We start from the raw sequence: 179827 nt of genomic DNA on the forward strand, positions 1-179827 counted from the left end.
CGCTCCCGCGGGTCGGGGGCGGCAGCGGCCGCGGCCAGCCCACGGTGGGCCTGGCCGAGCAGCGCCGCGGCCGCGGCGGGCAGGGCGGGAGGCAGGGGCAGCTGGCCGGCCGGCACGGCCCGGGCGGCGCCCATCAGTCGTGCACCCGCACGAGCCACCAGCGGTTGCCCGAGGCGTCCCAAGAGAGGTCGTAGACGCCGGCGAAGCTCATCCGCGACCGACCGGCGCGGACCGCCTCGACCCGCCAGACCTCGCGGGGGGCGACCAGCTCGACGGAGGCACCACCGACGGCACCCTCGCCGCGCAGCCACCACGGCGCCGTCTCGACCCAGGAGTCGAGCAGCTCGCCGACGACGTAGCGCGACTGCCCGCGCCAGAACTGCACCGGCCCCAGCGGACCACGCTCGACCTGCACCTCTTCGCCGGTCCGACCGACGACCTCACCGAGCACCCGGCTCATGACAGACCTCCCCACGCCTCACCCCGCGCGCACGCCGACCCGGCGTCCGCCGGCGGGAAGAGCCGGACGGAACGGGCCACACGGTGTTCGAACGTCTGTTCGAACACGTGTCCAGTAGACCCGAGCACCTCGGCCCCGTCAAGCCGCGCGGCGGCCATGTCGCGGACCTCCTGCCCCGCATTCACGAGTGCAACGCCGACACTTCGCCGGCACCAACCCTCCGATCGCGATAGTCCGGTCCGCGACCGATCCCTCACCTAGCCTTCGGAGGTGACCAATCACGCTCCCGGCCTGAATTCCATGTCCCGCTACGAGCAGAAGCGGTGGGAGGAGCTGCGGGCGCACTGGGAGAAGAAGGCCAAGCAAAGACGACAGTTGCTACCGCCGCGCGCGAAGGCCGCACTCGAGACCACTGTGCAAGCCACTAAGGACACTGCCACCAAGGCCGGTCGAGCGGTTGCCGATGCGACGCCGGAGAAGGTGAAGGACATCGCGGGTCCCGCGGTCGACGCTGCGCTCGTACCCACGGTCCAGGGCGTTGTCCACGTGCTCGAACTGGTCAATGACTGGGTGGTCGAGCTGACCGATCAGGAAGCGGTATTCGAGCACCATCGAGGCAAGGGCCGGGACGTCTCCTCCTTGGAGGATCTAAGGGCTCTCGATCTGCAGCTTCTGGACGAGTTCACCCACGGGATGGTTCTCCGCTGGCGAACGCTCGGCGCAGGACAAGGAGCCAGTTTCGGCGCGCTTGCCATGATCCCGGTGCCCGTCGTCGGCAGTCTGGCGGCGATCACTCTCGACATGGTGGCCATGCAGGCGCTCAGCGGCGCCATCGCGACCCGCGTCTGCTATGCGTACGGCTTCGACGCTGCCGACCCGGCCATGCGGCACATGATCGATCGCATGGTCGTGCGCGCCTACCGGAACCAGGCACCCAAGGCAGGGACCGTCAAGAGCGCAGCCAGGGCGTTCGACGCCGCCAAGGGCCGCGTCAACTGGAGCCAGAAGCTCCGCGACGACCATCGCCTCATGGCCGCGGTGGAGAAGCTCATGAAGCGGCTCGGTGATGGCAGCCGGGTGCCCGTGAAGAACGCCAGGATGGGCATGCCACTGATTGCCATCTTCGCAGGCGCAGGGACCAACGCCCACGTGCTCGGTGATATCGCCAAGCAGGCTCGCCACTACGGGTCCACCATGCTGCTCGCCGAAAAGTACGGCCTCGAGCTGCCACCTAACCTTCGTCAGGATTTGGACAATGCCGAGTCCCCCGACGCCCCAACGACAGACGGAGGCCTGAGCGGGTTCACCACAGATTGAGTTCAGAGTCGAGCGTCCGCGGTACCCCTCGCCCTCAGACGATTGCCGGGGGCGTCCGATCGAGCAGCAATGCCAGCGCGAGATCCACCTGCTGCCTTGCAGCTGGACAGGGCGAGGAGGCCGCTGAACCTCTACTCCTCGCCTTCGCCATCCTCGACCCACGCCGCCTGGAAATTGTCCGGATCGGTCACGGCGGTGGACCCGTGAAGCTCCACCCGGCCGTCCTCGTACACCGCATACACATCGACGCCCAACCGGGACCGGACCCAGGTTGGCACCCGCTTCGCGGCGGGCAAGGCCGCGTCCGGGACGACGACGGCATAGCGGGCGCGCTGTTTCGGCTCGTCTCCCATGCGACGCAGCAGCTGGCCGTACATCGTGTCGACGTCGAGGCCGGGACTGGTCGTCCGCCCCTTGGCCTCGGCGTAGATCGTTGTGCCGTCCTTGGTGGCGACCACGTCGACGAACTCGACCTCACGGGTCACCCGCCAGCCCTCGGCTTCGAGGAAGGCGCAGAAGGCGTCGACCACGCGGGCCTCGTCGCCGCGCATCAGGCGGCTGCCTTGATGTCCAGAGCCGGCAGGCTGTCGACGATGCGCATCGTCTCCAGCGAGACAGTGACGATGCGGCCGAGCAGGTCGAGGATGTAGCGGGGGTCGCCCACCTCGCGAGACCAATCGTTCGGGTCATTTACGATGCCCGACGCCTTGTCGGTCTTGACCCAGTAGCGGTCGATGATCCACTCGATCGCCGAGCGGCTGCCCAGCGTGTACCGATACGCCTCCTCCGGGATGCCCCGCAGGGTGATCCGCTCGTTGTAGTGGATCACCGACCTGTCACTCCGCAGACCTTCGACCTTCTGCTCCGCAGTCGCCTTGCCGAAGCTCATCTTCTTGCTGCCGACGGCGAAGAATCCGTAGTCCGCGTCGCCGCCCGGACCGTCGACGTCGAGCCCCTCCAGCGGGTACGGCTTCACGGTCTCGTAGTCCAGGTGCACCTCGGCCAATTGCTTACCCGCCGAGGCGAACGCACGAAAGTCGGCCGCGAACGGAATGCGGGGCAGCATCTTCTTCAGGTCCGCGGCATAGGACTCCCGGTACTCCGGCGAGTGCAGCAGCCCGTAGACGTAGTCGAAGATGTCGTCCTTGCTCAGCGATTCGTCCGGATACGCGGCGCTGAACGCGGCAAGCGCCTCGTCGGTGATGTTGTCGATCCGCCGGTAGCCGTCGACGACTTCGCCCTCGTGGACGTCGAACATCCCCGAGTCATCGACCCTCTCGTACCGCCAGCGACCGAAGAACTGGCCGCCACTTCCCGCGCCAGTCACATGGAGGTCTGGAATTACGTCGGCAGCGAGCACTGAGAACGGAACAGCGGAGCCATGCCCGACTTGATAGAAACCGAGATTCCGGTGACCGGGCGCAGGGAAGAACCTCGGAACCTGGCCCCGAATATGGTTGAGTGCGGCGTCAAAGTAGACGCGCTGCTTGAAGAACGGCCGGTATGTAGCGGTGCCAACCCGGCGCGGCTCAAAGTCGACGGTTCGACCTGCAATAAGTCGGCTCTTTAGGCTCAATGTCCAACTAATGTATGTCGGGTCAGTATTAACATTTGCGTCCACGATCCATTTACGCTCACTCGAGCGAACCTCAGCCGTGAGCGGCAAGAGCCGGGCAAGTTCCTGCCCATACGCCTTCACAGTCGCTTCCACATTGGCGCTGACCCCGCGCGCGGAGGACGAGTACACCCAGGCGTCTCGACCGGTCTCCAGTCCGCGGCCATATAACTGGAATACGGTCGCGCCGCCGAAGTCTGCGCCGTGCTTTGCTCCGAGCGGAATGAACTGCTCATACCCTGACGAGCGCCCGTCAAGCCAGTCGCCGTGTTCGTTGGGCTCGAGAAGGTCTCCATCCATATTCAGCACGGACCGAGCGGCGGACACGGCACGGACCTTCTGACCCGCTGTGAGGTAGTCATCCACCTGGCGGTAGTAGAGCGCCGACCCAGCCCGAAGGTCTGTTTTCACCAGCAGAACGATTGCGATAGTCGCCCGCGAGCCACCTTTCGAGCTCTTCACTTCGGTACCATCTGGATTCCAGCCGCCGAACTCAAAGAGTGGTCGACCCTCTTTGCGCCCTTCCTCGCCGCCCACGCGACCATTCCCACGGAGGTTTAACACGTAGATCCGCTGAAACTCCTTGCCGAGACTCTTGCGCATCCCGTCGGCGGTGTTCGCCGAAAGGAACCCGCCGTTAGTCACGAAGCCGACAATGCCGCGATCCTGGATGCGGAGACTTGCCCACCGAAGCGCCCTGATGTACGAATCGTACATCGCATTGTTTCCACCACGCGCACGGTCGGGCATATATGCCTCCCGAATCGAGGCATCGAGGGTGGGGTACCTCTCGTTCTGATTGTTGTCATTGGCGCTATCCTGGCCTACCGAGTACGGCGGGTTGCCGACGATCACCTGGATCGGCAGTTGCTTCTGCCGTTCCAGCCGCTCGTTGTTCTCCGGCATGACGTCGATGTCCTGCTGGTCGCCGTTCTCCCACGACTGAAAGCTGTCGGTCAGAACCAGCCCTGGGAACGGCTGCGGCGTCCCCTCCAGTTCCTCGAACGTCGTCTCGATGTTCGCCGCGGCGATGTAGTACGCCAGCAGCAGGATTTCGTTGGCGTGGAGTTCGTTGGCGTATTTGCGAGCCAGGTCGTGCGGCTCGATCAGCCCGCTCTGCAACAGCCGCACGAGGAACGTCCCGGTGCCGGTGAATGGGTCGAGCACGTGCACGCCCTCGTCGGTCAGTCCCTGACCGAACTCCGCACGCAGCACCTCGTCGGCCGATCGGAGGATGAAGTCGACGATCTCGACCGGTGTGTACACGATGCCGAGCTTCGCGACCGTCTTGGGGAACGCGGTGGCGAAGAACTTGTCGTACAACTCGACGAGCACCCGCTGCTTGCCGGCCGCATTGTCCACCCCGGCCACCCGCTTTCGCACGGTGTCGTAGAAGCCCTCGAGCGTCTCGTTCTCGGCGCCGACCGCGTGGGCATCGAGCACCGCGAGCATGTTCTCCATCGTCCGCGCGACCGGGTTACCGGCCAGGAAGCTGGAGTGCGCGAACAGCGCCTCGAACACCGGGCGGGTGATGAGGTGCTGAGCCAGCATGTCGATCGCGGCGTCGTCAGTGATCGAATCGTTCAGGTTTCCGCGCAGACCGGCAACGAAGTGCTCGAACTCGATGGCGGCCGGACCCGGCGTCGCGAGCAGGCCCTTGATGCGGGTGACGTGCGCGGCGGCGATGTCGGCGATATCTTTCGCCCAGGACTCCCAGTACCGGCGCTCCCCGACCTTGGCGACGATCCGCGCATACATCGCGTCCCGGAACTTGTCGGCCGGGAATTCCATGAGCAACTGCTCCGTGCTCTTCTTCGCCGGCTGATCCGGGTGCGGCACGCTCACCCCGTCGCCGTCCGTGGGGCCGGTGATGGTGACGATCTCGACGGTGTCGGGCTTGCGCTTGTTCAGCTCGATCTGGTTGACCATCGCGTGGAACCGGTCGTCGTGGCTGCGCAGCGCCTGCAGCACCTGCCAGACCACCTTGTAGCGCTCGTTGTCCCGCAGCGCCTCCTCCGGCGCGACGCCGCTGGGCACCACGATCGGCAACACGATGTAGCCCAGTTCCTTACCGGGCGCCTTGCGCATCACCCGGCCGACGGACTGCACCACGTCTACCTGCGAGCCGCGCGGGGTGAGGAAAAGAACGGCGTCCAGCGACGGCACGTCCACCCCCTCGGAAAGGCACCGGGCGTTGGTGAGCACGCGACACACGCCGTCTGGTGCGGGCGCCCTGAGCCACGCCAGGTGGGTGTTGCGCTCATGCACGCCCATCGTGCCGTCGACGTGCGCAGCCTCGACCTGCAGGCGCGGCCTGTCGTCCGGGGCGTCGATCTGCGCCCGATCGGCGAGGTCCGGGAACGCCGCGGCCGCCGTCTTGGACGCCTTGATGTGCTGGGCGAACGCCACCGCCGTCCGCATCGGCGTCCTGCTGACAAGCGGTGCCTCACCGTCGGTCGCGGACGAACCGAAGTTCTTCGCCAGGCCGTTCCAGCAACCGATCAGCTTCGCCGCCTGGTCGAGCTGGATCTCACCGGAGTTGGCCATGGCCTGCTGGAAGTTCTCCGCGACGTACTTCTCGTCGACGGCCAGCACGAGCACCTTGTAGTCGGTGAGCAGGTCGGCCTCGACCGCCTGACCGAAGCCGAGCCGGTGCAGCTCCGGTCCGAACGTGTCCTCGTCGCTCATGTCGGCCAGCACCGCATCGGCGTCGGTCGCCTTGCGCCGGACCTCCTCACCGAAGACCCGCGGCGTCGCGGTCATGTAGAGCCGCTTGGCCGCCTTCAAGGCATCAGCATCGTGCACCCGCACGAATGCGGACTCGTCTCCCTCGGCGAGGGTCACGCCGGTGGTGCGGTGGGCCTCGTCGCAGATGACGAGGTTAAACGCGGGCAGGCCGAGCTCCTGCGCCCGGGTCACCACGTCGATCGACTGGTAGGTGGAGAAGACCACCCGCATGCGCCCGTCGGCGTTCGTGGTGGCCTCGAACCGGGTCAGCAGCGTCTGCGGATCGGTCGAGGCGGGCTCGGTCAGGTCGATCGGCAGCTGGTCGGCGTCGTCGGACGCCACTCGCCGGCCCACCTTCACGTCCGAGCACACCGCCAGCGCCCGGATGTCCACCTCGGCGTTGGCCATCCACTCCCGGAGGCTCTGGCTCAGCAGCTGGATGCTCGGCACCAGAAACAGCACCGTCCCGCCCGCGCCCACCAGCTCCTCCGCGATCCGCAAGCTGGTGAAGGTCTTGCCGGTGCCGCAGGCCATGACCAGCTGACCGCGGTCGTGCTCGGCGAGCCCGGCGCGAACGTCGTCCAGCGCCTTCTGCTGGTGAGGCCGCAGCGCCTTCTTGCCCGTCGGGACGACGATCTGCGGCGTCGCCCAGGAGAACTGCGTCCAGTCGATGGCGGCGTCGGCCAGATAGCCGATGTCCACCCGCTGAGCCACTCCCCCGGCCAGCGTCTCCTCGGCGTTGGCCGACCAGCCGGCGGCTGTGTCGAACACGATCCGCCGGGTGAACTGGGAGTGCGCGGAAGCGGACACGAACGAGTCGATGTCGGCCTTGGCCACGGTGCGGTCCGCTGCGTAGAACTTGCATTGGATGGCGGTGAGTCCGCCGTCGTCAGCGTTGGTGGCAACGAGGTCGATACCGGTGTCCGGCCGACCCTCGCGCCCCGGCCAGTCCGACCACAGCCACACGTCGGAGAACCGAGCGGTCCACTCCGGGTCGGTGGTCAGGTACGCCTGGATGAGCTGCTCGAACTTGCTGCCCTTGTCGCGCTCATCGAGCGCCTCGTCCCGCAGCCGGTCGAGTACAGCGTGGATCGTCCCCGTCACGTTTCGCATCCTGCCTGACGAGTTGCGCAGAGGCTCGCATCTTCGCTACCGCCCTGGTCACCTGGGGCCGCCGACCAGGCACGCGCATCCCCCGAGCCGGTGGCAGGATCGACCCATGCCCTCGCCGGACCACCCACGGGTCACCGAGGTCGCGCGGCTGCTCCGCGCGACCGGCGTTCCCGGCGAGGTGCGCCATCTGCCCGACGACGCCCGCACCGCCGCCGCAGCCGCCGACCAGCTCGGCGTCCCGGTCGGCGCCATCGCCAACAGCCTGGTGTTCGACGTCGGCGGCAACCCGCTGCTCGTCCTGACCAGCGGCAGCCACCGGGTCGACGAGGTCCGCGTGGCCGAGTTCCTCGGCATACCGGCGCTCCCCCGGGCCACCCCCGAGTTCGTGCGGCGGCACACCGGCCAGGCCATCGGCGGCGTCGCCCCCATCGGGCACCCGGAGCCGATCGGCACGCTGGTCGACGTCGAGCTGGCCCGCCACGAGGTGGTGTGGGCGGCAGCCGGGCACCCGGCCACCGTCTTCCCCACCAGCTACGAGGAGCTGCTCCGGATCACCGAGGGCACCCCCGCCCAGGTCGGGGCCGCGACCGTCCCCGGCCACCCCCAGGTGGCCGCGCTGTGACCGGCACCCGGCCAGCCACGCGGATCCTCGACCTGCCCGCGCCCTGGATGCGGGAGCACATGCACGAGGTGCTGGCCATCTACGGCCACGCCATGGGCTACGACTCCGGCATCGTCGCCGGGCGCTACGGCTACGCCGTCCAGCACACCGAGCGGCCCGGCTTCCGCGCCGTCGGCGCCTTCGCGCAGACGGCCGACGGCGAGCGCCTGGTCGGTTTCGGGTACGGCTACCTCGTCGCACCCGGCCAGTGGTGGCACGACCAGGTGCGCGCGGCGCTGGACCGGCGAACGGCCAAGAAGTGGCTCCCGGGCGCCTTCGAGGTCTGCGAGCTGCACGTCGACCCCGACTCCCAGAGCCTGGGCCTGGGCCGCCAGCTGCTGCACGCGCTGGTCGACGTCCCGCACCCGGTCGCACTGCTCTCCACGCCCGACGCCGACACCAAGGCCTTCCGCCTGTACCGCGCCGACGGCTTCGTCGACCTCGCCCGCGGCTACCACTTCCCCGGCGACTCCCGCCCCTTCGCCATCCTCGGCGCCCGGCTGCCCCTGCATCCGCGCGACGGCTCTCCGGCGAACACCCGAGCGTGACCACCGCTCCTCCCCCAGCCCCCGGGTCCGTCGACGTCGTCGTCGTCGGTTCCGGCCACAACGGCCTCGTCGCCGCCTGCTACCTGGCCGCCGAGGGCCTGTCGGTCGAGGTGGTCGAGTCCGACGAGGTGCTCGGCGGCGCGGTGTCGACGGTCGAGCGCTGGCCGGGTGTGCGCGTGGACCGGGGCTCCAGCGCGCACGTGATCGTGCGGCACAGCGGCATCGTGGAGGAGCTCGGCCTGGCGGGGCACGGGCTGCGCTACATCGACTGCGACCCGTGGGGCTTCGCGCCGGCGCCGTCCCCCGGCGTCCCCGGCCCGGAGGGCATGCCGCTGGTCTTCTCGGTCGACCTGGACGCGACCTGCGCCTCCATCGAGGCCGCCTGCGGCCCGGAGGACGCCGCTGCGTACCGCCGGTTCGTCGGCGTGTGGGGCCCGCGCAGCCGTGCGGTCGTGGCCGCGTTCGGCCGGGCGCCCAGCGCCGGCGGGCTGGTCCGCTCCTTCTGGCCGCTGGGCGCGCCCGCCGAGGGCCGCCCCCGCACCCCCGGCGGTGAGCTCGCCGTCGACTTCCTCGGCTCCGGCGACGCGCTGCTGGACAGGTGGTTCACCAGCGAGCGCCTCAAGGCGGCGCTGGCCTGGTTCGGCGCGCAGTCCGGTCCACCCATGTCCGAGCCGGGCACGGCCGCGATGGTCGGCTGGGTGGCGCTGCTGCACGACGTCCCACCGGGCCACCCCGTGGGCGGCTCCGGCGGCCTGACCCAGGCGTTGCGCCGGCGGCTGGAGTCCGACGGCGGCCGGGTGGTGCTCGGCGACGGCGCCGAACGGCTCCTGGTCGAGGACGGGCGGGTGGCCGGGGTGCGCACCCGCTCCGGCCGCACCGTGCGCGCCGGCGCCGTCGTCGCCGCCTGCCACATCGACGTCACCCGTCGGCTGGCCGGGGACGACGCCCCACCGGTGCTGGCCGACGCGGCACCGCCGATCGGCAACGGCTTCGGCCTTGTGGTGCGCGCGCTGACCGACGCACTGCCGTCCTACCCCGGTGTCGCCCCCGAGCAGGCGCTGCAGGGTCTGCAGCTGCTCTGCACCGACCGCGGGCAGCTGGCCGCCGCGCACGGCGACTGGGGCGCCGGCCGGGTGCCCCGGGAGCCGGTGCCGCTGGCGATGTCGTTCTCCGCCAGCGACCCGACGCTGGCGCCGCCCGGGCAGCACGTCGTGACCATCTGGGGGCAGTGGTACCCCTACGCGCTGGCCGACGGCGCCGACTGGGACGCCCTCGCGGAGACCGAGGCCCGGCGGCTGGTCGAGGCGGTCGACCGGTACGCACCCGGCTTCGCCGCCTCGGTGCGCGAGAGCTACGTCCAGACGCCGCTGGCGCTGGAGCGCGAGCTGTCCCTGCCCCGTGGCAACGTCATGCACGTGGAGATGGGGCTGGCCAGCATGTTCGCCTTCCGGCCGGCGCCAGGGCTGTCCGGGTACCGGGTGCCCGGGCTCCCGGGCCTCTACCTGGCCGGCGCCTCGACCCACCCCGGTGGCGGGGTGTCGGGCAACTCCGGGCGCACGGCGGCCCGGGTGCTCCTCGGCGACCGGCGGGCACTCCCCCGGACCCGGGCCGCGGCGGGCAGGTCCCTGCGCCGCGCCGCCGCCCGGTGGGCACGGGCGCGCTCGTGATCCCGTCGATCGCCGCACTCCCGCTGCCGCGGAGCTGGACCGCCCGCCAGGTCGTGCCGCTCGCCCTGGCGCTGCTCCTCGTCGGTACGGCGATCGCCTATCCGCTCACCGACGGCGGCACCCGCGACGCGGTCAGCTGGGCGATCGTGCTGCTCGGGGCGACGCTGTCGGTGGTGCACGCCGCGCTCAGCCGCGGCGCGGGCACCGGTGCCGGTGTGCTGGGGCTCGTGGCGGGCACCGCGGTGGTGTTCGAGTCCGTCGGCCTGGCCACCGGCTACCCGTACGGCAGCTACACCTACAGCGACACCCTGGGCCCCACCCTGCTCGGCGTCCCGTTCCTGGTGCCGCTGGCCTGGCTGATGATGGCCTGGCCGAGCTGGCTGCTGGCCGAGCACCTCGCGCCCCGGCTGCGGCCCGCCCGGATCGCCTGGGCGGCCGCGATCTTCGCCGCCTGGGACGTCGTCCTGGACCCGCAGATGGTGCAGGCCGGCTACTGGACCTGGGCGGACCCCTTCCCCGGCCTGCCGGGGATCGACACCGTCCCCCTCACCAACCTGGCCGGCTGGCTGGTCGCCGGCGCGGTGCTCATGACCCTGCTCGACCTCCTCGTAGCCCGCACCCGGGTCCCGGGGGCGCCGCGCGTCGGGCCGGCGGCTCCCTTCCTCGCGCTGGGGTGGATGACGCTCGGGGGCGCACTGGCGCACGCGGGATGGCTGGACCTGCCGGGCTCGGCCGCCTGGGGGGCCGCCCTGGCCGTGCCCGTGCTCGCCGCCCTCGCCACGCGGCACCGCCGGGACCGGCGGTGAGCGGCCGGTTCGTGCGCGCGCTGGCCGCCGTCTCGGTGGCCGGTGCCGCGCACGCCGCCGTCAACGCCGCGCTGCTGCGCCGTCCACCGGCGGACCCGCCGTCCACCGCCCGGCCGGTCACGGTCGTGCTGCCGGTGCGCGACGAGGCGGACCAGGTGGGTGCCTGCCTGGCCGCCCTGCTCGACCAGCAGGGGCTCGACCGCCTGCGGGTGGTCGTGGTGGACGACGGCTCCACCGACGGCACCGCCGACGTCGTGCGCGCCGTGCACGACCGGCGGGTGCGACTGGTCTCCGCTCCGCCGCTGCCGCCCGGCTGGCTCGGCAAGCCGCACGCCTGCGCCGCCGGGGTCGCCGCCGCTCCGCCGCAGGGTGACGACGAGGTGCTCGTGTTCGTCGACGCCGACGTCCGGCTGTTCCCCGACGCGATCGCCGCCGCGGTCGCCGTGCTGGACGGCGCCGGCCTCGACCTCGTCTCCCCGTGGCCGCGCCCGCTGGCCCAGGGCCCGGCCGAGCGCCTGGTGCAGCCGCTGGCCTCCTGGCTCTGGATGACGACGCTCCCGCTCCGCCTGGCCGAGCAGTCCCCCCGGCCGTCGCTGGCCGCCGCCAACGGCCAGTTCCTGGCCGTCCGCCGGGACGCCTACGAGCGGGCCGGTGGCCACGCGGTCGTGCGCGGCGAGGTGCTGGAGGACATCGCGCTGCTACGCGCGGTGAAGCAGGCCGGTGGCCGCGGCGGCCCGGTCGACGGCTCGCGCCTGGCCGCCTGCCGGATGTACGAGGGCTGGTCGCAGGTGCGCGACGGCTACGCGAAGTCGCTGTGGGCGTCGGTCGGCGGGCGGCCGGCGGCGGGGCTGGCCGCGGCCGCGGTCCTGACCGCCGTCTACGTGGTGCCGCCGGCGGCCGCCCTGGCCGGCTCGCGCGCGGGCCTGGTCGGGTACCTGGCCGGGGTCACCGGGCGGGCGGTCAGCGGAGCGTCCGGTGGCAGCCGGGTGTGGCCCGACGCGCTGGCCCACCCGCTGTCGGTGCTGGCCCTGGACGCCCTGATGCTCCGCTCGGTGCGGGGCCGGCGGCGCGGGACGCTGCGCTGGCGGGGCCGCGCGGTCACGTCCGACGCCGTCGAGCCGCTCACGGGGCCTTCGGCGACGATGGCCCGGTGACCTCCCCCGACCAGTCCCGGCCGCGCACGTCCTTCGACCCGGAGCAGATGGGTCCCGGGGCGTTCTACCGGGTGCTGAACTCCGTCGTCGTGCCACGGCCCATCGCGTGGGTGTGCAGCCGCTCGGCCGAGGGCGTGGACAACCTGGCGCCGCACTCCTTCTACACCGTCGCCTGCGTGGACCCGCCGATCGTGCAGTTCACCTCCGTCGGGCGCAAGGACTCGCTGCGCAACGTGGAGGCGACCGGCGAGTTCACCGTGAGCCTCACCCCCGAGGCGCTGTTCGAGCGGATCAACGCGACCGGCACCGACTTCCCCGCGGGGCTGAGCGAGGCCGAGGCGGCCGGGGTCCGGCTGGAGCCCTCGGACCGGGTGTCGGCGCTGCGGGTCGCCGACTCGCCGGTCAGCCTCGAGTGCACCCTGCACGCGACCCTGCGGCTGGGCGACAGCACCGTCGTCCTCGGCCGGGTGGTGCACGTCAGCGTCTGGGACGAGGCCGTCCGGGACGGGCGCCCGCGCATCGAGCACCTCCGCCCGCTGGCCCGCCTGGGCGGCAACGAGTGGGCGACGATCGGCGAGGTACGGGAGATCGCCCGCATCCCGTACCGCGTCTGGGCCGAGGACCCCTCGATCGGCGAGCGGCTGCGCGGCGGCTGATCAGCCGGGCAGGTGGGCGGCGACCTCGTCGGCCGCCTCGGTCCCGAAGGCCTCGGCGAAACGGGCGAGGAAGCTCTCCCGCGGCAGGTCGTACTCCTGCGTGCCGACCACCTCGACGGCGGCGGTGGCGACGGCCGAGCCGAGCTGGGTGGCCCGCTCCAGTCCCAGGCCCCACATCCGCCCGGCGATGAAGCCGGCACGCAGCGCGTCGCCGCCCCCGGTCGGCTCCACCGGCTTGGTCTCCGGGACGGCGATGACGGTCAGCGGCTCCTCGCCGGCCCGCCGCACGAGGACGCCGTCGGCCGCCCGGGTGGTCACCCAGCAGCCGACGCGGTCGAGCACCTCCTCGGCGGTCCAGCCGGTCTTCTGGAGCAGCAGCGCCGCCTCGTACTCGTTGGTGAACAGCACCTCGGCGCCGGCGACGAGCTCGCGGATCATCTCGCCGTCGGCCCAGGCCAGCTGCTGGCTGGGGTCGGCGGCGAACGGGTAGCCGCGGTCGCGGCACTCCTGCGTGTGGCGGACCATCGCCGTCGGGTCGTTGGGTCCGACGACGACCAGGTCGACGGTGCCCACGCGGCCGACGACCGGCGCCAGCTCGATCCGCGAGGCCTCGGCCATGGCACCCGAGTAGAACGACGCGATCTGGTTGTTGGCCTCGTCGGTGGTGCACACGAACCGGGCGGTGTGCTTCAGCTCAGACCAGTGCACGCTGCCGGTGTCCACGCCGTTCCGGCCGAGCCAGGCGTCGTAGTCGGCGAAGTCGCTGCCGACCGCGCCCACCAGCACCGGCGCCAGCCCGAGCAGCCCGAGCCCGTAGGCCATGTTGGCGCCGGCTCCCCCGCGGTGCTGCACCAGGTCGTCGACCAGGAACGACAGCGAGACGTTCTCCATCTGGCCCTCGACGAACTGCTCGGTGAACCGTCCGGGGAAGGTCATCAGATGGTCGGTGGCGATGGAGCCGGTGACGACGACGGGCACGGGGATCGCTCCAGGGAGAGGTGTGGCTGGCGTCGACGGCACGCGGGCCGGCTGCGAGGGCCTGACGGGGGTTCCTGCACCGCACACCTTAGGAGCCGGTACCGGCGGGCGTCCTGGCGACGTGCGCCGGCGACCGGTCAGTCCGGCGGAGGGACGTCGGCCTCACCGGGGCCGCCGAGCTCCCCGCGCAGCCACACGCCCAGCTGCACGACCCCGCCGGCACCGAGCAGGGCGCCGACCGCGGCGCCGGCGGTGACCACCGCGCGGTCGGCGTCCAGGCCCGCGACCACCAGGCCGGAGACCACGCCCGCCCCACCGAGGGTGAAGCCCGCCATCACCACCCTCGTCGGCCGCTCCCACAGCGAGATGGGGCCCGTGCGGTGGACGCCGGCCTGCCCGGCGCGCGCCCGCAGGTAGTCGGGCAGCCAGCACAGCGCGCCGAAGGCGACGGCGAGCCAGCCCGGGGCCCCCGCCGCCCACAGCGCGGCGGCGTAGGCGGCCTCGGTCAGCCGGTCCACCACGGAGTCGAGGACGTAGCCGCGCTGGGACGCCCGGCCGGTGCCGATGGCCAGCGCGCCGTCGAGGCTGTCGAGCAGACCGGACAGGCCGACGAGGAAGCCGGCCACCACCAGCCAGACGCCGCCCGCAGCGGCGGGGAGCACGGCCGCCGCGGCGACGAGCGCACCGGCGGCCGTGGCGACCCACGGCGGCAGGACGGCGAGCGGCCGGGCGAGGGTGTGCGCCAGCGTCAGCCAGCCCCGGACCATCGGCGCGCTGGTGTCGGTGCCACCGTGCCAGCGCGACCACGCGGCGAGGTACTCCTCCCGGCTCAGCACTGCGCCCCCCTTCCGCATCCGGCCGCCGTGCGGTGGCGCCGGCGCATGCACCAGGGACAGTAGGTGAGTGCTCACCGGCCTCTCCCCCGCCCGCCGCCGTCTCGTGGTGGCGGTGCTCGCACTCGTCACCGCCGCCGTCGTGGCCCTGGGCGTGCTGCTGGCCACCCGTGCCACGGAGGTCGGCGGTCCTGGGCCGGCCGCGCGCCCCGGTCCGGTGCTGCTGGTGCCCGGGTACGGCGGCGGGACGACGTCCCTGCAGACGCTGGCCGACCGGCTCGAGCAGGCCGGCCGCGACGCGACCGTGGTGCCGCTGCCCGGCGACGGCACCGGGGACCTGGCCGAGGCGGCCGCCGCGCTGGAGGAGGCCGCGCGCGCCGCCCTGGAGCGCACCGGCGAGGACACCGTGGACGTCGTCGGGTACTCGGCCGGCGGCGTGATCGCCCGCCTGTGGGTGGCCGACGGCGGGGCGGGGGTGGCCCGCCGCGTGGTCACCCTCGGGTCGCCGCACCACGGCACGGGCCTGGCAGACCTGGCCGGGCAGCTCGCGCCCGACTCGTGCCCGGAGGGGTGCCGGCAGCTGGCGACCGACAGCCCGGTCCTCGCCCGGCTCAACGCGGGCGACGAGACGCCGGACGGGGTGGGCTGGGTGTCGGTCTGGACCACGCTCGACCGCACGGTCACCCCGCCCGACTCGGCCCGGCTCGACGGCGCGCTCAACCTGACGGTGCAGTCGGTCTGCGCCGACAGCCGCGTGGGGCACGGCCAGCTGCCCGGCGATCCGCTGGTGCAGGCGATCGTGCTCGAGCAGCTCACCGCCGGGGAACCGGTGCCGCTGGGGGCCGCGGACTGCGGCCGGCTGAGCGGCTGACAGCGGTTCAGCTGGTGATGTCCTTGGTGGTGAAGTTCGCCCAGGCGGCGGCGAGCAGCACGCCCACGTACACCCCTTGCAGCGCGATCCCGCGGGTGATGTCCCGCCAGAGGACCGGGTCGCGGAAGAAGTCGACGAACGCCAACCAGTAGCGCGTGGGGAGGTAGGGCGCGATCGGTGAGGCGGCATCGAGGGTGAACAGCAGCGACGACGTGACCAGGACGACCAGCGCGCCCATCGTCGCGCCGAGCGGCGAGTCGGTGAGGGTCGAGAAGAACAGCGCGAATGCCGCGACCCCGAGCATCGACACCGCGACGTAGCCGATCGCCAGCACGGTGCGGACGGCCAGCTCCTCCGGTGTCAGCGACGTACCGGACACCGACGTCCCGGCCACCGGTTGGGCGTCGAACAGGGTCGTCCCGACGAGGTAACCGACGGCCGCGACCACGACCACGGTGACCAGGACGAAGGCCAGGACGGCCACGAGCTTGGCCACCAGCAGCCGGGTCCGCCCGGCCGGCCGGGCCAGCAGGTAGCGCAACGTGCCCGCCTGCGCCTCGCCGGCGACCGAGTCACCGGCGACCACCGCCACCGCGATGGGCAGGAACAGCGGCAGCACGATCGCCAGCGCGGCCAGGGGGTACAGCGCGCCGTTGGTCAGGACGGCGGAGAGGAACGGTGGCCCCTCGCCCGGCCGGGGCGCCAGGTCGGTCAGCACGAGCAGCACCGCCACGAGCACCGGCAACGCGTTGAGGACGGCGATCGTCGCCCAGGTGCGGGGCCGGCGGAACAGCTTGCGCAGCTCGACGGCGATCACGGGGCGCGCTCCACCCGATCGGCGCTGGTGGCCGCGGCCGCCAGGACCACCTCCTCGAGCGTGGGGCGGTCCGGCGCGAGGCCGGTGATCGGGATCCCGGCCCGCACGAGCAGCGCGTTGACCTCCGCGGCGTCACCGCCGCTCACCACCACCCGCTCGGCGTCCACCGCTGCGACGCGGCCGTCGAGCACCGCGCGCACCCGCTCCGGCGTGGGCGTGCGCACGACGGTCGCGCCGGTCGGAGCGGTCAGGATGGCCAGGTCGTCCTGCAGCACCAGCCGGCCGCGGTCGAGCACCCCCACGCGGGTGCAGAGCTGTTCGACCTCGGCGAGCAGGTGGCTGGACAGGAAGATCGTCGTCCCGCCGCGGTGCAGCTCCAGCAGCAGCTCCCGGATCTCGGAGATGCCCTGCGGATCCAGCCCGTTGGTCGGCTCGTCGAGCACCAGGAGCTCGGGACGGCGCAGCAGCGCCCCGGCCAGGCCGAGGCGCTGCCGCATGCCGAGCGAGTAGGCCTTCACCGGCCGGCGTCCCACGCCACCCAGCCCGACCTGGTCGAGCACGTCGGCGACGCGGCGGCGGCGGTCGCGGCGCGACCCGCCGGGGCCGGCGGCGTCCAGCAGCGCGAGGTTCTCCCGTCCGGACAGGTGGCCGTGGGCCGCAGGAGACTCGATGAGCGCACCCACCCGGGGCAGCACGCGGCGGCCGGCGCGCGGCATCCGCTCGCCGAGCAGGTCGATCTCACCGCGGGTCGGCAGCACGAGACCGAGCAGCATCCGGACGGTGGTCGTCTTCCCGGAGCCGTTGGCGCCGAGGAACCCGTAGACGTCGCCTGCGCGCACGTCCAGGTCGATGCCGTCGACGGCGTGCAGCCGCCCGTACTGCTTGGCCAGGCCGCGGGTCGCGATGACCGTGCTCACCGCACCCCGCCCAGGGCCGGCAGCTGCGCCGCGGCCTCGACGAGCGCGTCCAGGGTGACCGTCCCGGTGAGCACGTACGGCCCCGCGTGCGGCGGGTCCAGCAGCATCAGGCCGACCGGGCCGGCCGCGATCCGGGTGCCCGCCTCGTCGGTGACGGCGTCCGGACTCTGCGCCAGCGTGCGGCGCAGCTCGTCCGCCAGCCGCCGGGGCACGGGGGCCACGGCGAGCAGGGTGATCCCGCGCCCGTAGAGCCCGATGCCGGGCGGCGCACCATCGAGCGTCCGGCGCGGCAGTCCGGCCAGGGTTCCGGGCAAGGGCACCGGTGCGAGCCGCCGCCCCGCCTCCAGCACGATCTCGGCCTGGTCCGCGGTGCCCACACGAGCGCCCGGGGGCGGGGCGAAGGACGTGGTCGAGGCGTCCGGGACCGCCAGCTCCAGGTCCAGGAACCGCGTGTCCAGCGCCGGCACCTCCGAGGTCCGGCCGAGGACGACCACCTGCAGCGGCAGGCCGCTCCCGGGATCCACCCAGACGTCCACGTGCTGCACCGCCGAGGCGGGCTCCTCCGGCGTCACCCGCAGCCCGAGGGCGTCGTGTCCGGCGATCCGCCGCGGCCCGATCCGCGTCAGCTCCGCGTCCGTGGCCTCCGACAGCAGCCGCCGCCCCAGCGTGGCGGGCAGCAGGTCCGGCGGCGCGGGGAGGGCGAGCGGTGTGGTGGCGGCGCGGGTGGCGGCGGCGCGTTCGTACTCCCACGTCCAGGTGCCCCGCGCGTCGCGGTGGACGCCCGTCTCCCCGGCCGCGCTGAGGACGTCGACCCGGTGGTCGTCGGGGCTTCGCCACCACACGCGCATCTCGGTGCGGTCGCTGAAGAGGTCGGCGACGGAGTCGAGCTGGTCGGTGACCGGGAGGGCCAGCCCACCGGCCGACTCGGCGTACCCGGAGTAGGTGACCCCGTCCGAGGCCAGGACCTCCGCGCGCAGTTCGGCGGCGGGCACCGGGCAGTCGCCGACCGGCAGCGCGCCGACGAGCGCCGGCAGCGCGGCGAGGGCGGCGACCGCCACACCCACGACGGCCCAGCGCGGAGCCGCCGCCCGGCCTGGGGTCGCCATGGCGGCCACGGTAGTCCGCGGCGGCCCACCATGCGGATCGCCCGCGGTCTCCACCGGGAGGCCCGTCCGGGCACCGCGGACCGCCCGCAGGGGATGAAAGCGACCGGCCCGGGGCATGGTCCGTTCATGGCTGCTCCCCTTCCCGATGCCGTCGTCGTCGACGTCCTGCGCCGGGTCGACCGGCTGCTCACCCCGCTGGCCACCCGGCTCGGCCGCCCGCCGACCCTCCCCCGGGAGCAGCGGAACCGCTGGTGGGCCGAGCAGGTCTCGAAGGTCGCCGCGGGCGTCTCGGCCGCCCCACGGTTCGCGGGCAAGCTGGCCGACCTGCTGCCCCTGCAGAACACCGTCGGGACGGCGGTGCAGTCGCTGGTGGTGCTCGGTGTGGCCGGCGAGCACGACGTCACCGCACCGGCGGAGCGCGTGTCACTGCTGGCCCGGGTGCTGCTCGGTCGCGACCTGCCCGCCGCCCGGGTCGAATCCCTGCTGGCGCGCAGTGCCGGCACCTACGTGGAGGGGACGCTCGGCCCCCGCGAGGAGCGCCGCGGACTGCGGGGCGCGGGTCGCACGCTGTGGCGCGCAGCCCGGCTGCTCAACCGGATCGACGACGCACTGGACGCCCGCCCCAAGGGCGGGCTCGCCGCCCGGGCGCTGTCCAACCTGCCCGTCGTCGGGGTGGCCGGCGGCTACCTCGCCGAGCGGGAAGCGCTCCGACGCGCCGCCGGCCGGGCCGCCGACCTGCTCGAGGGCGCCGTCAGGGCCTGACGTCCCCGTCGGGGCCGACCAGGTTGGTGAAGACGTCGCGGGTCGCCGTCGACCGGTTCATGGTGATGAAGTGGATGCCGGGCACGCCCTCGGCCAGCAGGCGGGCGCACAGGTCGGTGGCCACCTCCACGCCGAACGCGCGCACCGCCGCCCTGGCCTCGGGGGCGTCGCCGTCCAGGGCGGCGAAGCGCTCGGCCAGGTCCTCGGGGAACGCCTGCCCCGACAGTTCCACGATGCGGGTGATCTGCCGGACGTTGGTCACCGGCATGACCCCGGCCAGGACCGGCACCTCGCAGCCCCGGGCGGCCACCCGGTCGCGCAGCCGCAGGTAGTCCTCGGCGCGGAAGAACATCTGGGTGATCGCGAAGTCCGCGCCGGCCCGGCACTTGGCGACGAACCACTCGACGTCGGAGTCGAAGTCCGGCGACCGCGGGTGCCGCTCGGGGAACGCGGCCACCCCGACGGAGAAGTCGCCGATGGAGCGGATGAGCTCGACCAGCTCCGAGGCGTACTGCAGCCCCTCCGGGTGGGCCACCCAGTCCGACTGCGGATCGGCACCGGGCGGGTCGCCGCGCAGCGCCAGCAGGTTCCGGACACCGGCGGCGGCGAGCCGGCTGACCACGTGCCGCAGCTCGGCGACGCTGTGGTCGACGGCGGTGAGGTGGGCCAGCGGGGTCATCGTCGTCTCGGCGGCGATCCGCTCGGTCACCGCGACGGTGCCCTCGCGGGTGGAGCCGCCGGCGCCGTAGGTCACCGACACGAAGGAGGGCCGCAGGCGCTCGAGCTCGCGCAGCGCCGTCCACAGCTGCGCCTCCCCCTCCGGCGACTTCGGCGGGAAGAACTCGAACGACCACGTCGGGCGCTCGGTGGCCAGCAGCTCGCGCACGGTCCGGGTCACGCCAGCCAAGGGTACGGGCGTCGCCCTGGTCACCCGACGGGAAGCACCCCCGGATTTGTCGGCCCGCCTGCATCCACACCGTCGGCAGCGGCCGAATAACCGCAGAACCCCGACCACCACAGCGCCGACGGGAGGTCCTCGTGGACCGCAGCACGGGCACGACCACGCTGACGAGGTCGGCCACGACCGGGTTGGGCGATACTGGCCACATGATCGCCGGGGCGCAGCAGCGCGAGTCCACCCGCTCCGCCCCGGTCCTGGCGGCCGCCGAGCTGGACCGGCTGCGGGCCGCGGTCGCCGAGGCGCTCACCGACTTCCTGGAGCAGCAGCGCGCGACGCTCGCCGGGATGGACCCGCGGCTGGCCCCGGTCGCCGACGAGGTCTGCGCCATCGCCGAGGGCGGCAAGAAGCTGCGCCCCTCCTTCGCCTACTGGGGCTGGCGCGGTGCCCGGCATGCCGGCGCCGGCGTCGGCGAGGAGGACGCCGCGGTGCTGCGCGCCGTCGCGGCGCTGGAGTTCGTGCACGCCAGCGCACTGGTGCACGACGACGTCATGGACGCCGCCGGCACCCGGCGCGGCCGGCGCACCACGCACATCGGGTTCGCCGACCGGCACGCCGCCCAGGACCTCTCCGGCGACCGCGAGCTCTTCGGCGTCGGCGCGGCCATCCTCGTCGGCGACCTCGCCCTGGTGTGGTCGGACGAGATGCTGCGCTGCTCCGGCATCTCCGAGGCCGCCCTCGGGCGGGCGCGCGCGGTCTGGGACACGATGCGCACCGAGGTCACCGCCGGCCAGTACCTGGACCTCCTCCGCGCCGCCGGCGGGCTGCCCGGGGCCGACGGCGCGCTGACCGTCGCGCGGTACAAGAGCGCCGGCTACACGGTCCAGCGGCCGCTGCAGCTCGGCGTCGCGATCGCCGGCGCCGGCCCCGCCGTCATCGAGTCCTGCACCGCCATCGGGCTGCCCCTCGGCGAGGCGTTCCAGCTGCGCGACGACGTCCTCGGCGTGTTCGGCGACCCGTCGGTCACCGGGAAGTCCGCCGACGACGACCTGCGCGAGGGCAAGCAGACGCTGCTCATCGCCCTCGCCGAGGAGGTCGCCGACGACACCGGACGGCGGCTGCTCGGGAACCTGCTGGGCAACCCCGACGCCGGCACCGACGAGTTCGACGCCCTCCGCGCACTGCTCGTGTCCACCGGCGCCCTGGACCGCGTCGAGGAGCGGATCACCCGCCGCACCGCCGAGGCGCGGGCCGCGATCACCGACGCCCCGATCGCCGACGACGCGCGGGCGGCCCTCGACGCGCTCGCCGTCGCTGCCACCACCCGCACCGCCTGATGGTCCGCACGGTCCCGGGCCGCACCGATCGCGTCGTCGTCGTCGGGGCCGGGCTCGCCGGGCTGGCGACGGCGCTGCGGCTGCGCGGCGCCGGCCGCGAGGTCACCGTCGTCGAGCGCGCCGACGGCCCCGGAGGACGGGCCGGCCGCATCGAGCGCTCCGGGTACGCGCTGGACACCGGCCCATCGGTGTTCACCGCTCCCGAGGTCGTCGCCGACACCCTGGCCGCGGTCGGGGAACGGCTCGAGGACCGCCTGACCCTCCGCCGGCTCGACACCAGCTACCGGGCGCAGTTCGCCGACGGCACGCACCTGGACGTGCACGCCGAGCCCGACGCGTTCGCCGCCGAGGTGGCCGCGCTGTGCGGGCCGGCCGAGGCCGACGCACTCCGCCGCTACCTGGCCGACCTCGCCGAGCTCTACCGCCTCCAGCTGGCCACGTTCATCGACCGCAACCTCGACTCCCCGCTGGACCTGCTGGGCCCGGAGCTGGTCACCCTCGTCCGCCGCGGCGGGTTCGGCCGGCTCTCGAACCACGTGGCGAAGTACTTCGGCGACGACCGGCTGCGCCGGCTGTTCAGCTTCCAGGCGCTCTACGCGGGGGTGTCCCCGTTCCGGGCGATCGCTGCCTACGCGGTCATCGCCCAGCTCGACATCGGCGCCGGCGTCTGGCACCCCGAGGGCGGCATCGCCGCCGTGCCCCGCGCGCTGGCCGCCGCGGCGGCCGACGCCGGGGTGGTGCTCCGCTACGGCGCCTCGGTGGCGGAGCTGGAGACCAGCGGCGGCCGGGTCCGCCGGGTGCGCCTGGCCGACGGCGAGCAGCTGGCCGCGGACGCCGTCGTCGTCACCACCGACGCCCCGCACACCCTCGTGCCCGGTCTCCGGGCGCCGCGCCGGCCCGTCTACAGCCCGTCCTGCGTGGCGCTGCACCTCGGCGTGCGCTCGGAGCTGCCCGGGCAGGCGCACCACACGATCAGCTTCGGCGCGGCGTGGGAGCAGGTGTTCGACGAGCTGACCCCGCGCGGGCGGCTCCTCGGCGGGGGTCCCGGGGTTCGGCGGGGAAGCATCATGAGCGACCCGAGCCTGCTGATCAGCATGCCGTCGCGCACCGACCGGTCCCTGGCTCCCGACGGCGGGCAGGTGCTCAGCGTGGTCGCCCCCACCCCGAACCTGGACCCGCGCAGCGGCGGCAACGCGCAGCTGGACTGGACGGCACTGGCCCCGCGGTACCGCGAGGAGCTGCTGGCCACGCTGGAGGCGCGCGGTTTCACCGGCGTGGGCGACGCCATCGAGGTCGAGCACATGGACACCCCGGCGACCTGGGCCGCCCAGGGCATGGCCGCGGGCACGCCGTTCGCCCTCGCGCACACCTTCGGGCAGACCGGCCCCTTCCGGCCCTCGACGCTGCCGCGCAGCGGGCCGGAGAACGTGGTGCTGGCCGGCTCGTCGGTGCAGCCGGGCGTCGGCGTCCCGATGGTGCTGATCAGCGGCCGGCTCGCCGCCGAGCGGATCACCGGGCCGGTGCCGCGGTGATCGAGCTCGCGAGGTCACCCGGAGGCAGAGCACCGCTGGGCACGGGACCGACGAGCGCCGGCGAGGAGGACTCGTGACCACGCTCCGGCCCCCGGGCACCCAGGCCGCCCGCCAGGCCCAGCTGGCCGCGGCCTACCGGCACTGCGCCGCGATCGCCGCCGAGCACGGCAAGAGCTACCACCTGGCGACCCGGCTGCTCACCGCCGACCGGCGTCCCGCGGTGCACGCGCTGTACGCCGCGGCCCGGGTCGCCGACGACTTCGTCGACCTCCCCGGCGCCGATCCGGCCGGAGACCTGATGACCTGGTCGAAGGCGCTGCTGGAGGAGCTGGAGTCCGGCTGGTCGGAGGACCCGGTGCGGCTGGCGCTCGTGCACACCTACCGCCGCTACGACATCCCGCTGGAGCACCTGGTCGACTTCCTGGCCGCGATGACCAGCGACCTCGACGTCACCGGGTACGCCGACCTGGACGCCCTCGACCGGTACATGTGGGGGTCCGCGTCGGTCATCGGCCTGCAGGTGCTGCCCGTGCTCGGCACCGCCCCCGGGGTCGCCCGCGAGGAGGCGGCACCGCACGCGATCGCGCTGGGCGAGGCGTTCCAGCTCACCAACTTCCTGCGCGACGTCGGCGAGGACGTCGACCGCGGCCGGGTGTACCTGCCCGCCGACCTCATGGCCGCGCACGGGGTGACCCGGGAGCAGCTGGCCGAGAAGCGGTTCGACGACGGCTTCCGCGAGCTGATGCGCGAGATGGTGGCGGTCGTGCGCCGCCGCTACGACGACGCCGCCCCGGGGACGCCGATGCTGGCGCCGGAGTCCCGCGACTGCGTGCGCGCGGCCACCGCCCTGTACGGCGGCATCCTCACCGAGATCGAACGGGCGGACTACCGGGTGCTCGACCGGCGGGTGTCGGTGTCCAAGCCGCGCCGCCTGGCCGTGTTCGCCCGCCGGTTGACCGCCGCCCAGCTGGCCAGGGTGAGGGTGACCATCGCGAACCCGAACAGCAGGTCCTCCACCGGCGCGTAGGCGATCCGCGGACCCCAGATGGTGCGCTCGTCGTAGGTGACGACGCCCAGGCCGGTGAGCACGCCGTTCATCAGCAGCTGGAAGGTCACGATGATCGCGTAGGCGGTCCAGAAGACCTTCCGGGTGACCATGCGGGTGCGGTAGACGGCCAGGTCCACCACGAGGACGGCGACGACGGCCGTGACCGCCAGCATGCTGTAGCTCACCGCGCCGCCCCCTCCCCCGCCGGCAGGGCCTCCTCGGCCGGGTAGCCCGCGTCCCAGCCGGTCACCTTCCGCACCGCCTCCAGGGCCAGCACCGAGCACAGCGGCACCACGAGGAAGAAGAGGACCTCCTCGACCGGGATGCCGCCGGGCAGCCGGACGCCGAGCGTGCGGACGTCGGAGTAGTCCCAGTGGCCCTGGGCGATGGCGTACAGCACCCAGACCACGAAGACGACGAACTCGGGCACGACGGCCACGAGCAGCCGCCGCCAGCGGGCGTAGACCCGCACCCGCAGCACCAGCTCCAGCGGCGCGGTCACCACCAGGCAGCCGGCGAGCAGCGCCAGGTACGTCAGATGGCCCACGGGGTCAGCTTCGTCCCGGTGCCGCCGTCCGGATGCACCGGCTCAGAAGGCCAGGGCCTGGGCCCGGCGGGTGACCTCGGTGTGCCGGTCGTCGCGGAGCGCCTGCACCGGGGTGCCGGGGAGCGTCTCGTCCTCCCGGAACAGCCAGTCGAAGGCCTCCTCGTCGGTGAACCCGCCGTCCTGGAGCACGGTCAGCAGACCCGGCAGGTGCTTGAGGATCACGCCGTCCTGCACGAAATCGGCGGGGATCTTGCCGTTGCCGCTGCCGGGGACGGCCATGAGCTTCCGGTCGCGCAGCAGCTGGCGGACCCGGTTGGGCGAGGTGCCCAGCAGCTGGGCGACCTCCGTCGGGGTGAGCGTGTCCATAGAGTGCCAGCCTATGGCGAGCGGCGGACGGGTGGGCAGGCCGGTGCCGGGGCAGCGGCGGCGGGCCGTCGGCGAGGAGACGCCGGAGGACCGCGAGCTGCCGTTCCTGGACCTGGACGCGCTGGAGGAGCAGGCGCGCGACCTGCTGCCGGGCGAGGTCTTCGACTACTACGCGGGCGGTGCGGAGACCGAGACGACGCTGGCCGAGGCGACCGCGGCCTGGCGGTCGTGGCGGCTGCGGCCCCGGGTGCTGCGCGGGATCGGCGCCGTGGACCTGCGCACCGAGCTGCTGGGCACCCCGGTCCGCACGCCGATCGGCGTCGCCCCCTGGGCCTACCAGGGCATGGCCCACCCCGACGGCGAGCTGGGCACCGCCCGGGGCGCGGCCGCGGCCGGCGCCCTGATGACCGTCTCGACCAGTGCCACGCACACCCCGGAGGAGGTCGCCGCGGCCACCGATGGCCCGCGGTGGTTCCAGCTGTACCGGCTGCACTCCGCCCGGCACACCGACGACCTCGCCCGCCGCGCCGGGGACGCCGGCTACCGCGCGCTGGTGCTCACCGTGGACCTTCCCCTGCTCGGGCGGAGGCGCCGCGACCTGCGCTCGGACTTCGCGCTGCCCGCGGACCTGCGGCTGGCCAACTCCCCGGCGGACGGCGGCGCTCCGGAGCTGCAGCCGCACGCCCCGGCGCCGTGGACCTTCGACGACATCGCCCGCTTCGGGGACCTGTCCCGGCTGCCCGTCGTCGTGAAGGGCGTGCTGCGGGGCGACGACGCCGTCCGGTGCGTCGAGGCGGGCGCCGCCGCCGTGTGGGTCTCCACGCACGGCGGCCGGCAGGTCGACCCCGCCGTGGCCAGCGCGCACGCACTGCCGGAGGTGGTGGCGGCGGTGGGCGAGGACGCCGAGGTGTACGCCGACGGCGGCATCCGGTCCGGCTCCGACGTGCTGACCGCGCTCGCGCTCGGTGCGTCGGCGGTCTTCCTCGGCCGCCCGGTCGTCTGGGGCCTGGCCACCGGGGGCGACGCGGGTGTCACCGGCGTGCTCGACGGGCTGGCCGAGGAGCTGGCGCACACCATGGCGTTGTGCGGACTCCCGGAGGTGCGGTCGGTGCCGCGGGACACCGTCGTGCCGGCCGGCGTGATCCGGCGCACGTGACCATTCGTCACAGGCGCCCCGGTTATCCCCTCCGCCGCGTCGCGGGACGACCAGCGCCCTCGGCGCTCCTACACTCCTCAGGGTGGACACCGCCGTGACCGACCCCGTGGTCGGGCTCGTTCTCGAGGGGCGCTATCGCCTCGAGGAACGGCTGGCGCGTGGTGGCATGTCCACGGTCTACGCCGCCACCGACCTCCGGCTGCACAAGACCGTCGCGGTCAAGGTCATGGCCGAGCACCTGGCGCACGACCCGACGTTCGTCGACCGGTTCACCCGCGAGGCGCGGGCCGCCGCGATGCTCAGCCACCCCAACGTCGTGGGCGTCAGCGACCAGGGCAGCGACCAGGGGCTGGTCTTCCTGGTCATGGAGCTCGTGCGCGGCCGCACGCTGCGCGACCTGCTGAGCGCGCGGGGGCGGCTGACCGTCGCCGAGGCGTTCGCCGTCCTCGAGCCGGTGCTCGCCGGGCTCACCGCCGCCCACCGGGCCGGCATCGTGCACCGCGACATCAAGCCCGAGAACGTGCTGATCGGTGTCGACGGCGTGGTGAAGGTGGCCGACTTCGGCCTCGCCCGTGCCGTCGTCGGCACCGGGCAGACCAGCCAGACCGGCGGCGTCCTCATCGGCACCGTCGCCTACCTCTCCCCCGAACAGCTCGAGCGCGGCCGGGCCGACGCCCGCAGCGACATCTACGCCGCGGGCATCGTGCTGTACGAGATGCTCACCGGCCACCCGCCCTTCGGCGGCGACACCCCGCTGGCCGTGGCCTACCAGCACGTCCACCACGACGTCCCGGCCCCGTCCGCGGAGGTCCCCGGTCTGCCGTGGCAGGTCGACGAGCTCGTCGCCCGCACCACCCGGCGCGATCCGGCCGGGCGGCCGATCGACGCCGGTGCCTTCCTGGCCGAGATGTCCGACGTCCGCCGGGACCTGGGCATCGACCCGGTGCCGGTGCCCACCGGGCACAGCAGCGCCGGCCCGGACACGCTCCGCCCCACCAACCGGCCCACCCGGCCCCGCCCGCACGACCGGCACCCCAGCGACCCCGGCACCGCGGTGCTCGGCGGGCGCTCGCGGGGCGGCCGGACCAGCATGCTGCCCGGCATGGGCGCCGGCCCGACCACCGACGTGCACGGCCGACGTCCGCAGCCGGCCCGCCCGCGTCCCGGTGTCCCGGACCACATCCGCCGCCGCCGCTCCCGGCTGATCGTGGCCGTCATCGCGCTGATGGCCGTCACCGCCGGCGCGGTGGGCTGGTGGCTGGGCATGGGCCGCTGGACCGACGTCCCCTCCCTGGCCGGCAGGCAGCAGGACACCGCGATCGACCTGCTCCAGGATGCCGGCCTCGACCCGGACCCGGTCGTCGCCGAGTGGAGCGAGACCGTGCCCGAGGGCGAGGTCATCTCCACCGACCCGGCGTCGGGCGAGGTCATCCGCGGCACCGACGTGCGCGTCGTCGTCTCCAAGGGGCCGGAGCGCTACGAGGTCTCCCCCGACCTGGTCGGCAAGCCGGTCGAGGAGGTGGAGACGGCGCTGGAGGGCCTGCCGGTGCAGGTCACCCGCGGCGAGGACTTCGACGACGCGCTCCCGCCGGGGGCCGTCATCCGCTTCGATCCGGCCGCCGGCACCCCGCTCAAGCGCGACCAGGTGGTCACCGTCGTGGTGAGCCAGGGCCGCGCCCCCGTGGCGGTGCCCGACGTCACCGGCCAGCAGCCCGACCAGGCGACCTCCAACCTCGAGGCGCTGGGTTTCGTCGTCGAGCGGGTCGAGGACGGCCGCAGCGACCAGGTGGACGCGGGCGAGGTCATGGCCGTCACCCCGGCGCCGTCGGCCGGCCCGGTGCCCTTCGGCAGCGTGGTGAAGATCCAGGTGTCGGCGGGCGTCCCGCTCGTCACCGTCCCCGACGTGCGCGGCAAGACCGGTGACGAGGCGACGCAGATCCTCCAGGCGGCCGGCCTGACGGTGGAGGCCACCCGCTTCTTCGGCAACAGCGTGCTGCGCCAGAGCCCCGCCGCCGGCGAGACCGTCGAGCGCGGCACCCCCGTCACGATCCTGCTCAGCTTCGGATAGGTCCCTCTCCCCCGTGCCCTCCACCTCCTCCGGGGTGCCGCCCATCGGCGCGCACATCCAGATCAAGGGCGGCCTGGCCAAGGGCGGCCTCGCCTACACCGACGCCGTCGCTGCCCGCGCCGTCCAGGTGTTCGTCGGCAACCCGCGCGGCTGGAAGCTCACCGCCGGCGACCCGCGGCAGGACGCGCTGTTCACCGCCGGCTGCAGCGAGCGCGGTGTGCCGTCGTTCGTCCACACGCCGTTCCTGGTCAACGTCGGCTCCCCCACCGACGCCACCATCGAGCAGTCGATCGCCTCCATCGTGCACAACCTGCGCCGCGGGGCGCAGCTCGGCTGCCGGGGCGTCGTGGTGCACGCCGGCTCGGCGGTCGGCGAGGACCGCTACGACGACGCGCTGCGCCAGCTGCACGAACGGCTGCTGCCGGTGCTCGATGCCGCCGACCCGGACGGGCCCCGGCTGCTGATCGAGCCCACCGCCGGCGGCGGCAAGGCGCTGGCCGCCACGGTCGAGGACCTCGGCCCCTACTTCGCCGCGCTGGAGGACCACCCGCTGCTCGGCGTCTGCTTCGACACCTGCCACGCCTGGGCGGCCGGCCACGACCTGTCCGTGCCCGGCGGCATGGCGGCCACCCTGGACGCGCTGGAGGCCACGGTCGGCGCCGGCCGGCTCGGCCTGGTGCACGTGAACGACTCGCTCGACGAGTGCGGCTCCAAGCGCGACCGGCACACGACCATCGGGCAGGGCCTGATCGGCTCCGGCAGGTACGGCACCGGCCCGTTCGCGGAGCTGCTGCGGCACCGCACCACCGCGGGCGTGCCGATGGTGGTCGAGACGCCGAGCGAGCGCGACGGGCACCCCTCGGCCGGGCACGCGGCGGACATCGCGCTGCTCTGCGCCCTGCGCGACGGCCCCTCGACGGCGCTCCGGGCACCGGCCGCCTGACCGCCGGCGACACGCCCGGCGCTCGCGACGCGCCGTCGCCACCTGGGACGGGGGCCGTCAGCCTTCCGGACTGCCCCGTCGTCGGTTTCACTCTGCGCACCCCCGTCGCTGCAGGGAGCAGCACCGGTCACGAGGAGAGCCCGTGCAGATCCGCAGAACCCTGGTCGGCGCAGCCGTCGCCGCCCTGACCACCACCGGGGTGGCCGCCACCTCCGGCACCGCAGCGGCCGCCCCCGCGCCCGCCTCGGCCGTATCCACCTACATCGTCACGGTGGACCCGTCCACCGTGCCGGCACAGGCGGCCGCCCGCGCGCAGCGGCAGTTCGGCGGCCGGATCACGCACGTCTACGACGCGGTCCTCGACGGCTTCGCCATCCGGCTCCCGAGCGCTGCCGCCGACCGCCTGAGCACCATGGCCGGCGTCGTCGCCGTGGAGGCGGACCTCCCCGTCCAGCTGAGCACCACCCAGGAGCAGGCCACCTGGGGCCTGGACCGCATCGACCAGGCGGCGCTGCCGCTGAGCACGACCTACGGCTACGTCAACACGGGCGCGGGGGTGACCGCCTACGTCATCGACACCGGAATCCGCCTGGACCACGCGGATCTCGGTGGGCGCGCGATGCCCGGCTTCGACGCCTTCGGCGGCACGGGGGTCGACTGCAACGGGCACGGGACGCACGTCGCGGGCACCATCGGCGGGACGGCCCATGGCGTCGCGAAGGCCGTGGACCTCGTCGCCGTCCGCGTGCTCGACTGCAATGGCAGTGGCAGCACCTCCGGCGTGATCGCCGGCATCGACTGGGTCACCGCGCAGCACGGGCCCGGCCAGCCGGCGGTGGCGAACATGAGCCTCGGCGGCGGGGCCAGCACCGCCCTGGACACCGCGGTGAAGGACTCGATCGCCGACGGCGTCACCTACGCCGTCGCTGCCGGCAACGGCAACCGGGCCGGCAAGCCCCAGAACGCCTGCAACTACTCCCCGGCCCGCGTGCCCGCCGCGCTGACCGTCGCCGCCTCCGACCGCGCCGACGAGCCGGCCTCCTTCAGCAACTACGGGTCCTGCGTGGACCTCTTCGCACCGGGCGTCGGGATCACCAGCGCCTGGCACACCGCCGCCACGGCCACCAGCACGATCAGCGGCACGTCGATGGCGACCCCGCACGTGGCCGGTGTGGCCGCGCTGTACCTGCAGGGCGTCCCGGCCGCGTCACCGGCCACGGTGGCCTCGGTGATCCAAGCCGCGACGACGAAGAACGTCGTCCCGACCACCCGGACGGCGAACAACGACCTGCTCTTCACCGCCTACTGAGCCGAGCGTTCCCGGGGCCGGGTCGTCCGTACGCGCGGGCGGCCCGGCTCAGCGGTCGAGGATCTCCGCCAGGACGTCGGCAGCGCGGTCGATCGCCGGCCGGTCGACGTCCAGGTGCGTGACCAGCCGGATGCGGCGGGCGCTCACCTGGCTGACCAGCACGCCCCGCGCCTTCGCCGCCTCGGCGACCAGGGGCGCGGCGACGTCGTCGAGCACGACCATGTTCGTGTGCACGGTGGCCGGGTCGACGCCCAGCCGCTTCGCCAGGTGCTGGGCGTTCTCGTGGTCCTCGCCCAGCCGCGGCAGGTGGTGGTCCAGGGCGTACCGGCAGGCCGCGGCCAGCACGCCGACCTGGCGCATCCCGCCGCCGAGCCGCTTGCGCCACAGCCGGGCGGTGGCGATCCGCTCCGCCGACGCCACGAGCACCGAGCCGACCGGCGTCCCCAGGCCCTTGGAGAAGCAGACGGAGGCGGTGTCGGCCAGGCGGCCGTAGGTCGACAGCTCGACGCCGGAGGCGACGTGGGCGTTCCAGATCCGGGCCCCGTCGAGGTGGACGGCGACGCCGGCCCCCCGCGTCCAGGTCCAGAGCTCCCGCAGCTCCTCCAGCGGCTGCACCAGCCCGCCGCCCCGGTTGTGCGTGTTCTCCACGGCGATCGCCGCGGTGGCGGTGAGGTGCCAGTTGTCCCGCGGCCGCACCTGCTCGATCAGCTGGGCGGCGTCGAGCCGGCCGCCCGCCGACACCACCGTGCGCGTCGAGATGCCGAAGATCGCCGCGGCGGCGCCCATCTCGTAGGTGACGACGTGGGCGTCGGCGTCGCAGAGGATCTCCTGGCCCGGCTCGCAGACCAGGCGCATGCCGATCTGGTTGCCCATGGTCCCGCTCGGCACGAAGAGCGCTGCCTCGTGGCCGAACATGCCGGCGACCCGCTCCTCCAGCGCCGTGACCGTGGGGTCCTCGGCGTAGACGTCGTCGCCCACCTCGGCCTCGGCCATGGCGCGGCGCATCCCGGCGGTGGGCCGGGTGACGGTGTCGGAGCGGAGATCGACGAGGGTGGGCCGGGTGGGGGACGCGACGTCAGCCACGCAGCATCTCCGCCACGAGGAACGCCAGCTCCAGCGACTGACCGGTGTTCAGCCGGGGGTCGCAGGCGGTCTCGTACCGGCTGTTGAGGTCGGCGTCGCTGATCTCCATCGCGCCGCCGAGGCACTCGGTGACGTCCTCACCGGTGAGCTCGACGTGGATGCCGCCCGGCCAGGTGCCCAGCGCCCGGTGCACGTGGAAGAAACCCAGCACCTCGTCGACGACGCGGTCGAAGTGGCGGGTCTTGTAGCCGCTGGGCGACTCGTGGGTGTTGCCGTGCATCGGGTCGCACTGCCACACCACCTGGTGACCGCTGGCGGTCACCTTCTCCACGATGCCGGGCAGCACGTCGCGGATCTTGCCGTTGCCCATCCGGCTGATGAGGGTGAGCTTGCCCGGGACGCCGTCGGGGTCCAGGCGCTCGACGAGCTCGGTCGCCTGCTCGGGGGTCGTCGTCGGGCCGATCTTCACGCCGACGGGGTTGGCCAGCTTCGAGACGAACTCGATGTGCGCGCCGTCCATCTGGCGGGTGCGCTCCCCCACCCACACGAAGTGCGCGCTCAACGCGTACGGGCGGCCCTCGTGCACGCGCAGCAGCGCCTGCTCGTAGTCGAGGATCAGCGCCTCGTGGGAGTTGTACAGCTCCACCCCGCGCAACGCCTCGGAGTCGATGCCGCAGGCCTTCATGAACGCCAGCGCCCGGTCGATCTCCCGGGCGATGACCTCGTAGCGCACACCGGCCGGCGAGCTGGCGACGAAGTCCTTGTTCCAGTCGTGCACGGCGTGCAGGTCGGCCAGGCCGCCGCGCGCGTAGGCGCGGATCATGTTCATGGCCGCGGCGGAGTTCGCGTAGGCGCGGACCAGCCGGTTGGGGTCGGGGATGCGCTTCTCCAGCACCGGCTCCAGCGAGTTGACCATGTCCCCGCGGTAGGAGGGCAGCCCGAGCGCATCGGTGTCCGACGACCGGGGCTTGGCGTACTGCCCGGCCACCCGGCCGACCTTCACCACCGGCACGCTGGCGCCGTAGGTGAGGACGACGGCCATCTGCAGCAGCGTGCGCGTGGTGGCCTGCAGGTGCGGCTCGGTGTTGAGGTCGAAGGTCTCGGCGCAGTCGCCGCCCTGCAGCAGGAACGCCTTGCCCTGGGCGACGTCGGCCAGCTGGGCGCGCAGGGCGTCGACCTCGGCGGGCGCCACGATCGGCGGGACCGTGGCGAGCGTCCCGAGGACCGTGTCGAGCGCGGCACGGTCCGGCCAGCGCGGCTGCTGGGCGGCGGGCAGCTCCCGCCAGCGGTCGAGACCGGGCACCGCCTGCGCGGAAACGGGAGAACTCACGCCCATGAGGGTACGGCGCCCCCGGACGTGCCCCGCACGACGCGTCTCAGCCGAAGAACACCTCGGCCTCGGCGTAGCGCTCGGGCGGGACCAGCTTGAGCTGCGCCGTCGCCTCGCTCAGCCGGACGCGGACGATGTCGGTGCCCCGCAGCGCGACCATGATCCCGGTCGCCCCGTCGTGCACGGCGGCGACCGCCGCCAGCCCGAAGCGGGTGGCCAGCACCCGGTCGAAGGGGGACGGGGTGCCGCCCCGCTGGATGTGGCCGAGCACGACCGCCCGCGCCTCCCGGCCGGTCCGCTCCTCGATCAGCGCGGCGAGCGCCGGGCCGATGCCACCCAGCCGGACGTGGCCGAAGGCGTCCTTCGCCCCCGTGGACAGGACCAGGTCGCCGTTCGCGGGCTTGGCACCCTCCGAGACGACGACGATCGGGGAGAACCCGGAGGCGAACCGGTGCCGGCAGTGCTCGACCACCGCGTCCACGTCGAACGGGTGCTCGGGGACGAGGACGACGCTGGCCCCGCCGGCCATCCCGGCGTGCAGGGCGATCCACCCAGCGTGCCGTCCCATGACCTCCACGACCAGCGTCCGGTGGTGGCTGTCGCCGGTGGTGTGCAGCCGGTCGATGGCCTCCATCGCGACGCCGACGGCGGTGTCGAACCCGAAGGTGTAGTCGGTGGCGTCGAGGTCGTTGTCGATCGTCTTCGGCACGCCCACGACCCGCACGCCGGCCTCGCCGAGCCGGGTGGCGACCCCGAGGGTGTCCTCCCCGCCGATCGGGATGAGCGCCTCGATGCCGAGGCGTTCGAGGGAGGCCAGCACGCGCTCGGGCCCGCCGTCGACGGCGTAGGGGTTGGTGCGCGAGGTGCCGAGCACGGTGCCACCGCGGGGCAGGATGCCGCGGACCGACGCCAGCTCCAGGGGGACGCTGTCGCCGTCCATGACCCCCCGCCACCCGTCGCGGAAGCCGACGACCTCGTCGCCGTGCCCGGTCACGCCCTTGCGGACCACCGCGCGGATGACGGCGTTGAGCCCCGGGCAGTCACCGCCGCCGGTCAGGATGCCGATGCGCATGTGTTCCTCCCTGCGGACGGACCAACCGGGGCAGCTGCCGCACATGCTGCCGCAGGTCGGCCCGCTGACGACGGGCTTCGTGCGCGCCCCATCCGTCCCATCCGTCACGCCGGATGACGAACGAGTCACGAACCGTGCGTTCCGTGCCGGATCCGTCCTGATCTGCCGAGGTACGCAGGGACAGCGGGACGGACCGCTGCACATACCGGAAAGGCCGAACATGCGCTGGATGAACCTGCCTGTCTGGGCGGCGCCCTCGAACTGGGGCATCCGCACCAAGGTGGTCGCGCTCTCGGTGGCCAGCGTCGCCGTCACCGGTGTGGCCATGGGCGGCGTCAGCGCCTGGCAGAGCGGCGGCTTCGCCGACGACGCCGAGCGGGACGTGCGCGCGCTGGTGGACGACGACATCTCGCGCACCGCGGCCGGCGTCCACGACGTCGTCGCCACCCAGGGCGCCTCCACCGCGGCCAAGGTCGACTCCGACCTCGCCACCGCCTTCTACGTGCTGAACCAGGCCGGCGGCTTCTCCGTCGACCCCTCGGGCAGGAACCCGGTCAACTGGGAGGCGAAGAACCAGATGTCGGGAGAGGTCACCCCCGTGACGCTCCCGCGGGTGCTCATCGGCGGCGAGTGGCTGGGCCAGAACAGCGACGCGGCCGTGCCGACCCCGGTCGTGGACACCATCAAGGACATGGTCGGCGCGACCGTGACCATCTTCCAGAAGACCCCCGACGGCAGCTTCCTGCGCGTGGCGACCAACGTGCAGGCCGCCAGCGGCGCCCGCGCCATCGGCACCTACATCCCCGCGGTGAACCCCGACGGCAAGCCGAACCCGGTCGCCGCCGCCGTGACGCGGGGCGAGACGTTCCGCGGCAACGCCTTCGTCGTCGACTCCTGGCTCGTCTCGGCCTACGCGCCGCTGTACGGCCCGGGCGGCGACGTGACCGGCGTGCTCTACGTCGGCGTCAAGCAGGAGAACCTCCCCGCGCTGCGCGAGAGCCTCAACGCCACCACGGTCGGCGAGACCGGCCACATCGAGGTGTACGGCGGCACCGGGGACCGCGCCGGCAACGTCCTGATCAGCCCGGACGCCGTCCGGGACGGCGAGAACATGCTCGAGGCCACCGACGCCGAGGGCGCGGCCTACGTGCGGGCGATCGTCGAGGCCGGCGTCGGCCTGGAAGGCCGGGAGCAGGCCACCGTCCGCTACGTCGACCCGGAGGCCGGTCCCACGACGGTGCGCGTGTCCTACTACGCGCCCTGGGACTGGGTGATCGCCACGGTGGCCCGGGACAGCGACTTCGCCGGCCCCGTGGAGTCCCTCGAGAAGGGCCGCTCCGACATGATGACCGCGCTGTGGATCGCCGGCCTGGTGATCGCCGCGCTCGGTGGCGCGGTCGCCTACTGGGTCGGCCGGCGCCTCATCCAGCCGCTGCTCTCCCTGCGCGACCGGATGGCCGAGATCGCCGACGGCGAGGGCGACCTCACCCAGCGCACGGACGATTCCCGCAACGACGAGGTCGGCCAGCTGTCCGGGGCGTTCAACCGCTTCGTCGACAAGGTCGCCGGGACCATCCGCGACATCGGCCGCTGCGCGCAGGAGGTCGCCGGCTCCGCAGCCGGGGTCTCCACCGTGGCCGAGGGGCTGGCCGCACGGGCCGCCCGCAGCCGCGACCAGGCGCAGGGTGCGCACTCCTCGGCGGCGGAGATCAGCAGCAGCGTGTCCTCAGCGGCCGCGGGCGCCGAGGAGATGGGCGCCTCGATCACCGAGATCGCCCGCAGCGCCGCCGAGGCCGCCGAGGTCGGTCGTCAGGCCGCCTCGCTGGCCGAGCGGACGGAGTCGACGATCGCCGCCCTGGGCGCCAGCTCCGCCGAGATCGGGGACGTCGTCAAGGTGATCTCCGGGGTCGCCGAGCAGACCAACCTGCTCGCGCTCAACGCGACCATCGAGGCCGCCCGCGCCGGTGACGCCGGAAAGGGCTTCGCCGTGGTGGCCAACGAGGTCAAGGAGCTGGCGCAGGAGGCGGCCAAGGCCAGCGAGGAGATCGCCCAGCGCGTCCAGGGCATCCAGTCCGAGACCACGGCCGCGGTGCGCTCCATCTCCCAGATCGCCGAGGTCGTGCGCTCGATCAACGACCACCAGACGACGATCGCCAGCGCCGTGGAGGAGCAGACGGCCACCACCCGGGAGCTCACCCGCAGCGTGGCCACGGCCGCCGAGGGCGCGGGCACGGTGACCACCACGCTCACCGCGGTGAGCCGGGACGCCGACGACAGCGCCGCCGACGTCGAGCGCGCCCGCTCGGCCGCCCAGGAGCTGGACGGCCTGTCCAAGGAGCTCAACCGGCTGCTGGGGGTCTTCACCGTCTGAGCCGTCATCCCCGCACCAGGCAGGCCCCCTCCGCCAGTTGGCGGAGGGGGCCTGCCCGCGTCAGGGGCCGGTCAGGTCCCGGTCGGTCCTGACGTGGGGAACCGGCGAGCGCCCGCCGGCCGCCAGCCACCGGGCGACACCCTCGGGGTCCCGGCGGGCCAGCTCGTCGAGGAGCAGCTCCCGGAGCTCGGCGACCCGGCTGCGGTCCCGGGCCGACCGGAGCAGGTCCTCGGTCCGGAGCCAGGCGGAGACCAGCTCCGCGGTGGGCAGCACGCCCAGGACCGGCCGCAGCTCGGCCGGGTGCCCGACCCGCGGGCCGGGCTCCCCGGCCGCCAGCCAGTCGTCCACCGTGAGGGAGCCCACGACCAGCAGGAGCAGGACGACGACGCTGCCCAGCCCGCCCAGCGCCGGCAGGCCCGTGGCGAAGGGGAGGGCGAGGACGCCCGCGACGGCGGCGTGGACGACGGTACGGCGCGACGCGGCGTCCTTCGCGAAGTCCGGGCGGACCAGTGCCACCGCTCCGCCCACCAGCGCCCCGAGCAGCGGCGCGACCACCAACATCGACGACCACGACGTGAACAGTGCGCCGAACAGGGCGGTCGTGACGTAGAGCGTCGCGCCGAGGACCCGGCCCACCCGTACGGCGATCCGTATCGACGCCGGCTGCCCGGTGCGCGCAGCGGAGGTGCCCATGGGTCGTGGTTCAGGCCACGCCGCGGCGCGAGGTGGTGCCCGCCGCCCGCCGGCCGGAGATCCGGTTGTAGACCAGCAGCACGATCACGGCGCCGATGACCGAGCCGATGATCCCGGCGGGGCTGAAGCCCCGGTCGCGGAAGCCGCCGAAGAGCAGGCCGAGGACGAGACCGCCCACGACCGAGCCGCTCACCCCCAGCAGCAGGGTGGCGACCAGGCTCATCCGGTCCTTGCCGGGAACGAGCGCACGGGCGAGGAAGCCGGCGACGAGGCCGACGACGAGCAGCCAGAGCAGGGAGAGCATGGGGACTCCGTCCGGTTGGTGGGAAACGAGGTGCAGCAGGGAGGTGTCCGGTCCCGGGGCCGCGGACCCGGTGCCGCCCGGGCACCGTTCCCCCACCGCTGGTTGCCGGGGCCCGGAAACGTCACCCGCGCCGGCGCCGGATCACACCGCTCAGGCCGCCCGGCGCCGGCGGGGGCGGCCGTCCGGCTCGTCGGCCGGGACCGGCAGCCCCATCAGCGAGAGCAGCCGGCGCACCACCCGCGAGTGGTCGACCAGGACCACGTCCGCCTGCAGGGCCGGCGTGAGGCCGTGGGTGTCGACGAAGGTCACCCCGGACAGGTCCACGGCGATGAAGGCGGGACGGCTGGAGCGCACGTGGTCGAGGACGGCCGCCAGCAGCTCCCCGCCGACGAGGTCGAGCTCTCCGGCGACCACCACCACCGGCCGGGGGCCGTCCCACTCGACGTCCAGGGCCATCGCCCCCTGCTGCTGGTCCGGGGTCGATCGTCGGCACGGCTGCGCCATGGTCCGGGGACGGGGCCCGGAGGCACCCGGTCGGCGGGCCGGGGTGCCGGTGGAGCGGGCGCGGAACCGGAGGATCGGGTGGCTGTTCCGTGTCATGGTCCGACGCTAGGACCGTCGGGGCGCCGTCCGGCAGGCGCCGACCCGGACGACTACCGACCGGCCTCGTTGCCGTGTCCCGGCAGTTCCGGCGGTGCGGATCAGACGGTGCTGAGCGCTGTCGCCGGCCAGTCGAGCAGTCTGGCCCCGGTCACGGCGACCATGAGCGGCAGCTGGTCGGCCGGGTCGGCGGGGTCGTAGCCGGTGAGCTCCCGGACGCGCTGGAGGCGGTAGGTCACCGCCCGCACGCTCAGGTGCAGCCGGCGGGCGGCCGACGCGGCGTTCCGGCCGTCGGCGAAGTACGCCTCCACCGTCGCCACCAGCGCCTCGGGACCACCGCGCGCATCCGACAGCGGGCCCAGGACGGTGCCGACCAGGTCGGAGATGGCGGCCTCGTCGCGCAGGAGCACCCGGTACACCAGCATGTCGCGGGCATGGACGACCCGGTCCGGCAGATCGAGCCGCTCGGCCACCTCCAGCGCCTCCACCGCCTCGCGGTAGGACCGCAGGACGCCCCGCGGACCCGGGTGCGAGCGGCCCACGCCGGCCCGCCACCGCGGGCGCCGGGTCAGCCGCGCCACGGCCGGGCCGGCGGCCTCCGCCAGCGCGTGGCCGTCGCCGTCACGGCCCTGCGCCGGGCCGGAGGAGATGACGCTCACCAGGCGACCGTCCTTGGCCGCCACCAGCAGGCCACGGCCGCCGAAACGCATCCGCGCCTCGTCCTCGAGCCACTTCGTCAGGTGCATGCCGGAGTCGGCTGGGCGGTCGGTGGCCGCCACCGTCACGGTGTGGCTGCCCGTGAGGGCCAGACCCAGCCGCTCGGCGCGCTCGACCAGCGAGCCGACGTCCGAGCGACCGGTCAGCAGGTCGTCGACGAACTCCCGCCGGAAGGCCTCCTCCCGGCGGACCACCTCCCGCTGCGCCTCCTCGTGACCGGCGGCCAGCGCGGCCAGGGCGGTGTCCGCGCCCTGCCACACCGCCTCCCCCACCGCCACGAGCCCGGTCGAGCCGAGGGAACGTCCGCGGGCGTCGGCGACGAGCCGCGGCAGCCGCGGCCAGAGCCGGCGGGAGGCCGTCATGTAGAGGTCGACCAGCGCGGGCAGCGGCACGCCCTGCTCCGCGGCCCGCGCACCGAGGTCCCGGCAGTGCCGGGTCTCGGCGCGGGTCAGCCGCCGGTCGTGCACGGCCACCTCGACGAGGGCGGTCAGGTAGCCGTCCAGCAGGGCTCCGGGCAGTCCGTGCTCACGGGCGGCCGCCCCGGCCACCTCGGCCACCACCCCGGACGGCGGGGTCTCCTGGGCACGGCGCACCCCTGGCAGTCTTCCGCCCCCGCGGCCGGAGGCCAACGGGCGCCCCCGCGGGGCACGGCCGGGCGCCGCCCCGAGCCGACCCCGGATCAGCGGCCGGCGGACTCGATGGCCGCCCAGCGGGCCAGGTTGTAGCGGGCATCGACCAGCGCGTCGTGCGTCCCCGCCGGCTTGGGCGGCAGCGTGGGCCGCCCGCGGTCGTCCCACCGCTGGCGGAGCTCGCGGGTGAACCGCGGGATCGGGCGGGGCAGCGCCGGCATGGCGCCCCACAGCTGGCACAGCGCCACGTGGTCGTAGGCGGCGAACCAGGCCCAGAGCTCGATCTCCTCCCCCGGGGCGGTGAGGAACGACAGCAGGTCGTCGCGGATCCGCTCGCGGCTGCGCCACGCACGGTCCGCCGGGGAGGGCAGCTGGTCGAGCACGTTGCGGCGCACCCACGGGATCGCCCTGTCCGGGTCGAACTCGGTGCTGACCGCGTAGAACTCCCGGCCGGTCACGTCGACGACGCCGATGGACACCAGGTCGATCGTCGTGCCGTCCTCGATGAACTCGGTGTCGTAGAAGTAGCGCCGCACCATCACTCGTCCAACGTAACGGCGGGGTCGGGCGGGCCCGGCTCCTGCCACGAGTCGCGCACCGCGACCGCCTCGACCTCGACCAGCTGGTCGGGGTGCAGGAGCACCGTCACGCCGACCAGCGTGCTCGGTGCCGCGTGCCGGCCGAACGCCTCGCGCACGACCTCCTCCGCGACGCCGAGGTCGGCGCGGTCGGTGGTGGCGACGTACACGGTGGTCTTGAGGACGTCGCCGAGCCCGGCCCCCGCCGCCTCCAGCGCCGTCCGCAGGTTGTCCATGACCTGGCGCGCCTGGCCGGCGACGTCGCCCACCGCGACCGTCCGCCCCTCGGCGTCCAGCGGGCAGGCGCCGGCGGTGAAGACCATGCGCCCGGGGTCGGTCACGGCCGCGTGGGCGTAGGGCGCGGAGTCGGTCAGGCCCGGCGGGCGGACGAGCTCGATGCCTGGGGTCACGCCGCCGATCATGGGTCACGCGGGCGCCCGCCGCCCGCTAGGTTCGAGCCATGCCGGTGCTCGCGATCGATGCAGGGACGACCGGGGTCACCGCCCTGGTCGTCGACGAGCAGGGCGCGGTGCGCGCCCGTGGCTACCGCGAGTTCGCCCAGCTGTTCCCCCGCCCGGGCTGGGTCGAGCACGAGCCCGACGACATCTGGACCGCGACCGTGGCCGCCTGCCGGGAGGCGCTGGCGGCCGGCGACGAGCAGCCGACGTGCGTCGGGATCACCGACCAGCGCGAGACCGCGGTGGTCTGGGACCGCCGGACGCTGCAGGCCCCGCGGCCGGCGATCGTGTGGCAGGACCGCCGCACCACGGCGATCTGCGACCGGCTGCGCGCCGACGGCGTCGAGGAGCGGGTGGCGGCGCTCACCGGGCTGCGGTTGGACCCCTACTTCACCGGCACCAAGTTCGCCTGGCTCGCCGAGCACGAGCCGCGGCTCTGGACCGGGGTGCGCGACGGTGCGCTGGCGCTCGGCACCGTCGACTCCTACGTGATCGCGCGGCTGACCGGCGGCGCGGCCCACGTCACCGACGCCACCAACGCCAGCCGCACGCTGCTGTTCGACCTGGAGAAGGGCGCCTGGTCCGACGAGCTGTGCGACCTGTTCGACGTACCGCCCTCGGCCCTGCCGGAGGTGGTGCCGAGCTCCGGCGTCGTCGGCACCACCGACCCCGACGCGTTCCTCGGCCTGTCCCTGCCGATCGCCGGCATCGCGGGCGACCAGCAGGCGGCGCTGTTCGGCCAGGCCTGCTTCTCCCCCGGCATGAGCAAGTGCACGTACGGCACCGGTTCGTTCGTGCTCACCAACACCGGGTCCGACATCGTGCGCTCGGATGCCGGCCTGCTCACCACCGTCGCCTGGGACCTGGGCGACGAGCTGGTCTACGCGCTGGAAGGGGCCATCTTCGTCACCGGCGCCGCGGTGCAGTGGCTGCGCGACGGGCTGGGCCTCATCGACTCCGCCGCCGAGATCGAGGGGCTGGCCCGCACGGTCCCCGACTCCGGCGACGTCGTCTTCGTGCCCGCCCTGACCGGCATGGGCGCGCCGCACTGGGACCCGCACGCCCGCGGTGCGCTGCTCGGCCTGACCCGAGGTACCACCCGTGCGCACATCGCGCGGGCCACGCTGGAGGCCATCGCGTTCGAGGTGCGCGACGTCGTCGACGTGATGGTCGACGAGGCCGGGCTCCCGGTGCCCGAGCTGTCGGCCGACGGCGGCGCCAGCGCCAACGACCTGCTGCTGCAGCTGCAGGCCGACCAGCTCGGCGTCCCGGTCCGCCGGCCGCAGGTCACCGAGACGACCGCGCTCGGTGCCGCGTTCCTCGCCGGCCTGGGCACCGGGGTGTGGAGCAGCACCGACGAGCTGGCGCGGACCTGGGCGCTGGACCGGCGGTTCGAGCCGGCCGCCGGCGCCCGGGACGACGGCCGGCACGACCGCTGGCGCGCCGCCCTCCCCCGCGCCGGCGGCTGGACCGCCTGACGGCTATGCGGCGCCCGTGGACCGGTCGCCGACGGAGTTCCTGCCGAACTCGCGGCCCTTCAGCGCCTCGATGTCGCGCTCCAGCTGCGGCACCCGCTTGGCCGAGACCGCCATGGCGACCTTCTCGGCGAGCACGCCGGTGACCAGCTGGCGCAGCGCCGCCACGGTGCCGACCGATCGCGGCACGAACACCCGGCGGCCGCGGGTCTCCATGTTTCGCAGGAGAGCCTCGGCGCACGCCTCGACCGAGGTGAACGCACCCAGCGGTCCGGGCAGCTGCTTGCGCGTCTCCTTGAAGGTGGGCAGGGCCTCCTCCGTGTCGCGCACCATGTCGGTGTCGATCCACGTCGGGTGGGCGCTGGCCACGGTGACCCCGCGGTGGGCGACCTCCAGGCGCAGTGCGTCGCCGAAGCGCTCCACCCCGGCCTTGGACGCGCAGTAGGCGCTCATGCCCGGGAGCACGGTGAACGCGGCCGCCGAGCTGATCAGCAGGACGTGCCCCCTGCGCTCGGCGATGGCGGGCAGCGCCGCGTGGGCGGTGAGCATCGTGCCGATCAGGTTGACCTCGATGGTGCGGGCCAGCGCGTGGGCCGAGGACGTCATCACCGTGGTGAGCGGCGCGATGCCCGCGTTGGCCACGACGATGTCCAGCCCGCCGAACGTGTCGACCGTCCGCTGCACGGCGGCCTTCAGGGCCTCCGGATCGGTGACGTCGGCCTCCACCCACAGGTGCTCGGGGCCGAGCTCGTCAGCCACCCGCGCCAGCTCCTGCGGCTCCAGCCCGACCAGCGCGACGCGGGCGCCGCGGGCAGCGGCCTTGCGGGCCAGCGCGGCGCCGATGCCACGTGCGGCGCCGGTGATGAGCACCGACCTGCCGGCCAGGGGGATGCGCTTGCGCTTGCCGGGTCCAGCCGCCATGGGAACTGCTCCTGTCGGGTCGTCGCGCTCGAATTGAGCCTGTCCACCAGCCGTTGTAGCTTGTTGAGCGTTGCTCAGCAAGCGGAACGAGACCGTCGGAATCGACGAAGGAGCCCGATCGTGACCAGCACGCTCGAGACCCAGCCAGCCCCCACCTCCGCCGCCGCGGCAGGCGGTGTCCGCGAGGTGGGCGTCGCCATCATCGGCTCCGGTTTCGCGGGCCTCGGCATGGCGATCGCGCTCAAGCGCCGCGGGGAGACCGACTTCGTCCTCCTGGAGCGGGCCGACGACGTCGGCGGCACCTGGCGGGACAACACCTATCCGGGCGCGGCCTGCGACGTGCAGTCCAACCTCTACTCGTTCTCCTTCGCCCAGAACCCGGACTGGGGCCGGTCCTACTCCGAGCAGCCGGAGATCCAGGCCTACCTCCGGGGTGTGGCCGACCGCTTCGACGTCCGCCGGCACTGCGTCTTCGGCGCCGACGTGACCGCCGCACGGTGGGACGACGCCGCCCAGCGCTGGCTGGTCACGACCGCCGCCGGAGGGTTCCGCGCCCGCGTGCTGGTGTCCGCGGCCGGTGCGCTCGCCGACCCGACCTACCCCGACATCCCGGGGCTGGACTCCTTCGCCGGCACCGTCATGCACTCGGCCCGCTGGGACGACACCCACGACCTCACCGGCGAGCGGGTCGCGGTCATCGGCACGGGGGCCTCCGCCATCCAGGTGGTGCCCGCCATCCAGCCGGTCGTCGGCAGCATCGCCGTCTACCAGCGCACCCCGGCGTGGGTGGTCCCCCGCACCGACCACCCGGTCAAGCCGTGGATGCAGAAGCTCTACCGGTTCGTGCCGGGCTTCCAGAACGCGATCCGCGCCGCCCTGTACCTCTTCCGCGAGTTCCTGGTCATCGGCTTGGCGAAGAACCGGCGCTTCCTCACACCGGTCGGGAAGCTGGCCCGGGCCCACCTGCACCGCCAGGTGCGCGACCCCCGGCTCCGCAAGGCCCTGACGCCGGACTACACCATCGGCTGCAAGCGCATCCTGATCAGCAACGACTACTTCCCCGCCGTCGCGGCACCCAACGCCGAGCTGGTGACCGCCGGCATCCAGGAGGTCCGGCCGCACTCCGTCGTCGCGAAGGACGGCGTCGAGCGCCCCACCGACACGATCGTGCTGGCGACCGGTTTCCACGTCACCGACCTGCCGATCGCGGAGAAGATCCGCGGCCGCGACGGCCGTTCGCTGGCCGAGGTCTGGGAGAACGGCATGGTGAGCAACCGCAGCGCCACCGTCGCGGGCTTCCCGAACATGTTCCTGCTGGTCGGCCCGAACGTCGGCGTCGGCCACACGTCGATGGTCTACATGATCGAGTCCCAGGTGGCCTACGTCGACGACGCGCTGCGGACCATGGACGCCGAGGGCCTGGCCGTTCTGGAGACGATCCGCGAGGCGCAGGACGCGTGGCGCTCGCTGATCGCCGAGAAGTCGAAGGGCACCGTGTGGCTGGCCGGCGGGTGCGCCAGCTGGTACCTGGACGAGCACGGGCACAACACGACGCTGTGGCCCGACTTCACCTTCCGCTTCCGCAAGCTGACGCGAAAGCTCGACCGCGAGAACTACGTCGGCATCCCCGCCGGCACCGAGAGCCCGGAGGTGGCCGCGTGACCGCCCCGACGCTCCTCCGCCGGGTCGCCGCCGTCGACACCCCCGACGGCGCGCAGCTGCACGCCGTCGTCGACGGCTCCGACGACGCCCCCGTGACCGTGGTCATGGCGCACGGCTGGACGCTGGCCCAGGCCGCCTGGGACGACGTCGCGGAACTGCTCACCCCGCGCGTGGCGGCGGGCGAGCTGCGACTGATCCGCTACGACCAGCGCGGCCACGGCCGCTCCACGTGGGGGCGGTACGCCGACGACGTGGGCGAGCTCACCATCGACCAGCTCGGCGCCGACCTCGGCGACCTGCTCGACCAGCTGGCACCCACCGGACCGGTCGTGCTCGCGGGCCACTCCATGGGCGGCATGACGATCATGTGCCTGGCCGCCGCGCGCCCCGAGCTGTTCGGCGACCGCGTCCGCGGTGTCGCGCTTGTCTCCACGTCGGCCGGCGACCTCGCGCCCGCGGGCGAGAACCTGGCCGAGCGGTTGCAGCTCAAGCTGGCACCCGGCCTGGTCACCGTCGCGATCGGCGGCGCACGGGCGCTGGAGCGCATGCGCCGGTTGCTGCCCCCGACCCACCCGCGCCACCAGAAGCTCGTGCGCGAGCTGCTCTACGGCGCGGACGCCACCGCGGAGATGGTCCTCGCCGGGGCGGAGATCATGCACGCCTCGACCGTGCGCGCGTTCGCCGCGTTCTACCCGGCGCTCGGCGGGCACGACAAGCGCCAGGAGCTCAAGGCGCTCACGGACGTGCCGGTGGAGATCCTGGTGGGCGACAGCGACAAGCTGACGCCGAAACGGCACAGCCACCAGCTGGCCGAGGCGCTGCCCGACGCGACGCTGGAGATCCTCCCGCGCAGCGGCCACATGCTGCCCCAGGAGCGCGCCGGGCAGGTCGCCGAGGCGATCGAACGGCTGCTCGCCGCGGCGACGGCCGAGCGGGGCGCCGCATGAGGGATCATCGCCGGGGATGACGGCTTCCTCCCGCCCCGAGCACCCCCGGCTGCGGCGCAGCGCCGGGGACCGGCGGGCGCAGCTGGTGCAGATCGGGCTCGAGCTGCTGCCCACCACGCCGGTGCAGGAGCTGACCATCGACGAGGTGGCGCGGCGGGCCGGGATCAGCCGCAGCCTGCTGTTCCACTACTTCGCCACCAAGCGGGAGTACTACACCGCGGTCACCCGGGCGGCGGCGGACCTGCTGTGGGAGCACCTCCTCCCGGCGCCGGGGACACCGGCGGAGCAGCAGGTCACCGGGATGCTCGACCGCTACGTCGGCTGGGTGGAGACGTTCCGCGACAGCCACCTGGCCTTCGTGCGGGGCGCCGGCGGCGGGGACCCCTGGGTGTCGGAGGTCTACGAGGAGACCCGAGGCAAGCTGGTCGAGCTGACCCTGACCACCCTCGACCTGCCCGACGACGCGCTGCGCCGTCAGCTCGTGCTGGCCTGGTTCGCCTTCGCCGAGGACCTGGTGGGCCAGTGGGTCGCCGAACCCACGATGAGCCGCCCCGACCTGCTCGCGCTGCTGCGCGACGTCCTGGACCGGCTCGTCGCCCGCTGAGCCGCTATCCCGCCAGCGACGTCGGGGCGCGGTCCGCGGCCTCGGTGGCCGGCGGCTGCAGGGTGGCGATCACCTCGGTCGCGCTGGCCCCGGTGGCGTCCATCGACTTCTTCACGGTCGAGCCGTAGACGTCGACGTACTCCTGACCGGACAGCGTCATGATCTCGTACATGATCTCGTCGGTGATCGAGCGCTCGACGAACCGGTCACCGCCGAGGCCCTCGTAGCGGCTGAAGTCCAGCGGCTTGCCGAAGACGACCGTGACCCGGGTGAGCTTCTTGCCGAACGGGAGCCTGCGGCTGCTGTAGCACATCGCGACCGGGATGACCGGGACACCGGTCTCCAGCGCCATCCGGGCCACGCCGATCTTCCCGCGGTAGAGGCGCCCGTCCGGCGACCGCGTGCCCTCCGGGTAGATGCCGAGCAGCTGGCCCTCGCGCAGGGAGCGGATGCCGGTCTGGATCGCGCCCTCGGCGGCCGAGGCGCTGGACCGGTCGATCGGCACCTGCCCGGCCCCGGTGAAGAACGCCCGCTGCAGGTAACCCTTCACGCCCGTGCCGGTGAAGTACTCGGCCTTGGCCAGGAACGTGACCCGCCGCTTGAGCTGCAGCGGCATGAACACCCAGTCGGCCGCGGACAGGTGGTTGCTCGCGAGGATCGCCGCACCCGTCGTGGGCACGTTCTCGACGCCGTCGGCCTTCGGACGGAAGACCACCCGCGCCGGCGGGCCGATCGCGACGAACTTGAGGAACCAGTAGAACAACACGCCTCCCTCGGGGACTGCCAGACTAGGGAGCCTGGGGTCCGAATCACAATCGGGTGTCCCCCGTGACATAGCTGACACCGGCGTCACCGCCGGTCGCCGAGGAGGAACACCGTGCCCGGACCGACCCCTGCACCCGAGGTCATGCCCGGTGCCGAGCCGTTCTCCTTCCCCGGTGGGAGCGGTCCGGAGGGTCGCACCGGCGTGCTGCTCGTGCACGGCTTCACCGGGACGCCGATGAGCATGCGGCCCTGGGGCGAGCACCTGGCCGCCGAGGGCTTCTCGGTCAGCTGCCCGCTGCTGCCGGGGCACGGCACCCACTGGCAGGACTGCAACGGCAGCTCCCACGACCAGTGGACCGGCACCGTGGAGCACGCCTTCGACGAGCTCGCCGCCGTCTGCGACCGGGTGTTCGTCGCCGGGCTGTCGATGGGCGGCACGCTGGCCACCCGGCTGGCCGAGGTGCGCCCGGACGACGTGGCGGGCCTGCTCCTGGTCAACCCGGCGCTGCTCACCCAGCGGCTGGACGCCAAGCTGCTGCCCCTGATCGCCCGCCTCTCCGGGAGCTGGGCGCCGATCGCCAGCGACATCAAGAAGCCCGGCGTGACAGAGCTGGCCTACCCCAGGCTCCCGACGCGGGCGATGCTGCAGCTGCGCGGGCTGTGGGCCGTCACCCGGGCCGAGCTGCCCCGCGTCACCGCGCCGACGATCGTCTTCCACAGCGCCGAGGACCACGTCGTGGAGCCGGTGAACAGCACCGTGCTGCTCGACGGCATCTCCAGCGACGACACCGAGGAGGTCGTGCTGCGGGACAGCTACCACGTGGCCACGCTCGACAACGACGCCCCGCTCATCTTCACCCGCTCCGCCGAGTGGATCCGGGCCCACGTGCGCGCCGCGGAGACCGACGCGCCACCGGCCGACCACCGGTGACCGAGCGACGCGGACGCGGCCGCCGCGACAACGGCCTCGAGGCGACCCTGTGGAGCCCCGTGCGCGACGTCGACCCGCGGGTCGGCGAGCACCTGCTCGACGTGCTCGAGGCGGCGGGGATCGCCGCCTACCTGGAGCCGGCCGCGGACGTGGCGCCCTACACCCGGTCGGTGTTCCTGCCCAGCCCGCCGTCGGACCGGCTGTTCGTCGACCGGGCCCGCCACACGGAGGCCCGCGGGCTGGTCGACCAGTACGCCGACGAGCACCCCACCCGGCCCCGGCCGGAACGACGCCTCCCCCGTCAGGACGTCGACCAGGACGCCGAGTGGCAGCGGATCGTGGCCGCCTTCGAGGCCGAGCACGGCCGCACGGTGCTCGACGAGCAGCCCTCCGACGCCCCTGTCCCGCCGCCGGCCGAGGTGCCCGTCCTCGACCGGCCCGACGAGCACTACGAGCCGCCCCCGCCGCCGCCGCTGCCCGTGCCCGCGCCGGCCGTGCTGTACGCGGTCCTGCTCGTGCTCACCGGCGTGCTGCTCATCGGCGCCCCCGGGGTGATCGGCCTCTCGGGTGACGCAGGGCTGGTGCTGGGCGTCGCCGTCGTCGCCGGCGGGGCGGCCGTGCTCGTCTCCCGCATGCGCGACAGGTCCGCCGACGACGGGGACGACGGCGCGGTCGTGTAGCCCCCGGCCGGAGGGCTACGGTGCGCGCCGTGAGCAGCCTCACCGCCGTCGTCACCCTCACCGGCCACCTCATGGACACCGGCATCCTCGCCCGCGTCCTGGACGACGTGCTGGAGTACGGCGGCGACTACCGGATCACCAGCCTGGAGCTCGGCAGGGAGCACGAGGACGAGTCCACGGCCCTGATCGAGGTGCGCGCCGGGGAGGCCGAGCGGCTCGACCGCATCCTCATGCGGGTCCAGGTCCACGGAGCCAACCCCGTGGACCCGGGCACGGCCGGCACCCGGCCCGCACCGGCCGACGGGGTCTTCCCCGACGACTTCTACTCGACCACCAACCTGGACACGCTGGTGCGCCTGGATGGCGAGTGGGTGCGGGTCCGGCGCCCGGAGATGGACTGCGGGCTGGTCGTCCGGCAGGAGGACGGGCGCACGGTCGTCGACACGGTGCCGGTGAGCGACGTCCGGGCCGGCGACGCCGTCGTCTGCGGCGCCTCGGGGGTCCGGGTGGAGCTGCCGCCGGCCGCGCCGAAGGGCAGCGACGACGACTTCGGCTTCATGAACTCCGCGGTGTCGAGCGAGAAGCCGCAGGCGCTGCTGGTCCGGCAGATCGCCGAGCGGATGCGCGAGGTCGAGGCCGAGGGCAGGCGGATCCTCTGGGTCGGTGGCCCGGCGGTGGTGCACACCGGCGCTGCACCGGCGATGGTGCGCCTGGTCCGGGCGGGCTACGTCGACGTCCTCTTCGCCGGGAACGCGCTGGCCACCCACGACATCGAGTCGGCGCTGTTCGGCACCTCCCTCGGCGTGGACCTGGCCAAGGGGTCGGGGGTGCCGCACGGCCACGAGCACCACATCCGGGCGATCAACACGATCCGGGCCGCGGGATCGATCCGGGCCGCCGTCGACTCCGGCGTCCTGGGCGGCGGCGTCATGCACGCCATGGTCGAGGCGGGCAAGCCGTTCGTGCTGGTCGGCTCCGTGCGCGACGACGGGCCGCTGCCCGACGTGCACACCGACGTCATCGAGGGCCAGCGGGCGATGCGGGCCGAGCTGCACGACGTCGGCTTCGTGATCATGGTCGCCACGATGCTGCACTCCATCGCGACGGGGAACCTCCTGCCGGCGTCCGTCCCGCTGGTGTGCGTGGACATCAACCCGGCCACGGTCACCAAGCTCGCCGACCGCGGCAGCGCCCAGGCCATGGGCATCGTGACCGACATCGGCCTGTTCCTGGAGCAGCTCGCCCGCGAGCTCGCTGGGTGACGTGCCGGGTGGCCCCGTCCAGAGGCTCGCCGCGAGCTTGCGAGGGGTGAGGGGGACGGGGTCCTTCTACTCGCCCTCGGCCACGGCCTTCCGCACGAGGTCGGCGGCGCCGACGATGCCGGCCTGGGCGCCGAGCGCCGCGGCCACCACCCGTGGCCCGGGGCGGAAGCCTCGGCCGGGCAGCGCGCGGTCCAGCCGCTCCCGGGCCGGGCGCAGCACCATCTCGCCGAGCACGCTCACCCCGCCGCCGATCACCACGACCTCCGGGTCGAGCGCCGCGGCGAGGTCGGCGATGCCCTGGCCCAGCCAGTAGCCGACCTCCGTCACCAGCTCGAGGGCCAGCGGGTCGCCGTCGTAGGCCGCGCGGGCCACGTGCTCGCCGGTGAGCCGCTCGGGTTCGCAGTCCACCCGCTCCAGCAGCAGCGCGGCCGCCGCGGGCGAGGTGCGCGCGACCTCGCGCGCGGTCTGGCCGAGGGCCGTGCCGCTGGCGTACTGCTCCCAGCAGCCGCGGTTGCCGCACGCGCACAGCCGCCCGTCGGGGACGACGCGCATGTGCCCCCACTCCCCCGCCACGCCGTGCGAGCCGCGGCGCAGGCGGCCGTCGAGGACGATCCCGCCGCCGATCCCCGTGCCCAGGGTGATCATCAGGGCGAGGTCGCTGCCCTGCGCCGCGCCGTAGCGGTACTCCGCCCACGCGGCCGCGTCCGCGTCGTTGCCCACCCACAGCGGCCGCTGCAGCCGCGCGCCGAGGTCCTTGCGCAGCGTCGAGTTGCGCCACGCCAGGTGCGGGCTGAACAGCACCGTGTCGCCGGTCCGGTCGAACCAGCCCGCGGCGCCGACGCCGACGCCGACCAGCTCGCCGTCGTGCGCGCCGGCGAGCTCCTCCACCACGGCGGCGATCGCGTCCTCGGTGTCGCTGACCGAGGCCCCGGGGGTGGCCCGGCGCGCGGTTTCCAGGATCGTGCCGTCCGGCGACACCACCCCACCGGCGACCTTGGTGCCGCCGATGTCGATGCCGAGCGCGGGCAGCTCCCGCACGTCAGCGGGGGTCACGCGATGTCGATCCGCTGGGCCGGCGGCGGCTCCTGCGCCTCGGCGACGACGTCGTCCGCCGCGTCCGGCGCCGGCTGCGCCACGTCCGCGGCGAACGCCCGCAGCGCGGCCGCGGCGGTGGTGAGCACGTCGGCCAGGGCGGCGGTGACCTCCGGACGCTCACCGCGCACGACGGCGGCCGCCTGGCACACCGGGCACCACCGGCAGTCGTTCGCGTGCTCACCGGGCGCGGCGTCGGCCGGCTCGGGACCGCGGACGGCGTCCAGCAGGCGCCGGGCCTGCTCGAACCAGTCGGCTCCGGTCGTCATGAGGTCCTCCCCTCGGCGGCCAGGAGGTCGGCCGGCCACTGCTGCGGATCCGGTCGGAAGCTGACCTCGAGCCGCGCCTGCGCCGTCCCGGGGTCGGCCAGCCTCCCCCCGGTCACCTCGCACCGGCGCAGCAGCGAGTCCAGCCGCAGCGAGCGCCGATCCTCCCCCACGCCCACCACGAGGTCATCGCCCCACCGGGTCAGGGACACCTGGGACCGCTCGGCGAAGGGCAACGGAACCGTCAGCTCCCACCCCATCGCGCCACGCCGGGGCCCGGGAGCGGGCGGCCCGCCGGCCGGCGGGAGGTCGAGACCGCCGAGCAGGTCCAGCGCACCCGCCGGGTCGTCCGGGCTCCCGGCGTCCTCCGGGACGGCGTGCACGGGGGCGAGCTCGGCCAGGCCGGCGAGGGCGGCGTCCTGGTCGGCGGCCCGCCGCTCCCACCAGCTGCCCGTGCCGCCGGCGGGGAGCACCCGGGCGAGGACCGCGGCGGGCCGCAGCCCGTGCAGGCCCAGGACCGTCGTCGCCCCGCGCAGGGCGGCCACCGCGGAACCGCGGGCCGGGGCGGTGAGCCAGACGGCGGTACCGGCCGGACCGGCCAGCCGGTCGCGGGCCAGCAGCCCCTCGACCACGGGGAGGGCGGCCAGCGCCGCGTCGAGCGGACCTGCCTTGGCCGCACCGGAACCCACCGCCGCCCTGCGCACGGCGGCCAGCGCGCGCACCGTGGGCGGGAGCGCCACCCCGGTCCACCAGCGCAGCGCGGCCGGCAGGGCGACGAGGCCCAAGCCGTCGCGCAGCGGCCCCGCGTCGACCACGACGAGGTCGGCCTGCGCCTCGGCCAGTGCAGCGAGCAGCGCGAGCTCCTCCGTCCCCGGCACCGGGACGACGGAGGTGACCGGCGGCAGCGTCAGGTGCGGGAGCAGCCCGGCGAGCGCCCCCGCGTGCGCGCCCCACAGATCGGCCACCGCCCGGGGGCCGGCGATCCGGCGGACCTCGAGCCCGGGCTCGTCGCCGAGGCCCTCGACCGGGGACGCCTGCCGGGTGAGCAGCAGCGTCGACCGGCCCGAGCGGGCGGACCTGAGGGCGGCCGCGGCGGCGATCGTGGAGGAACCGGCACCGCCGGTGCCGGTGACGAGCAGGGTGCGCACCCGCTCAGCCCTCGACGCGCTTCTTGAGCTCCTTGAGCGCGGTGTCGAGGATGACCTTCTCCGCCTTGCGCTTGATCATGCCCAGCATCGGGATCGAGAGGTCGATGGTGATCGAGTAGGTCACCTCGGTGCGGCCGCCCTCCTCGCTGAGCGTGTAGGAGCCCTCCTGCCGCTTCTGCATCTGGCCCTTGACGAGCGTCCAGGAGACGCGGCGGTCGTCGTCCCACGTGTACTCCAGGACGTAGTCGTCCTTGACCGCACCGGCGTCGAGCACGAAGTGCACGCGGCGGGCCCGCCCGTCCTCGCCGGTCTCCAGCACCTCCACCTTCTTGGCGGCGGAGACCCACTGCGGGTACGAGGGGAAGTCGGCGACGACCTCCATGACCTGGGACGCGGGCGCCTCGACGAGGATCGACTGGGTGGACTGGTCCGCCATGGGCAGCAGGCTAGCCGCTCCGGGACCACCGGGAGGGCCGGGGCGCAGCGCTGGGCTACTCCCCGGTAGCAGGAGCCGTTAGATTGACGCCGACGTCCCCAGGTCGGGGTCGCGGGCGACGGTGCCCGGCGACGGCCGGGGAGGAGAGGACCGGCGTGCGCGAGTTCAGCATTCCAGCGACCTACCAGGTCGAGGCCGACGCGGCCCTGACCGACATGCTCACCGCAAACGTGACCGACCACGGCGACGAGGTGGGGCTGCGCCGTCAGGTGGACGGCCGGTGGACCGACGTCACCTGGCAGCAGTTCGGGGACGAGGTCCGCGGCGTCGCCAAGGGGCTGATCGCCTCGGGCGTCGCCGCGGGTGACCGCGTCGCCCTGCAGGCCAAGACCCGGTACGAGTGGACGGTCCTCGACTTCGCCATCTGGACCGCCGGCGCCGCCGTCGTCCCGATCTACGAGACCTCCAGCGCCGACCAGGTCGCCTGGATCCTGGCCGACTCGGGCGCCACCGCCGCGGTCGTGGAGCGCGACGAGCACGCCGAGGCGATCGCCTCGGTGCGCGACCAGGCGCCGGACCTGAAGACCGTGCACGTCATCGACGACGGCGCGATCGACCAGCTCACGGCGGCCGGTGCCGACGTCCCGGACAGCGAGCTGGAGGCCCGTCGGGCCACGCTGAACGCCGACAGCCTCGCGACGCTGATCTACACCAGCGGCACCACCGGCCGGCCGAAGGGCTGCGAGCTGACGCACGCGAACTTCCTGTTCGAGATCGGCAACGGCATCACCCTGCTGGACCGCTTCATGGGCGTCCAGGGCTCGCTGCTGCTGTTCATCCCCCTGGCCCACGTGCTGGCCCGCGTCCTGCAGGTCGGCGCCATCAAGAACCGCACCGTCATCGGGCACACCCCCGACGTCAAGAACCTGGTCGAGGACCTCGGCGAGTTCAAGCCCACCTTCGTGCTCGCCGTCCCCCGCGTGTTCGAGAAGGTCTACAACCAGGCCAAGGCGAAGGCCGAGGGCGACGGCAAGGGCAAGATCTTCGACAAGGCGGCCCAGGTGGCCATCGACTGGTCCCGCGCGCAGGACACCGGCGGCGCCGGGCTCGGTCTCAAGCTGCAGCACGCCCTCTTCGACAAGCTCGTCTACGGCAAGCTGCGCGCCGCGCTCGGTGGCCGGTGCCTCGGCGCCATCTCCGGCGGCGCCCCGCTCGGGGAGCGGCTCGGCCACTTCTACCGGGGCATCGGCGTGACCGTCTTCGAGGGCTACGGCCTGACCGAGACCACTGCCGCCGCGTCGGTCAACCACGACGACGCCCTGCGCATCGGCACCGTCGGGCGCCCGCTGCCCGGTGTCGAGTTCCGCATCGCCGAGGACGGCGAGGTGCTCATCAAGGGCGGCATCGTCATGCGCGGCTACTGGCGCAACGAGGACGCCACGAAGGAGGCCATCGACCCCGAGGGCTTCTTCCACACCGGCGACATCGGCGAGCTGGACGACGACGGCTTCCTGAAGATCACCGGCCGCAAGAAGGAGATCCTCGTGACCGCGGGCGGCAAGAACGTCGCCCCGGCCGTCCTCGAGGACCGCATCCGGGCCCACCGCCTCGTGAGCCAGTGCATCGTCGTCGGCGACCAGCGCCCCTACATCGCGGCGCTGATCACGCTCGACGAGGAGGCGCTGCCGCAGTGGCTGGAGTCCAAGGGCAAGGACGCCGGCCTCACGCCTTCGCAACTGCGGGAGGACCCCGAGGTCCTCGCCGAGCTCGACGCCGCGGTGAAGGAGGCGAACAAGGCCGTCTCGCAGGCCGAGGCGATCAAGAAGTTCACGGTCCTGGGCACCGACTTCACCGAGGACAACGGGATGCTGACGCCGAGCCTGAAGCTGAAGCGGAACGTGGTCATGAAGGAGTTCGGCTCCGAGGTCGACTCGCTGTACGCGCGCTGAAGAACACCCCCTCCTCCCCACCCCTCGCACGCTCGGGGCGGGCCCCTGGAGGGGGCACCGAGCCCCGTCCCGCACCCGCGGGACGGGGCTCAGTGACCCTCGAGCAGGTCGGCGAAACCGGCGGCGATCGTCGACCACGACCAGCGCTGCTCCACCCACCTGCGGCCCGCGGTACCCATGGCCCGGGCCCGTACCGGGTCGGCCAGCAGGCCGTCCAGCGCCGCGGCCACGGCTGCGGGCGACCGCGGGTCGACGACGTGGCCCGTGACGCCGTCGCGCACCGCTTCGGGCGCCCCACCGGACGTGCCGGCGACCACCGGCCGGCCGCCGGCCGCGGCCTCCAGGAACACCATGCCGAGCCCCTCGACGTCCAGCCCTCCGCGGCGGGTGCGGCACGGCATCGCGAAGACGTCCCCGGCCGCGTAGTGCCGAGGCAGTTCGTCGTGGCCCACCGGCCCGGTCAGGACGACGGAACCCTGCAGGCCGGCCGCGGCGACGGCCCGGCGCAGCGACGCCTCCGCCGGTCCGCCACCGACCAGCAGCAGCCGGGCCCCCGGGTGGCGGGCGAGGATCCTCGGCCAGGCGGCCACGAGGACGTCCTGGCCCTTGCGCGCCACCAACCGGGAGACGCAGACCACGACGGGCGCGTCCCCGAGGCCCCACCGGCGGCGCACCTCGGCCCCGTCGACGTCCGGGGTGAACCGGTCGACGTCCACGCCGGGTGACAGCTGGGCGAGCCGGGTGCGGCCGGCCAGGGCGGGCGCGAGCCGGTCGCGGGTGTACTCGCTGATGTAGGTGACCACGTCGAGACCCGACGCGATCCGCTGCATCAGCTGCCGGCTGCCCGGCAGTGCCACCCAGCCGGTCTCGTGCCCGTGCGTGGCGCCGACCAGGTGCCGCACCCCGGCCTGCCGGAGACCGGGGGCGAGCAGCCCCAGCGGGGCCGCCGCCCCGAAGAAGACCGTGTCGCAGCCGAAGCGGTCGACGAGGTCGACCGCGGCGCGGGCGGTCGCGCGGGTGGGCAGCAGCATGCCCGTGGGCCGCCGCACCACCGGGTAGGGCAGCGCGGCGTCGTGCTCCGCCGAGCCCGGCGAGTCGGAGGCGAGCACCACCAGGGAGTCCGCGGGCCGGCGCTCCAGCAGCGCGGCGACGAAGGTCTGGATGCCGCCCTGCCGTGGCGGGAAGTCGTTGGTGACGACGAGTGTCCGGCTCACGGACCCTCCAGGCGTCGCCAGTCCTCGGCCAGGGCGATCCGCTGGGCCGCCGTGGGATGGCTGCCGAAGTACCACTGCCAGGCGGCCGGCGGGTCGGGGTCACCGAGGTTCGTCGTGGACAGCCGGCGCTGCATGGCGATGAACGCGTCCGGGTCCCGGGTGAGGTCGAGGGCGTGCACGTCGGCCCGTGCCTCGATCTGGCGCGAGACCAGGTTCTGCACCGGGGTGCCCAGCAGCCCACCGGCGCTGACGAGGAACAGCAGCAGCGGCACGACCCGCGGGTCCCCGGGCGCATCCGCCCCCGCCCGGCGCAGCAGCGGCGCCCACGACAGGAGCCAGCCGAGCAGCGCGGTCGCCGCCCCGGCCCCCAGGGCGCCCATCAGCGTGCCGGTCAGGACGTCGTCGTTGGCGACGTGGCCGAGCTCGTGGGCCACGATCGACTCGATCTCCTCGTCGGGCAGCCGGTCCAGGAGCGTGTCGTAGACGACCACCCGCCGGGTCGAGCCGAACCCCGACACGTAGGCGTTCAGGGCCGTCGTCCGGCGGGAGGCGTCGGAGACCAGCACGTCCTGGACCGGGGTGCCGTTCTCCTCGGCGAGCGCCAGCAGGTCGGTGCGCAGCTCTCCGGCCGGCAGCGGCTCGAACCGGTTGAACGCCGGCTCGATCACCACCGGGTAGAGGAAGGAGCCCACGACGACCAGCACCGCGGCCGCGAACCCCGACCAGGCCCACCAGGTGCGCGGGGCCCGGCGGACCACCCACAGGAAGAGCAGCACCACCAGCGTCGTGAGCGCCGCGCTGATCGCCAGGGACACGGCGACGTCGCGCAGCCAGAGCCCCCATCCCCGGGTCGAGAGGCCGTAGCGGTGCCGGACCGTCTCGGCGTAGGCCGCCACGGGCAGCGTGACGAGCCGGCCGACGAGCAGCAGCGCCGGCACGCCGAGCAGCACCTCGCCGGGCCACCGCCCACGCACCGGGGCCGCCGCGGCCCGGACGAGCCGGGCGCCGAGCGGGGTCAGCCCGAGCAGCGCGGAGACGACCAGCCCGAGCGAGATCGAGACCAGCGATGCCGGTCGCAGCGCGTCGGCGAACGCCTCGGCGCGCGCCACCTGGGCGGCGTCCAGCCCCGCGGTCGGGTCCGGCGCCGTGCGACCGCCCGGAGGCACGGGCAGGACGTCCCACGGGGTCCGGAGGACGACGACGAGCAGGGCGGCGGCCCCGAGGACCAGCGCCACCGCCAGCGCGGTGCGCGCACCCGTCCGCCCGCCCCGCTGCACCCGGCCGATCCTAGTAAGAGGACCCCGTCCCCCTCCCCGCTCGCAAGCTCGCGGCGAGCCTCTGGACGGGGCCGCAGTGCTGGAGGGCGCCCCACCCGACGGCGAGGGCCGGCGAACCCCGGAGGGATCACCGGCCCTCGAGCGACCGACCGGTTGTCAGCCGACGATGCGCTTGGCGTGCGTGAAGTCGCCCTTCATCGCGTTGAAGCTGGCCACCTTCACCGGCTGGCCGGAGGTCGACGCGTGGACCATCTGGCCGTTGCCGATGTACATGGCGACGTGACTGGTCGGCTCGTAGAAGAAGAGCAGGTCCCCGGGCTGGAGCTGGCTCGCGGCCACGGTCTGCCCCGTCTGCGCCTGGCTCTTGCTCGAGTGCGGCAGGCTCACCCCGGCCGCCGCGTAGGCGTAGGAGGTCAGACCCGAGCAGTCGAAGGCGTCCGGGCCACCGGCGCCCCAGACGTACGGGTCACCGACCTGGGCCAGCGCCGTGTCGACCGCCACCTGCGCCGCGCTGCTCGGAGCGACGACGCCGCTCGGCACCGGCTGGGCCTCGCCACCGCCGTGGGCCCGCTGCACGACCTCCTGCTGCGGCGCGCTCAGCGCGTCGTACTGGCGCTGGTAGTCGGCGATCTTCGTCTCGAGCTCCCGCTGCTGCGCGGCGATCTCGTCGACCGCGCGCTGCGCCTCGGCGGTGGCCTCGTTCGCGGCCTCGCGGGAGGCTTCCGCCTCCTCAGCGGCCAGCGAGACCTCGGCGAGCACCTCGTTCGTGTGGCCGGCGATGGCATCGAGGGTGCCGAGCTGGTCGACCATCTCGCCGGCGGACCCACTGGTCAGCAGCACGTCGAAGGAGGAGACGCCGCTGCCGGTGTAGGCGCTGCGCGCCAGCCGGCGGATCTGCCCGTCCAGGGACTCGAGGCGCCCCTCGGCGGCCTCCGCGGCCTCGATCGCCTCGCGGACGGCGTTCCGGTGGCCCTCGAGGACGACCTTCGCCTCGTTGAGCTCCTCGGTGACGACCTCCAGCTGGTGGCCGGCCGCGGCGACCTTGGCGGCGGCCTGGTCGGCGGTGCCCACGTCGCCGGGGACGGCCGACGCGGTACCGGGGAGGACGGTCAGGGTCAGCGCGGCGGCGGCACCGACGAGGAGTGCGGAGCGCAGCGGGCCGAAGCGGCGGGCACGGGTGCCGGCCTGACGACCGGTCTGGAGCTGTGCGGGGTCATGCGTCAGTGGTGCGTGAGGGGTCGCCACGTGCGGCGGCTCTCCGTTTCTTCCGCTACGACCGCCTACCGAGTTAGCTGACGGGTTCGGGCTGGGAAGACTGGCCCTATCCCCCGGGCCGGCGAGCCGGCCGCGGGGGAACTCACCCCAGAACTGCGGTGGGTCCCCGGCTCACCTCGGGCGCCGGTGCTGCGCGCCGTGTGGTGATTAGGCGGTGCCCGGTCGAGGTCATCCCTCTGCGGATGACGACCACCCGACCGAACGGCGACGACCATACGACCGTGACGAAGCCGTGACAAATGGAGGGCTCTGATACGGGTGTGACGAACATCCCGCCCGGACCGGCGCGCCTGCGCCGCGCCAGGCGCCCCGAGGTGTAGGCGGTCGCGGCCGGGCGGGTCAGCCGATCCGCCGGCCTCGCGAGCCGTCGCCGCCCCGGTCCGCCGCGCCGTCCCGGTGCCGCAGCGGCGGGACGAGACCGCCCTCGGCCAGCGCGCGCACCGCCCGTCGTTCCACGTCGTCGAACTCCACCACGACGCCGGCGGGCGGCACGACGGCGTCCTCGGCCGTCGCTCCGTCGCCGGGTCGGGCACGAGCGGTCATCGGCACCACCACGGGGTCCACCCCCTGCCACCCGGGTGGGGCTCCCAGCAGGACGGTGACGACGCAGTCGGCGCAGCCGGTCCCCCGGACGGTGCAGGTGTCGCAGTCGATGAGCATCGGTTCTCTCCTCCGTGAGTCGCTGCGCACGCTAGGAGCCCCCACCGACAATTCCGCACCGACCGCATCCGGCGCTGCGGGCTCAGGTGCCCGCGTACTCCCAGTGCCACGGCTCCTCGCGGCCGTTCCCCGGGTCGGCCCACGTCGGGTGGAGGAAGCCGAACCGGCCCGCGTTGGCCACCATCCAGGCGTACTGCGGCGTGCCGAAGGTCTGGATCCCGCCGCACAGGTCCACGGCGAGCCCCCAGCCGTGGTCGCTGGTGCCGGGCACGGCGGCCAGCGACGGCTTCTCCCCGAAGAGCCGCACCTGGCTGGCGTAGGTCCGGTAGGAGTCGGTGATGCACAGGGGCGCGCCGAACTGGGCGGCGTAGGCCGCGGACATGGCCCGGTAGGCGGCCGCCGCGTCGCAGCGCAGCGCGTGCCCGCCGATCCCCAGCGGGCACATCGCGCTCGGCGGGATCAGCCCGTTCGGGTAGCCGCCCCAGGCGCGGGCACCGTCGTAGCTGGCCGGGTAGACGGTGTTGCCGCACTCCGTGCGCAGCGCTCCGCCGGCCGGCCCGGGGACGTCCACGGCCGGCCGCTGCGGGAGGCTCGGCCGGCCGATGCCCAGCACCTGGTCGCCCGGCAGCTTCCGCACGACCACCGCACCGGCCCGCCCGTCTGCCGCCAGCATCGTGCCCGGGTCCAGCGCGATCCCCACGTGCCCGAGGCCCGACTCCCCGGCGCCGAGGAACACCAGGTCACCCGGGAGGACGTCGGCAGGGTCGACGGGGCTGGTGACGGCGAACAGCTCCCCCTGCGTGCCCGGGAGAGGGATGCCGGACCGCCCGTACACCGACTGCACGAGCGTCGCGCAGTCCCACGCGTCGGGGCCGGCCGTCCCGGGGGCGTAGGGCTTGCCGAGGGCGTCCATGGCCGCGGTCACCGCGGCCACCGTCTCCGCCGGCAGCACCAGCAGCGAGCTGGGCTGCCCCGGCAGCTGCGCCGCCCCCGGCTGCGCACCGCCGGCCGCGGACCCCACCGGCACCAGCCGGTCGGGCAGCGTGAGCTGCGGAGCGCGCAGGTCGGCGGCCGGCGGGACCGCGATGCCCGCGGCGCGCAGCTGGTCCACGTAGGCCCGCCAGTTCGCGGCCGTCCGCTCGTTGACCGCCACCTGCTCCCGCTGCAGGGCGGCCAGCTGGCCGTCCACGACCGCGAGCGCCTCGTCCAGTTCCGCGGTGACCGCGTCGGCCGCCGACTCCAGCTCGGCGACCCGCGCGTCCACCTCCGCGGCACGGGCCGAGGCCTCGTCCAGGGCCGCCCGGGCCCGCGCCGCCTCGTCCAGCGCCGCGCGGCGGAAGGTCTCGGCGACGGAGATGATCTCCGCGGCGTGCGCGTCGACCGCCTCGAGGAACCCGAGGCCCGCCAGCACGTCACCCGGGTCGCTGCCGGTGAGCATCAGCGTCAGCGGGGTCAGCGCGCCGCGGTCGCGGTACACGGCCGCGGCGTAGGTGGCGACCTGCCGCTGGTGGACCGCCAGCTCCCCCTGCGCGTCCGCGAGGAGCGCCTGGGCCTCCTCGACCGCGCGGCGGGCCTCGGCCTGCGCCTCGCGTGCCGCGACGACGTCCTCCTGCTGGGCGCGGAGGTCCTCCTGCACCTCGGCGGCCCGTTGCTGCAGGCGGTCCAGGGCCCGGCTGTCCAGCACCCCGGACGTACCGCCCGGCTGGTCGCTGGGCGCGGCTCCCACGGACGAGGACGGCGCGAGGGCCAGCACCAGCGCGGCCAGGGCGACCGCGCCGGCCCGGCATGCCGCCGGAACGGAGGAGCGCCACGGGGAACGCGCGGGCATCGGACCACCTTCACCGGTCGGGGCCGACCGCCCGGTTCGCGGCCGCCACCAGCAGGAATGGTGTCCTGCCGGCGTTCGGAGTGCCAGGTGCGGCCTGTCCTCGGGCCGGCGAAACCGCCTGACAGGGGGATGCCGCACCCGGCGCGCGTCCCCGGGAGTGTCAGCACCCCCACCTACCGTCCGCCCCGTGCCACCCGCTCCCGCCCCTCCCCGCTACCACCAGGTCTCCATCGAGGAGGTGGGGACGCCGCTGTCGCAGGTCACCTTCGTCGTGGTCGACCTGGAGACGACCGGCGGCTCGCCCAAGGACTGCGCCATCACCGAGATCGGCGCCGTGAAGGTGCGGGGCGGTCAGGTGCTCGGCGAGTTCCAGACCCTGGTCGACCCCGGCCACGAGATCCCCCCGTACATCAGCGTGCTGACCGGCATCACCTCGTCGATGGTGGCCGCCGCGCCGCGGATCGGCTCGGTGCTGCCGGCCTTCCTCGAGTTCGCCCGCGGCGCGGTGCTGGTCGCGCACAACGCCCCCTTCGACTTGGGCTTCCTCAAGGCGGCCTGCGCCGGTTCGGGCATCGCCTGGCCGGCCGCGGCCTCGGTCGACACCGCAGTGCTCGCCCGGCGGCTGCTCAGCCGTGACGAGGTGCCCAACTGCAAGCTGGGCACGCTCGCGCCCTTCTTCTCGGCCACCACCTCCCCCACCCACCGGGCGCTGGACGACGCCCGCGCCACCGTCGACGTGCTGCACGGCCTGTTCGAGCGGCTGGGCCCGCTGGGCGTCACGACGCTGGAGGAGCTGACGGGGCTGACCCGCCAGATCGACCCCGAGCGCCGCCGCAAGCGCCACCTCGCCGACGACGTCCCGCACGGACCGGGCGTGTACCTCTTCCGCGGCCCGCGCGAGGAACCGCTGTACGTCGGCACCTCCACCGACCTCCGCAGCCGGGTGCGCAGCTACTTCTCCTCCAGCGAGCAGCGCAGCCGGATCACCGAGATGGTGGCGCTCGCCCAGCGGATCGACACGATCCCGTGCGCGCACGCGCTCGAGGCGGCGGTGCGCGAGCTGCGGCTGATCGCCGAGCACAAGCCGAGGTACAACCGCCGCTCCCGCTTCCCCGAGCGAGCCCTGTGGGTCCGGCTCACGGAGGAACCCTTCCCGCGGCTGTCGGTGGTGCGGCGGGTCCGACCCGACGCGGGGGTGTTCCTCGGTCCCTTCCCCGACCGCCGTGCCGCCGACGCCGCGGTCGCCGCCGTCCACGAGTCCCTCCCGCTGCGGCAGTGCACCGCCCGTCTGTCCCCGCGCACGCCGACCAGCGCCTGCGTGCTGGCCGGGATGGGTCGGTGCGGCGCGCCCTGCACCGGCGCGCAGAGCGTCGTCGAGTACGCGGACGTCGCGGCCGTCTTCGCCGCCGCCGTCACCCACGACCCCCGTCCGCTGGTGGCCCCGCTGCTCGCACGGGTCGAGCACCTGGCGGCCGAGGAGCGCTACGAGGACGCGGCCGTGCTGCGCGACCGGGTCGCCGTGCTGGTCCGCGCCCTCCGACGCCGGCAGCGGCTGGAATCCCTGGCCGCGGTCCCCGAGCTCGTCCTCGCCCGTCCCGACGGCGACGGCGGGTGGGAGCTGTCGGTGGTGCGGTTCGGCCGGCTCGTCTCCGCCGGCTGCACACCGCGCGGGACGACGGTCCGGAGCGTGCTGGGCACGCTGCTGGCGACCGCCGAGATGCTGCCGAACACCGACGGCACCCCGACCACGTCGGTCGACGAGACCGAGCTCGTGCTGCGGTGGCTGGAGAAGCCCGGCACCCGGTTGGTCCAGCTGACGGGGACACTGGCCAGCCCCGCACCTGGCACCGGCGCCTTCAGCGGGTTCCTCAGCCAGGTGGAGGCCGGCCGCACCGGTCAGGATCCCTTCGCCGACTCCCGCTCGCTGGGCACGCGCGCCCGGCCGGAACGGATAGCATCGCCGGCGTGATCACCGCCATCGTGATGATCGACGCCGCGACCGACTCGATCGCCGAGGTGGCGCAGGCCGTCGCCGAGCTCGACGGGGTCAGCGAGGTCTACTCCGTCGCCGGCGAGGCCGATCTGATCGCCATCGTCCGCGTCCGGGAGTTCGAGCAGGTCGCCCAGGTGATCGCCGGACGCATCAACAAGGTGCCGGGGGTGGTCGACACCGACACGCACATCGCCTTCCGCGCCTACTCCCGGCACGACCTCGAGGCGGCGTTCTCGATCGGTTTCGACAGCACCGACTGAACGGCGCGGCCTTCACCCCTGCGTCGCGGACACCTCACGGCTGACCGCGATCCACCGGTCGAGCAGCGCCGCCGCCCGCCCGTCGTCGATCGCCGCCGCGGCGCGCTGCAGCCCCGCCCCGAGCGCGTCGTGCAGCCGCGACGGGCGCGGGTCGAACGCCGCCAGCGCAGCGGCTGCGTTCAGCAGCACGGCATCGCGCACCGGCCCCCGCCCGCCGTCGACCAGCCGGCGGAAGACGTCGGCGTTGGCCCGCGCGTCACCCCCGCGCAGCGCATCGGGCCCGGGGACCTCGAGGCCCAGCGCCGAGGGGTCCACCCGGTCGGGCTCCACCTCGCCGTCGCGGACGACCCACACCGACGAGGTGGTCGCGGTGGTCAGCTCGTCGAGCCCGTCGTCACCGCGGAACACCAGGGCCCGCATGCCCCGGCCGGCGAGCACCTCGGCCATCACCGGGGCCATCCGTGCGTCGGCGCAGCCGATCGCGGCAGCCACCGGGCGTGCCGGGTTGGTGAGCGGTCCCAGGAAGTTGAACACCGTCGCGATGCGCATCTCCCGTCGCGCGGGCCCGGCATGACGCATGCCCGGGTGGAACACGGGCGCGAAGAAGAAGCCGATCCCCGCCTCCGTGACGCAGTGCGCCACGCCGTCGGCCGGCAGGTCGATGACGACGCCCAGCGCCTCGAGCACGTCGGCGGCACCGGAGGACGACGACGCCGCCCGGCCCCCGTGCTTGGCCACGGGCACACCGGCGGCGGCCGTGACCACCGAGGCCATCGTGGAGATGTTCACGGTGTGGGCGCCGTCGCCGCCGGTGCCGACGATGTCGACGCAGTCCATGGCCAGCCGGACCGGCGTCGCCTGCTCGAGCATCTCCGCGGCCAGCCCGGCCACCTCCGCGGCCGACTCGCCCTTGGCGCGCAGCGCGACGGCGAAGGCCGCCACCTGGACGGGAGTCGCCTCCCCGGTCATGACCTCGCGCATCGCCCAGCGGGCGTCGTCGCCGCCCAGGTCCTCCCGGGCCAGCAGGCGGTTGAGCACCACGGGCCAGGTGGGCGCACCGGTGGAGGTGGCGGCCACCGGCGTCATGGGCGCACGACCGGACGCCGGACGTGGTCGCGCAGCAGGTCGGCGACGACCTTCGGGGCGACGAGCGGGTCGACCGGGAAGGGCAGCGTGGCCTCGGCCCGTGACCAGTGCGCCAGCCAGCGGTCGGGCTGGCGGGCGATCAGGAGGCAGACGGCCGGGCGGTCGGCGACCTCGACCTCGAGCTGGCGGGTCAGCGCCATCCCACCGGTCGGCTGCGCCTCGCCGTCGAGGATGCAGAGGTCGACGCCCCCGGCGTCGACCGCGGACACGACCTCGTCGGCCGTGGCGCACTCCACCCAGGTGAGCGGACCCACGTCCGCGGCGGGTCGCCGGCCGACCGCGGTGCGGACGGCGTCGCGCACCTCCGGGCGGTGGCTGTAGAGCAGCACGGTGGCCGGTGCGGTGGACGTCTCGGCAGCGCTCACGCGGCCGAGACTAGTGCCCGGGCGCTTCTTCGCAGGCCAACACCTGCGAGTCGGTATCGAGCTGATCACATCGGCGCCACGCCGTCACCACCCGCGGTCGTGACGAGGGCCCGCCGATGCCATGATGAGCCTCGTGACAACGGCTCCCGTGGCGAGCAGCACCTTCGACCCTTCGCGGGTGCACTCCCTGACCCGACCGAACATGGTCAGCGTCGGCACGATCATCTGGCTCTCCAGCGAGCTGATGTTCTTCGCCGGCCTGTTCGCCATGTATTTCACAGCGCGAGCCCGGGCCACCGATGGGTGGCCGCCGGAGCCGACCGAGCTGAACCTGCCCTACGCCACCGTCTTCACGGTCATCCTGGTGCTCTCCTCGGTGACCTGCCAGTTCGGTGTCTTCGCGGCGGAGAACGGCAACGTCTTCGGCCTCCGGCGCTGGTTCACCATCACCTTCGTGATGGGCCTGGTCTTCGTGCTGGCCCAGGCGAACGAGTACCGGGTCCTGGTCGTGGACCACGGCACGACGATCTCGTCATCGACGTACGGCTCGGTCTTCTACATCACGACCGGCTTCCACGCGCTGCACGTGATCGGCGGGCTCGTAGCCTTCGTCTACGTGCTCATCAGATCGACGATGGGCCGTTTCACGCCGGCACAGGCGACCTCGGCCATCGTGGTCTCCTACTACTGGCACTTCGTCGACGTCGTGTGGGTCGGGCTCTTCGCCACGATCTACCTGATCCGCTAGGGAACCGGTGTCCACCACGAACCCGCACTCCGACGCCCTGCCCGCCGACGCCGGGACCCCGGGTGACCGGGCCCGCGCGCGCCGCCGCTCCAAGCAGCGCCGCCGCGTCGCCAACGTCGCCGGCCTCATGGCCTCCCTGGTGCTGACCGGCGCCCTGTACTCGGTCTTCGCACCGGCGCAGGCGGCCGACGACACCACGACGGAGTCCGCCGCCGAGGCCGCCGGGCGGGAGCTGTACGAGAACAGCTGCATCACCTGCCACGGCTCCAACCTCGAGGGCGAGCCCAACCGTGGGCCCTCGCTGATCGGCGTCGGCGAGGCAGCCGTCTACTTCCAGGTGCACACCGGCCGCATGCCGCTCGTGCGCCAGGAGGCAGACGCCCCCGACAAGCCGGCCGTGTTCTCCGACCAGGAGATCGACCAGCTGATGGCCTACATCCAGGCCAACGGTGGCGGCCCCACGCTGCCCTCGGGCAACCTGCGCGACGGCGACCTCGCCCAGGGTGGCGAGCTGTTCCGCCTGAACTGCGCCTCGTGCCACAACTTCGTCGGCGAGGGCGGCGCCCTGTCCTCCGGCAAGGCGGCCCCCAGCCTCGCGGACTCCAACGACCTCGAGATCTACACGGCGATGCTGTCCGGGCCGGAGAACATGCCGGTCTTCGGCGACAACCAGCTGACCCCCGAGGAGAAGCGCTCCATCATCAACTACATCCAGACGATCCAGCAGCAGGCGGACCCGGGCGGCGCGGGCGTCGGCCGCATCGGTCCGGTCGCCGAGGGCCTGGTCATCTGGGTCGTCGGTGTCGGCGTGCTGATGTTCGGCATCTTCTGGATGGGGAGCAAGGCGTGAGCGAGCTGTCCCGCTCCCAGGTCACCACGGCTGCCGTGCGATCGCTGTTCCCGATCGCCGGCGAGGAGGAAGCGTGAGCACGCGCGACTCGCACCCCGGTTCCACCGGCGGTGCGGACACCCCGGGACCGCTGCACGGCGGCCCGGACGAGGACTACACCCCTGAGCAGCTCGCGGCCATGAGCCGCGAGGAGCTCGACATCCTGGGCGCCCGCTACGACGGCGTCGAGATCCTCCACGTCGACCCGGGCCCGGAGCCGGGGTCGCGGCTGGAGAAGCGTGCCGTCCGCCAGGTCGGCTGGACCTTCGCCGCAGCCGGTCTGTCCGCGTTCCTCTTCCTGGTCGTCTACGCCGGCTCCGGCTGGTTCCTGCCGGAGTGGAACTGGGCCCGCGAGGGGACGACCTGGAGTGCGATGTTCAACCCGCTCCTCGGTCTCTTCATGGGTCTGTCCCTCACGCTGGCCGGTGTCGGGCTCGTGCTCTACACGAAGAAGCTGCTGCCGCACGAGACCGCGGTGCAGGACAAGCACGACGGGTCACACTTCGACCGCGTCACCACCGGGGCGACCCTGGTGGGTGGCCTGCACAACAGCGGCCTGGCCCGGCGCAAGCTGATCACCCGCTCCCTCGGCTTCATGGGCGCCGGCGTGGGCCTCATGCTGATCGCCCCGCTCGGCGGTCTGATCAAGAACCCCAACACCGGTAACCCGTTGGGGCGCACCAACTGGGCCGAGGGCGTCCGTCTCGTCCGCGACGACGGCAGCCCGATCCGTCCCGGCGACCAGGAGCCCGGGTCCCTGGAGACGGTGTTCCCGGCCGTGGCCGGGGGCAACCTGCAGCCCGACGCGGCGACGATGCTCATCCGCCTGCGCCCGGAGCAGCTCGCCGCCGACCGCCCCAAGCCGGGGCAGGAGGACTACGGCTACGGCGACTACGTGGCGTACTCCAAGATCTGCACGCACGCCGGTTGCCCGGTGTCGCTGTACGAGCAGGAGACGAGCCGCATCCTCTGCCCGTGCCACCAGTCGCAGTTCGACGTGACCCAGGGCGCGAAGCCGGTCTTCGGTCCGGCCACCCGCTCGCTGCCGCAGCTGCCCATCACTGTCGACGACGAGGGCTACTTCGTGGCGCGCAGCGACTACCCTGAGGCCACAGGCCCCACGTACTGGAACCGGGAGCGCATCTGATGGCAGCTACCGCCACGACGCCGGGTGCGCCGACGTCACGGCTCGGCAAGGCCGCGACGGAGTTCGACGACCGGCTCATCGTCGCCGGCCCCGTCCGGCGCACGCTCAACAAGGTCTTCCCCGACCACTGGTCGTTCCTCCTCGGGGAGATCGCGCTCTACGCCTTCCTCATCGCCCTGCTCTCGGGCACGTACCTGACCTTCTTCTTCGACGCGTCGATGGTCGAGGTCGAGTACGAAGGCGAGTACGACCCCCTGCGGGGCACCGAGATGTCGGCGGCCTACGCCTCGGCGCTGGACCTGTCGTTCGACGTGCGCGGCGGCCTCTTCATGCGCCAGATGCACCACTGGGCGGCACTGTTGTTCGTCGCCGCGATCGTCGTGCACCTGGTGCGCATCTTCTTCACCGGCGCCTTCCGGCGTCCGCGGGAGAGCAACTGGCTCATCGGTGTCGTGATGCTGGTGCTGTCGCTGCTCATGGGCGTCACCGGCTACACCCTCCCCGACGACCTGCTCTCGGGCACCGGGCTCCGCATCATCAGCGCGATCCTGCTCTCCATCCCGGTGATCGGGACGTGGGCGCACTTCGCGGTCTTCAACGGCGACTTCGTCGGCACGGAGATCATCGGGCGGTTCTACATCGCCCACGTGCTGATCTTCCCGGCGATCCTGCTGGCGCTCATCGCGGTGCACCTGCTGATCCTGGTCAAGCAGAAGCACACCCAGTTCCCCGGTCCCGGTCGCACCGAGCACAACGTGGTCGGCAACCGCCTCTTCCCGACGTTCGCCGGGAAGGCCACCGGGCTGCTGCTGGTCGTGTTCGGCGTCATCGCCGGCCTGGCCGGCCTGGTCCAGATCAACCCGATCTGGCTCTGGGGTCCGTACAACCCGGCGCAGGTCTCCGCGGCCTCGCAGCCGGACTGGTACATCGGCTTCCTCGACGGGTCGACCCGCATCTTCCCCGCCTGGGACATCAACCTCCCCGGCGACTACACGATCCCGGCGCTGTTCTGGCCCACGGTCGTGGTGGCCGGTGCGATGTTCACGGTGCTCGCGCTGTACCCGATGATCGAGCGCAAGCTCACCGGCGACACCGCCTCGCACCACCTGCTGCAGCGCCCGCGTGACGTCCCCGTGCGCACCTCGCTCGGCATGATGGCGCTGACGTTCTACTTCTGGCTGATGGTGGCCGGCGGCAACGACGTCATCGCGGACAAGTTCGACATCAGCCTGAACGCGATGACCTGGGTCGGCCGGATCGGCGTGATCGTGCTCCCGCCGATCGTCTACGTGATCACCTACCGCATCTGCCTCGGCCTGCAGCAGCACGATCGCGAGGTCCTCGAGCACGGCATCGAGACCGGCATCATCCGCCGGCTGCCGAGCGGCGAGTTCATCGAGGTGCACCAGCCGCTGGGCCCGGTCGACGAGCACGGCCACGGCCAGCTCGCCTACGGCGGCGCTCCGGTGCCCAAGAAGATGAACCAGGTGGGTGGTGCCCGCCGGGCCATCCGGGGCTTCTTCACCCCGATCGAGCAGCCGTCCGCGGTCGAGCTCGAGCAGCAGGGTGAGGGCCGTGGGCTCTCGGCCGCCGAGGGCTCGCGTGAGCTCACCAGCTCGGGTCGTCCCTCCGACGGTGGCCGTCCCTCCGACGGTGGCCGCCCGCAGGACACGCGCGACTGATCACCCGTAGTGCAGATGGGCCCCGGTGGACATCCACCGGGGCCCTTCTGCTTCGCCGGAGCGCCGGACACGCCGTGGCACTCGCCCGTGCACATCGCACCCGTGCTGAGCCGCTCGGGGGATCGGCACGCCCGCTCCGTGACCGCCCGGATCGGCTTGGGCGGCCCTTCCGTCGGGGCGCGCGGGCGAGGCAGACGGCCGCCCCGGCCGCCTCAGGAGAGGAAGAGGAGGGCGGCCGTGCGCGGGTCGATCGGCGACGTCGACCAGGGGCCCACGCCGCCTCGCGGCGGGGGTCCACGCCGCCTGGCGGGCCGGCCAGCTCCTGGGGCACGTGCCCTGGCATCCCCCGGGCCAGGCCAGGCCGACGTGCCACCGCCTGCGTGATCCGAGGGTCGACGCCCCTGCCCGGCCTCTGCGGCCTCCCCCCACAGCCGGCCCGTTCTTCGGTGCCCGCACACGGGCCCTCAGGGCCCTCCGCGGCCTGCCTGCTGGGGGCCTGACCCCGTGGCGCGAATCCCGCGCCACGGGGGTCTCGTGACAACGCCCGGCGGATCCAGCCGCAGACGACGACGGGCCCCTCCCGCGGGTGGCGGAAGGGGCCCGGTGGTCGGTGCGTGCGGTTCAGCTCTGGACGGCGTTCTGCCCCACGTAGAACTCGAAGAGCAGCCCGCCCACGGTGATCAGGAGCGCGGCCCCGGCGATGAGCATGAGCCAGAAGTAGAAGAACGCCAGGGCCAGACCCATCAGCGCGGCGGACAGCGCCAGCCCGAAGGGCCAGTAGCTGGCCGGCGGGAAGAAGCCGAGCTCCCCGGCACCCTCGGCGATGTCGGCGTCCTTGCGGTCCTCGGGTCGGGCGTCGATGCGCCGCGACACGAACCAGAAGAACCCACCGATGAGGCCGGTCAGACCACCGGAGAGAGCCAGCGCCGTCGTGCCGATGGGCTCACGGCTCCAGAGGCCGTAGACGATCGCTGCCACGATGCAGAACACCGTGATCAGGTTGAAGATCAGCGCCTCGACCTTCACGGCCGTGCCTCCTCGTGCGTCTTTCGGGTGCGGGGAACCGACACGTCAGTCACCGGCGGACTGCTGCTGGTCGACGGTCTTGGTCTGTGCCAGGTCCAGCGGGGTGGTCGTGCCGGCGTCGCCGGGCTGACCGATGGATTCCAGCGCCTCGTAGGTGTCCAGGCCGGACTCGCGCGCCTCCAGGTAGGCGTCGTAGTCCTCGGGCGACACCGAGCGGACCTCGAAGTTCATGTACGCGTGGTAGGTGCCGCACAGCTCGGCGCAGCGGCCGACGTAGGCACCCTCCTCGCGGACGGTCACCTCGAAGACGTTGTCCCGGCCGTTCTCGTTGCCCGGGATGACGTCGAGCTTGAAGAGGAACTCCGGGACCCAGAACGAGTGGATGACGTCGGCGGAGGCGAGCTCGAAGCGGATGGTGCGGTCGGTCGGGAGCACGAGGATCGGGATCTGCGTGCTGGTGCCGACCGTGCTCACCGGGTTGCCGTCCTCGCCCTGCGTGTCGGGGTAGACGAACTCCCAGTTCCACTTGAACGCGTTGACCGCGATCGTCTCGTCCGGGTTCTCGCTGCGCTCCATCACGCGGTTCTGCGTCACCACGGTGAAGAAGAACAGGCCGGCGATGATGATGAACGGGATGACCGTGAGGACGATCTCCAGCGGCAGGTTGTACGCCGTCTGGCGAGGGAGCTCGTCGCCCCGCTTCCGGTACCGCAGCACCGCGTAGCCGATCAGGCCCCAGACGATGAAGCCGACGATCAGGGCGGCGATGACCGACCCCGTCCACAGCTCACGCATCTCGGTGGCCTCTTCGGTGATCCCCTCGGGCCAGCCGAACCGCCAGAACTCGTTGTTGGGCATCTCGCATCCGGTGAGGGTCAGCACCCCCAGGAGACCGAGCGCGGCCAGCCGCGCGAGCCTGCTGCCTCGAGCCACTGCTCGCTGCCTCCTCGTCCTCCGCCCGGTCCCGGGCGGTCCTTCCAGCGGGTCCTCCACCGGTCTTCGGCGGAGTCGATCCACGCCGATCACAGTGTGGGCCGAGACTAGCCGACCCGCCTCCGGTGCCGACCACCGGAGATGGCCACCGGCGGGTCGCGGGGACCCGGGCAGCCTCGCACGTCCGGGCGCCGGCGGTCCCGCGGCGGATCGGCGCCGGGCTCCGGCGCACTCCCCCTCCGTGCTGCCCCCGAGCCCGTCCGGCCGCCGCGGCGCGACGGTTAGAGTCGAGGGCGTGTACACCCGGCTGCTGACCCCGAAGTGGGTGCTCCTGCACCTGCTCGTGGCCGCCTTGTTCGTCGCGACGTTCTTCCTCGGCTACTGGCAGCTCAGCAAGGCAGAGGCCGGCGGCGGGGCGGTCAACTGGAGCTACGCGATGCAGTGGCCCCTCTACGGGTTCATGGGGCTGTGGTTCTACCTGCGCATGGTGCGCGACGAGCTGCGCCGCGACCCCGACGAGGGGGCGCCCACCAACGCCGTCGTCCTCTACCAGCGGCCGCGCATCGACACCTCCGGCGACCCGGAGCTGGCCGCCTACAACGCCTACCTCGCCGAGCTCAACGAGCGGGCGCTCGGCCAGCGGAGCGCCGGCAATGGCCGCTGAGCGCACCACGCCCGCCCGCGACTCGGAGCAGGCCATCGCCGCAGCGCTCCAGCGGTACCGGGTCATGGCCATCGTCGTCGGCGTCCTGCTGGTCCTGCTCTTCGTCGTCGCCATGCCGCTGAAGTACTGGGCGGACATGCCGACCATGGTCACCGTGCTGGGCACCGCCCACGGCTGGCTCTACGCCCTGTTCTTCCTCTCCGCCGTCGACCTCGCACTGCGGGCGAAGTGGACCCTCAAGGGCACGGTGATCGCCCTCGTGCTCGGGACCATCCCTTTCCTGTCGTTCGTCGGCGAGCACGACGTCACGCGGAAGATGCGCGCCGGCGAGCGCGTGTGACCTCCACCGCCCGCTTCTCCCCCACCCCGAGGACCTGCGCCTGATGTGTGGCCTGCTCGCCTACTTCTCCACCGACGCCGCGCGCGTCACCGACACCACCGTCGCCGCCGTGCGGGGAGCGCAGCACTGCCTGCGCCACCGCGGGCCCGACGAGACCGAGGCCTGGTGGGACGGCCGGGCGGTGTTCGGCTTCAACCGGCTGTCGTTCATCGACATCGAGCACAGCCACCAGCCGATGCCCTACGCCGACGGCCGCTACCGGATCGTCTTCAACGGTGAGATCTACAACTACCTCGAGCTCCGCGAGGAGCTGAAGGCGGCCGGCGCCACCTTCGCCACCGAGGGCGACACCGAGGCGATCGTCGCCGGCTACCACCACTGGGGTGAGGACGTCGTCCACCGGCTGCGGGGCATGTTCGCCTTCCTCATCTGGGACACCCAGGAGGAGAAGGTCTTCGGGGCCCGTGACCCGTTCGGCATCAAGCCGCTGTTCACCGCCCGCATGGCCGACGGCGGGCTGGTCTTCAGCTCGGAGAAGAAGGCCGTGCTGGAGATGCTGGGCGGCAGCGGGGCGGCCGGTGGCGTCGACGCCGCGTCGCTGCAGCACTACCTGACCCTGCAGTACGTGCCCGAGCCCGCCACGCTGCACCGCGGCATCCGCCGCATCGAGAGCGGCACCAGCTTCACCGTCGTCGACGGCGAGCTGACGACGACGCGCTACTTCCACCCGACGTTCCCGATCCGGCCGGTCGCGAAGGACGAGCAGCAGGCGCTGTACGACCGCATCGCCGACGTGCTCGACGACTCGGTGCGCATGCACATGCGCGCCGACGTCACGGTCGGGTCGTTCCTCTCCGGGGGCATCGACTCCACGGCGATCGCGGCGCTGGCGAAGCGCTACAACCCGAAGCTGCTGACCTTCACCACCGGGTTCGAGCGTCACGGCTTCTCCGAGATCGACGTCGCGGCCGAGTCCGCCGCCGCGATCGGGGTGGAGCACATCACCAAGGTGGTCACCGCCCAGGAGTTCGCCGAGTCCATCCCGCTGGTGGTCTGGTACCTCGACGACCCGGTGGCCGACCCGGCGCTGGTGCCGCTGTACTTCATCGCCCGCGAGGCCCGCAAGCACGTGAAGGTGGTGCTCTCCGGCGAGGGCGCCGACGAGCTCTTCGGCGGCTACAACATCTACCGCGAGCCGCTCTCCCTGGCGGCGTTCGAGAAGCTGCCCGGAGGCATCCGCCGCGCGCTGGGGGCGCTGTCGACCAGGCTGCCCGACGGCATGCGGGGCAAGGACCTGCTGCGGCGGGGCGCGATCCCGCTGGAACAGCGCTACTACGGCAACGCCCGGCTCTTCCGCGACGACGAGCTGGGCTTCCTGCGCAGCCGCGACCCCGACCTCTCGCACGTCACGGTCACCCGCGAGCTCTACGAGCGCACCCGCGCCGCGGGCTACGACGACGTCACGGCCATGCAGTACGTGGACCTGTTCACCTGGCTGCGCGGCGACATCCTGGTCAAGGCGGACAAGATGACGATGGCGAACTCGCTGGAGCTGCGGGTCCCGTTCCTCGATCCCGAGGTCTTCAGGGTCGCCTCCACGATCCCGGTCGACCAGCGGGTCACCAAGGAGACGACGAAGTACGCGCTGCGCCGGGCGCTGGAGCAGATCGTGCCCGCGCACGTGCTGAACCGCCGCAAGCTCGGCTTCCCGGTGCCCACCCGCCACTGGCTCGCCGAGGACCTGCACGACTGGGCGCGCCAGGTGATCGAGGACAGCGGCACCGACGAGTGGCTGGACTCTTCTCAGGTGCTGGCGATGCTCGCCGCGCACCGGCAGAACCAGCGGGCCGGCTCCCCGGTGGACTACTCGCGCAAGCTCTGGACGCTGCTGGTCTTCATGATCTGGCACGGCATCTTCGTCGAGGGCCGGATCACCCCGGTGGTCCCGGAGACGGTCTACCCCGTCCGGCTCTGAGGACGACGACGGCCCGGCTCCCTCGGGAGCCGGGCCGTCGTGACGTACCGGGCGGCCCCTCTACAGGGCCCCGCCGCGAGCGTGCGAGCGGTGGGGGGCAGAGGGGTCCTTCCTCAGCTGAAGCTGTCCCCGCAGGCGCACGAGCTGCCGGCGTTGGGGTTGTCGATCGTGAAGCCCTGCTTCTCGATGGAGTCGACGAAGTCGATCGTCGCGCCACCGAGGTACGGCCCGCTCATGCGGTCGACGATGACCTCGACCCCACCGAACTCGTAGGTCTGGTCGCCGTCGAGGAACCGCTCGTCGAAGAACAGCTGGTAGCGCAGACCCGAGCAGCCGCCCGGCTGGACGGCGATGCGCAGCCGCAGGTCGTCGCGACCCTCCTGGTCCAGCAGCGCCTTGACCTTCGCCGCCGCCGGGTCGCTGAGTACGACGCCGGTGACGCCGGGCGCCCCGCCGTCGACGGTCGTGGTGTCCTGCACCGACATGTTGTGTCCTCCCAGATCCGAGGTGCCCGCTGCGGCACTTCCTGCAGCGGACCAACACCGCCGTGGCGGTGGCTCTTCCCCTGCTGCCGTCCACTGTACGGCTCCGGGCTCGACCTCCGGGGCAGCGTTGCTCACACACGTAGACTTCCGGGCCGTGAAGCTCCGCCTGCCCGGCCGCCGTGACAGCACCCCCACGCCCGACGCCACCTCCGGCGACGACGGTGAGCTCACCGCGCAGCTCATGAAGTCCGGCGGCAAGGGGCGCCCGACCCCGAGGCGCGCCGAGGCCCAGGGCCGCCGGCAGGGTCCTCCCCCGCCGCCGCCCACCACGCGCAAGGAGGCCTACCGGCGGATGCGCGAGCAGCAGGCCGCCCGCCGTGCGGAGACCCGCCAGGGTGCTGCCCGCGGTGACGACGCCTACCTGCCCGCCCGCGACCGCGGCCCGGTGCGCAAGCTCGTGCGCGACGTCGTCGACAGCCGCCGCAACGTGGGCAGCTTGTTCCTCGCCGTCGCCGCCGTGGCGCTGATCGGCACGTTCGTGCCGAGCCTGGCCGTGAAGACGTACTCCAGCTTCGTGCTGTTCGGCTTCTTCCTGGTGCTGATCGTGGACTCGGTGGTGCTCGGCCGGAAGATCAAGAGCGCCGTCACCGCCCGGTTCCCCGACGAGGACCACAAGATGAAGGGCCTGGTCTGGTACGGCATCAGCCGGTCGACCATGATCCGCCGGTGGCGCTTCCCCAAGCCCGAGGTCCCGCTCGGCGCGAACGTCTGACGCAGGCCCCCCCCTGCGCGGGGGCGCTGATGCGGGTCACCCTCCTGGGCACGGGCGCCGCCGACGGCTGGCCCAACCCGTGGTGCGAGGGCCCGTCGTGCGCCGACGCACGCCTGCGCGGCGAGCTGCGCCGTCCGACGTCGGCACTGGTGGACGGCGTGCTGCTGCTCGACCTCTCCCCCGCACCACCACCGGTCGAGGTGTCCCTGGCCCGGGTGCACACGGTCCTGGTCACCCACGACCACCCCGACCACTGCGCACCCCTGTCGCTGCTCGCCCGCCAGTGGGTCCGCCGGTCCCAGCCGCTCGCCGTCGCCGGTCCCGCCCCGGCACTGGAGGCGGTGCGGCCGTGGCTCGCCCCCGACGACCCGGTGGACCTGGTCCCCGTCGCCCCCGGCACGGCTCTCGAGCGGTCGGGCTACCGCGTGCGCGCGCTGCACGCCGCCCACGAGGTGCCCGCCGTGCTCTACGACGTGACCGGACCCGACGGCGCCCGGCTGTTGTACGCCACCGACACCGGCCCGCTCCCCGAGGCGACGCTCGAGGCCACCCGCGGCGCCGCCTACGACCTGGTGCTCCTGGAGGAGACGTTCGGGACGGTGACCGGCCACGGGACCGGGCACCTGGACCTGGCGACCTTCCCGGCGCAGTTGGACCGGCTGACGGACGTCGGGGCGGTGACCCCCGGCACCGACGTCGTCGCCGTGCACCTGGGGCACCACAACCCGCCGGCCGCGGAGCTGACCGGGGTGCTGGCCCGGCTCGGCGCGCGCCTCCTCGCCGACGGCGACTCCGTGACGACCCGGTGCGCGGCGGCCGTCCCCGGCGCCTAACGTCCCCCTTCGTGGAATTCAGACGCCTCGGCCGCTCCGGCCTGACCATCTCCGAGATCGCGTACGGCAACTGGCTCACCCACGGCGGGCAGGTCGAGGAGGACGCGGCGCACGCCTGCGTCCGCGCGGCCCTCGACGCCGGGATCACCACGTTCGACACCGCCGACGTCTACGCCGGCACTCGCGCCGAGACCGTGCTCGGGGCCGCCCTCGACGGCCACCGCCGGGAGTCCATCGAGCTGTTCACGAAGGTCTACTGGCCCACCGGGCCCGGGCGGAACGACCGCGGCCTCGGGCGCAAGCACGTCATCGAGAGCTGCCACGCCTCGCTGCGCCGGCTGCGAACCGACTACGTCGACCTGTACCAGGCCCACCGCTACGACCCGTCCGTGCCGCTCGAGGAGACGATGACCGCCTTCGCCGACCTGGTGCGGCAGGGCAAGGCGCTCTACATCGGCGTCTCGGAGTGGAACGCCGGGCAGATCGCCGCCGGTGCCGCGCTGGCCCGGGAGCTCGGCATCCACCTGATCAGCAACCAGCCGCAGTACTCGATGCTGTGGCGGGTCATCGAGGCCGAGGTCGTGCCGACGTCGGAGCAGGAGGGGCTGTCCCAGATCGTCTGGTCGCCGCTGGCGCAGGGCATCCTCACCGGCAAGTACCAGCCGGGGCAGCAGCCACCCCCGGACAGCCGGGCCGGCCACGCCGAGGCGGGTCAGTCGATGCAGCCCTTCATGCGCGACGACATCCTCGCGCGGGTCCAGGAGCTGCGGCCGGTCGCCGACGACCTGGGGCTGTCGATGGCCCAGCTGGCCGTGGCCTGGGTGCTGCAGAACCGGAACGTGGCCGCGGCCATCATCGGCGCCAGCCGGCCCGAGCAGGTGGCGGACAACGTCAAGGCCGCCGGCGTGACGCTGGACGCGGACGTCCTGACGCGCATCGACGACGTGCTGGGCGAGGTCGTGGAGCGCGACTCGTCCAAGACCGCCCGCGGCTGATCCGTGACCTCTCCCGGCTCCGGCAGCCGGAGCCGGGAGAGGATCCCGGCCGAGCCTCCACCTCGACCTGAGGGTCAGGTGGCGGCGAGCCCCATCGGGCCGTAGGCCTTCTCGTCCCCGTCGAAGAGGGTGACCGTGGCGACGCCGCGGTCGAGCAGCTCCCGCCAGTTCTCCCCCAGCCACGACTCCGCGTCGCTCTGGTTGTCGGAGTCGGGTACCTCCACCCCGACCGAGGCCGGGTCGAGGGTGGATCCGGACGGGTCCTCGAGACGCCAGTGCCAGCTCATGCAGGGAGGTTAGCGGCCCAGACCGTTGCCCCGATGTGATCGCGTCCTCGATTACCGGCCCACCCGGACGGGCATGGCAGGTCATCGACCGCGTCTACCGGAGGACCGATGACCGCACCCCGCCCGCACGCCACGGCCGGCGCCACGAGCGCCGACGTGGACCCCTTGCCCGAGAACGCCTCGACAGGTCAGCTGATCGGCCAGCTCACCGAGCAGATCAGCCGCCTGGTGCGCGACGAGGCAAAGCTGGCCCAGGCCGAGGTGACCCAGAAGGCGAAGAAGCTCGGGTTGGGCGCCGGCCTCTTCGGCGGCGCCGGCCTGGTCGCCTTCTTCGGGCTGGCCGCGCTGATCACCGCCGCCATCCTCGCCCTGGCCCTCGTGCTGCCCGCCTGGCTGGCCGCCCTCCTCGTCGGCGTCGTCCTGCTCGCCGTGGCGGGCGCGCTCGCCCTGGTCGGCAAGAAGGACGTGCAGCAGGGTTCGCCGCCCGTCCCCACGGAGGCCATCGCCGGCGTCAAGACCGACATCGCGACCGTGAAGGAGAGTGCTCGCCGGTGACCAGCTCCGACAGCACCCGCCCGGACGCCGCGAAGGCCGACGGCGCCCCCACGACCCCGGACGAGATCAGGGCCGACATCGAGGCGACCCGGCAGGAGCTCGGGCGCACGGTGGACGAGCTCAGCCAGCGCCTCGACGTGCCCGCCCGCGCCAAGGAGGGCGCGGCCCGCGCGAAGGACACCGCCGTCGAGACCTACCGCGAGAGCCCACCGGCGTTCGCCGGTGCCGGAGCGGCCCTGGCTGGGCTGGTGGGCCTGGTCCTGTGGCGTCGGCGTCGGGCGCGGCGGCGGGCCAGCACGGAGGACCTCGTCCTCGATGCGCGCGTCGGCCGCAAGCGCCGGGCGCGACGAGCAGGCAGGGAACTGGCCGCCCGGCGAGCCGCCGCGCGGAAGACCACCAGGAGGGCCGAGAAGGAGGCCCGCCGCATCATGAGGAGAGCGCGTTGAGCAAGGGAGCCAAGTTCGCCTACCGGCCGGTCGGCCTGCTGGCCGGCATCGTGGCCGGTTCGCTGAGCGGCATCGTCTTCAAGCAGATCTGGAAGGCGGTCGCCAACGAGGACGACGCCCCGTCGGCGCTGCAGAGCGAGTACCCGATGCGCGAGGTCGTCCTCGCCGCCGCCATCCAGGGCGCGATCTTCGCGGCCACCAAGGCGGCCATCGACCGCGCCGGGGCGCGTGGCTTCACCAAGCTGACGGGCAGTTGGCCCGGCGACTGACGTCCGCGGCGGCGGGCCGGGAGCACCTCCGCCCGCCGCCGCCCGCTCCGCACCACCAGCGGCCGCATCCCGGCGGCGACCACCAGGGGGACGGCGATGGCCGACACGAAGCGCCACGAGAGCGCGGTCGACCGCATCCGGCAGCGCGTCGAGGAGAAGGCGGCCCGCCGCGCGGCCGCCGCCGAGGCCGCGCGCAGCGGCGGCACACCGCCGGACCCCGAGCGGCTCCCCGACGGCGCCCCGGGCCCCGCCGAGCTGCCGGGCGTCCACGCACGGACGCCGACGCAGATCCCGTGGAGCGGCTGGAAGCAGATCGTCAAGCGGGCGTGGGCCGAGAACAAGGCCGACAACATGCCGATCATCGCCGGCGGGGTGGCGTTCTTCGGCTTCCTGTCGATCTTCCCCGCGCTGATCGCGCTGATCTCGATCTACGGGCTGATCGCCTCCCCCGAGACCGTCGCGCGGCAGGTGGAGGACCTGTCGGCACAGCTGCCGGAGGACGCCGCCGGGCTGATCGAGGAGCAGCTGACCGCGATCGTGGCCAACAGCGGGAGCGCCCTCAGCATCAGCCTCGTCGTCTCCATCCTCGCCGCGCTCTGGAGCGCCTCGGGTGGGGTGGGGAACGTGGTCACCGCGGTCAACATCGCCTACGACGAGGTGGAGGCGCGCAGCTTCATCAAGCTGAAGCTCACCTCGCTGGCCCTGACGCTGGGCGCCATCGTCTTCGTGCTGATCACCTTCAGCCTCGTGGCGGTCGTCCCGGCCGTGCTCGAGGCGCTCCCGCTGGGCGTCGTCGGGACGATCCTCGCCCAGGTGGCGCGGTGGGTGCTGCTGCTCACCGTCTTCGCCGGGGCCCTCGCCGTCCTCTACCGGGTGGCCCCGGACCGGGATGCGCCGCGGTTCAGCTGGGTCAGCCTCGGGGCCGTCGTCGTCACCGTCATCTGGGCCGCGGTCAGCGTCGGCTTCGCGGTGTACGTGGACAACTTCGGGTCCTACGACAAGACCTACGGCGCGATCGCCGGCGTGATCGTGCTGATGCTGTGGCTGTACCTCACCTGCTACCTGGTGCTGCTGGGCGCGGAGATCAACGCGGAGGCCGAGCACCAGACGGCGCGGGACACCACCGACGGCGAGCCGGAGCCGATGGGCGACCGCGGCGCCGTCGTCGCCGACACGCTGCCTCCCAAGCCGGAGCCGGAGAAGGGCGACAGCGACCCGACCCGCAAGTAGCGGACGGCCCGGTCAGCGGACGCGGGAGGGCATGAACGGCGGCCGGACGGCCTCGACCGCCAGCGTGCGCCCACGGACGTCGACGGCCAGCCCGGCCCCCTCGACGACCCCCGCGGCCGAGTCGAGGAGGGCCAGGCCGATCCCCACCCGCAGCGAGGGCGAGAACGTCCCGCTGGTCACCGTGCCGACCGACGCGCCGTCCGGGCCCAGCACGGTCATGCCCGGGCGCGGGCTCTGCCGCCCGGCCGCCCGCAGCCCCCAGAGCAGCCGGGCGGGCCCGGCCTCCTTCTCCGCCAGCAGCGCCTCGCGCCCCCAGAAGGCCGGCTTGCCCCAGCCGACCGCCCAGCCGGCCCGCGCCTGCACCGGGGTGATGTCCCCGGAGAGCTCGTGGCCGTGCAGCGGGTAGCCCATCTCGGTGCGCAGGGTGTCCCGCGCGCCCAGCCCGCACGGGCGGATGCCGAGGTCCTGCCCCGCCTCGAGCAGGGCGTCCCACAGGGCGGCGGCGTGCTCCGCCCCGACCATCAGCTCGTAGCCGTGCTCGCCGGTGTAGCCGGTGCGGCAGACCGTCACCTCGGCACCGCCCGCGCCGGACCCGGTCACGAAGGACATGTAGGACAGCTCGCCCGGCATGCCGAGCAGCTCGAGGACCTGCAGCGACCGCGGCCCCTGCACCGCCAGCACGGCGACGTCGGCGTGCCGGTCGGTCACCGCCACCCCCGCGGGCGCCGCCTCGGCCAGCCGGCGGAGGACCCCGGCGGCGTTCGCCGCGTTGGGCACCAGCAGCACGTCGTCGTCGCCGCGCAGGTAGACGATCAGGTCGTCGACGACACCGCCGTCGTCCTGGCAGCACAGCGTGTACTGCGCGCGACCGGGCCCGATGCGGGACAGGTCGTTGGTCAGGCAGCTGTCCACGAACGCTGCCGCGCCCGGTCCGCGCACCGTGCCGGTGCCCAGGTGGGAGACGTCGAAGAGCCCCACGCCCTCGCGGACGGCGGCGTGCTCGGCCAGCACCCCACCCCCGGCGTACTCGATCGGCATCGACCAGCCGCTGAAGTCGGCCAGCTTGGCGCCGGCGGCCACGTGCCGGTCGTGCAACGGGGAGGTCAGCGGGCTCACGCGCTGCACGCTAGCGGGATGCCTACGATCAGGCGGTGCCACCGACGATCTCCGCGACCGACCACCCGCTCGAGAAGCTGACCGCCGACGCCGTCGTCGTCGCCGTCGGCAAGGGTCCCGACGGCCCCCTCCCCACACCAGGCGCCGAGGCCGTCGACCGCCTGCTCGGCGGACGGCTCTTCGGCGCGCTGGCCGACCTGGGGGCCCGCGGGGCGGAGGACGAGGTCACCCGGCTGCCGTCGTTCGGGCAGGGCCCCTTCCCGGTGGTCGCCGTCGTGGGTCTCGGCGCGCCCGACGCGTCCGGCGGCTACGCCCCGGACGCGGTCCGCCGTGCGGCCGGTGCCGCGAGCCGTGCGCTGCGCGGCCGTCGCACCGTGGTCACCCTGCTCGCCGCCGTCGGGGGCACGCCCGACGCCGACCGGCTGCACGCCGTCGGCGAGGGCTCCCTGCTCGGCGCCTACGAGTTCACCGCCTACAAGTCCGACCTGCCGGCCAACCGTCCGACGCCGCCGCAGGAGTTCACGGTGGTCGTCCCCGGCGCCGCCGCCGCGGAGACCGCGCTGCGCCGGGTCCGCGCCGTCGCCGACGCCGTCACGCTGGTGCGCGACCTGGTGAACACCCCGCCCAACGACCTCTTCCCCGCCGAGCTGGCCGCGCGCGGCGCCGCCGCCGGCGAGAAGCTGGGCCTGGCCGCGGAGATCCTCGACGAGGACGCGCTCGCCGCCGGTGGCTACGGCGGCATCCTCGCGGTCGGCGGCGGTTCCAGCCGCAAGCCCCGGCTGCTGCGGCTGACCTACTCGGGTGCGAACGCGCGCAAGAAGATCGCGCTGGTCGGCAAGGGCATCACCTTCGACAGCGGCGGCATCTCGATCAAGCCCGCCGCGAAGATGGAGGACATGAAGAGCGACATGGCCGGCGCGGCGGCCGTGATCGCCACCGTCTGCCTCGTCGCGCAGCTCCGCCTGCCGGTCGAGGTCATCGCCACCGTGCCGATCGCCGAGAACCTGCCGAGCGCGACCTCCTACCGCCCGGCCGACGTGGTCACCTTCCGCAACGGCAAGAAGGCCGAGATCACGAACACCGACGCCGAGGGCCGGGTCGTGCTCGCCGACGCGATCGCCCGCGCCGCCGAGGACCAGCCCGACGTGCTCCTGGAGACCGCCACCCTGACCGGCGCGCAGCTGGTCGCGCTGGGCGGGCGCACCGCCGGCGTCATGGGCAGCGACGACCTGCGCGACGCCGTCGTCGCCGCGTCCCGGCGCACCGGCGAGGCCATGTGGCCGATGCCGCTGCCGGCCGAGCTGCGCAAGGGCCTGGACTCCGCGGTCGCCGACATGGTGAACGCCAACGCCGACCGCATGGGCGGCATGCTCGTGGGCGGGCACTTCCTGGCGGAGTTCGTGCCCGACGGCCTGCCCTGGGCGCACATCGACATCGCCGGGCCGAGCTACAACACCGGCGCCGCGTGGGGCTACACCCCCAAGGGCGGCACCGGTGTGCCGGTGCGCACCCTGCTGGCGACCATCGAGGCCCTGATCGCCGACTAGGTGACGTGCTGGAACGGCCACCGGCAGGGGCCCGCCGCGAGCTAGCGAGTGGTGGGGGGCCGGTGGTCCTTGGACCAGTCGCGCATCCGCTGCGGGTAGCCGGTCACCTGCGCGTCGTACACCGGGATCGTGAGCTCGCGGGACAGCCGCCGCGCGACGTCGGGGCCTCCGATGCGCCGGCGGGTCCACTCGCCGTCGGCGGCCACGAGCACGATCGTCGCCTCCGTGACGGCGGTGCGCGGCTCCACGTAGCCCTCCACCCCGCGGCGGGTCGCGACGAACTGCTCGAGGTGGCTGAGGTCGGCGCGCTCCGCGGCGCGGTCCAGCGTCGCGCGCCGGCCGGCGCCACCGCTCCCCCCGGTGCGGGCCGCTCGCCCGCGCAACCGGTCGAACAGACCCATGCGCTCTCCCTCGCCGATCCGGCGACCGTGATCACCACGACGCTCGCGAGAGCAACGGTGGTCCCCGCCGGCTCGTTCCCGGAGTGGCAGGATGGGCACCAGCCCCCGCCCGCCTCGAGCGGGGCCGCCGTCCGCCGCACCTGAGGAGCACCCGTGAGCGCACCCGCCTCCCCTGCCGACCTGGTCATCCTGGGAGGTGGCTCGGGTGGCTACGCCGCTGCCTTCCGCGCCTCGGAGCTCGGCCTGGACGTCGTCCTCATCGAGAAGGACAAGGTCGGCGGCACCTGCCTGCACCGCGGCTGCATCCCCACCAAGGCGCTGCTGCACGCCGGTGAGGTGGCCGACCTGGCCCGCGAGGGCGAGCAGTTCGGCGTGAAGACCTCGCTGGCCGGCATCGACATGGACGGTGTCAACGCCTACAAGGACGGCGTCATCGCCAAGCTCTACAAGGGGCTGCAGGGGCTGGTGAAGGCCCGCAAGATCACCTACGTCGAGGGCGAGGGCCGGCTGACGTCCCCCACGACGGTCGAGGTGAACGGCCAGTCCTACGAGGGCAAGCACGTCCTGCTGGCCACCGGTTCCTACCCCCGCTCGCTGCCGGGCCTGGAGATCGACGGCACGAAGGTCATCACCAGCGACCACGCGCTGAAGCTCGACCGGGTGCCCGCGTCGGCGATCATCCTCGGCGGCGGCGTCATCGGCTGCGAGTTCGCCAGCGCGTGGAAGTCCTTCGGCGTCGACGTCACCATCGTCGAGGCGCTCCCCCATCTCGTCCCGCTCGAGGACGAGTCCGCCTCCAAGCTGCTCGAGCGCGCCTTCCGCCGTCGCAAGATCGGCTTCGAGCTGGGCAGCCGCTTCTCCGGTGTGCAGAGCACCGAGAACGGCGTCAAGGTCTCGCTGGAGAACGGCAAGGAGATCGAGGCCGAGCTGCTGCTCGTCGCCGTCGGTCGCGGGCCGGTCAGCTCCGGCATCGGCTACGAGGAGGTGGGCGTCCAGATGGACCGCGGCTACGTCCTCGTCGACGAGTACATGCGCACGAACCTGCCCACGGTCTCCGCCGTCGGCGACCTCGTCCCGACCCTGCAGCTGGCGCACGTCGGTTTCGGCGAGGGCATCCTCGTCGCCGAGCGGGTGGCCGGCCTCGAGCCCGCCCCCATCGACTACGCCGGCGTCCCGCGCATCACCTACTCCGACCCAGAGGTGGCCTCGGTCGGGCTCACCGAGGCCCAGGCCAAGGAGCGCTACGGCGAGGTCAAGACCCTCACCTACGACCTCGCCGGCAACGGCCGCAGCCAGATCCTGAAGACCACGGGCGCGGTCAAGCTCATCCAGGCCCCCGACGGCCCGGTCGTCGGCATCCACATGGTGGGCAGCCGCGTCGGCGAGCTCATCGCCGAGGCACAGCTCATCTACAACTGGGAGGCCGAGGCCGACGACGTCGCCAGCCTCATCCACCCGCACCCGACCCAGAGCGAGGCTCTCGGCGAGGCCCACCTGGCCCTCGCCGGCAAGCCCCTGCACGTGCACGGCTGAACGACCCCACTCCCCCATCCCCGCACCGCGCCAGAAGGAGCACTGCCCCGATGCCGACGTCCGTCACCATGCCCGCCCTGGGCGAGAGCGTCACCGAGGGCACGGTCACCCGCTGGCTCAAGCAGGAGGGTGACCAGGTCGAGGTCGACGAGCCCCTCCTCGAGGTGTCGACCGACAAGGTCGACACCGAGATCCCGTCGCCGGCCGCCGGGGTGCTGACCAAGATCCTGGTCGCCGAGGACGAGACGGTCGACGTCGGCGCCGAGCTCGCCGTCATCGGTGGGGAGGGCGACGGCGGTGGCTCGGCCCCCGCCGGCGACGCGGCCTCCGCGGACGACGAGACCATGCCCGAGACCCCGGCCCAGCAGGTCGAGGACGCCGCCCCGGCCGCGCAGGAGGAGTCCGCCGCCGAGCCCCAGCCCGAGCCGGAGCCCGCGCAGGCCTCGGACGGCGGCAGCGCCGGCGGTGGTGGTGGCGGTGAGGGCACTCCGGTGACCATGCCGGCGCTGGGCGAGAGCGTCACCGAGGGCACGGTCACGCGCTGGCTCAAGGCCGTGGGCGACGACGTCACCGTCGACGAGCCGCTCCTCGAGGTCTCCACCGACAAGGTCGACACCGAGATCCCGTCGCCGGTCAGCGGCACCCTGCTCGAGATCACCGTCGCCGAGGACGAGACCGTCGACGTCGGCGCCCAGCTCGCCGTGATCGGTTCGGGTACCGGCGGCGGCTCGGCCCCGGCCCCCGCGCCGCAGCAGGAGGCGCCCGCCGAAGAGAAGCCGCAGGCCGCGCCGGAGGCCAAGCCGGCCGCCACCGAGACCGCGCAGCCCGGCGGCGACTACGGCGCCAGCGGCGCCCAGCCCGCCGCCTCCCCCACGTCGGCGCCGGCTCCCCAGGTGGCTCCCCAGGCGCCTGCCGCCGCACCGTCCGGCGACGGCGGCGGCCAGTACGTGACGCCGCTGGTGCGCCGGCTGGCGGCCGAGCACGGCGTCGACCTGAACACCGTCTCCGGCACCGGTGTGGGTGGCCGGATCCGCAAGCAGGACGTGCTGGCCGCGGCGGAGCAGAAGTCGGCCCCGGCCGCCGCGCCCGCCACCCCGGCCGCGTCCGGCGGCGCCCGGACCCCGTCGCCGGCCGCCACGCCGGACACCTCGGTGCGGGGCCGCACGGAGAAGATGTCGCGCCTGCGCACGGTGATCGCCCGTCGCATGGTGGAGTCGCTGCAGGTGAGCGCGCAGCTCACCACGGTGGTCGAGGCCGACGTCACGCGCATCGCCAAGCTGCGGCAGCAGGCCAAGGCCGACTTCGAGGCCCGCGAGGGCGTCAAGCTGTCGTTCCTGCCCTTCTTCGCCAAGGCCGCGGTCGAGGCGCTGAAGCAGCACCCGTCGGTGAACTGCTCGATCGACCAGGAGGCCGGCACGGTCACCTACCACGACACCGAGAACCTCGGCGTCGCGGTGGACACCGAGCGCGGGCTGCTGGTGCCGGTGATCCACGAGGCCGGTGACCTGAGCCTCGGTGGGATCGCCCGCAAGATCGCCGACCTGGCCGAGCGCACCCGCACCAACAAGGTGACGCCGGACGAGCTGGGCGGGGGCACGTTCACGCTGACCAACACCGGCAGCCGCGGCGCGCTGTTCGACACCCCGATCATCAACCAGCCGCAGGTGGCCATCCTGGGCACCGGCTCGGTGGTGAAGCGCCCGGTCGTCGTCCAGGACCCCGACCTCGGTGAGGTCATCGCCGTCCGGTCGATGGTCTACCTGGCCCTCACCTACGACCACCGGATCGTCGACGGCGCCGACGCCGCCCGGTTCCTCACCACGGTGCGGGAGCGGCTCGAGGCCGGCCAGTTCCACGGCGAGCTCGGGCTCGCCTGATCGACGCCCGCTCGGGGCCCCGGTGACCACCGGGGCCCCGAGCCCGTTCTGCCCTGCACGCGGGTGCACACCGGGGAGTGCCGCATGAAGATCGCCGTCGCCGGGGCCTCCGGCCTCATCGGCAGCGCCCTGCTGCCCGCCCTGCGCGCCGACGGGCACGAGGTGGTGCAGCTGGTCCGGCGCACGCCGCGCACCAGCGAGGAGCACCGCTGGGACCCCCAGCACCGGCGGATCGACCCGGCGGTCCTGCAGGACGTCGATGCGGTGGTGAACCTGGCCGGCGTGGGCGTCGGTGACCGCCGCTGGACCGAGAAGCACAAGCGGGCCGTGCTGACCAGCCGCGTGGACACGACCACCACGCTCAGCGAGACACTCGCCGGTCTCGCCGCCTCCGATCCCGACCGTTCCCGTGTGCTGGTGAACGCCTCGGGCGTGGGCTGGTACGGCGACACCGGTGACCGGATCGTCGACGAGTCCGCCCCGCCCGGCGACGACTTCCTCGCCGAGGTGTGCGTCGCCTGGGAGGGCGCCACCCGGCCGGCCGCCGACGCCGGCGTGCGGGTGGTCCGGCTGCGTACCGGCCTGGTGCTGGCGCGCGGCGGTCTGCTGGGCCGGCTGCTGCCGATCTTCCGGGCCGGGCTCGGCGGTCGGCTCGGTTCCGGGCGGCAGTACATGCCCTGGATCAGCCTGGACGACGAGGTCGCCGCCATCCGGTTCCTGCTGACCTCCCCGGTCAGCGGGCCGGTCAACCTCTGCGGGCCGGCGCCGGTGACCAACGCCGAGTTCACCGCGGCGCTGGGCCGGGTCCTGCACCGGCCGGCCGTGCTGGTCGTCCCACCACCGGCGCTGTGGGTCGCGCTCGGGGAGTTCGCCCGCGTCGGGGCGCTGGCAGGTCAGCGGGCCGTGCCCGCCGCGCTCACCGACGCCGGCTTCCGCTTCACGCACACCGACCTCGAGTCGGCGCTGCGCGCGGTGCTGGCCCGCGGCTGAGCCTCAGCCCAGCCGCTCCGCCGCATCGATCCGCCAGCCCTCCGGCGTCCGCACCAGCAGCAGGCGGACCTCGGCGTCGGCGCGGCCCGGAACCGTGCGCAGCGCCGGCCCGTCGGGCTGATCGGCGGCGACGACGCGGTGGTCCGGCCGGCGATCGGTCACCCGGAGCTCCGCCCGCGTCCCCGCGACCTCGACCACGACCACCTCGACGACCACCGGCGCGAACCCGACGAGCACCTCCCCCGTGGCCTCGAGCGCCCGCGCGGCCTCCTGGTCGGCGGTCAGCAACGCGCTCCCCGTCGTGTAGACGGCGAGAAGCCGCTCCGGCCCCTGACCCGCGAAGGCCTCGGCGCGTCGCTGGTACAGCTCCTCCAGCAGCACCCGCCACTCCTCCGGGGTGCTCGGCGTCGCCCCCTCGGGCGATCCGGGAGAAGCCGGGTCGCCGCCCTCGGGGGGAGCAGGGGTGGGCAGCGGTGGGGACGGCTCCGCCGGCGCCGGCGCGGTGGCGGCAGCGACGGAGGGGCTGCCGGCCTCCTCGCCCCAGCGCCCGCCCAGCCACGCGGTGAGGGAGAGCGCGATCAGCACCGCGGTGGCGACGAGCAGTCCGCGCACCACCGTGGGACGGCCGACGGCACGCAGCCGGGCACGGGCATGCCGGCCGCGCTCGGGAGCCGTCACCACCGGCGCCGGCCGCGGCCGCCGGCCGGGCACCACGTGCGTCATGGCCGAGCGCACGTCCGGCCGGCCCCCCTGCGATCCGACCGGCGCGGCGGACAGCGACACCGGCGCGGCCGGGCAGGCGTGCCGCAGCTCGAAGGCGAACGCCGCTGCCGTGCCGCGTTCGTGCGGATCAGCCGCCAGGCCACGGCGGATCACCTGGACGAGGCCCGCCGGCGCCCCCGGGGCCAGCTCGGCCACGTCGGGCAGGTGGCCGTCCGCGGCCACCGCGAGCGTGTCCGCGGGTGTCGCCGCGTTCCAGGGCGCGATGCCGGTGAGCGCGTGGAAGGCAGCTGCCGCCACCCCGAAGACGTCGGAGGCGGGGCCGGGCGCACCGCCGCGGGCGACGACCGGGTCGACGTAGGCGGGGGTCACCTCCGCGGCCGCCGACTCCCCGAGGACCCGGGCCACGCCCAGATCGGTGAGCACCGGGCGGCCCTCCGCGGTGAACAGGATGTTGCCCGGCGACAGGTCGCCGTGGACCACCCCGGAGTCGTGCGCGTGCGCGAGCGCCGCGGCCACCGGCGCGAGGGCTGTCACCACCTCCCCCGGCGTCAGGCGGCCCCGCCGGGCGAGCAGCCCGGCGAGGCTCCCGCCGGCGAGCAGCTCGAGGACCAGCGCCACCCGCGGCACGCCCCCACGACGCGGCTGGTGGACCACCTCGACGAGCCGCACCAGGTGCGGGTGGTCCAGCTCTCCCAGCAGGGCCGCCTCCCGCGCCTGCCGCTCGGGCTCCCCCGCCACCAGCACCTTGACCGCCACGGGGTTGCCGCCGCCACGTGGCACCGCCCGCCACACCTCGCCCGAGCCGCCCCGGCCGAGCAGCTCCTGGAGGGTGTAACCCGGGACGACGGGAGGCACCGGGGTCGGGTCGGCAGCGGGCATGACGGGCACCGTAGACGGATCCGGCCAGGTGCCGTCCCCGTTGTCCACAGGCCGCGGCGACCTCCCGGGCGGCCCGGTGGCGCCCGCCCCGGTTACGGTCGGGCGGTGTCCATGCCGCTGCAGGCCGAGGTCGTCGTGGTCGGGGCGGGACTGGCGGGCCTGTCGGCGGCGCACCGGCTGGCCGGTGCCGGACTCGACGTCCACGTGCTGGAGGCGTCCGGGCACGTGGGTGGGCGGGTGGCCTCCGAGCGGATCGACGGTTTCGTCGTGGACCGCGGCTTCCAGGTGTTCAACACCGGCTACCCGCGGGCGGCCGATCTGGATCTGCCCGCGCTGGAGCTCGGCTGGTTCCAGCGGGGCGCGGTCATCCGGGTCGACGGCCGTCCGCACCGGGTGGTCGACCCGCGACGGCGCCCGGACGCCGTGCTCGGCACGGCCGCAGCACCGCTGGGCAACCTCCGCGAGAAGGCGGCCCTCGTGGCGTTCTCGCTGCGCGCCGGCTACGGCCCCGTCGCCGCCCTGCTGAGCAGGCCGGAGGCCACGGCGGAGGAGGCACTGCGCCGGGCCGGCGTGGGCGACGCCGCCATCGAACGGTTCCTCCGCCCCTTCCTCGCCGGCGTCCTGCTGGAGGACCGGCTCGCCACCTCCAGCCGCTACGTGGACCTGCTGTGGCGCAGCTTCGTCCGGGGTGCCACCGGCCTGCCGGCGGCCGGTATGCAGGCCATCGGCGAGCAGCTGGCCGGGCGCCTCCAACCCGGCCGCGTCCACCTGGGCACCCCGGTCCGGTCGGTGTCCCCCGGCACGGTCGGCACCGACGACGGCACGTGGTCGGCCGCCGCCGTCGTCGTCGCCACCGATCCGGGGACGGCGGCCGGCCTGCTCCCGGCCGTGGAGGCGGCCGCCCCGCGGCAGGTCACCACCCACCTGCACGTGCTGCCGCGGTCCCCGTGGCCGAGCGCGCTCATCGTGCTCGGGCAGCCCGGCGGCCGGCTGGTCAACTCGGCGGTCGTGTCCGACGCCCAGCCGCGGTACAGCCCGGACGGCCGGGCGCTCGTCGCCAGCTCCACCCTCGAGCCGACGCGGGAGGCCGAGGTCCGCGCCGAGGTCGCCGCGGTGCACGGGGTCTCCCCCTCCGACCTCGAGCACCTGACCACGGTCACCGTCCCGGGGGCGCAGCCGGCCGCACTGCCGCCGTTGCGGCTGCGGCGACCGGTCGACCTCGGCGACGGCGTCTACGTGTGCGGCGACCACCGGGACACCCCGTCCATCCAGGGCGCCATGGCCAGCGGCGCCCGGGCGGCGCGCGCGGTCCTCCGCGCGCTGCGCCCCGACGCCCCGAGGAGCGGCTGATGCCCGCGAGCGCACCCACGATCCTGGCCACCAGCATGGGTCTCGCCACCCGCGGGCGTGGACCGTACGACTGGGCACCGGGGCCGGTCTTCGACCTCGCCTTCTCCCTCGCCGGCGCGCCCGAGCGGCCGCGGCTGTGCTACCTGGGGACGGCGACCGGCGACGACCCCGCCCGCGTCGCGGGGATCTACGGGGCGTTCGCCGGCAGCTCGGTCCGGGTCAGCCACCTGAGCCTCTTCCCGATGCCGACGGTGCCCGACGTGCGCGCGCACCTGCTGGCGCAGGACGTGGTGTGGGTGGGCGGTGGCAGCGTCGCCAACCTGCTCGCCGTCTGGCGGGTGCACGGCCTGGACGACGTGTTCCGCGAGGCCTGGGAGGCCGGTGTCGTGCTCGCCGGGGTCTCGGCCGGATCCCTCTGCTGGCACCGCGGCGGGACCACCGACTCCTACGGCCCCGACCTGCGGCCGGTCACCGACGGCCTGGGGCTGATCCCCACGTCCAACGGGGTCCACTACGACTCCGAGCCGCAGCGCCGGCCGCTGTACCACCGGCTGGTCGCCGACGGCACGCTGCCGGCCGGGCACGCCACCGACGACGGCGCCGGCCTGGTGTACCGGGGCACCGACCTGGTCGAGGTCGTCGCCGACCGCCCGTCGGCCGCGGCCTACCGGGTCGCGCGCGGCCCGGACGGGACCGCCGTCGAGACCCGGGTGGCGCCCCGTCGGCTGGCCTGATCCCGGTGCGCCCCCCGTGCCGACGGGGTAGGGGCACCGCACGAGCGGGGAGACCCGTGCGGACCGCGACAGCGATGTCCGACCGCCGGGCGTTCTCACCCGGGCCTACGCTGGGGCCGTGACGCTCGAGGTGCTCCGGCTCGGTCTGGTCGACTACGAGGAGGCGTGGGCGCGGCAGCGCGAGCTGCACGCCCGGCGGGTCGCCGGGGAGGCGCCCGACACGCTGCTGCTGCTGGAGCACCCCCCGGTCTACACGGCCGGCCGGCGCACCGAGCCGCACGAGCGCCCGTTCGACGGGACGCCCGTCATCGACGTCGACCGCGGCGGAAAGATCACCTGGCACGGTCCCGGCCAGCTGGTGGGCTACCCGATCGTCGCGCTGCCCGACCCGGTCGACGTCGTCGCCTACGTCCGGCGGCTCGAGGGCGCGCTGATCGAGGTGTGCGCCGGTCTGGGGGTGGCGGCGGGACGCGTCGAGGGCCGCAGCGGCGTCTGGCTGCCCGAGGACCCGCCCGGCACCGGCCACCGGCCCGAGCGCAAGGTCGCCGCCATCGGGATCCGGGTGGCCCGCGGGGTGACGATGCACGGATTCGCCCTCAACTGCGACCCCGACCTGACCGCGTTCGCGAACATGATCCCGTGCGGCATCCCGGACGCCGGGGTGACCTCGCTGTCGGCCGAGCTGGGCCGCGACGTCCCGGTCGCGGAGGCGATCGATGCGGTCGAGGCGGCGATGCGCCGAGCCCTGACCGTGGCGCCCGCGCCGGCATGACGCCGCTCCCCCGGAGCGAGTACGTCAGCCTGACCACCTTCCGGCGCACCGGCGTGCCGGTGGCCACCCCGGTGTGGGCCGCGGCCGACGGCGACACGCTGGTGGTGTGGACCCGCGCCGATTCCGGCAAGGTGAAGCGGCTCCGGCACACGACCCGGGTGACGGTCGCGCCCTGCGACGTCCGCGGCCGGGTCCAGGGGCCGGCGGTCGACGGCGAGGCCGAGTTCGTCGCACCCGCCGACCGGCCGCGGGCGCTGGCGGCCCTGCGCCGCGACTACGGGCTGACGTTCCGCCTCGGCTACGTCACCTCACGGCTGTGGCACCGGCTCGGCCGCAGCGGAGAAGAGCGTCACGAGATCATCCGCGTCCACCCCGCCTGACCCGCCCCGCCCGCGGACGGCGGGCCGGCGGGGCGTCACCCGAGGACGAAGTTGACCAGGCGGCCGGGGACGGCGACGACGCGTCGGATCGTGGCGCCCTCGAGGTGGCCGGCGATCTTCTCGTCGGCCCGCGCAGCCGCCTCCAGCGCGGCGGCGTCGGCGTCCGCGGGCACCGAGACCTGCGACCGGACCTTGCCGTTGACCTGGACGGCGACCTGCACGGTGTCCTCGACCAGCCACCGCTGCTCGGCCACCGGGAAGGGCGCCCACGCCGACGACCCGTCGTGGCCCAGCCGCGACCACAGCTCCTCGGCCAGGTGCGGGGCCAACGGCCCGACCATCAGCACCAGCGGCTCGGCCACCGACCGCGGCACCGGTGTTTCGGCGCCGTAGGTCTGGGTCAGGTGGTTGGTCAGCTCGGTGATCCGCGCGATCGCGATGTTGAAGCGCAGCGTCCCGTAGCCGTCCCGGACACCGTCGATCGCCCTGTGCAGCGCGCGCAGCGTCGCCTCGGCCGGCTCGACGTCGTCGGCGGCGCGAACGGCACCGGTCTGCTCGTCGACCACCACCCGCCAGATGCGCTGCAGCAGCCGCTGCGACCCCACGACGGCCTTGGTCTCCCACGGCCGCGACTGCTCCAGCGGGCCGGTGGACATCTCGTACACCCGGAAGGTGTCGGCCCCGTAGGCGCCGATCATCTCGTCCGGCGTGACCATGTTCTTCAGGCTCTTGCCGATCTTCCCGTACTCGCGGTTGACCGGCTTGCCCTCGTGGAAGAACGTCCCGTCCTTCTCCACGACCTCGGAGGCCTGCACGTAGAACCCGCGCTCGTCCGTGTAGGCGTAGGCGGAGATGTAGCCCTGGTTGACCAGGCGGCGGAACGGCTCCTCGCTGGAGACGTGGCCCAGGTCGTGCAGCACCTTGTGCCAGAAGCGCGCGTACAGCAGGTGCAGCACCGCGTGCTCGACGCCGCCGACGTACAGGTCCACGCCCCCGGTGTCGCCCTCGCCGCGCGGCCCCATCCAGTAGCGCTCCAGCTCCGGGTCGACCATCTGCGTGTCGTCGCCGGGGTCGAGGTAGCGCAGGTAGTACCAGCACGACCCGGCCCAGTTGGGCATCGTGTTGGTCTCCCGGCGGTACTTCCTCACGCCGTCGCCCAGGTCCAGCTCGACGGTCGTCCACTCCGAGGCCCGCGACAGCGGCGGCTCCGGCGCGGAGTCGGCGTCGTCGTCGGAGAAGGTCTTCGGTGAGTAGTCGTCGACCTCGGGCAGCAGGACCGGCAGCATCGACTGCGGCACGGCGACCGGCAGGTCGTCCTCGTCGTAGACGATCGGGAACGGCTCGCCCCAGTAGCGCTGCCGGCTGAAGAGCCAGTCGCGCAGCTTGTAGGTGGTGGTGGACTCCCCGGCGCCCCGGGCGACCAGCCAGTCGGTGACCCGCGCGATGGCCGCGGCCTTGTCCAGGCCGTCCAGCGAGATCTCGTCGTTGGCGGAGTTGATCATCCGGCCCGGGCCGGTCCAGGCGCCGCTGTCGGGGTCGAATCCCTCGGGCCGCTCGACGGTCGGGACGATCTCCAGGCCGAACGTCTCCGCGAACTCCCAGTCCCGCTGGTCCTCGCCGGGCACGGCCATGATCGCGCCGGTGCCGTAGCCGGTCAGGACGTAGTCGGCGATGAACACCGGCAGCTCCCGGCCGTTCACCGGGTTGACCGCACTGACCCCCAGCCAGACGCCGGTCTTCTCCCGGCCGGCGTCCTGCCGGTCCAGCTCCGAGCGACGGGAGGCCTGGCGCTGGTACTCGCGCACCGCCTCCGCGGGGCTCGCGGCCCCGCCGGTCCAGCGGGGGTCGGCGCCGTCGGGCCACGCGTCGGCGGTCAGCTCGCCGACCAGCGGGTGCTCCGGGGCCAGCACCACGTACGTGGCCCCGAACAGCGTGTCCGGACGGGTGGTGAAGACCTCGATGGTCTCCCCGCTGCCTGATCCCGTGGTTTCGTCCCCATTCACCCCGAACCGGATGCGCGCACCCGTGGAGCGGCCGATCCAGTTGCGCTGCATCAGCTTCAGCGAGTCCGACCAGTCCAGCCGGTCCAGATCGCCCAGCAGCCGGTCGGCGTAGGCGGTGATCCGCATCATCCACTGCTTGAGCGGACGCCGGAACACGGGGAAGTTGCCGCGCTCGGAGCGCCCGTCGGGGGTGACCTCCTCGTTGGAGAGCACCGTGCCCAGGCCGGGACACCAGTTGACCGGCGCCTCGTTCAGGTAGGCCAGCCGGTGCGCGTCGACGACGGTCCTCCTCTCGCGCTCGTCCAACTCCGCCCACGGACGGCCCGAGGGATTGGTCCCGGCGGCGGGCTCGCGCGTGCCGGCGTCCAGCTCGGCGATCAGCTCCTCGATCGGCCGGGCCTTGTTCGCGTCCTCGTCGAACCAGGAGCCGAAGATCTGCAGGAAGATCCACTGGGTCCACTTGTAGTAGCCCGGGTCGACCGTGGCGAAGGTGCGCCGCTGGTCGTGGTCGACACCCAGCCGGCGCAGCTGCGCGCTGATGGCGGCGATGTTGGCCTCGGTGGTGATCCGGGGGTGCTGCCCGGTCTGGACGGCGTACTGCTCCGCGGGCAGGCCGAAGGCGTCGTAGCCCATGGGGTGCAGCACGTTGTCGCCGTCCATGCGGCGGAACCGGCTGGTGACGTCGGTGCCCAGGTAGCCCAGCGGGTGGCCGACGTGCAGACCGGCGCCCGAGGGGTACGGGAACATGTCCATCGCGAAGAACTTCGGCCGGTCGGCGACCCGGTCGAAGCCTTCGCTCAGCCGGCCCGTGGGGTTGGGCGTGTGGAAGGTGCCCTCGGCCTCCCACCGGTCCTGCCAGCTCAGCTCGATCTGCTGCGCCAGTGCCGGGGTGTACCGGTGGGGCGGCACGTCACCGGGCACCTGCTCGACGTTCGGCTGGTCGGCGGTCTGGCTCATCGCTGGTGCTCCCGGGTTCCAACTGGCGGCGCGGTACCGGCGGCGGACATCAAAAAACCCCTCACGCAGGAGGGGTCGGCCGTGCTGTCTGGACGTTCTCGCCTCAGCACGGCCGGCGAAGCAGCAGCCGCCCGGTCACGATCGGCAGCCTACCGCCTGCCCGCACGGCCGCGACCGGCCGTGGCGGAACCGCCCAGGCCCTGCAGTGGAAGGGGGTCTCCTCCCATGGGGCGAGGCCGGACCCGTTCACCTCGACAGGAGACCTCTCCGCGCCGATCACCGCACCGTGGACCGATCCGAGGCGACCGCCGGCGGTGGCCGCGTGCCCGTGACCGGCGGGCTGCTGCTCGCCTGCCTGGGCGCGCTGGCCGCCTACGCGCTGGGCGAGGTCTGGCGTCCGTCCGGCAACGCCGTCGCGATGATCTACGACCTCGTGGCCTACGACGCCGTCTACCTGATCGGCGCGGCCCTCTGCCGGCGGACCGCGGTGCACCGCACGGACGACCGGCTGGTGTGGAACGCGCTGGCGGTCGCGCTCGCCGCCGTGGCGCTGAGCACCACCCTCTACGCGGTCGCGCTCGCACCTGCCGCCGCGTACCTGCCGTCCTGGCTGCTCGTCGCGCTCTGGGCACCCGTCTACCCGGCGCTGGGGGTGGCGCTGGTCGGCGTGGTGCGGTCCCGGGTCGGCACACCGCACATGAGCATGTGGTTCGACGCGCTGACCGGCGCGTGCGGGGCGGTCATCTTCGCCGTCACGCTGCTGCCCGCGCTGGTGTCGGGTCCCGCCGACGGCCGGCTCGCGGTGGTGCAGCTCTACCCGGTCGCCGACACCCTGCTCCTGGCCGCCGTCTCCGCCGTGTGCGCCGTGATGGGCTTCCGCCGGGACTGGCCGCTGGTCCTGATCATCGCCGGACTGCTCTGCACCCTCGGTGCGGACGCCCTCCTCCTGTCCCGCGTCGTGGACGGAGAGGTGGCCGTCGACAGCCAGATGAAGCTCGCCTGGCTGGCCGGAGCGGCGTTCACCGCGCTGGCCGCCCACGTCGCCGGCCGGACCCCGGGCATCGTGCCCGCCGACGCCGACCCGGTGGCGCGCCTGAGCTGGCGGGTGGCGTTCCTACCCCTGGGTGCGAGCGTGATGAGCGTCGTCGTGCTGGTGTCCACGTGGGGTTCGGCCGGCCTGGGCGTCGCCGGCTGGGCCGCCGTCACCTGCCTGCTCGCCACGCTGGCGCGGACGGCCATGTCCGTGCAGGAGCTGCGTGGGCTGCACGACATCCGGGAGCAGGCACGCACCGACGAGCTGACCGACCTGCCGAACCGGCGGGCGCTGCTCGAGCGGACCCGGGCGGCCCTCGAGGCCGCGGACGCGGGCCGGCCCGTGGCCCTGCTGCTGCTCGACCTCGACGGGTTCAAGGAGGTCAACGACAGCCTGGGGCATGCCGCCGGTGACGACCTGCTGCGGATGATCGGACCACGGCTGTGGCCCGAGCTCGGCGGCGACGACCTGCTCGCGCGCCTGGGCGGCGACGAATTCGCCGTCCTGCTGCCCGGCACCGGTCTGGACGACGCGATCGCCCGGGCCGACCGCGTGCGCGCCCTCGTCCTGGAACCGTTCGTCGTCCACGGCGTCCGCCTGCACGTCGGGGTCAGCGTCGGCATCGCCACCGGTCCGGTCCCGGCCGCGACCGTGACCGAGCTGCTGCGGTGCGCCGACGTCGCGATGTACGAGGCGAAGAACTCCCGGGACGGGGTGCGGTCCTACGTGCCCGACGCCCGGGCCGGGGGCGGCGACAGGCTCCGGACCATGGAGGACCTCCGGACGGCGCTCGACGAGGGCCAGCTGCTGGTGCACCTGCAGCCGCAAGTGGCGCTCCACGGTCGCGCGGTCGTCGGCGTGGAGGCGCTCGTGCGCTGGCAGCACCCGGAGCGCGGGCTGCTCTCCCCCGCCGTCGTCCTGCCGGCGGCCGAGCAGGCCGGTCTGATGCGACCCCTGACCGGCGTCGTGCTCGGGCTCGCGCTCGAGGCCGCCGCCCAGTGGTGGCCGGAGCGGGCGGTGCCGGTCTCGGTGAACCTCTCCGCGGCCAGCGTCACGGACCTGGAGCTGCCGGCCACCGTCATCCGTCACCTCCAGGAGCACGGCCTCCCCCCGGAGGCGCTCACCCTGGAGCTGGTCGAGGACACCCTCATGGCCGACCCGGACCGCGGCCGCACCGTGCTGGGCGAACTGCGGCGACTGGGCATCCGGACCTCGATCGACGACTACGGGACGGGCTACAGCTCGCTGGCCTACCTGCGGCACCTGCCCGCCGACGAGCTGAAGCTCGACCGGAGCCTCACCCACGACGTGGGCCGCGATGACAGGGCGACGGCGATCGTGCGGCACACCGTGGGGCTCGCACACGACCTCGGCCTGAGCCTGGTGGCCGAGGGGGTGGAGGACGAGGAGACCGCTGCCGCGCTCGCGGCCCTCGGCTGCGACATCGCACAGGGCTGGGCCATCGCCCGGCCGATGCCCGTCGTGGACTTCCTCGGCTGGCTGGCCGACCGCCCGGCCGCACCCTCCCGCACACCGGCCGTCCCGGCCCCGCGGCGGCCCGCCACGTGCCGGCCGGCGAACTCCCCCTCGACCGCACCCTGACCGTCGTCGTCGCGGACACGGGCTCCGGGCCGTCGTCGCGCACGGCGCAGCACTCGCGGGTCACCCGTAGGGGTGGGCGGGCCGGCACGCGCATCCTGCACGTCCGGCCCCGTGCCGAGGTAGATCGTGTGCTACTGATCTCCGGGGTATCGGAACGGCTGACCGCGTCGCGACTCGCGCTGACCGCCACCGTCGTCTCCCTCGCCCTGTTCGCGACCGGTGTCGGGCCGCGGCCCGCCGGCGAGCTCTGGGCGGCGTTCTACGACCTCGGTCTCTACAACGCCGTCTACGCCGGCGCGGCGGTCGTGTGCCTCCTGGCCGCGCGACGCCCCGGGCCGGACCGCCTGGCCTGGGCGGCCCTCGCCACCGCGATCGTGCTGGGCATCGTCGGGAACCTCGTCTACTCGCTGGCGATCGCGCCGATGGAGGAGGAGCCCTTCCCGTCGGTCGCCGACCTCTTCTACCTCGGGTACTACCTGCCCCTCTACGTCGCCCTGGTGGCCCTGATCCGCACCCGGGTGTCCCGATTCCACGCGAGCATGTGGCTGGACGGGGTCGTCGGAGCCCTCGGGGCCGGCGCGGTGTCGGTCGCCGTCATGCTGGGCCCGGCGCTCGAGCTGACCGAGGGTGACCTGGCGGCGGTCGTCACCAGCCTGGCCTACCCGATCGTCGACGTCGTCCTGCTGGCGCTGCTGGTGGCCGTCGGTGCCATCCTGGGCGTCCGTCGGGACCGCACCCTGCTCCTGCTGGCTGGTGCCATCCTGGCGAACCTGGCCGGCGACATCGTCTTCCTCGACCTGGCCACGCAGGGCATCTACCTCGAGGGTGGGCCCCTCGACCTCACCTGGCTGACCGCCGTCACCCTGATGGCCGTCGCCGCCCACACCGGCGAGCGGCTCGGGCGGGAGACGGCCGCCCCGACCGCCCGGGTCGGCTGGCGGGTGCTCGCCGTCCCGCTGGCCTGCAACGTGGCCAGCCTCGTCGTGCTCGGGTTCGACGCCGGCACCCGTTTCAACCCGGCCGCCGCCTGGCTGGCCGTCGGGTGCGTGCTGGCCGCCCTCGCCCGCGTGGCGATCACCTTCCGGGAGGTCCGCGCGTTCAACGAGGTCCGCGAACAGGCCCGCACCGACGAGCTGACCGGCCTGCCCAACCGCCGGTCGCTGTTCGAGCAGGCAACCTCCGCCCTCTCAACCGCCTCGGCCGGCCGGCCGGCGGCGCTGCTGCTGCTGGACCTCGACGGCTTCAAGGAGGTCAACGACAGCCTCGGCCACCACGCCGGCGACCACCTGCTGCGGCAGATCGGGCCCCGCTTGCTGCCGGCCCTGCGCGGTGGCGACCTGCTGGCCCGGCTCGGCGGCGACGAGTTCGCCGTCCTGCTGCCGGACGCCTCCCTCGACGAGGCCGAGGCGCTCGCCGGGCGGCTCCGCGAGCTGATCCTGCGACCGGTCACGGTGGAGGGCATCCGGCTGCACGTCGGCGTCAGCATCGGCGTCGCCAGTGCCCCCGTGCCCGCGGCCACGGTGGAGGAGCTCCTGCGCTGCGCGGACATCGCCATGTACGCGGCGAAGTCCAGCCGCTCGGGCGTCCAGGTCTACGTGCCCGATCCGCGCGGTGGCACCGGGGACCGGCTGCGGACGATGGAGGACCTGCGCACCGCACTCGAGCGGGACGACCAGATCGAGGTGCACCTGCAGCCCCAGGTCGACCTGCGGGACGGAGCCGTCGTCGGTGCCGAGGCCCTGGTCCGCTGGCGGCACCCGGTCCGCGGTCTGCTGTCCCCCGCCGAACTGCTGCCGGCCGCCGAGCAGGCCGGTCTGCTGCGGCCGCTGGCCGACGCCGTCCTCGACCTGGCCCTGACCGCCGCGGCCGGCTGGTGGCCCGAGCGGGAGGTGCCCGTGTCGGTGAACCTGTCGGCCGCCGACGTCACCGACCTCGACCTCCCGGGGAAGGTCGCGCAGGCGCTCGTCCGCCACGGCCTGCCCGCTCGCGCGCTCACCCTCGAGCTGGTCGAGGACACCCTCATGAACGACCCCGAGCGCGGCCGCCGGGTGCTCGGCGAGCTGCGCCGGCTGGGCGTCCGCACGTCCATCGACGACTACGGGACCGGCTACAGCTCGCTGGCCTACCTGCGGCACCTGCCCGCCGACGAGCTGAAGCTCGACCGCAGCCTCACCCACGACCTCGGCACCGACCGGCGGGCCGGCGCGATCATCCGCCACACGGTGGCGCTCGCCCACGACCTCGGCATCTCCGTGGTCGCCGAAGGGGTCGAGGACGGGGACACCGCGACGGCGCTCACCGACCTCGGTTGCGACGTCGCACAGGGCTTCGCCATCGCCCGCCCGATGCCGGTCGGGGACTTCCGCACCTGGCTGTCGGCCCCCCACGGCTGCGTCGTGGACCGCGCCGGCAGCTGACCGCCGCGGGACGGGCGGCCCGCGCGTGCGGGCGCCGTCAGGCGAGCTGAGGCGCCACCCCGTGCCGCCGGAGCTCGTCGACCTCCCGCCCGATCGCCGCGGCCCGGCGGGCGATCTCGGCCGCCGTTCATCTGGTCGACCTGCGCGACGCTGATCGCCAGCGGGCCGGGCAGCCGGAACGTGCCGGCCGTCATCAGGGTCCCCAGGCGGATCCGGCTGGTCTCGCGGGCCGGCCCGGCCAGCGTCATCCAGGCGTCGGTGGGACCGGGCAGCCCGTCCCCGCCCATGGTCAGGTGGTGGTCGGAACGGAAGAAGGCGTCGAGGCCCGTCTCCTCCGTGCGGCGCGCCACGGCGAGCAGGTCGTCGTAGGTGGCGCCCATCTGCGGCTCGGTGCAGATGGGCGACTCCACGGTCGGACCGTGACCGGCGGCCAGGGTGCAGGTGCGCCGTCCCGCGGTCTCGGGGTGTGCTCACCGCCCGGACCGGGCAGGATGATCGCGAGACGATCAACTCGGAGGTGCAGCTCGTGTTCCGCAAGAAGACGCGTGGTCAGGTCATCGGCGCCGAGCTCCAGGAGGCATTCACCCACATCGGGATCGCAGCGACCGAGGCCGGTCGACTCGCTGCCGAAGAGCTGGGGCCGCGTGTCGCGGCCACCCGGGAGGCAGCGGGCCCCGCGCTCGACGCGGCCCAGCGCGCGGTGGCACCCAGGGTGGCGGCCGCCGTGGCGGTGGCGGCTCCGGCCGTCGCCAGCGCGCGCGACACCCTCGCCCCGCGCGTGGAAGCCGCCCGGGACGCTCTCGCCCCCCGCATCGAGGCCGCCCGGGACGCCGCGGCGCCGAAGGTCGCCGGTGCTGTCGTGGCCGCCCAGGCCGCGGCGAGCAAGGCCGCGGCGGATCTCGGTCCCCGGGTGGAAGCGGCTCAGAAGGCGCTGCGCGATGACGTCGCTCCCCGGCTGACCGCGGCCCAGAAGTCCGCCCAGAAGACGCTGGTCGACGACCTCGCCCCCCGGCTGACCGCGGCCCAGGCCGCCGCCCTCGCCTACGCCACCCCCCGGGTGACGGCGGCGCGGGACGCGGTGACGCCGGCACTGGAGAGCGCCCGGGACACCCTCGCCGCCGGCGTGGACAGCGCCCGCAGCGAGCTCGACGCCCGACGGGCAGAGGCCGCCGCGGCCGCGGCCGAGTCCGGTCGCAGGGCTCGCAAGACCGCCAAGAAGGCGCGCAAGAAGGCCGGCAAGAAGCACAAGGAGTTCGAGAAGGCGGCGCTGGCCACGGCCAGGACCGTCAAGCGCCGGGTGGGCGTCGAGCCCGAGCCGCGCCGCTGGCCGTGGGTGTTCGTGCTCCTCGCCGCGGGTACTGCCGTGTTCGTCCTGCTCCGCCGCTCGAAGAGCGACGCCTGGACCCCCGCTCCGGCCGGCGACGGCCCGGTGCCCAGCTACCGAGAGGACCCCGTGCCCAGTTCCCCCAGTTCCGACAGCTCCGGCAAGACTGTCTCCACCGCGGACACCACCGGCGACTCGGCTCCTGCCGAGTCCGACATGGGCGTCCGCGACGCCCAGTTCGTCGACGGTGACGGCGCGGACAGCGCGAGCGAGGACGTCAAGAACACGCCGGAGCCCTTCAGCTCCGGTGGTAGCGCCACCTCCGGCCCGACCGCTGGCCCGGACGACCGCCAGGTCTGAGGCGAGTTCCGGCTCACGTCCGACGCCCCCGTTGCTCGCGCAACGGGGGCGTCGTGCGTCCGGGAGTACCGTGGGGATCATGAGTGAACCGGCCGTTCCGACCTCGACGGGATCGACGATCGAGCCGGCCGGCCGGAAACTCCTCCGCCTCGAGGTCCGCAACAGCCAGGTGCCGATCGAGCGCAAGCCGGAGTGGATCAAGACACGGCTGAAGACCGGGCCGGAGTACACCGAGCTGAAGTCCCTGGTGCGCCGCGAGGGGCTGCACACGGTCTGCGAAGAGGCCGGCTGCCCCAACATCTACGAGTGCTGGGAGGACCGGGAGGCCACCTTCCTCATCGGTGGTGACCAGTGCACCCGGCGCTGCGACTTCTGCCAGATCGACACCGGCAAGCCCGCCGACTTCGACGCCGACGAGCCCCGTCGCGTGGCCGAGAGCGTCGCCACCATGGGCCTGAAGTACGCCACCGTCACCGGCGTCGCCCGTGACGACCTCCCCGACGGCGGCGCCTGGCTGTACGCCGAGACGGTGCGCCAGATCCACGCCGCACTGCCCGGCTGCGGCGTCGAGCTGCTCATCCCCGACTTCAACGCCGACCCCGGCCAGCTGGCCGAGGTCTTCTCCTCGCGGCCGGAGGTGCTGGCGCACAACGTCGAGACCGTGCCGCGCATCTTCAAGCGGATCCGTCCCGGCTTCCGCTTCGAGCGCTCGCTCGCCGTGATAACCGCCGCCCGCGAGGCCGGCCTGGTCACCAAGTCGAACCTGATCCTGGGCATGGGCGAGGAATCGCACGAGGTCGTGGAGACGATGCAGGCGCTGCACGACGCCGGCTGCGACCTGCTCACGATCACCCAGTACCTGCGCCCCTCCCCCCGCCACCACCCCGTGGTCCGCTGGGTCAAGCCCGACGAGTTCGTCGGCTTCCAGGCCGAGGCCGAGAAGATCGGGTTCCCGGGGGTGCTGGCCGGGCCCCTGGTGCGGAGCTCCTACCGGGCCGGCCGCCTGTACCAGCAGGCGATCGAGGCCCGCGGGCTCACCCCTCGGGGCTGAACCGCCGGGCCGCCCAGCTCGGCGCACGTAGCCCCGGGAGGTCGCGGCCCTATCCTGGGGACATGGCACGCAGCAAGTCCTCGGACCCGGCGACCCCCAGCGGGAGCGGTAAGGCCGCATCCTCGGCGAAGGGCGCCACCGCGTCGGGGGCGACGAAGGCTCCCAAGCTCGGCAAGGACGGCCAGCCGAAGGTGGGTCGCCTCAAGAAGCTCGGCAACAACGGCCGCATGATCAAGCAGGCCTACACCCTCACGCGGCGGAACGACCCGAAGCTGCCGTGGGTGATGCTCATCGCCTTCGTCGTGGCGTTCGCCGTCGTCGAGCTGATCGGCATCCTGCTGGACTCACCGTTCATCTTCCTGCCGCTGGCGCTGATCCTCGGCGGTCTGGCCGCGATGATCGTGTTCGGCCGGCGCGCGCAGGGGTCGGCCTACCGGCAGGTGGAGGGTCAGCCCGGTGCCGCGGCGTGGGTGCTCGAAGGCATGCGCGGTGACTGGCGGGTCAGCTCCGGCATCGCCGGCACCCCGCAGATGGACGCCGTCCACCGGGTCCTGGGCCGCCCCGGGATCATCCTGGTCGGCGAGGGCTCCCCCGGCCGGGTCCGCGGTCTCATCGCGCAGGAGAAGAAGAAGATCGCCCGCGTCGTCGGGGACACCCCGATCTACGACATCATCGTCGGCGACGACGAGGGCCAGGTGCCGCTGAAGAAGCTGAGCACCCACGTCATGAAGCTCCCGCGCAACCTGTCCGCCGCCGAGGTCAACGCGCTGGGCCGGCGGATGAGCGCACTCGGGGGCGCCCGCATGCCCGTGCCCGGTGGGCCGCTGCCCGGTGGGCGGGCGATGTCGATCAGCCAGCGGCAGGTCCGCCGCCGCGGCTGACACCTCGCTGCTCGAGGACCCCGCACCCACCGGTGCGGGGTTCCCGTCGTCTCGGCAGCCGCTTCGGTGATCAGGTGACCTGATCATGGACCGGCCTCCCTCACCGTGGACCGTGAGGGAGGACCCCCGATGACCAGGTCAGCTGATCATCATCGGGACGGACCCATGGTCAGGCGTTGACGACGGCGGTCCTCGTCACCCGGTCGTGCAGACCGCGGCCGTCGCCGTCGGTGATCAGCGCCGGGACCAGCAGCATGAGCAGCGCGGTGCGGACCAGCGCGCGCCACGGCGCCAGCCGCGACTGCGGCGTCGGGTGGGCCAGGCGCAGGCCGAGCAGCCGGTGGCCCGGCGTCTGGCCGAACACCACGAGCGTGCCGACCGTGAGGGCGCCGAAGACGACCAGGCTCCAGTTGCCGGGGCCGTACGGGGCGGTGAAGGCCCACGCGATCAGGGCCGAGGCGACGGCGTCGACGGCGTATCCCGCCGCCCGGTCGCTGAAGGATGCCAGGGATCCGGGGCCCTCGGCCGGCAACCCCAGAGAGGCGCCACGGACGGGGGCCTGAGAAGGTTGATCGACGCTCCTGACCATGCCGCCAGAGTAGGACCCCGCCGACCGGCTTCCGGCCCGCGCGCAGAACTGCCCCGCCGCGACACGCCGCGAGCGTTGTTACCGCCCCGAAACACTCGGGACACGGCGGGGCAACTCCCCGCTCGTAGGTTTCGTTCGGCCGTCCACAATCCCGGAGGATCGATGTTCACCAGTCCCGACGAGGTCGCCGCCTACATCCGCGACAACGACGTCGAATTCGTCGACGTCCGCTTCTGCGACCTGCCCGGCGTCATGCAGCACTTCACCATCCCGGCGTCGACCTTCGGCGAGGACACCTTCTCCGACGGTCTGGGCTTCGACGGGTCGTCGATCCGCGGCTTCCAGGCGATCAACGAGTCGGACATGCTGCTGCTGCCCGATGCCAACAGCGCGTTCGTGGACCCGTTCCGCAAGCACAAGACGCTGAACGTCAACTTCTTCATCCACGACCCGATCACGCGCGAGGCCTACAGCCGCGACCCGCGGAACGTGGCGAAGAAGGCCGAGGCGTACCTCGCCTCCAGCGGCATCGCCGACACCGCCTACTTCGGCCCCGAGGCCGAGTTCTACGTGTTCGACTCGGTCCGGTACGACACCGGCATCAACGAGGGCTACTACCACATCGACTCGGAGGAGGGCTCCTGGCGCTCCGGGGCCCGGACGGAGCTCGACGGCAGCCCGAATCGCGGCTACAAGGCCCGCCCCAAGGGCGGCTACTTCCCGGTCGAGCCCTACGACCAGCAGAGCGACCTGCGCGCCGACATGATGCTCAACCTGATCAAGTCGGGCCTCGAGCTCGAGCGCGGGCACCACGAGGTGGGCACCGGCGGTCAGGCAGAGATCAACTACAAGTTCGACACGCTGCTGCGCTCGGCCGACAGCCTGATGCTGTTCAAGTACGTCATCAAGAACACCGCCTGGGCCGCCGGCAAGACCGCCACCTTCATGCCCAAGCCGCTCTTCGGCGACAACGGCTCCGGCATGCACTGCCACCAGAGCCTCTGGAAGGACGGGCAGCCGCTCTTCCACGCCGAGACCGGTTACGCCGGCCTGTCCGACATGGCCCGCCACTACATCGGCGGCCTGCTGGCCCACGCTCCGTCGCTGCTGGCCTTCACCAACCCGACGGTCAACAGCTACCACCGCCTGGTGCCCGGTTACGAGGCCCCGATCAACCTCGTCTACTCGGCCCGCAACCGCTCGGCCTGCCTCCGGATCCCGATCTCCGGTGACAGCCCGAAGGCCAAGCGCATCGAGTTCCGCGTGCCCGACCCGTCGGCCAACCCCTACCTCGCCTTCTCGGCGATGCTGATGGCCGGCCTCGACGGCGTGAAGAACAAGATCGAGCCGCCGGCACCGGTCGACAAGGACCTCTACGAGTTGCCGCCCGAGGAGGCCCTGGGCATCGAGAAGGTGCCCGCGTCGCTGGACGCCGCGCTGGACAACCTCGAGACCGACCACGAGTACCTCATCGACGGCGGGGTCTTCACGCCCGACCTGATCGAGACGTGGATCGACTACAAGCGGGCCAACGAGATCGACCCGATCCGCCTGCGCCCGCACCCGCACGAGTTCGCGATGTACTACGACATCTGAGGCGCCCTCTCCTCGCCGACCTGCGGGGCCCCTCGTAGGTCGCGTCGTGGTCAGCACCGGGTCCGCACGAGCCGCCAGAACTGCACCGCCGGCGGCTCGTGCGGACTCGTCGCTGTCCCACCTGGCTCGTCACGAGCTCGTCGAGCCACCGGCGCGCCTTCGACTCCTCCACGTCGTGGAGCGCTCGTCCTGCACGTAGTGGAACGCTCGGGCGTCCTCCTCACCCGCGGCGTCCTTGTCGTGCACCCGGCAGCGCGTGCCCTGCCCGCGCCGGACGCTCGGTGGGCACTTCGCCTGGCCGGTAGCCGGCAGGTGCCCGCGGTCGGATCTCGAGCCGACGCCGCAGCCATCCTGAAGGCCGCCCGAGCGGGCTGGTGCGCGACCCGGGAGCGCGTCCCACCGGCAGCGCCGAACCGACCGCCTTGCGGTGATCGTGCGGTGCCCATGCGCTGCACCTGCGGGTGCACCACCCATCGGGGTGATCTCACGCGGAGTAGCTGGTCAATCACGTCTTGCTGACGCACTGTCCTCCCGACAGACACCAAACGAGGGGGACGACTCGCATGATCGCGAGACAAGTAGGCAAGAAGGCACGGCGACGCCCCGCCACACGTGCCGCGGCCGTGGCGATCGCCTCGGCCACGCTGGCCGGCATGGGGGTGACTCCCTCCGCAGCGGCTGCCGAGGCGCCCACCGGCCCCCTGGTTCCCGTGATCGTGGAGGGCGGCGCCGCCGCTGCCGCGGCCGAGGTGCAGCGGCTGGGCGGGGTGGTCGACCTCCGGCTGGACATCCTGGACGGGCTGCAGGCCCGTGTCCCGGCCGGCGGCCTCCCGCTGCTCAGTCGGGTGGACGGGGTTCGCGCGGTGACGCCGGACGGCCCCCTGGTCACGCTCGACCAGGTGTGGGGCGACGACACCACCGGGGAGGGCCGGGAGGCCACCCTGAAGACCGGATCCTGGCTGGCCAGCGTGGACCAGGGGTCGGCGTTCACCGTCACCAAGGACACCGGCGCCCAGGACGTCTGGGGCAAGTCGGACCCCGGCAACGGCGACCGCAAGCTGACCGGCGTCGGCGTCGGCGTCGCGCTCATCGACACCGGTGTCACCCGGGTGCCGGGCCTCGACGCCGCCGGCAAGGTCGTCGACGGCCCGGACCTGTCCCTGGACTCCCAGGCGGACAACCTCCGGCACGGCGACGGCTACGGCCACGGCACGCACCTGGCCGGACTGATCGCCGGTCGCGACTCCGCCGCGCCACGCGGGAACGAGAAGGACGAGAAGTGGTTCGTCGGGATGGCCCCCGATGCGACGATCGTCAACGTCAAGGTCGGCGCCGCCGACGGCAGCGTCGACGTCTCCCAGGTCATCGCCGGCATCGACTGGGTGGTCACGAACAAGGCCAGCCACAACATCCGGGTGCTGAACCTGTCCTACGGCACCGACTCGACGCAGTCCTACCAGCTCGATCCGCTCGCGCACGCGGTGGAGAGCGCCTGGCGGGCCGGCATCGTGGTGGTCGTCGCGGCGGGCAACGACGGGGCTTCCGGCGCTCGGCCGCTGACCATGCCGGCGATCGACCCGTACGTCATCGCCGTCGGGTCCAGCAACAACCACGGCACTCCTGCGCCGGAGGACGACCTCGTCGGCGCGTGGACCAACTCCGGGACCACCGCCCGTCGGCCCGACCTGCTGGCACCGGGCAAGTCGGTGGTCAGCCTGCGTGTCCCCAGCTCCTACGCCGACGTCGGCCACCCTGAGGGCCTGGTCTACGGCGACGACACCGGACGGCTGTTCCGCGGCTCCGGCACGTCGCAGTCGGCCGCCGTGGTCTCCGGTGCCGCTGCGCTGCTGCTGCAGCGCAATCCCAAGCTGACCCCGGACCAGGTCAAGGGCCTGCTCAAGGACAGCGCGGACAAGCTGATGCTGGACACCAGTCCCGTGCAGGGCGCCGGCGACCTCGACGTCAAGGGGGCTGTGGAGCTGCTGGAGAAGGGCTCGGTCCCCAAGTACGCGCAGTCGTTCACCCGCTCGAGCGGCACCGGGACGCTCGACGCCGCCCGCGGCGGGGCGTACCTGACCGACCCGGCCACCGGGACGGCGCTGCGGGGCGAGCAGGACGTGTTCGGTGTCGCGTGGGACGCCACCGCCTGGGCGGCCGCGTCCTCGGCCCGCACCGCGTGGTCGGGCGGCACCTGGCGCGGCACGGCGTGGACCGGCAGCGCCTGGGTCGACGGAGTCTGGCCGGCCGTCGTCTGGACCGAGCCGTCCTGGACCGGCATCGCCTGGACCGATCGCCCGTGGTCCCGGATGAGCTGGCGGGCCGACGACTGGCAGCGGATGAGCTGGCGGGGTGACCACTGGGCGCGCATGAGCTGGCGGGCCGACGACTGGCAGCGGATGAGCTGGCGGAACGCGGACAACTGGTAGTCCGTCCGGCGGGACAGCAGGGGCAGGGGGTCGCGGACCTCCTGCCCCTGCTGTCCTCTGCCCCTACGGGGTGATCGATCGGGGAACCGGCTCAAGGCCCCGCGACGGCGTGCCGATGTCCGACGCGACAGCCACCTTCCCCGGGCGGCGACAGGAGACGACCATGGCTGGATCCGACCGTCGGCGCGACGCCGTGGTCGTCCTGCTCGCCGTCCTCATGGCGGCCGGCGCGTTCGCCCTGGTCAGCGGGCCACTCCGCGGTCTCGACGCCGCCGTCCCCAGCCACGAGCTGCCCTGGTGGGCGCTGGCCCCGCTGTTCACCGCCACCGAGCTGTTCCGGGTGCACCTGCCGGTCCGTCGAGAGTCCATCGCGATCTCTTTCGCCGAGATCCCCCTCGTCCTCGGCCTCGCCTTCTGCGCCCCCGCCGACTACGTCGCAGCCAGCGTGCTCGGCTCGGCCATGGGCCTGGCGTGGCACCGCCGCTTCGGCCTCGCCCTGCCCTTCAACCTCGCGCTCTTCGCACTCGAGGCCGCGGTGGCCCAGACGGTGTACCACGCGGTCCTGGCCGAGGGCGACGCCACGGGCGGCCGAGGCCTCGCCGCCGCACTGGCCACGATCGTCGTGGCCCACGCGGTCAGCTCCGTTGCTCTCGCCGCGGTCATCTTCATCACCTCGGGCCGGTTCGACGGCCGGGAGATCGCCCGCACCATCATGACGGCACTCGTCGCCGCGTTGGCCAACAGCAGCGTGGGGCTGCTGGTCGTGGTCCTCCTGGTCACCCGCCCGGATGCTCTCGCTTTGATGGTGGTCATCGTCGCCACGCTCGCCGTGGCCTACCGCGGCTACTCGGTCCTCAGCCGCGGCCACACCCGCTTGGAGTCCCTCTACCGCTTCACCGACCGCATCGGCGGCGCCGTCCGCACCGACCGGGTCGCCGAGGCCGTCCTCACCGAGGCTCGCGACGAGCTGGCCGCCGACGCCGCCGAGCTGATCCTGCTGCCCACGGCCACCGAGGCCGGAACACACCTGCGCCTGACCGGCAGCAGCGTCGTCCCCTTGCCGTTCGACGAGGCGCCGTCCTGGTGGGCGCCTACCCGGGACGGCGAGCCGGTGCTGCTCCCCCGCGGCGACGAGGCCGCCCCCGGGCGGCCCAAGGACGGCATGGCCGCCCCGCTGCGGGTGGATGACACGGTCATGGGTGTGCTGCTGGTGACCGGCCGGCCGCAGCACCTCGACACCTTCGGCGACGCCGACCTGCGCCTGTTCGCCTCGCTGGCCAACCACGCGAGCGTGTCGCTGCACAAGGCGCACCTGGTCGACCAGCTCGCCGTCGAGGCCGCGGTCCAGGAGCACCGCTCGCTGCACGACCCCCTCACCGGGCTGCCCAACCGCCGGCACTTCCTGCGCCTGCTCCGCACCCGGCTGGCCGACGAACCCCGGACGGCGGTGGTGATGCTCGACCTCGACGGCTTCAAGGACGTCAACGACGCCTTCGGCCACGGGACCGGTGACCTGCTGCTGGTCGAGGTGGGCCGCCGGCTCGGCGAGCGACTGGGCACGGCCTCGGTGGCCCGGCTCGGTAATGACGAGTTCGCCGCCCTGGTGCCCGCCGTCGCCGACGCCGAGGACGCCCGCACCCGGGTGGCTGCGCTGGTCTCGGCCTTGTCCGTCCCGTTCCCGGTAGAGGGCCTGACCGTCGACGTCCGGGTCACCGCGGGCCTGGCCGTGGCACCCGAGCACGGCGACGAGCCGGCTGAACTGCTGCAGCACGCCGACACCGCGCTCTACACGGCCAAGCTCCGGCGTCATGACGTCGAGGTGTACGACAGCACTGCGGACCGCGCCGCCCACCGGGTGCGGATGATCGGGCACCTGCGTGACGCCATCACCGCGGGGGACCTGTCCGTGCACTATCAGCCCAAGACCGACCCAGCGACCGGCCAGGTGCACGGCGCGGAGGCGCTGGTGCGCTGGGAGCACCCCGAGCACGGCCGCGTGAGCCCGGACGAGTTCATCCCGCTCGCCGAGCAGACCGGCCTCATCCGCCCGCTCACCACGCTGGTCCTCGACACCGCACTGGCGACCTGCGCCGAGTGGCGCCGGCAGGGCCACCACCTCGGGGTCGCGGTCAACCTCTCGGCCCGCAGCCTGAGCGACACCGAGCTTCCGACGCGAGTGGGCAAGGCGCTGCGTCGAGCAGGGCTGCCTGCGGCCGCACTCACGCTGGAGATCACCGAGACCGCCGTCATGGCCGACCTCGGGCGGTCGGTGGCTGTGCTGCAGGACCTGCGTGCCCTGGGGGTACGGCTGTCGGTCGACGACTTCGGGACCGGGCAGTCCTCCCTGGCCTACCTCAAGCAGCTGCCCATCCACGAGATGAAGATCGACAGGACCTTCGTCCTCGGCCTCGCCGACGACCAGGGCGACGCCGCCATCGTGCGCGCCGCTCTCGGTCTGGGCCACGCCCTGGGCCTGCGAGTGGTCGCCGAGGGTGTCGAGGACGCCGTCGCCCTCGCGCTGCTGGCGGACTGGGGCTGCGACCTCGTGCAGGGCTACCACGTCAGCCGCCCGCTACCGCCCGACGGCTTCCAGCAGTGGCTGGACACGAGGAATGCCTCAGTCGCGTTGGCCGGCGTACTCGGGGCGCCCTGAGCGGGTGCTGCTCAGCCCTCCGGGGAGACTTCGGGTCTCGACAGTCCGAGGTGACGCGCACGTAGGCCTGTCCTGCACCTCGCCGCCGGCCATGAGCAGGAGCGGCGACGATCGCGGTGCAGCCGTACGAGGTGGCTCGTTCGGCCAGGGTGGACGGCGGAGGCCGGTCAGCGCGGTGGGCCCGAGTTCGGTAGCAAGCGTTTCGTCGGTGCCTGAGGGTCGGTGCTCGCTGCATGCCGCCCTGGTCAGATGCCCGGGCACCGCCATGCTGCACGCGTGGCTAGACCGGACCCGGCGCTCGGACCACTCGGTCGACGGGGCGCTGCTGCTCCCCACAGCGCTGCCCGCGCCCCGCCCGGTCCGGTCGCCGCTGGTCGTGGGAAGGGCCGGCCGCAGCCCGATCCCGGAGGGACGCGAACCGCCCTTCGACCGCGACCGAGGCAGCCGGCAGGCTGATCGGGTGGGGCAACGCTCGTCGCCGATACCGCGGGCGTGCCCACGAGGGAGCCCGATCCCGTTCCGCAGCCTGGGTCAGGGCAGCCCACCGCGCGCCGCGCCCTCACCGTGGACACCTGCGGGCACCTGTGGCCCGACAGCGACGAGCACGCACGAGCCGCCGTGGGTGCAGCAATGGCGGCTCGTGCGGACCCTGGTGCACCGGCGTCGTCTCCGCGCTCCCTGCCGGTGGCGGTGCTGGGCGACCTTCACGTCGGGGCCGTTCGCCATCGGCAGAGAGGCCGGACAGGGGTACGGGTCGTGGAACCGGAAGCCCTCGGGCAGCCTCGGGAACCTCGGACGGGCGGCCCGCACGATCGCCAGGTCGGCACCGACCGGCCCGACCCGTCGGTGCCGACCTATCCGGCGACCGTGGCGGTGACCTGCTCCCGGCGGCGCTGGCAGGAACTGCTGGGCGGCCGGACCGGCTGGATCCCTGGTGCGCTGCAGACGGCGGTCACGACCACGACGGCAGCGAGTTCAACTGACCGGCCAACCACGAGGACTGGCTCTGCAGGCCGCTGAGCGCCGTCTCCATGGCGGTGAACTGGCGGGTGAGCGCCGTCCTGCGGGCGATCAGCCGGACGTCCCAGGCCTCGATCTTGTCCTGGAGGTCACCGGCCAGGTCGTCACGCCCCTCGGCCAGCAGGGTGAGCGTGCCGATGGTCGTGTCGGACGCGGCCTTGGCGGCGTCGAGCAGCCGCTGGGCCACACCCGGGACGACGTCGTCGGCGTTGCCGCTGACACCGTCCGGACCGGGGCCGGCGGGCCCACCGGCGCCGAGCCGCTGTGCCAGTGCCGGATCGTCGGCCAGCGCGGCGCTGAACTTCGCCGCGTCGAAGGCGATCGTGCCGTCCTTGGTGAGCTGGAGCCCGATCGTCGCCGGCGAACCGTCGGCGCCGACGGCGAAGGACACCGCTTCGAGCACCCGGCCGGCCAGCGCGCGCAGCGCGCTGTCGCCCTTGAGGGTCGCGGCGGCCCCGCCGTCGGGGTCGGTGTTGGTCTTGATCCCGCTCAACGCCTGGTTGGCGGCGTCCACCAGCGCCTGCATCTTGCTCACGACGGCCCCGGGGTCGGCGGCGACCTCCACGGTGACGGCGGTCTCGGGCTTGCTGACGGTGATCGTCACGCCGCTCATGAGGTCGGCGAAGGTGTTGGTCGAGGAGGTCACGTCGTAGGCGCCGGTGCCGCTGCCCACGGTGAGCGTGGCGTCGACCCCCTGCGTGGCGACGGCGAAGGTGCCGGCGGTGCCGAGGTCGAACGAGGTCGCCGCGCCGGAGGTCTCCGAGGTCACCTGCAGCCGGTACTGCCCGTCGGCGACCTTGACCGCGGTGGCGCTGAGCCCGAACTCGCTGTCGTTGATGGCCTGCACAGCGTCGGCAAGGGTGCCGCTCCCGCCGACGGTGATCGTGCCCTTCACGCTGCCGTCGGCGGCCCGGACCTCGATCGGCGAGGTCATCCCGTACGGGTCGGTGGTCGCCGTCCAGTTGATGCCGCTCACCACCGAGTGGGCGGCCGCGGTGTTCTTCACGTCGAAGGTCAACGAGCCGGTGGGCGCACCCGCGGTAGCGGACGCGGCGACGCTGGACGCGCTGCTGGTGGCCTTGACCGCGCTCCAGGCCTCCGGCTTCAGCATGGCCTCCGCCGCCGTGCGCACGGCGTCGAAGCGGGTGTTGACCGACCGGTACGCCTCGGCCGTGGCCTTGGCGATCGACAGCCGGGTCTTCAGCGCCGCCTGCGGGACGGCCTCCGCCCTGAGCAGTTGAGTGATCAGCGAATTCGTGTCGAGCCCGGAGATGAGGCCGCCGATGCTTGCCGTCATGTTCCTACCTCCTGCGTTTCCTGGTTCGTGAACGGATTCGATGCGCACTCGTCACGCTCTCCGCGTCGGGCCCCCGATCACCGGGCCCGGGACCCTGGGGTGCGCCGGGCCACCGTGGCGGGTTCACGAGCGAGCGCCCGGGACCCGGCTCCCCGCCATCTCCGATGGGTCGCCCTTGTCGGTGGAGATCCCGAACTCCAGGACCTCTCAGCCTCTACATCGACCGGAACGCCATGTGGGCTACGCCGGGGGGGCGCCATCTCCCCCCACTGAGGGAGACGACGAGCGAACTGCACCTCGTTCCGAGCCCGTCGCCGAGGAGCTGCGGCGGCGGCCGGCTCGGCTCAACCCCGCCGCATCGGTGCTGCACCCCGAGGGTGTCGACCTGGCTCAGGCCTCCGAGAGCCACGAAGCTCTCGCCGCTGCCCCGGTGCCCCCGTTGCCGGCGGGGCGCCACCTGGCCGGCGTGGCGTCCGTCTCGGTGGCACTGACCGGCCCCGTGGACCGCAAGCCTTTGCCGACCGGGTGTCGGCTCTCCTGCCCGCCCACGGCGACCGGGTGCTGCGATTGAAGGCCCTGCTGGACACCGGGAGCGCAAGGCCGGTCGTCCTCGACGCCGTCCAGCACGCGGTCCACCCCCCTCGTCATCCGGCCGAGTGGAACGGCGCCAGGGGCTCCTCGTTGGTCGTGATCACCCGCGACCTGCGGCGGAGCTCGTCATCGAGGCGCTGGGTCGGTTCCTCGACCGCGGTACCGAGCGCCGCCCTGGACACGACTCCCGCCGCGACGGCGTACCGCTCAGGTGCGGAAGGAACCGGCGTCCTGCGTCGGGGATCCGGTGAGCACCCCGACGGCCCGTTCGACGACCCCGTAGACCAGCAGCGCGGCGGCGATGAGCACCGCCGGCGGCACGACGACCGGTGCCGCCAGGAGCGAGATGGCCAGCACGCCCGGGGCGCTGATCCACCAGCCCTTCCCGCGGACCGGGTCACCGAAGGCCCCCCAGCGGACGCCGCACCACATCAGCCAGCGCCGGACCACCGGCACCCCGCTCTCCCGCATCACCCGCCGGAAGATCCCGTCGGCCTGCCGGGCCGTCACGACGCCCCCGGCGATGCCCTCGGTGACCAACCAGTCGTGCAGGATCGCCGCAGCCGTGTAGCGGCCGAACCTGGGCACCAGCCACACCACGACCCGGGGAACCGTGGCGAAGTCGGTCACGAACCCGGCCGGCACGACGAAGCGGTCCCATTTCCCCCGGTAGGCCAGCGGCTCGACGACCGCCCAGTGCTCGTCGTCCAGCCGCCGGACGACGACGTCCCCCACCTCGAACGGCACGAAGCCTCCCCGATCCCCGTCAGCGCAACGCCGCGCCGCGCCGCGACCGGTCACCGGCGGCAGCACGCGGAGCGGCACGATCATGCCAAGCGGTCGGCGGAATCCCACCGGGGGACATCACATCGGTGCGGTGCATCGTTCCGGGAACCGGTGGGCAAGCAGAGGACCATGCGCCTGCCCGAGCCCAGGGGTCCGCTGACCGCCGCCCTCACCCACGACCTCGCCACCCGCCCCACGGTGTCCGCGAGGACGGCGGAGATCGCCGAGCAGGTCGTCGCGGGGGTCGACGACGCGCTCGCCGACGACGACCTGCAACTGGCCCTGGCCAGCTGCTACGAGCTCCACTACCGCGGCTTCGACGGGGTCTCCGACGACTGGGAGTGGGAGCCCGGCCTCCTGCAGCTGCGGGCCGGCCTCGAACGCGCGCACCTGGCGGCCCTGCACCGGGTGGCCGGCCCGATGACGCCCACGGACGAGTCGATCGACCGGCAGATCACCGCGCTGATCGACGCCGACGACAGCCCGTCGCTGTCGTCCTACATGGCCAAGCAGGGCACGGCGGAGCAGTGGCGCGAGTACCTGACGCTGCGGTCGGTGTACCACCTCAAGGAGGCCGACCCGCACACCTTCGCCATCCCCCGGCTCTCCGGCCGGGCGAAGGCGGCGATGGTGGAGATCCAGGCCGACGAGTACGGCGGCGGCTCCGCGGCACGCATGCACAGCGAGCTGTTCGCCGGGCTGCTGCGCGACCTCGGGCTGGACGCCGGCTACGGGGCGCTCTGGGACGAGGCGCCGGCCGCCGCGTTCGCCTCGGTGAACACCATGTCGCTGTTCGGCCTGCACCGCCGCTGGCGCGGGGCCGCCCTGGGCCACCTGACCGCGGTGGAGATGACCTCCTCGGAGCCGAGCCGCCGCTACTCGGCCGGCCTGCGCCGGCTCGGCCACGGTGAGCGGACGACGGTCTTCTACGACGAGCACGTCGAGGCCGACGCCGTGCACGAGCAGATCGCCTCGGTGGACATGTGCGGCTCGCTCGTCGCCGAGGAGCCCGAGCTCGCCGCCGACGTCCTCTTCGGCGCCGCCTGCTCGCTGGCCATGGACGGCCTGGCCGCCTCCCACCTGCTCACGGCCTGGGAGGCGGGCCACTCCGCCCTCTACCGGGAGCGCGCGCTGGCCGCCTGATCGGCGGGAGCCCCGGCCCCCCGGCTGATGACCCAGCCGAAGGCCGCGGCCAGCGGGAACATGAGCACCCCGTAGACGGCCGCGGGCACGGCGAGCTCGACGTTGCCCAGGACGCTCAGCGCCACGGTGATGGCCAGCGTGCTGTTGTGCACGCCGATCTCGAACGCGCAGGCGATCGCCTGGCCGCGCGCCACCCCCAGCAGGCGCGGCACGGCGAAGCCGAGGCCGAGGCCGAGCAGGCAGAAGAGCACCGCCGGCAGCCCCACCTGGCGGAGGTACTCCCCCACCCGGTCCTGCTCGGCCACGATCGTCCCGACGATCACCAGTGCGAGCACCACCGCCGACATGATCCGGACCGGCTCGTCCATGCGGTCGGCGAAGCCCGGGGCCCGGTTGCGCACGAACATGCCCAGCAGCACCGGCACCAGGACGATGGAGAAGACCTGCAGCGTCTTGCCGAACTGCAGGCCGAGCGCACCGGCGTCGACCGGGTCGAAGAAGCCGATGGCGAGGTTCGTGACCACGGGCAGGGTGACCACGGCGACCACCGAGTTGATCGCGGTGAGGCTGATGTTGAGCGCGACGTCGCCCCGGAAGAGGTGGCTGAACAGGTTCGCGGTGGTCCCGCCCGGCGAGGCGGCCAGCAGCAGCATGCCGACGGCGAGCAGCGGTGGGAGGTCGAAGGCCAGCACCAGGCCGAAGCACAGCACCGGCAGGACGAGCAGCTGGAGCCCCAGCGCCAGGAGCACGACCTTCGGCCGGCGACCGACCTCGGCGAAGTCCCGCGCGGTCAGGGACAGGCCGAGCCCGAACATGACGACGGCGAGCGCCACGGGCAGGGCGACGGTGACGAGCGCGGAACTCATCGGACCTCCGATCGGACACCGCCGGCGGCGGGGGGTGCCCGCATCATGGGGGACGCAGGTCACAAGTCCCGCGTCCGACCGCCGTGTCCCCCGACCGGGTGTCCGGTCGAAGCCGCCCCGCCCATGGCTCGCCCGCTGGCGGGGGAGCTACTGGCGGGTCAGGCCTCCCGGCGGAGCTGCGCGGCCGGGCGCGGCCGGCTCGGTGCGCTGGGTGCCGAGAAGCCGGACCGCTTGTGCGACCCGTCGCAGAACGGCTTGATGCCGGACTTGCCGCACCGGCACAGGGCGATCGTCTCCCGGCCGGGGTCGATCTCGTTGCCGTCCTGGTCCAGCAGCCGGAAGTCCCCGCGGACGATCAGCGGTCCGTCGCGGTAGGGCGTGATGGTGGCGCCGTCGGTGCTCCCGCCGGGCGGTCCGTCCTCGGCGTCGACGTCCTCGGGCAGGTCCGGCTCGGCCGGCAGCGGTCGTGACACGTTCCCAGCATGCCCTGCCGGCGGCCGCGGGGATCGGCACGGGTCAGGGGTCGGGGAACGTGAGCGTCTCCACCATGCGGTCCAGCACGGGGACGTTGCGCGCGTAGTCGAACTGCGGCAGGCCGACCGTGTCGATCACCAGTGTCCGCGGCCCCTGCGCTCCACTCCCGAGGTCGACCACGTAGCCGGTCGTCGGCACACCCGCGGGCCACAGCCCCTCGCCCACGGAGATCCGCTCGACCCGCACCGCCGGCCGGCCACCGACCGTGGTCGTGCCGCGGCTCAGCTCCCGCCCGGCGCCCGGTCCGGCCACCTGCTCGAACGGCGCCTGCTGCACCGAGGCGGTCACCGCACCCACCCGGGCGTCGGTGCCCGGCGGCACGGTGAAGGGCTCGGGGGCGAACCGGGTGCACGCCGCCACCGTCTCCCCCAGGTTGACCGACCACCCCTCTGGATAGGACACCGAGAAGCCGGCCGGGCTGTCGCAGCGCTGCGACAGCGCCACGGGGGGCGCGACCTCGTCCGCGAACAGGTCGACGACGATCCGCTGCGGGGAGTTCGCCGTCCCGACCGCGAACGGACGCCGCTCGTCCGTCCCGGCGAAGAAGGAGTACCGGCCCTCGACGAGTGCGGCGTCGACGAGCGCCTCCAGCACGGCGGCCCCGGCGACCGCCTGCCGCTGCGGTCCCTGCCAGACCAGGGCGTCGGCCCCCGCGTCGCCCGGCAGGGCGATGTTGGTCAGCGTGATGCCGAGGAAGGCCTGGCCGGGCACCTCGACCGGGGCGCCGGAACCCGGCGCCCGCGGCTCGTCGACCCAGCCGACCTGCCAGCCGGCAAGACCGTCGCCGGCGACCTCGAAGACGATCCGGTCGAAGCCGTCGTGCGTCCCGAGCCGCACGTCGGTGACGGTCACGGCCGGGCCGCCGCCGGTGGCGACGGACTCGGCGATGTCCCCGTCGCCGACCGGGCGCACCGCGTCCGGGGCGTCCGGTCCGGGCCCCGGGTGCCCGCTGGACGCGGTCCCGGTGGGGCGGGCGCCGGTGGCGGCGCCGTCCGCGCCGCAACCGGTCACGAGCAGAGCCGCGCAGGCGACCGCTGCGGGGAGAAGACGCATCAGTGCCCGCCCAGGTCTCGCCGGTCAGTTCCGCACCGGGACGTAGCCGCCGGGCGGCGTCGCGAACCGGCGCGCCGCCCGATGCCACCGGATCGTCACACGCCACGGTGCCCCCGGAGCTAGCCCGGACCGGACAGCGGCAGGCCGTAGAACACCTGCTCGACGACCGCCCGCGCACGCCGGGTCGTGCGGCGGTAGTCGTCGACGAACTGGCCGGGGTCCTGGTCCGGGCCGTACCCGCAGGCCCGTGCCACGCCGGCCAGCTCGAGCCCGGGGCGCGGTAGCTGGTCGCTGGGCCGCCCGCGGACCAGGAAGATCGCGTTGCGGGCCGTGGTGGCCAGCGCCCATGCCTCGCGCAGGGACGCCGCCTGGTCCGCGTCGAGGTGCCCGGCGGCGGTGAGCGCGTCCAGCGCCGGGGCGGTCGCCGGCACTCGCAGCGCCTCGGAGCCGGCGGCGTGCTGCAGCTGGAGCAGCTGGACGGTCCACTCGACGTCGGACAGTCCGCCACGGCCGAGCTTGGTGTGCGTCGCCGGGTCCGCCCCGCGGGGCAGCCGCTCCCGTTCCACCCGCGCCTTGATGCGCCGGATCTCCGCGACCTGCTCCTGGGTGAGGCCGGCGGCCGGGTAGCGGATCGGGTCGACCAGCGCCACGAAGTCCGCGCCCAGCTGCTCGTCCCCCGCGACGGGGACCGCCCGCAGCAGCGCCTGCACCTCCCACACCGAGACCCAGCGTTCGTAGTACTCGCGGAACGCCGACAGGCTGCGCACCAGGGCGCCCTGCCGACCCTCGGGGCGCAGGTCGGCGTCCACCTCGAACGCCGGGTCCGGCCCCGCCTCGGTGAGCAGCCGGCGCAGGCCGTGGGCGACGGCGTTGGCCGCCGCCGAGGCCTTGGTCTCGTCCGCGCCGGGCCGGGCGCGGTGCACGAACAGGACGTCGGCGTCGGACCCGAAACCCAGCTCTCCGCCCCCGAGCCGGCCCATCCCGATCACCGCGAGGTCCATCGGCAGGTCGGCGACGTCGGTCCCGGCATCGGCCGCGTGCGCGCGCAGCGCGACGTCCAGCCCCGCCTGCAGCGTGGCGACGGCGACGTCGGTCAGCGCCCGGCCGACCCGGTGCACGTCCAGCCGGCCGAGCAGGTCGGCCACCGCGATCCGGAGGAGCTCCTGCCGCCGCAGCCCCCGGACCACGCGGATGCCCGCCTGCGGATCGGGGGCACGCCCGGCGGCCGACCGCCAGGCCTTGGCCAGTGCGCCGGCATCCCGCGGCTCGAGCTCCGCGTCGTCGGCAAGCAGGCGCAGCGCCTCCGGGGTGCGGGTGAGCAGCGAGGCCACGTACTGGCTGGAGCCGAGCAGCTGGGCCAGCCGCTCCACCACCTGGCCCTCGTCACGCAGCAGCCGCAGGTACCACTGGTTGCCACCGAGGGCCTCGCTGACCTGGCGGTAGGCGAGCAGGCCGGCGTCCGGGTTGGGGCAGGACGCGAAGGTCTGGAGCAGGACCGGCAGCAGGTACTTCTGCATCGACGCCGACCGGGACACCCCACCCGTCAGCGCGGACAGGTGGCGCAGCGCGCCCTCGGGGTCGGCGAAGCCCAGCGCGCGGAGCCAGTCGCCGGCCGCCTTGGAGCCGAGCTGGAGGTGTTCCCCCGGCACGCGGGCGACCGCGGACAGCAGCGGCCGGTAGAAGAGCTTCTCGTGCAGCCGCCGCACCTCGCGGGTGTGCAGCGCCAGCTCCGCGCGCAGCACGTCCACGGCGTCCCCGCGGTGGTCGGGCTTGTAGCCCAGCGAGCGGGCCAGCCAGCGCAGCTGCTGCTCGTCGGTGGGCAGCAGGTGGGTGCGGCGCAGCCGCAGCAGCTGCAGCCGGTGCTCCACGGTGCGGAGGAACCGGTAGGAGGCGACGAGGGTCGCGGCGTCCTCGCGGCCGACGTAGCCGCCGGCCGACAGGGCCTGCAGCGCCGGCACGGTGCCGCCCACGCGCAGGTTGGGATCGGCCCGCCCGTGCACCATCTGCAGCAGCTGGACGGCGAACTCGACGTCCCGCAGCCCGCCACGACCGAGCTTGAGCTCCCGCTCGGCCTGGGCCGGGGGGATGTTGGCCTCGACCCGGCGGCGCATGGCCTGCACCTCGCCGACGAACCCCGGCCGGTCCCCGGCCTTCCACACCAGGGGCCAGAGCGCGTCGACGTAGGCCCGGCCCAGGTCGGGGTCACCGGCGACCGGCCGCATCTTCAGCAGCGCCTGGAACTCCCAGGTGTCGGCCCACTGCTCGTAGTAGGCGGTGTGGCCGGCCACGGTCCGCACCAGCGCCCCGCGCTTGCCCTCCGGGCGCAGTGCGGCGTCGACCTCCCACGCGGCCTCGTGGCAGATCCGCATGAGGGCCGCGGACACCCGCGTGGCGCTGGCCAGCGCGGCGCTCTCGGCGTCCGTGGGGTCGACCGCCTCGGCCACGAAGACCACGTCGACGTCGCTGACGTAGTTGAGCTCCCGGCCACCGGTCTTGCCCAGGGCGATGACGCTGAGCCGGCAGGCCGCGGCGTCGTCGGGCTGCTCGGCGACGGCGACGGCCAGGCCGGCGGTGAGCACGGCGGCGGCGATGTCGGCCAGCTCGACGGCGACCTCCTCCGCCGGCACGGCCTCGCCCAGGTCACGGCCGGCGAGCGAGAGGATCGCCCGGCGGTAGGCCAGCCGGAGGGCGGCCACCCGCTCGGGACCGGCGTCGGGCGCCCCCTTGCCCAGTCGCACGCCCCACGGCGGGTCGTCCGGGTCGGCGCCGACCGCCGCCAGCATCTGGCGCTCGAGCGCCTCCGGCGTGGGCCGCCACGTGCCGTGCCGGTCGTCGTCGAGCACCTGCCAGTCCAGCGGCCGGGCGGCCAGGTGGTCGGCGAGGCCGGAGCTGGCGCCGAGGACGGAGACCAGGCGGGCGCGCAGGTGCCCGGGGCCGCGGAGCCGGGCAAGCAGGGCCGCAGCGGCACCGCCGTCGGGATCCTCGGCGTCCAGCGCCTCGACCAGCCGGTGCAGCGAGCGCACGGCGAGGTCGGGGTCGCCGGCGCGCGCCAGCGCCGCCACCACCGGACCGGCCTCCGGGTCGGCCGGCTCGTTGCGCCCCAGGTCCCACAGCCCGAGGGCGGGGTCGGAGAGCAACCGGGCGGCACGCTCGCCGTCGCCGAAGCCGAAGCGCACCAGCCGGACGACGGCGGGGCGCGGGATCTCCGGGAGCGGAGCGGTCACGCCCGGGCCCCGGCGGAGTCGCGCACCAATGCGGCGAACCGGGTCGCGAACGGCTGCCAGGCCTCGGCGACGTCGTCGTGCGCGGCGGCGGCGCGCAGGCACAGGGTCTCGAGGTCCAGCGGGGCGGCGGCCACGCCGACCGGGTCGCTCTCCGCCCAGGCCCGGACCATCTCCGGCGTCGTCTCGATGTGGAACTGGAGGGCGTAGACGTTGCGCCCGACCCGGAAGGCCTGGTGGGGGTAGTGCGGGTTGCTCGCCAGCAGGGTGGCGTTCCGCGGCAGCTCCGAGATCTCGTCGTGGTGCCACTGGATGACGTCGGGCGACAGCGGGACCGGGCCGAAGACCGGGTCGGCGTCGGCGGCGTCGCGCTTGGCCACCAGCGTGGCGCCGACCTCGGGCCCGTCGACCCCGACCCGGGTGCGGCCACCGCCGACCTGCGCCAGCAGCTGCGCCCCCAGGCAGACGGCGAGCGTGGGCACGTCGCCGTCGACCGCCTGGCGCAGGAGCGCACGGACGCCGACGAGCTCGGGGCTGGTCGTCTCGTCGTCCATCGAGGACTGCGGACCGCCCAGGACGAGCAGGCCGTCGACACCGTCGAGGGACCCCGGCAGCGGGTCGCCGAGCCCGAGGTGCCGCTCGTCCAGCTCCAGACCGGCCGCGCGCAGCCACTCCCCCAGCCGAGCGGGCGGGTCGGTCTCGCTCGGGACGACGACGAGCAGGCGGGTCACGGAGGTGAGCTTATGGAACGGCCCCCTCGCAGGGACCCGCGGCGTGCGGAGCGCGTCGTGGGGAGCGAGGGGGTCCTTCTACAGGCCGGGCAGGTAGCGCTGCAGCTCGTAGGGCGTCACGTTCTGCCGGTAGGAGTTGAACTCCTCCCACTTGTTGCGGAGGAAGAACTCGAACACGTGCTCGCCGAGCGTCTCGGCCACCAGCTCGCTGCCCTGCATGGCGGTCAGCGCCTCGCCGAGGGAGACCGGGAGGTCCTCGTACCCGGCCGCCCGCCGCTCGGTGTCGGTGAGCGACCAGACGTCGTCCTCGGCCTCGGGCGGGAGCTCGTAGCCCTTCTCGATGCCGCGCAGCCCGGCGGCCAGGATGACGGCGAAGGTCAGGTACGGGTTGCAGGCGGAGTCCGGCGAGCGCACCTCGACGCGGGCGGACTGCGCCTTGCTCGGCTTGTAGGAGGGCAACCGCACCAGGGCCGACCGGTTCGCCCGGCCCCAGGTCGCCGCCGTCGGGGCCTCGGTGCCGGCGAGCAGCCGGCGGTAGGAGTTGACCGTCTGGTTGGTGACGGCGGTCATCTCGCGGGCGTGGGTGAGCAGCCCGGCGATGAACTGCTTGCCGGTCGTGGACAGCCGCATCGGGTCGGCCGGGTCGTGGAAGGCGTTGCGGTCGCCCTCGAACAGCGACACGTGGGTGTGCATCGCCGACCCGGCCAGGTCGGTGAACGGTTTGGGCATGAAGGTGGCGTGCACGCCCTGGGCGAGCGCGACCTCGCGGACGACGTGCCGCAGCGTCATGATGTTGTCCGCCATGGACAGCGCGTCCGCGTAGCGCAGGTCGATCTCCTGCTGGCCGGGGGCGACCTCGTGGTGGCTGAACTCCACCGAGATGCCCATGGCCTCGAGCGCGAAGACGGCCTCACGGCGGAAGTCGTGCGCCACGTTGTGCGTGGAGAGGTCGAAGTAGCCGCCGGTGTCGGCCGGCGTCGGTGCGCTGCCGTCGGTCGGCAGGTCCTTGAGCAGGAAGAACTCGATCTCGGGGTGGGTGTAGAAGGTGAACCCCATGTCGGCCGCCTTGGCCAGCGCCCGGCGCAGCACGTGCCGGGGGTCGGCCCACGCCGGTGAGCCGTCGGGCAGCGTGATGTCGCAGAACATCCGCGCGGTGTCGCTGGCCCGGCCCTCGCGGGCGGGCATCACCTGGAAGGTTCCCGGGTCGGGCTTGGCGAGCATGTCGGACTCGTAGACGCGGGCGAAGCCCTCGACCGCCGAGCCGTCGAAGCCGATGCCCTCGGCGAACGCCGCCTCGATCTCGGCGGGGGCCACCGCGACGGCCTTGAGGTAGCCGCTCACATCGGTGAACCACAACCGCACGAAGCGGATGTCGCGCTCTTCCAGGGTTCGCAGGACGAACTCCTGCTGTCGGTCCATGCCCGCCATGATCCAGTCCGCTCGTTTCCGGGAGGTGAATTCGCCCGCCAGCGTGCCCTGTCCGGGCGATTCGCACACGGTGCCGCGCTGCCGCGCCCGTCGCGGGAACCCGGATTCCCGGTTCAACCCTCCCAGGTGGGGGGGAAGAGCGCAGTGTCCTGCCGGCGCAGCTCGTCGCGGTGCAGGGCGCTCAGCCGGGCCAGGATGCGCTCCCCCTCGGCGGTCAGCTCCACCCGCACCGCCCGGGCGTCGGTCGGGTGCGGCGCCCGGTCCACCAGCCCCTGGCTCTGCGCCCGGTTGACCAGCTCCACCACGCTGTGGTGCCGCAGCTGCAGCCGGTCGGCCAGCTCCCGCACCGCGGCCCAGTCCCGGTCCGGGAAGCCCTTGATCGCCAGGAGCAGCTGGTACTGCTGCGGGGTGAGCCCGTGCCGGCGCACGGTCTCCTCGCTGAAGCGCAGGTACCGGCGGATGCCGAACCGGAAGCGGGCCAGCGCCTCGAAGTCCCGCTTGCTCAGCGGCGGACCGCTGGGGACGTCGTCGGGAGCGGCCACGCCGACATGAGACCACGATCCCCGCGCAGCGTCCCCTGTCCTGCGGCGATGTATCGCGTTACGATGCATAGCCGCGGTGCGGATCGCCCTGAGGAGGCGCTCGTGCTCAGTGACAGCGAACGACTGACCGTGCTGCAGATCGAGCGCGATCTGCTCTCCGACCCGGAGTTCGCGCGGATGGTGCGGCCCGTCGCCGACCGCGTCCGCGGGCTCGCCGCCCCCGTGGTCGTCGGGGTCAGCGCCCGGAGCGCTCCGACGGGACGCGCCGTGGAGTGGGCGGCCGCCGAGGCCGCGGCCCAGGGGTGCCCGCTGCACGTGGTGCACACGTTCCGCCTCCCCCGGGGGCTGGGTCTCTCCGGGATGTTCCCCGGCACCGTGGACCTCCACGAGATCGAGGTCGCTGGTGCGCGGGCGCTGGAGACGGCGGTCGCCCGGGCGCGGTCGGTGCACCCGCACCTGGAGATCACCGCGCACCTGGCGCCCGGGAGCGTCGCGCCGGCCCTCCTCCGGCTCGGCCGCGACGCACGACTGCTCGTGCTGGGCAGTCGCGGGGACCGGCGGTCCTGGGGCGGGCCGGGGTGGCTGACGGGATCCCTCGCCGCGCGGCTCAGCGCCTCCGCGCGCTGCCCCGTCGCGGTGGTCCGCCCCGGGGTCGGGGCACCGTGCGCGGTCCGCCCGCACGTCGTGGTGGGGGTCGACGGAACACCGAGGTGCGACGCCGCCGTCGGGTTCGCCTTCCGGGCGGCGCAGCAGCGGGGCCTGGGGGTCACGGCCGTCCACGCGTGGGCCCCCGACCGCCCCGCCGACCTGGAAGCCGTCACCGCACCGCTGATCACCACCGAGGTGGGGGCCCACGACCTCCTGCACCGTTCGCTCGCCCGCTGGCGCAGGGAGTACCCGGACGTCCCCGTGGTCCCCGAGGTGGTCCGCCGCGACCCGACGTCCGCCCTTCTCGACGAGGCGCGCGGCGCGGCACTCGTGGTCGTGGGGACTCGTGGCCGCGGGCCGGCGCGGGGCGCGGTCTTCGGGTCCGTGAGCCGTGCCGTGGTCGACGGCGTGCCGGGAGCGGTGGCCGTCGTCCCCGCGGCGGCGACGGGAGCACCGACCCGCCGCGGAGTGCGGACCTGACGCCCTGACGACCGCCGCGCAGACGCGGTTCGAGCAGCACCCCGCCCAGCCGGCCCACGGCCATGCCCGCACCGGCGCCGCCCGCCGTGCGCCCCACCTGGCCCTCCCCCGCGGCCAGCGGCGAGACTGTGCGGCGTGAACGAGCAGCCGGTGCAGTTGCGGGTGGCCATGGCCCAGGTCGACACCCGGGTCGGTGACCTGGCGGGCAACAGCGACCTCGTCGTCCGCTGGGCGGCGCAGGCGGCCGAGGCCGGCGCGCACCTCGTCGTCTTCCCGGAGATGACACTGACCGGCTACCCGCCCGAGGATCTCGTGCTGCGCGAGTCCTTCGCCCGGGCCAGCGAGCAGGCGCTCGTCGACCTGGGCGCCCGGCTGGCCGCCGAGGGGCTGGGCGACCTCGCCGTCGTCGTCGGCTACCTGGCGCACACCGAGGGCAGCGGTCCGGCGCCCGTCGACGAACCGGGCACCGACGACGACCGGCCCAGCGACGCCAACCCGCGCCGAGGCGCCCCCCGCAACGCCGCCGCGCTGCTGCACGGTGGCGACGTCGTCGTCCGCTACTACAAGCGGCACCTGCCCAACTACGGCGTCTTCGACGAGGCCCGCTACTTCGTGCCGGGCACCGAGCTGCCGGTCGTCCGGCTGCACGGCGTGGACGTCGCGCTGACCGTCTGCGAGGACCTCTGGGTCGAGGGCGGCCCGTGCGGCGTGGCCGGCCAGGCGGGCGTCGATCTCGTCGTCTCCCCCAACGCCTCGCCCTACGAGCGCGCGAAGGACGACCTGCGGCTGCCCCTGGTGCAGCGGCGGGCCGCCGAGGCGCGGGCGGCGATCCTCTACTGCAACCAGGTCGGCGGCCAGGACGAGCTGGTGTTCGACGGCGACTCGATGGCGGTCTCCCCCACCGGCGAGCTGCTGGCCCGGGCACCGCAGTTCGTCGAGCACCTGCTCACCGTCGACCTGGACCTGGACCCGTCCGCGGTGCCGGAGCGGCGGGAGGGCCGCGTCGGGCCGATGACCGTCACCCGGCACGTGCTGTCCTCCGAACCCGTCGAGGCGTACGAGGTGCGCCCGGCGACGGTCGCCGACCCGCTCGGCGACCGCGAGGAGGTCTGGCGGGCGCTGGTCCTGGGCCTCCGCGACTTCATCGACAAGAACGGCATGCCGTCGGTGGTGCTCGGCCTCTCCGGCGGCATCGACTCCGCCGTGGTCGCCGCCCTCGCCGTCGACGCGCTCGGTGCCGACCGGGTGCACGGCGTCGGCCTCCCGTCGAAGTGGTCCAGCGAGCACTCGCTGGCCGACGCCGAGGACCTCGCCCGCCGGACCGGACTGCACTACTCGGTCGTGCCGATCGCACCGATGGTCGACGCCTACGAGTCCTCGGTCGAGCTCTCCGGGGTGGCCGCGGAGAACCTGCAGGCGCGGGTGCGCGGCACGCTGCTCATGGGCCTGTCCAACCAGCACGGGCACCTGCTGCTGACGACGGGCAACAAGAGCGAGATCGCCGTCGGCTACTCGACCCTGTACGGCGATTCGGCCGGCGGGTTCGCCCCGATCAAGGACGTCCCGAAGACCCTCGTCTGGGAGCTGGCGCGCTGGCGCAACGCGTACGCCCGCGATCGCGGCGAGACCGAGCCCATCCCGCAGAACTCGATCGACAAGCCGCCGTCGGCCGAGCTCGCCCCCGGCCAGGTGGACAGCGACTCGCTGCCCTCCTACGACGAGCTCGACGCGGTCATCGCCGACTACGTCGACCGCGACCTCGGCATGGCCCAGCTGCTCGAGCGCGGGCACGACCCGGAGGTCGTCGCCCGGGTCCTCCGTCTGGTCGACGCGGCGGAGTTCAAGCGCCGCCAGTCCGCGCCCGGCACCAAGATCAGCCTCAAGGCGTTCGGCCGCGACCGGCGCCTGCCCATCACCAACCGGTGGCGCGAGACGCTGCCCACCGTCCGCGAAGGAGCCAAGGCATGAGCGAGTCGGTCCTCTACGGCGGGCGGTCGACGTCACGGGTGCGGGTCCACCACCTGCAGCAGGCGAAGGCCCGGGGCGAGAAGTGGGCGATGCTCACCGCCTACGACACCTACAGCGCGGCCATCTTCGAGGAGGCCGGCATCCCCGTGATGCTGGTGGGCGACTCCGCGGGCAACGTCGTCCTCGGGCACAGCAGCACCGTGCCGGTGACGGTCGAGGACCTGCTGCTCATGAACAAGGCGGTCACTCGTTCCACGAAGCGGGCGCTGATCGTGGCCGACCTGCCCTTCGGCAGCTACGAGTCCGGGCCGCAGCAGGCGTTCGAGACCGCCGTCCGCTTCATGAAGGAGGGCGGCGCGCAGGCGGTCAAGCTCGAGGGCGGCGTGCGCGTGGCCCCGCAGATCCAGTTGCTGCACGACGCCGGCATCCCGGTCATGGCGCACATCGGCTTCACGCCGCAGAGCGAGCACACCCTGGGTGGCTTCCGGGTGCAGGGCCGCGGGGCCGGTGCGGAGCAGCTGCTCGCCGACGCGCACGCGGTGCAGGAGGCCGGCGCGTTCGCCGTCGTCCTGGAGATGGTCCCCGCCGAGATCGCCGGCCAGGTGACCAAGGAGCTGTCCATCCCGACGATCGGCATCGGCGCCGGCGTGGACTGCGACGCCCAGGTGCTGGTCTGGCAGGACATGGCCGGGCTCAACGGCGGCCGGGTGCCGACGTTCGTGAAGAAGTACGCCGACCTGCGCGGCGAGCTGCTGCGGGCGGCCCAGGAGTTCGCCGACGACGTCCGCGGCGGGGCCTTCCCCGGTCCGGAGCACTCCTTCGACTGATCGCCCGCAGAGGCGATGTGCCCTGTCGGCTGTGGCCGGGCGGTGCCACCGTGCTCCATGGGAACCGTGGAGAACAAGGACGTCGTCCGGCGGATGGTCGACGAGTGCGTGAACACCCATCGGGCGGACCTGCTCGACCGGTTCGTCGCGGCGGACGTGCGGGTGCATCCGGGAACCCCGGGGACGGCTCCGGACACCGAGGGGCTCCAGCAGCTCCGGGAGTCCTTCCACCGCATCCGGACGGGCCTTCCCGACCTGCACGTCCACCTCGACGACGTCATGGCCGAGGGCGATCGGGTGGCCGCGCGCTGGACGGGCAGCGGCACCCACTCCGGGGAGCTGGCCGGGCTCCCACCGACCGGCACGGTCGTGCGGTGGGGCGGTACCGACATCTACCGGATCGACGGCGGCAAGGTCGCCGAGTGGTGGCGCAACGACGACATGGTCGGGCTCCTCCACCAGCTGGGGCGCGACCTCACGCCCTCCCCCGGCTGAACGGGACCCGCCGCCACCGGCGGATCGCGACCAGGCCGTAACCGAGGGCGTCGAGCCCGAACGCCGTCGCGTAGATGCCGAGCTGGGTGCCGGCGGCCTCCACGTCCAGGCCGAGCGGCGCGAACAGGTAGTGGCCCAGGAAGCCGTCGTCGTAGGCCGGTGCGCCGGCCGCCTCCCGCAGCGCCAGCTCCAGATCGGTCAGCGGGCACTCGGCACCGGCCAGGTTGACGGCGAGGATCGCCACCGCGACCGGCGCGTGCAGCAGGAGCAGCCGCGGCCACGGAGCGCGAGCAGCGCACCGGTGAGCATGAGGACGACGGCCAGCGCGTGCAGCACGGCCACCGCCGAGGCCAGCAGCAGCACGCCCCCAGTCTGCTCAGCCGGTCAGCTGTCGCACCAGCACGTCGGGCGCGTCAACCAGCGACGGGCCGTACCAGGTGAGGTGCCGGCCGCTGACGAACGCCGGCCGGGCCTGCGGCCACGCCTCCGGACCGTCGTCCGGGCTGAAGGCGTAGGGCTCGTCGGGGAACACCACCAGCTCGGCCGGGACGCCCGCGGGCTCGTCGCGGCCGAGCCTCGGGTACCGGTCGGCGTGCCCGGCGAAGACGTTGCGCACCCCGAGGCGAGCCAGCACGTCCCCGGCGAAGGTGTCCCGGCCCAGCACCATCCACGGACGCCGCCAGATGGGGACGGCGGCGCTGACGTCGGGCAGCCGGGGCGGGTCGGCCCAGACGGCGCGAGCACGGACCAGCCAGTCGGGTTCCGGTCGCCCGAGCACCGCGAGCACCCGGCCGAGGGAGTGCAGCGCCTCCTCCACCGTGGCGGGGGCGGTCACCCACACCGGGATACCGGCGGCCCGCAGCGCCGCGACGTCCTCCTCCCGGTTCTCCTCGGCGTTGGCGATCACCAGGTCGGGTGCGAGGTCGAGCACCCGCGCGACGTCGGGCCACTTCGTGCCGCCCACGCGGGGCACGTCCAACCCGGCCGGATGCGTGCACCAGTCGGTGGCCCCGGCCAGGAGGCTCGCATCGGTGACGGCGACGGCCTCGGTCAGCGAGGGGACGAGCGACACGACCCGACGGGGCAGCACGCCTCCGTACGGCGTCCCGCGGTCGTCGAGGAGCGGGGTCGTCACGCCGGCGCGGCGCGCAGGGTCTGCTCGATCCGGTCGAGCAGCTCGTCGACCTGGTCCTCGTCGTACCCGCGCCCCCGCCCGAACCGCGGCTTGCCGAAGACCACGCCGTGCACCTCGTCGGCGCTCAACCGCGGTGGACGGCGCAGCGCCAGCGCCGTCAGGGCCTCGGCCGCCCGGGCCAGGAAGGCGTCGACCTCCTCCGGGGAGTACCCGCGCCCCGGCCCCTTGCAGGGGCCCGCCGCGAGCTCGCGAGTGGTGGGGGGCAAGGGGCCCTTTTCAGACGTCGGTGATGCGGACGCCGGCGTGCACCTTGTAGCGGCGGTTGACCGACACCAGGTTGATGGTCAGCGCCTCGACCTGGCGCGCGTTGCGGAGCCGGCCCGCGTAGATGCCTCGCATGCCCGGCAACCGCCCGGCCAGCGCCTGCACGGTGTCCATCGACGCGCGGTCGTCGCCGACCACCATCACGTCGCCGTCGAGCGTGGGCCTCGAGAGGTCCTCGAGCAGCGTGGCCGACAGGTGGTGGAACGCCCCGACCACGTGGGAGTCGGGCAGCAGCGCCGCGGCCTGCTGGGCGGCGCTGCCCTCCTCGACGTCCAGGACGTAGGCACCGAGCTCGTCGAAGCCCATGGGGACGACGCAGTCGACGACGATCTTGCCGGCCAACGGAGTGGCCAGCTCGGCGAGCGTCGCGGCATGCCCGGCGAACGGGACGGCCACGATGACCAGGTCCGCAGCGCCGGCGACGTCGACGTTCGAGCCACCGGTCACCGACACCTCGGCGTCCCCCGCGACCGAGGCGGCGCGCTCGGCGACCTCGGCGGCCACCTCGGCCGCCCGCTCGGCGTCGCGGGAGCCCAGCAGCACGCGCTGGCCCTGCGCGGCCAGCCGGACGGCGAGCCCCCGCCCCTGCGGGCCGGTGCCTCCCAGCACCCCGATGACCAGTTCCTCGACCGCGCGACCGTCCGTCACGTCACTCCTCCCGCGGAGCCGGCCACCCCGGCTGCTCGGCCCCGATCATGCCCCGCCCGCTCAGGAAGCCGGTGGGTCGCCCCGCCATTCGCGGTCCTCGGCATCGAGCTCCTCGTTGCGCTCGGCGACCGCCTGCAGTGCGTGCTCGGCCTCCTCGCGGGTCTCGTACGGCCCGAGCCGGTGCCGCTCGGCGCACCCCTCCCGCGGTTCGACGGTGTGGTGCTTGAGACAGAAGAACCAGGGCCCTCCGGCCATGTGCGCAGCCTCCTTCGCTCGGCGTCGTCCCCACCCTTCCACCCCGGTCGGCTCACCGCCCGCGTCGAACCCCACCTGATCCGGAACCGGTCGCCGCACGATGTGCCCCGGAACTGCGGATCGTGCGGCATCCTGCTGCGGTGACCAGCGCGGACGCCACGCACCCGCCCGCCGAGGAGACCGTGCGGGAGACCCCGGTGCTCAGCGGACCCGACGGTGGTCTCGCCGCTCTCGCAGTCGCCGCGCTGCTGATCACCGGCGGTCTCATGGGCTCGGTCAACCTGCTGGTCGACGGGGTCCTGCGCGAGGGTGCCGGCCGATGGGCCTATTCCGCGACGATGCTGCTGCTCCTGTCGCTGGGGGCCTCGATCGCCGCGCGCGGCCGCATCAGCCCCCGGCACACCTTCGTGCTGGTGCTGGCCGGCGACCTCGTCTACCTCGTCGTCGTCCTCTGCATCCACGACCCGCTGCGCTACGCCACCCCCTTGATGCTGCTGTTCCCGGCGCTGATCGCCGCCTGGTTCCTGGAGCTGCGCCAGCTGTGGGTGCACATGCTCGTGACGGCCGCGGTCTGCCTGCTCGCGCTGTGGCCGAGCTACGACAACGCCATCGGGCTGGGCGTGCAGGTCGGGGTCAGCGCCGGCATGCTGAACGCCGCCGCGCTGGGGGTCTTCCTGCTGCGGCGCCGGGTGCAGCGGCTGCTGGCGGCCACGGAGGACCTCACCCGCCTCGACCCGCTGACCGGGCTGTTCAACCGCAGGTACCTGATCGAGCAGGCGCCGCGCCTGTGGCGCCAGGCGCGGCGCGACGGCATGCGGGTGAGCGCCATGGTCCTCGACCTGGACCACTTCAAGAAGCTCAACGACCAGTACGGGCACGCCACCGGCGACGACGTCCTGACCGCGGTGGCGCGCTCGCTCGCCGCCACGGTACGACCGACCGAGGTGCTGGCCCGCACCGGGGGCGAGGAGCTCGTGGTGGTGGGCTCGGTGTCCGACGCGGCCGAGGGCCGCCGCCTGGCCGAGCGGCTGCGGAGCGCAGTGGCCGCCGCGCGGACGCCGGAGGGGTACGGGGTGACGGCGTCCGTCGGGCTCGCGGTGGCCCGGCCGGCCGACGGCGAGGACCCGGTGGCCGCGCTGTGGCGGCTGGTCGATCTGGCCGACGCGGCGATGTACGAGGCGAAGCGCCGCGGCCGCAACCGCGTGGCGACCGCGGCCGCCCCCGGGGCGCGGTCCCCGCACCGGGAGGAGACCACCGCCTGAGGGAGGTGCGCCGGCCCTCTCCCCGTCTCGAACGGTGGATTCGCCGGTTCTCTGCTTCCCTTGGTCCATGTCGCTCGTGGCGCCTGACCCGACGCGGACGGTGCCCCTGCCGCTGCGCGAGCAGGCCGACGTGCGCGACCGCTGGCTGACCCAGCGGCTGCTCGACGTCCTGCCCGGTCTCATGGACCGCTGCGGCATCGATCTGTGGATCGTCGCCGGGCGCGAGTGCAACGAGGACCCGGTGCTGCGCACCCTGCTGCCCGCGACCTGGCTGTCGGCGCGCCGGCGCACGATCCTGGTCCTGCACCGCAGCGACGACGGCGTGACCCCCGCCGCGATCTCCCGGTACCCGGTCGGACAGTTCGTGGCGGCCTGGGACCCGGGCTCCTCGGGTGCCGGCGGCGACGGCGACCAGCAGTGGGCGGAGGTCCGCCGGTTCGTGGAGCAGGCCGACCCGCGCCGGATCGGCGTCGACGTCTCGGCGGACTTCGCGCACGCTGACGGGCTCTCCCACACCGAGCACCGGTTGCTGGTCGACGCCCTCGGCCCCTGGGCCGGGCGGGTGGTGTCGGCCGAGCAGCTCGCCGTCGGCTGGCTGGAGACGCGGCTGCCCGAGGAGATCGCCGCGCTGCACGCCCTCAACCGCCTGGCGCGTGACGTGATCGCCGAGGCGTTCTCCTCTCCGGTCGTGACGGCGGGGACGACGACGGCCCTCGACGTGGCGTGGTGGATCCGCCAGCGGCTGCACGACCTCGGCGTCGAGCCGTGGTTCCAGCCCTCGGTCCTCATCCAGCGGGCGGGGGTGCCGCTGGCCGAGGAACGCGGCACGCTGCTGCCGGCCGTCCCCTACGACGCCGTGATCGAACCGGGCGACCTGCTGCACTGCGACGTGGGGCTGACCTGCCTGGGGCTGCGCACGGACAACCAGCACAACGCCTACGTCCTCCGCCCGCAGGAGCGGTCGGCGCCCGACGGGCTGCGCGCGGCCATGCGGGCGGCCCACCGGCTGCAGGACCTCACCGTCGCGGCGCTCGTCCCCGGGCGCACCGGCAACGAGGTGCTGGCCGCGGCCAGGGCCGCCGCGGCCGCCGAGGGGATCGACGGCGAGGTGTACTCCCACCCCGTCGGCTACCACGGGCACGGCGCCGGACCGGCCATCGGGCAGTGGGACGAGCAGGACCGTCTGCCGGGCGCGGGCGACTACCCGGTGCACCCCGACACCGTGTACGCGCTGGAGCTCGCCGTCCGGCACCCGGTGCCCGAGTGGGGCGGTCAGTGCGTGCGGCTGGGTCTGGAGGAGGGCCTGGCCCTCACCGGCGACGGGGCCCGGTTCCTCGGCGAGCGGCAGACCGAGTTCCTGCTCATCGGCTGACCACCGGCGGCCCGGCGCGGGCCGCCGGTGGGCGGCCTACTTCTTCCGCGCGGCTGCGGTCTTCTTGTCGTTCGCCTTCTGGATGGCGTCGACCAGGTCCTTCTTCTTCATCTTCGAGCGGCCGGAGATGTCGAGCTTCTTGGCCACGTCGAGCAGGTGCTCCTTGGTGGCGTTGGCGTCGACCCCGCCCTTCGTCTGCTTCCCGGTGCCGCTACCGCCCTTCGCCTGCTCGTCGGACGGGCCCTTCTTGCCACCGGCCTTCTTCTCCCAGTGGTCGCCCACCTTCTCGAACGAGTGCTTGACGGCGGCCCAGGCGGTGCGGTTGGCGCGCTCCTCGTCGTCGTACTCGTCGACGGCGGAGTCGTAGGCCTTGGTGAACGTGCGCTGGGCCTTATTCTCCGACCGGCGCAGCGTGCTCGGCAGCTCCGACTGCTTCGCGTCGCCCTTCTTCGTGGTCTTCGGCATGGGCCGTCTCCTCTCGGTCGCAGGTCCGGCCCTACCCAGGGTGACGCCGATGATCACATTCCGGCGCCGGGACGCGCCTCGACCAGCCCCGTGCATCCACGAGGGACCGGCCGAGGAGCTGCGACCGCGCCGTCAGCCGCGGCGGTCGGGCTGGTGGAAGCGCCAGCCCTCTGCCTTGAGCTCCGGGATCACCCGCGCGACGGCCTCGACCGTGCCGTGGCGCAGCATCGGGTCACCCGACGGGCCGTCGTGCATCAGCACGACCCCACCGGGGTTCGCCCGGATGCCGGACTCCAGCCGCTGAGCCAGCACATCGGCGTCCTGGGTCGCCCAGTCCTCGATCACGACCTGCCAGCCCAGCGGCTGCATGCCCATGTCCGCGGCGATCCGGGCGCTGTGCTCCCCCCAGGCGCCGTAAGGGGCACGGAAGTACGGGATGGGCGCGTTCGGCGCGACCTCGCGGATGAGGGCGCTGGTCGCCTCGATCTCGGCCCGGACCTCTTCCGCCGTGAACGCCTGGTCCGGCGACCAGCCGGCCAGGTTGGGGTGGGTCATCGTGTGGTTGCAGAGGGTGTGGCCCCCCGCGACGATGTCGCGCACCAGGTGCGGGTGCTGCTTGATGAAGTCGCCCCAGAGGCAGAACACCGCCTTGACGTTGTTGTCCTTGAGCACCTCGAGCAGGCGCGGGGTGTCGTAGGGGTTCGGACCGTCGTCGAAGGTGAGGGCGGCCACGTCGCCCTGGAGCTTGGTCGTCGTGACGACCTCGGCGGTGGCCTTGCCGCCCTGGCCGGCGCCGGGGCCGGCGCCGGGGCCGGCGCCGTCGGCGGAGGCGGGCGCAGTGCTGCCGACGGCGAGGGCGGCGAGGACGAGCGGCGCCGCGAGGCGCCGGAACGAGCGGGTACGGACAGCAGTCATCGCAAGTGGTCCTTCGGGATGCGTGAGCCCTGGAGGCGGGTGCTCGGCGGCGGACGGTGCTGGGGAACGGAGGCGTTGCGCCGGTGCCGGGCGGCCGCTCGGAGGAACGACCGCCCGGCAGCTGCAGGTGCCGAACCCGATCAGTCCTGCGCGGCCGCGAGGGTCTCGTGCAGGGCGTAGTACGCGGGCTTGCGCTCGTAGTCCTCCCACATCACGGTCGCCTCACCGAAGCCGGTGAAGAACCCGGGCACCCACGAGTACTTGTCGTTGAAGCCCCAGATGGTGAAGGAGTTGCACTCCTCGACCGCGAGGCACGCCTCGAGCACGCCCTGGTAGGTGTCGGCCTGCTCCTGCAGCAGCTCCGGCGTGGGCACGCCGTCGGCGGGGAGCTCGAACCGGACGTCCAGCTCGGTGATGGCGGTCTCGAGCCCCAGGTCGTCGAAACGCTGCATGTTCCGCTGCAGGGACGTGGGGAAGTCGTACTGCAGGTCCAGGTGGGCCTGGAAGGCGAAGCCGTGCAGGGGGACACCCTGCGCCAGCAGCTCCTTGGCGAGGTTGTAGTAGGCGGTGCTCTTGGTGTTCCAGTCCTCGACGGCGTAGTCGTTGAGGAAGAGCTTCGCCTCCGGGTCGGCCTCGTGCGCCCAGCGGAAGGCGTCGGCGATGATGCCCGGGCCGAGCTTCGCGATGAACGGGTTGGCAGTCGCGGCGCTCGAACCGTCCCGCAGCCGCACGCCGCCCCGGTCCCACTCGTCGGCGAAGATCTCGTTCGCGACGTCCCACTGCTGGATGCGGCCCGCGTAGCGGCCGACCACCGTCTGGATGTGGTCCTTGAGGACGGCGCGGAGCTCCGCGGGGTCCTCGATCTCGTGCACCCAGGCCGGCAGCTGGCTGTGCCACAGGAGCGTGTGGCCGCGCACGACCTGACCGTTGGCCTCGGCGAAGTCGACGATGGCGTCGGCCGCGGCGAAGTTGTAGACCCCGGGCTCCGGGTGGATGAAGTCCCACTTCATCTGGTTCTCCGGCGACACCGAGCTGAACTCGGCGGCGAGGATCTTCCGGTACTTGTCGTCGTAGGTGAACGGGTCCGGGTAGTCGGCGTTCAGGTGGTGTCCGCCACCGGCGACAGCGGTGCCGATCACCAGGTCGTCGGGGGCGACCGTGCGCAGGCCGTGCTTCTTGGCCTGGCCGTAGGACTGGTCCTCCTGCGCCTGGACGGGCGGGGCCGCCCTGTCCTTGGGCGCTGCCGTGGCCGGCAGGACCGTTGCGGCCAGGACGACGGGCAGCACGCCCAGTCCCACCGCGCAGCGCGTGACGGCGCTGGAACCAAAGCTCAGTGTGCGCATTCTCGACCTCTCGTCGGCGTCGTTGCCGTTTCCGGTAATTTCCGGAAGACGTGCCGGAACGTTACGAAGGTCACATCCCATGCGTCAAGGGCAACCGGCGGACTGCCTCGTCGGTCCGCGTGTCCCTCCCCACGAGGCCGTCCCCCTGACCCGCCGGGGTGGTTCTTGCAGCCGGCGACCGACCCCTCGGCCCGGCGGCCGTAGGCTGACGGCCCGACGAGGAGGGCATGGTGGCCGACGAGCAGGCACATCCGGTGACGATCGCGGACATCGCCGCCGAGGCCGGCGTCTCCGTCCCCACGGTGTCCCGCGTGCTCAACGGACGGTCCGATGTCGCGCCGCGAACGCGTCAGCGCGTCGAGCAGCTGCTCCGCGACCACGGTTACCAGCGGCGTGGTGTGCGGCCCCAGCGGCGGGCCCGCCTCGTCGACCTGGTCTTCAACGATCTGGACAGCCCCTGGGCGGTCGAGATCATCCGGGGCGTGGAGGATGCGGCACACGCAGCCGGTGTCGGGACCGTCGTCACGGCCATCCACCGCCGGGCCAGCGCCGCCCGGGAGTGGCTGGAGAACCTGAGCGCCCGAGCCAGCGACGGCGTGATCCTGGTGACCGGCGAGCTGGACCCCGAGCTGCACGCGGAGCTGCGGAACCTGCAGGTACCCGCAGTGGTGGTGGACCCGGCCGGCGTGCGCGACCTGGACGTGCCCACGATCGGGGTGACCAACTGGGCCGGCGGGCTGAGCGCCACCGAGCACCTGACCGGGCTCGGGCACCGGCGCATCGCCTTCGTCGCCGGCACGCCGACGCTCCTGTCGGCCCGGGCCCGGCTGGACGGGTACCGCGCCGGCCTCGACCGCGCCGGCCTTCCGTTCGACCCGGACCTCGTCGTCCCGGGCAACTTCGACTACGCCTCCGGAGCCCGCGCCGCGGACGTGCTGCTGTCGTCCAGCGATCCCCCCACGGCCGTCGTAGCGGCCAACGACCAGATGGCTCTCGGGGTCTACGAGGGGGCACGGCGCAGGGGTGTACGGGTGCCGGACGACGTGAGCGTCGTGGGCTTCGACGACCTGCCCCAGGCCCGCTGGTCGTCGCCGCCCCTGACCACGGTGCACCAGCCCCTCGCGGAGATGGGCATGATGGCGGCCCGGACCGTGCTGCGCATGGTGGAGGGGGAGGCCATCGAGAGCCCGCGGGTGGAACTGTCCACGCGGCTGATCGTCAGGGACAGCACCGCCCCGGCGCGCCCCCGAACGACCGGACCGCTTCCCGGCTAGGGAACGGGCGGCTCCCGGGCAGCTCCTGGCCGGTCAGCTCTCGAGGTAGGCGGTCCAGTGGGCACGCTCGTCGTCGGTCATCGGCCGGCTGGTGTTCAGGCCGAAGTCGAAGACGACCAGCACGACGTCGGAACGGATCGCGACCTCGCCGTCCTGCACGAGCTCCTGCCGGACGCCGAACGACTTCGTGCCCAGCCGGGTCACCCAGCTGCGCACGGTGAGCGGCTCGTCGACGCGGTAGGTAGAGCTGCCGCAGGTAGTCGGCCTCCAGCCGCGCCAGGATCAGCTCGCCGCCCGGCCGGCCGTCGATCATGGCCAGCCGGGCGTCCTCCAGGAGGCTGAGCGCCCGGGCGTGGTTGACGTGTCCGAGCATGTCGGGATCGGACCAGCGCAGCTGGACCGGGTGCTCGTGCCGCACGTCAGGGCAGATCGGCGGTCTCCGCCGACTGGCGGTGGGCGCCCTGCGCATCGTCGGGGTCGGCGTGCACGGTCCGCTCCTCCGACTCCGCGAGGATGACCTCCGCCGCCACCTCCTCCATGCCGCTGCCCTTCATCCCCTCCTCCTCGGGCAGCAGGTGGGAACGCGTCTCGATGTTCTCCTCGGTGACGTTGTCCAGCGCCTCAGGGCTGGGCTTCTTCTGGGTGGTCATCTCAGAACCGCTGCTGCTCGGTGCCCAGGCCCAGCGCCTGCGCGACCTCCTGGACGTTCCCGAACTGCTGGCCGGCGGGCAGCCGCCGCAGGTCCGAGAGCACAGGGTCGGAGGCGGGGCCCTCCTGCGCCTTGGCGAGGAGCTGGTCGCGGTCGGCCGGCCACACCTCCTTGCCCAGGGCCTCGGCGATCGCGGCGCGGTGCTCGAGGTCGCCCTGGTCGGTGCCGGGGCTGGTGGCCGGCTGGTGCGGGTCGCTCACGGGATCGGTCTCCTTCACGTCTGCGGTACGGGGTCAGTCGTTCGACGTCGAGGCGTCGGTGTAGCGGAGGATCGCGGCCACCGGCTCGTCGCCGGGCAGGGCGGCCTTGGGCACGACCAGCACGCCGGCCGCGCCGGCGACCGCGGCGGCGACGAGCGCCGGTCCGGCGGGGGTCACCTCACCGTGCATGCCCAGGGCATCCATGTCCTGCTGCTTCACGCCCAGCTCCAGGGGCCCGTTGCCCACCAGCAGGGTGGCGTCGTCGTCCTCGTCGGTCAGGACGAGGGTCTCCACCTGGCCCTTGCGCAGTGCCTCGACGACGGCGGAGGTGCCGGTGACCGCGAGACCGTGGGCGCCGGCGGCCTGCACCTGCTCGACGGCCGTGGCGATGTCGCGGGCCTCGTGCTCGGCGACCAGCTCGGCCGCGCGCCGTTCCACCGGCTGGCGGTCGGCGCCGGCGGCCCGGCCACCCTCCTCCATGGTCACGACCAGGTCGGACCACACGCCGCTGGCGCGGTCGCCGAGGATCTGCCGGGCGCGCACGTCGCCGGCGAGCAGGACGAAGCGCGGCTGCACGCGGCGGGCGAGGGACGCGATGTCCTCGGCCACCTTGTCGGCGTTCTCGGTCCACTGGTTCTCGGCGGTGTGCATGTAGGTGTTGTGCGCCCAGCCGCCGACCTTGACCTTGCGCATGTGGAAGGTGTCGCCCTCCACCTGCCGCTGCTCCTCCTCCTGGTCGGCGAGCCCGGCGACGGTGATGTCGGCACCCACCCGGTCGGCGACGACCACGACGTGCGGCACCCGCCCGGCCAGCTGGCGCAGCAGCGGCAGCAGGTCGGGCTGGGGCGCCCACCGGGCGGTCTCGCGGGCCGGCGTGTCGGCCAGCACCTGGTCCAGCACCACCGATCCGTCGGCGGCGACGACCAGCGCGCGGCCCTTGAGCGTGCCGGCGGCACCGCCCTCGTTGCCCTCGAGCAGTCGGTCGCGCACGGCCTCCACCACCGCATCGGGGGCGCCCTGCGAGCTCAGCTGCTCGGCCAGGCCGCGGACCCGCAGGTCCAGCTCGGTGTCGGCGTTCTCGGTCGTGTGCGTGACGTCGGCGCACACCGTGGCGTAGGGCCCTGCGGCGGCGAACACCGGCTCCAGGAAGGACACGTCCATGTCGGCGGGACAACTCCTCGGTCGATCGGGGGTGCTGGTCGGTCACGGGGATCGCGGCTGCTCACGACGCCCGCCGTCGCCGCCTACCCACGGCCAGCCGCCTCACACCCGGTGTCGTTTCCCGGAGCCCGGGGTAGGCGGCACCCGACCCGAGAACCTCTCGAGAGGATGAGCGATGACCGTGCGCGACGATCTGCCGCTGCCCGACTACGACCACCTGCCCGTGGGTTCGCTGACGTCCCGGATCCGCACGCTGGGGTCCGACGACCTCAAGACGCTGCTGGGCTACGAGCGCGCCCACGCCAACCGGGTGCAGGTGGTGAGCGCGATGGAGCACCGGCTGAACGGGCTCGCCGAGGGCGCCCAGCCCTCCGGCGGCGACCCCGCCGCGGCGACTCCCGAGGCGCCGCCTGCGGCCGAGGGCGGTTCCAAGGTGTCCGAGGCGACGACCGGACCGGCGATGAACCCGCCGTCGCAGGGCGACCCGACGAACCCGGCCCAGCCCCGCTCCACCGGCTGAGCAGCACGGCGGGCTCGGGACGGCATCTGGTGGTGTCGTCCCGAGTGGGGGCCGGAGACCTCCGCGCAGGGACGACGAAACGGCTCCGTGCAGGACGGGGACGGCACCTGGCCGCGGTGCGACCCGGAGGGTCGCAGTGCTATTCGCTGAAGGCGCCGGCGATGTCCATGACCGCGGGGCCCAGCAGCACGATGAACAGGGTCGGCAGGATGCAGAGGATCAGCGGGAAGATGACCTTCACCGGGATCTGCATCGCCTTCTCCTCGGCCCGCTGACGCCGCTTGAGCCGCATCTCCGCCGCCTGGGTGCGCAGCACGTCGGCGATCGAGACGCCGTACTGGTCGGCCTGCACGACCGCCCGGATGAACCGGCGGAGGTCGGCGACGCCGGTCCGCTCGGCCAGCGCCAGGTAGGCGTCCCGGCGCGGCTGCCCCACGGCGATGTCCTGCAGGGTGCGCACCAGCTCCTCGGCCAGCGCGCCCTTGCCGTTGCTGCCCGCCCGGGCCATGGCCGACTCGAACCCGAGCCCGGCCTCGACCGCGATGGTCATCTGGTCCAGGGTGTCGGCCAGCTCGAGCGCGATCGCCTCCTGCCTCTCCTGCCCGCGGCTGTGCAGCAGCAGTTCCGGCAGGAAGTAGGCGACGACGGTGCCGAGGATCGCCGCACCGCCGGTCAGCGCGCTGGGCGATGACGTGGCCAGCAGCAGCCCCAGGACGCCTGCGACGGGTCCCAGCACGAGCTTGGCCGCGACCAGCCTGGGCACCGGCCAGGCAGCCGGTCGGCCGGCGCGGCCCGCCAGCCGGTCGAGCCGGGCGACGGTCCCCCGCGGGGTGAGCCCACGGGCGAGGCGGGCGAGGAGGCCGGGACCGCTGCGACCCGGCGTGCCGGCCGCGCCGGTCGGCTCGATCCCGCGGAGCAGGTTGTCGCGGACCTGGGCACTGCCACCACCGGCGCCGGAGAGCAGCGCCCAGCCCAGCACGGGCAGGGCCGCGCACAGGGCGAGCGCGGCCACGAACACAGAGGCGGGCAAGGATGGCATCAGCACGGGTTCCCCTGCGGAGCAGCGTCGAGGGCCCTGTTCCGGTTCCCCAACGGAGTTGTGATGGTCATCAGAAGGTGATCGCCACGGTCTTCTTGAGCCACAGGCCGCCGACCAGCAGCATCAGCCCCGCGGCGCCGAGCATGGCGTAGCCCACGAGGCTCTCGGTGAACTTCGCCAGGTACTCGGGGTTGCTGACCGAGAGGAAGCCGGTCACCCCGAACGGCAGGGCCATCAGCACGATCGCCGAGAGCTTGCCCTCGGCCGAGAGCGCCTTCACCTGACGGCGGATGGCGTTGCGCTCGCGGATGGTGTTCCCGACGGCGTCGAGCACCTCGGCGAGGTTGCCCCCGACCTCGCGGTGGATGGCGATGGCCTGCGCGACCCAGGTGAAGTCGTCACTGCCCATCCGCTCGGCGACCTCGTCCAGGGCGTCGTTGAGATCACGCCCGACCCGGGTCTCGTTGACGATCCGCGCGAACTCCTCCGACGTCGGCGCCTCGGCCTCGTGGGAGACGGAGTCCACGGCCCGCAGCAGGCTGTGGCCGGCGCGCAGGCTGCTGGCCATGAGTTGCAGCGAGTCGTCGAGCTGGTCGGCGAACGCGGACTGCCGGCGGCCGGCGCGGAACCCCAGGAGGAGCTTCGCGCCCAGGGGGACCAGCACGACGAGGAGGAGGGCCAGCAGCGGACCGCCGAGGAACCCGCCGAGCAGGGCGCCGGCAGCGGTGGTGAGCAGGACGACGAGGACGAAGTTCGGCAGCGTCATGGACATCCCGGCGCGCTCGAGGGCCGCGGCGCCGGCGGCGAGGCGGCCGCGCTTGAGCAGCACCTTCTCCACGGCGGCCCCGGCCGCCGCACCCGCACCGGCCAGCGCGGACGCCGGGGGCGCCACCGACGGGTCGAGGCGGCTCAGCGGCACCCGGGCGGGGCCGGACGGGAGGACGACGAGGGCGACGACAAGCAGCGCCGCGGCGATCGCGCCGACCCCGAGCACGAGGAGAGCGGTCGGCACGGTCACCACCTCCTGGGCGCGGCCGGCTCGACGGCGCCGAACACGCGCGGCGAGAGCGTGATGCCGAGGTCGTCGAACTTGTCGGTGAACCGCGGCCGGACACCGGTCGGCACCGGCTTGCCGAGGAACTTGCCGTGCGCGTCGACGCCGGCTGAGTAGTCGAAGAGGAAGGCGTCCTGGAGGGTGACGGTCTCCCCCTCCATGCCCTGCACCTCGGTCACGTGGGTGACGCGGCGGCTGCCGTCGCGCAGGCGGGTGATCTGCACGACGAGGTCGACGGCGGAGGCGATCTGCTCGCGGATCGCGCGCAGCGGCAGGTCCATGCCGGCCATGAGCACCAGCGTCTCCAGCCGGGCGATCGCGTCGCGCGGGGTGTTGGCGTGGACGGTGGACAGCGACCCGTCGTGGCCGGTGTTCATGGCCTGGAGCATGTCCAGGGATTCGCCGCCCCGGCACTCCCCCACCACGATCCGGTCGGGGCGCATCCGCAGGGAGTTGCGGACCAGGTCGCGGATGCTGATCGCACCCTTGCCCTCGATGTTCGGCGGCCTCGACTCCAGCCGGACGACATGCTCCTGCTGGAGCTGCAGCTCGACGGCGTCCTCGATGGTGACGATCCGCTCGCCCTCGGGGATGAACGAGGACAGCACGTTGAGCAGCGTCGTCTTACCGGTGCCGGTGCCGCCGGAGACGATCACGTTCAGGCGGGCCTGGACGCAGGCGTCGAGCAGCTCGGCCATCTCCGGGGAGAGGGTGCCGAAGTGGATGAGGTCCTCGACGGTGAACGGGTCCTTCGAGAACTTCCGGATGGTGAGCGTCGAGCCGCTGAAGGCCAGTGGGGGGATCACGGCGTTGACGCGCGAGCCGTCGGCCAGCCGGGCGTCGACCAGCGGGGAGGACTCGTCGATCCGCCGTCCCACCCGGGAGACGATGCGGTCGATGACCCGGCGCAGGTGCTCCTCGGAGGTGAAGCGCGTGGCGGTGCGCTCCAGCCGGCCGCTGCGCTCCACATAGATGGCGTCCGGTCCGTTGACCATGATCTCGCTGACCGCGGGGTCGTCGAGCAGCCGCTGGAGGGGGCCGTAGCCCAGCACGTCGTCGGCCAGCTCGGCGGTGAGCCGCTGCCGCTCGTCCGTGCTGAGCGGGACGTTCTCCTCCTCGACGACCTCGTCGAGCTCCTTGAGGACCACCGCGCGCAAGGCGTCCTCGGCCATCGAGGGGTCGTTCATCCGGCTGCCCATGCGCTCGAACAGCGCCTTGCCGACCCGGTCCTTCAGCCGGGCCAGGGCGTCGGTCGGCGGAGCGGGGGTGGCCGCCGGCCGGGGCTTGGGCAGGGTCCGGACGGCCGGGGTCGCAGCGGGCGTCCCCACCCGCGCCGTCACCTGCACCTGGTCGACGACCGGGGCCGGCTGCTCGCCCACGGGCGATGCTGCTCCGCCGCCCCGCGCGGCCTCCAGCCGCTGGGCGAGGTTCACGAGGACGCCCGGTGCTTGGCCCGGTACCGGCCGGACTTCATCAGCGGCGTCGCCGCGAAGCGGGACACCAGGCGGCGCAGTTCGCGCACCATCGGGTCCCGGCGTCCGCCGCTGGTCAGGATCGGGACGCCCTGGTTGGTGGTGGCCGGCACCGCCTTCGACCGGGGCAGGACGACGTCGACGCCGGTGCCGATCGTCGTCTCGACGTCGCGCACGGTCAGCCCTCCCTTGGGCTCGGCGAAGTTCATGACGACGTGCCGGCCGGCCGGGATCATGGCCAGCTCGCGGAGCACGTCGAGCTCCTTGCGCAGCCCGCGCACGCCGGGCACGTCCATGCTGGTCAGCATGATCACGTCCGAGGCGCGGTCCAGCGCCGCCAGCGTCTGCTCCGACAGGCCCGGGGCGGTGTCGACGACGACGTAGCGGAACTCGCGGGCCAGGGAGGCCAGCAGCCGGGTGACGTCCTCACCGGTGACCGTGTCACCGGCGGCCGGGGACTCCGCACCGCACACCGCGAACAGCCCGCTGGGGTGCTGGGTGAGGAAGGTCTTGAGCACCATGGTGTCCTCGGCCGCCGGGCCGTGCACCGCGTCGGGGAGCGTGTACTCGGGAACCAGCCCCAGCGCCGAGGCCACGTCGCCGAACTGCACGTCGAGGTCGACCAGCACGGTGGACTGCGGTGCCGCCTCGGTGAGCCCGATGGCCAGGTTCGTCGAGACGGTGGTCTTGCCGACGCCGCCCTTCGGTGAAGCGATGGTGATGACCCGCCCCGCGTAGCGATCGGTCTCGCTGGTCGGTCGCAGCACGCGGCGCCGACCGGCGGCCGCGCGCCCCGCCCGCTCGACGGCCGCACCGATCTCCTCGATGTCGGCGTCGGGCGGCAGCAGGTCGCGGATGCCGGCGCGCATCGCCGCCTGCCACATCTCCGGGGACGGCTCGGCCATCAGGACGACGGTGATACCGGGCGACTGCACGTCCAGCCGGCTGGCCAGGCTCAGGACCTCCGGAGCCGGGGCGTGCGGGCCGACGAGCAGCACGTCGGGCAGCTCGCCGTCGAGCAGCTGCTCGAACAGCCGCGCGAGATCGCTGGGCAGCCGGCCCGGCGGCAGGACGTGGACGTCGCCGTCGGTTGCCTGCTTGACCCGCAGGATCAGCTCCTCACCGGCACCGGCCAGGACGACGCGGCTCATGAACCCACCTCCGGTGCCGGAGCGGAACGGCTGCGCCGTGCTGTCGAGCGCCCGTTCATGAGTAGGCCTTTCCGTAGATGGTGTCCGGCGTCAGCACCTGGGTGCGGGAGACGTCGGGGTCCGCGGGCTCGAGGGACAGCCAGATGCTGGCGTGCTCGGCGGCGAAGACGACCGCCTCGGCCTGGGCGGCGGTGACGGCGAACGTGATCATGAGGCTGCCCGAGGGCGCGGGACCCGAGACGGGCGCCGCCGTGCCTTCTTCGGGCGGAGCGGGGGGCGCCGGGGCGCCCTGCACCTGGGTGACCAGCACCTCGTGCAGGACGGAGTGGGTGGTTCCCGGCTCGGTCATGGAGACGAAGAGCCCGACCCGGTCGCCGGCGGCCAGTCGCCCGCCCACGGCGCGCTGCGGCTCCAGGACGATGCTGACCTCCTGCAGGCCGTCGGGCACGGGCACCGCGCCGGGCGCCGGCAGCGAGTCGGGCCGCGCGAAGCGGCTGTCGAGCAGCTGCTCGCCGGCCTGCAGGTCCACGGTGGTGACGCGGTCGGCGAGCGTGGCCAGGTCGGTGACCCGACCGGGGAGCGCCGCCTTGGCCGGCAGCGCCTCGATGCGCACGAGGTCGCCCAGCGCGGTGCCCGCGGTGCCGGCGGGGATCAGTGCATCGGCGACCAGCACCTCGACGGTGCGCGCACCGGCGAACGCGCGGGCCTCCGCGCCGCGCACGTAGCTCACCAGGACGACGGTGCCCACGGCGATGAGGACGAGGGCCGCCGCGGCGGCCAGGAGTCGACGTCTCACGAGAAGGGGCCCCTATCGGATCAGTCGGAGGATGGAGGCGCCCATCTGCGGGGCGTCCGGGCTGTAGTTCCAGGCGTCGGACAGCTCGACGAAGCGGGTGAAGTAGCCGGTGATGCAGCGTTCGTTACCGCTGCACGGCTGGGGGCTCGTCTTGAACTGGCCGGTGAAGGAGTAGCCGGTCAGCCGGAATGCGGCGTAGCCGTAGACCCGGTACCAGCCCCCGCTGCCGGTCCCGCCGGCTTCGTCGAAGATCGGCAGCAGCACCGTCTGGCCGACGTAGGAGGCGAAGTCCGCGGCCGTGCACCCGTTGGACGGTGACTCGCCGGGGTCGGACTGGAGGATGCCGTCGATCTGGCTGGCGGTCCCGCAACCCCCCGCGCCGGTCGTGACGAAGCCGAAGCCACCCGGGATCTGGTTGCCCGACGGCGAGTGGCACTCCGGGGCGCCGTCGGTCTTGGTCAGGTTCAGCTTCTGCGGGGTCTCGTTCGACGGGACGGCGCCACCGGTCTGCTTCAGGAAGGCGCAGTAGGAGAAGGCGAGCGGCAGTACCGCGGTCCCCCGGCTCGGCGCGCCCCAGCCGACGGTCGCCGTGGCGGAGACCTGGCTGGAGTCGTGCCCGATGACGGGCGCGAACCAGTGCTCCTTGGGGGCGCCGCCGGTGACGGTCACACTGAGCGGGTCGCTGCTCAGGACCGGCTGGCCGGCCGTGCCCGTGGGGTCGTTCAGGGTGATCAGCTCCTGGGCCGTGGCCAGCATGTCGCCGCAGTTGCCCCGCGAGCAGTCCTGCGCGACGGCGATCGCGGCGGCATCGGCGGCCACCTGGAGCCGGGCGCGCTCGGCGTAGAGGGCGCCGATGTCGACGGCGATGGCCGCGAACCCCAGCATGGGGACCAGCAGCAGCGCGAAGACGACCGCGGTGGCGCCGTGCTCGCCGGCCAGCCGGGCGCGGACGCGGGAGGTCAGCCGTTGCATCGCATGACCCCCGTTCCGGTGAGTTCGATCCCGGTGCCGAAGAAGCCGGTCAGGTACGACTTCGGGTAGGTGATGGTGAGGCGGACGGCGGTGTCGCCGGCTCCGGTGGTGGGGCAGGTGTCCACGGTCCCGCCGACGATGACGATGTCGATCTGGTCGTCGGTGATCGCCGGGTTCAACGAGGCGGCCGCCTCGCGGACCACGGCTCGCGCGTCGACCGGGTCGTTGCGCAGGGCCATGGCGCGCACCCCCTCGCGGGCGGCCGCCGAGAGGGTGCCCTGCACCTGGAAGGCGTGGCCGAACTCGACGATGCCGATGACCAGCACGAGCAGCAACGGCACGATGAAGGCGAACTCGACCGCGGTCGCACCGCGCTCGTCGCGCAGACGTCGGATCATCCCTGGTCACCGCCCTCCTCGTGCATCGGCGCAGCGGCCCCGGGAAGAGGGCCGCTGCGCCGGATCGCTACGTCGTCGCGCAGCAACGAGTGGTCAGGGAGTCGTGGTCGTGGTGGTGCCGCCGGCCCCACCCAGCTTGGTCGTCACCGTCTCGAACAGGCCGTTCAGCTGCCCACCGAGCGCGGTCACGGCCACGATGATCACCACGGCGATGAGACCGACCATGAGGCCGTACTCGACCGCGGTCGCACCCTTCTCGTCACGACGCAGGCGCTCCTGGGCGAACGCGACGAAGCTGGCGATGGTGGCGTAGGCGTTGATCACGTGTACTCCCTGAGAGGTCGGCCGTCCGGCAGGGTCGGCTGACCCGGCCTGTGCGGCTGCTAGGGAGGGTTGTCGGGTCCTGGCCGGGGTGACTTGAGCGGTCGTCCCCCGAAAGGGTGAGCCGCCTCAGGGGGTCGGGGAGCCGACCGCGACGGCCACCGCCGCACCGAGGAGCATCGCCGGGCCGAACGGGAGCTCGGAACGCAGCCCGATGCGGCGCGCGGCCAGGAGCAGGAGGGCGAGCGCCGCTTGCACGACGAAGCCGGCCGCCGCTCCGAGCAGCACCGCGTTCCAGCCGAGCCAGCCCAGGGGCAGACCGACCAGGCCGGCGAGCTTGACGTCCCCCATGCCCAGGGAGCGCGGGGAGATCAGCGCCATGACCAGGTAGCCGGCGAAGAGCCCGACCGCGCCGAGCCCCGCGCGCAGCAGCAGGTCCCAGCTGCCCTCGGCGGCCGCGGCCACGGTGAGCAGTGCGGCAGTGACCCCGGCGGCCGGTGCGATCACCCGGTTGGGCAGCAGGCGGTGCCGGAGGTCGATGACCGTCAGGAGCACGCCGGCCCCGGTGACGGCGAGGAAGGCGGGCAGTTCCCAGGCCAGCCCGAAGCGGGCGGCGACGAGCGCGAACAGCACCGCCGTCGCCAGCTCCAGGACCGGGGGGCGCACGGCCCAGCGGGCGTGCGGGCCTGCGGTGCCGTCCGACGGGAACCTGCCCGCGGCCCGGTTGGCCCCGGCGCCGGCCAGCAGGCCGAGCGCCGCGGCGAGGGCGACGACGGCGATCACCGGGCGCCCCCCAGGCCGACGTGCCTCACGGCACCCACCCTCGCACAGCCGGCCGCCGCTCCCGGGGAGCGCACGGGGAACGGCCGGGCTGCTCCGGCGGATCACCCGGCCCCCGACCTCGTCGTGCGCCGCCCGCGCCAGGCGCGGCGACCGCCGGTAGGCCAGACTGCCGGACGTGATCGCGGAGGAGTCAACCCCCAGCCGGACCGCTGCTACCGGGTCCTATCGCGGGCATGGCGTGCACGCCGCGCCGGGAGTGCACGAGTACGCGGTCGAGCTGGCCCGCCAGGCGCTGCCCGAGGGCGGACGGATCCTCGAGGTCGGTGCCGGATGCGGCGCGCTGGCCTGCCGGCTGCAGGATGCCGGATTCGTCGTCGTGCCGACCGACCTGGACCCACCGCACGACTGGATCCACCGCCTCGACCTCGACGATCCCGAGTGGACCGAGGAGACCCGGGGTCCCTTCGACCTCGTGATGTGCGTGGAGACGCTGGAGCACGTGGAGAACCCGCGGCAGGTGCTGCGGTCGATCCGCGCGCTCCTCCGGCCCGGGGACCGGATCGTCGTCAGCACCCCGAACATCACCCACCCGCACTCGCGGCTGAAGATGTTCCTCCGGGGGGCGCCGTTCATCTTCGGGCCGAAGCACTACCACCAGCCCGGCCACATCTCGATCCTCCCCGATTGGATGCTCGTCGAGCACGTCCGCCTGGCCGGCTTCACGGACGTCACGGTGACGACCGGCGGCAGCACCTGGTTCCAGGGCCCGCGCCGCCTGGTCCACCGGGTCGAGATGGCGCTGCTGTGGGTGATCGGTCTGCGTCTGCGGCCCGACTCGGGCGAGGGCATCTGCACGTTCGTCACCGCGGTTGCCGTCTGACGGCGGCGAGGTGAAGGCCTCGCCCTGCCGTGACGGCGTGGTTCGCGAGCGGCCGGGGTCACGGGCCGGGACGAACGGCGGTGGCGCCGGGCAGGAGGTTCCCTGCCCGGCGCCACCGTGCGTGCGTGTCGATCAGGCCTGGTCGGCCTGACGACGGCGGTAGGCGACGGCACCGGCAGCAGCCGCACCGACCGCAGCCAGGGCACCGACACCGATCGCGGCCTGGTTCTCCACGCCGCTGGTCGCGCCGGCACCGGTCTCGGCACCACCGGCGGGCGTGGTGCCCATCTGCGCGGCCTTCAGCGGGCCACAGGCGGCCGGGGCGGTGGCCTCCATGGGCAGCGAGGGGTCGAGGTCGCTCTTGATGTCGCCGTCGTAGGCGCCCGAGCCGTCCTTGTCCACGCCGTGCACCACGAGGACCGCGGTGCCGGCCGCGAAGGCCTTCTGCACGTCCTCGGTGATGGAGAAGGTGCGCTCGTAGGTGAGGGAACCACCCTCGGCGGTCGGGAACCGGTCGACGGCCAGGCCGCTGTCGGGGCTGGTGTCACCGGTCGTGGTGAGCGAGGTGCCGATGGCGCCGTAGGCGGGCGCGCCCTCGGTGGTGCTCAGGAAGCCGTCGCCGTCCTTGTCGTCGGCGTCGGTCGGGCACACACCCTGGGCGCCGATGTGGAAGTGCTGGGCGTGCGGGGACCCGGCGAGCAGGTTGGACGCCTTGACCGTCACGGTCGCCTGGTCGCCCTTGAGGGTCACCATGCCGGTGCCGGTGACGCCCGACTGGTTCAGGGCGCCGAGGGAGGCCTGGTAGCTGCCGTCGTGGTCGGCCAGGGCCGTGCCCATGGTGAGCAGCGGGAACGCCGCCGCGGCGATGGCGACGGTCGGAAGTGCGAATGCCTTGCGCATGGAAACTCCTGTGTCTGGGAGGTGGTCCTCCCGGGCGGGAGGGTCGGGCGGGGGTCCGATCGGTTCCGGCTCCCCGGTGGGGCACGGCGCGACGCACGCGCCGGTCGGGCAGCCGGGTCGGGGAGGACCCGGCGTAGCGGCGCCACCCGGACCGGGGTCCGGGGTGTGCCAGGCCACAACAGGCCTTCGGCTCCCATGCCCTGGACGGTTCACTTCGAACGCGGACAATCCGAACTAATCCATGACGATTCGATGACACGCCGACTCCACCTGCATGGATGCAGGGGAGGCGACGGACGAGTCGGCCTGTACGCCGGGTTCTGTCCACGGGTGCCTCGCGGCCTCCCGATGGGCGGTCATCCATCTAGGCCTGCCGTTGCCGGCAGGCTCGAGCGGTCTACCCGCAGGCTCGGGCGGGCCGCCCTCGAACGCCTGCGCGGGCCGACGGCGGACCGTCGTCCCTTCTTGACCTAGCTCCGGGTGGGGTTTACCGAGCCACACCGGTCACCCGGTGTGCGGTGGTCTCTTACACCGCCGTTTCACCCTTACCAGTGCGAGCACTGGCGGTCTGTTCTCTGTGGCACTGTCCCGCGGGTCGCCCCGGGTCGCTGTTAACGACCACCCTGCCCTGTGGAGCCCGGACGTTCCTCGGCGGCGGGGTCTCCCCCGCCGACGCGACCGCCCGGCCGACTCGTCCGTCGTGCCGGCCAGTCTAGGGGGCGGGCACATGGATCCGGCTGCGCACGGGTAGTCACCGGCGATCCCCGCACACCATCACCCGGACAGGAGCACGCCATGGGACTGATCTCAGGACTCGTCAAGGCCAACCTGCTCAAGCGACTGCTCAGCCGCTTCAGCAGGCGCACGCGCTGACGCCCCGTGGAGAGGGCGCGCTCGAGCAGCCGGCGCGCGCCCGCCCACGGGGACCGGACTACCCCCAGTAGAGCCGGAACCCGACCCGCCGCCGGCCTTCCCCGGTCGCCGTCGACATGTCCACGACCTGCCGCGCCTGGGCCTCGACCGGCTCGTCCGACAGCAGCTCCAGGTAGCGGCGGTGCTCGGCCAGCGACTCGACCGCCTTCTCGACAGCCCCGCTCACGTCCACCTCGTGCGGCGGGTCGACCAGCTCGCTGACAGCGATGTACTGCACGCCGCGCCACGGCTCCCCGACCAGGTCCGGGAAGATCCACTCGTTTGCGGCGTCGGCCACGGCGTCGACCACCGACTGGCCCAGCGCCCGGTGGTCGGCGGAGTTGACGTATGCCGGGGAGATCCCGGGCGGGGTCCAGGTCGCGCCGAAGTACCCGGTGACCACCAGCTCGGGGCGGTGCCGCCGGATCGCGCCCGCGAGGTCGCGCCGCAGTTCCGGTCCGGCCGCCAGGGTGCCGTCCCGGTGGTCGAGGAACTCCACCTCGGTGACGCCGACGACGGCGGCCGAGCGGCGCTCCTCCTCCTCGCGGATCGGCCCCGCCTCGACCGGCGGCACGCCCGCCATGCCCCCCTCACCGCGGGTGGCGAGCAGGTAGTGCACCTCCTTGCCCGCCGCCGTCCACACCGCGACGGCGGCCGCCAGGCCGTACTCGATGTCGTCGGGATGGGCGGCCACGACCAGGGCGCGCTGCCAGTCGTCGGGCATCGGGGTGGGAGGCATCGGCCGAGTCTGCCGTCGATCCGTCCCCGTGAGGAGCCCGGCGGTCGCGCGGGGAGGTCAGCGGCTACGGGCCACCCGGAGCGCAGCCGCCACCATCGGCACCTGCAGCGGGAGGCGCACGGTGGCGATCGCCAGGGGCACCGGCTTCCCCTTCGCGACGCGGAACATGTGCAGGTGCGCCGGCACGAAGGCCAGCAGCAGGGCCACCGCTGCCCAGCCACCCGCCCGCCGGGTGGCCGGCGCGGCCAGCAGCGCCGCGGCGCCGATCTCGGCCACCCCGCTGGCCAGCACCCATGCCCGCGCATCGCCCAGCTCCGGCGGCACCAGCCACTCGTAGGTGCGGGGCCGCACCAGGTGCAGGACACCGGAACCGCCCAGGAGCGCCCCCAGCCACGTCGCGTCCGCCGGCTTCCGCATGTGCACACCGTAGGGTGCCCGGTCGTGTCCCCGGTCGACCTGCTCGTCGCGGCCGGCGTCGCCCTGGTGGCCGGCGTCGTCAACTCCATCGCCGGCGGCGGGTCGCTGATCCTGTTCCCCACGCTGGTGGCGCTCGGCCTGCCCACCGTCGCGGCCAACGTGACCAACTCCGTGGCGCAGTGGCCCGGGTACCTCGGCGGCGTCGCCGGCTTCCGGGCCGAGTACGCGGGGCAGCGGAGCCGGCTGGTGCGCTTCGGGGCCGTCGCGGTGCTGGGCGGGCTCACCGGCAGCGTCCTGCTGCTCACCACCCCGTCGGAGGCCTTCGACGGCGTCGTCCCGGTGCTCGTGCTGCTGGCCAGCCTGCTGCTCGCGGTGCAGCCGCTGCTCACCCGCCGGCTGTCCGGCCGGGCGGCGCGTACGGGGGGCCGCGACCCGGTGTGGCTCCACCTGGCCCTGTTCCTGGCCACCGTGTACGGCGGCTACTTCGGCGGCGCGCTCGGCGTGATCCTCGTCGGCGTGCTGGGCATCGGGCTGCACCGGCTGAAGCTCGCCAACGCGCTGAAGTCGGCGCTGTCCGCGGTCACGGCCACCGTCACGCTGGTCGTGTTCGGCATCTTCGGGCCGATCGACTGGGCGGTCGTCGGTGTCGCGGCACCGGCGAGCCTGGTGGGCGGGTTCGTGGGTGCCCGGATCGCCACCCGGATCCCGGCCACGCCGCTGCGCGTGCTCATCGTCGTGTTCGGCGTGGCCGTCGCGGGCTACCTCTTCGCGCGGGCCTGATCCGGCTCAGCGCAGGTGCGCGGTGTCGTTCACCAGGCGGACGGCGGAGCGCCCGTCCGACGACCAGGCGATCGAGCTGAGCGACGCCGCCTCGAGGAAGACCCGGTGGACGACGTCCGGCCCCGTGGCCAGCCCGGCCGCCAGCATCAGCTTGATCGGTGTCACGTGGCTGACGACGAGCACGGTGCTGCCCGCGTGCCGGGTGAGGATCCGCTGCCGTGCCCGCTCCACCCGGCCGGCGACATCGGCGATCGACTCCCCGCCCGGTGCCGCGACCGTCACGTCGGTCATGAACCGGCGCACCGCCAGCGGATGCCGCGCCCGCGCCTCGTCCGAGGTCAGGCCCTCCAGGGTCCCGAAGTCGAGCTCCACGAGGTCGTCGTCGAACTCCACCGGGAGCCCCAGTCGCGCCGCCACCGTCTCCGCGGTCTCGCGGGTGCGGCGCAGCGGTGAGGCGACGACCACGTCGATCCCCAGCTGGGCGGCCCGCTCCCCCGCGGCCTGGGCCTCCGCGCGGCCGGTGCGGGACAGCGGCAGGTCGTTGCGGCCACTGAAGCGCCGCTCGGGGGTGTGCTCGGTCTGCCCGTGGCGCAGCAGGTGCGTGACGGTGGTGACGACGGGCGCCGGCTCGGCGGTGGGCTGGACGTCGTCCGCGGCGACGCTGGGCTCGGCGGCGGCGTTCCGGTGGATCGGCCGGCCGTCCATCGCGCTGTTGGCCAGGGCGTCGGCGGCGCCGTTCTGCGCCCGCGGAACCCAGGTGTAGCGGACGTCGCCGAGCTTGCGGGCGATCGCCCGCGCCTGCAGGGCGAGCTGCTGCATGTCGGGGTGCTTGATCTTCCAGCGGCCCGACATCTGCTCCACGACGAGCTTGGAGTCCATGCGGACCTCCACCTCGGCCGAGGCGTCGAGGTCCAGCGCCGCCTGCAGCCCTGCGACCAGGCCGCCGTACTCGGCCACGTTGTTGGTCGCCCGCCCGACGGAGGCCGCGCGCTCGGCGAGCACCCGGCCGGTCTCCGCGTCACGCACCAGGGCGCCGTAGCCGGCCGGTCCCGGGTTGCCCCGCGATCCGCCGTCGGCCTCGACGACGAACCGGCGGGTCACCGGGCACCCTCGAACGGCAGAAGGGGCTTTCTCACAGCCCGGACTCGGCGGTGCGCACCAGGATCCGGCCGCAGTTCTCGCACCGGACGACCTCGTGCGGGTCGGCGTTGCGGACGGCGGCCAGCTCCCGGCCGTTGAGCTCGATGCGGCAGCCCTGGCACTGCCGCGCCTTGAGCATCGCCGCCCCGGTGGTGCCGGTCTGCGTGCGGATCCGGTCGTACAGCGCCAAGAGCGGCGCGGAGATGCCCCCGGCGACGGCGGCGCGGGCGGCCTCGTGCCGGTTCGTGCCGTCGGTGATGTCGGCCAGCGCGTCGTCGCGCAGCTCCTCGGCCCGCTCCCGCGCGGCACGCGCCTCGTCCCGGCCGGCCTGGGCCTCGCGGAGCGCGGCCTCGGCGGTCTCCAGGCTCTCCATCAGCTCGAGCTCCTGGTCCTCCAGGTCCGACTGACGGCGGGCCAGCGACTCGAGCTCGTGCTGCAGATCGGTCATCTGCTTGGCCGACACGCTGCCGGAGTCGAGCAGCTTCTGGTCCTTGGCCGCGCGCGCCCGCACCGTCTCGACGTCGGCCTCCAGCCGCTTCACCTCGCGCTGGAGGTCCCGCGCCGCGGTCTCGGCCCGGACGACGTCGTCGGTCAGGGCGCGCTCGGCCTCGGCCGCCGTCTCGACGGCGACGCCCTCCGGCAGCGTCCGCCTGCGGTGCGCGAGCTGGGTGAGCGCGACGTCCTCCGCCGCCAGCTCCAGGAGCTTCTGCTGCTCGAAATGGTCGGCCTTCACGCCGTGAACCTACCTGTGCATCGGCATGTCCTCGGCCCCCGTGCAGGATCCCGCCGCGAGCCTGCGAGTGGTGGGGGGCACGGGGGTCCTTCCGCCACCTGCCCCCCGGTCCCGTCCCGCGCCGGTCGACCCGGCCGAGACGAGGTCACCGCACCGCGAGCTCGGCTTCTACCGCGGCGACCGCCGCGGCTGGTCCGGGCAGCCCACCGGAGGCGAGCACCGCGCCGTCGACGATCAGCGACTCGACCGCCATCCCGGCCCGGACCGCGCGCCGCAGGGCCGGGCCGCGCAGACCCCGCCGGCGAGCGCCCCGGACCAGCTCCGGCACCAGCCACAGCCAGTTCGACGGCGAGACGATCTCGACGGCGACGTCCTCCGGCAGCGCCGCGCGCAGGGCGCGGTACACCGGGGCGACGCCGTCGTCGACGCCGTCCTGTGGTGCGTGGCAGTGCGAGCCGCCCTCGTCGAACGGCCGCACGTCGCCGCTGCAGCACCCGCCGGAGGCAGCGGCGTCGCGCGGACCGCGGACGAGGACGACCCGCGACCTCACCGCCGGTCGTCCCGGTCGGGTCCCCCGACCGGCCGGTCCGACATCGCGTCGTCGGGGTTGGCCCGGGCCACCACGGACTCCTGGCCGCCGCCGGTCCCGTCCGCGTCCACGACCGCCGGCCGCTCCCGACGGGCTGCGAGGAGCGCGATGCCCGCCTCCACGATCAGCCAGACCGCCAGCACGAAGATCAGGGCGTCCAACGGCGCGAGCACCCACTCCTCGGCCTCGATGAACCGCAGCAGGTTGACGATCAGCGCCCACGTGGTCATCCCCAGCAGGAAGACCAGCGGGACCAGCGCGGCCATCGGGTTGCGACCGCGCCGGGTGATCCACACCGCGATGACCGAGAGCGCCAGACCCGCGGTGAGCTGGTTGGTGGTGCCGAAGAGCTGCCACAGCACGCCGAAGGTGTAACCGGCTTCCCCTTCTCCGGGGATCAGGGCCATGGCCAGCGGGATGACGACCGCGATGGTGGTGGCCACCGTCAGGTTGCGCGACAGCACCCGGATGTTGAGCAGCTCGCCGATCTCCTGGACGACGTAGCGCTGGAGGCGCACGCCGGTGTCCATGGTGGTCGCGGCGAAGCTGATCACGACGACCGCGGCGAAGATCGTCGCGAGGTCCAGCGGGATCGCCAGGTTGTTCGCGAACTGGGCGACACCGTTGACGAAGTTGCCGACCGCGCCGCCCGAGGCCGTGGCGAAGTCGGGGTAGAGCGCCTCCCAGTCGGCCTGCGAGGCGGCGACACCCGCCGTCGCGGCGAGGACGGCACCGGTGGCCAGGGAGCCTTCGCCCACAGCGCCCATGTAGCCGACGTAGCGGGCGTCGGTCTCCTTGTCCAGCTGCTTGGAGGTGGTCCCGGAGGAGACCAGCGAGTGGAACCCGGAGATCGCGCCGCAGGCGATGGTGATGAAGAGGAACGGGAAGAAGCTCGGCGACCCCTCGGGGACGTCGTTCACCACCGGCGCCTGGATGGTGTTCATCCCGACGATCAGGCCGAGGCCGATCACCCCGAGGGCGATGAACAACTGGTGGCTGTTGATGTAGTCGCGCGGCTGCAGCAGCACCCACACCGGGATGCGGGAGGCCACCCAGGTGTAGATGAACAGCAGGACGACCCAGACGTTGCGGGTCTGCTCCACGCCCAGCGCCTCGGCGAGGCCGTCGAGGGAGATGGGGAACGCGTTGCCGACCAGGATGAGCGCGTAGAGGACGATCACCCCCGCGATCGACGGCAGCAGGGCCGAGGACCTGGTGCGGTAGATGTACACGCCGATGGCGATCGCCAGCGGGATCTCCAGCACGATCGGGATGACCGCGCCCGGGTTGGCGACGAACAGGTTGCCGATGACGACGGCGAACACGGCGTTCACCAGGGTCAAGAGGAAGAAGATGATCGCCAGGAAGAGCTTGCGGGCCCGGCCGTTGATGACGTCCCCGGCCAGGGTGCCGATGCTCTTGGCCTTGTGCCGGACGGACACCGCCAGTGCCCCGAAGTCGTGCACGCCGGCGGCGAAGATGGTGCCCAGCACGATCCAGGTCAGCGCCGGGCCCCAGCCCCAGAAGACCGCGATGGCCGGGCCGACGATGGGGGCGGCCCCCGCGACCGAGGTGAAGTGGTGGCCGAACAGGACGTGCTTGTTGGTCGGCACGAAGTCGTTGCCGTCGTTGAACTCGTGCGCCGGGGTCACGAATGCCGGCTCGAGGGCGTAGACCTTCCTGGCAAGGTAACTCGAGTAGTACCGGTAGCCGAGGAAGAACAGCACCCCGACCACGGCGGCCACGACGAATGCGGGCACGGCAACCCCTAGGTCCAGCAGCGGCACCGTCGCCGCCGTCCGGAGGAGTAGACATCCGCGCGATGGATGCCACAAGTACGACCGCAGCTCTCCACGCGGCAGGCGTGGCCGAACTGTTATGGCGCGAGCCCGACGGGCCGCCCCTGGCGGTGGGTGTGGTCCCCCTGGTCCTCGGCGGCCGTCCGGCGGTCGCCCTCCCCTGGGCGCAGGTGGCGACCGCCCGTGCGGCGGCGGCGAGCGACTCGGCGGCGCTGGTGCTCTCCGACCCGCGGCTCGCCGGCTCTCGGTGGGCGCCCCTCGTGGCGACCGGCCGGCTGACCCTGGTCGAGGACGGCACCGGCGAGCTCTTCACCGAGGAGCTGCTCGACCAGGAGCTGCGCAAGCACCCGCCGGCCCGGGCGCTGGCGGACTCGCCGATGCTGCGCCGCGAGCACTGGTGGTACCTCCCGCGCCTGGTGCTCGTCCTCGAGACCGACGAGGTGGTGCCCGGCGGCCGGCGCGAGGGGCCGGCCGACGCGGTCCTCGCCGTCGATGACCGGGGCCTGCACGTCCGCACCGTGCGGGTGGACGACTGGGACGGCGACCCGCTCGAGTGCCGGGGCGGGCCGCCCGAAGTCACCGGGCCGGCCGTCCTCGTCGGCCAGGAGCTCTCCGTACCGGACCTGGAGAGGTGGACGGTGCACACCACCACCGGCCGGTACGGCGAGGGACGGCTGACCGCGGTGCGCCCGGCGGCGACCCGGGACCTGGAGCCGGTGCCAGGGCTGCTGGCCCGCGTGCGTCGTCAACGCGCCCTGGAGCGCACCTGCGTCCGGGCCCTGCGGGCCGCCGGCCACGGGTAACCCCGACCGCTCACCCCGCCGCGGCCGGGCCGTCGGCCCGGCAGGTCCAGGGATCGGTCCGGCGCGTCGACACGGCCACCTCGACCTGCCCGGACAGGTCCTGCCGCAGCGCCTCGGCCGCGATCGGCAGCCACGGCCACTCGGAGGCGAAGTGGGCGACGTCGCACAGCGCCGGGCCGGGGATCTCCAGGGCCTCGCTCACCGGGTGGTGCTTGAGGTCGCTGGTCAGGAGCACGTCGGCCCCCGCCGCCGCGGCCGCCCCGAGGAGCGACCCGCCGCTGCCCCCGCAGACGGCGACCGTGCGCAGAACCCGGTCGGGATCGCCCGCGGCGCGCACCCCGCCGGCCGTTCCCGGCAGCGCGGCGGCGACGTGTGCGGCGAACGCGCGCAGGGTCATCTCCCCGAGCAGCCGGCCCACCCGGCCCAGCCCCGCCCGCGGATCGGCCGGGTGCGGCTCCAGCGGCACCGCGTCCACCAGCCCGAGCGCCGCGGCGAGGGCGTCGTTCACCCCGTGCCCGGGCGCGCGGTCGGCGTTGGTGTGCGCGACGAACAGGGCGGCCCCCGCCCGGACGAGGCGGTGCACCAGCCGGCCCTTCGGGTCGTCGGCGGGCACCCCGTGGACGCCGGTCAGGAACAGCGGGTGGTGGGTGACGAGCAGGTCGGCTCCCGTCTCGACCACCTCGTCGACCACGGCGGCGGTCGGGTCGACGGCGAACAGCACCTTCCGCACCGGTTCGTCGCGGTCACCGCACACCAGGCCGACCGCGTCCCACCCCTCCGCCAGCGCGGGGTCGTAGCGGGCATCGAGCGCGGCGAGGACCTTCCCGAGGAGCACGGTCACGGCTTGGCAGCGTAGGCGCCGCCGCGAACGCGTCCGCTGCAGCGGAATGACAAGCTCCTGACCGTGGCGGACCAGCGGCGTCGGGACGGCGGCTTCCGGGCGCCCGCCTGGCTCGAGGAGCTGCTGCGCACCACGCCCCCGCGGGTGCCGTGGCGCGACGTCGTCCGGTTCGCGGTCACCATCCCCGCGCCGCTCGCGCTGGCGATCTGGGTCGGCGGCGGGCTGGAGGACGGCGCCACGCTCGGCGCCGGGGTGTTCGGCACCATGGGCGCCCTCGCCGCCTGCCTCGCGCCGCAGCCCGGCCCCCTGCGGGACCGGTTGCGCCGCACCGCCGCCGCCACCGCGTTCGGCACGCTCGGCCTGCTCGCCGGTCAGTACGCCACCGGCGGCGGGTGGGAGCCGGTGGTCGTCATCGCGCTGCTGTCGGCCGCCGCGGCGCTGATCAGCGCGGTCAACTCCGCGCTCTCCCTCGGCGCGCTCCAGCTGCTGGTCTACACCGCGCTGGCCTCCGGGCTGATCACCCCGCTCACGGCCGCCGAGGAGGTCGCGTTCTTCCTGTGCGGCGCGGCGGGGGCGACGCTCGGCACGCTGGTGCAGACCCGGACCGAGGCCGTCGACCCCGATCGGTCCGCCGTCGCCACGGTGTTCACCCGCATCGGCGAGCTGCTCGCGGCCGCCGGCACGGACGACGCACCGGCGGCCCGGCGGGCCCTGACCACCGCGCTGAACGCCGCCTACGACCGCGTCATCCGCAGCCGCAGCCGGACGGCCGGGCGCAGCAAGGAGCTCTCGGAACTGGCCGGTGTGCTCAACGCCGCCGCACCCCTGGTGGAGGGTGCGGTGGCCGCCGCGCGCGCCGAGGTGCCCGCCGACCCGGAGGACGTCGCCGCCGCGCACGCGCTCGCCGCGGCGGTGGACGGCAGCCGGCAGCTGCCCCGGGACCGCCCGCCGGACCTGCGGGACGGCGCGCCCGCGGTGCGCGCCGTGCGGCACGGCGTCCGGCTGGCCTGGAACGTGGTCGGCGACCCCGAGGAACGGGCCAGCGCCGCGGCGCCACCAGCGGTGGAGACCGCGCGGGTGCGGCTGCGCGCCGTGGCCGAGCGCACGCTGTCCAGCGCCGACGCGCGCGCGTTCGCCGTCCGGCTGGCGCTGTGCATGTCGGTCGCGGAGGTGGCCCGGCAGTATCTGCCGTTCGAGCGCCCCTACTGGGTGCTGCTGACCGTCGCCATCGTGCTCAAGCCCGACTTCGGATCGGTCTTCACGCGGGCCGTCCAGCGGGGCGCGGGCACGCTGCTCGGCGTCCTGCTGGGCTCGGCACTGCTGGCCGCGCTGCCCCGCAACGGCTGGGTGGTCGTGGCGCTGGCCGCCTCCGCCGCCGTGCTGCCGTGGGCCCGAGACACGAACTTCGGCATGTTCTCGGTGTTCCAGACGCCGTTGATCATCCTGGTGCTCGACCTGGCGCTGCCCGGCGGACCGGGGCTGGTCGGCGCCCGGCTGCTGGACACGCTGGTCGGCTGCGCGATCGTGCTGGTGTTCGGCTACCTGCTGTGGCCGCAGACGTGGCGCGCCCCGCTGGACCAGGCGCTGCGCGACGCCGCCGTGGCGCTGGACGAGTTCCTCGACGCCGCGTTCACCGGCAGCCCGGCCGAGCGGCGCCGTGCCCGGCGGCGCAACTACCGCGCGCTCACCGAGCTGCAGACCCAGCTCCAGCGCCGGCTGGCCGAGCCGCCCCCGATCAGCACCCGCGCCGCGGCCTGGTGGCCGGTCATCGTGCAGCTCGAGCGCACGTCCGACGCCGTCACCGAGGCGGTCATCGCCACCCGCGGCGGGGAGCCCTCACCCGACCTCGCCCAGGTGGCCACGCTGCGGCGGGCGATCCGGCGGCTGGAGGACGACGTCCGCGCACACCGGGCGCCGGACGACGCCGAGCTGCTCGCCGACGGCGTGCTCGCCCCGGTCGCCCGCGAGGTCGACGCCGTCCGCCGCCTGGTGCGCGAGTCCGCGCCCACCTGGCGCGCCCCGCGCTGACCTCGGAGTTGCGCCGGGGGCCGCGGGGCCCTGGGATGGCGCGGTGCCGAGCGATCCGCCGCTGCTGACCCTGCCCCCGCTCGACGGGCCACCCCCACCGGGGTCGCGCGTCGTCAGGACCGACGACGGCGTCGACCTGCACGTGGAGTTCGACGGACCGACCGGGGGCGGTGGGGCGGGCGGTGACACGGCCGCTCCGCTGACGGTCGTCTTCTGCCACGGGTTCACCGCCCGCCTGGCGGAGTGGGAGCTGCAGCGGATCGCGGTCCGCGACCGCGCCCGGCTGGTGTTCTGGGACCAGCGCGGCCACGGCCGGTCGGCGGCTACTCCCCTGCCCGATGCGACCATCGACCGGACCGGCCGCGACCTGGCCCAGGTGCTCGACGCCGTCGTGCCGTCCGGGCCGGTCGTCCTGGCCGGCCACTCGATGGGTGGCATGAGCATCATGGCCCTGGCCCGCCGGCGACCGGAGCTGTTCGGCCCCCGGGTGGTCGGCGCCTTCCTGCTCGCCACCTCCGCCGGGGGCCTGGTGGAGACCGGCATCCTCGGGCGGGCGGTCACGGTGGTCCGGTGGCTGCGGCTGCTGCCGGTCTACCTCTGGGGCCTGCAGCTGATCGCCCCGCTGCTGGAGCGGTTCCGGCGGCGCGGCAGCGTCTTCGGCCGCTGGTTCACCCGCCGGCTGCTGTTCGGCACCAGGGCCGACGCCGACCCGACGAGCGTGCGACTGGTCCAGAACCTGCTCGAGGAGACGCCGTTCCCCGTCACCGCCGCCTTCTACGCCACCTTCCTGGACCACGAGGAGCACTCCTCGCTGCCGGTGCTGGGCCGGATCCCGGTCACCGTCGTCGCCGCCACGCACGACCGGCTCACCCCGGTGGCGCACGGCCGGCGCCTGGCCGCCGAGATCGGGCCCGGCGCGGAGCTCGTGGTCGTCGAGGGTGCCGGGCACAGCGTCAACCTGACGCGGAACGACGTGGTGGACCGGGCGCTGCTGGAGCTGCTCGACCGGGTGGAGGCGGGACTGCGACGGGCCGGTTGATCGACTGGTCAGCCGGGCATGCAGGGTGTGTCCGCCGCCACACGGCCGGGTTGCGCGTACTCCGCGACACACCTAACTTCGGCGGCCAACCGAGACCGTGCGACGGCCCGACCGAGACGAGTTCGGGCGGCTAGGAGCGAGACGTGGACCGCATGAGCGCCCTCGACAGCGGGTTCTACTTCGCGGAGAGCGAGAACACGCCCATGCACGTGGGCTCGGTCGCCGTGTTCGAGGGGCCCGCCCCCACCTACGGCGACGTCGTCCGGCTGCTGCTGAGCAAGCTGCCGCTGGTGCCCCGCTACCGGCAGCGCGTGCGCCAGGTGCCGCTGCAGCTGGGCCGCCCGATGTGGGTGGACGACCCGCACTTCCAGATCCTGTACCACGTGCGGCACACCGCCGTCCCCTCCCCGGGGAGCGACGAGCAGTTGCGCAACCTGGCGGGGCGGGTGCTCGGCCAGCGCCTGGACACGGCCAAGCCGCTGTGGGAGCTGTGGCTGGTGGAGGGCCTGGCGGAGGGTCGCTGGGCGATCATCTCCAAGGTCCACCACTGCATGGTCGACGGCGTCGCCGGCACCGACCTCATGCAGCTGATGTTCGACCTCTCCCCCGACGCCACCCACGACGAGCCGCGGGACTGGACGCCCCGCCGCGACCCGTCGGGCGTCGCGCTGGTGGCCGGCGCGGTCACCGAGGCGGTCACCCAGCCGCTGCGCACGCTCACCAGCCTGCCCACCGTCGGCAGCGCCGTACGCAGCGCCAAGAGCATGGCCGGCTCGGGGCGGACCCTCGCCCAGACACTGCCCTCCCTGGCCAAGCAGGCCGTCACCCCGACCGCCCGGTCGCTCAACGGGCCGATCGGCCCGCACCGCCGCTGGGCGTGGACGGCCGGCAACTTCGACGAGTTCAAAGAGGTCCGGACCGCGCTGGGCGGCACCGTCAACGACGTCGTCCTGACCGCGATCACCGGAGGCTTCCGCGACCTGCTCAAGGCGCGCGGCGAGCTCTCCTCGGAGAAGCTCGTGGTGCGGTCGATGGTGCCGGTCTCGGTGCGGTCGGAGAACCAGAAGGGCACGTTGGACAACAGGGTCTCCGCCGTGTTCGTCGACCTCCCGGTGGGCGACCCGGACCCGGTGTCCCGGCTGCAGACCGTGCGCGGCCAGATGGACGAGTACAAGAAGGCGATGCAGGCCGTCGACGTCCCCTCGATCATCTCGATGGGCGACTTCGTGGCGCCGTCCCTGCTGTCGCTGGGCGTCCGGGCGGCGGTGCAGGCCGGCCAGATGTGGTGCCAGGCCGTGACCACGAACGTGCCCGGCCCGCGGGTGCCGCTGTACGTGCTGGGCCGGCGGATGTGCACCGCCCACGCGTACGTGCCCATCGCCGGCGGCACGCGCTGCTCGATCGGCATCTTCAGCTACCTCAGCACGATGACCTTCGGGATCAACGCCGACTTCGACGCCTTCCCCGACGTCGACGTGCTCTCCGGCGGCATCCGTCGGGGCATCGAGGAGCTGCTGGAGCACGCCCGCGCCGAGAAGGGGACGGCCGACGTGGAGCAGCCGGCCGGCGCGGTCCCCGCACGGAAGAAGAAGGCAGCCGCCCGGTGACCCCGGGCAAGCAGCGGTCCGGCGGGCGCGCGAGGTCTGCGCGCACGAAGGGCCTGACGGTGGCGGTCACCGGGCCGACCGGCACCTTCGGCGCCGGCCTCGTGCCCCTCCTCCAGGACGACGACCGGATCGACCGGGTCATCGGCATCGCCCGGCGCCCGTTCGACCCGGCCGAGCGCGGCTGGACGAAGATGGAGTACCGCCAGGGCGACGTGCGCGACCCGGACGCGCTGCGCGAGGCGTTCGACGGCGCCGACGTCGTCGTGCACCTCGCGTTCCTGATCACCGGCAACGCCTCGCGGGAGACCACCCGGGCGATCAACGTCGACGGGACGCTCAACGTCTTCCGGGCGGCGGCGGCCGTGGGCGCGAGGCGCTTCGTCCACGCCTCCTCGGTGGCGGCCTACGGCTTCCACCGGGACAACCCGGAGCGGATCAGCGAGGAGTGGCCCGTCCGCCCCGCGGCCCGGCTGTTCTACGCGCAGGAGAAGGCCGAGCTCGAGCACCTGCTGCAGGGCGAATCCGCCTCCGCTCCGGAACTGGACCTGTACCTGCTGCGCCCCCCGGTGGTGCTCGGCCCCCACGCGATCGGCGCGAAGGACGTCCTGCCCGGCCCGCTGGCCCCGCTGGGGCGCCGGCTTCTCGGCCGGCCGCGGCGGTTGCCGGTCCCCGTCCCGCTGCTGGTGCCGTCGCACCCGCTGCAGTTCATCCACCAGGACGACGTCGGACAGGCGCTGCTGCTGTGCGTGGTCGGGGCGGGGCCGGCCGGCGCCTACAACATCGCCGGCGACGGCGTGCTGACGGCGGCGGACGTGGCCCGCGAGTTCGGCGCCATCCCGATCCCGCTGCCGGCGGCTCCGGCGCAGGCGGCCGCCCGCGCGGTCTCCCGGCTGCCGTTCCTGCCGCCCGTCGCCGAGTGGATCGAGGCGGCCGGCCGACCGGTGATCATGGACACCACCCGGGCCCGCGAAGAGCTCGGCTGGGAGCCCCGCTACACCGGGCTGGAGGCGCTGCGCGACACCCTGCGCGAGGACCGCTGAGACGCACGACGGCGCCGGCGCCCGCTGCCGGGTCCCGGCGCCGTCGTCGGCTCAGGGCGTCGAACTGGTCAGTGCCGTCTGCCGCATCCAGTCGCGGACCTCGCCGGCGAGGCGGTCGGGCTCCTGCAGCTGCGGCACGTGCCCCACGCCGGCCATCTCCAGGTAGCGCCAGGCCGGGTGCCGGCGGGCGATGTCCCGTGCGGCCGCCACCGGCACCAGCCGGTCGCGGTCCCCGTGGACCAGCAGCACGGGCACGCCGATCGAAGCCATCGCCGAGCGGTAGCGGCGCGGGTCGGCCAGGAGCTTCAGCAGCGAACGGGCCGCGGCGAGGAACGCGCGGTCCATGCCGGCGACGTCCTGGCGCTCCTCGATCAGCGTGACCGACCGGTCGATGACCCTCGAGGGCACCTGGTCGGGGTCCACGCCGCACAGCGTGAGCATCTCGCGCACCCGGACCAGTGCCGACTGGCGCTGGCGCCGCCACCACAGGAACCGCTCGCCGACGAACGGCAGCGCGTAGAGCGCGAAGGTGACCGCGACGAGGGGGTCCAGCGCCCGCCGCGGACCGGGCACCGCCGGGTCCAGGAGCACCAGCCCGGTGACGGCGTCGGGCTGCTCGCCGGTCTCCAGGACGGAGATCATGCCGCCCATCGAGTTGCCCACCAGCACGGCGGGCTCCCCCACCACCTCGGTCAGGAAGCGGTGCAGCACGGCCACGTTCGCCGAGACGCTGGCCGTCCGGCCGCCGGGCTCGCTGCGACCGAACCCGGGCAGATCGACGGCGAACACGCGGGCGTGCTCCCGGACCAGCGGCGCGAACAGGTCCCAGTTCAGGTGCGAGCCACCGAGCCCGTGCACCAGGACCATGACGGGGCCGTCCGCCCGACCGCCGAAGTCGACGTAGTGGACGGGACCGCCGAGGTCGACCGTCCGGCTCTCGCCCGGCATTGCGCCCTCGCCCATTCGCGCTCCCCTTCGGCGTCTGAACCCGTACGGTGGCACGTCCTGCCAGGCGCCGCAGTCGGTGGGGGGCCCGCCGCAGAGCGGAACGCCCACGTCCAATATGACGCAGGCCACAATTCAGCAACATCTGCCTGCGTGGTTGCCTACCGCAAGTGTGAGCCAGGCCCCATCTTGGTACTGCCATTCCACGAACGAACGGCAGCCAGGAGGACGACGTGGCACGACGGCAGGGTGACGGCCCCGCACTCCCGCTCTACCTCACCGAGCCAGGGCGGGCGGTCGCCGAGCTGGGCCTCTACCTGGCCGCACGGCCGCTGGAGACCCGCCTGCCCAAGGGCGACGGGCACCCCGTGCTCGTGCTCCCCGGACTGCTGGCCGACGACAACTCCACCCGGGCCCTGCGTGCGGTGCTCCGGCGGCTCGGCTACCGCGTCCACGGCTGGGGCCTGGGCCGCAACATCGGCCCGACCGCCGTGTGCGTCAACGGGCTCCAGGACAAGCTCGAGTACCTGCAGGGCCGGTACCGCCGGCCGGTCACCGTCATCGGCTGGAGCCTCGGCGGGATCTTCGCCCGTGACCTGGCCCGGCGCAGCCCCGATGCGGTGCGCCAGGTGATCACCCTCGGCAGCCCTTTCCGGATCGAGCGGCACAGCCAGAGCCGCGCCACCAAGGTCTTCGACCGCTTCGCCCACCTCCACGTGGAGCAGCGCCCCTTCCCGCTGGAGTCCGAGGGGTGCCCACTCCCCGTGCCCGCCACCTCCATCTACTCGCACTTCGACGGCATCGTGCACTGGCAGACGTGCCTCGACGTGCCCGGTGAGCGGTGCGAGAACATCGCCGTGACGGCCAGCCACCTGGGCATCGGCCACCACCCGGCGGCCATCTGGGCGGTCGCCGACCGACTGGCGCAGCCGGAGGGCACCTGGCAGCCGTTCAAGGCGCCGGCCTTCCTCCGCCCGGCCTTCCCGAGGCCCGCCACCCCGGCACCGGCGGGGCCGGTCGACATCGCCGCCTCCGCCGCCTGACCACCGCGCGGACGTCCCGGCCGCGAGGAGCCGGACTACCGATGCGCCGGGCGGTGCCCCTGGAAGCGAAGGCAGGACGTGCGGGGGTGGGCGCGACAGGGTTCGAACCTGCGACCGCTCGCTTGTAAGGCGAGAGCTCTACCGCTGAGCTACGCGCCCCGCGGGCCCAGGGTAGGTGCCCTGGGCCCGGTCACCGCCGAGTCAGGCTGCGAGCCCGGCGACGGCGTCCTTCCAGCCGGACTGCTCGCGCGGGTCCCCGGGCGAGTTGACCTCCGCGAACGCGACGGCACCCTCGGCGTCGACCAGGAAGGTGCCGCGCACGGCCATGCCGGCCTTCTCGTTGAAGACGCCGTAGGCCTTCGCGACCTCGCCGTGCGGCCAGAAGTCCGACAGCAGCGGGAACTCGAAGCCCTCCTGGGCCTTGAAGGCCTTGAGGCTGAACACCGGGTCGGTGCTGATGGCGAGGACCTCGACGCCGGCGTCGGTGTAGTTGGCCAGCTCGTCGCGCAGCTGGCACAGCTCACCGGTGCAGATGCCGGAGAAGGCGAACGGGTAGAAGACCAGCAGCACGGGCGTGCCCCGCAGGTCGGTGAGGGACACGACCTGCTTGTCCTGGTCGGGAAGGCTGAACTCGGGGGCGCGATCGCCGACGGAGAGGCTCATGCTCCCGATCGTGCCTCACCGCGGTGACCGGCTGGAACGGCCCCCTCGCAGGGGCCCGCGCCGAGCGGAGCGAGGCGTGGGGGGCGAGGGGGTCCTTGAATCAGCGGCGGCTGCGCACGGCCTTCGGGGTGACCAGCCGGATGCCCGACCAGTCCTTGGCCGCGGAGATGCTGCTGGTCTGCGAGAGGCCCGCCGTCGGCGCCACCTCCGTGACGTCGCCGGGCTCGACGTGGCCGGGCCGCCCGGACTTCGGCACGAGCAGCCACACCACGCCCTCGTCGGCCAGCGAGGTCAGCGCGTCGGTGAGGGCGTCGAAGAGGTCGCCGTCGTCCTCACGCCACCAGAGGATGACGACGTCGGCCACCTCGTCGGTGTCCTCGTCGACCATCTCGCTGCCGGAGGCCTCGATGATGGAGTCGCGCAGGTCCTCGTCGGCGTCCTCGCTCCAGCCGAGCTCCTGCACGACCATGCCCGGCTTGATGCCCAGCCGGGCCGCCATGCCGGCGCTGTCGACGCTCATCCCTGCTGTTCCTCCATGCGTGCTCCTGCTGATGATCCGGTGTGGTCACCGATGGTGCCCTGTCGGGGCGGTGACCGCGCGGGGACGCGTCACGGGAGAACCGTGTCGACGACGGGAAGGGAGCGCGAGCCGGGCCGATGCGAACCGCCCGAGGACACGACCAGCGCGAGGACCACCCGCACCCCGGTCATGTCACCCCTCTCGCTGCGCCGATGCGCCCGCCGTCCGGCCGTCGGGGCCGGGCATCCGGGGCGGCGCCGTCAGGAGAGGCACCGCAGGCGGAAGCGTAGGGCATGACGGGCACGGCGCAAGCCTGCGCGCACGGGCCGCGCCTGCGGCGGACCCGTCCGGAGCGACACGCCTCTTCCGCACAACGGCACGGGGACGTGACGGCGACTGCCCCGACAGGGGACGATGTACCCATGAGCGCACCGCAGCAGACGGACGGCGACCCCGCCCGCGACGCAGGCCAGCCCCGCCCGGTCATCACCAGCGGGTTGCCGAGCCAGCTGATCGACACCGACCCCGACGAGACCCAGGAGTGGGTCGAGTCCCTCGACGCCGTCATCGACCACGCGGGCCGCAACCGCGCCCGGTACCTGATGCTGCGGATGCTCGAGCGCAGCCGCGAGCAGCAGGTCGGGGTCCCGTCGCTCCGCGGCACCGACTACATCAACACCATCCCGCCGGAGCGGGAGCCGTACTTCCCGGGCGACGAGCACATCGAGCGCCGCATCCGGGCCTACATCCGCTGGAACGCCGCGATCATGGTCCACCGGGCCCAGCGCCCCGGGATCGGCGTCGGTGGCCACATCTCCTCCTACGCGTCGTCGGCGTCGCTCTACGAGGTGGGCTTCAACCACTTCTTCCGGGGCAAGGACCACCCCGGCGGCGGCGACCAGATCTGGTTCCAGGGGCACGCCTCCCCCGGCATCTACGCGCGGGCGTTCCTCGAGGGCCGGCTCACCGAGCAGCAGCTCGACGGCTTCCGGCAGGAGGTCAGCCACCCCGGCGGCGGCCTGTCCTCCTACCCGCACCCGCGGCTGATGCCGGACTTCTGGGAGTTCCCGACCGTCTCGATGGGCCTCGGCCCGCTCAACGCCATCTACCAGGCGCGGTTCAACCGCTACCTGCACGGCCGCGGGATCAAGGACACCTCCGACCAGCACGTCTGGGCGTTCCTCGGGGACGGCGAGATGGACGAGCCCGAGTCGCTGGGCGCCATCGGCCTGGCCGCCCGCGAGGAGCTCGACAACCTCACCTTCGTCGTCAACTGCAACCTGCAGCGCCTCGACGGCCCGGTGCGCGGCAACGGCAAGGTCATCCAGGAGCTGGAGTCGTTCTTCCGCGGCGCCGGCTGGAACGTCATCAAGGTGATCTGGGGCCGCGGCTGGGACAAGCTGCTGGCCGCCGACCGCGACGGCGCGCTGGTCCACCTCATGAACTCCACGCCCGACGGCGACTACCAGACCTACAAGGCCGAGGACGGCGCCTTCGTCCGCGAGCACTTCTTCGGTCGCGACCCCCGCACCCGCAAGCTCGTGGAGCACATGAGCGACAAGGAGGTGTGGGACCTCGCCCGCGGCGGTCACGACTACCGGAAGGTCTACGCCGCCTACCAGGCCGCCATGGACCACAAGGGCCAGCCCACGGTCATCCTCGCCAAGACCATCAAGGGTTGGACGCTGGGCAGCCACTTCGAGGGCCGCAACTCCACCCACCAGATGAAGAAGCTGACCGCCGAGGACCTCGCCGGGTTCCGCGACCGGCTCTACCTGGACATCCCCGACTCGGAGCTGGACAAGACCCTCCCGCCCTACTACAAGCCCGACCCGGACTCCGACGAGATGAAGTACATGCTCGACCGGCGCCGGCAGCTGGGCGGGGCCGTACCGCGGCGCCGGTCGGAGGCCAAGGCACTCAAGGCGCCCGACGACAAGGCCCTCGAGGTCCTCCGCCGTGGGTCGGGCAAGCAGGAGGTGGCGACGACGATGGCGTTCGTCCGCCTGCTGAAGGAGCTGCTCAAGGACAAGGAGCTCGGCCCGCGGTTCGTGCCGATCATCCCGGACGAGGCCCGCACGTTCGGCCTCGATTCGCTCTTCTCGAGCCACAAGATCTACAACCCGGCGGGCCAGCGCTACACCTCGGTGGACCGCGAGCTGATGCTGGCCTACAAGGAGTCGGAGCAGGGCGTGATCCTGCACGAGGGCATCAACGAGGCCGGCTCCACGGCGTCGTTCACCGCCGTCGGCAGCTCCTACGCCACGCACGGCGAGCCGATGATCCCGATCTACATCTTCTACTCGATGTTCGGGTTCCAGCGGACCGGCGACGGCTTCTGGGCCGCGGCCGACCAGATGACCCGCGGCTTCATCCTCGGTGCCACCGCCGGGCGGACGACGCTCAACGGCGAGGGGCTGCAGCACGAGGACGGGCACTCGCTGCTGCTCGCCCACACCAACCCGGCCGTGGTGTCCTACGACCCGGCCTTCTCCTACGAGGTCGCCCACATCACCCGGGACGCGCTGGTGCGCATGTACGGCGACGACCCCGGCGCCCCGCTGGGTGGCCACCGCTCGCCGGACGTCATGTACTACCTGACGGTCTACAACGAGCCCTTCACCCAGCCGGCCGAGCCCGAGGGCCTCGAGGTCGCCGACCTGCTGGCCGGCATGTACCGGTACGCGCCCGGCCAGGGCGAGGGCCTCAAGGCGCAGGTCCTCGCCTCCGGCGTCGCCGTGCCGTGGGCGTTGCGCGCCCAGGAGCTGCTGGCGAACGACTGGAACGTCTCGGCCGACGTATGGTCGGTGACGTCGTGGGGCGAGCTGCGCCGGCAGGCCGACGAAGTCGCCGAGCACAACCTGCTGCACCCCGAGGAGGAGCCGCAGGTCCCGTTCGTGACCGCGAAGCTGCAGGACGCCCCGGGGCCGGTCGTCGCCGTGTCGGACTGGATGCGCTCCGTCCCGGACCTGATCGCGCCCTACGTCCCCGGTGGGATGTCGACGCTGGGCACCGACGGGTTCGGCCTCTCCGACACCCGCCCGGCGCTGCGCCGGCACTTCCACGTCGACGCCGAGTCGATCGTGGTGCGGGTGCTCGCCTCGCTGGCCGACCAGGGTGAGGTCGAGCGTTCCGTCGTCCGCGAGGCGGTGGAGAAGTACCAGGTGCGCGACGTGCAGGCCGCGCCCGCGGAGGAGCGCTCGGACCCCAGCCCGGCCACCTGACCGGCCGGACCCGCCTCCGCTCCGGGAGGCGGGTCCAGCCGCGTCGACCGACGTCCAGCCGCGTCACGGCGCGGCTGGACGTCCCCCGGACCGGCTCGACCCCCGCTGACCGAGGGCTCAGCCCCCCAGAGCCTGCAGCGCCATCTGCGCGTACAGGGCGACGCCGGCCGGCAGCGGCTCCTCGTCGAAGACGACGAGGTTCGAGTGGTTGGCCGGCGCCGCCGCGGGGTCCAGCCCCGGCGGGCACGCCCCCAGGAACGCCATGACCCCGGGCACCTCCTGCAGCACGTATGAGAAGTCCTCGGCGCCCATGAGCGGGGCCGGCATGAGCACGCTGGCCTGCCGGCCCAGGAGTGCGGCCGCCGTCTCCAGCACCTGTGCCGCCGCGCCGGGGTCGTTCCGGGTGACCGGGTAGCCCTCGAAGTGCTCCCAGTGCAGTTCCATCTCGTGGGCCGCGGCGACGTGGGTGGCGACCCGCTGCACCGAGGCGACGACGTCGGCCCGGCGCTCGGCCGAGAGGGTCCGGATCGTGCCCTCGAGCAGCGCGGTGTCGGGGATGACGTTGTTGGTCGACCCCGCCTCGATGTGCGCCACGGTGACCACCGCGGGGTCGAAGACGTCCACCCGGCGGGTGACCATCGCCTGCAGCGCCAGCACGATCTCCGCCGCCACCGGGATCGGGTCGGCGGCGGCGTGCGGCTCCGAGGCGTGCCCACCCCGGCCGCGCAGCGTCATCCGCCACTGGTCGGCCGCGGCCATCATGGGGCCGGGGCGCAGGTTGATCGTCCCGCTGGTCATGGTCGAGGAGATGTGCAGGGCGAACGCACCGCTCACCGGCGCCTCGGGGACGACGTCGAGCAGCCCCTCGTCGAGCATGTAGCGGGCGCCGTGGAAGCCCTCCTCCCCCGGCTGCACCATGAACACGACCTGCCCGGCCAGCTCCTCGCGCCGCCGTGCCAGCAGGCGGGCGGCGCCGACCAGCATCGCCACGTGCGTGTCGTGCCCGCAGGCGTGCATCGCGCCGGGCACCTCGGAGGCGAACGGCAGACCGCTGTCCTCGTGCACCGGCAGGGCGTCCATGTCGCCGCGCAGCAGGTAGGTCGGCCCCGGCCGCGCGCCGCGCAGCACCCCCACCACCGAGCTGGTCGTCGACCCGGTGGTCACCTCGATCGGCAGCTCCTCGAACGCCTCCAGCACCGCAGCCTGCGTGCGGGGCAGGTGCAGGCCGATCTCCGGGTGCCGGTGCAGCTGCCGGCGCAGCTCGATGGTGCGGTCGGCGTCGGAGTAGGCGGCGTTGAGCAGGTCGGAGGGGCTGGTCGGCATGCTCTCCACTGTCACACGTCCGGGCGACGTGCCTCAGTCCGCCCAGGCGGGTCGGCCGGCGTCGACCTGCCACACCACCACGGCGGACGGCTCCTCGACCCGCACCGGGCCGGCTGCCTGCACAGCCGTCCCCGCCGGGTCGGCCACGAGCAGCAGGCCGGGCGGCGTCTCCAGCACGGTTCCCGGTCGCGCGCGGCCCAGCCACAGCCGGGCGTCGGCGCGGCCCAGGTCCAGCCATCCAGCACCGGCGCGGTGCACGACGTGCGTCACGGGAGCGGCGGGGTCGGCGCTGCGGAGGTAGCACTGCAGCACCCGGGCTCCGTCGTCGCCGGCCACCTCGTCGTGGGCGAGCCCCCGGCCGGCCCGCAGGACGGCGACGTCCCCGGCGGCCACCGTCACGTCCTCGCCCCAGCGGTGGGTCAGGCCCCCGGCCAGCACCACGGCGACGACGTCGACCGCCCGGTGCTCGTGCCGCCCGTACCCGGCGCCCGGCCGCAGCCGGTCGTCGGCGATGCGCAGCAGGGGTCCGAGGGAGCCGTCGTCCGGGGCGAGCACGACCCGCGAATCGAGGCCGCTCATCGCGGCGGGAGGGCGGCGCGGCCGCCGGGCAGGTCGTCGAGGAGCACGGCCACCAGCAGACACCATGCGAGCCCCAACGCCCAGCCGCCGAGCACGTCGGACAGGTAGTGCACGCCCAGCCACATGCGGGTCAGGCCCGCGACGAGCACGAGCACGACCCGGCGGCGACCCACGCCCGACGGGCCGCCGCCGACAGCCACGGCCACCCGAGCACCAGGCCGGCGGTCACCAGCGCGGCGATGCTCGACGAGCGACCGCTGGGATAGCTGAGGGACTCGTAGCGACGCCGACGTCCGCCACTGACGGCGGCCGAGCAGCCAGGCGGCCACCGGGAGCAGGAGGAGCAGCCGGACGGCGGAGAGGCCGAGGGCGGTGACCGCCTCCAGCAACCGGTCGAGGGCGACGGCGCGACCGTCGCCGGCGTGGAGCGGCTGGCTCACGGCCGCGTCCAGCCGAAGCTGCGACCCGAACCCGGTCCGCACCCTGGCGCCCAGCAGGGCCACGACCGCGGCCGCGGCGACCGCGATCGCGGTCGGCCGCACCGCCACCGGGGCACGCGCCCGGGTGACGCCCACCGGTCCACTGTGCCCCGGCACGGCATGTCGTGACACGCTGACCGGGTGAGCCGGGTGAGCAGCCGCCCACCGTCGGAGGCCACCCTCCGGCGGCTGGAGCGGGCGTCCGGGTCGTTGGCCACCCAGGCCGTCGCCCGGATGGACGAGGAGCTGTCGTGGTTCCGGGCCATGCCCGCCGACCAGCGCTCCTGGGTGACCCTCGTGGCCCAGGCCGGCATCGCCTCGCTGGTCGAGTGGTGCCGCAGCCCCGGGCGGCCGCCCCGGCTGACCGGCGAGGTGTTCGGCGCCGCTCCGCGCGAGCTGGTCCGGGCCGTGGCCCTCAAGCAGACCGTGGACCTGGTCAAGGTCACCGTCGAGGTGATGGAGGAGCACGTCGCCTCCGTCGCCGAGCCCGGCGACGAGGATTCGCTGCGCCTGGCGGTGCTCCAGTTCAGCCGCGAGGTCGCCTTCGCCACCGCGCACGTCTACGCCAGCTTCGCGGAGAACCGTGGGGCCTGGGACGCCCGGCTGGAGGCGCTGGCGGTCGACGCGCTGGTGCGGGGCGAGCGGTCCGACGAGCTCTCCGGGCGGGCGGCGGCGCTCGGGTGGGCCGCCACCACCCCCGCGGTGGTCGTGGTGGGCGCGGCACCCAAGGGTGTGGACGACCCGCACGCCGCGGTGCGCCGGGCGGCCCGCGCGCTGCGCTGCGACGTGCTCGTGGGCGTGCACGCCGAGCAGCTGGTCGTCGTCCTCGGCAGCGTGCACGAGCTGGAGTCCGCCGCCGAACGGATCAGCGACGAGTTCGGCGACGGGCCGGTGGTCACCGGCCCCGTGGTCGACGGCCTGGGCCGAGCGGCCGTGTCGGCCGCGACGGCGCTCGCCGGCCTGCGCGCCGCGCGGGCCTGGCCCGAGGCGCCCCGCCCGGTCTCCGCCGACGCCCTGCTCGCCGAGCGGGCACTGGACGGCGACCCGCTGGCCCGCGCGGCCCTGCAGGAGCGGGTCTCCGCACCGCTGCGTGCCGCCGGCGGCGGGGTGCTGGAGACGGTGCGCGCGGTGCTCGCCAGCGGCGGCAACCTGGAGGCCAGCGCCCGGGCGATCTTCGTGCACCCCAACACCGTCCGGTACCGGCTCAAGCGGGCCGCCGAGCTCACCGGGCTGTCGGCCACCGACCCCCGGGGCAGCTGGACGCTGCAGGTCGCGCTCGCCCTCGCCGCACTGGACGAGGACCGCTCCCTCTGGCATTGATCGGCTGGGCAGCCGTGCGGATCCCACCAGTTCCGGGCCGTCCGCAGGCCCGGAACGGTGCATGTCTTGGAGGGTTCCTACAAAGATCACCGCGAGCCTTTCGTACCGCAACCCACCGCGCCGGGGGACGATCACTGGCACGGTGAGGAGGTGCTCGCCGTCCTCGCCCCGGGTCAGGGTGCCCAGAAGCCCGGGATGCTGACCGACTGGCTCGACCTCCCCGGCGCGGAGCCGTTCTTCCGCTGGGCCGGGGCGATCGCCGGTGCCGACCTGCTCTCGCTCGGCACGACCGGCGACGCCGAGGCCATCAAGGACACCGCCGTCACCCAGCCGCTCGTGGTGGCCATGAGCCTCTTCGTCGCCCGCGAGCTGGGCGGGCTGCCCGGTCCGGTGGCGCACACGCCGCACGCCGGTCGCGACGTCGTCATCACCGGGCACAGCGTCGGCGAGCTCACGGCCGCCGCGCTGGCGGGGGTGCTCTCGGTCGAGGCGGCCATCGCCCTCACCGCCGTCCGCGGCCGGGCCATGGCCGCCGCCTGCGCACAGACGCCGACCGGCATGTCCGCCGTCCTCGGCGGCGACCCCGACGAGGTGCTCGCCGCGATCGAGCGGCACGGCCTGTCGCCGGCCAACATGAACGGCGCCGGGCAGATCGTCGCCGCCGGCCCGGTCGAAGGCCTGGAGGCCCTGAAGACCGAGCCGCCGGCCAAGGCGCGCGTGATGCCGCTGCCGGTTGCCGGCGCCTTCCACACGTCCTACATGGCCCCGGCCCGCGAGGAGCTCGAGGGCCTGGTCGGCGGGCTGCGGCCGGCCGACCCGAGCCGCCTGCTGCTGTCCAACGCCGACGGCGCCGCCGTGGACTCCGGCCCTCAGGCGCTGGCCCGCCTGGTCAGCCAGGTCACGAGCCCCGTGCGCTTCGACTCGTGCCTGGCCACGATGCGCCAGCTCGGCGTCACCGCCGTGATCGAGCTGCCCCCGGCGGGCGCGCTCGCCGGCCTGGCCAAGCGGGAGTGGAAGGGCGCCGGGATCGAGATCCTGGCGATCAGCGGCCCCGCCGACCTCGACCGCGCCCGCGAGCTCATCGCCGCCGAGCGCGGCCGCGCCGAGGCCGAGCACTTCCCCGACTGGCGGATGGTGGTCGCTCCCGCGCGGGGCACGGTCAGCCCCGCGGAGATCGCCGAGGGCACGCACCTGCCCGCCGGCACGCCGCTGGGCTGCATCCGGGGCCGCCGCGAGGAGGTCAACGTGTCCGCCGGTTACGACGGCGTGCTGGCCGAGTGGCTGGTCCACGACGGGGACCTCGTCGACGCCGGTGACCCGATCGCCCGGCTCTACCCGGAGGTGTCCCCGTGACCCGAATTCAGCTGCCCGCAGGTGCCCCCGGCGCCCGGATCCTCGGCTTCGGGAGCTACCGCCCCCGCCGCCGGGTGACCAACGACGACCTGGCCCAGCGGATGGACACCAACGACGAGTGGATCCAGACCCGGGTCGGCATCGCCGAGCGACGCTGGGCCGAGCCCGACGAGACGCTCGTGGAGATGTCGGTCGCGGCCGGCGGCAAGGCACTGGCGGCCAGCGGCCTCGACGCCCGGGACATCGACCTGGTGCTGCTCGCGACCACCAGCCCGCCGAAGGCCATCCCCGGGCTCGCACCGCGGATCGCCCACCAGCTGGGGGTGCCGCGCCCCGGCGCCTTCGACGTCAACGCCGGCTGCGCAGGCTGGTGCTACGCGCTGAGCGCTGCCGCGGACGCCATCCGCAGCGGCACGGCGCGCAACGCCCTGGTCATCGGCGGCGAGCGGCTCACCGACTACACCAACCTCGAGGACCGGGCGACGGCAGTCATCTTCGCCGACGGCGCCGGTGCCGCCGTGGTCAGCGCCTCCGACGAGCCGGCCATCGGCCCGGCGGTGTGGGGCAGCGACGGCGACCTGCACGAGGCGATCGCGATCCCCGAGAACGAGACCGGCATGAGCATGGCCGGCCAGGCGGTGTACCGCTGGGCGACGACCAAGCTCACCGACACGCTGGTCGAGGCGATGCACCGGGCCGGCGTCGGCCCCGACGACATCGACGTGTTCGCGCCGCACCAGGCGAACCTGCGGATCATCGAGCTCATGGCCAAGCGGCTGAGGCTGCCCGAGCGCACGGTCATCGCCCGCGACGTCGTCCGCTCGGGCAACACCTCCTCGGCGTCGGTACCCCTGGCCCTGTCGGCCCTGCTCGAGAGCGGCGAGGCCAAGAGCGGCGACGTCGCCCTGCTGCTCGGCTACGGGGCCGGCCTGACCTTCGCCGGCCAGGTCGTCGTCCTGCCGTGAGCGCCCGGATCCCCGCGGGCGGCCCGGCCCCCGACGGCCCCACCCCAGATTGCCGGGACACCGTGTCCCGGACGACGGCGGGCACCGCCCGCCCCATCCGAGAGAGAGGACCCGTCGCGTGAGCAGCACCCAGGAGATCCAGTCCGGTCTGGCCGAGATCCTGGAGGAGGTCGCCGGGGTGACCCCCGCAGACGCCACCCCGGAGAAGTCCTTCACCGACGACCTGGACGTCGACTCGCTGTCGATGGTCGAGATCGCCACCGCCGTCGAGGACAAGTTCGGCGTCGCCATCCCGGACGACCAGCTCGCCAACATCAAGACCGTCGGCGACGCGATCAGCTTCATCGAGAAGAACCAGGGCTGACGCCCTGCGGGTCCCGCCGGCCGACCGCCGGCGGGACCCGACCGCCCACCGATCCGGCCGCGACCCGGCCGTCGTCCCCGTACGAGGAGTTCCCATGAGCCCGTCCACCTCCGACGTCGTCGTCACCGGCCTCGGTGCCACCACGCCGCTCGGCGGCGACGTGGCCAGCACCTGGGAGGCGCTCCTCGCGGGCCGCTCCGGCGTCAGCCGGATCACCGACGAGTGGGTGCAGGAGTTCCCGGCCCAGCTGGTCGCCCGCCTCGCGGCCGACCCGGCCGAGCAGATCGACCGCGTGCGCGCCCGCCGGCTGGACCGCAGCCAGCAGGTGGCCGTGATCGCCGCCGAGCAGGCCTGGGCCGAGTCCGGCGCCGCCGACGCCGGGGTGGCGCCCGAGCGCATCGCCGTCGTCTTCGGCACCGGCATCGGTGGCGCGCTCACCCTGCTCGGGCAGGACGACGTGCTGGAGGCCAAGGGCCCCAAGCGCGTCTCCCCCTTCACCATCCCGATGCTCATGCCCAACGGGCCGGCGGCCGCCGTCGGCCTGGCCATCGGCGCCAAGGGTGGCGTGCACGCCCCGGTGAGCGCCTGCGCCTCCGGCGCCGAGGCGATCCGCTGGGGCCTGGACCTGCTGCGCCTCGACCGTGCCGACGTCGTCCTCGTCGGCGGCGCGGAGGCCTGCGTGCACCCGCTGCCCATGGCCGGCTTCGCGGCGATGCGGGCGATGTCCACCCGCAACGACGAGCCCGAGCGCGCCTCCCGCCCCTTCGACAAGGGCCGCGACGGCTTCGTGCTCGGCGAGGGTGCTGCAGCGCTGGTCCTGGAGCGGGCCGACTCGGCCGCCGCCCGCGGCGCCCGCGTGCACGCCCGGCTGGCCGGTGCCGGCGCCACCGCCGACGGCTACGACCTGGTCGCCCCGCACCCCGAGGGCGAGGGTGCCGGCCGGGCGATCACCGCGGCCCTGCGCGACGCCGACCTCTCCCCCTCCGACGTCGGGCACGTCAACGCGCACGCCACCTCGACGCCGGTCGGCGACACCGCGGAGGCAGCGGCGATCCGCTCCGCGCTGGGCGACCACGCGCTGGTGAGCGCCACCAAGAGCCAGACCGGCCACCTGCTCGGCGCCGCCGGCGCCCTGGAGTCGGTGTTCGCGATCCTCGCCCTGCGCGAGCAGATCGTGCCGGCCACCGCGAACCTCGACGACCCCGACGACGACGCCAACGTGCAGGCGCTGGACATCGTCCGGCAGGAACCGCGGCGCGCCACCCTGCGCGCGGCCGTGAACGACTCCTTCGGCTTCGGCGGGCACAACATCGCGCTGGTGTTCACCACCGCCTGAGCACCACCCGACGCCCCCGGCCCGCCACCACCTGAGGAGACGCCGTGACGACCGCCCCGGCCGCACCGACCCTGACCGCCCCGGACCCGCGGGACCCCGAGGACCGCATGCAGCGCTTCCTCGACCCCGGCTCGATGCAGCTCCTGGCCGGCCGGGACACGTCCGGCGTGCTCGCCGCCCGGGGCACGGTGTCCGGGAGCCCGGTCATCGTCTTCTGCACCGACGCCACGGTGATGGGCGGTGCGATGGGCATCGACGGCTGCCGGCACATCGTCGACGCGATCGACACCGCGCTGCGCGAGCGCGTCCCGGTCGTCGGCATCTGGCATTCCGGCGGCGCCCGGCTGGCCGAGGGCGTCACCGCCCTGCACGCGGTCGGCGAGGTGTTCGCGGCCATGGTCCGCTCCTCGGGCCGGATCCCGCAGATCTCCGTGGTGCTCGGCCCCGCCGCCGGTGGCGCGGCCTACGGCCCGGCGCTCACCGACCTGGTGATCATGGGCCCGGCCGGCCGGGTGTTCGTCACCGGGCCGGAGGTGGTCCGCTCGGTCACCGGCGAGAACGTCGACATGGAGAGCCTCGGCGGCCCGGACACCCACGGCCGGCGCAGCGGCGTGGTGCACGTGGTCACCGACTCGGAGCCGGCCGCGCTGGAGACCGCCCGGCACGCCGTCGACCTGCTCGCCGCCCAAGGCACCTTCGCCCCCGCGGCAGACGAGCCCGCCGTCGACCTCGGCGCCCTGCTGCCGGAGCAGACCAACCGGGCCTACGACGTGAAGCCGCTGGTGTCCTCGGTGCTCGACGAGCCCGGCCTGGAGCTGCACCCGCGGTTCGCGCCGAACGTCGTCACCACGCTCGGCCGGCTCGCCGGACGGACGGTCGGCGTGATCGCCAACAACCCGCTGCGGCTCGGCGGCTGCCTGGACTCCGCGTCGGCCGAGAAGGCGGCCCGGTTCGTCCGGATGTGCGACGCGTTCGGCATCCCGCTGGTCGTGCTCGTGGACGTGCCCGGCTACCTGCCCGGCGTGGGCCAGGAGTGGGACGGCGTCGTCCGCCGCGGTGCGAAGCTGCTGCACGCGTTCGCCGAGGCGGTGGTCCCCCGCGTGACGCTGGTGACCCGCAAGTCCTACGGCGGCGCCTACATCGCCATGAACGCCCGCTCCCTGGGTGCCACCAAGGTGTTCGCCTGGCCGGGGGCGGAGGTCGCCGTCATGGGCGCGAAGGCGGCGGTGGGCATTCTGCACCGCAAGAAGCTCGCCGCGGCGCCTCCCGGGGAGCGCGAGGCGCTGCACGCCCAGCTGGCCGAGGAGCACGAGCGGATCGCCGGTGGCGTGAACCGGGCGCTGCAGATCGGGGTCGTGGACGAGGTCGTGGAGCCCGCCCAGACCCGTCGGCGGCTGATCCAGGCGCTGGCCGAGGCGCCGCACGGGCGCGGGGCGCACGGCAACATCCCGCTCTGACCTCTTCGATGATCAGGTCTCTTGATCGCCCCGCCACGAGAGTCTCCTGATCGCCCCGCCACGAGAAAGGCCGTCCGGGCGCCGCTTCCCCGACGGCGCCCGGACGACCTGGTCCTCAGGCTACGACGACTCCCCGT

The 179827-nt window shown here is 73.8% G+C and carries 168 protein-coding genes, 1 tRNA gene, 1 other RNA gene, 4 pseudogenes and 1 riboswitch; of the genes and pseudogenes, 82 read left to right on the forward strand and 92 right to left on the reverse strand.

The features are described 5' to 3' along the window. Window positions 1–133: 133 nt before the first annotated feature. Window positions 134–460, reverse strand: a complete 327-nt coding sequence (locus C5507_RS04210; RefSeq protein ID WP_104527293.1) for a DUF6504 family protein — start codon at window positions 458–460, stop codon at window positions 134–136. A gap of 270 nt (window positions 461–730) precedes the next feature. Here C5507_RS04210 and C5507_RS04215 point away from each other — a divergent pair, with 270 nt between their 5' ends. Next, a complete protein-coding gene (locus tag C5507_RS04215) occupies window positions 731–1777 on the forward strand; it encodes an EcsC family protein (protein ID WP_130504173.1) in 1047 nt (348 codons plus the stop codon). 131 nt (window positions 1778–1908) lie between these two features. Here C5507_RS04215 and C5507_RS04220 read toward each other — a convergent pair whose 3' ends face one another. Both C5507_RS04220 and C5507_RS04225 read right to left on the reverse strand, forming a co-directional pair. After that, a complete protein-coding gene (locus tag C5507_RS04220; RefSeq protein ID WP_207225678.1) occupies window positions 1909–2328 on the reverse strand; it encodes a hypothetical protein in 420 nt (139 codons plus the stop codon). Then, window positions 2328–7223, reverse strand: coding sequence for a DEAD/DEAH box helicase (locus tag C5507_RS04225; protein WP_104527295.1), 4896 nt, complete (start codon window positions 7221–7223; stop codon window positions 2328–2330). The genes C5507_RS04220 and C5507_RS04225 overlap by 1 nt, the downstream gene beginning before the upstream one ends. Before the next feature lie 115 nt (window positions 7224–7338). Between C5507_RS04225 and C5507_RS04230 the strand changes: the two genes are divergently transcribed. The 6 genes from C5507_RS04230 to C5507_RS04255 are packed head-to-tail and all read left to right on the forward strand — an operon-like array spanning window position 7339 to window position 12724. After that, entirely contained in the window at window positions 7339–7854 is a 516-nt protein-coding gene (locus tag C5507_RS04230; RefSeq protein WP_104527296.1) for a YbaK/EbsC family protein, read from the forward strand. Next, complete coding sequence (locus C5507_RS04235; RefSeq protein ID WP_104527297.1) at window positions 7851–8441, forward strand: GNAT family N-acetyltransferase; 591 nt, start codon at window positions 7851–7853, stop codon at window positions 8439–8441. Before C5507_RS04230 ends, C5507_RS04235 begins: the two co-directional genes overlap by 4 nt. Then, window positions 8438–10108, forward strand: coding sequence for a phytoene desaturase family protein (locus tag C5507_RS04240; protein ID WP_104527298.1), 1671 nt, complete (start codon window positions 8438–8440; stop codon window positions 10106–10108). Before C5507_RS04235 ends, C5507_RS04240 begins: the two co-directional genes overlap by 4 nt. Then, complete coding sequence (locus C5507_RS04245; RefSeq protein ID WP_242610984.1) at window positions 10105–10914, forward strand: carotenoid biosynthesis protein; 810 nt, start codon at window positions 10105–10107, stop codon at window positions 10912–10914. Before C5507_RS04240 ends, C5507_RS04245 begins: the two co-directional genes overlap by 4 nt. Then, complete coding sequence (locus tag C5507_RS04250) at window positions 10911–12068, forward strand: glycosyltransferase family 2 protein (protein ID WP_104527299.1); 1158 nt, start codon at window positions 10911–10913, stop codon at window positions 12066–12068. The genes C5507_RS04245 and C5507_RS04250 overlap by 4 nt, the downstream gene beginning before the upstream one ends. Further along, entirely contained in the window at window positions 12065–12724 is a 660-nt protein-coding gene (locus C5507_RS04255; protein WP_207225677.1) for a flavin reductase family protein, read from the forward strand. The genes C5507_RS04250 and C5507_RS04255 overlap by 4 nt, the downstream gene beginning before the upstream one ends. Here the strand turns inward: C5507_RS04255 and C5507_RS04260 are convergent, their stop codons facing one another. After that, window positions 12725–13702 carry a carbohydrate kinase family protein gene (locus C5507_RS04260; protein WP_104527300.1) on the reverse strand — a complete coding sequence of 326 codons (978 nt, stop codon included), beginning with the start codon at window positions 13700–13702 and terminating at the stop codon, window positions 12725–12727. It lies immediately after the preceding gene. Window positions 13703–13839: 137 nt separating this feature from the next. Beyond that, entirely contained in the window at window positions 13840–14613 is a 774-nt protein-coding gene (locus C5507_RS04265) for a CDP-alcohol phosphatidyltransferase family protein (protein WP_242610983.1), read from the reverse strand. On the opposite strand from C5507_RS04265, the gene C5507_RS04270 reads away from it, so the two are divergent. Further along, window positions 14606–15406 (forward strand): lipase family alpha/beta hydrolase, encoded by an 801-nt coding sequence (locus tag C5507_RS04270; RefSeq protein WP_104527302.1) that lies wholly within the window; start codon window positions 14606–14608, stop codon window positions 15404–15406. The genes C5507_RS04265 and C5507_RS04270 overlap by 8 nt on opposite strands. A gap of 7 nt (window positions 15407–15413) precedes the next feature. On the opposite strand, the gene C5507_RS04275 is transcribed toward C5507_RS04270, so the two are convergent. From C5507_RS04275 to C5507_RS04285, 3 genes are read right to left on the reverse strand one after another with little or no spacing between them, the layout of a single operon-like run. Continuing rightward, entirely contained in the window at window positions 15414–16223 is an 810-nt protein-coding gene (locus C5507_RS04275) for an ABC transporter permease (protein ID WP_104527303.1), read from the reverse strand. Then, the gene (locus tag C5507_RS04280) at window positions 16220–17140 is read right to left on the reverse strand and encodes an ABC transporter ATP-binding protein (RefSeq protein WP_104527304.1); all 921 of its coding nucleotides are present in this window, start codon (window positions 17138–17140) and stop codon (window positions 16220–16222) included. Before C5507_RS04280 ends, C5507_RS04275 begins: the two co-directional genes overlap by 4 nt. Continuing rightward, on the reverse strand, window positions 17137–18246 hold the full coding sequence (locus tag C5507_RS04285) for a LolA family protein (protein WP_242610982.1): 1110 nt from the start codon (window positions 18244–18246) through the stop codon (window positions 17137–17139). Before C5507_RS04285 ends, C5507_RS04280 begins: the two co-directional genes overlap by 4 nt. Before the next feature lie 126 nt (window positions 18247–18372). Here C5507_RS04285 and C5507_RS04290 point away from each other — a divergent pair, with 126 nt between their 5' ends. Then, window positions 18373–19008 (forward strand): hypothetical protein, encoded by a 636-nt coding sequence (locus C5507_RS04290; protein ID WP_104527305.1) that lies wholly within the window; start codon window positions 18373–18375, stop codon window positions 19006–19008. On the opposite strand, the gene metF is transcribed toward C5507_RS04290, so the two are convergent. Beyond that, window positions 18998–19906 carry a methylenetetrahydrofolate reductase [NAD(P)H] gene (gene metF / locus C5507_RS04295; RefSeq protein WP_104527306.1) on the reverse strand — a complete coding sequence of 303 codons (909 nt, stop codon included), beginning with the start codon at window positions 19904–19906 and terminating at the stop codon, window positions 18998–19000. The genes C5507_RS04290 and metF overlap by 11 nt on opposite strands. A gap of 209 nt (window positions 19907–20115) precedes the next feature. On the opposite strand from metF, the gene C5507_RS04300 reads away from it, so the two are divergent. The 3 genes from C5507_RS04300 to C5507_RS04310 all read left to right on the forward strand — a co-directional run bounded on the left by C5507_RS04300 (window position 20116) and on the right by C5507_RS04310 (window position 23802). Next, on the forward strand, window positions 20116–21243 hold the full coding sequence (locus C5507_RS04300; RefSeq protein ID WP_104527307.1) for a polyprenyl synthetase family protein: 1128 nt from the start codon (window positions 20116–20118) through the stop codon (window positions 21241–21243). Next, window positions 21243–22775: a phytoene desaturase family protein gene (gene crtI / locus C5507_RS04305; protein WP_104527308.1), complete on the forward strand. Its 1533-nt coding sequence runs from the start codon at window positions 21243–21245 to the stop codon at window positions 22773–22775. Before C5507_RS04300 ends, crtI begins: the two co-directional genes overlap by 1 nt. Window positions 22776–22848: 73 nt before the next feature. Further along, the gene (locus tag C5507_RS04310; protein WP_207225676.1) at window positions 22849–23802 is read left to right on the forward strand and encodes a phytoene/squalene synthase family protein; all 954 of its coding nucleotides are present in this window, start codon (window positions 22849–22851) and stop codon (window positions 23800–23802) included. On the opposite strand, the pseudogene C5507_RS23030 reads toward C5507_RS04310, so the two are convergent. The 3 genes and pseudogenes from C5507_RS23030 to C5507_RS04325 form a co-directional block, all read right to left on the reverse strand. Beyond that, window positions 23799–23996: pseudogene (locus C5507_RS23030) on the reverse strand (lycopene cyclase domain-containing protein); the annotation flags it as partial. The gene C5507_RS04310 and the pseudogene C5507_RS23030 sit on opposite strands and share 4 nt — an antisense overlap. 8 nt (window positions 23997–24004) lie before the next feature. Continuing rightward, the gene (locus C5507_RS04320; protein ID WP_104527310.1) at window positions 24005–24370 is read right to left on the reverse strand and encodes a lycopene cyclase domain-containing protein; all 366 of its coding nucleotides are present in this window, start codon (window positions 24368–24370) and stop codon (window positions 24005–24007) included. Window positions 24371–24412: 42 nt separating this feature from the next. Beyond that, complete coding sequence (locus C5507_RS04325; protein WP_104527311.1) at window positions 24413–24736, reverse strand: Rv2175c family DNA-binding protein; 324 nt, start codon at window positions 24734–24736, stop codon at window positions 24413–24415. A gap of 13 nt (window positions 24737–24749) precedes the next feature. On the opposite strand from C5507_RS04325, the gene C5507_RS04330 reads away from it, so the two are divergent. The 4 genes from C5507_RS04330 to C5507_RS04345 all read left to right on the forward strand — a co-directional run bounded on the left by C5507_RS04330 (window position 24750) and on the right by C5507_RS04345 (window position 30212). After that, window positions 24750–25892: an alpha-hydroxy acid oxidase gene (locus C5507_RS04330; protein ID WP_104527312.1), complete on the forward strand. Its 1143-nt coding sequence runs from the start codon at window positions 24750–24752 to the stop codon at window positions 25890–25892. 82 nt (window positions 25893–25974) lie between these two features. Continuing rightward, complete coding sequence (pknB, locus tag C5507_RS04335) at window positions 25975–27960, forward strand: Stk1 family PASTA domain-containing Ser/Thr kinase (protein WP_104527313.1); 1986 nt, start codon at window positions 25975–25977, stop codon at window positions 27958–27960. Window positions 27961–27973: 13 nt separating this feature from the next. Next, on the forward strand, window positions 27974–28903 hold the full coding sequence (locus C5507_RS04340; protein ID WP_242610981.1) for a deoxyribonuclease IV: 930 nt from the start codon (window positions 27974–27976) through the stop codon (window positions 28901–28903). A gap of 142 nt (window positions 28904–29045) precedes the next feature. Continuing rightward, window positions 29046–30212 (forward strand): S8 family peptidase, encoded by a 1167-nt coding sequence (locus C5507_RS04345; protein WP_104527314.1) that lies wholly within the window; start codon window positions 29046–29048, stop codon window positions 30210–30212. Window positions 30213–30260: 48 nt separating this feature from the next. On the opposite strand, the gene C5507_RS04350 is transcribed toward C5507_RS04345, so the two are convergent. Genes C5507_RS04350 through C5507_RS04360 form a run of 3 tightly spaced genes read right to left on the reverse strand, consistent with a single transcriptional unit; the run spans window position 30261 to window position 33697 of the window. Next, complete coding sequence (locus C5507_RS04350) at window positions 30261–31295, reverse strand: threonine aldolase family protein (protein ID WP_104527315.1); 1035 nt, start codon at window positions 31293–31295, stop codon at window positions 30261–30263. Next, entirely contained in the window at window positions 31288–32625 is a 1338-nt protein-coding gene (locus tag C5507_RS04355; RefSeq protein WP_428839416.1) for a class II 3-deoxy-7-phosphoheptulonate synthase, read from the reverse strand. Before C5507_RS04355 ends, C5507_RS04350 begins: the two co-directional genes overlap by 8 nt. 46 nt (window positions 32626–32671) lie before the next feature. After that, complete coding sequence (locus tag C5507_RS04360; protein WP_104527317.1) at window positions 32672–33697, reverse strand: 6-phosphofructokinase; 1026 nt, start codon at window positions 33695–33697, stop codon at window positions 32672–32674. Window positions 33698–33926: 229 nt separating this feature from the next. On the opposite strand from C5507_RS04360, the gene C5507_RS04365 reads away from it, so the two are divergent. After that, window positions 33927–36068, forward strand: a complete 2142-nt coding sequence (locus C5507_RS04365) for a methyl-accepting chemotaxis protein (RefSeq protein WP_104527434.1) — start codon at window positions 33927–33929, stop codon at window positions 36066–36068. 60 nt (window positions 36069–36128) lie between these two features. On the opposite strand, the gene C5507_RS04370 is transcribed toward C5507_RS04365, so the two are convergent. The 6 genes from C5507_RS04370 to C5507_RS04395 form a co-directional block, all read right to left on the reverse strand. Beyond that, complete coding sequence (locus tag C5507_RS04370; protein WP_104527318.1) at window positions 36129–36761, reverse strand: hypothetical protein; 633 nt, start codon at window positions 36759–36761, stop codon at window positions 36129–36131. Window positions 36762–36771: 10 nt separating this feature from the next. Beyond that, complete coding sequence (locus C5507_RS04375; protein ID WP_104527319.1) at window positions 36772–37065, reverse strand: GlsB/YeaQ/YmgE family stress response membrane protein; 294 nt, start codon at window positions 37063–37065, stop codon at window positions 36772–36774. 150 nt (window positions 37066–37215) lie between these two features. Next, the gene (locus tag C5507_RS04380; RefSeq protein WP_130504172.1) at window positions 37216–37665 is read right to left on the reverse strand and encodes an STAS domain-containing protein; all 450 of its coding nucleotides are present in this window, start codon (window positions 37663–37665) and stop codon (window positions 37216–37218) included. Between the two features lie 101 nt (window positions 37666–37766). Further along, a complete protein-coding gene (locus C5507_RS04385) occupies window positions 37767–38975 on the reverse strand; it encodes a PucR family transcriptional regulator (protein ID WP_207225675.1) in 1209 nt (402 codons plus the stop codon). A gap of 86 nt (window positions 38976–39061) precedes the next feature. Then, window positions 39062–39550 (reverse strand): polyadenylate-specific 3'-exoribonuclease AS, encoded by a 489-nt coding sequence (locus tag C5507_RS04390; RefSeq protein WP_104527321.1) that lies wholly within the window; start codon window positions 39548–39550, stop codon window positions 39062–39064. After that, window positions 39550–39999 (reverse strand): RidA family protein, encoded by a 450-nt coding sequence (locus C5507_RS04395; RefSeq protein WP_207225674.1) that lies wholly within the window; start codon window positions 39997–39999, stop codon window positions 39550–39552. The genes C5507_RS04390 and C5507_RS04395 overlap by 1 nt, the downstream gene beginning before the upstream one ends. A 50-nt stretch (window positions 40000–40049) precedes the next feature. On the opposite strand from C5507_RS04395, the gene glpK reads away from it, so the two are divergent. Then, window positions 40050–41525: a glycerol kinase GlpK gene (gene glpK, locus C5507_RS04400; protein WP_104527323.1), complete on the forward strand. Its 1476-nt coding sequence runs from the start codon at window positions 40050–40052 to the stop codon at window positions 41523–41525. A gap of 3 nt (window positions 41526–41528) precedes the next feature. Here the strand turns inward: glpK and C5507_RS04405 are convergent, their stop codons facing one another. Beyond that, window positions 41529–42443, reverse strand: coding sequence for an SDR family oxidoreductase (locus C5507_RS04405; protein ID WP_104527324.1), 915 nt, complete (start codon window positions 42441–42443; stop codon window positions 41529–41531). A gap of 120 nt (window positions 42444–42563) precedes the next feature. Between C5507_RS04405 and C5507_RS04410 the strand changes: the two genes are divergently transcribed. Genes C5507_RS04410 through C5507_RS04420 form a run of 3 tightly spaced genes read left to right on the forward strand, consistent with a single transcriptional unit; the run spans window position 42564 to window position 45656 of the window. Then, window positions 42564–44105 (forward strand): flavin-containing monooxygenase, encoded by a 1542-nt coding sequence (locus tag C5507_RS04410; RefSeq protein WP_104527325.1) that lies wholly within the window; start codon window positions 42564–42566, stop codon window positions 44103–44105. After that, complete coding sequence (locus C5507_RS04415) at window positions 44102–45052, forward strand: alpha/beta fold hydrolase (protein ID WP_104527326.1); 951 nt, start codon at window positions 44102–44104, stop codon at window positions 45050–45052. Before C5507_RS04410 ends, C5507_RS04415 begins: the two co-directional genes overlap by 4 nt. A gap of 16 nt (window positions 45053–45068) precedes the next feature. Further along, on the forward strand, window positions 45069–45656 hold the full coding sequence (locus C5507_RS04420) for a TetR/AcrR family transcriptional regulator (RefSeq protein ID WP_104527327.1): 588 nt from the start codon (window positions 45069–45071) through the stop codon (window positions 45654–45656). A 4-nt stretch (window positions 45657–45660) separates the two neighbouring features. Here the strand turns inward: C5507_RS04420 and C5507_RS04425 are convergent, their stop codons facing one another. Further along, on the reverse strand, window positions 45661–46422 hold the full coding sequence (locus C5507_RS04425) for a lysophospholipid acyltransferase family protein (protein WP_242610980.1): 762 nt from the start codon (window positions 46420–46422) through the stop codon (window positions 45661–45663). A 111-nt stretch (window positions 46423–46533) separates the two neighbouring features. Here C5507_RS04425 and C5507_RS04430 point away from each other — a divergent pair, with 111 nt between their 5' ends. The 3 genes from C5507_RS04430 to C5507_RS04440 are packed head-to-tail and all read left to right on the forward strand — an operon-like array spanning window position 46534 to window position 49294. Beyond that, on the forward strand, window positions 46534–47352 hold the full coding sequence (locus tag C5507_RS04430) for an alpha/beta hydrolase (RefSeq protein ID WP_104527328.1): 819 nt from the start codon (window positions 46534–46536) through the stop codon (window positions 47350–47352). After that, the gene (locus tag C5507_RS04435; protein WP_104527329.1) at window positions 47349–48032 is read left to right on the forward strand and encodes a hypothetical protein; all 684 of its coding nucleotides are present in this window, start codon (window positions 47349–47351) and stop codon (window positions 48030–48032) included. Before C5507_RS04430 ends, C5507_RS04435 begins: the two co-directional genes overlap by 4 nt. Window positions 48033–48061: 29 nt before the next feature. Beyond that, entirely contained in the window at window positions 48062–49294 is a 1233-nt protein-coding gene (locus tag C5507_RS04440) for an ornithine cyclodeaminase, nickel-pincer nucleotide-dependent (RefSeq protein WP_104527437.1), read from the forward strand. A 66-nt stretch (window positions 49295–49360) separates the two neighbouring features. Here the strand turns inward: C5507_RS04440 and C5507_RS04445 are convergent, their stop codons facing one another. Genes C5507_RS04445 through C5507_RS04460 form a run of 4 tightly spaced genes read right to left on the reverse strand, consistent with a single transcriptional unit; the run spans window position 49361 to window position 52236 of the window. Further along, window positions 49361–50347, reverse strand: a complete 987-nt coding sequence (locus C5507_RS04445) for an ROK family glucokinase (protein WP_104527330.1) — start codon at window positions 50345–50347, stop codon at window positions 49361–49363. Further along, the gene (locus C5507_RS04450) at window positions 50344–50655 is read right to left on the reverse strand and encodes a hypothetical protein (protein ID WP_104527331.1); all 312 of its coding nucleotides are present in this window, start codon (window positions 50653–50655) and stop codon (window positions 50344–50346) included. Before C5507_RS04450 ends, C5507_RS04445 begins: the two co-directional genes overlap by 4 nt. After that, window positions 50652–51800, reverse strand: coding sequence for an ArsA family ATPase (locus tag C5507_RS04455; protein WP_104527332.1), 1149 nt, complete (start codon window positions 51798–51800; stop codon window positions 50652–50654). Before C5507_RS04455 ends, C5507_RS04450 begins: the two co-directional genes overlap by 4 nt. 4 nt (window positions 51801–51804) lie before the next feature. Next, window positions 51805–52236 (reverse strand): SRPBCC family protein, encoded by a 432-nt coding sequence (locus C5507_RS04460; RefSeq protein WP_104527333.1) that lies wholly within the window; start codon window positions 52234–52236, stop codon window positions 51805–51807. 155 nt (window positions 52237–52391) lie between these two features. Here C5507_RS04460 and C5507_RS04465 point away from each other — a divergent pair, with 155 nt between their 5' ends. After that, window positions 52392–54185 (forward strand): AMP-dependent synthetase/ligase, encoded by a 1794-nt coding sequence (locus C5507_RS04465; RefSeq protein ID WP_104527334.1) that lies wholly within the window; start codon window positions 52392–52394, stop codon window positions 54183–54185. An 89-nt stretch (window positions 54186–54274) separates the two neighbouring features. Here C5507_RS04465 and C5507_RS04470 read toward each other — a convergent pair whose 3' ends face one another. The 5 genes from C5507_RS04470 to C5507_RS04490 form a co-directional block, all read right to left on the reverse strand. Further along, a complete protein-coding gene (locus C5507_RS04470) occupies window positions 54275–55399 on the reverse strand; it encodes a glycosyltransferase family 4 protein (protein ID WP_104527335.1) in 1125 nt (374 codons plus the stop codon). Beyond that, window positions 55396–56676: a M48 family metallopeptidase gene (locus C5507_RS04475; RefSeq protein ID WP_104527336.1), complete on the reverse strand. Its 1281-nt coding sequence runs from the start codon at window positions 56674–56676 to the stop codon at window positions 55396–55398. Before C5507_RS04475 ends, C5507_RS04470 begins: the two co-directional genes overlap by 4 nt. A gap of 156 nt (window positions 56677–56832) precedes the next feature. Beyond that, a complete protein-coding gene (locus tag C5507_RS04480; protein ID WP_104527337.1) occupies window positions 56833–57921 on the reverse strand; it encodes a C40 family peptidase in 1089 nt (362 codons plus the stop codon). A 17-nt stretch (window positions 57922–57938) separates the two neighbouring features. Beyond that, a riboswitch (cyclic di-AMP (ydaO/yuaA leader) is annotated at window positions 57939–58115 on the reverse strand. 175 nt (window positions 58116–58290) lie between these two features. Beyond that, window positions 58291–58611 carry a hypothetical protein gene (locus tag C5507_RS04485; protein WP_104527338.1) on the reverse strand — a complete coding sequence of 107 codons (321 nt, stop codon included), beginning with the start codon at window positions 58609–58611 and terminating at the stop codon, window positions 58291–58293. An 82-nt stretch (window positions 58612–58693) separates the two neighbouring features. Next, window positions 58694–60439: a M15 family metallopeptidase gene (locus tag C5507_RS04490; protein WP_104527339.1), complete on the reverse strand. Its 1746-nt coding sequence runs from the start codon at window positions 60437–60439 to the stop codon at window positions 58694–58696. Between the two features lie 187 nt (window positions 60440–60626). Here C5507_RS04490 and C5507_RS04495 point away from each other — a divergent pair, with 187 nt between their 5' ends. Further along, a complete protein-coding gene (locus C5507_RS04495) occupies window positions 60627–62408 on the forward strand; it encodes a DEDD exonuclease domain-containing protein (protein ID WP_104527340.1) in 1782 nt (593 codons plus the stop codon). Next, window positions 62405–62692 carry an Lrp/AsnC family transcriptional regulator gene (locus C5507_RS04500; protein WP_104527341.1) on the forward strand — a complete coding sequence of 96 codons (288 nt, stop codon included), beginning with the start codon at window positions 62405–62407 and terminating at the stop codon, window positions 62690–62692. The genes C5507_RS04495 and C5507_RS04500 overlap by 4 nt, the downstream gene beginning before the upstream one ends. 12 nt (window positions 62693–62704) lie before the next feature. Here C5507_RS04500 and trpD read toward each other — a convergent pair whose 3' ends face one another. Both trpD and C5507_RS04510 read right to left on the reverse strand, forming a co-directional pair. Further along, the gene (gene trpD / locus C5507_RS04505) at window positions 62705–63778 is read right to left on the reverse strand and encodes an anthranilate phosphoribosyltransferase (protein WP_104527342.1); all 1074 of its coding nucleotides are present in this window, start codon (window positions 63776–63778) and stop codon (window positions 62705–62707) included. Beyond that, the gene (locus C5507_RS04510) at window positions 63775–64203 is read right to left on the reverse strand and encodes a hypothetical protein (protein WP_104527343.1); all 429 of its coding nucleotides are present in this window, start codon (window positions 64201–64203) and stop codon (window positions 63775–63777) included. Before C5507_RS04510 ends, trpD begins: the two co-directional genes overlap by 4 nt. 124 nt (window positions 64204–64327) lie before the next feature. On the opposite strand from C5507_RS04510, the gene ctaE reads away from it, so the two are divergent. The 4 genes from ctaE to qcrB all read left to right on the forward strand — a co-directional run bounded on the left by ctaE (window position 64328) and on the right by qcrB (window position 68669). Continuing rightward, window positions 64328–64951 (forward strand): aa3-type cytochrome oxidase subunit III, encoded by a 624-nt coding sequence (gene ctaE, locus C5507_RS04515; protein ID WP_165400425.1) that lies wholly within the window; start codon window positions 64328–64330, stop codon window positions 64949–64951. 7 nt (window positions 64952–64958) lie between these two features. After that, window positions 64959–65801, forward strand: coding sequence for a cytochrome bc1 complex diheme cytochrome c subunit (gene qcrC, locus C5507_RS04520; RefSeq protein WP_207225673.1), 843 nt, complete (start codon window positions 64959–64961; stop codon window positions 65799–65801). A gap of 73 nt (window positions 65802–65874) precedes the next feature. Beyond that, complete coding sequence (gene qcrA, locus C5507_RS04525) at window positions 65875–66987, forward strand: cytochrome bc1 complex Rieske iron-sulfur subunit (protein WP_104527345.1); 1113 nt, start codon at window positions 65875–65877, stop codon at window positions 66985–66987. Next, complete coding sequence (qcrB, locus tag C5507_RS04530; protein WP_104527346.1) at window positions 66987–68669, forward strand: cytochrome bc1 complex cytochrome b subunit; 1683 nt, start codon at window positions 66987–66989, stop codon at window positions 68667–68669. Before qcrA ends, qcrB begins: the two co-directional genes overlap by 1 nt. A 621-nt stretch (window positions 68670–69290) precedes the next feature. On the opposite strand, the gene C5507_RS04535 is transcribed toward qcrB, so the two are convergent. Continuing rightward, window positions 69291–69695: a cytochrome c oxidase subunit 4 gene (locus tag C5507_RS04535; protein ID WP_104527347.1), complete on the reverse strand. Its 405-nt coding sequence runs from the start codon at window positions 69693–69695 to the stop codon at window positions 69291–69293. 45 nt (window positions 69696–69740) lie between these two features. After that, the gene (gene ctaC / locus C5507_RS04540; protein WP_104527348.1) at window positions 69741–70628 is read right to left on the reverse strand and encodes an aa3-type cytochrome oxidase subunit II; all 888 of its coding nucleotides are present in this window, start codon (window positions 70626–70628) and stop codon (window positions 69741–69743) included. A 295-nt stretch (window positions 70629–70923) separates the two neighbouring features. Between ctaC and C5507_RS04545 the strand changes: the two genes are divergently transcribed. Genes C5507_RS04545 through asnB form a run of 3 tightly spaced genes read left to right on the forward strand, consistent with a single transcriptional unit; the run spans window position 70924 to window position 73607 of the window. Then, window positions 70924–71292, forward strand: a complete 369-nt coding sequence (locus tag C5507_RS04545; RefSeq protein ID WP_104527349.1) for a metalloprotease — start codon at window positions 70924–70926, stop codon at window positions 71290–71292. After that, window positions 71282–71632, forward strand: coding sequence for a DUF3817 domain-containing protein (locus C5507_RS04550; protein WP_104527350.1), 351 nt, complete (start codon window positions 71282–71284; stop codon window positions 71630–71632). The genes C5507_RS04545 and C5507_RS04550 overlap by 11 nt, the downstream gene beginning before the upstream one ends. 43 nt (window positions 71633–71675) lie before the next feature. Continuing rightward, window positions 71676–73607 (forward strand): asparagine synthase (glutamine-hydrolyzing), encoded by a 1932-nt coding sequence (gene asnB / locus C5507_RS04555; protein ID WP_104527351.1) that lies wholly within the window; start codon window positions 71676–71678, stop codon window positions 73605–73607. Between the two features lie 113 nt (window positions 73608–73720). Here the strand turns inward: asnB and C5507_RS04565 are convergent, their stop codons facing one another. Next, window positions 73721–74092 carry a HesB/IscA family protein gene (locus tag C5507_RS04565; protein ID WP_104527352.1) on the reverse strand — a complete coding sequence of 124 codons (372 nt, stop codon included), beginning with the start codon at window positions 74090–74092 and terminating at the stop codon, window positions 73721–73723. A gap of 154 nt (window positions 74093–74246) precedes the next feature. Here C5507_RS04565 and C5507_RS04570 point away from each other — a divergent pair, with 154 nt between their 5' ends. Genes C5507_RS04570 through C5507_RS04580 form a run of 3 tightly spaced genes read left to right on the forward strand, consistent with a single transcriptional unit; the run spans window position 74247 to window position 76692 of the window. After that, a complete protein-coding gene (locus C5507_RS04570; protein ID WP_104527353.1) occupies window positions 74247–74864 on the forward strand; it encodes a DUF3043 domain-containing protein in 618 nt (205 codons plus the stop codon). A gap of 29 nt (window positions 74865–74893) precedes the next feature. After that, a complete protein-coding gene (locus C5507_RS04575) occupies window positions 74894–75697 on the forward strand; it encodes an MBL fold metallo-hydrolase (RefSeq protein ID WP_104527354.1) in 804 nt (267 codons plus the stop codon). Between the two features lie 11 nt (window positions 75698–75708). Continuing rightward, a complete protein-coding gene (locus tag C5507_RS04580) occupies window positions 75709–76692 on the forward strand; it encodes an aldo/keto reductase family protein (RefSeq protein WP_104527439.1) in 984 nt (327 codons plus the stop codon). 74 nt (window positions 76693–76766) lie between these two features. Here C5507_RS04580 and C5507_RS04585 read toward each other — a convergent pair whose 3' ends face one another. Beyond that, window positions 76767–76979, reverse strand: coding sequence for a hypothetical protein (locus tag C5507_RS04585; protein ID WP_104527355.1), 213 nt, complete (start codon window positions 76977–76979; stop codon window positions 76767–76769). Between the two features lie 108 nt (window positions 76980–77087). Between C5507_RS04585 and C5507_RS04590 the strand changes: the two genes are divergently transcribed. From C5507_RS04590 to C5507_RS04605, 4 genes are all read left to right on the forward strand, one after another. Next, window positions 77088–77534 carry a phage holin family protein gene (locus C5507_RS04590; protein WP_104527356.1) on the forward strand — a complete coding sequence of 149 codons (447 nt, stop codon included), beginning with the start codon at window positions 77088–77090 and terminating at the stop codon, window positions 77532–77534. Beyond that, window positions 77531–77980, forward strand: a complete 450-nt coding sequence (locus C5507_RS04595) for a DUF3618 domain-containing protein (RefSeq protein ID WP_104527357.1) — start codon at window positions 77531–77533, stop codon at window positions 77978–77980. The genes C5507_RS04590 and C5507_RS04595 overlap by 4 nt, the downstream gene beginning before the upstream one ends. Further along, window positions 77977–78249, forward strand: coding sequence for a DUF4235 domain-containing protein (locus C5507_RS04600; protein ID WP_104527358.1), 273 nt, complete (start codon window positions 77977–77979; stop codon window positions 78247–78249). Before C5507_RS04595 ends, C5507_RS04600 begins: the two co-directional genes overlap by 4 nt. A gap of 96 nt (window positions 78250–78345) precedes the next feature. Then, window positions 78346–79479, forward strand: coding sequence for a YihY/virulence factor BrkB family protein (locus C5507_RS04605; protein WP_104527359.1), 1134 nt, complete (start codon window positions 78346–78348; stop codon window positions 79477–79479). Between the two features lie 12 nt (window positions 79480–79491). Here the strand turns inward: C5507_RS04605 and gcvT are convergent, their stop codons facing one another. Next, on the reverse strand, window positions 79492–80595 hold the full coding sequence (gene gcvT / locus C5507_RS04610; protein WP_104527360.1) for a glycine cleavage system aminomethyltransferase GcvT: 1104 nt from the start codon (window positions 80593–80595) through the stop codon (window positions 79492–79494). 35 nt (window positions 80596–80630) lie between these two features. Between gcvT and C5507_RS04615 the strand changes: the two genes are divergently transcribed. Continuing rightward, window positions 80631–82142, forward strand: a complete 1512-nt coding sequence (locus C5507_RS04615) for a leucyl aminopeptidase (protein ID WP_104527361.1) — start codon at window positions 80631–80633, stop codon at window positions 82140–82142. 41 nt (window positions 82143–82183) lie between these two features. On the opposite strand, the gene C5507_RS04620 is transcribed toward C5507_RS04615, so the two are convergent. After that, on the reverse strand, window positions 82184–82543 hold the full coding sequence (locus tag C5507_RS04620; protein ID WP_104527362.1) for an oxidoreductase: 360 nt from the start codon (window positions 82541–82543) through the stop codon (window positions 82184–82186). A gap of 153 nt (window positions 82544–82696) precedes the next feature. Between C5507_RS04620 and lpdA the strand changes: the two genes are divergently transcribed. The 3 genes from lpdA to C5507_RS04635 all read left to right on the forward strand — a co-directional run bounded on the left by lpdA (window position 82697) and on the right by C5507_RS04635 (window position 86943). Then, the gene (lpdA, locus tag C5507_RS04625; RefSeq protein WP_104527363.1) at window positions 82697–84076 is read left to right on the forward strand and encodes a dihydrolipoyl dehydrogenase; all 1380 of its coding nucleotides are present in this window, start codon (window positions 82697–82699) and stop codon (window positions 84074–84076) included. Between the two features lie 50 nt (window positions 84077–84126). Continuing rightward, complete coding sequence (sucB, locus tag C5507_RS04630; protein WP_104527364.1) at window positions 84127–85953, forward strand: 2-oxoglutarate dehydrogenase, E2 component, dihydrolipoamide succinyltransferase; 1827 nt, start codon at window positions 84127–84129, stop codon at window positions 85951–85953. 84 nt (window positions 85954–86037) lie between these two features. Next, window positions 86038–86943 carry a TIGR01777 family oxidoreductase gene (locus C5507_RS04635; protein WP_104527365.1) on the forward strand — a complete coding sequence of 302 codons (906 nt, stop codon included), beginning with the start codon at window positions 86038–86040 and terminating at the stop codon, window positions 86941–86943. A 3-nt stretch (window positions 86944–86946) separates the two neighbouring features. On the opposite strand, the gene C5507_RS04640 is transcribed toward C5507_RS04635, so the two are convergent. Next, window positions 86947–88545, reverse strand: a complete 1599-nt coding sequence (locus C5507_RS04640; protein ID WP_104527440.1) for a serine/threonine-protein kinase — start codon at window positions 88543–88545, stop codon at window positions 86947–86949. A 111-nt stretch (window positions 88546–88656) separates the two neighbouring features. On the opposite strand from C5507_RS04640, the gene C5507_RS04645 reads away from it, so the two are divergent. The 4 genes from C5507_RS04645 (at window position 88657) to C5507_RS04660 (ending at window position 91781) form a co-directional block, all read left to right on the forward strand. Next, a complete protein-coding gene (locus C5507_RS04645; protein ID WP_104527441.1) occupies window positions 88657–89895 on the forward strand; it encodes an NAD(P)/FAD-dependent oxidoreductase in 1239 nt (412 codons plus the stop codon). Next, window positions 89895–90629, forward strand: coding sequence for a Type 1 glutamine amidotransferase-like domain-containing protein (locus C5507_RS04650; protein ID WP_104527366.1), 735 nt, complete (start codon window positions 89895–89897; stop codon window positions 90627–90629). The genes C5507_RS04645 and C5507_RS04650 overlap by 1 nt, the downstream gene beginning before the upstream one ends. Before the next feature lie 118 nt (window positions 90630–90747). Next, window positions 90748–91401 (forward strand): lipoyl(octanoyl) transferase LipB, encoded by a 654-nt coding sequence (gene lipB, locus C5507_RS04655; protein WP_104527367.1) that lies wholly within the window; start codon window positions 90748–90750, stop codon window positions 91399–91401. After that, window positions 91398–91781 (forward strand): PPOX class F420-dependent oxidoreductase, encoded by a 384-nt coding sequence (locus C5507_RS04660; RefSeq protein ID WP_104527368.1) that lies wholly within the window; start codon window positions 91398–91400, stop codon window positions 91779–91781. The genes lipB and C5507_RS04660 overlap by 4 nt, the downstream gene beginning before the upstream one ends. Window positions 91782–91816: 35 nt before the next feature. On the opposite strand, the gene leuS is transcribed toward C5507_RS04660, so the two are convergent. Next, window positions 91817–94741 carry a leucine--tRNA ligase gene (leuS, locus tag C5507_RS04665; protein ID WP_104527369.1) on the reverse strand — a complete coding sequence of 975 codons (2925 nt, stop codon included), beginning with the start codon at window positions 94739–94741 and terminating at the stop codon, window positions 91817–91819. 286 nt (window positions 94742–95027) lie between these two features. Here leuS and C5507_RS04670 point away from each other — a divergent pair, with 286 nt between their 5' ends. Both C5507_RS04670 and C5507_RS04675 read left to right on the forward strand, forming a co-directional pair. Further along, on the forward strand, window positions 95028–97376 hold the full coding sequence (locus C5507_RS04670) for a putative bifunctional diguanylate cyclase/phosphodiesterase (protein WP_104527370.1): 2349 nt from the start codon (window positions 95028–95030) through the stop codon (window positions 97374–97376). Window positions 97377–97504: 128 nt separating this feature from the next. Then, window positions 97505–99793, forward strand: coding sequence for a putative bifunctional diguanylate cyclase/phosphodiesterase (locus C5507_RS04675; protein WP_249027808.1), 2289 nt, complete (start codon window positions 97505–97507; stop codon window positions 99791–99793). A 128-nt stretch (window positions 99794–99921) separates the two neighbouring features. Here the strand turns inward: C5507_RS04675 and C5507_RS04680 are convergent. Then, window positions 99922–100173 (reverse strand): annotated as a pseudogene (locus C5507_RS04680) (LLM class flavin-dependent oxidoreductase); the annotation flags it as partial. A gap of 137 nt (window positions 100174–100310) precedes the next feature. Between C5507_RS04680 and C5507_RS04685 the strand changes: the two are divergent. The 3 genes from C5507_RS04685 to C5507_RS04695 all read left to right on the forward strand — a co-directional run bounded on the left by C5507_RS04685 (window position 100311) and on the right by C5507_RS04695 (window position 103409). Then, complete coding sequence (locus tag C5507_RS04685) at window positions 100311–101477, forward strand: hypothetical protein (protein WP_130504171.1); 1167 nt, start codon at window positions 100311–100313, stop codon at window positions 101475–101477. 79 nt (window positions 101478–101556) lie between these two features. Then, on the forward strand, window positions 101557–102528 hold the full coding sequence (gene lipA / locus C5507_RS04690; RefSeq protein WP_104527443.1) for a lipoyl synthase: 972 nt from the start codon (window positions 101557–101559) through the stop codon (window positions 102526–102528). A 62-nt stretch (window positions 102529–102590) separates the two neighbouring features. Further along, window positions 102591–103409, forward strand: a complete 819-nt coding sequence (locus C5507_RS04695; RefSeq protein WP_104527372.1) for a DUF4191 domain-containing protein — start codon at window positions 102591–102593, stop codon at window positions 103407–103409. 169 nt (window positions 103410–103578) lie between these two features. On the opposite strand, the gene C5507_RS04700 is transcribed toward C5507_RS04695, so the two are convergent. Next, a complete protein-coding gene (locus tag C5507_RS04700; RefSeq protein WP_104527373.1) occupies window positions 103579–103998 on the reverse strand; it encodes an RDD family protein in 420 nt (139 codons plus the stop codon). 162 nt (window positions 103999–104160) lie between these two features. Here C5507_RS04700 and glnA (C5507_RS04705) point away from each other — a divergent pair, with 162 nt between their 5' ends. The 3 genes from glnA (C5507_RS04705) to C5507_RS04715 all read left to right on the forward strand — a co-directional run bounded on the left by glnA (C5507_RS04705) (window position 104161) and on the right by C5507_RS04715 (window position 110673). After that, window positions 104161–105594, forward strand: a complete 1434-nt coding sequence (gene glnA, locus C5507_RS04705; protein WP_104527374.1) for a type I glutamate--ammonia ligase — start codon at window positions 104161–104163, stop codon at window positions 105592–105594. 653 nt (window positions 105595–106247) lie between these two features. Further along, on the forward strand, window positions 106248–108020 hold the full coding sequence (locus tag C5507_RS04710) for a S8 family serine peptidase (protein WP_158657509.1): 1773 nt from the start codon (window positions 106248–106250) through the stop codon (window positions 108018–108020). 163 nt (window positions 108021–108183) lie between these two features. Further along, a complete protein-coding gene (locus C5507_RS04715) occupies window positions 108184–110673 on the forward strand; it encodes a putative bifunctional diguanylate cyclase/phosphodiesterase (protein ID WP_158657510.1) in 2490 nt (829 codons plus the stop codon). Window positions 110674–111625: 952 nt separating this feature from the next. Here the strand turns inward: C5507_RS04715 and fliD are convergent. Continuing rightward, window positions 111626–112990, reverse strand: a complete 1365-nt coding sequence (gene fliD, locus C5507_RS04725) for a flagellar filament capping protein FliD (RefSeq protein ID WP_104527378.1) — start codon at window positions 112988–112990, stop codon at window positions 111626–111628. A gap of 357 nt (window positions 112991–113347) precedes the next feature. Between fliD and C5507_RS23465 the strand changes: the two are divergent. Further along, window positions 113348–113695 (forward strand): annotated as a pseudogene (locus tag C5507_RS23465) (CobW C-terminal domain-containing protein); the annotation flags it as partial. A gap of 93 nt (window positions 113696–113788) precedes the next feature. Here the strand turns inward: C5507_RS23465 and C5507_RS04740 are convergent. After that, window positions 113789–114328: a DUF1353 domain-containing protein gene (locus C5507_RS04740; RefSeq protein WP_104527444.1), complete on the reverse strand. Its 540-nt coding sequence runs from the start codon at window positions 114326–114328 to the stop codon at window positions 113789–113791. A 168-nt stretch (window positions 114329–114496) separates the two neighbouring features. On the opposite strand from C5507_RS04740, the gene C5507_RS04745 reads away from it, so the two are divergent. After that, window positions 114497–115510, forward strand: coding sequence for an iron-containing redox enzyme family protein (locus C5507_RS04745; RefSeq protein ID WP_104527445.1), 1014 nt, complete (start codon window positions 114497–114499; stop codon window positions 115508–115510). Here C5507_RS04745 and C5507_RS04750 read toward each other — a convergent pair. From C5507_RS04750 to C5507_RS22125, 7 genes are all read right to left on the reverse strand, one after another. Continuing rightward, window positions 115483–116376, reverse strand: a complete 894-nt coding sequence (locus C5507_RS04750; protein WP_104527380.1) for a bile acid:sodium symporter family protein — start codon at window positions 116374–116376, stop codon at window positions 115483–115485. The two genes, C5507_RS04745 and C5507_RS04750, sit on opposite strands and share 28 nt — an antisense overlap. A gap of 158 nt (window positions 116377–116534) precedes the next feature. Beyond that, the gene (locus tag C5507_RS04755) at window positions 116535–116849 is read right to left on the reverse strand and encodes a CDGSH iron-sulfur domain-containing protein (protein ID WP_207225672.1); all 315 of its coding nucleotides are present in this window, start codon (window positions 116847–116849) and stop codon (window positions 116535–116537) included. Between the two features lie 43 nt (window positions 116850–116892). After that, window positions 116893–117963 (reverse strand): AMIN-like domain-containing (lipo)protein, encoded by a 1071-nt coding sequence (locus C5507_RS04760; protein WP_130504169.1) that lies wholly within the window; start codon window positions 117961–117963, stop codon window positions 116893–116895. A 119-nt stretch (window positions 117964–118082) separates the two neighbouring features. Beyond that, window positions 118083–121187 carry a bifunctional [glutamine synthetase] adenylyltransferase/[glutamine synthetase]-adenylyl-L-tyrosine phosphorylase gene (locus C5507_RS04765; protein ID WP_207225671.1) on the reverse strand — a complete coding sequence of 1035 codons (3105 nt, stop codon included), beginning with the start codon at window positions 121185–121187 and terminating at the stop codon, window positions 118083–118085. Next, a complete protein-coding gene (locus tag C5507_RS04770; RefSeq protein ID WP_104527382.1) occupies window positions 121184–121915 on the reverse strand; it encodes a type 1 glutamine amidotransferase in 732 nt (243 codons plus the stop codon). The genes C5507_RS04765 and C5507_RS04770 overlap by 4 nt, the downstream gene beginning before the upstream one ends. A gap of 78 nt (window positions 121916–121993) precedes the next feature. Continuing rightward, on the reverse strand, window positions 121994–123334 hold the full coding sequence (glnA, locus tag C5507_RS04775; protein WP_104527448.1) for a type I glutamate--ammonia ligase: 1341 nt from the start codon (window positions 123332–123334) through the stop codon (window positions 121994–121996). Between the two features lie 122 nt (window positions 123335–123456). Next, window positions 123457–123885, reverse strand: coding sequence for a MarR family winged helix-turn-helix transcriptional regulator (locus C5507_RS22125; protein WP_207225670.1), 429 nt, complete (start codon window positions 123883–123885; stop codon window positions 123457–123459). Window positions 123886–123987: 102 nt separating this feature from the next. Here C5507_RS22125 and C5507_RS04780 point away from each other — a divergent pair, with 102 nt between their 5' ends. The 4 genes from C5507_RS04780 to C5507_RS04795 all read left to right on the forward strand — a co-directional run bounded on the left by C5507_RS04780 (window position 123988) and on the right by C5507_RS04795 (window position 128303). Beyond that, a complete protein-coding gene (locus tag C5507_RS04780) occupies window positions 123988–125013 on the forward strand; it encodes a universal stress protein (protein WP_158657511.1) in 1026 nt (341 codons plus the stop codon). A gap of 135 nt (window positions 125014–125148) precedes the next feature. Continuing rightward, the gene (locus C5507_RS04785) at window positions 125149–126981 is read left to right on the forward strand and encodes an NAD+ synthase (RefSeq protein WP_242610978.1); all 1833 of its coding nucleotides are present in this window, start codon (window positions 125149–125151) and stop codon (window positions 126979–126981) included. After that, on the forward strand, window positions 126978–127808 hold the full coding sequence (gene panB / locus C5507_RS04790) for a 3-methyl-2-oxobutanoate hydroxymethyltransferase (protein ID WP_104527384.1): 831 nt from the start codon (window positions 126978–126980) through the stop codon (window positions 127806–127808). Before C5507_RS04785 ends, panB begins: the two co-directional genes overlap by 4 nt. A gap of 57 nt (window positions 127809–127865) precedes the next feature. Next, on the forward strand, window positions 127866–128303 hold the full coding sequence (locus tag C5507_RS04795; RefSeq protein ID WP_158657512.1) for an ester cyclase: 438 nt from the start codon (window positions 127866–127868) through the stop codon (window positions 128301–128303). On the opposite strand, the gene C5507_RS04800 is transcribed toward C5507_RS04795, so the two are convergent. From C5507_RS04800 to C5507_RS04820, 6 genes are read right to left on the reverse strand one after another with little or no spacing between them, the layout of a single operon-like run. Further along, window positions 128284–128547 (reverse strand): DUF2784 family protein, encoded by a 264-nt coding sequence (locus C5507_RS04800; protein WP_242610977.1) that lies wholly within the window; start codon window positions 128545–128547, stop codon window positions 128284–128286. The genes C5507_RS04795 and C5507_RS04800 overlap by 20 nt on opposite strands. After that, complete coding sequence (locus C5507_RS23035; RefSeq protein ID WP_242610976.1) at window positions 128502–128666, reverse strand: hypothetical protein; 165 nt, start codon at window positions 128664–128666, stop codon at window positions 128502–128504. Before C5507_RS23035 ends, C5507_RS04800 begins: the two co-directional genes overlap by 46 nt. 13 nt (window positions 128667–128679) lie before the next feature. Further along, entirely contained in the window at window positions 128680–129438 is a 759-nt protein-coding gene (locus tag C5507_RS04805; protein WP_242610975.1) for a helical backbone metal receptor, read from the reverse strand. Next, window positions 129435–129704 carry a DivIVA domain-containing protein gene (locus tag C5507_RS04810; RefSeq protein WP_104527386.1) on the reverse strand — a complete coding sequence of 90 codons (270 nt, stop codon included), beginning with the start codon at window positions 129702–129704 and terminating at the stop codon, window positions 129435–129437. Before C5507_RS04810 ends, C5507_RS04805 begins: the two co-directional genes overlap by 4 nt. Window positions 129705–129714: 10 nt before the next feature. Further along, window positions 129715–130410 (reverse strand): NADPH-dependent F420 reductase, encoded by a 696-nt coding sequence (npdG, locus tag C5507_RS04815; protein ID WP_104527387.1) that lies wholly within the window; start codon window positions 130408–130410, stop codon window positions 129715–129717. Between the two features lie 60 nt (window positions 130411–130470). Next, window positions 130471–130665, reverse strand: coding sequence for a hypothetical protein (locus C5507_RS04820; RefSeq protein ID WP_104527388.1), 195 nt, complete (start codon window positions 130663–130665; stop codon window positions 130471–130473). Between the two features lie 140 nt (window positions 130666–130805). Between C5507_RS04820 and C5507_RS04825 the strand changes: the two genes are divergently transcribed. Beyond that, entirely contained in the window at window positions 130806–131927 is a 1122-nt protein-coding gene (locus C5507_RS04825; RefSeq protein ID WP_242610974.1) for a GGDEF domain-containing protein, read from the forward strand. 67 nt (window positions 131928–131994) lie between these two features. Next, the gene (locus C5507_RS04830) at window positions 131995–133299 is read left to right on the forward strand and encodes a M24 family metallopeptidase (protein WP_104527389.1); all 1305 of its coding nucleotides are present in this window, start codon (window positions 131995–131997) and stop codon (window positions 133297–133299) included. A 36-nt stretch (window positions 133300–133335) separates the two neighbouring features. Here the strand turns inward: C5507_RS04830 and C5507_RS04835 are convergent, their stop codons facing one another. The 3 genes from C5507_RS04835 to C5507_RS04845 form a co-directional block, all read right to left on the reverse strand. Beyond that, window positions 133336–133764, reverse strand: a complete 429-nt coding sequence (locus C5507_RS04835; RefSeq protein WP_104527390.1) for a ChaB family protein — start codon at window positions 133762–133764, stop codon at window positions 133336–133338. Window positions 133765–133896: 132 nt separating this feature from the next. After that, window positions 133897–134679 (reverse strand): polysaccharide deacetylase family protein, encoded by a 783-nt coding sequence (locus C5507_RS04840; RefSeq protein ID WP_104527391.1) that lies wholly within the window; start codon window positions 134677–134679, stop codon window positions 133897–133899. Between the two features lie 140 nt (window positions 134680–134819). Then, on the reverse strand, window positions 134820–136022 hold the full coding sequence (locus tag C5507_RS04845; RefSeq protein WP_104527392.1) for an endo-1,4-beta-xylanase: 1203 nt from the start codon (window positions 136020–136022) through the stop codon (window positions 134820–134822). Window positions 136023–136252: 230 nt separating this feature from the next. On the opposite strand from C5507_RS04845, the gene C5507_RS04850 reads away from it, so the two are divergent. Further along, a complete protein-coding gene (locus C5507_RS04850) occupies window positions 136253–137296 on the forward strand; it encodes a LacI family DNA-binding transcriptional regulator (protein ID WP_242610973.1) in 1044 nt (347 codons plus the stop codon). Between the two features lie 33 nt (window positions 137297–137329). On the opposite strand, the gene C5507_RS23040 is transcribed toward C5507_RS04850, so the two are convergent. The 5 genes and pseudogenes from C5507_RS23040 to C5507_RS04870 form a co-directional block, all read right to left on the reverse strand. Next, window positions 137330–137512 carry an acyl-CoA thioesterase gene (locus C5507_RS23040; protein ID WP_242610972.1) on the reverse strand — a complete coding sequence of 61 codons (183 nt, stop codon included), beginning with the start codon at window positions 137510–137512 and terminating at the stop codon, window positions 137330–137332. 73 nt (window positions 137513–137585) lie between these two features. Beyond that, a pseudogene (locus C5507_RS23470) lies at window positions 137586–137765 on the reverse strand (acyl-CoA thioesterase); the annotation flags it as partial. Next, the gene (locus C5507_RS04860; RefSeq protein ID WP_104527394.1) at window positions 137716–137946 is read right to left on the reverse strand and encodes a hypothetical protein; all 231 of its coding nucleotides are present in this window, start codon (window positions 137944–137946) and stop codon (window positions 137716–137718) included. The gene C5507_RS04860 and the pseudogene C5507_RS23470, both read right to left, overlap by 50 nt. 1 nt (window position 137947) lies before the next feature. Then, a complete protein-coding gene (locus C5507_RS04865; protein WP_104527452.1) occupies window positions 137948–138205 on the reverse strand; it encodes a DUF2795 domain-containing protein in 258 nt (85 codons plus the stop codon). Between the two features lie 33 nt (window positions 138206–138238). Beyond that, window positions 138239–139366: a baeRF2 domain-containing protein gene (locus tag C5507_RS04870; protein WP_104527395.1), complete on the reverse strand. Its 1128-nt coding sequence runs from the start codon at window positions 139364–139366 to the stop codon at window positions 138239–138241. Between the two features lie 175 nt (window positions 139367–139541). Between C5507_RS04870 and C5507_RS04875 the strand changes: the two genes are divergently transcribed. Next, window positions 139542–139886 (forward strand): DUF8129 domain-containing protein, encoded by a 345-nt coding sequence (locus tag C5507_RS04875; RefSeq protein ID WP_104527396.1) that lies wholly within the window; start codon window positions 139542–139544, stop codon window positions 139884–139886. Window positions 139887–140025: 139 nt separating this feature from the next. Here C5507_RS04875 and C5507_RS04880 read toward each other — a convergent pair whose 3' ends face one another. From C5507_RS04880 to C5507_RS04920, 9 genes are all read right to left on the reverse strand, one after another. Further along, window positions 140026–140925 (reverse strand): type II secretion system F family protein, encoded by a 900-nt coding sequence (locus tag C5507_RS04880; RefSeq protein ID WP_104527453.1) that lies wholly within the window; start codon window positions 140923–140925, stop codon window positions 140026–140028. 70 nt (window positions 140926–140995) lie between these two features. Continuing rightward, complete coding sequence (locus C5507_RS04885; protein ID WP_104527454.1) at window positions 140996–141937, reverse strand: type II secretion system F family protein; 942 nt, start codon at window positions 141935–141937, stop codon at window positions 140996–140998. 2 nt (window positions 141938–141939) lie between these two features. Then, window positions 141940–143358: a TadA family conjugal transfer-associated ATPase gene (locus tag C5507_RS04890; protein ID WP_242610971.1), complete on the reverse strand. Its 1419-nt coding sequence runs from the start codon at window positions 143356–143358 to the stop codon at window positions 141940–141942. 50 nt (window positions 143359–143408) lie between these two features. Beyond that, entirely contained in the window at window positions 143409–144602 is a 1194-nt protein-coding gene (locus tag C5507_RS04895; protein ID WP_104527398.1) for a CpaE/TadZ family protein, read from the reverse strand. Between the two features lie 55 nt (window positions 144603–144657). Next, on the reverse strand, window positions 144658–145398 hold the full coding sequence (gene cpaB / locus C5507_RS04900; protein ID WP_104527399.1) for a Flp pilus assembly protein CpaB: 741 nt from the start codon (window positions 145396–145398) through the stop codon (window positions 144658–144660). A gap of 12 nt (window positions 145399–145410) precedes the next feature. After that, window positions 145411–146370, reverse strand: a complete 960-nt coding sequence (locus C5507_RS04905) for a pilus assembly protein TadG-related protein (RefSeq protein ID WP_104527400.1) — start codon at window positions 146368–146370, stop codon at window positions 145411–145413. Next, window positions 146358–146768, reverse strand: a complete 411-nt coding sequence (locus C5507_RS04910; protein ID WP_104527401.1) for a TadE/TadG family type IV pilus assembly protein — start codon at window positions 146766–146768, stop codon at window positions 146358–146360. The genes C5507_RS04905 and C5507_RS04910 overlap by 13 nt, the downstream gene beginning before the upstream one ends. 93 nt (window positions 146769–146861) lie before the next feature. Continuing rightward, a complete protein-coding gene (locus C5507_RS04915) occupies window positions 146862–147092 on the reverse strand; it encodes a Flp family type IVb pilin (RefSeq protein ID WP_207225669.1) in 231 nt (76 codons plus the stop codon). Window positions 147093–147218: 126 nt separating this feature from the next. Continuing rightward, window positions 147219–147872 carry a prepilin peptidase gene (locus tag C5507_RS04920; RefSeq protein ID WP_104527402.1) on the reverse strand — a complete coding sequence of 218 codons (654 nt, stop codon included), beginning with the start codon at window positions 147870–147872 and terminating at the stop codon, window positions 147219–147221. Window positions 147873–148110: 238 nt separating this feature from the next. On the opposite strand from C5507_RS04920, the gene C5507_RS04925 reads away from it, so the two are divergent. Beyond that, on the forward strand, window positions 148111–148752 hold the full coding sequence (locus C5507_RS04925; protein WP_242610970.1) for a class I SAM-dependent methyltransferase: 642 nt from the start codon (window positions 148111–148113) through the stop codon (window positions 148750–148752). Between the two features lie 132 nt (window positions 148753–148884). Here the strand turns inward: C5507_RS04925 and C5507_RS04930 are convergent, their stop codons facing one another. The 4 genes from C5507_RS04930 to C5507_RS04945 all read right to left on the reverse strand — a co-directional run bounded on the left by C5507_RS04930 (window position 148885) and on the right by C5507_RS04945 (window position 151720). Then, a complete protein-coding gene (locus C5507_RS04930; RefSeq protein WP_104527404.1) occupies window positions 148885–149652 on the reverse strand; it encodes a hypothetical protein in 768 nt (255 codons plus the stop codon). Window positions 149653–149945: 293 nt separating this feature from the next. After that, an RNA gene (rnpB, locus tag C5507_RS04935) (RNase P RNA component class A) lies at window positions 149946–150346 on the reverse strand. 237 nt (window positions 150347–150583) lie between these two features. After that, window positions 150584–151303 carry a PIG-L deacetylase family protein gene (locus tag C5507_RS04940; protein ID WP_104527405.1) on the reverse strand — a complete coding sequence of 240 codons (720 nt, stop codon included), beginning with the start codon at window positions 151301–151303 and terminating at the stop codon, window positions 150584–150586. A gap of 57 nt (window positions 151304–151360) precedes the next feature. After that, the gene (locus tag C5507_RS04945) at window positions 151361–151720 is read right to left on the reverse strand and encodes a DoxX family protein (RefSeq protein WP_104527406.1); all 360 of its coding nucleotides are present in this window, start codon (window positions 151718–151720) and stop codon (window positions 151361–151363) included. 24 nt (window positions 151721–151744) lie between these two features. Here C5507_RS04945 and C5507_RS04950 point away from each other — a divergent pair, with 24 nt between their 5' ends. Beyond that, complete coding sequence (locus C5507_RS04950; RefSeq protein WP_104527407.1) at window positions 151745–152500, forward strand: sulfite exporter TauE/SafE family protein; 756 nt, start codon at window positions 151745–151747, stop codon at window positions 152498–152500. A 6-nt stretch (window positions 152501–152506) separates the two neighbouring features. On the opposite strand, the gene C5507_RS04955 is transcribed toward C5507_RS04950, so the two are convergent. The 4 genes from C5507_RS04955 to C5507_RS04970 all read right to left on the reverse strand — a co-directional run bounded on the left by C5507_RS04955 (window position 152507) and on the right by C5507_RS04970 (window position 156722). Further along, window positions 152507–153601, reverse strand: coding sequence for a bifunctional RNase H/acid phosphatase (locus C5507_RS04955; protein WP_104527408.1), 1095 nt, complete (start codon window positions 153599–153601; stop codon window positions 152507–152509). Between the two features lie 31 nt (window positions 153602–153632). Continuing rightward, window positions 153633–154373 (reverse strand): zinc ribbon domain-containing protein, encoded by a 741-nt coding sequence (locus tag C5507_RS04960; RefSeq protein ID WP_104527409.1) that lies wholly within the window; start codon window positions 154371–154373, stop codon window positions 153633–153635. 145 nt (window positions 154374–154518) lie between these two features. Then, window positions 154519–154923: a hypothetical protein gene (locus C5507_RS04965; RefSeq protein ID WP_104527410.1), complete on the reverse strand. Its 405-nt coding sequence runs from the start codon at window positions 154921–154923 to the stop codon at window positions 154519–154521. Beyond that, window positions 154920–156722 (reverse strand): carbon starvation CstA family protein, encoded by a 1803-nt coding sequence (locus C5507_RS04970; RefSeq protein ID WP_104527411.1) that lies wholly within the window; start codon window positions 156720–156722, stop codon window positions 154920–154922. The genes C5507_RS04965 and C5507_RS04970 overlap by 4 nt, the downstream gene beginning before the upstream one ends. Before the next feature lie 104 nt (window positions 156723–156826). Here C5507_RS04970 and C5507_RS04975 point away from each other — a divergent pair, with 104 nt between their 5' ends. Further along, the gene (locus tag C5507_RS04975) at window positions 156827–157564 is read left to right on the forward strand and encodes a pyridoxamine 5'-phosphate oxidase family protein (protein ID WP_130504166.1); all 738 of its coding nucleotides are present in this window, start codon (window positions 156827–156829) and stop codon (window positions 157562–157564) included. 10 nt (window positions 157565–157574) lie between these two features. On the opposite strand, the gene C5507_RS04980 is transcribed toward C5507_RS04975, so the two are convergent. After that, window positions 157575–158405 (reverse strand): Nif3-like dinuclear metal center hexameric protein, encoded by an 831-nt coding sequence (locus tag C5507_RS04980; RefSeq protein ID WP_104527413.1) that lies wholly within the window; start codon window positions 158403–158405, stop codon window positions 157575–157577. A gap of 63 nt (window positions 158406–158468) precedes the next feature. Here C5507_RS04980 and C5507_RS04985 point away from each other — a divergent pair, with 63 nt between their 5' ends. The 4 genes from C5507_RS04985 to C5507_RS05000 all read left to right on the forward strand — a co-directional run bounded on the left by C5507_RS04985 (window position 158469) and on the right by C5507_RS05000 (window position 164119). Then, complete coding sequence (locus C5507_RS04985) at window positions 158469–160433, forward strand: FUSC family protein (protein ID WP_104527414.1); 1965 nt, start codon at window positions 158469–158471, stop codon at window positions 160431–160433. Between the two features lie 43 nt (window positions 160434–160476). Then, window positions 160477–161472, forward strand: a complete 996-nt coding sequence (locus C5507_RS04990) for an alpha/beta fold hydrolase (RefSeq protein ID WP_242610969.1) — start codon at window positions 160477–160479, stop codon at window positions 161470–161472. A gap of 152 nt (window positions 161473–161624) precedes the next feature. Then, a complete protein-coding gene (locus C5507_RS04995) occupies window positions 161625–163079 on the forward strand; it encodes a WS/DGAT/MGAT family O-acyltransferase (protein WP_242611359.1) in 1455 nt (484 codons plus the stop codon). Further along, window positions 163076–164119, forward strand: coding sequence for an NAD-dependent epimerase/dehydratase family protein (locus C5507_RS05000; RefSeq protein ID WP_104527416.1), 1044 nt, complete (start codon window positions 163076–163078; stop codon window positions 164117–164119). Before C5507_RS04995 ends, C5507_RS05000 begins: the two co-directional genes overlap by 4 nt. 51 nt (window positions 164120–164170) lie before the next feature. Here the strand turns inward: C5507_RS05000 and C5507_RS05005 are convergent, their stop codons facing one another. Beyond that, window positions 164171–165082 carry an alpha/beta fold hydrolase gene (locus C5507_RS05005; RefSeq protein WP_104527417.1) on the reverse strand — a complete coding sequence of 304 codons (912 nt, stop codon included), beginning with the start codon at window positions 165080–165082 and terminating at the stop codon, window positions 164171–164173. Window positions 165083–165297: 215 nt separating this feature from the next. Between C5507_RS05005 and C5507_RS05010 the strand changes: the two genes are divergently transcribed. Next, a complete protein-coding gene (locus C5507_RS05010) occupies window positions 165298–166107 on the forward strand; it encodes an esterase/lipase family protein (RefSeq protein WP_104527418.1) in 810 nt (269 codons plus the stop codon). Between the two features lie 87 nt (window positions 166108–166194). Here the strand turns inward: C5507_RS05010 and C5507_RS05015 are convergent. From C5507_RS05015 to C5507_RS05025, 3 genes are all read right to left on the reverse strand, one after another. Further along, window positions 166195–166266 (reverse strand) — tRNA-Val (locus C5507_RS05015). 42 nt (window positions 166267–166308) lie between these two features. Next, a complete protein-coding gene (locus C5507_RS05020) occupies window positions 166309–166770 on the reverse strand; it encodes a peroxiredoxin (protein WP_104527419.1) in 462 nt (153 codons plus the stop codon). A gap of 100 nt (window positions 166771–166870) precedes the next feature. Then, window positions 166871–167290, reverse strand: a complete 420-nt coding sequence (locus C5507_RS05025; protein ID WP_104527420.1) for a DUF3052 domain-containing protein — start codon at window positions 167288–167290, stop codon at window positions 166871–166873. Window positions 167291–167712: 422 nt separating this feature from the next. On the opposite strand from C5507_RS05025, the gene aceE reads away from it, so the two are divergent. Next, window positions 167713–170514 (forward strand): pyruvate dehydrogenase (acetyl-transferring), homodimeric type, encoded by a 2802-nt coding sequence (aceE, locus tag C5507_RS05030; protein WP_104527421.1) that lies wholly within the window; start codon window positions 167713–167715, stop codon window positions 170512–170514. 117 nt (window positions 170515–170631) lie between these two features. Here the strand turns inward: aceE and C5507_RS05035 are convergent, their stop codons facing one another. Genes C5507_RS05035 through C5507_RS22785 form a run of 3 tightly spaced genes read right to left on the reverse strand, consistent with a single transcriptional unit; the run spans window position 170632 to window position 172991 of the window. Then, entirely contained in the window at window positions 170632–171837 is a 1206-nt protein-coding gene (locus C5507_RS05035) for a M20 metallopeptidase family protein (protein WP_104527457.1), read from the reverse strand. A 33-nt stretch (window positions 171838–171870) separates the two neighbouring features. After that, window positions 171871–172416 (reverse strand): pirin family protein, encoded by a 546-nt coding sequence (locus tag C5507_RS05040; RefSeq protein WP_104527422.1) that lies wholly within the window; start codon window positions 172414–172416, stop codon window positions 171871–171873. Beyond that, complete coding sequence (locus tag C5507_RS22785) at window positions 172413–172991, reverse strand: phosphatase PAP2 family protein (protein WP_207225668.1); 579 nt, start codon at window positions 172989–172991, stop codon at window positions 172413–172415. The genes C5507_RS05040 and C5507_RS22785 overlap by 4 nt, the downstream gene beginning before the upstream one ends. 45 nt (window positions 172992–173036) lie before the next feature. Between C5507_RS22785 and C5507_RS05055 the strand changes: the two genes are divergently transcribed. The 6 genes from C5507_RS05055 to C5507_RS05080 all read left to right on the forward strand — a co-directional run bounded on the left by C5507_RS05055 (window position 173037) and on the right by C5507_RS05080 (window position 179690). Then, a complete protein-coding gene (locus C5507_RS05055; protein ID WP_104527424.1) occupies window positions 173037–174215 on the forward strand; it encodes a PucR family transcriptional regulator in 1179 nt (392 codons plus the stop codon). A gap of 150 nt (window positions 174216–174365) precedes the next feature. After that, the gene (locus C5507_RS05060; protein WP_104527425.1) at window positions 174366–175568 is read left to right on the forward strand and encodes an acyltransferase domain-containing protein; all 1203 of its coding nucleotides are present in this window, start codon (window positions 174366–174368) and stop codon (window positions 175566–175568) included. Further along, window positions 175565–176533, forward strand: a complete 969-nt coding sequence (locus tag C5507_RS05065) for a beta-ketoacyl-ACP synthase III (protein WP_104527426.1) — start codon at window positions 175565–175567, stop codon at window positions 176531–176533. The genes C5507_RS05060 and C5507_RS05065 overlap by 4 nt, the downstream gene beginning before the upstream one ends. Before the next feature lie 118 nt (window positions 176534–176651). Next, a complete protein-coding gene (locus C5507_RS05070) occupies window positions 176652–176897 on the forward strand; it encodes an acyl carrier protein (protein ID WP_104527427.1) in 246 nt (81 codons plus the stop codon). 94 nt (window positions 176898–176991) lie between these two features. After that, window positions 176992–178233: a beta-ketoacyl-[acyl-carrier-protein] synthase family protein gene (locus C5507_RS05075; protein ID WP_104527428.1), complete on the forward strand. Its 1242-nt coding sequence runs from the start codon at window positions 176992–176994 to the stop codon at window positions 178231–178233. 44 nt (window positions 178234–178277) lie between these two features. Further along, the gene (locus C5507_RS05080; protein WP_104527429.1) at window positions 178278–179690 is read left to right on the forward strand and encodes an acyl-CoA carboxylase subunit beta; all 1413 of its coding nucleotides are present in this window, start codon (window positions 178278–178280) and stop codon (window positions 179688–179690) included. Window positions 179691–179827 lie beyond the last annotated feature (137 nt).

The organism is Blastococcus saxobsidens (assembly GCF_002938435.1).
GTDB lineage: Bacteria > Actinomycetota > Actinomycetes > Mycobacteriales > Geodermatophilaceae > Blastococcus > Blastococcus saxobsidens.

What these genes read in the sequence shown, in the direction of transcription:
- C5507_RS04895 (WP_104527398.1), bottom strand. Translation starts at nt 144,602, where the DNA reads ATGAGCCGCGTCGTCCTGGCCGGTGCCGGTGAGGAGCTGATCCTGCGG.
- C5507_RS04360 (WP_104527317.1), bottom strand. Translation starts at nt 33,697, where the DNA reads ATGCGCATCGGCATCCTGACCGGCGGCGGTGACTGCCCGGGGCTCAAC.
- C5507_RS04370 (WP_104527318.1), bottom strand. Translation starts at nt 36,761, where the DNA reads ATGGGCACCTCCGCTGCGCGCACCGGGCAGCCGGCGTCGATACGGATC.
- C5507_RS04820 (WP_104527388.1), bottom strand. Translation starts at nt 130,665, where the DNA reads ATGGCCGGAGGGCCCTGGTTCTTCTGTCTCAAGCACCACACCGTCGAA.
- C5507_RS04905 (WP_104527400.1), bottom strand. Translation starts at nt 146,370, where the DNA reads ATGCAACGGCTGACCTCCCGCGTCCGCGCCCGGCTGGCCGGCGAGCAC.
- C5507_RS04650 (WP_104527366.1), top strand. Translation starts at nt 89,895, where the DNA reads ATGCCCGCGAGCGCACCCACGATCCTGGCCACCAGCATGGGTCTCGCC.
- C5507_RS04875 (WP_104527396.1), top strand. Translation starts at nt 139,542, where the DNA reads ATGACCGTGCGCGACGATCTGCCGCTGCCCGACTACGACCACCTGCCC.
- C5507_RS04620 (WP_104527362.1), bottom strand. Translation starts at nt 82,543, where the DNA reads ATGGGTCTGTTCGACCGGTTGCGCGGGCGAGCGGCCCGCACCGGGGGG.
- C5507_RS04995 (WP_242611359.1), top strand. Translation starts at nt 161,625, where the DNA reads ATGAGCGCCCTCGACAGCGGGTTCTACTTCGCGGAGAGCGAGAACACG.
- C5507_RS05075 (WP_104527428.1), top strand. Translation starts at nt 176,992, where the DNA reads ATGAGCCCGTCCACCTCCGACGTCGTCGTCACCGGCCTCGGTGCCACC.
- C5507_RS04710 (WP_158657509.1), top strand. Translation starts at nt 106,248, where the DNA reads ATGGGGGTGACTCCCTCCGCAGCGGCTGCCGAGGCGCCCACCGGCCCC.
- ctaE (WP_165400425.1), top strand. Translation starts at nt 64,328, where the DNA reads ATGAGCCTCGTGACAACGGCTCCCGTGGCGAGCAGCACCTTCGACCCT.
- C5507_RS04460 (WP_104527333.1), bottom strand. Translation starts at nt 52,236, where the DNA reads ATGGCGGACCAGTCCACCCAGTCGATCCTCGTCGAGGCGCCCGCGTCC.
- C5507_RS04230 (WP_104527296.1), top strand. Translation starts at nt 7,339, where the DNA reads ATGCCCTCGCCGGACCACCCACGGGTCACCGAGGTCGCGCGGCTGCTC.
- C5507_RS04490 (WP_104527339.1), bottom strand. Translation starts at nt 60,439, where the DNA reads ATGCCCGCGCGTTCCCCGTGGCGCTCCTCCGTTCCGGCGGCATGCCGG.
- C5507_RS04485 (WP_104527338.1), bottom strand. Translation starts at nt 58,611, where the DNA reads ATGCTCATCGACTGCGACACCTGCACCGTCCGGGGGACCGGCTGCGCC.
- C5507_RS04745 (WP_104527445.1), top strand. Translation starts at nt 114,497, where the DNA reads ATGCGCCTGCCCGAGCCCAGGGGTCCGCTGACCGCCGCCCTCACCCAC.
- C5507_RS04405 (WP_104527324.1), bottom strand. Translation starts at nt 42,443, where the DNA reads ATGGCGGCTGGACCCGGCAAGCGCAAGCGCATCCCCCTGGCCGGCAGG.
- C5507_RS04585 (WP_104527355.1), bottom strand. Translation starts at nt 76,979, where the DNA reads ATGAGCTGGCACTGGCGTCTCGAGGACCCGTCCGGATCCACCCTCGAC.
- C5507_RS04290 (WP_104527305.1), top strand. Translation starts at nt 18,373, where the DNA reads ATGGCTGCTCCCCTTCCCGATGCCGTCGTCGTCGACGTCCTGCGCCGG.
- C5507_RS04550 (WP_104527350.1), top strand. Translation starts at nt 71,282, where the DNA reads ATGGCCGCTGAGCGCACCACGCCCGCCCGCGACTCGGAGCAGGCCATC.
- C5507_RS04605 (WP_104527359.1), top strand. Translation starts at nt 78,346, where the DNA reads ATGGCCGACACGAAGCGCCACGAGAGCGCGGTCGACCGCATCCGGCAG.
- C5507_RS04565 (WP_104527352.1), bottom strand. Translation starts at nt 74,092, where the DNA reads ATGTCGGTGCAGGACACCACGACCGTCGACGGCGGGGCGCCCGGCGTC.
- C5507_RS04375 (WP_104527319.1), bottom strand. Translation starts at nt 37,065, where the DNA reads ATGCTCTCCCTGCTCTGGCTGCTCGTCGTCGGCCTCGTCGCCGGCTTC.
- C5507_RS04840 (WP_104527391.1), bottom strand. Translation starts at nt 134,679, where the DNA reads ATGACTGCTGTCCGTACCCGCTCGTTCCGGCGCCTCGCGGCGCCGCTC.
- C5507_RS04285 (WP_242610982.1), bottom strand. Translation starts at nt 18,246, where the DNA reads ATGGCGACCCCAGGCCGGGCGGCGGCTCCGCGCTGGGCCGTCGTGGGT.
- lipA (WP_104527443.1), top strand. Translation starts at nt 101,557, where the DNA reads ATGAGTGAACCGGCCGTTCCGACCTCGACGGGATCGACGATCGAGCCG.
- C5507_RS04760 (WP_130504169.1), bottom strand. Translation starts at nt 117,963, where the DNA reads ATGCGTCTTCTCCCCGCAGCGGTCGCCTGCGCGGCTCTGCTCGTGACC.
- C5507_RS04635 (WP_104527365.1), top strand. Translation starts at nt 86,038, where the DNA reads ATGAAGATCGCCGTCGCCGGGGCCTCCGGCCTCATCGGCAGCGCCCTG.
- C5507_RS04695 (WP_104527372.1), top strand. Translation starts at nt 102,591, where the DNA reads ATGGCACGCAGCAAGTCCTCGGACCCGGCGACCCCCAGCGGGAGCGGT.
- glnA (WP_104527448.1), bottom strand. Translation starts at nt 123,334, where the DNA reads ATGGACCGACAGCAGGAGTTCGTCCTGCGAACCCTGGAAGAGCGCGAC.
- C5507_RS04750 (WP_104527380.1), bottom strand. Translation starts at nt 116,376, where the DNA reads ATGAGTTCCGCGCTCGTCACCGTCGCCCTGCCCGTGGCGCTCGCCGTC.
- C5507_RS04945 (WP_104527406.1), bottom strand. Translation starts at nt 151,720, where the DNA reads ATGCGGAAGCCGGCGGACGCGACGTGGCTGGGGGCGCTCCTGGGCGGT.
- C5507_RS04830 (WP_104527389.1), top strand. Translation starts at nt 131,995, where the DNA reads ATGTCGCTCGTGGCGCCTGACCCGACGCGGACGGTGCCCCTGCCGCTG.
- C5507_RS04645 (WP_104527441.1), top strand. Translation starts at nt 88,657, where the DNA reads ATGCCGCTGCAGGCCGAGGTCGTCGTGGTCGGGGCGGGACTGGCGGGC.
- crtI (WP_104527308.1), top strand. Translation starts at nt 21,243, where the DNA reads ATGGTCCGCACGGTCCCGGGCCGCACCGATCGCGTCGTCGTCGTCGGG.
- leuS (WP_104527369.1), bottom strand. Translation starts at nt 94,741, where the DNA reads ATGAGCCAGACCGCCGACCAGCCGAACGTCGAGCAGGTGCCCGGTGAC.
- C5507_RS04795 (WP_158657512.1), top strand. Translation starts at nt 127,866, where the DNA reads ATGGGAACCGTGGAGAACAAGGACGTCGTCCGGCGGATGGTCGACGAG.
- C5507_RS04450 (WP_104527331.1), bottom strand. Translation starts at nt 50,655, where the DNA reads ATGACGACCGGAGCCGACTGGTTCGAGCAGGCCCGGCGCCTGCTGGAC.
- trpD (WP_104527342.1), bottom strand. Translation starts at nt 63,778, where the DNA reads ATGACGCCGGTGGCCGCCACCTCCACCGGTGCGCCCACCTGGCCCGTG.
- C5507_RS05005 (WP_104527417.1), bottom strand. Translation starts at nt 165,082, where the DNA reads ATGGGCGAGGGCGCAATGCCGGGCGAGAGCCGGACGGTCGACCTCGGC.
- C5507_RS04835 (WP_104527390.1), bottom strand. Translation starts at nt 133,764, where the DNA reads ATGCCGAAGACCACGAAGAAGGGCGACGCGAAGCAGTCGGAGCTGCCG.
- C5507_RS04210 (WP_104527293.1), bottom strand. Translation starts at nt 460, where the DNA reads ATGAGCCGGGTGCTCGGTGAGGTCGTCGGTCGGACCGGCGAAGAGGTG.
- C5507_RS04845 (WP_104527392.1), bottom strand. Translation starts at nt 136,022, where the DNA reads ATGCGCACACTGAGCTTTGGTTCCAGCGCCGTCACGCGCTGCGCGGTG.
- C5507_RS04420 (WP_104527327.1), top strand. Translation starts at nt 45,069, where the DNA reads ATGACGGCTTCCTCCCGCCCCGAGCACCCCCGGCTGCGGCGCAGCGCC.
- C5507_RS05040 (WP_104527422.1), bottom strand. Translation starts at nt 172,416, where the DNA reads ATGAGCGGCCTCGATTCGCGGGTCGTGCTCGCCCCGGACGACGGCTCC.
- panB (WP_104527384.1), top strand. Translation starts at nt 126,978, where the DNA reads ATGAGCGAGTCGGTCCTCTACGGCGGGCGGTCGACGTCACGGGTGCGG.
- C5507_RS04880 (WP_104527453.1), bottom strand. Translation starts at nt 140,925, where the DNA reads ATGCCATCCTTGCCCGCCTCTGTGTTCGTGGCCGCGCTCGCCCTGTGC.
- C5507_RS04590 (WP_104527356.1), top strand. Translation starts at nt 77,088, where the DNA reads ATGACCGCACCCCGCCCGCACGCCACGGCCGGCGCCACGAGCGCCGAC.
- C5507_RS04390 (WP_104527321.1), bottom strand. Translation starts at nt 39,550, where the DNA reads ATGGTGCGGCGCTACTTCTACGACACCGAGTTCATCGAGGACGGCACG.
- C5507_RS04940 (WP_104527405.1), bottom strand. Translation starts at nt 151,303, where the DNA reads ATGCCTCCCACCCCGATGCCCGACGACTGGCAGCGCGCCCTGGTCGTG.
- C5507_RS04325 (WP_104527311.1), bottom strand. Translation starts at nt 24,736, where the DNA reads ATGGACACGCTCACCCCGACGGAGGTCGCCCAGCTGCTGGGCACCTCG.
- C5507_RS04575 (WP_104527354.1), top strand. Translation starts at nt 74,894, where the DNA reads ATGCGGGTCACCCTCCTGGGCACGGGCGCCGCCGACGGCTGGCCCAAC.
- C5507_RS05020 (WP_104527419.1), bottom strand. Translation starts at nt 166,770, where the DNA reads ATGAGCCTCTCCGTCGGCGATCGCGCCCCCGAGTTCAGCCTTCCCGAC.
- aceE (WP_104527421.1), top strand. Translation starts at nt 167,713, where the DNA reads ATGAGCGCACCGCAGCAGACGGACGGCGACCCCGCCCGCGACGCAGGC.
- C5507_RS05025 (WP_104527420.1), bottom strand. Translation starts at nt 167,290, where the DNA reads ATGAGCGTCGACAGCGCCGGCATGGCGGCCCGGCTGGGCATCAAGCCG.
- C5507_RS04220 (WP_207225678.1), bottom strand. Translation starts at nt 2,328, where the DNA reads ATGCGCGGCGACGAGGCCCGCGTGGTCGACGCCTTCTGCGCCTTCCTC.
- asnB (WP_104527351.1), top strand. Translation starts at nt 71,676, where the DNA reads ATGTGTGGCCTGCTCGCCTACTTCTCCACCGACGCCGCGCGCGTCACC.
- sucB (WP_104527364.1), top strand. Translation starts at nt 84,127, where the DNA reads ATGCCGACGTCCGTCACCATGCCCGCCCTGGGCGAGAGCGTCACCGAG.
- C5507_RS04715 (WP_158657510.1), top strand. Translation starts at nt 108,184, where the DNA reads ATGGCTGGATCCGACCGTCGGCGCGACGCCGTGGTCGTCCTGCTCGCC.
- C5507_RS04910 (WP_104527401.1), bottom strand. Translation starts at nt 146,768, where the DNA reads ATGATCCGACGTCTGCGCGACGAGCGCGGTGCGACCGCGGTCGAGTTC.
- glpK (WP_104527323.1), top strand. Translation starts at nt 40,050, where the DNA reads ATGCCGGTGCTCGCGATCGATGCAGGGACGACCGGGGTCACCGCCCTG.
- C5507_RS05035 (WP_104527457.1), bottom strand. Translation starts at nt 171,837, where the DNA reads ATGCCGACCAGCCCCTCCGACCTGCTCAACGCCGCCTACTCCGACGCC.
- C5507_RS04930 (WP_104527404.1), bottom strand. Translation starts at nt 149,652, where the DNA reads ATGCGCAAGGCATTCGCACTTCCGACCGTCGCCATCGCCGCGGCGGCG.
- qcrB (WP_104527346.1), top strand. Translation starts at nt 66,987, where the DNA reads ATGGCAGCTACCGCCACGACGCCGGGTGCGCCGACGTCACGGCTCGGC.
- C5507_RS04330 (WP_104527312.1), top strand. Translation starts at nt 24,750, where the DNA reads ATGGCGAGCGGCGGACGGGTGGGCAGGCCGGTGCCGGGGCAGCGGCGG.
- C5507_RS04380 (WP_130504172.1), bottom strand. Translation starts at nt 37,665, where the DNA reads ATGACACGGAACAGCCACCCGATCCTCCGGTTCCGCGCCCGCTCCACC.
- C5507_RS04300 (WP_104527307.1), top strand. Translation starts at nt 20,116, where the DNA reads ATGATCGCCGGGGCGCAGCAGCGCGAGTCCACCCGCTCCGCCCCGGTC.
- C5507_RS04700 (WP_104527373.1), bottom strand. Translation starts at nt 103,998, where the DNA reads ATGGTCAGGAGCGTCGATCAACCTTCTCAGGCCCCCGTCCGTGGCGCC.
- C5507_RS04365 (WP_104527434.1), top strand. Translation starts at nt 33,927, where the DNA reads ATGAACCTGCCTGTCTGGGCGGCGCCCTCGAACTGGGGCATCCGCACC.
- fliD (WP_104527378.1), bottom strand. Translation starts at nt 112,990, where the DNA reads ATGACGGCAAGCATCGGCGGCCTCATCTCCGGGCTCGACACGAATTCG.
- C5507_RS04640 (WP_104527440.1), bottom strand. Translation starts at nt 88,545, where the DNA reads ATGCCCGCTGCCGACCCGACCCCGGTGCCTCCCGTCGTCCCGGGTTAC.
- C5507_RS04870 (WP_104527395.1), bottom strand. Translation starts at nt 139,366, where the DNA reads ATGGACGTGTCCTTCCTGGAGCCGGTGTTCGCCGCCGCAGGGCCCTAC.
- C5507_RS04660 (WP_104527368.1), top strand. Translation starts at nt 91,398, where the DNA reads ATGACGCCGCTCCCCCGGAGCGAGTACGTCAGCCTGACCACCTTCCGG.
- C5507_RS04860 (WP_104527394.1), bottom strand. Translation starts at nt 137,946, where the DNA reads ATGACCACCCAGAAGAAGCCCAGCCCTGAGGCGCTGGACAACGTCACC.
- glnA (WP_104527374.1), top strand. Translation starts at nt 104,161, where the DNA reads ATGTTCACCAGTCCCGACGAGGTCGCCGCCTACATCCGCGACAACGAC.